Raw genomic sequence first — 230686 nt, 5'->3', positions numbered from 1 at the left:
GGGGCGATCAGATGGTCGCCGCTCTTGAGCAGGGCCAGGGCGCTGCCGATAGCGGCCATGCCGGTGGCGTAAGCGAAACCGCGCACCCCGCCTTCGAGCAGGGCGATGGCATCCTCCACCTGCCGGCGGCTCGGGTTGCCGCTGCGGGCGTAGTCGTACTCCCCCGGCTGGCCGCCGACGTGATGGTAGGTCGAAGCCTGATAGATGGGGATCGCCGAAGCGCCGGTGGCCGGGTCGCGGTCGATCCCCTGATGCACCAGCAGGGTGGCGCTGCGGTAGGTTTTTGTGGTCATGGAATCCTCTTGATGTTTATTGGTGGGGGGGGCGTATGGCCATACGCCCCTACGCCAGCGCCTGTTCCAGATCGGCGATGATGTCCGGTACGCTTTCGATCCCCACCGACAGCCGCAACAGGCTCTCGCAGACGCCGAGGCGCCGCCGTTCGGCCTCGGGGATGTCGGCGTGGGTCTGCACCGCCGGCAACGTCATCAGCGATTCCACCCCGCCGAGGCTTTCGGCGAAGGAGATCAGCTGCAACTTTTCCAGCACCTGTCGGGCCAGCTCCGGGCTTTCGACGCGGAACGAGAGCATGCCGCCGAAGCCGGACGTCTGCCGCCGCGACAACTCGTGGCCGGGATGGTCTTCCAATCCCGGATAATAGACGACGGTGACCTTCGGCTGGCGTCGCAGCCAGCGGGCCACCTCAATGGCGCTCCGGCAGTGGCGTTCCATACGCAACGCCAGGGTTTTGAGGCTGCGGATCAGCAGCCAGCAGTCCTGCGGCGGCAGTACCGCGCCGGTGGCGTTCTGCAGAAAGTAGAGGCGCTCCCCCAATTGCGGATCGCGGGCCACCAGCACCCCGGAGCAGAGATCGTTGTGGCCGCCCAGGTATTTGGTCGCCGAGTGTACCACGACATCCGCGCCCAGCTCCAGCGGCCGTTGCAGGACCGGGGTGAGGAAGGTGTTGTCGACGATGAAGAGCAGGTTGCGGCGGCGACAGAGGTCGGCGATGGCGGCGATATCGGCCACGCCCAGCAGCGGGTTGCCCGGGGTTTCGATGAGAATCGCCCGGGTCGCGGCGGTCACGGCGCTCTCGATGGCGTCGAGGCGGGTGGTGTCGACGTAACTCACCGCCAGGCCGAGCTTGGCGAAGACCTGGTCGAGCACCCGGTAGGTGCCGCCGTACAGATCCTCGGAGACGATCAGATGATCCCCGGCGGCGAAGTGGAGAAAGAGGGTGGTCAGAGCCGCCATGCCTGAGGAGAAAACGCAGGCGCGCGCTCCCCCTTCGAGGGTAGCCAGCCCCTCTTCGAGTACCTCGCGGGTCGGGTTGCCGCTGCGGGTGTAGTCGTAGCCGGTGCTTTGCCCCACCGCCGGGTGGCGGTAGGTGGCGCTGGGGTAGATAGGAAAGCTGATGGCGCCGGTGCGTTCGTCGCGGCCGACGCCGATCTGCGCCAGGCGGGTTTCCAGGGTCCGGGTTTCGTTTCGTGTCATTGGTCATCCCCTTTTGATTGGTGAGTCGCGGGGCACGCAAAAAGCCCCTTCGCATGGGGATGAGAAGGGGCTTCGAGACAGACTCGCCAAAGCGGGAGATCGAAGCGCCGTCCTCATCTCTCCCGCCTCCGCAGCATGCGTCGACGGGAAGGATTTAGCACCTGGCATCCCCCGACGCGGGCGCGTCGGTGACCGGTTGCTGTGGCTTCGCAGGGCCTTTTCCCTCCACCACTCTGGATAAAGACAGTGCCGCCGGCTGGGTTCCGGCGCTATATTGAGTCAAACAATAAAGAAACTAGTTATTCGTGTCAATCCATAAAATCAACAAAACATTTTCACTTGTTTACAAGTTTTCATAAAGAACGCTTGACAGATACCTCTCGCCCGAGTCGGGAAGAATGACCACGATGGTTTTCCCCTGGAATTCGGGGCGCGCCGCCAACCGTACCGCCACCGCCGTCGCCGCGCCACAGGAGATGCCGGCGAGAATTCCTTCCTCCTTGGCCAGCCGCCGGGCGAAATCGATGGCCTCGTCGTTGCTCACTTGCTCGACCCGGTCGACCACCGACAGATCGAGGGTGTCGGGGATGAAGCCGGCGCCGATCCCCTGAATCTTGTGCGGGCCGGGCTTGAGCTCGGCGCCGGCCAGTTTCTGGCTGATGACCGGAGAATCGCTCGGTTCCACCGCCACCGCGAGGATCTGCTTGCCCCGGGTCTTTTTGATATAGCGGGAAATCCCGCTGATGGTGCCGCCGGTGCCGACCCCGGCGACCAGCACGTCGATGCCGCCGTCGGTGTCTTCCCAGATCTCCGGGCCGGTGGTCTGTTCGTGGATGGCCGGATTCGCCGGATTCTTGAACTGGTGCAGCAGCACATAGCGGTTGGGATCGGAAGCGGCCAACTCCTCGGCGGCGGCGATGGCGCCGCCCATCCCCTTGGCGCCGGGGGTCAGCACCAGGTTGGCGCCGAAGGCCTGGAGCACCTTGCGCCGTTCCAGGCTCATGGTTTCCGGCATGGTCAAGGTGATGGGGAGGCCCCGGGCGGCGGCAACGAAGGCCAGGGCGATGCCGGTGTTGCCGCTGGTCGGTTCGACGATTTCCTTGCCGGGGCCGAGCAGCCCTTTTTTTTCGGCGTCCCAGATCATCGCCGCGCCGATCCGGCATTTGACCGAATAGGCCGGATTTCGGCCCTCGACCTTGCCGAGGATGGTCGCGCCGCCGACGGGGGCGAGGCGATTCAGACGCACCAGCGGGGTGCGGCCGATGGAGAGGGAGTTGTCGGCATAAATGCGGCTCATGAAGGACTCCTTTCGTTATGGTGAATGGGTCGAGGTTATCCCTGGTTGCGAACGGCCAGCAGCAAGCCGTCCAGGTCGAGGTTTTCGGCGACCGCCCGGCCGAAACCGGCGTCCGTCCGCCGGAGCAGGCTGAAGCGGGGCTGGCGCGCACCGTCGGCGGCTTTGACCGAGTGGGTCGCGAGAATCCCGGCGTCGGCCAACTGGGCCTGAGCGCAGGAGTTGGAACAACCGGAGATCGCCCAGGAAAGTTTTTGTCCCTCGGGACCGAGGACGGCCAGCAGCTGACGGGCGACGTCGCGGGTCGGGGCCAGCCCCATCCGGCAGAGATGGCTGCCGGGACAGACGCGCAACGTCGCTTCCGCCGCCGAGGCGCCGCTCGTCAGACCCTCGGCGGCCAGGGCCTTTTCGATGGCGGCCCGCGCCGCGCCGTCGGCGGGAGCGAAAGAGATGTTCTGATTCCCGTTCACGGCCAGAAAACCGCCGCCGTGCTCCGCCGCGATGTCGGCCAGTCGGCGCAACCGCTCGGCCGTCAGTTCGCCGGCGAAAATCGGCACTTCCACCGGCTCCGCCGCGACCGGACCGGGCAACGGACTCCGTTCCAGCACCGGCGGCGGGAAGCGCTCCGGCGCGCCCAACTGTTCGTCGCGAATCAGTTCCCGCAGCCGCGCCTCGCCCAGTCGGTCGGCCAGAAATTTGAGCCGGCGGCCCGCCGGGGCGTGCTTGCGGTAGACGCGCACGACGGCCTCGATCAGTGGAATCAACCGGTCTTCGTCGACCTGCTCGGCGAAACGAAACCCGGCCCGGGGTTCGCGGCCGAGGCCGCCGGCGAGCCAGACGTCGTAACGACCGGCGTCGGCTTGAACCAGACCGACATCCTGGATCAGATGCCGCGCCCCGGCGTAATCGTCGTCGATGCCGATCTTGAACTTTTTCGGCAGCCCCTCGAAATGGGGATTGCCGGTAAAGTGCCGGTGCAGCCGGCGGGCCAGCGTCTGGACCCGGTCGGAACCGGCGGTGAAGGAAGCGCTACAGGCGATCCCCCGCACCGCGCCGCCGCAGGCACCGCGCGTGGTCAGCCCGACGGCGGCCAGGCCGACAGCCACCGGGGCGAGGTCTTCGTAGCGCAGCCAGTGCAGCTCGATGCTGCCGCGGGTGGTCAGATGCAGTTCGTTCCTGGCGAAGCGTTCCGCAAGGTCGCCGATTTTGCGCGCCTGTTCCGCGGAAAGCACCCCGGCGGGAATTTTCACCCGCAGCATCAGCTCCCCGGCCTCGTTCTGCCGGTAGATGCCGTCAAGGCGCAGTTGCTGGTAGTCGATTTCAGCGGTGCTGGTCATGTCCGTCTCCCTTGGGTCGTGGATTGCCGTGCAGCAAGGTAACTATGCCGTCACAGCCCAGCGTCGTCAATCATCGCACCCCCGAAGGAGCACCGCGCCAGTTCGCCGGCGATCCGTTCCGCCAGCGCCTCCGGCGCCGCCGCCGCGTCCGAGACACGGAGAACCGAGGGTTCGCCCGCCTCGGCGGCACCGTCGAAAACGATTTCCAGCAGTTCGTCCCGGTCGAAGATTTCCCGTGGCGGCCGGTTTCCGTCGCCCGGCACGACCAGCGCGATCAACCCCGCCTCGCCGAGCAAGCGGGCCGCTTCGGCGATCCGGCGCGTCCGTTCCAAACGATCGGCGGGGCCGTCACCGAGGTCGCGGTTGAGCCCGGCGTGCAGCTGGCCGCCGTCGAGGAGCGCGGTGTGGCGGCCCTGGCTGTGCAGTTTCTTTTCCAGCAAAGCCGCCAGACCCCTCGGGACCGATCCGCTCAGCCAGAGAATCCGCGCCTGCTGCCCTTTGTGCGCGGCGCGGGTCTGCCGGTTCAGTTCAAGGTCTTGCCAGCGACCGCCGGACTGGATAAGCGGCTGATGGATCATGCCGGCGGCGACGGTGGCGTTGGTCAGCCGATCGATGAGGATGAAGCCCCCCGTGGCGCGATTGGCCCGGTACGAATCGAAGGCGATGGGCCGGCCAGTGGCGAGGTGGCAGACGCCGATTTCGTTCAGATCCAGGGTCGCGCCGTCTTCCCGTTGCAGGGTGTTGACGTTGACCTTGAACCGCAAATTGCTTACCTGGACCGGAGCGGTGGCCGAGCCGCTCTTGAGCAGATAACCGCGCCCCGTCTGCAAGGGTTCTTCGTGCAGCCAGACCAGCTTGGCTTCGAAGCGGTTGGCGTAGTGCGGGCGATCCTCGGGATCGGCCAGGACATCGCCACGGCTGATGTCGATTTCGTCGGTCAGGGTCAGGGTGACGGCCTGCCCGGCCACGGCTTCGGCCAAGTCGCCATTCGCGGTGACGATCCGCGCGACCCGGCTTTTACGGCCCGACGAGGCGACCGCCAGTTCGTCTCCGGGGCGCACCGTTCCGGCGGCGATGGTTCCGCAGAAACCCCGGAAATCGAGATGCGGCCGGTTGACCCACTGCACCGGCAGGCGAAAGGGCTGGCGGACATCGGTTTCGGCGACGGGCACCGTTTCGAGATACTCCATCAGGGTCGGCCCCTGATACCAGGGGGTGTTGCCGCCCGGCGCGAGGATGTTGTCCCCTTCGAGGGCCGAGATCGGGATCGGCTGAATCCGGTCGAAGCCGAGACCGGCGGCGAAGCTCTCGTAGTCGCGCAGAATTTCGGCGAAACGGTCTTCGCTGTAGTCGACCAGGTCCATCTTGTTGACCGCCAGCACGATGTGACGGATGCCGACCAGGGACACCAGATAGCTGTGGCGGCGGGTCTGGGTCAGCCCCCCTTTGCGGGCGTCGACGAGGATGATCGCCACCTGGGCGGTGGAGGCGCCGGTGACCATGTTGCGGGTGTACTGCTCGTGCCCCGGGGTGTCGGCGACGATGAACTTGCGCTTGTCGGTGGAGAAGAACCGGTAGGCGACGTCGATGGTGATCCCCTGCTCGCGCTCGGCCTGCAGGCCATCGAGGAGCAACGCGTAGTCGATGCGCTCCCCCTGGGTGCCGACCTTCTTGCTGTCCGCTTCCAGGGCCGCCAGCTGGTCCTCGAAAATCATCTTCGAATCCCACAAGAGCCGTCCGATCAGAGTGCTCTTGCCGTCGTCGACGCTACCGCAGGTGATGAAGCGCAGCAGCGACTTTTCTTCCTGGGCCTTGAGGTAGGCGTGGATGTCTTCGGCGATCAATGCGGATTGGTGAGCCATCAGAAATATCCCTCCTGTTTCTTCTTTTCCATCGAGCCGCTGGAGTCGTGATCGATCAGCCGCCCCTGGCGTTCCGAGGTGCGGGTCAGCAGCATCTCCTGGATGATCTCCGGCAACGTCGCCGCCGTCGATTCCACCGCGCCGGTTAAGGGATAGCAGCCGAGGGTGCGGAAGCGCACCGACCTGACCTCGACCTTTTCCCCCGGGCGCAGCTTGAGCCGGTCGTCGTCGACCAGGATCAGCATCCCGTCCCGCTTCACCACCGGGCGCGGTTTGGCAAAGTAGAGGGGGACGATGGGGATCCGTTCGAGGTAGATGTACTGCCAGACGTCGAGTTCGGTCCAGTTGGACAGGGGGAAGGCGCGAATGCTTTCGCCGGGGCGGACCCGGGCGTTGTACAGGTTCCACAGCTCCGGGCGCTGGTTTTTCGGATCCCAGCGATGATTCTCGTCGCGAAAGGAAAAGATCCGTTCCTTGGCCCGGGATTTCTCCTCGTCCCGACGCGCCCCGCCGAAGGCCGCGTCGAACTTGCCCTGATCCAGGGCCTGCTTGAGGCCCTCGGTCTTCATGACGTCGGTGTGCACCGCGCTGCCGTGGGAAAACGGTCCGATCCCCTGTCGCACCCCTTCCTGATTGACGTGGATGAGCAGCTCGAAGTCCCCCGTCGCCGCCATCTCGTCGCGGAAGGCGATCATCTCCTCGAATTTCCAGGTGGTGTCCACATGCAGCAAGGGAAAGGGGATCTTCCCCGGATAAAAAGCCTTGCGCGCCAGATGCAGCATGACCGCGGAATCCTTGCCGATGGAGTAGAGCATCACCGGGTTGGCGAATTCGGCCGCGACCTCGCGGAGGATGTGGATGCTTTCGGCTTCAAGCTGCTTGAGGTGGGTTAGGGGCTGGGGCATGATCGGTTCCTTTTGGTGGTTAAGCAAAAATTGTCTCAGATCTTACCGGCAAATTGCCTATCGTCGATGCAGCCCGCACTCCTTATGCTCGGGATTTTCCCACCACCAGCGTCCGGCGCGGGTCCCTTCGCCCGGCTGCACGGCGCGGGTGCAGGGGGCGCAGCCGATGGAGGAATAACCCTGCTGGTGCAGGCGGTTGACCGGCAGGCGTCGGGTCTTGGCGTAATCCCAGAGCTGCGCCTCGCTCCAGTCGAGGAGCGGGTTGATCTTGAGCAGGCCGCCGTTCACCGGGTCGACCTCGATGGCCTGCAAGGCGTCGCGGGTGACGCTCTGTTCCCGGCGCAACCCGGTGATCCAGCCGGAGAGCCCGGCCAGCGCCCGACGCAGCGGCTCGACCTTGCGGATGCCGCAGCACTCCCGGCGGTTCTCCAGACTGTCGCGGAAGGAGAAGAGCCCCTTGTCCCGCTCCAGCTGTTCCACGGCGGACCGCTCGGGAAAGTACCAGGCGATATTCAGACCGTAGCGCTTGCGCACTGCTTCGGCGACCTCGTAGGTCTCTTCGTCGAGGCGGCCGGTGTCGATGGCGAAGACCGGGGTTTCCGTAGCCACCTGCTGCAGCAGGTCGATGGCCGCCACGTCCTCGACGCTGAAAGAACAGGCCAAGGCCACTTTGCCGCCGGCGCGGTCGAGGCCGGCGGCGAGGATGTCCAGGGCTCCTTGGATCGGCGTGGTTTGCTTCATGACGGCCTCCCGCGGCTCAGATGAAATATTCCGGCTGTTTCGTTTCCCGCCCATAGGGGATGCGGTTCCACATCCGTTCGTGACCGACATAAACGAAGATTTTGAAGAATGTGTCGAGGACGCCGACCGTCGCCGCGAGATCGAGGCGCCCGATAGCGACGAAGACCACGCCGGCGGTGGTCAGGGTGCCGATGATGCGATAGGAGACAGCTTTGGCGATACTGCGGCGGGTCGATTCCATGATTTTTCCTTCGGGAAATTGTCGGCCATTTCTACGGCACTTAACTCGAATAAATTGACCATACTATAGTACGACAATTTTGGTCAATAAAATAATTTATCTGCATTTTATTGTTTACTTTATTGATAAAGATTATGGCCGCGCCCCCCCATCGCGGCATTCTCCGCGGCCGGATTGACTCCCACCCCCCGCAAGCGTATACTAAATTTAAAAGATGATTCGAGGCCGCTGGACGCAGCTGCCTCATTTGCCCTGGATGACTTACCCTCCTGGTCTCCAGGGTTTTTTTTGCAAAAAAAACGGCCGCGCCTCCATGCTCGGAGGGGCGGCCGTCGGACTTTTCGGGGCGGCTTATCGGGCTATTTTTTCAGATCTTCCAGATTGCACATTTCCTGCCGGGCCAATTGGGCGAAGTTGTAGCGCTTGAGAATCGCCGTCATCTCATCCCGCACCTCTTTCCAGGCGCCGTGCACCGGGCAGAAGAGGGTACGCCGGCAGAGGTCGCCGTCGGAGAGGCATTCGTTGAGATAGAGCGGACCCTCCTGGGCGACCACCACATCGAAGAGCGTCACTTCGGCGGGATCCTTGCGCAAATAAAAACCGCCGCCCACCCCCCGCTGCGACCCGACGATCCCCTCCTTGATGAGGGGCTGCAGAATCTTGGTGAGAAAGGCGGGGGTGATGTTCTGGTGGCTGCAAATATCCTTTTTGTAGACGATTTCCCCGCGTGGCTGGCGAGCCAGATAGAGCAGGGCACGAATGGCGTATTCCGTAGCGCGGGTAATGATCACGGGACCTCCAATAGCTGACCTAGTTTGTTAGAGTAACCTTGCTTCCCCGCTCTTGTCAACATTAAAGACCGGCGATGTCCGATTCGTGAATGCCGGTTCAGGCAATCTTGACAGTCCGGGATTGGTCGGGCATGATCCCCCCATCTTCGAAAGAATGACGGATCCGCGCCATGCCCCCTACCCCACCTTCCACGACTTCCGTTGGCCGCTTCGCGCCGAGCCCCACCGGCCCCCTTCACTTCGGCTCGCTTCTGACCGCCGTCGGCAGCTACTGCCTGGCCCGCCAGGCGGGGGGACTCTGGCTGTTGCGCATTGAAGACCTGGATATCCCGCGGGTGGTGCCCGGCGCTGCCGACACCATCCTGCATACCCTAGACGCCCTGGCTCTACACTGGGACGGCGAAATCCTCTACCAAAGTCGGCGGTCGGCCCGCTACGCCGAGGCTCTCGCGTTGTTGGAGAACAAAGGCCTGATTTATGGCTGCGCCTGCTCCCGCAAGGAAATCCTGGCCAGCGCACCCCATCCCGGCGAGGAAGGCCCGATCTATCCCGGCCTCTGCCGTGCGGGGCTGCCCCCCGGTCGCCGGCCCCGCGCCTGGCGACTGCGAGTGCCAGCCCGGTCCGTGACGCTGTTCGATGGCGTGCGCGGCCGACAGTCCCAACATCTGGCTGAGGAGGTGGGTGATTTCGTCGTTCGTCGCGCCGACGGACTCTTCGCCTACCAGTTGGCAGTGGTGGTGGATGATGCCGACAGTGGTGTGACCCAGGTGGTACGCGGCCAGGACCTGCTGACCTCGACGCCGCGACAGATCTACCTGCAGGAATGTCTCGGCTTCCCTCACCCTGAGTACATCCACCTGCCCCTGGCCCTGGCCACCGATGGCAAAAAGATCTGTAAACGCCACGGCGCCGTCGCCGTTCAACCAGAAAGAGGGGGGCCACTGATCGCTTCGGCCCTACGCTTTCTCGGCCAACCCGTCCCGGCGGAACTGGAACAGGCGCCCGCTGCGGAAGTGTTGCGCTGGGGGGTGGCGTACTTCGATCTGCGCCTGGTTCCAAAAGAATCTCGGCCCCTTTCGGATAAAGTGCCGACATGGCCCTCTTGACCCCGGACAGCCCCTCACCTTCGCGCAAATGGCAGATTTTCGCTATCCTGGCGGGATTTTACGTCGTTGCTTACTTCTACCGGGTCTCGGCGGCGGTCATCGCCCAGGATCTGCAACAGGATCTCGGCCTCACCACCGAACAGCTCGGCAATGTCTCCTCGGCCCTTTTCTACGCCTTCGCCTTCACCCAGCTGCCCCTCGGCCCCATCCTCGACCGCTACGGTCCCCGGCGCGTGATCTTCACCCTCGGGCTGATCACCGCTATCGGCGCCGTCCTGCTGGCGGGAGCCCAGGGCTATGCCGGAGCGCTGGCCGGTCGGGCCCTGATCGGCCTGGGGACCGCCTGCGTGCTGATGGGTTCGCTGAAAACCTACACCGCCTGGTTCGAACCGCGCCAGTTCGCTACCCTTGCCGGAGCGCAGATCGCCCTCGGCAATTTTGGCAACCTGCTGGCGACCTCCCCTCTTTCCTGGGCCGCTTCCAACTTCGGCTGGCGTTCGACCTTCATGGCGGTCGCCTTCTTGACGACCTGTTTCGCTCTGGCGGTACTGGTCATCGTTCGTGACACCCCCGACCCAAGCGGCGCTACCGTCCGCGCACCGCTCCTCGCCGGCTGGGGAACCCTGGTACGCACCCCCTCTTTCTGGCTGCTGGGCCTGCTCGCTTTCTTCTGGTACGGCGGCTACATGGCGGTGCAGGGGCTGTGGGGCGCGCCCTATCTGATCCGGGAACTCGGGCAGACCCCAAGTGAGGCCGCCCGTCTGCTCCTTTTCACCGCCGTCGGCTTCATTATCGGCTGCCCTCTCGCCGGGCGACTCTCCGACCGCCTGCTCGCCTCGCGCAAGAAGGTGCTGCTGGCCGGGCAACTGGGCCTGCTGGCGCTGTTGAGCCTCTTCCTCGGCCCCCTGGCCCGGTTTCCGGAGGCCCTCCTCCCTTACGTCTTTTTCCTCTTTGGCCTGTGCGTTTCGACCGGCCCGATTCTCTACGCCCAGACCAAGGAACTCTTCCCCGGCCCCCTGGCGGCGACGGCCATGACCTCAATAAATTTTTTCGTGGTGATCGGCGCGGCGTTGACCCAACAGGTGATGGGATATATCATGCGGGACCAGGGGGGGGATTTCCACCGCGCCTTCGCCTTCCCCACCCTGGGGCTGTCCCTGGCCTGGCTGGGCTACCTCTTCTGCCGGGACACCCGCCCACGCTAGCATCCCGGGGCGAACGTAAATCGAATAACCTAATTAGGAGGAAGAACGATGCCAAGATGGTTGCTGATCGGAATGGTTGCGGCGCTGCTGATCGGCTGCGGCGGAAAATCCTTTACCGTGCCGAAGGCCGAATACCGGGAGAAGGTCCAAACCCTGGGAGTTCTGCCGCTGATGGTCGACGAGTCCTCGACCATCAGCCACCCGGAGCGCGAGGCGCTGATCGGCCTGCTGCACCAGTACAACAGCTCGACCCGCGACCTGCTGATCGACATTCTCAAAGAAGGCAAACAGTATTTCGATGTTCGGGCGATTCCCGGCAACCCCCAGGATATTTTCAACCGCCTGGTCATCGGCCAGAATCCTCGGGGCCGGGGGGACGAGCAGCACATCGGCTATGTTTTCAATGCCGCGGAAATCACCCCGCTGGTGGAAAAGAATGTGGTCGATGCCATTCTGGTGGTGATCTTCAACGGCGTCGACCGCGACGAGAAACGTTGGGATCGCACCAAGCTGACCTTTCTGCGCGCCAATTACAATGTCATTCTCGCCAGCGCCATGGTCCTGACGGCGGACGGACAGGTGCTCTGGGAATACCACGGCAAGCCGGGGGAGAGTTTCCTGCCGCTGCAGTATCCGGACTTCGATGAAGCCCATTACAACAAAACCGAAGAGGTCAAGATCCGCCATATCTCCCTGGCCGGACTGGAACGCACCCTGGCGGAACGCTCCAACAGTCTGTTCAGCCGCGCCTCCGGTCCGCTCCCCTACCAGAATCTCTTTGACCAACTGGCTTCCGAACTCAATCCGGGGATGATCAACCCCCTGCGCAACCAGCCCCAGTAGTAGTCCGATTCCACCATGTTTCCCGGGAAAGGTCCGTTTCTTCCATGGAAACGGACCTTTCCTGGAACAAACGTATTGACAGCCTCCACCCAATGGTTGTAAATAGTTCCAGCAGCTTTTTCATCCCTCCCGCTGCGCGGCCTAGCAAATCTATTCGCAAAGCTTCCTATATAAAGTCAGACCTTGCCATCGGTTGCCCTTTGACGCGGAACCTTATCGTTTTTTAGTGCCGCGCCGACAACCCCCTAGTTTTCGACATATCCGGCATGCGCCGGACGACAAAGGCACATCCTACCGTCCACTCCTGAAAACATGCTTCCATTAATACCTGCCCCTGAAGATCGACCTGCCGTATTCCGCCAGGGTCGTCACCCTTCCATTCCGAGCCCTTCCGACAAGCGGCTCGCACGGTGGACGGCCATCTGACGGAGCCCTCCGAGGAGACCCCCATGAACCTGAAGGAACTGAAAGAGAAAAAAGCCACGGAAGTGGCCGGCATCGCCAAGGATCTGAAGATCGAAGGCGCGGCGGGGATGCGGAAGCAGGACCTGATCTTCGCCATTCTCAATGCCACGGCGGAAAAGAACGGCGCCATCTTCGGCGAGGGGGTGCTGGAAATTCTCCCCGACGGTTTCGGCTTTTTACGGGCGCCGGATGCCAACTACCTGCCGGGCCCCGACGACATCTACGTCTCCCCCTCGCAGATCCGCCGCTTCAACCTGCGCACCGGCGACACGGTTTCGGGGCAGATCCGCCCGCCCAAGGAGGGGGAGCGCTACTTCGCCCTGCTCAAGGTTTCCGAGGTCAATTTTGAAAATCCGGCGGTCGCCCGGGAAAAGACCCTCTTCGACAACCTGACTCCGCTCTACCCGGAAGAGCGCTTGCGGCTGGAAACGACGACGGAAAACCTGCCGATGCGCGTCGTCGACCTTGCCACCCCCATCGGCAAGGGGCAGCGCGGCCTGATCGTGGCGCCGCCGCGCACCGGCAAGACGATGCTCTTGCAGAACATCGCCAACTCCATCACCACCAATCATCCGGAAGTCTACCTGATCGTTCTCCTCATCGACGAGCGTCCGGAGGAAGTCACCGACATGCAGCGCAGCGTCCAGGGGGAAGTCATCTCCTCGACCTTCGACGAACCGGCGACCCGCCACGTCCAGGTGGCGGAGATGGTCATCGAGAAGGCCAAACGCCTGGTCGAACATAAACGCGACGTCGTTATCCTCCTTGATTCCATCACCCGCCTGGCCCGCGCCTACAATACGGTCGTTCCCCCGTCCGGCAAGATCCTTTCCGGTGGTGTCGACTCCAACGCCCTGCACAAACCGAAGCGCTTCTTCGGTGCCGCCCGCAATATCGAGGAGGGGGGTAGCTTGACCATCATCGCCACCGCCCTGGTCGATACCGGCAGCAAGATGGATGAGGTCATTTTCGAGGAATTCAAAGGGACCGGCAACATGGAACTGGTTCTCGACCGGCGCCTGGTCGACAAACGCACCTTCCCGGCCATCGACATCAACAAGTCGGGCACCCGCCGCGAGGAACTGCTGGTTGACCGCACCAGCCTCCAGCGCACCTGGCTGCTGCGCAAGGTGCTGACCTCTATGAATGTGGTGGATAGCATGGAATTTATTTTGGAAAAGCTCGGCGAAACCAAGAGCAACCAGGAATTCCTCGACTCCATGAACCAGTAGCCTTTTCATCCCCATCCCGGGGACATGAAGGCCACAAAAAGCTTGCAATCCGGCACCGACGGTGCTAAATAAACAATCTTCGCTTTACGACCCCAAGCTTTTCCCGCCTGTACTAAGCCAGGCGCCAAGGAGACGATTCATGAAAGAAGGCATCCACCCCAAATACGAAACCGTCACGGTCAAGTGTCATTGCGGCACTACCTTTGAAACCCGCTCGACCAAGAAGGGTGGGGAGATCGTCACCGAGATCTGCTCTCAGTGCCACCCCTTCTTCACCGGCAAACAGAAGCTTATCGACACCGCCGGCCGCATCGAGCGCTTCCGCAAGAAATACAGCCAGGATAAATAAAGTCCCCAGACGGCCCTCGGGGCCGTCTCTTTTTTTGATGTTCCGCGTCCGTGGCCATCCGCTGTGCCCGCCGCATCTATGTGGGTGCGTGCGGGTTTCTGTGTTTTGCCGTCGCAAATCAAAGGTTGTCGCGCCCCATGGCATTGCTGGTTCAGTTGCTGACTCACACCCCCGAACCCGAAAAGGTGGTGGCCGCCGCCGCCCGGCTCTGCTATTCCGCATCCACCATTGACCGTTTGCTGGAGCAGGGCCCGAAAGAGCGCGAGACCTTCCTCGCCAAGATCCTCTCCCTGGGGCACCTCTCCGTCCTGGAGCATGTCGCCTTCACCTTCGGCATCGAGGGGATCAGCCGCGCCTGCTCCCACCAGCTGGTTCGCCACCGCATCGCCTCCTACTCCCAGCAGAGCCAGCGCTACGTCTCCCTCAAGGACCGCCTGGAGGCCGTCATTCCCGCGACGATCGCCGAGCAGCCCGAGCTGGCAAAGCGTTTTCAGGGACTGCTCGATGAAGCGCAGCGCGTCTATGGCGAGCTGCTCGACGCCGGCATTCCCGCCGAGGATGCCCGCTTCGTGCTCCCCAACGCCGCCGAAACGAAACTGGTCATGACCATGAACGCCCGGGAACTGCTGCATTTTTTCAGTCTGCGCTGCTGTCGCCGGGCGCAGTGGGAGATCCGCGCCCTGGCCGTGGAGATGTTGCTCGCGGCGCGGCGGGCGGCGCCGGCGCTCTTCGTCGATGCCGGCCCCGGCTGTCTGCGCGGCGCCTGTCCGGAAGGCGCCATGACCTGCGGCGCGGCCACGGCGGTCCGCCGGGAATTCCAGAATTTATCGTAGGGGCGCAGCTTGCCGCGCCCAGGGCGAGTTGTGAATCTACCCCTACCGGAATAGTAATCGTCTATGTTTACCAAACTCGAAGAAGTCGTTGACCGGTTTCGTGAGATCGAAGGGTTGATGTCCGACCCCACGCTGATGGCCAACCAGGAGAAGTTCCGGGCTCTGACCAAGGAGCACGCCGATCTTGCCGAGGTGGTCGAAGCCTATGGTCAGTACTGCAAAGTCTGTGAGGAGATCGAAGGCAACCGCGAACTGCTCAAGGAGAATGACGACGAACTGCGTGCCATGGCCAAGGCCGAACTCCCTGACCTCGAAGCGCGCAAGGAGGAACTGGCCCAACAGCTCAAGATACTGCTGTTGCCCAAGGACCCCAACGACGGCAGGAATATCATCCTCGAAGTCCGCGCCGGCACCGGCGGCGACGAGGCGGCCCTCTTTGCCGGCGACCTCTTCCGCATGTACAGCCGCTACGCCGAAGTGCGCCGCTGGCGGGTGGAGATCATGAGCTCCACCGAATCGGAAGCCGGGGGCGTCAAGGAAATCATCGCCCTGATCAGCGGCGACCGGGTCTACTCGCGGCTCAAGTTCGAGAGCGGCACCCATCGAGTGCAGCGGGTCCCCGAAACCGAGGCGCAGGGGCGGATCCACACCTCGGCCTGCACCGTGGCCGTACTGCCCGAGGCCGACGACGTTGACGTCGACATCAACCCCACCGACCTGCGCATCGATGTCTACCGCGCCTCCGGCGCCGGGGGGCAGCACGTCAACAAAACCGAATCGGCGGTACGCATCACCCACCTGCCGACGGGCGTGGTCGTCTCCTGCCAGGACGAAAAGTCCCAGCACAAGAACAAGGCCAAGGCGATGAAGGTCTTGCAGTCGAAGATTCTCGATGCCCGGGTCGCCGAACAGCAGGCCGCTCAAGCCGCCGACCGCAAGAGCCAGGTCGGCAGCGGCGACCGCAGCGAGCGCATCCGTACCTATAATTTCCCCCAGGGGCGCTGCACCGACCACCGCATCGGCCTGACCCTCTACAAGCTCGACGCCATCATGCAGGGGGATCTGGACGAGGTCATCGACGCCCTGACCACCCACAGCCAGGCGGAAACCATGAGCGGGCGGGAGAACTAGATTTGGCCGAAACCTGGACGGTCCTCAAGGTTCTGCGCTGGACCGCCGACTACTTCCGGGAGAAGGGGATCGAGAGCGGCCGCCGCGACGCCGAGGTGCTCCTTGCGGACACCCTTGGGCTTGATCGGGTCGGGCTCTATCTCCATTTTGACCGCCCCCTTTCCGCCGACGAACTGGCGGCCTACCGCCGGCTGGTGGCGCGGCGCGCCCAACGGGAGCCGCTTCAGTATATTCTCGGCGAGACCGAGTTCTGGTCCCTGCCCCTGCGGGTCACGCCCGAGGTATTGATTCCCCGGGCCGACACCGAAGTGCTGGTGGAAGAGGCATTGAAGAAAGTGACAGGGGCCGTCGGCATCCTCGACGTCGGCACCGGCAGCGGCGCTATTGCCATCGCCCTGGCCCATGAACTGCCCGAGGCCCGGGTCGAAGCGGTGGATATTTCCCCGGCGGCCCTGGTCCTGGCCGAGGAAAACTCCGGGCGGAACGGGGTGACCGAACGCATACACTTCCGCCGGGCTGACCTTTACCAGCTACAAGGTGGGCCTTACGATCTGGTGGTCGCCAATCCGCCTTACATCCCGGCGACGGATATGGACGAACTGATGCCCGAAGTGCGGGATCACGAACCTCACCTCGCCCTGCGCGGCGGCGATGCCGACGGCCTGGCCGCCTACCGGACACTGGCAACGGCCGCAGCCAGCCTGCTCGTCCCCGGCGGCTGGCTGCTGGTCGAGGTCGGTATCGGTCAGGCCGAAGCGGTGCAACGACTTTTTGCCGAAGCGGGACTGGACGACTGTTATCTGCGCGACGATTACGCCGGGATCCCCCGGGTGGTCGGTGGTCGGAAATCGTAGGGAAGACGCCCACGTCGCCCAGGGCACAGCATGCCTTGCCCCTACGTCAAATCAATAAAAGGGATTTATCTTGGACAAACTGATCATCAAGGGGGGACGCAGACTGACCGGAGAGGTAGCGGTAAGCGGCTCGAAAAATGCCGCGCTGCCGATCCTCTTCACCACCATCCTTGCCTCCGGGCGGCATGAAATCCGCAACGTTCCGGGACTGCGCGACATCAACACCAGCATCCACCTGCTCGAAACCCTCGGAGCCCGAGTGGAGGGACGCAGCGGTACGATTTGGGTCGATACGTCCGGCCTCGATCAGGTCGAAGCGACTTATGATCTGGTCAAGACGATGCGCGCCTCGGTCCTGGTTCTCGGGCCCTTGCTCGCCCGTTTCGGCCGCTCGCGGGTTTCCCTTCCCGGTGGCTGTGCCATCGGCGCCCGGCCGATCGACCAGCACCTCAAGGGGCTGGCGGCGATGGGGGCGGATATCCGCCTCTCCCACGGCTATGTCGAAGCCGAGGCCAAGACCCTGCGCGGGGCGCGCATCCATTTCGACCTTTCCACGGTCGGCGGCACCGAGCATCTGCTGATGACTGCGGCGCTGGCCAAGGGCGAAACGGTTCTGGAGAACGCCGCCCGCGAACCGGAGATCGCCGAACTGGCGGAAGTGCTCAACGGCATGGGCGCCAAGATCGAGGGGGCCGGAACCGATACCATCCGCGTTCTCGGTGTGGAGCAACTCGCGCCGATGAGTCACCGGGTCATGCCGGACCGCATCGAGGCCGGCACCTTTATGATCGCCGCGGCGATCACCGGGGGAGACGTGCGCATCCGCGACATGCGCCTGGAACATCTCGACGCCCTGGCCTTCAAGCTGCAGGACGCCGGCGTCGAGGTCTTCAGCCGCGACAACGCGGTGCAGGTGCGCGGCCCGGAGCGGATCCGGCCGGTCAACATCAAGACCCGCCCCTACCCCGGCTTTCCCACCGACATGCAGGCCCAGTTCATGGCCCTGATGTGCCTGGCCGACGGGGCCAGCGTCATCAGCGAAAACATTTTCGAGAACCGCTTCATGCACGTGGCCGAACTGCTCCGCTTCGGCGCCGATATCCTCATCGAGGGAAATACGGCGACGGTCAAGGGGGTCCGCCGGCTCTCCGGCGCGCCGGTCATGGCCACCGATCTGCGGGCCAGCGCCTCGCTGGTGCTGGCCGGGCTGGCCGCCGACAACACCACGGAAATCTCCCGCATCTATCACCTCGACCGGGGCTACGAGCGCATCGAAGAGAAGCTCAAGGGTCTGGGTGCGGATATCGAGCGGGTCAAGGAATAATCGTAGGGGCGCAGCATGCTACGCCCTGAACCAGGCATTCTGGGCGCAGCATGCTGCGCCCCTACAAGGAATTGCACAAATGAGCGATTACATTACCTTCGCCCTGCCCAAAGGGCGGATCATGCAGGACTCGATGGAGCTTTTCGCCAGGATCGGCATCACCTGCCCGGAAATGGAGAAGGAGAGCCGCAAGCTCGTTTTCGAGAATCCGGAGAGCAAATTCCGCTTCATGGCGGTGCGGGCCACCGACGTACCGACCTACGTGGAATACGGCTGCGCCGACATCGGCGTGGTCGGCAAGGATACCCTGATGGAACAGGGCAAGGATCTCTACGAACCCCTCGACCTCAAATTCGGCTATTGCCGGATGGTGGTGGCCGAGCCCAAGGCGCTGCGCAAGGAGGATGACCCGGCCAACTGGTCGAACATCCGGGTGGCGACCAAATACCCCAACGTCACCGAGCGCTATTTCGCCGCCAAGGGGATTCAGGTCGAACTGATCAAACTCTACGGTTCCATCGAACTGGCGCCTCTGGTCGGCCTTTCCGAGCGCATCGTCGACCTGGTTTCCACCGGCGTCACCCTGCGGGAAAACGGCATGGTCGAGGTCGAGACCATCGCCGAAATCACCACCCGCCTGATCGTCAACCGGGCCAGCCTCAAGACCAAGCACCAGCGCATCACCAAAATCATCGAAGATCTGGAACAGATCATCGGCGACGAAGTGCGCTTGTCGAAATAAAACGGTTCGCCTTCAGCCTTTAGCCTATTTCTTTCATCTGGACTTTACCCATGATTCAGACATTGCGTTTTTCCGATCCCGGCTTTGCCGACGCCTTTCGCAAGATCGAGGAACGGGGGGAGACGGCGCCGGCCGGCGTGGTCGAGACGGTACAGGCGATCATCGCCGATGTCCGCGCCCGGGGGAATCAGGCGGTCTTCGACTATACCCTCCGCTTCGACCGGCTCGAGCTCAGCGCCGCGACGGTGGAAGTCCAGGCCGAGGAGCTCGACCGGGCCCTGGCGTCCATCCCCACCGACTCCCGCGCCGCCCTGGAACTGGCGGCGAAACGCATCGCCGACTACCACCGCAAGCAGAAGCAGGAGACCTGGATCTCCACCGACGAAGCCGATGTCCTTCTCGGCCAGATGGTACGGCCCCTGGATCGGGTCGGCATCTATGTCCCCGGCGGCAAAGCCGCCTACCCGTCGTCGGTGCTGATGAACGCCGTCCCCGCGAAAGTGGCGGGAGTCGCCGAGGTCGTCATGGTCGTGCCGATGCCCGGCGGCGAGGTCAATCCCTTCGTCCTGGCGGCGGCCCGCATCGCCGGGGTCGACCGCGTCTTCAAGATCGGCGGCGCCCAGGCGGTGGCGGCTTTGGCTTACGGCACCGCGAGCATCCCCAAGGTCGACAAGATCACCGGCCCGGGGAATATCTACGTCGCCACGGCGAAACAGCTGGTCTTCGGCAAGGTCGATATCGACATGATCGCCGGACCGAGCGAAATCCTGATCATCAACGACGGCAGCGGCGTTCCCGCCCATCTCGCCGCCGACCTGCTCGGCCAGGCCGAGCACGACGAACTGGCTTCGTCGATCCTTATTACCACCGACGAAGACTTCGCCAAGCAGGTCGCCGACGAGGTCGAAAAGCAACTGCGGCAGCTGTCGAGGGAAAGCATCGCCCGCCAGTCCATCGACCGCTACGGGGCGATCATCCTGGCGCAGAATCTCGACGAGGCGATCGACTTTTCCAACCGCATCGCCCCCGAGCATCTGGAGCTGGCGGTGGACAATCCCTTCGAGATCCTCCCCCGCATCCGCCACGCCGGGGCGATCTTCATGGGGCACCATACCCCGGAAGCGGCCGGCGACTACCTCGCCGGGCCGAACCATACCCTGCCAACGGGGGGTACGGCGCGTTTCTTCTCGCCCTTGTCGCTGGACGATTTTGTCAAGAAATCGAGCATCGTCTCCTTCTCCCGGGCGGGACTTGCGCGGCTCGGCAAAGAAATCGTCCACATCGCCGAACTCGAAGGCCTGCAGGCCCACGCCCGCTCGGTCTCCTTGCGCCTGGGAAAATAACCGTTTTCCCGTAGGGGCGCACCGATGTGCGCCCAGGGCGAACGCCGCCCCAACGATTGCAACAATGTGGAGGTTCGCATGTCCCGCAGCGCCACCATCGACCGCCGGACCAAGGAAACTCAGATCCAGCTGACCCTCGAACTGGACGGCCGGGGGGAGTCGAGCATCGCCACCCCCGTTCCTTTCCTCGACCACATGCTGACCCTGCTCGCCCGCCATGGCTTTTTCGATCTGACCGTCACGGCCCAAGGGGACATCGAAATCGACGCCCATCACACCGTCGAGGATCTCGGCATCTGTCTCGGCGAGGCCTTCAAGCAGGCCCTGGGCAACAAGGCCGGCATCCGCCGTTTCGGTCGGGGGACCATGCCCATGCACGAGGCGCTGGCCTCGGTAATCATCGACTTTTCCGGACGGCCGTTTCTGGTCTTCAACGTCGATATGCCCAAGGCCAAGGTCGGCAATTTCGATACCGAACTGGTCGAGGAGTTTTTCGTCGCCTTCTGCAACCACGCCGGCGCCAACGTCCACGTCAATCTGGCCTACGGCGACAATCTGCACCATATCATCGAGGGCATTTTCAAGGCTTTCGGCCGCGCCCTCGACGAGGCGACGAGTTTCGATCCCCGCATCGATGGCGTGCTCTCCACCAAGGGGAAGCTCGAATAGCATGATTACCATCATCGATTACGGCATGGGCAATCTGCGCAGCGTGCAGAAAGGCTTCGAGAGGGTCGGCTTCGCGGCGAAAGTGACCGCCGATCCCGCCGACCTGCGGGACGCCGAAAAACTGGTCCTGCCCGGCGTCGGCGCCTTCAAGGACTGCATGGACAACCTGCGCGAAGGCGGCTTCATCGAACCGATCCGGCGTCATGTGGAAAGCGGTCGCCCCTTCCTCGGCATCTGCCTCGGCCTGCAACTGCTCTTTTCCGAGAGCGAGGAATTCGGCCGCCATCAAGGGTTGGGGATCATTCCCGGCAAGGTGGTGCGTTTCCCCGGCGACCTGCGGGTGGCCGGCGAGGAACTCAAGGTACCGCACATGGGCTGGAACCAGATTCGTCTGCGTCAGGACGCGCCCCTCTTCCGGGGCGTGGCCGACGGCAGCGCGGTCTATTTCGTGCACAGTTATTACGTGATCCCCGACGACCCGACCGTGGTCGCCGCCGTCACCGACTACGGCATCGAGTTTTGCTCGGCGATCCGCCGGGAGAACGTCATGGCCACCCAGTTCCACCCCGAGAAGAGCCAGCAGGTCGGCCTGCGGATTTTAAAGAATTTCGGGGAGATGTAATCGTTGGGGTGATCCTTATCATCGCCTGGGCGAATACAAAGATTCGCCCCTACAGAAGGATATTTCATGATTGTCATACCCGCCATCGATTTGAAGGAAGGCCGCTGCGTTCGTCTTGAGCAGGGGCTGATGGAGAAGGACACCGTCTATGCGCACGACCCCGCCGCCCAAGCCCGCATCTGGCAGGAGCAGGGGGGCGAACTGCTGCACATCGTCGATCTCGACGGTGCCTTCGCCGGGGTGCCGCGCAATAAGGCGGCGATCGAGGACATCGTCCAGGCTATCGACATCCCCACCGAACTCGGCGGCGGCGTGCGCGACCTGGCCACCATCGAGGCCTACCTCCAGCTCGGTATCGGCCGCGTGATCCTCGGCACCGTCGCCAAGGAGAAGCCGGAGCTGGTCCAAGAGGCCTGCCGCCTCTTCCCCGGTCGCATCGTCGTCGGTATCGACGCCAGCAACGGCTTTGTCGCCGTACGCGGCTGGGCCGACGTCACCGAAAAGAAGGCGACGGAAATGGCCAAGGAGATGGAAGGCTTCGGCGTCGAGGCGATCATCTACACCGATATCGCCCGCGACGGCATGATGCAGGGGCCGAACCTGGAAGCGACCCGCGCCCTGGCCGAGTCGATCCGCATCCCGGTCATCGCCTCCGGCGGCGTCTCCAGCCTCAAGGACATCGAAAACCTCATGGCCATTGAGGATGCCGGCGTGGTCGGCGTCATCACCGGCAAGGCCATTTACAGCGGCGCTCTCGACCTGCAGGCGGCGGTGGCGCTGACCAAGCGCAGCTGACACGTTAACGGCAGGTTCACCAAAGGAGTCAACCATGACCGTACAATTGCCTTTGGACCGGATGAATACGGCGGAGAAATTGGCCGCGATGGAAGCGCTGTGGGAGGATCTCAGCCGCAACGCCCCAACGGTCGCGGTCCCGGAATGGCATCGCGAAGTGCTGATGGTGCGCGAAGCTGAAATCCAAGCCGGAGTTGATGGGTTTGGCGATTGGGAGGAAGCCAAGGACGCGATCCGCGCGGCGGTAAAAAAATGAAGTTGCGGATCGCCGCCGCTGCCCGGCGCGACCTGGAACGCGGATATCGTTTCTACGAAGCTCAAGGAGAAGGTCTGGGCAATTACTTTCTCGACGCGCTTTTTTCCGATATCGACTCGTTGCGTCTGTATGCCGGCGTTCATCCCCAGGTCTGGAATGGTTATCATCGCCTGCTGGCCCGACGGTTTCCTTACGCGATCTACTACCGCCTCGACGATGAAGTCGTTTTTATTTACGCAGTCCTTGATTGTCGTCGCAATCCCGAAACACACGAGAAGCGATTACGGCGCTGACCAAAGGCAACAAATAATCGTCCGCCCTTGTAAACCGGGGACGGCGTTCTTACCTTGGGTACATTGACATCATGCTGAGCAAACGCATCATCCCCTGCCTCGACGTTAAGGACGGCCGCGTGGTCAAAGGCGTGCAGTTCGTTGAACTGCGCGACGCCGGCGACCCGGTGGAGGCCGCCGAGGCCTACGACGCCCAAGGCGCCGACGAACTGACCTTCCTCGATATCACCGCCTCCAGCGACAAACGCGGCATCATTCTCGACGTGGTGGCGCGCACCGCCGAGCGGGTCTTCATGCCCCTCACCGTCGGCGGCGGGGTGCGGGAAATTGCCGATATCCGCAACCTGCTCAATGCCGGGGCGGACAAGGTGTCGATCAATACCGCCGCCGTGCATCGCCCCGACTTCGTCCGCGAAGCCGCCGAGCGCTTCGGCTCCCAGTGCATCGTCGTCGCCATCGATGCCCGGCAAGTGGCGGGATCCGACCCGCGCCGATGGGAGGTCTACACCCACGGCGGCCGCAACGGCACCGGCATCGACGTGCTCGAATGGGCGGCGCGCATGGAAAGCTACGGCGCCGGGGAGATCCTGCTCACCTCCATGGACAAGGACGGCACCAAGGACGGCTACGACATCCCCCTGACCCGCGCCGTCAGCGATCGGGTGAAAATCCCGGTGATCGCCTCGGGCGGAGTCGGCAACCTCGAACATATCCGCGAAGGTCTGGTCGAAGGCGGGGCGAGCGCGGCCCTGGCCGCCAGCATCTTTCATTTCCGCGAACACAGCATCGGCGAGTGCAAGGAATATCTCCGCCAGCACGGCGTGCCGGTGCGGTTATAATCAAAATCTTCTCTCGCCCGCTCCTTGCAGTCGCTAGAGTTCGCAGAGCACACAGAGAGAACCAGGATTTTTTTGTTTTTTCTCCGCGTCCTCTGCGTGCTCAAGTGAGCAAAGCGACGGGCGCGAGATTGGTTTAAGGAATTGCCATGTCCCTTTCTGCCCAACTCAAATTCGACGCCCAGGGGATGCTCCCCGCCATTGCCCGCGACGCCGCGACCGGCGAGGTGTTGATGCTGGCCTACATGAATGCCGAGGCGGTCGATCTGACGGTCACCACCGGCAAGGTCCACTACTATTCCCGCTCGCGGCGCAAGCTGTGGATGAAGGGGGAAAGTTCCGGACATATACAGACGGTGCGGGAGATCCGCTACGACTGCGACGCCGACTGCCTGCTGCTCACCGTCGAACAGGAAGGGTCGGCCTGTCATACCGGCCATCACTCCTGTTTTTACCGGATCTGGGATGAGGGGGACACCCGCGTCGACGGCGAGAAGCAGGTCGACGCGGCGGCGATCTACGGCCGTCAGGACATTCTCGACGCGGTCTATCACGTCATCCAGGAACGCCGCCAGAACCCGACGGAAAAATCCTATGTCGCCTCCCTCTTTGCCAAGGGCCTGGACAAGATTCTCGGCAAAATTGGCGAGGAAGCCACCGAGACCGCCGTCGCCGGCAAGGGGGGCAACCCCGAGGAGGTCGTCTACGAAGCCGCCGACCTTTTCTTCCACACCCTGATCCTCCTCGGCTACTACGACCTTCCGCCGGAGCGGGTCTACGCCGAATTGCGCCGCCGCTTCGGCCTGAGCGGCATCGAGGAGAAGGAAAACCGGAACAAATAAAATCAGAGGCGCCTCTCGCCCGTTCGCTGCGTTCACTTGAGCTCACAGAGAGCGCAGAGGAATAAAAAAACAAAAACCTTGGCCTTTCTCTGTGTCCTCTGCGTGTTCTAGCGACTGCAAGGAGCAGGCGCGAGGCCGATTCGAACTTAAAAAAGGAACCGACCATGAGTCTGCAAGAACGACTGAACACCGCCATGAAAGAGGCCATGAGGGCCAAGAATTCTCTGCGTCTCAATGCCATCCGCCTGGTCAAGACCGCGATCAAGAATAAGGAGATCGAGGCCCGGCAGGAGTTCGACGATCAGGCGGTGATCGGGGTGCTCTCGACCCTGGTCAAACAGCGCCGGGAGTCGGGCCAGGTCTACCGGGAAAGCAACCGGGCCGATCTCGCCGAGAAGGAAGAACAGGAACTGGCGGTGATCCAGGAGTTTCTGCCGCAGCAACTCAGCGAAGAAGAGATTAAAACCATCATCGAGGCGGCGGTGGCGGAAACCGGCGCGGCTTCGGCTCGCGATATGGGCAAGGTGATGAAGATCGTCAGCGCCAAGACCGTCGGTCGCGCCGATGGCCGCATGGTGAGCGAACTGGTCAAGGCCCGGTTGGCCTGACGGACGGCGGCATGAACGGCATCGACATCGCGATTCTCGGCACCCTCGGAGCCTTTCTGCTCAAGGGTCTGTTGCGCGGCCTGCTCAAGGAACTCTGTTCCCTCATCGGCCTGCTGCTCGGGGCCTTTCTGGCTTTCCGCTTTTACGCGCCGATGGCCGAAAGCCTCGCTCAATCCTTCAACTTGCCCCTGCCGGCCTGCAACATCGCTGCCTTTCTCCTGGTCTTTCTGGCGACGACACTGGCCTTCGCAGTCATCGGCTACCTGCTGTCGAAGGTCGTTAAGCTGCTCTTTCTCGGCGGCTTCAACCGCGTCGCCGGGGGCGTGTTCGGGCTGGCTCAGGGGGGCTTGCTGCTGGCGGTCGTCCTTTTCGGCGTTTCCCTGATCCAGCTCCCCGGTCCCCTGGGCCGCCTGCTGGACCATTCCGAACTGGCCCCGCCCTTCGTCCAACTCGGTCGAACGGTCTTCCAGGGGAGCGTCAAGGCCCTGGACACGCATCAGGGATCGCCCCCCAAGCCAAAGGAAAAGACCAAAATCTGAGATGGATGCCGGCAAGCGCATGATTGAAGCGAGCCTGCGGGTTCTTGAATACGATAAAATCGCCCAACTGCTGGCCGGGTTCACCCTGAGCGCGCCGGGCAAGGATCGCGTCCTCGCCCTGGCCCCTCTGGCGGAGCGGGACGAGGTGGCGACGGCCCTGGCCGAGGTCACGGAGATGACGGCGCTCCTCGCAGGGCAAGGACGCCCGCCCCTGAGCGGTTGCCGCGACCTGCTCCCGTCCCTGCGCCAACTGCACGCCGAAGGGACCTTCCTGCTCCCGGAAGTGCTGCTCGATGTCCTTTCCAGCATCGAAGCGGCCCGCGACACCCGCAACTATTTTGGTGAACGGGAGAGGGCGCCCCTGCTCGCCGAACGAGCTGCCCTGCTCGAACCCCAGCGGGAACTTCAGCGGGAAATCCGCCGGAGCATCGGCCCGCGCGGGGAGATCCTCGACGGCGCCTCCTTCGAACTCGGCGACCTGCGCCAACAGCTCCGCCAGCTGCGCGGGCGCATCAAGCGGGTGCTGGAAGACCTGCTCGCTTCGGAGAAGCTGGCCGGAGCCTTTCAGGAACGCCTCATTACCGAGCGCAACGGCCGCTACGTGCTGCCGGTGCGGGCCGATCATCGCGGCCAGGTCAAGGGCTTCATCCACGACGAGTCGGCCAGCGGCCAGACCCTCTTCGTCGAGCCGGTGTCGGTGCTGGAGTGGAACAACGAACTGCACAGCCTGGCGCGGGAAGAGAAACGCGAGGAAGAGCGCATTCTCCGTCGCCTCTCCGATCAGGTTCGACGGCAGGCGGAAAGTCTGGCACGGAATCAGGAACTTCTGGCCCACTTCGATCTGCGCTCGGCCGCCGGGCTCTTCGCCCGCGCCAGCGACGCCGTGGCGCCGCGCCTGGCGGCGACGCCCCTGTTGGAACTGCGCCAGGCGAAGCATCCGCTGCTGCTCTTTCATCCCGACGGGCGCAAACGCGAACAGCCGGTGACCGCGGTCGACCTGCTCCTCGGCGAAGCGGCCGACACCCTGGTCATCAGCGGCCCCAACACCGGCGGCAAGACGGTGGCGCTGAAAACCATCGGTCTGCTCGCCCTGATGGTCCGCTCGGGACTGCCGATCCCCTGTCATCCCGACAGCCGCATCGGGCTCTTCGACCAGGTCTTTGCCGACATCGGCGACGAGCAGAGCATTGAAGAAAATCTCTCGACCTTCTCCGGCCACCTGCGTCGCATCGGTCGCATTCTCGAAGAGGCCGACGGCAACTCCCTGGTGCTGATGGATGAAGTCGGCACCGGCACCGACCCCGCCGAAGGTGGAGCGCTGGCCATGGCGATCCTCGACAGCCTGCGTCGACGCGGGGCGCGGACGGTGGTGACCACCCACCTGAATCTGGTCAAGGGCTATGCTCATCTGCAAGCCGGAGTCGAAAATGCCGCCGTCGAGTTCGACCGCCAGACCCTGGCGCCGACCTACCGGCTGCACTACGGCATCCCCGGCGCCAGCAACGCCTTCACCATCGCCCGCCGCCTCGGCATCCCCGAAGAGGTGCTGGAGCGCGCCGGAACCTATCTCGGCCAGGGGGAACGGGAGGGGTTGGAGCTCCTCGAAGAGCTGAACCGGCTGCGTAAGGATCTCGACCGGGAACTGGCCGAGGCGACGACGCTGAAAAGGCGGGCCGAACAGGAGCGGGAAAAGCGCCGCAAGCTGCTGCACGAACTGGAGGAGCAGAAGCGCAAGCTCCTCGATCAGGCAACCCGACGCGGCGAGCAACTGGTGCGGGAGGCGCAGCAGAAACTCAAGGAAGTGCTGCGCGAGGCCGGGACCGCCACCGTCGATGCCCGGAGTCAGGCGCGGCTGACCGCTGAACTGCGTGAAATTGGTGAAGGGCTGACCGAGTTGCGCCCGGAACCGGCGCGCCGGGGCCAAGCCCCTCGTGAGGTGCAAATCGGCGAACTGCTGCGCATCCCCGCCCTGAACACCGAAGGGGAAGTGCTGCGCCGCGACGGCGAGACCGTCGAACTGTCGATCCAGGGGAAGAAGCTGCGCCTGCCCCTGGCCCAGCTCGAAAGTTTCAGCCCCCGGCGTTTTGCCCTGCGGGGAGAAGGCAAAATCCGCGGTCGCATCGAGCGGGAAGGCTTTTCCCCCCGATTGCTGCTGGTTGGCAAGCGGGTCGAGGATGCCCTGCTTTTGCTCGACCGCTTTCTTGACGACGCCCTGCTTCATCACCAGCGCCAGGTCGAGGTCGTGCACGGTAGCGGCGAAGGCATCCTGCGTCGGGCGGTACGGGACTTTCTCGGCGGGCATCGGGAAGTCAGGGCCTTCCATGCCGCCGATCTCCCCCAGGGCGGGGATAATGTGACCATCGTCGAACTGAGGACCGGATGACGGGACACATCGCCGAAGAAACCATCCGGGAAATCCGCGAGCACATCGATATTGTCGAGGTCGTTTCCTCCTATGTCACGCTCAAGCGCTCCGGGCACAATCACCTCGGACTCTGCCCTTTTCATGGGGAAAAAACCCCGTCCTTCAACGTCAACAGTGCCAAGCAGATCTTTCACTGCTTTGGTTGCGGCGTGGGGGGCGACGTTTTTTCCTTTCTCATGCGCATGGAAGGGCTGGCCTTCCCCGAGGTGGTGCGGAAACTCGGCGAACGGGTCGGCATCCGCATCGAGGAAGAGGCCGTCAGCCCGGCCGAACTCCGGCGCCGCGAGGAACGGGAACGGCTGGCACGGATCAACGAGGTCGCCTGCGACTATTATCACCAGATCCTGCTCGACGGACCGGAAGGGGCGGCGGGACGCCAGTATCTGCGCAAACGGGGGTACGACGGCGAGATGGCGCGGACCTTCCGCCTTGGTTTCGCTCCGGAACGCTGGGACGGCTTGGTCGAACATCTGACACGCAAGGGTTTCGACGCCAAGGAAGCGCGGGAGCTGGGGCTGATCCGGCCGGGGAAAGAAGGGCGGGGGGATTACGACCTCTTTCGCAACCGCCTGCTTTTTCCGATCATCGACCTTGGCGGCAAGGTCGCAGCCTTCGGCGGCCGGGTCCTCGACGACCGCCTGCCCAAGTATCTGAATTCGCCCGAATCCCCCCTCTACCATAAGGGGCGGATGCTCTACGGCCTGGCCCAGGGGCGCGAGGCGATGCGCAAAAACGACACGGCGATTGTGGTCGAGGGCTACTTCGACCATCTCGCTCTGTATCGGGCCGGTTTCGCCAACGCGGCAGCGACCTGCGGCACGGCCCTCACCGAAGAGCACGGCCGCCTGCTGCAACGCTACGCCAAGAAGGTGCTGCTCCTCTTCGACCAGGACCAGGCCGGTCGCAAAGCGACTTTCCGCGCCATGGAGGTGCTCCTCCCCCTCGGCCTTTCAGTCGCGGTGGTGCCTCTCGACGCCGGGGAGGATCCCGACTCCTTCCTGGTCAAAGCCGGCCCCAACGCCTTCACCGAGCGACTCAACCAGGCGCGACCGGTGTTGGAAGTCTATCTCGACGCGTTGCTCGACGAGCAGGGGGACGGCATCGAGGGGCGAGCGCGAGCGACCGAGGAGTTCCTGGCGCGGCTCAAGCTGGTGCCGAGCGAGATCGAACGCGGTCTTTATCTGCGGAATCTGGCGCAGCGCACCGGCCTGGCCCAGGATTTGCTTGAAAAAAAACTTTCCCTGCCGGTCGCGCCAAGCGCTCCTGTTGCGCCCCCCACGCCCCGGCAACCCGCCACGCCGCCGCGCCGGGTCCCGACCGGTCCATCCCGGGAAATCAAGGCCCAGGAATGGCTGCTGCGGTTGATGATGGATGACGCCGGCGCCCGCGCGGAAGTCTCCGCCGAAGGGGTCGGAGAACTTTTTCTCGACCCTGACCGTCAAAAAATCGCCGAAGAGATCATCGCCCGCGGTAAGGAAGAAGAAATATTGACCGAATCGCTCATTTTTGAGCGCCTCGACGAAGAGCAGAAAGCGATTCTTTCGGGTATTCTTGTCAAGGACGAAAAATCTTTCGCCGATGAACGGGGGCGCATCCTGCGTGACTGCCACCAGACGGTGCTTAAAGAGACCCTGAAACGACGTATCCGGGAACTCGACGAAGAGATTCGCCAGGCCGAAAAGCAGGGCGAGGCGGAACGCGCGGCCACCTGCCAGGCCGAACGCCTGCGCCTCAGCCGCGAATTAAAAAAATAACCATTGAAATTTTACCCAAAGATTCCACCGGTTCAGCCATGAACCCAGAGGGGAAGACAGCGCATGTCGAAAAAAACCAGGGTTGAAGAAGTACAGCAATTGATTGATCTGGGCAAGGAAAAGGGCTTTCTCACCTACGACGAGGTCAATGACGCCCTGCCGGCGGACATGGTCTCTTCCGACCAACTCGACGATGTCATGAGCATGTTCGGCGACATGGATATCGAAGTCGTCGACACCGAGCAGAAAATCTCCCTGCGCAAAGGCGCATCCTTCGACGGCGACATCGACGAAGAAGAGGAAGGGGAGGAAGAGGAATTCGAGGCCGGCACCCTCGGTCGAACCAGCGATCCGGTGCGCATGTATCTGCGTGAAATGGGGCAGGTTTCTCTCCTCACCCGGGAGGGAGAGGTAGAGATCGCCAAGCGGATCGAGGAAGGGGACGCGCTGGTGGCCCGGGTCATCATGAAGACCCCGATCGCCTTCAAGGAAGTCATCACCCTCGGTGAGCGCCTTGAGCGGGGGCAGATCAGCGTCGCTGAAATCACCAAGGATTACGAGGAAGAAGAAGGCAGCGAGGCGGAGGAAAACCAGCGTCAGCGGCTGATCGGGCTGATCGGTCAGGTCCGTGAGCTGGACGTGCGCTTCATGGCGGTCAAGGAGCAGATGGCCGGAGAAATCTCGAAGGAAGAGAAGAAGGCCCTCGACAAGGAATGCAAAGAGATCAAGGTCGAAACGACCGAGCTCCTGCGGCAGATCCGCCTGAAGGATTTCCAGGTCGCCAAAATTGTCGACCGCCTCAAGGAACTGGCCGATCAGGTCAAAAAGGGGATGGCCGAGGTCGGCGCCTGCGAAAAGGAGCTGAATCGCCCGCACAAGGAGATCAAACGCCAGTTGCGGCGCATGCGCAAGAGCGAGGAGGAAGCGACCAAGGTGTCGGAGGAACTGGCCGTTCCCATGGAGACCCTGCTGGTAGTCGAGAAGCGCCTGAAAAGCGCCCAGCGCAAGTTCAAGCGGGTCGAAGAAGAATCGGGCTTCGCCCCCGAGGAACTGCTCGAATCCCTCAAGGAAGTCCACAAGGGGGAGTGGCGCGCCAAATCGGCGAAGACCGAACTGGTCGAAGCCAACCTGCGCCTGGTCGTATCCATCGCCAAGAAGTACACCAACCGCGGCCTGCAGTTCCTCGACCTGATCCAGGAGGGGAATATCGGCCTGATGAAAGCGGTGGACAAGTTCGAATATCAGCGCGGCTACAAGTTCTCCACCTACGCCACCTGGTGGATCCGCCAGGCCATCACCCGGGCCATCGCCGACCAGGCGCGCACCATCCGTATTCCGGTGCACATGATTGAGACGATCAACAAGCTGATCCGCACCAGTCGTCAGCTCGTCCAAGAAATCGGCCGCGAACCGATTCCTGAGGAGATCGCTGAGCGCATGGAACTGCCCCTGGAGAAGGTGCGGCGGGTGCTGAAGATCGCTAAGGAACCGATCTCTCTGGAAACGCCGATCGGCGAGGAAGAGGACTCTTCGCTGGGGGATTTCATCGAGGACAAGGGGGTGGTTTCCCCCCTCGAAGCAGTGATCAAGGGGAACCTTTCCGACCAGACTGCCCGCGTCTTGTCGACCCTCACCCCCCGTGAAGAGAAGGTGCTGCGTATGCGTTTCGGAATCGGTGAGAAGTCGGACCATACCCTCGAAGAGGTCGGCCAGGATTTCGCCGTCACCCGCGAGCGGATCCGTCAGATCGAGGCCAAGGCGCTGCGAAAACTGCGCCATCCGAGCCGGGCCAAACGCCTTAAGAGCTTTGTGGAAAGCTGATTTTTTTCTTGACGGAAGAACACCCCGCGCCTAAACTGAATTTTCGTTTTTTGGGCCTATAGCTCAGTTGGTAGAGCCACCGGCTCATAACCGGTTGGTCCCAGGTTCGAATCCTGGTGGGCCCACCACTGCAAGGGAAACGATGAGTCGACTACTCATATTTACATATTCTCAATACTAAACACGAAGAGTGCAACGAGACCAAGGTTGCACTCTTTTTTTTCCGACACATTATGACTCAGCAAACCACCTTTCGACTTCAGGACCTGACCGGTCTCCTGCATAAACTCTACCCTCCCTCTCTGGCCGAGGACTGGGACAACGTCGGGTTGCAGGTCGGGGATCCGGGGATGCCGGTGGAGCGTATTCTCGTCGCTCTCGACCCTACCGAAGCCAGTCTCGACGAAGCCCGGCGTCGCGGCGCCCAAGCCCTGCTCTGTCACCATCCGCTGATCTTCCGCCCGCTCAAGCGTCTGACCCCACAGGACGAAACCGGGCGGATTCTCTTTCGGGCGGTACGCGAAGGAATCGCGGTCCTCTGTGCCCACACCAACCTTGACCGCGCCCGGGACGGATTGAACGACTGGCTGGCGGCACGCCTCGGCGTTCTCGCGACCCAACCCCTGGAAACCGGCGCCCCAGGGAATCTGCTCAAGTTGGTCGTTTTCGTTCCCGCCGGCTACGAGGATCGGGTTGCCCATGCCCTGCACCTCTCCGGCGCCGGGCATATCGGCGGTTACGACCGCTGTGCTTTCCGCGCGACCGGCACCGGCACCTTCCGACCGGGGGCCGAGAGCACCCCCTTCATCGGCCGACCGGGGGAAAGCGAAGAGGTCCGGGAGGTCCGCCTGGAGACTGTTCTACCTCGGGAACTGACCACCAAAGTGCTGGAGAAGATGCGCAAAGCCCATCCTTACGAGGAAGTCGCCTTTGACCTCATCCCGTTGGCCAACAGCCGACCGGGGATCGGCCTGGGGCGCATCGGTCGACTGGCCGCGCCCGTCACCCTCGCCAACTTTGCCGCCCGAGTCAAACAGGACCTCCGTTGCCAGGCTCCACGCCTGGTCGGCGACCCGGCCGCCGCCATTTCCAAAGTGGCGGTCTGCGGCGGCAGCGGCGCTTCACTCATTCACGAAGCGGCACGACAGGGGGCGGATGTCCTGGTGACCGGCGACGTCAAATACCACGAGGCCCGTAACGCCGAAAGTCTCGGCCTGGCCCTTATCGACGCCGGACACTTCGCCACCGAGCGATTGATGGTCGAGGAGTTGGCCGCTCGCCTGCAGCAGGTGGCGCAGGAACGGCGCTTGAATTTCGTTATCGATACAGCCGAAGGGGAAGCAGATCCGTTTCAGACGATCTGATTCCCTTTTTTCATAGACAGCGCAAAAGCCCCCAGCGGGCATAGGGGAGGATGCACGGTGCAAGACAAGATCAAACTGCTCAAAGAGTTGCAAGCCATCGACCAGGACCTGAAAAACGTTCGCCAGGGTCGTGAAGCCCTGGAGAAGGAGCAGGCCTCCTTGGGCTCGGAAACGGACCGTATCCGGGCGATGGTCGAAAGCCTGATGTCCGAGCTCGATAAACTTCGAGATGAACGCAGAACCTTGCAGTTGGCCTTGGAGCAGGAGGAACAGAACATTCACCGCTCCGAAGGCCATCTGCCGGCCATCAAGACCCAGAAGGAGTATGTGGCGGTTCTCAAGGAAATCGACACCGCCAAGAAGCTCAACAAGGATCTCCAAGATCGTATTCAAGCCAAGGATGGCGAGATTGCTGCCGTCACCCGCGACCGTGAGGAGAAGGAACAGGAACTGGCCGAACTGACAGCCAAGGTTTCCGACCGCCTTGAAGAAATCGCCCGGCAACTCGGCGAATGCGAATCACAGGTCGGCACCCAAGTGCATGATCGGGACAGCCTTTTCGATCAACTGCCGGTCCCCTTACGCAAACGCTACCAGCTTCTTTTTGAACGTCGCGGCGGGCTGGCCGTGGTCGAGGCGCGCAACGGCACCTGTTCGGGCTGCAACATGCATCTGCCGCCGCAGCTTTTCAACACCCTGTTCACCATTCAGGAAATCCAGAGTTGTCCCCATTGTAACCGCCTCCTCTATGTGACGGCGCTGATGTAAGGGCCACTCTGCAAAATCACCCTGACACGGATGACATAGATGGTCGGAGAGGACCAGGCGATCGCCGCCCGCCGCGGCCTATGGCTGCGGCGGGGGGAGGAAAGTCCGGGCTCCGCAGGGCGGGATGGTCCCTAACGGGGACCGGGGGCGACCCCAGGGATAGTGCCACAGAGAGCAGACCGCCCGTCATGGCCCAGGCCGTGACGGGTAAGGGTGAAAGGGTGAGGTAAGAGCTCACCAGATCCGGCGGTGACGGCGGATGCTAGGTAAACCCCATCCGGAGCAAGGCCTAATAGGGGAGCGCTTGAGGACGGCCCGTCCGAAGCTCCCGGGTTGGCTGCTTGAGGGCGTCGGCAACGGCGCTCCTAGAGGAATGATCGTCGCCCCGCCCAGGGTAACCGGGGCGGGGAACAGAACCCGGCTTACGGGCCTCTCCGACCATCTTTTGTTTACACCGTCGGCGGCATATCCCCTGGGATGTGCCGCCGGTTTTCGTCCCGCCCTGGCGCGATCACCCTTGATCCGGAAGATTAATCCATGACCGACCCGAGCCTCTGGCAAAACTGCCTGAGCCGCATCCGCCGCGAATTCACCGCCCTGGCCGTCTCCGAACGGGAGTGGATAGAGCGCAACCTGCAAGACATCCAGGCGCGCCAACGGCAATTGCACACCTTTTTTCAAAGGGCGAACGGAGCCCGGCACTGCGCCGCCTGCGGCGGCGCCTGCTGCGAAAAAGGGCGCTATCATCTGACCCTGGTCAACCTCCTCGGCTATCTGGCGACGGACGAGGAACCGCCGCCGCCGGATTTCACCGCCACCTGCCCCTTTCTCGCCCCGAGCGGTTGCCGTCTCGATGTCCCCCGCCGCCCCTTCAACTGCATCACCTTCAACTGCGAAGCGGTGGAAGAGGCCCTGGATGAGGCCGACCGCGCCGACTTCTACCGACTGGAAGCCCAACTGCGACTGGCCTACGAGGTCTTCGACCGGCGCTATGCGGGATCAAGCCTGCGCGGTTTGCTGATCCGCGCGGAACGTCTCGGCGATCGTCCTTTTCTTGCGCGGCCCTGACAGGCCTGTGCTACAATGAAAATCATTTTCCCCGATTCAACCATGTAATTTCAAGGAGATGGCTCCCATGGACTTGAGTTTCACCCGGACCAATAACGAAATCGATCAAATGATCGACAACCTCATGAACAAGGTCGGCGTTCACCACCCGGAAATGATCCGGGAAATGATCGTCAGCGCCCTCAAGGCCGGAGAGGAAACGGATTACCTGGCCGACCTCAAGCTGATGCGCACCACCATGAAGGAGATGCGCTATACCAACAAGATTTTCGGCCCCTACCGGGACCGCAAGAAGGTCACCATTTTCGGCTCGGCCCGCACCGAGCCGAGCGAGCCGATCTACCAGAAGTGCGTGACCTTTGCCCGCATGCTCACGGAGCGGGGCTACATGGTTATCACCGGCGGCGGCGGCGGCATCATGCAGGCGGGGAACGAGGGGGCCGGGGCGGAGAATTCCTTTGCCGTCAACATCCGCTTGCCCTTCGAGCAAGAAACCAACCCGGTCATGGCCAACGCCAAGAACGTAGTCACCTATAAATATTTTTTCAACCGCAAAGTCGCTTTTCTTAAAGAGGCCGACGCCGTTGCCCTCTTCCCCGGCGGTTTCGGCACCCTCGATGAAGCGATGGAAACCCTGACCCTGATGCAGACCGGCAAAAACCCGCCCGTTTCCCTGGTGCTCATCGACGACGACAAGGGCGATTACTGGGAAAACCTCTTCGACTTCATGAAAAAGACCATGCTCAAGAAGGGCCTGATTTCCGGGGAGGATTTCAGCCTTTTTTCCATCACCCGCGATCCGGTCGAGGCGGTCCAGCACATCGACGATTTCTATCGGGTCTATCATTCCAGCCGCTTTGTTCGCGATCTGCTCATCATCCGCCTGAACCATCCCTTGAGCCATGACCAGGTCACGACCCTGGAGAGCGAATTCAACGAAATTCTCAAGCCGGGCACAAGCCTGCGCATGTGCGGCCCCCTTCCGGAAGAGATCGATCAGCCCAACCTGCTCGGCCTCCCCCGCCTGGCCATGCACTTCAACCACCGCAGCTACGGCCTGCTCAAGGCCTTTATCCGTCGCATCAATACCTTCGTCTGAAAGTGCGGCAAGGATTGACGCCCGAGAGGCCAACGCTAGACTAAAAAGGAAGATGCAATCCCTGTTGCCCAGCGTAAGCGGAAAAATGCCACCACGCCGGGAAAGGAAACTGAACAAGGAGCTTGCCATGCGCGGATTATTACTGCTGGTTCTTCTCTGCCTGGGACCGTTGTTTACCGGTTGCAGCCATCATGTCTTGTCCACCGATGCGCTGGAGTCGGTCGATCCGTTGATCGATTATGCCCGGGTCAAAGCTGACCCCACCGCCTACCAGGGGAAAACCATGCTGCTCGGGGGCCTGTTGGTGGAAACCCGGGTGGTGCGCGAAGGAACCGAACTGGAAGTCCTCCTTTTCCGTCTCGACCGCTGGGGCCGCCCCCTCGAAATGGATGACCAGGGTGGCCGCTTTATCGCCCGCACCGGCAGCTTTCTCGACCCGGAAATTTTCAAGGGGGGTCTGCATGTGACCTTGACCGGAACCCTGGAAGGCGTCGACGTCCGCCCCCTGAAGGAAATCGACTACCGCTATCCGGTCTTCACCATTGGCGAGATCTATCTCTGGCGTGCACCGCAACCTTACGCCTATCCGACCTACTACTCTCCGGCCTACCCCTGGGGTGGTCCCTATTATGACCCCTTCTGGCGCCCCTACGACCCCTTCTGGCCATCCTACAACCCCTACTGGATTCACCGTCCCGCCTGGCGCTATCGCTAGCCGGTCCTGACTCTACCTGATCCTTAAAACGGAAACGCCCCTCCAAGTTATCAAGCCTGGAGGGGCGTTCTCTTTTTCAGCTAGCGGAATTCTCGGTGGTTCACGGATTGGACAGGGAGAGCGCGTGCGGATCTCCGTGGCATTCGGTGCAGCCCTGGAACTCTTTCAGCAGTTCCGGGTTGTGCGGTCCGTTTTCGTGACACTGCTGACAGGTGGGGATATTGCCGTGCTCTTGCGCGTGGCAAAAGACGCAGGTCAGTTCGCCATGGGCTTTTCCGCTCGCCGCCATGAGTTGACCCGGTTCGCTGTGACAGCCGTCGCAAAGCAGGTTGGGAACCTGATCATCGTAAGCGATGACCAGCGGCTTGTGCGGTTCGTGACAGGTCACACAGCCGGCATTGTCCTGATAGGGGGTATGCGGTTCGGGGTGACAGGCATTGCAACCGGGTTTGTAACCGTGCTGTTGACTATGACAGTCATTGCAGGTCATTTCCCCATGGCCACTGGGATGGGCCTCCATCAGCCCCGCCACCGGCGCATGGCAGCGGGCGCATTCCGCCGCCAATTTATCGCCTGCGACCAGGCTGGCGATGGGGGCGTGCGCCTGCTGGTGGCAGGAAAGGCACTCGGGATAGGCATCCTCATGGACCCCGGCGTGACAATCGTTACAGCCCGGCACCCGGTCCTCCCAGGCCACGCCCGGGGTGAAGGTATGAAACTTGTGGTGGCATTCCCGGCATTCAAGCTGATGCAGCCCACCTTTGTCGCGAATCGTCTTGAAGATTTCCACATGACACTTACCGCATTCGGCAGTGTTCATCTCTTCCAGGTCCTGCAGATACGCCTCCGCTCCGTCCCCCGGAGTCAGCGGGCGAGCCGGTTGCGCCTCGGCGGGCCGCCCGGGCAGGGCCAGCGCCAGGAGCAGAAGGGCGAAGGACAGATAACGGGCCGGTATTTTCATAAAGGCAGTCTCCTTCTTTATCATAGGGGTTGCCGGCAAGGGGCTCATTGCGCCTTCCAGTTGGCCAAGTTATGCGGATTGGTGTGACACTTCAGACAATCCGGGAACTTACTGTGGAGCCCGGCTTCATGGGGTTGGCCGTGACAATCTTCGCAACTCATGGCCGACCCATGCGCCCCCTGATGACAGGTGACACAATCGAGCTCCCGGTGCTTGGCCGGGGAAGCGGCCAGCATCGTGTTCACTTCGCCGTGGCAGGCGGCGCAATGGATCGAGGGCAGCCCGTCGGTGAAATTCATCTGCGTCGGCGTATGGGCCGGATGACAGACCAGACAGTCGGCGTTGGTCATTTCCGGGCTGTGCGGGGCGTGACATTCGACGCAGGCTTGCTTGCCACCATGGGTGGGATGACAGAGGGCGCAATCGACCTCCAGGTGCTTGCTCGGCCGCGCCAGCATTGCCTGATTGACATCGCCGTGACAGCCGATACAGGCAGCACGGGTCTCCTGCGCCTGACTGAAATCAAGCTCCAGGGGCGCGTGGGGATCATGGCAGGTAACGCAACCACCGACCTGGTAATGACTGTTGTCCTTCGGATTATGGCAGGCCGTACACTCGGGCATCACCCCTTCGGTTTGCGGCGGATGGGCTTTATGACAATCGACGCAGGTCACCGCCGTTTTGTGCGCCATCCCCTTCTCGTCGATGGTCTTCGCGACTTCACCGTGGCAGGAGGAACAGTGGGCCGGATTGACTTCCCGGGCAAAGGCGATGTCCGTCGGTTTGTGCGGAGAATGGCAGCGCAGACAGTCGGCGTAGGTCATCTCCGGGGTATGACCGGCATGACAGCTCAGGCACTCCTTGAAGTCCCCATGATTTTCATGGCACTCCCGGCAATCCATCCCCGAGTGGGCCGACGGGTTGAACTCCATGAAGCGTCCCACCTCAGAATGGCAGGAGACGCAGACCGGCTTGACCTCCTTGCGGCTGTCGAGGTTGAGATCCATCGGCGCATGGGGATCGTGGCAAGGCGTACAGGGCTCGCTGGTGTAATGGAGGTTCTGCAACCGGGGATGACAGGTGCGACAGCTCAGGATCGTCTCCTGGCCGTGGGGTTTATGGCTGGGATGGCAGGAAGCGCAGGTCGCTCTGGTCTTGTGCGCTCCACCCTTCTCGGCGATCTTGGCCGCTTCGTCGCCGTGGCAGGAACCACAGAGCGCTCCCGGTACCTCCTTGGGATAGTTCAGTGCCGTCGGCTGATGGGGCGCATGACAGCGCAGGCAGTCCTCGTAGCTCATCCCCGGCGCGTGCGGCTCATGACAGCCGAGGCAGGAGATGTACTCGCCGTGCACCTGATGGCACTCGTTGCAGTCCATCTTGGTATGGGCACTGGGCAGGGCCTGCAATTCCGCGCCAATGGCGGGATGGCAGGAGATGCAGGCGGGCTTGACCGGCTCCACCGCCTTCAGATCGATGGCCAGCGGGCTGTGCGGCGGATGGCACTGGGCACAGCCACCGAGATTGAAGTGGGCATTGTCCGCCGGGTCATGACAGGTGGCGCAGGAGATGAGCGCGGCGACGCCCGCTTCGGGGTGGCTGGCATGACAATTGGTGCAACCGACGCCGGGATGGCGGCCGTGACAGTCGGCACAGCTCACCGCCGTCTTGTGCGCTCCTCCTTGCCGATCGAGATCAGCCACCTGGGAGGCATGACAGGCGGAGCACAGTGCCGTGGAGGGATTGCCGGAGAAGTCGGTGAGGGTCGGCTTGTGCGGCGCGTGACAACGCAGGCAATCCTCATAGGTCATTTCTGGGCTATGAGGCCCATGACACTCGAAACAGGACTTGGCCTCAGCATGCTTGGGATGACATTCGTTGCAGCCCATTTCCGAATGGACGCTGGGGAACTCGCTGGTCTCCTTGCCGGGGCCTTCATGGCAGGAGACGCAAGCCGGGCGCACGTCGCGGATGCGGCTCAAATCCTTGATTTCCGGTGCATGGGCATGATGGCACTTGGTACAGTCGGCGACGGCAAAGTGCGCCGATTCGGACGGAGCATGACAATCGGCGCAGGACGGAATCGCCCCATGCTCCTGATGGCAGCCGCCGCAACCGACGGCCTGGTGTTTGCCGCCAGCCTTGCCGAGCAGTGCCGTCGGTCCCTCGTGGCAGGCGCCGCAGAGGCTGGCACCGATCTGGGTATCGAAGGCCAGGGCCGAAGGGGCATGAGCGGGATGGCACTTCTGGCAATCGTCCCGGGTCATCGATTCAGCATGAGGCTCATGACACTCGCGACAGTCGGGGAGGAAGCCGTGCTCGGCATGACAGTCGATGCAGGGCTGCTGGCTGTGGGCATCCCCCGTCTTATCCATGTCGGCCTTCGGCTGGGCATGGCAGGTCACACAGGCAGCGCCGACGTTGGCCATCTCCGCCAGCGGTTTGGCCAGGGGAGAGTGGGGTCCGTGACAGGACTGGCAGTCCTTCAGAGCAAAGTGGGGATTCGCCTCGGGGGCGTGACATTCGGCACAGGCCAGCGGCTCGCTATCCTTGACCGGCTTATGCCGGGGATGGCAGGCGGAGCAACCGGCTTGATCAAGGTGCGCACCCCCCTTGGCCTTCAACTCCTCCACCACCGGTGCATGGCAGGAGCCGCACAGGTCGGGGGCAACCTCCGCCGGGTAACGGATGGCCATGGGGTTGTGGGGGTCATGACAGGCCTGGCAGTCCTTTTCCCCCATCTTGTCGTCATGGGGGGGATGGCAACCGAGGCATTGCGGGGTATCCTCGCCGTGGGTCAGGTGGCATTTGGTGCAATCGAGGTTATCGTGGCGATTGGAGATCCCCTCGGTAACGGTCACGATCCCTTCGTGACAGCTCAGGCAGGCCTCCTTGACGGCACCGGCTTTGACGAAATCGAGCTTCAGCGGGCGATGGCCGTGATGGCAGGAAGCGCAATCCTTGAGGGCGTAATGGGGTTTATCGTCCGGAGCGTGGCAGGAGGCGCAGTCGACCTGGGCCTTTTCTCCCTGGGCCGGATGACGCAGGTGACATTCCTGACAGGCGACCTCTGACTGATGCTTACCGCCGTGGCGCTTGAACTCTTCGATCACCCCGCCATGACAGGTGGCGCAGGCCGTCTCGGCATCCTTCATCTCCGCCAGAGGTTTGGCCAGCGGCGCATGGGGGGCGTGGCAGGAAGCGCAATCCTTCAGAGCGAAATGGGCCCGCTCCGTCGGTGCGTGACAATCGGCGCAGGCGGGGATATCGCCGTGCTGAGCATGGCAGCCGGCGCAACCGACTTCTTTGTGCGCCGCCCCTTGTTTGACCAGTTCCGTCGTCGGCCCTTCATGACAGGCACCGCAGAGTTCCGGCGCCACCGATTCGCCGTAAGCCAGTCCGGCAGGCGCATGGGGCGCATGGCAGGCGAGACAGTCCTTGGTCGTCATCGCTTGGCTGTGCGGCTCGTGACATTCCATGCACGATTTGGCTTCGCCGTGCCGGGGATGACAATCGTTACAGCCGCCGAGGCTTTCCTTGTGCATGGCGCCGGAGGTTTCGAAGGTGGTGACCACCTCTTCATGACAGACGGCGCAGGAACTGGCCGGGACGTTGGTGCTGATCGCCGCCGCCTGCGGCGCATGGGGGGCGTGACAACCGGCACACTCCTGGTTGCCCATCGTTGCCTTGTGCGGCTTGTGGCAATCGAGACAGGCCATCGCCTCGCCGTGGCGGGGATGACAGGCGACACATTCCTGCTGGGAGTGGGCGCTGGGGGTTTTCTTCATCTGCTCGCCCGGGCCGGGGTGGCAGCTGACGCAGGCTTCGCGGGTATTCTTCATCTCGGCCAGGGGCTTGGCCAGCGGCGCGTGGGGATCGTGGCAACCGGCGCAATTTTTCACCGCGAAATGGGCGTTTTCCTTGGGCGCGTGGCAATCGGCGCAGACCGGCGGTTTACCGGTTTCGGGCGGATGATATTTATGACATGCGGAACAGTTGCCCATGTCGCGATGGGCGCCGCCGTTTTTCTTGATGGCGCCGACAATGGCGCCGTGGCAACTGGCGCAGGCTTCCGCCGGCTGGGACAGATCCATCTTGGTCGACTTGGGATCGTGGGCCGGGTGGCAGCCGAGGCAGTCCTTCTGTCCCATTTCCTTGCTGTGCGGCTCATGGCAGCCGAGACACTGAGGCATCTGGGAATGGATAACGTGGCACTCGTTACAACCCATTTCGGCATGGGGATTGGGGCCGGTCTTGGGCGGAATCGGGTCGGCGTGGCAGCCGGCGCAGACCTCCTTGGCCGACTTCAGGTGGGAGAAATCGACGTCCAACGGCTTGTGGGGATCGTGGCAGGAAGCGCAGTCGGGCAGGGTGTAGTGCTCCGAAGCCGCGGGATCATGACACTCGACGCAATCCGTATAAGGTTTGCGCCCCTCCAGGGGATGGCCGACATGGCAGCCGCGGCAGCCAACCTCCTGGTGCGCGGCTCCCCGCGCGGCCAGAGCCTTGCCTTCGTCATCGTGGCAATCGACGCAATCCCGGGGGATTTCCCGAGGGTTCGCGGCTTGCGCCCAGATCCCGGAACCGGTCAGCAGCAACACGGCAAACAGGCAGGTTAAAACGGATTTGAACATCGGCATAGACTCCTCCCCAGTTTCGTAGCTCACAACATCCAGCGGCGACCACCCCCGTCGCCCGCCGGTGTCTTTGTCCTTCTTGTCGGCGCGCCTACGTGCAGCGTCGCGCGCATCAGAATGCCACACAATAGAAAAAATTAACACTATTAAATACAGTATACAGTATACACGCCGCAAGGACAGATTCTTGGCGCGAACCCGCCTAGCCGCCGATGCGGCGCAACTCCACCAAACGTAAATTCTCGTCGAAGCGGATGAGAAACCGTCCGTGCACCCCCTCGCGAGTGACGAAAGGCCGCAGGCTGGCCGCCGGGAAGCGCAAGCGGCTGCCGTCATCGGCGGTGACCGCCACCGTCGAGGCCCGGCCGCGATAATACCGCAGCAGCTCCTCGGGTCCCACATGCAGGGAGAAGCGGGCCTGGGGCATGATCAGCCCTCGGCGAGACTCGCCGGCAATCCCTCGGCCAGGGTCGGATAGCGCAGCTTAACCTCAAGGCGCTCGAGCATCCGGGTATTGTCCATGCGCCGCGATTCGCCAAGGTAAGAGATCATCAGCGGCGTCATCACCCGGCGCGCTTCCTCCATGGAAACCAGAGGCGGACGGGGCAATCCCGCCAGTTCGGCGACCGCCAGGAAATATTCTGTCATGGTACTGGGATGCCCGTCGCTGACGTTGAAGATCTCCCCCGCTTCCCCCTTCTCGGCGGCGGCGACACAGACCTGAGCCAGATCGTCGGCGTGAATGCGATTGGTCGGCGCCGACTCTTCCAGGCGCAGCAGGGGATGGCCGTCGATCAGCCGGGAAATGGGAATCCGGCCGGGGCCGTAGATCCCGGTGACGCGTAAAATGACAACGGTGACGCCCTGTTCCGCCCCCCAACGCAGCAGGGTCTGTTCGGCGTCGTAGCGGCGCTTGGCTCGGGCGGTTTGGGGGTTGGCTGGGGTCTCCTCGGTAACCATCGCGCCGCCGCAGTCGCCGTAGACGCCGCTGGTGCTGATGTAAACCAGCCGTTGCGGCGCGCGCTCGCCGCTGGCAACGGCGCAGAAGTTGCGCACCTTGGGATCGGTGATGCCGCCGCCGGGCGGCGGCGCGAAATAGAAGATCAGTGTGTTGGCGGTGGGCAGCTCGAGCAGCTCGTCCGGATCGTTGAGATTGGCGACCAGCGGCCGGATCCCCACCTTCTTCAACTTCGCGGCGCTCTCCTCACTGGCGACCACGCCAACAACCTTGCGCCCGGCAGCCGTAAGCAAGCGCCCGACCCGGCGGCCAATGTCGCCGCAGCCGACAATCAATATCTCCCTCTCTTCCGCCATCGTCTTTTCCCCCTGACTCACGCGAGACTCTTCGCGGCGATTTCGTAACAGTCCGGCGACAGGCCCTCGGCCGCCAGAATCCGTTCCAGTTCCTTACGCATCAGCCCCTGTCGCGCCCCGTCATAACGCCGCCAGCGGCTGAGGGCACCGAGCAGGCGGGCCGCCACCTGGGGATTAAAGGGGTCGATGGCCAGCACCTGATCGGCGCAGAAGCGGTAGCCCTCCCCGTCGGCGGCGTGAAAACGGGCCGGATTCCCCTGACAGAAAGCGCCGATGAGGGCGCGCACCTTGTTGGGATTGCGGATATTGAAGGCCGAATCCGCCATCAGGCGGCGCACCTCGTCCAGGGCCTCCGGGCGGCGGGAGGTCGCCTGGAGCAGGAACCATTTGTCCAGCACCAGCGGGTCGTCCGCCCACTGCTCGCGAAAGCGGGGCAAGGCCTTCTCTCGGCGCGGGTCGGTGCTGTTGGCCAAACAGCCAAGAGCGGCGAGGACGTCGGTCATGTTGTCGGCGGCCTCGAACTGCTCCAGGCACAGGGAAAGGGAGTCTGCGTCCTCCCGGCTCATCAGGTAGGCGAGACAGAGATTTTTCAGACTTCGGCGACCGATGGCCGCCGGTTCCGGCCGGTAGGGGCCGGCATCCCGGCAGCGGCGATAGCCCTGGAAGAAATCGTCGCGCAGTTCTTCGCCCAGGTGTCGGCGTAAGCTCTCCCGCGCCTGATGGATGGCGGCGGGGTCAATCACTTCCAGCTGTTCGCCGAGATAGGTCTCGGTGGGCAGGGTCAGGGCGAGGGCGAGCAGCGCCGGATCGCTTTCGGCATCATTGAGGGCCGCACGAAAAGCCGCGACAAAGGAGGAATCGAAAGCCTCCTCCCGACCGTCGCCAATCGCCGTCACCTGCCGCAGCAGCAGATCGCAGGCGAGCTGCTGCCCGGCCTCCCAGCGGTTGAAAGGGTCGCTGTCATGGGCCATGCGCAGGGCCAGATCGGCCTGGAGCCAGTCGCCACGCAGCCGCACCGGGGCGGAAAAGCCCCGCAACAGCGAAGGAACCGGCCGCTCCTTCAGATCGACAAAGCGGAAGGTTTCGGTTGCGTGCCGCAGCTCCAGCACCCGCGTCCCCGCCACGGCCGGGGCCGTTTCTCCCTCCAGGCGCAGGGGCAGATCGCGGCCGTCGGGACCGAGCAGACCAGCGGCCAGGGGAATGTGAAAGGGCTCCTTCAGCGGCTGCCCTGGCGTCGCCGGACAGCTCTGCCGGACCGTCAGATCAAAGGTCCGGGTCGCGGCATCGTAAGCGCTTTCGACCTGCAGTTCGGGGGTGCCGGCCTGCTCATACCAGCGCTGGAACTGCGTGAGATCGATGCCGCCCGCCTCGGCCATCGCCCGCAGAAAATCGTCAGTGGTCGCCGCCTGCCCGTCATGGCGCTCCAGATAGAGGCGCAAACCCTGGCGAAAGCGTTCGGGGCCGAGCAGGGTGTGGTACATACGAATGACCTCGGCCCCCTTGTTGTAGACCGTGGCGGTATAGAAGTTGTTGATCTCCACGTAGGAGGCGGGGCGCACCGGATGGGCCATCGGCCCGGCATCCTCGGGGAACTGGCTGTTGCGCAGAATGCGCACATCCTCGATGCGCTTGACCGCCGCCGAGCCCATATCCGCCGAAAACTGCTGGTCGCGGAAGACGGTCAACCCCTCCTTGAGGCTGAGTTGGAACCAGTCCCGACAGGTGACCCGGTTGCCGGTCCAGTTGTGGAAATATTCGTGGCCGATGACCCCTTCGATCCCCTGATAATCGGCGTCGGTAGCGGTCTCCGGACGGGCCAGCACGTATTTGGAGTTGAAGACGTTGAGCCCCTTGTTCTCCATCGCCCCCATGTTGAAATCGTCGACCGCCACGATCATATAGATATCCAGATCGTATTCCAGGCCGTAAACCTGCTCGTCCCAGGCCATGGCCTTTTTCAAGGAGGCCATGGCGTGCTCGCATTTGGCGCGGTTGCGGGCCTCGACATAGAGGCGCAGAGCGACCTCGCGCCCGGAGGCGGTGGTGAAGCGGTCGGCGATTTCGACCAGATCCCCCGCCACTAGGGCGAAGAGATAACTCGGCTTGGGGAAGGGATCGTCCCAGCGGGCGAAATGGCGGCCATCCGGCAACTTCCCCGCCTCAACCAGATTGCCGTTGGCCAGAAGGACCGGATAACGGGCGTACTCGGCGACGAGGGTGACGGTATAGCGGGCGAGGACGTCGGGGCGGTCGGGAAACCAGGTGATCTTGCGGAAGCCTTCGGGCTCGCACTGGGTGCAGAAGTTGCCGCTGGAGGTGTAGAGGCCTTCGAGGGAGGTGTTCTCCCGGGGATGGATGACCGTTTCGATCTGCAGGGAGAAGGTGTCGGGGACTCCGGCGATACTCAGGTTCTCGCCAAGGATACGGTAGTCCCCCTCCCCCAGCTCCCGCCCGTCAAGGCGCAAGGAGAGCAATTCCAGGTCGCGGCCAAAGAGGGTCAGAACCGGGTCGGTGGTGGCGGCGTCGGGATTGCGCCGCAGCTTCAGCGCGGCGGTAACGAGGGTGCGGGCGTCATCGAGATCGAAGTGCAGATCGACGGTATCAACCAGGTAAGTCGGCGGCACATAGTCCTTGAGCCGAACTTCCCGGGGTTGCGAATCGGACATGGGAAATCTTCTCTCCTGGGCAACCGGGGGCGTCGCCGGCGGCGAGAAAAGCCCCCATTCAGCCATTTCATATTAAAGGCTCATGAGCGGAGAGTGAATATAACAATTTTTTGCCGGGCTGACCACGGAAACTTTCGCCACTACGGCGCAGTTTCAGGGCGGAATGGGAGCGAGCCCGTCAGAGCAAGCCGAAGCGCTTGAGCACTTCGGGGGGGGCGTCGTCATGATGGGAGAACTCCATGGTGAAGGTCCCGCGCCCCTTGGTGGCGCCGCGTAACTCGGTCATGTAGCCGAACATCTCCACCAGCGGCACTTTCGCCCGAATAACCTCCAGATCGCCCCGGCTCTGGACACCTTCAATGCGGCCGCGCTTCTGCTGCAGAGAGCCGAGGACCTTGCCGGCGTAATCGCCCGGGGCCAGCAGCTCAATGACCATGACCGGCTCCAGCAGCAGCGGCCGTCCTTCCCGGGCGGCCATGGCCAGGCCTCGCTGAACGGCGGCGCGCAGACCCGGCTCGGTGGTCAACCCCGGCACAAAAGGGGCCTCGACCAGCTCGACCCGCAGATCGGTGAGAGGATAGCCGACCACCAGACCCGCCGCGCAGGCGGACTCCAGCCCTTGCCGGGCCGCCTCGCGCAACTCCGCCGGCAGCGCACATCCCCCTTCGGCGGGGAGCAGAATCTTCAGCCCTTCCCCCCGGGACAGGGGGGTCAGCCGCAGCAAAACCTCGCCATCCTGCACCTTCCCTTCCACTTCGCGATGAAAGTGCTCGCGCCATTCCACCTGCCGGCCCAGGGTTTCGCGGTAAACCACCTGCGGCCGGCCGGTCTTGACCTCGACCCCGAAATCCCGCGCCAGACGGGTGGTCAGCACTTCCAGGTGCAGCTCGCCCATGCCGACGAGGATGGTCTGCCCGGTCTCCTGATCCTCCCGCACCCGGAAGGTCGGATCCTCCCATTGCAGCTTCTCCAGGGCCGGCGGCAATTTGTCCCGGTCATCCACCCCCTTGGGCTCCACCGCCAGGGAAACGACCGGCTCGGGGAAGGACAGTCCGGCCAGCAGCAGGGGATGATCGACGGCGCAGAGGGTGTCGCCGGTGAGCACGCTCTTCAGCCCGGCGGCGGCAACGATGTCCCCAGCACCGGCCTCGTCGAGACGTTCACGGCGATGGGCGTGCATGCGAAAGAGACGGGCGACCTTTTCGTGACAGACCTGGGTACTGTTCCAGACCGCGTCCCCGGCCTTGATCCGCCCGGAATAGATGCGCAGGTAAGTCAGCTTGCGCCCTTCGTCGGCCACGACCTTGAAGGCCAGGGCGCAGAGCGGGCCGGTAGCGGTACTGGGCAAGAGCTCTTCCCGTTCGGGGTGGCGCGGATGCCGGGCCGAAACCGGTGGCAGATCGAGGGGCGAAGGCAGGTAGGTGCCAACGGCGTCGAGCAGCGGCTGAATCCCCTTATTGCGCAAGGCCGAGCCGAGCAGTACGGGATAAATCCGGCACTCCAGGGTGCCCCTCCGCAAAGCGGCACGCAGCCGGAACGGGTCGATCTCGCGACCTTCAAGAAAGTCGTCGAGAATCCCGTCGTCGAAGTCGGCGGCCGCCTCGACCAGGGCCTCCCGGGCCGTCCGCGCTTCTTCACGCAGTTCGTCGGGGATCGCTTCAGCGCGAACCGTACTCCCCTGATCGTCTTCGTCGAAACGCAACAGCTGCTCGTCAAGCAGATCGATCACCCCGGCGAAAGCCCCTTCGCAGCCCAGGGGAATCTGCAGCAGGACAGGACGGGCGCCGAGCTGTTCCCGCAGCTGCTCACAGACCGCCCGGTAGTCGGCGCCGATGCGGTCGAGCTTGTTGATCAGACAGATGCGCGGCACCCGATAGCGGTCGGCCTGACGCCAGACCGATTCGCTCTGCGGTTGCACCCCCTCGACGGCGCTGAAGATCGCCACCGCGCCGTCGAGCACCCGCAGGGAGCGCTCCACCTCGATAGTGAAATCGATATGCCCGGGAGTGTCGATGAGGTTGATCCACAGCTCCCGCCAGCGACAGCTGGTGCTGGTGGCGGTGATGGTGATACCGCGCTCCTGCTCCTGATCCATCCAGTCCATGGTCGCCGAGCCGTCATGGACCTCACCCATGCGGTGAATTTCGCCGCAGTAGAAGAGAATCCGCTCGGAAACCGTCGTCTTGCCGGCGTCGATATGGGAGATGATGCCGATATTGCGTACCGTGCGCTGCTCCAGATCCATGACCACACCCCAAGTAACTATAATGAATTTGGGCAATTATACCCATTGTCCGGGGCACGGCAAGGAAAAAGGGGGCAGACGTCAGGGGTTGGGCAGGGTGAAGACCAGGCGCTGACCGTCGTAGGCCAGCTCGGTACCGGTGGGGAGGAGCGGGGCATGACGGCTGTAGTCGACGTCATGACTGAGATGGGTGAGGATGGTGCGCCCGGCGCCGAGGCACTCGGCCACGGCCAGAGCCTGGGCGATACTCAGGTGGCTGAGGTGGGGGCGAAAGCGCAGACCGTCGATGATCAGGATATCGATTCCGGCGAGCAACTCCAAGGTCGCCTCGGGAACGGAACTGCAATCGGTGAGGTAGGCGAAGGGGCCGATGCGGTAGCCGAGGGAACGCCCCGGGCCATGGACCAGCGGCAGGGGGAGAATCGGCAGCCCGAAAAGGGAAAAGCCTGCGCTGATCTCCTGTGCGCATAGGCGGGGGCGATAGCCGGGCTCGTCATCATTCTCGAAGATATAGGCAAAGACCCGGCGCAGTACGGCGAGATCCTCGGCGCAGGCGTGGATGGGAATGGCCGACCCCGAGGCCAGATTGAAGGGGCGGAGATCGTCGATGCCGTTGACATGGTCGGCGTGGGTGTGGGTGAAGAGGACCGCGTCGACATGGGTGATGCCTTCGCGCAGGGCCTGCTGACGCAGGTCGGTGGAGGTGTCGATGAGGATGTTGTGGCCGTCGAAACTGAGTAGGATGCTGCAGCGGGTGCGCTGGTTGCGCGGTTCCCGGGAACAGCAGACCGGGCAGGTGCAGGCCGGCACCGGCACCCCGGTGCTGGTGCCGGAGCCGAGAATGGTCACAGTGACGGCGCGCCTGCTCATGCCTTGAACGCGCCGACCTCTTCGTCGAGGGCGGCGGTCTGCCGGGTCAAGCTTTCCACGACCTGGTTGAGCTCGGCCGCGCGCAGGGCATTGTTCTCCCCGACATCGCGCAGGCTGGCGACCGCTTCCAAAACCTGACGGACCCGGCTGGTCTGTTCGCGGGTCGCCTCATCGATGCGCTCGATCATGAGGCTGATATTTTCCATACTGGTATTGATCTGGCGACTCCCTTTGGCCTGCTCGGAAGTGCTGAGCTTGCCGTGGGAGGCAATGGCGCGCATCGACTCGGCAGCGTGGGCCAACTGCTGAGCCCCCGCCGTCTGCTGCTTGATCGCCGAGGCGATCTGCCCGAGCATCGAGGAGATCTGGTTGATTGAGCCGGTGATCTGCTGGCTGCCCCGCGCCTGCTCCTGGGTGGCACGAACGATGCCGCGCACCTGGTCTGTCGCCTTGAGGGTGCTGTTGCGGATCTTTTCCAGAGCCTCGCCTGCCACCTGGGAACGGGCCACTTCTTGGTGAACCCGCTCGCTGCTGGCATCCATCGCCTTCACCGCTTCCTTCACCCCGCCCTGCAGATTGCCGATGATGCCGCCGATTTCCCGGGTCGAAACCGCGGTCCGCTCGGCCAGTTCCCGGATTTCATCGGCAACCACGGCGAAGCCCTTGCCGTGCTCGCCGGCCTGGGCGGCGATGATCGCGGCGTTCAAAGCCAGCAGGCTGGTCTGGTCAGCGACGTCGTCGATGACACTGAGAATGTTACCGATGGAGTTGGACTGGTGCCCGAGGTCGCGGATCACCCGACTCGCCCCGTCGACCATTTCGCGGATGGCGCCAATTCCCTGAATGGTGGAGTCGACCGCTTCCTTGCCCAGCTGCGAATCGTTGGCCGCCGCCTCGGAGAGACGATTGGTCATTTCGGCATTTTCCTCGATCTCTTTGATGGCGGCATCCATCTCGGTAATGGAGGAGGCCGTCACTTCCGTGGAGGAGGAAAGAATCTCCACATTCTCCATGATCTGCTGACTCGACACGGACATTTCGTTGATGGAGCTGGAGACCTCATCGACCGTGGCGAAGAGATTTTCCATCTGCTCGGCGATCTCCTCGATGGTCGAGCCGAGCTCCAGCGTCGCCGAGGAACTCTCCTCCACCGCCGTGACCAGGGTGCCGGTGCTCTCGGCGATGCCACCCAGGGTCTGCTCGATCCCCTGGATCGCCGTATGACATTCCTCGATGGAGCGGGAGGAGTGGTTCACTCCCTCGTTGACCTGCCCCGCCGAACCCCGGATGCGCTGGGCGGCCCCGCCCAGGTCGACGCGCACCACTTGCAGGCGCCGCACCATCTCCTGCAGACGGCCGAGAAACTGGTTGAAGTTGCCCGCCAGGGCGCCGACCTCGTCCTTCGACTGCACTTCCAGACGACTGGTCAGATCCCCCGCCCCTTCAGCCATTTCCTTGAGGTTGCCGACCACCGCCGAAAGGGGACGGACGATGCTGCGGGAAATACCGATACCGACAACCAGCGCCAAGGCGCCGACTCCGAGGAGAATAGCGAGAAAAAGGTTTCGCGTCTGCTGCCGGGCCGCCACCATCTCCGAGCGATCGAGGGCCAGGATCATGCCCTCCCCCTCGTCGCTGAGGGTGAAATGATGGATGCTGTACGGCGTTTCCCCAAGCGTCGCCGACCAGCTCTCGCGCCCCTGATAATCCTCGGCGCGCAGGCCACGCAATTCGTCGAGGGAAGAGGTAATCTTCCCCGAACGGCTGTAAAAGGCCAGATCCGAGCCGGCAATCCCTTTGATCTTCTTGGCGTAATCGTCATCGAGAAAGACCGCGCCGAGGAGATAGCCGATAGGGTTGTTATGAAAGGTGATGGGGGAAATGGTGACGATGGCGGGATGCCCGGCGATCTGGTCGATCCCTTTGGCACCACGGTTGGCCAACGCCGACTGAACCACGACATGATCCTTGAGCGGCTCGACCTCCAGCCCCTGGTGATCGGAATGCACACTGCTGCGCAACAGCTCGCCTTCGGCATTGAGCACCTGCAGCAGGTCGAAATGGAAAACCTGCTGGGCATTTTCGATAACCGTGCCGATATCGAGCATCTCCTCGGGAGAGCTGGCGAAATAGATGGAGTTGACCAGATCCGGAGTCTGACTGGTCAGACGCACGTAATTGCCGGCCTCATTCTCCGAGTAGGCGATGGTATTGCGCACGAACCCCGCCAGTTCATCGGCCCGCTGCTCCAGGGTCCGGTCGAATTGGCCGGAGACCGAATTCAGCAAAATGAGCAGGGCGATCACCATCGGCACCACGGAAAGGCCGATCAGAGCGAAGAGGATTTTCCAGCGCAGACTCGTCGAAGTAAACATTGCGACACTCTCTCAGGTATTAGTGGCGAAAGAACGGAACGGGCGCCGACAGCGCCCCTTGACGTACCCCCAGGAATAGTCACAACCGCCATTTCCCGTAAAAATAGCACTTTTACAAGGGCATGGGCAACGGCTAATCCCGGCGGTGGCGGCGGGAATCCTCAGGAGACGATCGATTGTACTCGTTCCGTCCCCCGCCGGGATCGATCCGGGAAAAAAGACATCCTTGGATTAAAAGCAAGAATCATTCCCGCTTTTCTCACCGCCAAAACGCCCAGCGGCTCCACCGGAAAGCCTCCGATGGAGCCGCTGGGCGTGTCTACCGATTTCTACGGCAAAAGGCGCCGGCAATCAAAGCGGGCGGCGACTCTTGCCAGCCTGGTATTCCCCGACAAAAGGATGCATTTCAATGACGACATCCTCGACGAAGGCCCCTTTTTCTACCGCGATCGGCGTCGGTGTCTCCCCCCCCAGGCGACCGTGGGGCTCGCCGGGCCGGGGCATATCCCAGGCATGAATCCGCGCCCCGAGATAGTAGGTTCCCGCCTCGGGCAGATAGAGAGTGAAGTTGCCCTTTTCATCGGAGAGGGTCGAGGCATGATCGGGCAGGCGGCGCATCTCGGCGTCGTCATAGGCCGTGGCAAAACCGCCGGGAACCGGGCGCCCTTCGGCGTCCACCAGCCGCCCGCGAATCCCGGTATCGCCCTGGACATCGACCAGCCCCTTCTTGAAGAACATCGGCGCCTTGATGGCGACCAAGGGCAGGTCGGCGACGGCCAGCTTGCCGGCCTTGACCTCTACCAGAACCCGCTGGTGCTCGGAATAATAATCCCCGGGGGAGAGCGGCCCCATGGAGCGCCCGCTGAGTCGCTTACGCGCCACCACATAGTAGGTACCGGGAGGAACGTCGAGATGATAGCGCCCCTCTCCGTCCGTCGGCAGGGAGATGTACATCGACGGCCCAAGCAGGTTGGAGATGGCATCGGGATAGATATTGACGTAGGCGCCGGCGATCGGCGAACCGTCATCCTTGCGATAGACCCGACCATCGATTCCGGTCTTGCCGTCCCGCTGGACATATTCATCGATCCAGCGTTCGGAGCTCTGTCGGGCGGGTCCGGCGCACCCGGCAACGAGCAGCAACGCCAGCAAACCCCAGATCAAGGTAACTTTTCGAGCCATGAGTCGCCTCCTGCACATCGCGCTGAAAAGCAAATGGGCCTATTAGTTCCACAACGGACGAGGGTGAAGAAACGAGGATCAAGAAAAACTCGCTCTGATTTCCTCGGTTATCGTCGTATTGTACCGGCTTGGCAGCGCTTGTCAAAAACACGACACGGGCCGGGTCAAAAAAACCGACCACGCTCGGTCGAAGATTGAAAAGGGTCCGGGGGGCCGCTAGAATGGCCGGGAATTTGGCCACATCATGAAAGGAAGCGTCCCATGGACATTCACGTCAGCAGCGCCGCCCCACTGGAACTGAAAACCCCCTGCCTGATCCTCGGCATCCATGAAAGCCGCCGTCCCTCCCCGGCAATCTTGGCGCTCAACGCCCATCTCGCCGGCGCGATCAGCCGCGCCTTTCGCGACAGGGAGTTTCGCGGCAAGGCCGGGGAAAAACTGCTGCTCCACCCGCCCGACCTCCCCGCCGAGCGCATCCTTCTCCTTGGCCTCGGCCCGGCGCGCGAGCGGAAGTTCGACCTGCGTCGGGAGCTGGCGGGGGCGGCGGCCTTTCTTCATGAACGGGGGCTGCGCGCCTGCGCCCTTGACCTCGCCAGCCTCCCCGCCCGGCAATTGCCCGTGAGCGATCTCGCCCAACTCGCCGGCGAAGCGGTCATCCTCGCCGGCTACCACTTCCGTCGCTATCGCAGCCAGGATCGCGAGAAGCCCCTGCCGGCCCCGCTCAAGCTGACCCTGCGCGTCCCCCGGCGCGACCAGGTCAAGGAGGCCAAAGCGGGCGCGGTCGTCGCGGAAGCGATCTGCCAGGGCGTCATTCTCGCCCGTGACCTGGTCAACGAACCGGGCAATGTCAAATCCCCCGAGGAACTGGCGCGCCGGGCCCGGAAACTGGCCGAGGAAACCAGCCTCGACTGCACCGTGCTCGACCGTCCGGAACTAGAGCGGGAAGGTTTCGGCGCCCTACTCGGGGTCGCCCAGGGAAGCGTCCGCGAACCGCGCCTGATCGTCCTTGAATATCGCGGCGCAGGGGAAACGCAACAGCCTATCGCCCTCATCGGCAAGGGGGTGGTCTTCGACGCCGGCGGCATTTCCTTGAAACCGGCGGAGAAGATGGACGAGATGAAGATGGATATGGCCGGTGGCGCGGCCGTGTTCGGCACCCTGTCGGCAGCGGCGCGGCTGCAATTGCCGGTGAACCTGGTCGGCCTGGTTCCGGCGGTGGAAAACCTTCCTTCGGGGAGCGCCATCCGTCCTGGCGACATCCTCACCTCCCTCTCCGGCAAGACCATCGAGGTACTCAATACGGACGCCGAAGGGCGCCTGATTCTGGCCGATACCCTGACCTACGCCAAGCGTTTCGCCCCGCGGGCGGTCATCGACATCGCCACCCTCACCGGCGCCTGTATCATCGCCCTCGGGCATGAGGCCAGCGCCGTTCTCGGCAATCACGACGGCCTGATTCGCGCCTTAGGCAACGCCGGAGAACGCTGCGGCGAACGTCTCTGGCAACTCCCCCTCTGGGAAGAATACGCCAAGCTGCTCAAGAGCGAAGTGGCCGACCTGAAGAATACCGCCGGACGTCCGGCGGGAACGATCACCGCCGCCGCTTTTCTGCAGGCTTTCGCCGAGGACTTTTCCTGGGCGCATCTCGATATCGCCGGTACCGCCTGGGAGGAAAAGGGGGTACCCGGGCGCACCCAAGGCGGGACCGGGGTCGGTGTACGTCTACTGATCCAGTATTTGCGCGACGGACTGCACCCGGCGAAAACCTCCTGAATCCAGAGCAAATACCCTGGATTCTCACATAAAAAGCATAAAAAACACGGTTGCCAGCCCGGTATTTATATGCTAGCGTTTCTGCCAAGTTCCGGAAGAGCAGGGCCGTGCCTCGCCAGCAACCGCCCGACCCCACGCGGTGGGAGGTTTATCGCGGGCTTCGGGCCGCCGGGACTTGCTATTTCAACACCGGTCGCCCGGAAAGACAAAAAGGAGCACAGGAAGATGGCAGAAGGAACGGTCAAGTGGTTTAACGACGCAAAAGGGTTTGGTTTCATTCAGCAAGATAACGGCCCCGACGTATTCGCCCATTTCTCGGCGATCAGCGGCGATGGCTTCAAATCCCTGGCCGAGGGTCAGCGGGTCCAGTTTGACGTGATCGAAGGCCAGAAAGGTCCGCAGGCCGCCAACATCGTCAAAATCTGATACCAGGCTTCTCCGAATCTCAAAAGCTCCGCGAAGCCCTTCGCGGAGCTTTTTTATGTCTGGGCGTCCGGCCCCCTTTCACCGCCGCTTCGTTCACCCTTCGTCACCCCTCCCCTGACCGGCTATCTTCCTGTTTTAGCTTTTATTTCCCAATCCCGAGCGACCCCGGTTTGACCTTGACAGAAAGGGCCGGTCTTGCTACCGTACCTCGTTCGAAATGCCTAGGAGCCGCTTGCCATGCCCGCCAATCATCCGGAGTGGAAACCATGAAGGTCCTCGTCACCGACAAGTTTTCCATGGAAGGCCTGAAAATTTTTGAGAACGCCAAAGGCCTCAGCCTCAAGTATCGTCCCGGCATGACCGAGGAAGAGCTTCTGGAGGCCGTGGCCGATGTCGATGCGCTAGTGGTTCGGGGGGGCACCCAGGTGACCGAAGCGGTCTTCGCCGCCGCCCCTTGCCTCAAGGTCGTCGCCCGCGCCGGAATCGGTGTAGAGAACATGGACCTGGTGGCCGCTAACGCCAAAGGGGTGGTCATCATGAACACCCCCTTCGGCAGCACCACGACCATGGCCGAATATACCATCGCCATGCTCCTGGCCCTGGCCCGCCAGATTCCCCAGGCCTATGCCGCCACCCGCTCCGGAGAATGGGACAGCTACAAATATCTGGGACTCGACATCGGCGGCCGTACCCTCGGCGTCATTGGCGCCGGCAAGATCGGGCGCATGGTGGTCGAACGGGCCCTCGCCCTGCGCATGCGGGTCATTGTCCATGATCCCTACATCTCCGAAGAGTTGGCCCGCCAACTCGGCGCCGAGCTGGTCGAATTCGACGACCTGCTCGCCCGCTCCGACTTCATCAGCCTGCATCTGCCCCTGAACCTCGAAACCGAAGGAATCATCGGGGACGAGGCGCTAAACAAGGTCAAGCGCGGCTGTTATATCATCAACTGTGCGGTCGGCCGCCTGATCGACGAGGAAGCTCTGGCCGAAGCCCTGCGCGACGGCCGGGTCGCGGGCGCGGCCCTGGACGTCTTCGCTAACCAGCCGCCGGGCAAGGACCACCCCCTGCTCCAGCTCGACCAGGTGATTGCCACGCCGCAGATGCGCGCCGCCACTCGCGACGCCCAGGTGAACGTGACCGTCCAGACCGCCCATCAGGTTGTCGACTTCCTGCAGAAAGGGATCGTTGTCAACGCCCTCAATGTTCCCTCGGTCAATGCCGAGATGATGGCGCTGATCCGTCCCTACGTGCAGCTCGCTGAACGCCTCGGCATCTTCCAGGCACAGCGTTGCGGCCGGGGCATCACCCAGATTTCCATCGAATATTCTGGGGCGGTCACCGCTTTTCTCATCGAGCCGCTGACCATGGCCGTGCTCAAGGGGGTCCTGACTCCCATGGTCGGCTCCCTGGTGAACTTCGTCAACGCCGCTCAGCGTGCCCGGGAACGGGGAATTCGCGTCACCGAGGCCAAGAGCAACATGGCCGAAGGTTTTTCCAACATGATCCAGGTCAAGGTCACCGGCGATGATGGCGAGCATTCAGTGTGCGGCACGGTCTTCGCCGACGACGACCAACGTATTGTGCGGGTCGACGGCTATCAGGTCGAGGCTCTCCCCGAGGGGCACATTCTGATCCTGCACAACGACGACCGCCCGGGCGTCATCGGTTTCGTCGGCCAGACTTTGGCCCAGCACAGCATCAACATCGCCATGATGAATCTTTCCCGCCGCAAGATCCAGGGCAAGGCCATCTCCCTGCTCAATGTGGACAGCCGGATTTCCGATGCCGTGATTGACGAACTGCGCGGCAACGAGCATATCCTCTCAGCCGTCCAGGTACAGATCTGACTTCGTCGAGCCCGCCAAAGGGTTCGGGCACGGAAAGAAAATCGCAAAAGGATCCCGTTACTTATGACCGTCGACAATCCCTCGCTTGAGGCCATTCTGCCCAAGGGGGTCAAGGACTTTCTCCCGATCAAGGCTGCCAAGATCGAGTTTCTGCAAAACACCCTTCTGGCAGTTTTTTCCCGCTGGGGCTTCCGTCCCATCGTTCCCCCATCCCTGGAATATTTGGAGGTTCTCGAACGGGGTCTCGGCACCGGACTGCGAGACAAGACCTTCCGCTTCGACGACCGCCAGAGCGGCAAACTGGTCGCCTTCACCCCCGACATCACCCCGCAGGTGGCGCGCATCGTCGCCACGCGCATGAAGGATGTCCCCCTGCCCCTGCGCCTTTGCTACACCGGAAGGGTATTGCGCCATACCGAGCAGCAGGTCGGCAAGGACCGGGAAATTTTCCAGGCCGGGGTCGAGATGATCGGTCTGGACAGCCCGGAAGCCGACGCCGAGATGATCGCCATGGCGGTGGAATGCCTGCAGGCCTTAGGCGCCAAGGAGTTCACCATTGATGTCGGCCAGGTCGAATTCTTTCGTGGCGTCATGGCCGACCAGCGCCTGCCCGACTCCCTAGCCGCGGAACTGCGTGGCGCTATCGCCCGCAAGGATAGTTCCAGCCTCAAGGCTCTGCTCGAAACGGCTCCGCTGGATGACCGCGCCCGCGAGGAAATTCTCGCCCTGCCCCGCCTCTTCGGCGGCCGGGAAGTGCTGGAGAAGGCCTCGCACGTGGTGACGAACGACCGATCGCGCCGGGCTCTCGACAACCTCGCCACAGTCCTCGACATTCTCACCGTCTACGGCGTCGAAGACCATGTTACCTTCGACCTGGGCGAACTGCGCGGGCTCGACTATCACACCGGCCTGACCTTCCAGGGTTTTCTCACCGGCATCGGCCGGGCGGTCTGTCTCGGCGGCCGCTACGACAATCTTACCGCCCGCTACGGTTATCCGGCGCCGGCAACCGGCTTCGCTTTCAACCTGCTCAATCTTCTTTTCGCCCTCGACCGGGAACTGGACGCCGTCGCCGCGCATCAGACCGACGTACTGATTTTCCAGTCCGGCAGCAACAAGGAGTGTGCCCAGCAGATCGCCAGGGCTTTACGGGCCAAGGGCTATTCGGCGGCCCGCGACATCATCGCCCGGGGGCTGGAAGAATCGATCAATTACGCGCAAAAGATGAATTTCCGTTTCATCCTCTGCGCCGGAGAAAATCGCGAGGAACTTGAGCTCATCAACCTGGCCGACCAGTCGCGCCGCAAACTGGCTTACCAGGAGATCCTCGCCGAGGATTTTGCTCTTTAATCCATCAGGAGACAACTCAGACATGGCCAACGTAATCGTCGTAGGCGCCCAGTGGGGCGATGAAGGAAAAGGCAAGGTCGTCGACATCTATACCGAATACGCCAATGATGTCGTGCGCTACCAGGGGGGGAACAACGCCGGGCACACCCTGGTGGTGGGCAACGAGAAAACCGTGCTGCATCTCATCCCATCCGGTATTCTGCACGAGGGTAAGCGCTGTATCATCGGTAACGGCGTCGTCCTCGACCCCAAGGTCTTCCTTGAGGAAATCGATCGGCTCAAGAAAAAGGGCTACCTGAAAAACGACAGCCAGCTGGTGGTGGATGCCAACGTCCATATCATCATGCCCTACCACAAGGCCATCGATATCGCCCGTGAAAGCAACTCGGGTGCCCGCAAGATCGGCACCACCGGACGGGGCATCGGCCCCACCTACGAAGACAAGATCGGCCGGCGCGGCATCCGCTTCATCGACCTGCTGCATCCGGAAATCTTCGCCCGCAAGGTCAAGGAACTACTACCGGAGAAGAATCTCATTCTTGAAAAACTCCTCGGTGGTCAGCCCCTCGACGAAGAGGCGATCATCAACGAATACACCGCCTACGGGCAAATGCTCGGGAAATATCTGGGGAATGCCTCCAAGCTCCTCAACCAGAGCATCACCGAAGGAAAAAATATCCTCTTCGAGGGAGCCCAGGGGAGCCTGCTCGACGTTGATCACGGCACCTATCCCTACGTCACCTCCTCGTCAACCATCGCCGGCGGCGCCTGTACCGGCACCGGCGTCGGACCGCGCTTCATCGACGCCGTCATCGGCATCTCCAAGGCCTATGTCACCCGCGTCGGCGAAGGCCCTTTCCCCACCGAGCTCGATGACGAGATGGGGGAAAAATTGCGCCAGGTCGGTCAAGAGTTCGGCGCCACCACTGGCCGCCCTCGCCGCACCGGCTGGTTCGACGCCGTCGCCCTGCGTGAGGCGGTCCGTACCAACGGCATGACCGGCCTCGCCATCACCAAGCTGGACGTGCTCAACGAGTTGGAAACCATCAAGATCTGCACCGCCTACTCCTATCGCGGCCAACTTCTCGAAGATTTCCCCCAGGATCTCGAAGTGCTCAAGGAGTGCAAACCCGTTTACGAAGAAATCGAGGGCTGGAACGCCTCCCTGGCCGAGGCCACCAGCTCTGAAACCTTGCCAAAGAAGGCCCAAGAGTACCTGAAGAAACTCGAACAGGTCTCCGGCTGCCCGGTCGTTCTGGTTTCCGTCGGCCCGCGCCGCGACCAGACCCTTCAGGTTAAAAACCCCTTCGCCTGAAAAGAGCTTTTTTTCCAAAAAACGCAAAAAAGGGTTGACTGAAAAAAGCAATTCCTTTATAAATTGGCTTCTCTTGTGAGCCGGTAGCTCAGTCGGTAGAGCATCTGACTTTTAATCAGATGGTCGTGGGTTCGATCCCCCCCCGGCTCACCATTTTAAAAGCAGCATCCTGCGGGGTCATTTCCCGCAGGGACTTGAAGGTTAAGTCCCTATCGTCTAGCCTGGCCCAGGACACCGGCCTTTCACGCCGGCGACGGGGGTTCGAATCCCCCTGGGGACGCCACATTGAAAAAGCCTCTCTGTGCAAACAGAGGGGCTTTTTCTTTCTCTCCGACTGAAGCGGACAACCCCTCTGGCGCACCCCAAGTTGAAGCCCCGCCGAATTCAGTTCGACGGGGCTTTTGGTTTGTCCCACAGGGGAATAGTGACGGGGACGGAGCCACGGACCTTGGCCACTTCACCTCAGGCGGTGAAATTCAGCTTGCGGTCCAGGTCCATAGAGCGGGAGACGCGCTTGGCCTCGTGGATGGTGATGATGTCCTTCTTGCAGAGCTCGATCAGGTGCTGATCCATGCTCTGCATATGATACTGGGCCCGCCCCTTTTCGATGTTCTGCTCAATTTCGTCGAGCCGCCCTTCGCGGATACAGGCCTGGATGGTGGTGGTGGAGCGCATCACTTCCACCACCGGCAGGATGTTCTCGCCACTCTTGTCCTTGATCAGACGCAGAGAAACGGTGGCGACCAACATGTCGGCGAGGCGCTGACGAACGATCTCCTGAGCATCGGGAGGAAAATGCCCAATGACCCGGTTGATGGTCGAGGCGGCGTTCTGGGTGTGCAAGGTCGAGAAGACCAGATGCCCGGTCTCGGCGGCTTTGATACAGGCGTCGATCGTCTCCAGGTCGCGCATCTCGCCGACCATGATGACATCCGGGTCCATGCGCAGGGCAGCCTTCAGGGCATCGCCGAAACTCTCCGTATCGATCCCGACCTCGCGCTGAATAATGCAGCTCTTGTTGGAAGCGAAGAGAAATTCGATGGGATCTTCGATAGTAATGATGTTGTAGCTGTATTTCTCGTTGATGAAGCGCAACATCGACGCCAGGGTCGTTGATTTGCCATTGCCGGTGGGGCCGGTGACGAGGATCAGGCCGTTGGGGGCCTTGACGATCTCTTCGAGAACCGGCGGCAGTTTGAGATCCTGGAAAGAACCGACGGTGGGGGGAATGACGCGCATGACCACCCCGAACACCCCCCGTTGCCGGAAGATGCTGACCCGAAAGCGCCCGCCATTGGCGAGAGCATAAGAGGCGTCGCATTCTTTGAAACCATCCCCCAAAGGCCGGCCGTTGTGTTCAAGGATCCGCTTGGCGATAAACTCGGTATCGTCGGCGGTCAAAGGGGGTAACTTGGAGCGGAGAAGCTGGCCGCGCGCCCGGAAAAAAGGCGGATTATCCACTTCGAAGTGCACGTCGGAAACCCGTTTCTCAAACGAAATTTCCAGTATCTGATTCAGGGTTTTGATATCCATGGACACATCCCTTCAGGGGCCTGAGATCGCGGCTTAAGCGGAAAACGCCCGGAGCTAGTGACCGGCGTTCTTCTCCAACTGCCGACGGTAGATGGCGTTTTCGAGCACCAGTCCGGCCTGGGCGGCCAGTACCTGCAGATAATCGAGAGGGACGGCCCTGGCCTCGCCGTCGCCAAAGTCCCCGTAAATAACGGCGATCACTCGTCCGCGGCTGACGATGGGCAGCAGCAGAGCCGCCGGATCGCGGGGTGCGCTGAGTCGTTCCCGCAACACCTCTTCCAGCGCCGCATCGGCGAGCGGCCCACAAAAGGGCTGGCCGCTGGCCAACACCTGGCGCAACGCCCCGTCGGAAGACGGAACCACCGTGAAACGCGGCACCGGCGCCGGACTCCGCTCCGTCCCAGGGAGGAACCCGACCCCTTTTTCGGAGAGCAGTTCACCACCGCGCACAATCAGGGTCAACCCCCGTGGAAAGAATTCGCTCAGCCGCTGCAGCAACACCTGGGAAAGTTCCGGCGCATCACGGAGCCCGCGCAAGATGAGCAGATCGTTGCCGAGGTCACTCGCGGCGAGATTCCGGCGCTGAGCAAAGTAGTCGCGCAGATAGGCGAGCAGCACCTCGAAAAACCAGATCATCGGTCCAACCTCGCCACCGGCGGCAAGCTCGCGGGGGCGGGGAATGACCGCCAGGACACCGTCCTGATAGGACTGGAGGACAAAATCCCCGTCCTGTTCCAACGCCAGTTGCAGCACCGGCAGTTGCGGGAAACGGGCCCGTTTCTGCCGGCGCAGGCGGATCAGGTCGAGCGCGGTCCACCCCGGCAGCTCTTCGTCCGGCGCGCCGAGCATCAGCAGCGGCACCATCCCCTTGCGCAGGGACTGCTCCAGGATCAGGTCGAGATCCCCCTCATCGTCGGTGGTAAAACTGAGAATATCGAGGGATTTGCAAATGGTCATGACGCCGTGCCGGACGAGGCGGTCGCGACCGCAAAAAACCACGCCGCGGCTGCCACCGTCGAAATCGCTTCCCGCCGAGGGCACGAGGCGGGTCAAGAAATCGACCATTCGCCCCCGGTCGGCGGCACCGGCGGCCGGCCAGAGATCGTCCAGCAGCTTGCGATGGGCCGCGCCGGGATCGACCACTTCGATGCTGGCGAAAACCTCGGGAATTTTCCGTTCCAGTTGATCGAGCTCCCCCAATCCAAGATCGTCGGCGGACAGTTCGATAGCGCTGCTCGCGGCCGAAGGCTCCGCAGCGAAGGCAGCGTCAACCGACTCATCCTCTTCCCAAGCCGGCTCCTCCCCTTCTCCGTCGCGGTTCTCCTCGTCGAAAATGCGCAGGGCATCCATCAGCACCCGCTGGGTATCGAGGTTGATTTCCTGATGGAGCATTTCCGGGAAATAACGGTATTCGTCAGAAATCACCGCGCTGTGCACATCCAGGGTAAAAGTTCCCTTGGTCCAGCGCAGCATCTCCACCACTGTCATCTCGATCAGGGTGCGCAGCCCCCGGTAGGCGTCCTCCTTCTTCAACGCCCCTTCCTCGATGAGCGTGGCGACCAGCGGCTTACGCGCCACGCCGGCATCCTGCTGGCCGTTCAGCGCGGCATCGCAGTCCTCGCGGGAAATCGCGCCCATATCGACCAGAATTTTGCCGATGCGCACGCTGGTATTGGCGTGATTAGCGCTGGTGATATAGCCTTCGTTAAAAACCAGCTGACATTCTCCGCGCCCGCCACGGACACACAAGGTGCCGGTCTTGCGGGAGGAATGGAGGAGTTGGATGACATCGACGATGGGCAAGTGTTCCAGTTCGCCGGAAAAGGACATGGGCAGCCTCGGTAAAGGTGCATGAAGAAAGTGTCGTGTTCAGCCTTTTAAATGGATTCTGACAATTTAATGCAAAGCCTGCGGCATTGCAACAACGGCGGCGGGAATCGGGCGGGGAAAGCCCCCTTGCGCTGGTTTTGCCTAAAAGGCTGTGCTATGCTGAGAGCCGTATTTCATCCACTCCCGACCTCAGGACACCATGACCTCCCGCGAACACTTCGTTGAAATTTTTTCCGACGGCGCCTGTAGCGGCAACCCCGGCCCGGGCGGCTGGGGCGCCCTGCTTCGCTACGGCGGCACGCTTAAGGAACTTTCCGGTTATGCCCCGGAAACGACCAACAACCGCATGGAACTGACCGGCGCCATCGAAGCCCTGGCCGCCCTCAAACGCCCCTGCCGAGTGCGACTGACGACCGATTCGGAATATGTCAAAAAAGGCATTACCGAATGGATTCACGGCTGGATCAAGCGTGGCTGGAAAAATTCGCAGAAAAAGGATGTCGCCAATCGCGACCTGTGGGAACGGCTGCTGGAACTCACCCGTCGCCACGAGGTGGAATGGTGTTGGGTGCGCGGCCATGCCGGGCATCCGGAAAACGAGCGCTGTGACGAACTGGCTCGCGACGCCATCGCCCGCGGCCGAACTGCCGCCTGATCCGCCCGCCAGGGCATTCTAATCCAACAAGGAGCTTTGCCATGTCCCAGACAATCGATCAGCAAATCGCCACCTTCCTCGAATCCCCGGCCTTTGGCGTGGTCGGCGCCTCCCCGCGCCGGGATAAGTACGGCAACATGGTCCTGCGCTGCTACCTGCAAGCGGGGCGGGAAGCGATTCCGGTCCATCCGGCACAGAAGGAGATCGAAGGCCTGCCCTGCGCGGCGTCGGTCAACGAACTGCCGGAGACGGTCCAGAGTATCTCCGTCATCACTCCGCCATCGGTAACCGAAAAGGTCGTGGATGCGGCCATCGCTCGGGGAGTGATCCGCAATATCTGGATGCAGCCCGGCGCGGAAAGCCCGGCAGCGATCGCGGCCTGTCATCAGGCCGGCATCAACGTCATCGCCGATGGCAGTTGCGTGCTGGTTGTTCTTGGCTTCCACGATCATTGATGGCAGGGGGAGTTCATGCGGTTTCTTTGCCCCCTGATCTTCCTTCTACTGACAACCTTCTCGCCGGCCGCGGCCGAGCGGATCGCCGTGCTCGACCTCAGGCCGATCGGCGCCGATCCCACTCTGGCGTTGGCGGTTTCGGAAAATCTGCGCACCATGATCAGCCAATTGAATCGGTTCACGGTCGTGGAACGCACACAACTCGACACCATCCTCGATGAACAGCGCCTGGAGCAGACCGGCATTACCGACGATTCCCAGGCACGTAAAATCGGTGCGCTGGCCAACGTCGACCTGATTCTGCTCGGCAGCCTCAGCCAGATGTTCGACAGTCACACCATCAACGCCCGAGTGATTGAGGTTCAGAGCGGCGAAGTGCGCATGGCAATTAAAGTCGACATGCCTTCCCATGCCGATTTCCCCCGTAAAATCGACGAACTGGCCCTAGGCATCGGTGGGGCCTCCGCTCCCCAGGCCGATTCGACCCCACCGAACCTGGAAGGAACCTACGAAGTCCAGGGGGATGACTATGTCGGCGAGATCCATATCGAAAAAGCCCGGGAAATCTATTTGATGACCTGGGAAGTCGACAACTCGCAAACCGGAGACGTCCCCCAGACCTTTAACGGCTGGGGGCTGTACCATGACGGTGTTCTCAGCGCTTTTTATCGCGGCATTGAAGAGCCGGATAATTTCGGCATTTCCGCTTATGAGGTGCTGCTGGGAGGAAAACAGTTGCGGGGCCTCTATACCAATCTCGGAATCCCCAAGGTCTACGGCAAAGTCCGCTTCGAAAACGGTGTCAAAAAACCCTGATTTTGAAAGAACTCCACAACACGAGAGATCCTGAACCAAAAGCCATTTGCCCGCGAAACTTTCCGCGGCGGGAGACTGCAACATCCATGTCCTCTACCGAAACTGTTCCCTCTCTCCCCTTTGCCATCCATCCCTTACGCGATGCGCTCTATGACGAGCTGCACGCGCGCCCCTTCCATCTGGTGGCAACCCCGCAGAAGCTGACGCATCTGGCTTTTCGTGCAACCGTCGCTGAACTGGACTGTTCCTTCAACCAACTCCGCGATCTCTGCCGGCGCTACAGCGTCAACCAGCCAAGGACGGAAACCCCATTTTTTCTCCAGAATTTTGGTCAGTTCACGGTGCGCTGGGAACGGCATACGGAATTCTACGCCCTGACCTTCATGGCCCCCGAATCGCCAGGCACGGAACCCTTCTCTGAGCCGGTGCTGAACCTTTTACCCAATGACTGGCTGCATGCCCTGCCCGGGCAGGCGGTCGCGGCCTTCCATCTCGTGGTGGAAGCGGCCAATACCCCTTGCGAGACCACTGCCCTCTATCGTTACTTCGAAGGGCAGAAGCTGGTCTTAAGCCTGCCCAAAGGCGGCAAAGCCCAGCTCTGCACCGCTTTCAAACTGCACGGCGACGGCTTCGGTCGCTTTCACATCCGCAACCTCGGCATTGACGATTACCAGATGGGACGTCTGGTGCAGCGCGTCATCGAACTGGAAACCTACCGCCTCCTAGCCCAGCTCTCGTTGCCCATCGCTAAACGCATCGCCCCCGAGTTGAACGATCTCGATCATCGCCTGACCTCTATTTTATCTAGCCTCTCGACCCTGGAGAGCGCCCGCGAAGAACGGGAACTGCTCGACAGCCTTTCGCAACTGGCCGCCCGCATAGAAGCCTTTCGCAGCGAAACCAATTACCGTTTCGGCGCGACCCGTGCCTACCATGATCTGGTCCTCAGCCGGGTGCAGAATATCCGTGAAACCGAGGTTGAAGAACATATGTCGGTGCATGAGTTTCTCAGCCGCCGCCTGATCCCGGCCTTGCGCACCTGCGAATCGGTGCAGACCCGGCTGGAGGATCTCTCCCGGCGCATCGAACGCGCCGGCGACCTGCTGCGCACCCGGGTCAACCTGACCATGCAGGAGACCAACAAAAGCCTGCTTGCTTCCATGGACCGCCGCGGCCGCTTGCAGTTTCGCATGCAGGAAACGGTGGAGGGGTTGTCGGTGGCCGCGATCAGTTATTACATGGTCGGCCTGGCCGGTTACCTTTTCGGGGGCTTGCCCCTCGCCGAGTGGGGGCTGGAGAAGGGGGTGCTCATGGCCCTCTCCGTTCCCGCCGTGGTCACCCTGGTCTGGTGGATGACCCAACGTATCAAGCACCGTCTCATCAAAGATCCCCTGGAACGAAAACCTCCCGCCCCCGGTTCCTGAACCTCAACGAAAAACGCCTCCTTGAATCTGGAGGCGTTTTTTCTTATCAATCCTGACTGCGGTTCACCCGGCGGAGATGCTGACAAAGACCAGACCATCCCCGCCGGTATTGTCGATGCCGTGGGCAACCCCTTCCGGCGCCACCACCACGGTCCCCGGCTCAACGTCGTGGGGGGAATCCCCCAGGAAACGCCCGGTGCCCTCAAGAATCACCCAGATGTGATCGCCGGCATGGACATGGGGATGGATATGCTGCCCGGGCAACAAACACCAGAGTGTCGTCCGAGAGTGGGGGGTTTCGGCCAGAATGATTTTATTCGCCTGTTCCTTGTTATAAGCCACCTTGTCGGTGTAGTCGTGAAAAAAGGTCGGCATGGTCGACTCCCTCTAAAAGAAATGGCGCATCGCGAATCGCGAAGCGCCATGAGATTACCTCATCCAATTGGAAAATATCAAGCCTTGGCGACGGACACGGCAACGAGATTCGTACCGGCGGGCATCAACTGCTGAATATTGACATCAGCGAAATGATAGGGGGCGAAAAGCAGTCCCGCCTGGACCTTGCCGTCAACCTTGACCTTGCCGACGGCGCTGCCGAGTGCCGAGGTTACCTTGACCGTATCACCGTCCTTCACTCCAAGGCTCTGGGCATCGGCGTCATTCATCTCGATGTAACCGGCGGCAGCGACTTCCAGATTGCCTTCGGCGAAGGTTGAGGTCGTTCCGAAGTGGAAAAGAATCTTGCCGCTGAGCAACTGCATCCCGCTGGGGACGTCGGCAGCTTTGACAGCGGTGAAGTTCAGGCCCTTTTCTTTCGGCGCGAAGGGAGTGCGCAGAGCGTGACGACAGCGTTCCCCACTGCAAGAACTACCATTGCCGTACACCGGGACAAGCTGCTTGATTTCAGCGATGACCGAATCCAAGGTAATCGGCTCGGCCTTGGGGTCGAGCAGGCCATAGAGGGCGGCGAAAATGTCCAGATCCGCCCGCGCTTCGCCGAGGGGATTGCGCGCCTTGCCGAGCTTGCTGAGTTGATGGTCGAGGGAGGTAACGCTACCATTTTTCTCGACATCGGCGGCGCCGGGGAGAATGACGTCCGCGAAGGCTTCCAGTTCGCTGGAGAGGATATCCTGCACCACCAGACACTCGACCTTATCCAAGGCCTTGCGCCAGCGACCGCTTTCGGGAAAGCTTACCAGGGGGTTGGTCGCCGCCAGATAAAGAACCTTGATCTCCCCTTTTTCCACCCCTTCCAGAATCGCCTGGGCATCGCGACCTTGCGTGGGTAAAGAAGCGTTCCAGGCCTTCTCGAACTCGCCGCGCGCCTGGGCATATTCCTTGGGTCCGGGAAGAAGATCGGCAGCCAGGCCCATATCGATCAACCCCTGGGTATTCCCCTTTTCGTCAAGGGGGTAGAGGCCGCCGAACTCGCTGCCCAAGCTGCCACAGACCAGCGCCAGATTGGCTAGGGCCAGAACCTTTTCCTCGGCACCGGCGCCGCGAGTCAGGTCGCCACCGAAAAGAATCGCGACGTTTTTCCCTTTTCCGAGATAATCGGCGGCTTCATTGAGCAGCTTCTCACTCACACCGGTCGCTGCGGCTGCCTTCTTCACATCAACGGCTGCCAAGGATTTTTTCAGATCGTCAAGGTTGCCGACAGACTTGCCGAGAGCGGCGTCGTCGGCCAGTCCCTTCTCCAGTATCAGTTTGGCCAAGGCGCCGGCCAGATCGACTTCACTGCCGGGGCGATAGGCCAAGTGGGTGTTGGCATAGCGGGTCAGCTTCACCTTGCGCATGTTGGCAACCACCAGTTTCCCGTCCGCCTTGCGGCAGGCCTGCTGAATTTTCCAATCGAGAGCGGGAGCCTCGGCGGTCACATCGGCACCGAAAACCAGAACCGCATCAGCCTTGGCGAGATGATCCACGGTATTGGTCGCCCCGACGGTCCCCAGAGCACCGTTAAGGGCCTTGAAGGCACGCAACGCGCCAAAGCGGGCTTCGCTGTCGAGGTTGTTCGTACCGACGGCGACGCGGAAGAACTTCTGCATGAGATAGTTGTCTTCGTTGGTCAACCGGGCGGAACCCAGAGCGGCCACGCCCGGCCCCTTCGCTTCGCGCAATTTGTCGGCCACCAGCTTCAGGGCATCGTCCCAGTTCGCCGGGGCAAGGGCATCTCCCTGGCGAATCATCGGCTGGGTCAGGCGCTTGGGGGAATCGAGATAACCGTGACCGAAGAAGCCCCCGATACACAGGTTGCCGTCATTGACGGTGCTGCCGTCTTCGGAAGTGACGCGCAGGACCTTCCCTTGCTTGACGTTGATATCCACCTGGCAATGGCTGCCGCAGTAAGTACAGACGCTGGGAACCTTGGTCAACTCCCAGGGACGGGCCTTGAATTTGAAGGTCTTGGAAATCATTGTCCCGGTCGGGCAGACCGAAACACAGTTGCCACAGAACTCACAGAGTTCGAGGTTCTTGTCGATGAAGCTCTTATCGCCTTTGTCGTTGACGAAAAGGGCGCTGGAACCGACCGTCTCATGGCAGACCTTGACGCATTTCTCGCAGAGCACACAGCGGTTGGGAACCTGCTGGATCAACGGCCAGCCGTTGATGGCGGGCGGATTGACGTCTTCGGCGACAAAGGGCTGCTGGGTCACATTCAGTTCGTAGCAGATATTTTGCAGGTCACATTCACCGGCGGCATCGCAGACGGGACAATCCAGAGGATGATTGACCAGCAACAGTTCCACGATCTGCTTGCGGATGGCATGCAGCTTTTCCGTCTGAGTAGTGACGACAATCCCCGCCTTGACCGGCGTGTTGCAAGCCGTCATCGGTCGGGCCACGCCCTCGATCTCTACCACACAAATCCGGCAGGCGCCGGTCGGAGAAACTTTCTGCAACCAGCACAGGGTCGGAATGCGAATTCCAACCTGCTGGGCAGCTTCCAGAATCGTCGATCCCGCGGGGACGGTAGCGGTCTTGCCGTCAATTGTCAGAGTGACCATATGATTTTCACCTCAAAGCCTGGCTAAAGACGAAAGGGGCAAGGCCCGGCGGTACCGACTCCCTGACCCCTCGAACCTTGATAACGTTTTAAAGCAACTACATGGCGAGCATCGCCACGCGGTAGCAGCGAAGGCAACGTTCGGCTTCCCGAACCGCCTGACTGTCCGCGAAGCCGAGTTCCACTTCGCAATAGTTCTTGTGACTGGCCCGCTCGCGGCCGTGAATTTCTTTTTGATGGGCGCGACCCACCGAATCGAGCCAAGGCACCTCTTCGTTCTTATCGTAAACGCTCAGGTGCGTCAGAATGTCTTCGAGGATCTCTTCGTCGGCCAGATAGGCCTTGCCCTCTTCCAGCCAACGCTGGATAACGCGGGCGGCGCGGTGGGCGTTACCGACGCAGGCGACCACGGTAAGCGGTCCGATTTCGGCATCGCCACCGGCGAAAACCCCTTCCAGATCGGTAATCAGGGTACGGGAGAGAGGGTTGCCCATGCTGTCGTTGAGATCGCGGCCCTTGGGGCTCTTCAGCGGCAGAGCCTTGGTCACCACGGTATTCCACTTGGTGATGTCGATCCCCATCTTCTCGGGGATGAAACCGAGGTCGGGATCCTGGCCGATGGCCGGAATGACCGTGTCACACTCGACGACGAACTCGCTCCCCGGCACCGGCTGCGGGCGCCGGCGACCGGAGGCATCGGGCTCGCCCAGCTCCATGCGCACACACTCGACCCCAGTGACCTGCTCCTTGTCATCGATAATGATCTTGGTTGGCAGCACCAGAAATTCGAAACGCACCCCTTCCTCATCGGCACCGTCAACCTCCCAGACGTCGGCAGGCATTTCCTTGCGGGAACGGCGGTAGAGCAGAATCGATTCTTCAGCCCCCTCGCGCAGAGCGACGCGGACGCAGTCGATGGCGGTGTTGCCGCCGCCGACGACGACGACCTTCTTACCCATGCCCGTCGGGCGCCCCATGTAGGCTTCCCGCAGGAAGTCGATACCACCGGGGAGGAAGCCCTTGTAACCCTTATCCTCACCTTCCACCCCCATTGGCTTACTGCGATGGGCGCCAGGAGCGAGGAAGACGGCATTGTACTTTTCCTTCAGTTCGGGCAGGGAGATATCCTTGCCGACCCGGGTGTTGTAAATGATCTCCACCCCCAGGCTTTGGATGATATCGATATCCCGTTGGAGAATATGACGGGGCATCCGGTAGGCGGGAATGCCCACGGCGATCATACCGCCGCCAAACCCTTCGGGGAGGGCTTCATAGATGGTGACCGGATAGCCTTCCAGGGCCAGATAATAGGCCGCCGTCAGTCCGGCCGGGCCGGCCCCGACCACCGCCACCGTCTTGTCCTTGCGGGGTTTCGGCCGCATGGGCGGAATCTGATTGTGCTGCCACTCATAATCGGATGCGGTGCGCTTGAGCACCATGATGCTTACCGATTCGTCGACATTCTTGCGCCGGCAAGCCGTTTCGCAGGGATGGGGGCAGACCCGACCACAGACCGAGGGCAACGGCATGTTTTCACGAATGGTCGAGAGCGCCTCGCCGAGACGGTAGTCCTTGATTTCCTCGATATAGGCGGGAATATCGATATGCGCCGGGCAGCGGTCCTGACAGGGGGCGGTCAACTTGACCACATACTTCCCCGAACCAGCGGGCTTGCGTGCACCGCGGATATAAGCCAGGTAATCCTCGCGGAAATGCTTGATGGTATCGATTACCGGAACGACCGAGGTCATACACAGGGTACATTTGCAGTTTTTCAGCAAATCCCCGAGACCTTCGATGGTGGAGAGATCCTCTTCCGCACCCTGGCCGGCGAGGATTCGCGCCAAAGCGTCCTGCATCACCCGCGTACCGCGCTTGCCGGGCGTACACTTGGCGCAACAGTAATCCTCCTGCACCCGACGGGCATACTCGGCGGCCATGGCGACGATGTCGACCTTGGGATCGGTGACGATCACGCCATCCCAGCCCATGAAGGCCCCCCAGGGACGGGTGCCGTCAAAGGTGACCGGCATCTTCTGGTAAGCGCCTTCAACCTCGGCACTCCCGCCTTGACGGTTATCTACTACGTTTCGTCCCCAACTGGAAAAAATGACTTGAGCCAAGATCGACCTCCCGTGAGACCCATTCCCTACCACGTTAAACGAACGGAAATCCCTTGAAAAAAGGGAAAGACCACGCACCTTTACGGCAATCGCCTCTCCCTATCTTGTATACAGTATGCAGTTAGATAGCACAAATGGAAGACCTAAAGCAAGGGAAAATTTGCGTATTTTGCCCTGGAGAGGGGGCTGACGCGCCCCCCGATTGCATTAATTCAACGCCTCGGCACCGCTCCAGGCCGTCCCACTCCGCCCACGAGGCGCTGAAAATACCCGATGACGCTGCGTCGGAAATAGGAGCCGACAGCATTTCAGGGTCAGGGAAGCGGCGGAAAAGGGGAAACGATCCGCCAAATGCCGGGCGACATCCGGCTCTCCTCCTGATACTCCCACTCCAGACGAAAACGCTCCCGGCGCACCGTCGACGAGGGGAGCAAGTTGTATTCCAGTAGATACCAGGCGTCCGCCCGCCGATCCTCATCGGAAAACTCGACCCGCTCCAGGGAAAATTCCACAACCCGCAGATCCTCCCCGGAAAAACGCTCCTGAAAACTCTCCCTGACCTGTGCGTCCAGATGCTGGGCCGCACCACCGACATCAAGCCAGCGCAGCTTGCGGGTAAAGTCGTCGCTGGCCGGGCCATGCCGGTCGGCGGGGGAGACTAAAGCGGCACACGCCAGAAGCGGCAAACAGCACGCCAGAACGAACCATCGGCAGAGATCGATCTTTTTCATACATCCCCTTTTTTCCGGCAAGCCTTGCCAGGGCCAGATACTGAGTTAGAATGACCTCTATTCTTCAGTTCCGGAGTACAACTCCCATGAAAACCGTAGAAATTTACACCAAGAACCACTGCCCCTACTGCTGGCGTGCCAAGGAACTCTTGCGCATCAAGGGGGTTGATTTCCGGGAAATCGACATCAGCGACAACCTGGAAAAGGCCCGTGAAATGCGCGAACGCAGCGGCCGGCAAACGGTCCCGGAGATTTTCATCGATGGCCGCCTAATCGGCGGCTGCGACGAACTCTTTGAGCTGGACGAACGGGGGGAATTGGCCCGAATCCTGGCGCTCAACCCGCCGTCCGACGAATGAACGCCATCAGCTCCAGCGCCAGTTCAACCTTGCCGAAGGGCGGCATGAGATAGTAGCCCCCACAGCGCCCCCGTCCCGCCTCGATCAATTCCCGGGCAATCGCCATCCCTTCCCGCACTCCTGCCTCCCCCTGCTTGCCACGCATGCGTTCGCGCACAGCCTCGGGGAGAGTAATGCCGGGCACTTCGTTGTGCAGAAACTCGGCGTTGCGCTCGCTCACCAACGGTAAAATCCCCACCAAGACCGGAACCCCGAACGGTGCGGTCTTTTCCAGCAACTCGTCCAGCACCCGCGTCGAATAGACCGGCTGGGTCTGGACGAAGCGGGCGCCGGCCGCGACCTTCTTGCCGAGCTTGCGCAGCTGCCCCTCCATGGTCGTCAGGTTGGGATTGAAGGCGGCGCCAAGCAGAAACCGGGTACGGCCGTCGAGTTCGGCGCCGAGGAGGTTGTGTCCGTCATTGAGGGCGGTGAGGAGCTCCAGCAGGCTGACGGAGTTGAGGTCGAAAACATTGGTCGCCCCCGACTCCCCCCCCACCGCCACCGGGTCGCCGGTCACCGCCAGAATGTTGCGGATGCCGAGGAGATGGGCACCCATCAGTTCGGAATGAAGGCCGATGAGGTTGCGGTCGCGGCAGGTCACATGGACGATGACCTCAGTGCCGGTCTCTTCCTGGATGGCCCGAGCCAGGGCGATGTTGCCGAGGCGGATCCGGCCCAGAGGGTTTTCCGCCAGGCTGATGGCGTCGACACCGACGCGGGCCAGAGCGCGGGCACCGTCCAGCACCTTGGAGCAGTTCAGGCCGCGCGGCGGGTCGAGTTCCACGGTAACGATCGGTCGCCTGCCCCAATCGGCGAGGAAATCGGAGCGGGATTCCGGCGGCGGCGTCACGGTCGGCGTTGAGAGATCCGGCGTAAGCACCACCCTCGTGGTCGGCGCGGGAACGAGGGTGGCAAGGGCCTCGGTCAGGGCGCGGATATGTTCCGGCGTCGTTCCGCAACAGCCGCCGATGAGGACCGCTCCCGCCTGTGCCAGCTCCCGGCCCATGCCGGCGAAATATTCCGGAGTGGCGAGGTAGATATAGCGCCCCTCCACATATTCGGGGAAGCCCGAGTTGGGAAAAGCGGAGAGAGGCAGGACCGAGACGGCGGCCATGCGCGTCACCACCTGCAGCAGCTCGCGCGGTCCGGCACCGCAATTGGCGCCGATCATCGTGGCGCCGGCTGCCGTCAGACGGCGCGCCGCATCTTCGGCGGAAATTCCGTCGCGGGTTCGTCCCTCCTGAAGAAAGGCCATCTGCGCCACTACCGGCAGCCCCAGTTCGTGGGCGATGGCCACCCCGAGTTCGAGATCGGCGAGGTCGGCGAAGGTTTCGAGGATGAAAAGATCGACCCCGCCCTCGGCCAGCGCTTCCATCTGCTCGCGCAGGGCGGCTTCCGCCTCTTCCCGGGAGAGTACGCCCCCCTCCCCCCGGGGGCGCTGCAGGGGCCCCACCGAACCGGCGACATAGGCGTCGTCGCCGGCGGCTTCCCGGGCCAGGCGGGCACCGGCCAGATTGATGGCGCGGGCCTGCCCATCCAGCCCGAAACCGGCCAAGCGCGGGGCGTTGGCCCCGAACGTATTGGTCTCCAGAAGGCGGGAGCCAGCGGCCAGATACTCTTCATGCACCTGCCGGATCAGCTCGGGAGCGTGCAGATTGAGACATTCAAAATTGGTGTCGAGCCGGACGCCCCGACTGTAGAGCAGGGTCCCCATGGCACCGTCGCCGATGATCAGGCGCCGGCCGAGTTCTTCGAGAAACCGCCGGGAGCGGTCATTGGCACTAGACATGGAACATTCCGTACGGGGAGAGGGTGAGACCGGCAGGACGAACAGGGGATCGAGTCATCCCCTGTTCGCGCATTGCGGCAGAGCTGTTCAGTCCGTTTCGCGGACAATGGCCGTATAGAAGAGATGCCCGTCCGACTCGGCCACGGCCAGGGAAAGCTCCAGTGAGACCTGGGAACCGTCCCGCCGCCGCCCGGGAATTTTGTGCAACTTGCGAATCAGCTGCGCGGCATTCTTCTTCAGATAATCCTCAACCCCGGCCTGATGAAATTCCGCGCACTCCTCATGCACCAGCCGCGCCACGGAAACCCCCATCACCTCACGCTTACTGAAGCCGAAGATACGCTCGGCCTGGCGGTTGAAGAGGATGACCTGGCCGGTACCGAGGAAAGAAATCATGCCGTCTCGCACCGTTTCGGTCATCACCCGAAAACGTTTTTCCGATTCCTCCAGATGCTCGGTCTTCTCACCGAGGTGGACCATCATCTCGTTGAAACCGTCGATCAGTGTGCCGATTTCATCCTGCCCCCGGCGGGGAATCGGTTTTTCGAAACGCCCGGTGCGGACGATATCGCGAATCGCCAGCCCCAGCCGGGCCAGGGGCGCGGTAACCGCCATGCGCACCAACAGCCCCAGACAGAAGACGAGGGCGATCAGCACTCCGCCCGAATAAAGCAGGTCGGTGCGAACCTTGCGCTGCACCTGGGCCTGCAGTTTGCCCAGGGGAATCGAAATGGAGACAGCGCCGATAACCTCGCCGATCCGGTAATGGAAGGACTGCTCGTTGGGATCGGGAAACATCTCATTGAGAAAGGCCGGCGCTGTGGCAGGGTCGCCGTGGCATTGCAGACAGCTCTCGTCGACGCGAAAAGGCTGCAAATAACGGAAGATCGGCTCCTTGCCAAGGTCGATGACGCGATAGCTTTCCCGCTTCTCCGGATCCCCGTAAAACTCCTTGAGCATGGTCGTTTCCGAGGGGTCGGGAGCATTCTTCGGATTGCGGTAGCGTTCGGAAACCTGGCGGATGGTATAGCCGACGTCGGCGGCGACCAGGCTGCCGATCTGGGTCGAGACCACCTGCGGGATGAGGCCGTAGCGCTCGCGGGTCAACTCGACCCCCCCCTTCTGCAGCTGGTCGGAAAGGTACTGCCGTCCCCGGGTCGCCGACGCGGCAATAATCCGCGCCTTCTCCACCGCCTCCTCGACACTGTAGCCGTGCTGCTGATGGAAGCTGATCCACGAAAAGATTCCAAAGAAGACCAGCAGAATCAGCAGGATGACCAGGTTGATCTTGGTCTGCAGACTACGGTGGCGGAAGAAGTCCATGGACGGTGCCCCCTTTCCTCAGATGCTGAAAACCCGCTGCAAAAACTGACGCAGAATCTCGGCGGTCAAGCCCCAGACCTGATGCCGGCCGACGGTGAAAAAGCAGACCGGAAAGACCCGCCCCTGGTGCCGCCAGTCCTCTTCGTGATAGATAGCGGGATCACGCAACTGCGCCAGGGGGATCTCGATGACCTCGGCGACCTCGTTGCGGTCGACCCGATAGGGATAGGGGGCGGGAAAGGTTCCGACAAAGGGGACAACATGATAGCCGTGGATCGAAATGCAGTCGTCCAATCGCCCCAGCACCTGGACATCCTTTGCGGCGATGCCCATTTCCTCTTCCGTTTCGCGCAAGGCGGTAGCCTGCGGTCCGTCGTCTTCCACCTGCCAGGCGCCGCCGGGAAAGGAAATCTCCCCCGAGTGGTGATTGAGCTTCTCGGTGCGGCGGGTAAAGAGCACCCAGTCCTCACCGTCCCGGGCGAAGAGCGGCAGCAGTACCGCCGCCGGGCGCAGCCCGTGCTGGGAAAGATGCTTCGACGTATGAGCGGCGAGGCGCCGCCGCACGGTCTCGGGATCGAGCATCAGGCGCCGGCGTTGCGCTTGAGGGCGGCAATGGTTTCCCGGTAGTCGTCCGTGCCGAAGACGGCACTGCCGGCGACCAGCACATCGGCCCCAGCGGCAACGATGCGACCGATGTTGTCGGTTTTGACCCCGCCGTCGACTTCCAACTCCACCTTCAGCCCCCGTTCCGCGATCATCCGCCGCAGGGCCGTGATCTTGCCCAGGCAGGAGGGGATGAAGCTCTGGCCGCCGAAGCCGGGGTTGACCGACATCACCAGCACCAGATCGAGATCGTCGAGGATCAGGTCGAGGGTCGCCACCGGAGTTGCCGGATTGATGGAAACTCCGGCCTTTTTGCCGAGGGAACGGATAAGCTGCACGGTGCGATGCAGATGGGGGACCGTTTCCTGATGCACGGTGAGGATATCGGCACCGGCCTTGGCGAAGTCGGGGATGTAGCGGTCGGGATTTTCAATCATCAGGTGCACATCGAGGGGCAGATTCGTCACCTTGCGCGCCGCTTCGACGACCAGCGGACCGATGGTGATGTTCGGCACGAAATGACCGTCCATGACATCCACATGCACGTAATCGGCGCCACCCGCCTCGATGGCGCGGATTTCCTCACCGAGACGGGAAAAATCCGCCGACAGAATGGAGGGAGCGATTTTGACCATGAACTATTCTCCAGCGCTGAAACCGCCTCATCCCCATCGGGGCCGGCGTCTGTTCAAGAAGGATAACTGGCTATCTTTTTAGCAGATTTACCGCGCACCGCCAAAACAAATAATCCCGCCTCACAGCGGGCGGCGACGTAGGGCGACGGCGAAAAAGGCATCCATGCCGGTATCGGATCGCCGCCAGGTGCGTAGCCGACCATCCTCCCCAAAGAGCTCTCGCCAGGCCGGCGGCACGCTTTCGCACAGATCTTCCGCGACAAAGTCGGGATGGGCGGCGAGAAAGGCCTGCACGACGCCATCGGTCTCTTCCTCGGTCAGCGTACAGACCGAATAGAGCAGGCGCCCGCCGGGCTTGACCAGCGCCGCCGTGTTGGCGAGAATCGCCTGCTGCTGCTCAGCCATGTGCGCGATATCGGCGGCGGTGCGCCGCCAGCGGATCTCCGGGTTGCGCCGCAGCACGCCGAGGCCGCTGCATGGGGCATCGACCAGAATGGCGTCGAAACTCGCCGGGGCGAGAAAGGGCGGCAGCTGCGTCAGATCCCAGGCGCGGGCGGTGATCCCCCGGCAACCGAGACGGGCGGCGCCGCTCGTCACCAGCCGTGCCCGCTGGGGATGGAGATCGAGGGCGAGAACTTCCAACTCGTTGCCCCCCAGGGCACAGAGGTGGGTGGTCTTTCCTCCCGGCGCGGCGCAGGCGTCGAGGAGCTTCTCGCCGGGCTTCGGCGCCAGGAGATGAGCGATGAGCATACTCGCCTCGTCCTGCACCTGATACCAGCCCTCGCTGTCGCCGGGCAGGGCCGCGCCCCCTCGGTGGCTGATCACTACCCCCTCGGGGGCAAAGAGGGTCGGCGTCCCGTCCATCCCGCGACTTTTCAGTTGGTCGAGGAAATTCTCGCGACTGATTTTCAGGGTATTGACCCGCACCGTGAAGGGGGCCGGCTGCAGCAGGGCATCGGCCAAGGCCACCGCCGCCTCGCCGCCGAAACGCTGCGCCCAGGAGCGCGCCAGCCAGTGGGGAAAGGCGGCCAGCTTTTCCAGGTAGACCACGGGCTCGGTCGCATCGGGCCAGGGGATTTCTTCCCGCTGGCGGATCAGGTTGCGCAGGATGCCGTTGATGAAGCCGGTGGCCCGCTCCAGTTGCTCGCGCCGGGCGAGTTCCACCGTTTCATGCACGGCGGCCGGGGCTGGCACCTTGTCGAGAAAGAGAATCTGGTAAGCGCCGAGGCGCAACAGATTGAGCACGCGGGGTTCGACCTTGGCCAGCGGCTTGCTGCACAGTCGGGCCAGGGCGAAGTCGAGCCGCCCGCGCCGACGCAGGGTGCCGTAGACCAGCTCGGTGGCCAGCCCCCGGTCGCGGGGATCGAGGGGGGTCTCTTGCTGAAAGGCCGCGTCGAGAGCGAGGTCGGCATAAGCCCCCTCATCGACCCGACAGAGGACGGAAAAAGCCAGTTGGCGGGGATTGGCGGAAGGCAAAAAGGCATCCTTTCAGACGGAAAAAGCCAGGGGCATGCACGGCACACCCCTGGCCGACAGGACTGGGTGGAGTGGGGGATCAGACCGTCGCCATACTCTCCAGACGCCGTACCCGCTCTTCCACCGGCGGATGGGTGGAGAAGAGGGATTTGAGCCCGGCGCCGCGCAGCGGGCTGACGATGAACATGTGCGCCGTGGCTTCGTTGACCCGGGGCATCGGCTGACGGCTGTTGGCCGCTTCGAGCTTGCGCAGGGCGCTCGCCAGATAGAGGGGATTGCCGGAGAGCTTGGCGCCTCCCTTGTCGGCCTCGTATTCCCGGGAGCGGGAGACCGCCATCTGCACCAGCATGGCGGCGAGGGGGGCCAGAACCATCATCAGGATCATGGCGATCGGATTGCCGTCCTCGTCATCCCGGCCGCCGAAGAGCATGGACCATTGGGCCATGTGCGACAGGTAGGAGATCGCCCCGGCGATGGTCGCGGCGATGGAACCGATGAGGATATCGCGATGCATGACGTGGCTCATCTCATGGGCCATCACCCCCATCAGTTCCTCGCGACTGAGAATCTGCAGAATCCCTTCCGTCGCCGCGACCACCGCATGTGTCGGATTGCGGCCGGTGGCGAAGGCGTTGGGGGTCGGTTGCGGCAGGATGTAGACCTTCGGCATGGGCAGATCGTTGCGTCGGCAGATCTCCTCGACCACCTCGAAAAGGGGGCCGTCGGCAACTTCGACCCCCCGATACATCTTGATGACGATCTTGTCGGAGAACCAATAAGAGCCGAGATTCATCACGGCGGCCATGACCAGGGCGAAGAGCGCTCCGCTTTGCCCGCCGAGGGCGCCGCCGGCGGCGACCAGCACCAGGGTGAGCAGGGTCATGAGAAAGACGGTACGCAGGGTATTCATCATTTCACCTCGTTCGCGGGTTTTCATCATTCGCGGGCAGACCAGGCAATGCGCCTGCTCACACTATAATAACGGCGCCGATACCAGGCAAGGGGCGGCGCCGTGAAAATCCCGCGAAGGTCGAAACTCGGCCTAGGCCGAACCGAGGCGGGTTCCGGGAGGGAGTGCGCAGCCGCGCAGGAAATCGGCGGCGGCCAGGCGTTTTTTCCCCGGCAACTGCAATTCGCCGACCCGCAACACCCCCTCGCCGCAGGCGATGCGCACCCCGGCGGCATCGGCGGCCAGTACCGTCCCCGGCGCGCCGCTCCCCGCTTCCGGCGCGGTGCGGGCGATCTTCAGCACCTCGCCGCGCAGGTGGGTAAAGGCGCCGGGCCAGGGATCGAGGCCGCGCACCTGGTTGTGGATCTGCGCGGCGGACCGATCCCAGTTGATGATTCCGTCTTCCTTCTTGAGCATCGGCGCGTAGTTGCTGAGGGCGTCATCCTGCTTTTCCCCTTTCAGCGTCCCGGCGCAGAGCTGCCGCAGGGTCTCCGCCATCGCCTCGCGCCCGAGGAGGGCCAGGCGGTCATGGACTTCGCCGGCCGTTTCGAGGGGACCGATGGGGGTGCTCCGCTTGATCAGCATGTCGCCCGTATCGAGGCCGACATCCATATACATGGTGGTCACCCCGGTCTCCGTTTCGCCGTCGATGATCGCCTTGTTGATCGGCGCCGCCCCCCGGTAACGGGGGAGGAGCGAAGCGTGCACGTTGATACAGCCGTATTGGGGGATTTCCAACACGCTCTTGGGCAGGATCTGACCATAGGCGACGACCACGATCAGATCGGGGGCGATGGCGCGCAGCTCCTCCACCACCTCGGGCTGACGGAGCTTGAGGGGCTGATGGACGGCGATGCCGTGCTTGAGCGCCAACTCCTTGACCGGCGGCGGCGCCAGCTGGTTGCCCCGTCCCTTGGGCCGATCCGGCTGGGTGTAGACGGCGCGCAGGTCGAGGCCGAAGTCGAGCAGGCCCTGCAGGGTGGCCAGGGCGAACTCCGGTGTCCCCATGAAAATGGTACGGATATCCTGAGGCTTGATCACAGCTGCTCCCGTTGCTGTTCGAGGATTTTTTTGTATTTCTTGCGGAAAAGCCCCCGCTTCAAGGGGGAGAGGCGGTCGACGAAGAGAATCCCGTCGAGGTGGTCGAGCTCATGCTGGATGCAGATCGCCAAGAGCCCGTCGGCCTCCAGTTCCCGTGCCTCCCCCGCCACATCCCGAAAGCGGACCCGCACATGGGCGGAACGGTCAACCTTGGCGTAGTAGGAAGGCACCGACAGACAGCCCTCTTCCTCGCAGGATTCTCCCGCGCGGGCGACGATCTCGGGATTGATCAGGGTATGCAGTTGCGGCGGCTCCCCCTCGCGGGCGCAATCGATGACCGCCAGTCGCCGCGAGACCCCGACCTGGGGAGCGGCCAGACCGACTCCGGGGGCAGCGTACATGGTCTCGGCCATGTCGGCGGCCAGCTGCTTGAGGGCGCCGTCGAAAACCTCCACCGGCTGCGCCACCTGCTTCAGGACCGGATCGGGATAGTGTCGAATCGCTAGAATGGCCATGGCTGAATCTCGTCAGATTAAATCCTGCGTCGAAGAAAAATCGCAAAGTCGGATCATAGTGCTGGACGGCGGGGTTGTCAACCGTAGCTAGGGACGGCCGGCGACCAGCCAGCGCCCGAGATTGGCCGCCAACCGGCGGTTTTCCTCATCGAGAAAACGGTTCTGGAAGAGGCCGTCGTCGCCGAAGACCAAGAGCCGTCCCCGCCCCAGTTCGCCGGCCACGACCACGCCGAAAGACTGCACGGCATCGCCGGGATTGGGCCGGCGGTCGCCGTTGAGATCGATCCAGGACTGGGGACCGGTGCGGGCGATGATCCGCGACCCTTCGTCGAAGTTGACCAGCGCCCAGCCGCCGTAGAGGGCAAAGGCGTCGAGGTCGGCGAAAAGGGGGTGGGATTCCAGTCGGGACACCCGGAAATTGAGGGGTTCATCCCCGAGCAGATCCGCCGTCTCACGGATGACGCCGTTGGAAAAATCGACGCCGAAGGCATGCAACAGCCCGGCCAGGGGCGGCCCGACGTGAAGCATCACCACCAGGGTCCCGCCCCCTTCGACGAAACGGCGCAGGGCAGCGATCTCCCCCTCGGCAAAAGGGATGAAGGGGCCGGAGACGATCAGCGCCGAAACCCCGGCGAGGGCGGCATCGTCGAAAGGGCCGATGTGACTGCGGGGGACGAGCCCCTGGCCGCGGAGAATCGTCGAGAATTCCGACAGATCCAACGGCCCGGTGCCGCCGGCGACGAACTGCTGCCCGTGCCCCTCGTCGTAGAGGAGGATCGGCCCCTCGGCGGCAGCGGCACGGTACCAGATGGCCAGCGTCAGCAGGAGCGCCAGCAGGATCAGGAGATATCTCAGCATGGATTCAGGCTCCGTAGCGCTCGGCATAAAGTTGCTCCAGACCGCGGCAATGACAATGGGTCGAGTTGGCGTTGGCGAGGTAGATGGAACGGGCCCGGGGCTCGCCGATCTCTTCGGCCGCCGCCCGCAGTTCCGCTTCCAGCCGACGCTCTTCCTCGATCGCCAGGCGCAGGGCCGCTTCGGCCGTGAAGTTTTCCGCCTCAAGTTTCCGCAGCGCCCGCCACCAGGAACCGGAAGTATCGGGAGAGGCGTCGAGCAGTTCCTCGAAGGGAGGAAGATCCTCATCCCGATCGAGGGTGTAAAAGGAATAGGCGTGCTGCCGTTCTTCCCGGGCCAGACCGGCGAAGAGGGCGGCGGCCTCGGGGTCGGTCAGCCGCTCCGATGCCGCCCGGTAGAAATCCATGGCATCCTTCTCGGCCCGCAACGCGGACCGGAGCGCTTCCCGCAACGGCTTCGACTGGTTCATGGCGACCTCCTCCCTTCAACATCTGCTTCGCCTCAGGGATTCTAGTAACTTACCGGCAACCATTTGTCAATCGCCGGATTCCCGAAGCCGTCGGATGCGGGGCGACCGCAGCGGGGAAATGCCCTTTGTCCCCACGCCCGCGTCCGTGTTATGGTAGGCCCTCACCTCTCGGGAGCGCCATGTACGACGTCACCCTCATCTACCTGCTGTTCATCGGCCTCGTCTACCTGCTGCTCTGGCGGCGGTCGCCGGAAAAAACCCGGCAAAGCCTGCATGTGGCCGGGACCTCGACCCGTAGGATGCTGCCGATGCTCAGCGCCATCTTCGGGCTGATTGGCCTCTTCCAGATCTTCGTCCCGCCCAGCCTCATCGAAAACTGGCTCGGTGGCGCTTCCGGCTGGCGTTCCCTGCTCGCCGGCGGCGCTCTCGGCGCCTTGGTCATCGGCCCACCCCCGGCGGCCTTTCCCCTGGCCGGATCGCTCCTCGACGCCGGCGCCTGGCCGCCGGCGGTGGCGGCCTTCGTCGTCGCCTGGATCTCCGTCGGGATCGTCACCCTCCCCTTCGAGGCGGAAATCTTCGGCGCACGCTTCGCCATCGTCCGCAACACCCTGGCCTTCGTCACCGCGCTGCTCATCGGGCTGCTCATCGGGAGCTGGACATGAGCGCCCGACATCCGGGCAAGTTCCGCCGCCTGCTACGCGAACATTGGCTGCCCCTGGGCACGGTGCTGTTGTACGGCTGGGCCACCCTGGCCGCCCCGGAACGCGCCCTGCAGGCGCTACTCATCGGCCTCCGCACCTTCGGCTCGGTGGCCCTGCTGATCGTCGCGGTGATGGGGTTGGTCGGTCTGACCCAGGTCTGGATCAGCCGCGAGGCGGTCGGTCGTCTGCTCGGCCACGAGGCGGGCTTCAAGGCGCTCTTGATCGCCGCCTTCGCCGGCACCCTGCTGATCGGCCCGGCCTATCTCATCTTCCCCCTGCTCATGAGCATCCACCGCCAAGGCGCCCGCTGGGCGGTCATCGCCACGGTCCTCTCCGCCTATGCACTGAAGTTGCCGATGATCCCCCTGGAAATCGAGTTTCTCGGCTGGGGCTTCTCCATGGGCCGCGCGCTGCTGACGATCCTCTTCGCCATCCCCTGCGGGCTGGCGGTGGAAGCCGTCATGACCCTCGGCCGGCCCCGGTCCGAGTGAGTTGACGCGGCATCACTTTTCCGGTCGGCGGATCAGGTCGACCTGGGTCCGGTAAATCCACTCGATCACCTCTTCGTACTCGCTGCTGATGGCGACCAACTTTTTGTTGGCCTCTTCCAGCAGTTCGGCGATGGAACGCTCCGGGGGTTGGTGAATTCCCATCCAGGTCGAAATCTCCCGGGCTTCCTCATCAACTTCCTGGACAAAGGAATCGAAAGCGATCTCCTTCAGCGCCGGAACGTCCCCCGCCGCCCGTTCGAATCCTCCCTTGCCGTGCTCAGGATGATCGCCATGAAGGAATTCGGCAGCAAGACCGGCAAGATGGACGGCCCCGACCAGCAGGGAGAGGTCCCCCGACCCATTAAAACCGCGCGGGTCCCGATGGTGTTCAATGACCGCCAGCAGGCCTTCGGGAAAGCGCCAGCGCCGGGCCGCCGCCAACCCCAGGGCGGTGTGATCGAAGCCAAAAACCGCGTGCTCGGCCTCGTCGAGGCTCGCCGCCGCTTCACGCCGCGTCAGGACCTCGGCATAACGTTCCGCTTGGGCGCCGGCGAGCAGTATGGCGCCGATGTCGGCGAGCAACCCGGCGGTAAAGCCTTCCTCCACCTGGCGGGGACTCATCAGCTTGAGCAGTCGCCGGGTGCCGACGGCCGTCGCCAGGGAGTGTTGCCAGAAGCGGGTGAAATCGAGCCGGGCGTTTTGCAGGGGGACGAGGGAGAAGGCCAGGGAGAGGGTACGCACCTGACGGTTGCCGAGGAGGATGATCGCCCGTTTGATATTGCCGACGGGCGACGCCGGCGCATAGAGGGGGGAATTGGCCGCCTTCAGAATCCGCGCCGACAGGGGGGCGTCCTGGGCGATGACCCGGGCCAGTTCGGCGGCGGCGAGGTCGGGATCGAGGGCAAGGACCTTGACTGCCACCGCCGGCAGACTCGGCAGGATTTCGGCTTGCAGAACGGTATCCAGGCAGAAGGTCGTCATCGCGCTATCCCCCAAGGCAAAAAAAGCATTGAAATTCCGTATATTTTATTCTTTATACCTGCTCAATCGCTTGGGCGCAATCGCGGCGCACAAGGCCCCATGAAAGCTCGGGCGAATTTCCCTCCCGCCGGAAGGACGGAGGCCTCCCCCTATCCGAGGGCGGCCATGATTTCAGCAAACTCGGCCGCAAGATCGGGCTGGGCAGCGATGGCGACCTGCTCTTCGAGGACGCTAGCGAGGATCTCGTCCGTGGTCAGGGGGTTGGCCAACACCGAGCGAAAGACGATGATCGGCTCGTTCCGGTAGCGGGGCAGGGCCAGCCGGGTACGGGAGACGAAGGAGTTGCCGGCGGCGCGCTGGCGTTTCTGGATAGTTTCGATGATGCGGTCGAGGCGGGCGTTGATCCGGCGTGCCGTCTCGGCGTCGGCCCGGGCCAGGTCTTGCTGAAGCCAGGCCGGGACGTAGCGGTAGGTGAGGATATTCAGTTCGGGCACGGTGACCAGCTCGAAGTCGGGATGGTTTTCGATCATGCCGGCGAAGTGCCGGGCCCGCTCGATGCCGCCATCCATGAGGAGTTCGTAGCCCTTGCGGCCGATGATCGACAGCCCGGCATGGACCAGCATCGCCATCCCCGGGCGCGAGCCTTCAAGGGTGTGGCTGCCGAGGTCCTTGGAGCCGCGACGGATGATGTAAGCAGCGTGATGCTCGATGGAGGCGAGGGTTTCGGGATCTTTGAAGACGACCATACCCGCCCCCATCGGCACATAGAGCTGTTTGTGGGCATCGATGGTGACCGAGTCGGCGCGCTCGATGCCGCGCAGCAGCGGTCGATAGGTGCGGGAAAAGAGGGTCGGACCGCCCCAGGCCGAGTCGACATGGAAATGGCAGTTCAACTCCTGGGCAAAATCGGCCATCGCCTCCAGCGGATCGACATTGCCCGTTTCAGTGGTGCCGCCGATACCGACCAGGGCCAATACCCGCATCCCCTCCCCTTGCAGCCGGCGGCTCTCTTCCCGCAGCCGTTGCAGATCGATACGGCTGTTCTCGTCCGTTTCAACGGCGACCAGATTGTCCCGGCCGATCCCGAGCAGATCGACCGCCTTGCCGAGGGAATAATGGGCGCGACGGGAGACCAGCACCGCCAGTCCGGCGCAGTCGAGATGGCGCAGGGCCTTGGCCAGCCCTTCCCGGGCGATGCCGCGGAATTCTCCGGAAGGACCGCAGAGGCGGTTGCGGGCGGCCCAGAGGGCGGTGATGTTGGCCACCGTCCCCCCCGAGCAGAAAGCGCCGAGGGCATGGCGAGGGTCGTGCATCCAGCGGCCGTAGAAATCGTCGTCACGGTCGTAGACCAGACGATGAATCATCGCCAGCACCTGCCGTTCCATGGGGGTGAAGGCCTTGGAGGTCTCGACCTTGACCAGGTTCTGGTTGAGGGCGATCATGATCCGCGAAAGAGGCAGCATGAAGTAGGGGAAGGCCGAGGTCATGTGGCCAATAAAGGCCGGCGAGGCGGTATTCACCGACTGGGCGACGAGCTTGTCGGTGAGGAACTCGGTGTAATCGGAAACGAAGGTCGGCTCCTCGGGCACCCGAGCGTTACTGAAATCCTGTTCGATTTCAATGAGCTTGCGCTCCAGGGCAACCACATGGGTCTGCAAAAAACCGGCGACGTTACCAGCGATGTCGCGATCGATGCTGCCCAGGGTGGAGTCGGGGGCTTCGGGAACGGTGAAAATCCGGTGGAGGTTTTCCAGGTTGGCCTGAGCGGCTTCTTTCGATCTGGGCATGAGCGGCGCATCCGGGCAGGGGTCGAGTCCGCGTCGTCACCGCGGAACAACCGTATAAGTTATGAAGAAATCAGATAAACCGACAATTCTGTATACAGAACCTCGGCCCCCCTGTCAATGGAAACGCCGTCACCAAAGGTCTTTGCCTCCCCCGTGCCGGGGCCAAAGTCGCGAAATTTAACCCGGGCCGCCCCATCATTCCCCACTGAAAATCGGCAACGCGGAACCGTTCAGAGTAAAAACGCCGTTTTTCAGGCCGGCGGCGGTTTTGAGCTTATCCCCTTCGCGCACCACGAAATTCTGCTCCAGCAGGTTGTCGATTTCGCTCTCCAGAGATTCCGCCAGCAACTGCTCGATCTCCTCGGGGCCATACTCCGCCTGCGCGGCGGCCTGAGCCTGCAACTCCGCCCGCATGGTCTTGGCGAGGACCGACCGGACCAGGCTTTCATGCGCCTCAAGTTCGACAGTGGCCTCGACCTGTTGCAGCAAGGCGCCAAAATCCCCCAGAAAAAAACCGGGTTCGCCGGCAAAGCCGAGACGGCCACCGCCGCGGACCTCGCCGTTCGGGGCAACCAGGCGCAGGCGCTCGATCTTCAGCTCGGGGGCGCCGGCCAAAAGCTTCATCGCCAGCTCGCCATAGAGGGGCAGAAGCCGGATCAGCCGCGACTCAGGATCAACCTCCGCCAGCTCCCGGCCGGCCTCCTGAAACTGCCCCATGAAATCGCTCAGCGCGCGGCCGTCCAGGTTCCGCAACTCGATCTCCACGGAGAGCGGCCCGAAGAATTCATCATCCATCCCCAAGCGGGCAAACTCCAGGGATTCACGGTAATGCAGACGCTCCCCCTCGTAGCGGCTGTCCAGCGTCACCTTGCCGGCCTTGATCCCAAAGCTCCGCCGGCTGCCGTCCTCGCCGTCGGGAAATGCCAGCTCCAGTCCGTCGAGACTCATCTTCGAGCGCCCGACGTAGATCCACGGCAGGGCCTCGGTCAGGTCGAACTCGCCATGAATGCCGCCCAGCTCAATCCGGCTTCCCTCGGCGATAAATTCCAGTCCCGGCATTTCGATCGATCCCTGTAGCGCCTGCCCTTCCGGCTCTGCCATCGCATCGATCTTCAGCCCCTGCCACTTCAGCTCGCCCTCGCTGTCATGTCGCTCCAAAGGGGGAATATGCAGGCGGCTCTTCGCGCTACCATCGAAAGCCACCCGCGTTACCGCGACGGCTGCTTCCAACTCCGGGAAGTGTTCAAAAAAACCCTCGACATCGACCCCATCCAGGCGCACCTCGGCCAGGCGGGTTTCGACCTCGGCCAGGGCCGGCAGCGAGAACCCACCGGGGAACGGGCCATGGCGAAAGGTATGGTTGAAAACCAGTTGCATGCTCTCGGGGGAACCCGCCCCCTCCCCACGGGAAAGATTCAGATCGAGCTGGGTCCGGGCTTGCGAAGAGAGAAAACCACGCCGATAGTCGTCGGCGGCGAGGGAGAAGATCCCCCAGGTATCGGCCCCTTTCAGGGAAGACTGGTAGAGGTTTCGCACCTGGCCGCCAAGCACATAGGTGCCGCCGGCCCAGGCGAGTACGCAGAGCAGGATGATCAGCCCTGAAAGGGTGGATTTTTTCATTTCGACTCCGGGGGTTCAGGAACAGGGAAAAAGGGATCTTCGCGGCGGAGGAGGGCAGGATCACAGATCCGGTTGCCAGCGGATCACCTGTCGGTCGTAGTCGATGCGATAGTCGAGATTGCGCAGAAAATCCATACCGAGCAGACCATCGAAGCGGGCTTCGGTCATTTTGTGGTCGATGACCATGGCCCGCGCGTTGTCAACCTTGAAGGGACCGACCTTGATGTACTGGAAGCGCACCACCTCGGTGGGGATGACCCCGCCGCCAGCGACCTGGGAGTAGCCGGACTTTTCGCTCTCGACCTGCAAGCGCTCGACGGCGGCGCGGTGAAAGACCGTGCTCGATGCGCCGGTGTCGAGCAGCAACAGGACATCGGCCTTGTTGCGGGCGAAAGCGACCTGCACCGGCACCAGCACCTGGTTGCCGCGAATCGTCACCGGCGTCTCCAGGGAATGCAGCAAGGCCTGGCGCTGCTCCTCGGCCCGTTGGCCGGCGCGCGCCGCCTGCTCCGCCGTCTGTTGTTGCTGCTCTTGATCCCGCAGGGCACGGCGTTTGTCGGGGCTGAGATGGTCGAGACGGCTCCGGTAGCTGGTGGTCTGCTCCCGATACGCCTCGGGAATCCGCGTTTCGTCATCGACAAAGACGGTGACGCCGTTGCCGTCGACATAACGGTAGATCTTGGCCTGGGCGGCACCGGCAACAATCAGCAGGGCGGGCAGCAGGAGCATGACAGCAAAACGAAGCATAGGGAACCTCGGCACGAATCGGGCGCAGCGACTAGGGCGCCTGGACGAAATTTTCGATCAGACTGAAATATTCCCGGGCGTTGACGGCCAGGATGTTGTTGTGATTGCCCCGGGGAAAGATATGCAACTGCTTTTTCCCTCCCGCCCAGCGGTGGAGACGCTCGCCGTGGCTGACCTCGACCAGATCGTCATTGCGGGTGTGCATGACCAGCAGCGGCCGCTGATAGGCGGCCATCTTGCCGCGATGGTCGAGGCGCTCGGCGACGGCCTGGGCCAAGTCCTCCGCCGTGCACCCCAGCTCCCAGGGGGCGACCCGCAAGAGGAGCCGCTCCAGGGGGTCGGCCACAGCGCTTTCGAGAATCAGCCCGGCCACCTCGGGAAAGAGAGACACCCCGTGGATGGCGAAGAGCGAGCCGACCGAGCGGCCGAAAAGGACCATTTCTTCCACCGGACAGCCGACCGCGCGGATCAGCGGCGCAACGTCGTCGAGCATGCGCCCGAGGCTCGGGCTTCCCGTCGACATGCCGTAGCCACGGAATTCGGCGAGAAAAAGGTTCAGGCCTATAGCGTCGACGGCTTCGACAAAGCCGTCGAGATAGTCGACAACCGTTTCGCCGTTGCCGTGAAAATGGACCAGGGTCTTCGCTCCCGCATGCCGGCGGCGGGAATAACAGGCGAGTTGCGCCTCGGCCACCTCGACCCAGCAGGGGTCGGCGAAGCGTTCGGGACGAGGAAAGAAGTAGCGTTCGGCGATCACAGGGTGATCAAGCAAGTCGGCGGTCATGGGTTCCTCCAGGGCGCGAATCGGGGCGGCGATGGAATCGAAAGGGATTGTACCATTTGCGCAGCCAAGGGGAAATCCTCAATCGCCTCTCGACCGGAATCGACCCGGGCCGCTATGTCCTTGACCGGCCCCGACGAGCGTGCTACACAGGCAAAAATCCCGTCCGTCCACCGGAGGAATCATGAGTGACCTGGCCCGCTTCGGCATTTCCATCGACGACCGACTGCTCAAGCGCTTCGACGAACTGATCGCGGAGAAAGGCTACGGCAACCGCTCGGAGGCAATCCGCGACCTGATCCGCAACGCCCTGGTCGAAGAACAGTGGGCGCGGGGGGAAGAGGAGACGGTGGGGACCGTCACCTTGGTCTACAATCACCACACCCGCGACCTCGCCGACAAGCTCACCGAGCATCAGCACAGCCACCACGACGCCATCGTTTCGGCCCTGCACGTCCACCTCGACGCCCACAACTGCCTGGAGGTGGTGGTGGTTCGGGGCCCTGCACGGGAGGTCAAGCGCCTGGCCGACGAACTGATCGGCACCAAAGGAGTCATCCACGGCAAGCTGGTGACGACCACCACCGGCGCGGGCCTGCCCTGACCTCCCCTTCCCGCCGTGCGCGGCTGACATAAATCCGCCGACGCGCACGCCCGAATCCGCAAGTGAAAGACAGCCCTTCGTCATCCAGCCGCGAACCGGGCGCCCCAGCTTGCCGTGACGATGGCATCCTTCTTGAAAATGCGGGAGGATCTCCTTCCAATTCCAGGACGCGAACGGCAACGACCATGGCGAAAATCGAATCCTCCCTCTTCGATCTGGGCGTCCTCGACCGCCTGGCCGCCGGCCGCTCCGCCGTTCATCGCCTCGATCCCCGGGCCAAGCTGGTGACCACCCTGGCCTTCGTCTGCACCGTCGTCTCTTTCGGCAAATACGAGATCTCGGCCCTGCTCCCCTTTATCGCCTTCCCCCTCGCCCTGGTCCTCGCCGCCGAGTTGCCCGCCGCGCCGCTACTGAAAAAACTGCTACTGGCAGCCCCTTTCGCTTTTTTCATCGGCGTCTTCAATCCCCTCTTCGACCGGCAGATCCTCCTGCAGATCGGAGATTTCGCCGTGAGCGGCGGCTGGATTTCTTTCGCCTCGATTCTGCTCCGCTTCGCCCTGACTGTCTTCGCCGCCCTGGTGCTCATCGCCACCACCAGCTTCACCGGCGTCTGCATGGCCATGGAACGCCTCGGCGCGCCGCGCATCTTCGTCCTGCAGCTGCTTTTTCTGTACCGCTATCTCTTCGTCCTGGTCGACGAGGCCCAGCGCATGGTGCGGGCGCGGGCGTTGCGCTCCTTCCACGGCCGGGGCATGGGACTGAAGGTGGCGGGGCACATGGCCGGACAACTGCTGCTGCGCACCCTCGACCGCGCCCAGCGCATCCATCAGGCCATGCTCTGCCGGGGCTTCGACGGCGAGATCCGCATGCTGCGCCCGTTGCGCATCGGCCGCCGGGAAATCATCTTCACCCTGGGCTGGTCGGCGCTCTTCGTGCTGCTGCGCCTGGTCAACCTGCCCCTGCTCGCCGGGGATTTTCTCACGGAGCTGCTGCGATGAGCCATCACATCGTCGAAGTCAGGGGGCTGGAATACGCCTACCCCGACGGTACCCCCGCCGTGCGCGGCATGAGTTTTTGCATCCATCACGGCGAAGCGGTAGCCGTCGTTGGCGCCAACGGCGCCGGCAAGTCGACCCTGCTGCGCCATCTCAACGGCTATCTGAGTCCGGCCAAGGGGCTGGTGCGCATCGGCGACTTCCCCTTGAGCAAAGCGACCCTGCCGGACGTGCGCCGCACCGTCGGCATGGTTTTTCAGGATCCTGACGATCAGCTCTTCATGCCGACGGTCTTCGACGACGTCGCCTTCGGCCCCCTCAACCTGAGACTTCCCCCCGCCGAGGTGGAAACGCGGGTAATGGCGGCCCTCGCCCAGGTCGAGGCCGAACACCTGCGCGACCGCCCCCCCTACAAGCTCTCCGGCGGCGAAAAGCGCGCCGTCGCCATCGCCTCGGTCCTCTCCATGTCCCCCGACATCCTGGTCATGGACGAACCGACCACCGGCCTCGACCCCCGCGCCCGGCGCCGGCTCATCGAACTGTTGCGCGGCTTCCATCACACCAAGATCATCGCCACCCACGATCTCGACCTCGTCCTCGACCTCTGCGAACGGACCATCGTCCTGCACGAAGGCCAAGTCGTCGCCGACGGCCCCACAGCCGAAATCTTCTCCGACGACCACCTCCTCGCCCACAGCCACCTGGAAAAACCCCTGCGCATGCAAGGCTGCCCCAACTGTGGTCCCAACCGTATTGAACCGCCGATCTGAACCGTTCCCTTGCCCCAAACAGAAAAAACCGACCGCCTCCCTGACGGAAGCGGCCGGTTTTTTCATTCCACTTTTCAAAACAACCTTTTCGAGGGGTTATCCCGTCACCCTCCCGCCAGCCCCGGCGGAATGCGCTCCTCGCAGGGGATACCCACCTGGCAGAGGCCGCAGGGGGTGACTTGGGCGCCGAGTAGGACGCGGGCGTGGACGGCGGTGACTTCGCGGATGTAGGCGTGGCATTTGACCTTGTCGTGCCCCCTTTCATCGATAGCCCCGACCGGACAGCGGCGGGCGCAGACGCCGCAGGTGCCCTTGGCGTAATAGAGGCACCAATCCTGGTGCCCGACATAGGGCCGTGCCGTCACTGGGAGCTGCGCCCGCACCACCACCGAGCCGCAGCGCATAGCCTTACCGAGGGGGGTGATGAGCCCGTCGCTGAGACCGAAGGTGCCGAGCCCGGCGATGTGGGCGACATGGCGTTCCGACCAGTTGGAGGCCAGGCCGAAACGGGGGGATTGCCGGTAGGCGAAATCGGCGAGCAGGGCCGGTGCCGTCGCCTGAATGCCGCGAGCGGCGAGGCTTTCGACCAGATGCGCGCGCAGGCGTTCGTTGAAGATTTCGCCGTACAGCCGCGAACGGCTCCAGCGCTCGGCGGGCAGTTCGACCGCGGCCCGTTGATCGGCCCGGGTCGCCGCCGTCTGCGGCAGAATCCAGCCGACCACGCTCAGCTCCCCGGCGGCGATGGGCTCTTCGGGAAAAGCGAGAGCGAAGGCTTCCGCCGGGGTCCAGAGAAACGCCCCGATATCCGCCTTGATGCGCGCATAGAGCAAGTCATCCCCCCGGGAAAAGCCGACCAGCGGCATCCCCCAGACCGCCTCCCCGCCGTCGCCGGAGAGGGAGTTGGCCGGCGATTCGGCACAAAAGCGCTCGAGCGTCTCGACAATCAACTTCGGTAAACCCATCGCACCCTCCTCACTCCTCACTCCTCACTCCTCACTCCTCACTCCTCACTCCTCACTCCTCACTCCCTACTCCCCGCAAGGGGTCGAAGAGATACTCCAGCCCGTTGACCTTGATTTCGTGCACCTCCTGCAACTGGCGGCCGAGCTTGCCGGGAGGAAAGCCCTGACCGGACAGCCAGACGACGTAGCGCTCGGGCAGATCGATCAGTCGCCAGCCTTGGTATTTGCCATAAGGCATGCGCGCCCGTGCCAGGTCGAGCAGGTGCGCCGGATTGGTCTGGGGGATTTCCATGTCAGCCCAGCCCTTCCACCAGGGCAAGAAAACGGGGCAAGGTCGCGGCCCGTTTCAGGTCGCGCACCGCCGTGGCGAACTCGGGATCGTCCATGGTGCAGAGCACCGCCTTGAGCTTGGCCAGCACCTGGGCGTCGCCGCAGAAAAGTTCCCGGTAGCGCCCGTGCAGTCCGGTGAGATAGCGGCGCAGCATCGCTCCTCGCTCGGCCCGGCGCGGCGTTGCCGACGCCCGCCCCCGCAGTCGCTCGAAAAGGAGCGGGTCGGCGATCGCCCCACGCCCGAGCATCAGTCCGGCGGCGCCGGTCGTCTCCAGCACCCGCCGGCCCCCTTCGGCGGTGCGAATGTCACCGTTGGCGATGACCGGCAGGGCGGTGGCGCGCACGACTTCGGCGGTGAGGGCGTGATCGGCCTCTCCGGTGTATTCCTGCTTGACGGTGCGGGGATGAAGAACAAGAAAATCGACCCCGGATGTCTCGAACAGGGGGAGCAACGAGAAGATCTGCCGGGGATCGTCGTAACCGGCGCGCAGCTTGATGGAAAAGCCGCCGGTGATGGCCGCGCGCAGGGCCGGCAGCAGATCGGAGAGCAGTTCGGGACGGCGCAGCATGTTGCCGCCGGTCAGGCCCGAGGTGGTGCGGCCGTAGGGACAACCCATGTTGAGATTGATGTGGACCGCCCCCGCCGCCTGGGCTTCCTTGGCCGCCGCCGTCAGCGCCTCGACGCCGTGGCCGATGAGCTGGGTCACCAGGGGAATGCCCCCTTCCGCGGCGGCGATCTCCCGGCGGTCAGCGGCGGAAACGCGACGCTTGACGGAAGCGCCATGGACCCGCACGAACTCGGTGAAGAGGACATCGGGGCGCACCCAAGCGGCGAACTCGGCGCGCAGGGCGCGGTTGGTCAAACCCTGCATCGGCGCCAGCATCAGCGGTCGACTGCCGGCCTCCCAGGGCAAAAGGACGGGCCTAGACATCGGGCTCCTCTTGTTTGCGCGCCTCTTTCGAAGCATAGAGCCGCTGATCAGCGGCCTTGAGCAAACTGGCGGCATCGCCGATGACGCCATCCTCGGTGGAGGCGATGCCGTAACTGGCGGTTACTCTGATCGGCTCTCCGTCGACCAGCAAGGGGCGCCGCGACAACTCTCCGAGGATACGCACCATCAGCCGTTCGGCCCGCTCCTTGCCGGTTTCGGGGAGGATCAGCACGAACTCGTCGCCGGCAAAGCGGGTAACCACGTCCGAGGCCCGACAGAGGCGACTCATATTACCGGCGAGATGCTGGAGGAGCAGATCGCCGCAATCGTGCCCGTGGGTGTCGTTGACCCGCTTGAAGTCGTCGAGATCGATGAAGACCAGCGAAAGGGGACGCTCATAACGCTGCGCCCGATCGAACTCCCGCTGCAGGATACTCTCCATGGCGCGCCGGTTGAGGAGATCGGTGAGGGGATCGTGATGGGCGACCTTCTGCAGCTTTTCGTGGGCGGTGACGTTGGAGAGGCAAAGGGAAACCTTGAGCGCCAGTCGTTCCACCAAGACCGTATTCAACCCGGGTGCATAGCGGGAAACGGAGCGGTCGGCGAGATTGAGGCTGCCGACTACCTCGCCGTCGAGGGTAACCGGCACCAGGGCCAGGGAGCCGAGGGCGGGATAAGAGTGCGGGGGCATCAGCCGCAGGTAGCGATGCAAGCCTTCATTCATCAGCAGCGGGCACTGAGTATCGGGTAGAAGCTCGCCAAAGGTTTCACGGTCGACCACCTGGATACGCTCACGCAGTACCTTGCTGGTTGCCGAATGGCGGATCAGGCGGCAGAGATCCACATCGTCGATCAGAGTGAACCAGACCAGGGGAATGGCGAAGATCTCGCCAATGTCGAGAAGCAGATGTTCGAAAAAATCCCGGAAGTTGAGAACCGAAAGGATGTTGCTTTCCACCTCGTGGAACTTGCGGGCCAGCTCTTCGTTCTCGCGAAAACGCTCTATCAGAGTCAATTGATCCATGGCCCCTCTCCCGGGGAAATCCTGTTCATAGAAAAAGTCGGAACCGACAGTTTACGTCCGCCACCGTCACAAAGGCGCCGAGCGAACAAGAGGAAAAACCGTTTTTATCCCGCGAGATAAACCAGCCAGACCGCCAGCCCAAGGGCCAGAAAGGCGGTGAGATAGGTCAGCCGCAGGGCGCCGTAGTAGTCTTTGACAGTCACCGGCCGGGCATCGTCCCCCAGGGTCGGCTTCTCGACCCGCCGACCGAAATAGACAGCCGGGCCGCCGAGGCGCACACCGAGAGCGCCGGCCATGGCTGCCTCGGGAAAACCGGCATTGGGGCTGGCGTGCTTGCGGGCGTCACGGAGCATGACGCGCCAGGCCCGGCAGCCTCCGAGTCCGCAGAAAGGTGCCGCCAGGGCCATGAGCATGCCGGTCAGACGGGCCGGAAGCAGGTTGAAAAGATCGTCGAGACGGGCCGAGGCCCAGCCGAGTTCGCGATAGCGGTCGTCGCGGTAGCCGACCATGGCATCGAGGGTCCCCGCCGCCTTATGGAGCAGGGCCAGGACCGGACCGCCGACGGCCAGATAGAAGAGCGGAGCGACCACGGCGCTCGAGGTGTTTTCCGCGACCGTTTCGATGCAGGCGCGCAGAATCCCTTCCTCGTCGAGGGTCGCGGTTTCCCGTCCAACGATGAGCGACAGGGCGCGCCGCGCCTCGGCCAGCCGCTTCTGCTCGACAAAACGAACCACCTCACGGCTCAGCCGATGCAGGGCGCGCAGGGCCAGGGTCGTGTAGGCCAGCCAGACGCCGACGGCCAGACCGAGCAGGGGATGGATCTCCGCCGCCAAACGCAACAGGCCCCAGGCGAGCCCTGCCGTCACCAGCAGGGTCAAAGCAGCCAGCAGCGTTCCGGCCAGACGACGATTACTGAAAAGGCCGGCGAGGAGGATTTCCAGGCGATTGATGATGGCGCCAATGAGCACCACCGGATGGGGCATACCATGAGGATCGCCGAGCAGCAGGTCAAGGGCGAAAGCCGCCGGAATCAGCCAGTCCATCGTTCCTCCAGGCCGGTCGGGATTAATCGTGGCAAAGACCGGAATCGGCGCCGCGAAAGATCATCCCCCGCCGGAATCGTTTTTTGACGCGATCGCCAAAATCACCTGACCATGCTTCTTCTTGGCCACCAGCAAACGACCGCCCCGGGACGAAAAAAGGGCTGCCGCTTCACAATCCCCCATCCCCCCCGACCGCGCATCTAAGGAAAAGCACCCGCCACCGGAAGTGGCGGTCTCGCAACTTTCGATCGGCAGTTCGAAGCGCCGGGCAAACTCGCAGAGCCCGGGTTCCTCGGCCCCCTCGGCGTTGGTCGCCAGACAGGCCACGCTCGGCAGCGCCAGAAAGGCCCGCTCCAACTCCCACCTCACCGCCCGCTCGATCTCCTCGGCCGAGACATTCCGGCTGCAGCCGATACCCAGCACCAGATCCCGAGGGCGCAGCAAGAGCAGGTTCGGTATCCGGTCGAGATTGGGCACCAGCCGATGGGTGACGAAGACCATCCCCGCCGCGCCACTGTTGAGGGCGGCGCTGAAGGTTTCCGCAAGCTCCACACCAGGGACTTCGATGAAATCGTGGGCGATGCGCCCCCGCCGGTCAACCAGGGCGATCCGTTCCCCATGCAGCAACAGATCATTGAGATTTTTCAGGTTGGCCGCCGGTTCCAGTACCAGACCCGCCTGACGGGCCGCCTCATCCCAGGTCGACGGGCCGTCGCCATCGCCGGAAGTGGTGACGACCGCCCGCCCGCCGGTGATCCCCGCCATTTTCCGCGCCAGCGCGTTCCCCTCGCCGCGATGGCCGGCCAGAAGGCTGACGGCGAAATTCCCCGCTTCGTCCATCACCACCACCGCCGGGTCGAGGGCCTTGCCGCGCAGGTGGGGGGCGAGCAGGCGGACCACAACCCCCATCGGCAAAAGACAGACCAGTTCCCGATGGCGCGCAAAAAGCTCCGGCAAAACCTCGCCCAACGGCGTCTCGAAATAGTGCCCGCCGTCCGTTTCCCGCAACCTCTCCGGCAGATAAAAGGCGCAATCGCCGACCCGGGCGGCGATTCGCCGGACCAACCGCGCCCCCGCATCGGTGATGGCGACAATGGCGAGATTCAAAGCAGACTCCCAAATAGGTGAGAAAATTTTCGGGTGCCGGGCTTCGGCGTTTTCACGGACCCTGCAAACAAACCGGATCCGGTCCTATTGTGCCTCCTCCCGTGCCCAGTCCATCAACTTCTGGCGCAGCAACTCTTTAGAAGGAAGATAAAGCTGATACTCGCGAGCATGGATATTGGCGTCGGCCGGAAGGGTCAATTCGACGATCGCGTCTTTCTTTCGCTTGCAGAGAAGGACGCCGATGGTGGGATTTTCCTCGGGAGTCTTCACCTGCCGGTCGAAATAATTCACATACATCTGCATCTGCCCCAGGTCCTGGTGGTTGAGCTTGTCAAGCTTGAGATCGATCAGCACGTAGCAGCGCAGCAACCGGTTGTAGAAGACGAGATCGACGAAAAAATGATCTTCATCGAAAGTAAAACGCTTCTGCCGGGCCTCGAAAAGAAACCCCTTGCCGAGTTCAAGCAAAAACTGTTCGAGTCGGTCGATGATGGCACTCTCCAGGTCGGACTCGGAATACTCCGACTTCTCGTCGAGGCCGAGGAATTCGAGGACATAAGGTTCCTTGAGCAGATCCTCGGGCTTGACGATGACCTGCCCTTCGTTGGCAAGGCGGCGAAGGCCTTCCTTGTCTCGACTGAGGGCGAGTCGCTCATAAAGGCCGGACGAGATCTGGCGTTTCAACTCACGTAAAGACCAGTCCGACTGAAAAGCTTCGATTTCGTAAAAACTGCGCTCATCAGGATTCTTGACCGTGAGGAGCAATACATAATGCGTCCAACTTAAAGTAAACGGCGATTTCCATAAAAGCTTTTCGGAAATCACCGCCTGCTCAGGGATATGCCCAACTCCCATCAACTGGTCAGTCGCTGTCTGACCAGTTTTTTGAAATGTAAATGGGTCAGGCAGTGCCTGACCAATTCGGTTCTGGTATTCGATGAAAAACTGCCGCATCAATTTCAGGTTGGTCAAAGAAAACCCGGTCCCGAACTCTTCAGTCAATCTTGCCGACAATTCTTTCAGCAGCGATTTCCCATATTCGGCCCGCTCCGCCCCCTGCTGCTCATGCTCAACGATCCGCCGCCCGATCTCGAAATTGGTCAAGACCTGCAGGGTGTTGACCCTGGTCGCGACGGCGTGCCGGGCGGAGTGGATAAGTCCGCGCAGTTCGGCGACAAGGGGCGTGATTTCCGGATTCTCCCCGGAAGGCGAAAGCCCCGTTGGGTCATTGGCGGCCTTTTCTTTCACGTCTTTATCCTTGGCCAGCGCCCTTAACCCTTTTCGCCGACGATGATGTAGACCGGGTTATAGGCCTCGAACATCTTGTACTCGGTCAGCGGCCGGGTGCGGGCGATGTTGATGGTTGTGACCTCGACCTGATAGCCGGCGTTCTCGAAGAACTCGGTGGCGGCGGTGAGGGTTTCCAGGGTGATGGCGTTGATGACGATGCGCCCTTCGGCGGGGAGCCGGGTGTCGACGGCTTCGAGGATGCGGAAGAGATTCCCCCCCGAGCCGCCGATGAAGACCCGGTCGGGATCGGGCAGATCCTCGAAACAGTCGGGGGCCTCGCCGGGAACGAGGGTGACGTGGCGGGTGTGGAACTTGTTGAGGTTCTGCTTGAGAAAGGCGAGGCACTGCTCGTTGCGCTCCATGGCAAAGATGCGGCCGTTGGGGAGCAGATGATCGGCCTCGATACTCACCGAACCACTGCCGGCGCCCACGTCCCACAGGCACATATCGTGCCGCAACTTGAGCTTGGCCAGGGTCACGACCCGGATCTCTTCCCGGGTGATGTGTTTCTTGAGACTGGCGAATTCCTCGTCGGGGATACCGAGGGTCGGTACGTATTCCTCCCCTTCCCCTTCGTATTCCTTGATGAGGATCAGGACGTTGAGGGGAGAGGAGGAAAGCCGCAGCAGTTCGGGAAGGGAGAGATTGCGGATGCGTTCGTCGGCGCCACCGAGATTTTCACAGAGCCAGGCAGTGTAGCCGTCGCGGCCGCGTTCGATCAGTTCGGCGGCGATCGCCGCCGGGGTATTGACCTCATCGGTGAGAACCGCGGCCTTGTCGTTGGCGACGATGCGATCCACCGCCCCCTTGAGCCCCCGGCCTTGAGCCGAAACGAAGACCGCATCGTCCCAGGGCTCCTTGATCTTGGCGAAGGCGTACTGGACCGAGCTGACGTTGGGAACAAATTCCAGTTCGTCGCGGTTGAGATTGCGCAGCAGGATGCGACCGATGCCGAAGAAAAGAGGGTCACCGGAAGAGAGGACTACCGCCGGTCCCTTGCGGGCAAGGAGACGCTCCACCAGGCGCGAGAGATTGCTGTCGATTTCCAGCTTTTCCCCGACGAAATCGGGGAAGAGGCGCAGATGCCGCTCACCGCCACAGAGGAGGGAGACCTGGGAGATCAGTTCCAGGGCCCGGCGGCTGAAACCCTCGTGCCCTTCGACACCAGCGCCGATGACGTAAATCTTGTTCATGATATCCCGCTCCTCTCAAAAATCAGGGGGCTCTGCCGACACGTGCGAATCCCTTTCGCCACATCTTTTCGGCGAAGGAGAAGACCATTCTTTTTCAAAGACGTTCCCAGAAAGCTGGGCACACTCTAGCGTTTTCGCCGAGGCTTCGTCAAGACCGGTGGCAGGCCCATTCAGAGGCTCCAGCCGACCATCTGCAACGCCGCGTCGATGCGCTCGCGCACGATCTCGGCCAGCTTGGGATGGACGCCCAGCGGCTTCCCAAGAATCATCTCCAGCCCGGGATGGCGCATGCGCGCCTGCTCGATCTGCTCGGGGAGGTCCTGGAGCACATGGGCACCGGCGTAGAGAAAATAAGGCGAGAGCAGGATGCGCGCCGCCCCTTGCGCGACGCAGCGGTCGATCCCCGCCTCGATACCGGGGGTATGGGGTGGAAGAAAAGCGACTTCGACAAGCGCGGCGCCCGTTTCAGCTTTGACCAGGGAGGCAATGGCAGAAAGGGTGTCGTTGGCTCCGGCGGCCCGGGAACCGTGGCCCAAAAGGAGGATGGCGGTCTTCATGACGAGCTCTTTTTCAGGACGATTTAAAGAGAGTTGCGAAGGCCTTGCCGCGGGAAAGCAGGCCCCGGGAATTTCGCCAAGATCCGCAAGCGGCTCAAAACTAGCCGTTGAGCAGCTTCACCACGGCGGTGCCGTCGGGAGAGTAGTCGATGATATTGTGACAGCCGTAATTCTGTTCGATGCGGAAAAGCCGGTCGAGGGGGGCGCCGATGGCGTCGAGAAGGAGAACCCGGTTGACGCCGCCGTGCCCCACCACCAGCACCTCTTCCCCGGGATGCCGGTCGAGGATGCGGCGCAGGGCCGGGCGCAGTCGCGCCGCGAGATCGAGGAGGGTTTCCCCGCCCGGAACCCGGTAGTGGACGATGTCGGCAAGGCGCGCCTGCCATTCCTGTGGATAGCGAGCCTGCAACTCCTTCCAGGTCAGCCCTTCCCATTCGCCGATATGCAGCTCACGCAGCTCGGCGGTCGCCATCGGAGTCAGGCCGTGGGACGCGGCAAGGAGTTGCGCCCCTTGCAGGCAGCGGCTCAGATCGCTGCTGTAGACGGCGCGCAGCGGGCAACTCTCCAGACGGGGGAGCAGCGCCCGGTACTGGGCCAGCCCTTCGGCGGTGAGCGGCACATCCCCCTGGCCGTTGTAGCGTTTATCTTCAAACCCCACGACCTGGCCGTGGCGGATGAGGTGGATGCGGGTGGGTGCGCTGGTCATGTCGCCCGTCATGCGTGCCGGAGCAGATGAATCAGCAGCAGGGCAAAGATCTCCATGACTTCGTTCCCCGCCCCGAGAACATCGCCGGTAACACCCCCCAGCCGATGCTGGAAATAACGCAGCAGCAGCACTCCAACCAGGCCGAAGATGAGCAGTACCACCAACCCCTGCAGTGCGAAGAGAACCAGGGTCGCCACAGCGAAGGTCGCCGAAGCGATAAAAAACTCGCGCTTGCCGACGTAGTCGACAAACTCCCCGCCGGCTCTGGTACCGGAGCGGATGCAGTTGTTGAACGCGGCGAGCAGCACCTGTGTCCAGCGCCCGGCCATCGGCATAAAGATCAGAACCTGGGTCTTGAGCTGCACCGGCACGTTATGCAGGATCACATACTTGAGCAGCAGCACCATGACCAGGCTGATCACCCCGATCGCGCCGACCCGGCTTTCCTTCATGATGCGCAAGACCCCCTCGCGATCCTTGCCCCGGGCCAGACCGTCGCTGAGGTCGGCGATACCGTCGAGATGGATCGCCCCGGTGATGGCGATCATCGTCAGCACCAGCAGACTGTCGACCACCGCCCGGGGGATGAGGGACGTCAGGGCCTGATCCATGGCCACCAGTCCCAACCCCATGAGCAGGCCGATGGCGGGCCAAAAGGCCATGCTGCGCCCGAGGCGTTCCGGATCCCCGGAGAGATCGTCGGCCACCGGAAAAACAGTCAGAAAGCCGCCGGCGATGCGAAATTCTTCCCAGAGTCGTTTCATCCGTCACTCCCTTCGGCCGCTCCGCGGCGTCAAAGGCATGGTTTCTCCGTGGGGCCACCTGCCGCCGGGCTCAGTTCTCCGCAGAACCGTCTTCGACCGTTTTCCGGCCAGGGAGTTCCAGGGCGTCTTCGATCCGCTCCCAGATATCCTCCCGGCCCTCTTTGCTCAGGGCGGAAAAGAAGCTGAAAGCCTCCAGCGGCAGCCCGGTGGCTTCGAGGATCGGCTTGACCTGGGCGGCGCGCCGGTTGCGGCTGATCTTGTCGACCTTGGTGATGACCGGGATGGTCGGCACCTCGAATTCTTCGAGCCAGTCGAGCAGATCGAGATCCTCTTCCCGGGGAACGCGGCGAATGTCGAAGAGTACGACCACGCCCTTGAGCTGCTCGCGCCGCTCCAGATAGGTGCGAACCATCGGTCCCCAGTCTTTCTTCACCGCCAGGGGGACCTTGGCAAAACCGTAGCCTGGAAGATCGACCAGGGAGAACTCGCCGTTGATGTCGAAAAAATTGAGCAACTGGGTCCGCCCCGGGGTCGATGAGGTCCGCACCAGGCCGCGCCGATTGACAAGGGTATTGATCAGGGTACTCTTGCCGACGTTGCTGCGTCCGGCGAAAGCCACCTCGGGTAATGACGCCTCGGGGTAATTGCCGGGGTGGGTGGCGCTCTTGATAAAGGCGGTGGAACGGATAATCACGAAAAACCTCTTTGGCAAAGGCTGAAAGGCGAGTAAAAACGATGGCGCGCGGGAACTTTAGCACAGGCGACGGGAAAAAAGATACCCCGACCGCCCAAAGCCCACCGCCGGAATGATTAAATCGTCGACAAAGGGCTTGAATCGCACCCCTTACCCGTAAAAACCATTGATTTTTTCTTTCAAAGCTGTTACCAAGTAGGCTGGTTTTGCGCCCCACACCCACAGGGGCGAGCCAGCGAGCGGATGTCGATTTCATCTTCTTCTCTATATAAATCCACTTCCAAGGAGACCTCTGCAATGAACGTCCGCATGCGGATCAGCCTTATCGCCATCCCGATCCTGTTTTTCGTACTTCAGGCAGGCCTTGTTTTCGGTGGGGAATCCCGGCCCGGCAAGTTTGTCACCATCGACGGCCAGGAAATCATCTTCTTCCAGCTTGAAGGACGCCCGGTCATCAAAGGCTGGCTGAGCGGCACCGCCATCGATATCCCCCTGGAGACGGTTTCGCAAATCGTTTTCTTCGACAGTCCCGACATCAACTACAGTATGTTCGGCAATGACATCAGCTCGGGCAATATCGAGGTCACCCGCAAGGCGGACGGCAAGAAGTTCATGATCCAGGACGCTTTCCTCCCCTCGGACTGCGATTGCACCTACGTCACCTACACCTACCGCAATCCCTTTACCGAAGAGATCAACCAAGGCAACACCGCTTTGGACGGCCTGCGCAAGATCATCTTCGAAGACGGCATGAAGTAGGCACAGGCTCATTCTCGCAACGATCCCGACGGGGCCCGGTAACGGGTCCCGTTTTTTATTCCCCGCCGCGCCTCATCCTCCCCCTGGACATTCCCGGGAATTCTGCTATAAAATCAAAAAAAGACCAAACAGGTCATTTATCTCAAACCCAAGGAGACCGCCATGCTCAGCCCAAAACTTCAGGACACCCTCAACGAGCAGATGAAGAACGAGTTTTTCTCCGCCTACCTGTACATGGCCATCGCCGGCTACTTCCAGTCCGAGGATCTCCCCGGCATCGCTTCCTGGATGCGGGTACAGGCGCTGGAAGAGATGACCCACGGCGAAAAGTTCTACAATTTTATCGCCGATGCTGCCGGGCGCACCGATTTCCGGGGTTTCGAAGCGCCGAAGAATACCTACGAATCCCCCCTCGACGCCTTCCGCTACAGCCTCAAGCATGAGAACTTCGTCACCGACCGCATCAACAAACTCATGGATCTGGCCAAGGAGGAGAGCAACCACGCGGCGCAGATCTTCCTGCAATGGTTCGTCACCGAGCAGGTCGAGGAAGAAGCGAGCTTCTCCCTCATCGTGCGTAAGCTCGAGCGGATCGGCAACGACGGCAACGGCCTCTTGCGTCTCGACGAGGAACTCGCGCAGCGGGTCTTCGTGCCGCCAGCCACGGCGGCCTGATAGGCTATCCCCACGGAAAGAAAAAGGGCGAACCCGCAGGTTCGCCCTTTTTCTTTGACATCTTTGTCACCCGTTCACTCCTGGCGGGAGGGCTCGATCGCCGTGCATATTCCCCGCCGCAACAGGATAGCGGCTTCCTCGGGCGGCAGCGGCTTGCTGAAGAGAAATCCTTGAATTTCGTCGCAATGGCGCTCCTGCAGAAAGGCGAGCTGGCCGGCCGTTTCCACCCCTTCGGCAATGACCTTGAGGTTGAGGCTGTTGCCCATGGAGATGATCGCCGAGGCGATGGCGGCGTCGGTGGAATTGCTCTCTACGTCGCGCACGAAGGACTTGTCGATCTTCAGGGTGTTCACCGAAAAACGCTTGAGGTGTGCCAGGGAAGAATAGCCGGTGCCGAAATCGTCGATGGAGATGTGGATGCCCAGATCGCGCAACTGATTGAGGATCGACACGGCAAAATCGGGATTCTGCATGATGACCGTCTCGGTCACCTCGAACTCCAGCAGCTCCCCGGGCAAACCAACCTGGTCGAGAATCCGTTGGACCGAAGCGACGAAATCGCGGTATTGCAGCTGATAGCCGGAGAGATTCACCGCCACCCGCACCGCCGTAATCCCCTCCTGTTGCCAAAGCCGCAACTGTTCGCAGGCCCGGCGCATGACCCATTCGCCCAGGGGGATGATGATCCCGGTCTCCTCGGCGATGGGGATAAAGTCCCCCGGCGCGACCAGACCCAGCTCGGGATGCTCCCAGCGCACCAGCGCTTCCATGGCGACGACCCTACCGCTGAGGGCTTCGACCTTGGGCTGGTAATGCAGGCGGAACTCCTCCCGATCGAGGGCGCGGCGCAGGCCGTTGGTCAGGATCAGGCGCCGGTCGGCATTGACATCCATGGCCCCGTCGTAAATCTTGTAATTGTTGCGCCCCTGGGCTTTGGCGCAGTACATGGCGATATCCGCCTTCTTGATCAGTCCGGCGGGATCGTCGCTGTGTTGGGGGAAGAGGCTGATGCCGATACTGGTGGTGATGAAGAGCTCGTGCCCTTCCACCTGCAGCGGTTGCGCCAGCCGTTTGAGAATCTTGTCGGCCACCTGCTCGGCCTCTTCCAGGGTGTTGAGATTGCCGAGGATAACGGTGAACTCGTCCCCACCCAGGCGCGCGACCGTATCGACTTCGCGGACGCAGAGCCGCAAACGGTCGGCGATCTCCTGCAGCAGGATGTCCCCCACCGAATGCCCGAGGGTATCGTTGATGATCTTGAAGCGGTCGAGATCGAGAAAGAGCACCCCAACCAGCTTCTTCGCCCGCCGGGCCAGGGCGTTGGCCTGCTGCAGCCGGTCGATGAAAAAGAGCCGGTTGGGCAAGCTGGTGAGCATGTCATGGTGAGCCATGTGATAAAGCTGTTCCTGGGCCTTCTTGCGCGACGTCACATCCCGGCAGATGGCCCAGATCGCCCCTTGGGAATCCTCTTGCCGACTGAAGGTGACATTCCCTTCCACCTCGATGACCCGCCCCCCCTTGGCCGAGAAACGTCCTTCGAGATAGCGACTTTCCTGAGAATCGAAGACCCGTTGCAGTTCGGTCAGACACTTGGGACGGTCATCCTCAAGCAGAATCTCCTGCACGCGCAGCTCCGGTTCGGCTTCCGGGCGGTAGCCCAGGGTCTCCCGCCAGGCCCGGTTGGCATAGAGAAACCGGCCTGATGCATCGGCGCTGAAAATAAGATCGTTGGCCGAATCGAGGAAATCGCGCAGGCGTTCCCCGCTTTCGCGTACCGCCTGGTTCTCGCGGCGCAGCACTGCCATGAGATAGGCGCCGATCACCGCCGCCGCCGCATTGAGCAGACTGACCCAGCACCACATGAGGACGAGATAGAGTCCGTCGTTATGCAGGGAATGGTCGACGAAGGGCATGTCGATGTGGGGGATGAGCTGCAGATAGGTAGCGAGGAGCAGACAACCATAAAGAGTGCCGCCAAGCGCCCCGAGACGCCAGACGGTCTGACGTTTTTCGACCAACACCGCCGCTTCAAGCGTGACCAGCAGATAGACCGGCCAGAACCAGCTGGCGCCGCCACCGCTGAAATAGACCAGCACCGTGACGAAACAGAGATCGAGGACGATCTGTAGCGGTGCCACCGAGACGACAAAACGGGTGTGGCGGAAGATCCGGGGAAAGACCGCGTTGTAAAAAACGATGGCGGCCGACGAAAGAACCAGGATCGCGATCTGCGTGCCGTTGAGAAAAAAACCGTACTCGCTGAAGGAATAGAGGACGCCAGCGCACAGGCCGTAAACCCCCACCAGCGCCAGAAAGAGCCAGCGGGCCTTGGCCGCCAGCCGCAAACGCCCCAAGGGATCGGCGAAAAGCTGGGAGTAACGGCCCAACCCCCGGGGCAATCCCCAGTCGCTGACCTTGGTTTCGGTGTCTGTATTTGTCTTCTCTTCGGCCTGCTGCATCCCGACATCCCCAAAAAATGAATTTCCTCCAACTATGCTCGCCATCACGCGGCCCGTCAAGGACGGAACCCGCCCCAAGCCGATGGCCCTGTCAGTGGAAGCATTTATCAGGCCAAATTTTTAGCTCATTAAAAGCTCGGAGCGTGCGCGGCCGAAAACCCAAAAAAGGCCCGAGCTCAAGCCCGGGCCTTAGGTGGAACGATCCGGCGTCCCCAGCGACTACGGACGACCGGGCAAATGACTTAAATCAGCGGGTCAAATGCCGGTATTTGATACGATGCGGCTGGTCAGCGGCGGCGCCGAGGCGCTTTTTGCGGTCCGCCTCGTATTCGGAATAGTTGCCTTCGAACCAGATCGCCTTGCTCTCCCCCTCGAAGGCGAGGATGTGGGTCGCCAGGCGGTCGAGAAACCAGCGGTCATGGCTGATGACGACGGCGCAGCCGCCGAAATTTTCCAGCGCCTCTTCCAGCGCCCGCATGGTGTTGACGTCGAGGTCGTTGGTCGGCTCGTCGAGGAGCAGCACGTTGGCCCCTTCTTTCAGCATCTTGGCCAGATGCACGCGGTTGCGTTGACCGCCGGAGAGGGTGCCGACCTTCTTCTGCTGCTCGGTACCGGAAAAGTTGAAACGGGACACATAGGCACGGGAATTGACCAGCTGCTTGCCAAGCTGGAGCTGTTCCTGCCCGCCAGTGATTTCTTCCCAGATCGATTTTTCCGAGTCGAGGGTGCGGTTCTGATCGACATAGGCCAGCTGCACCGTGTCGCCGATGCGGATGGTCCCGGCGTCGGGCTGCTCCTGACCGCAGATCATCCGAAAGAGGGTCGACTTGCCGGCGCCGTTGGGACCGATGACACCGACGATGCCGCCCGGCGGCAGCCGGAAGTTCAGCCCTTCGACCAGCAGGCGGTCGCCGTAGGCCTTGCTCACATCCGTTGCCTCGATGACCACATCGCCCAGACGCGGTCCCGGCGGGATGTAAAGTTCGAGATCCTTTTCGCGCTTCTCCGCCTCCTGGCCGAGGAGCTTTTCATAAGCGGTGATACGCGCCTGGCTCTTGGCGTGGCGCCCCTTGGGCGACATGCGGATCCACTCCAGCTCCCGCTCCAGGGTCTTCTGCCGGTTCGACTCGGACCTTTCCTCGCGACGCAGACGCTCTTCCTTCTGCTCCAGCCAGGACGAATAGTTCCCCTTCCAGGGAATCCCCTCACCGCGATCGAGTTCGAGAATCCAGCCCGCCACGTTGTCGAGAAAGTAACGGTCATGGGTGACGGCGATGATGGTGCCGGGATAGCGCTGGAGGTGATGTTCCAGCCAGGCGACGCTTTCGGCGTCGAGATGGTTGGTCGGCTCGTCAAGGAGCAGGATGTCCGGCTTCTGCAAGAGCAGGCGACAGAGGGCGACGCGGCGCTTCTCGCCGCCGGAGAGAATTTTGACCGGGGTGTCGGCCGGGGGACAGCGCAGGGCGTCCATAGCCATCTCCAGTCGGCTGTCGAGATCCCAGGCATCGAGATTGTCGAGGCGCTCCTGCACCACCCCCTGACGCTCGATGAGCTTGTTCATGGCGTCATCGTCCATCGGCTCGGCGAATTTGAGATTGATCTCCTCAAACTCTTTGAGCAGATCGACGGTCTCCTGCACCCCTTCCTCGACCACCTCCCGCACCGTCCGTTCCTCGTTCACCAGCGGTTCCTGCTCCAGATAACCGACGGTGTAGCCGGGGGAAAGGATCGTCTCGCCATTGAATTCCTTATCGACCCCGGCGAGGATGCGCAGCAGCGAACTCTTGCCCGAACCGTTCAGACCGAGGACGCCGATTTTGGCCCCGTAAAAATAAGAGAGAGAAATATCCTTGAGAACCGGTTTCTTGTCATAGAACTTGCTGACCCGGATCATCGAATAGATGACTTTGTTGACTTCGTTGCTCATGAAACGAAAACCTCCCTTTGTATGGATTAAGATAGCGCGGTCGTTCTTTCAAAGGGTTGAATCTTAGTCTTTTTCCCCATCGAGTTCCACCCCTAAATCGGCACTTGGCGAGCTTTGCATGGGGGCAGATGCAGGCCGGTAACGAGTTTTTGGCCGCCATCAATCCTGGGGGAAAATGCCCGATATGGTCAATTCACCGACCGGATTCCGTCAATTCACCGAGTCGGCACATGACTTTCGAACATCGAGACTCTATCCACCCCCAGCCTTCGGCTGCCCGAACGCAGACAACATATGAAAAACTGGATGTTTTAAAAAAATTTTTCTTTTTCCGACAAAAAAGCTTGGCATCTGGCACAAACCATGAAATAGGAATATTCGAAATTTACGTTTAAACGTCAGAGGACGTCAAAACGGGAATGTGCCAGAGACTGATCGACGCCACCGCACCGGCGGAGCAGGCGCCCTAACCCAAGCAACGGAGGAAAATCAACATGAAACGTCTTGCCAAAGTCATCGCCATTTTGTCCATCGCGGCTTTCTGCGCTTCCGCGGCCGTCGCCGCCGAAGGCGGCAACGCCAAGAAAGGCAAGTACCTCTTCAAGAAAAACTGCAAATCCTGCCATGTGGAAGGGGCGGAAGGCGGCGTCGTCACCCCCATGAAGAAGACCCAGGCCCAATGGGAGCGTTTCTTCGGCGACAAGAGCTCGGCCTGCGCGACCAAGGCCGGCATCAGCGAGAAGGACATGAATGACGTTCAACAGTACCTGATCGATCATGCTGCCGACTCGGATCAGCCGGAAACCTGCGGCTAAGCCTTATGCCATCACAGCCAAAGAGCGAGTCATGAAAAAAACCAACGGCTCCGGGGTTGAAAAACTCCGGAGCCGTTGTGCGTCGGAAGAGGGATTGGCACATTGGGTGCCGTAGTTTGCGGGTGGAAACCATGAGAAAAGCTCTAAATTCCCACCTGAACAGTCATCATTTTTATCAGGAGGCACAAACACCATGCGTAAAATGTTGATCGCCTTGCTGGTGGCGACCTTGGCCGTACCTGCCACAGCCCTGGCCGCCCCCACCGTCGAAGAGCTGCAACAGCAGATTCAGGCTCTTCAGGAACAGCTCAACGCTATCGCCTCGCAGGTGAAGGAAAGCGAAGCCGCCCCGGCCCCGGCCGCCGAGATCGAGGAAGACGTAGAAGACCTCATGGCCCGCGTCGACAAAGTCGAGCGCAAAACCGCCCTCGACCGCATCAACTGGTACGGAGATCTGCGCAACAAGTTCGACTCCCTGCACTACCAGGACGTCACCTGGAATCCCGGTATTCAGGTTGACTTTAACGATTTTGGCACCAAGGCAATCAATTTCGATCCAGCAACCGGAATGCCAACGGGGCTAAACGTGACTTCCGGGTTTAATACCCAATTGGTTGACGCTGGTGGCACCGGTTTAAGTTTTGCCACCCCGTCCGGGACGGATGCTGAAAAACTATCCTATTTACTTGGCGCTATGAGCGGGGCCCCAGGGACTCAGGTTACTACTCTCACTCCTCTCACCAAAATGCTGCTTGACCCTCAATACACCAACCTCCTTAGCGCTTTTGTGTCGGGGAATATGCCTGCTGGCGTCGGTCCCTTTCGCATGCTCCCTGCTGGGGTTATCGTAAAACCCAAAGACATCAACAACGACATCGCCTACACCACTCGCCTGCGTCTCGGCATGAAGGCCGACGTCTGGGATAACGTCAGCTTCTCCGGCCGTCTGCTCATGTACAAGAACTGGGGCGATTCCACCGGCACCAAGGTCTTCGATTCGTGGAACTCCTTCACCATGGACGGCACCAGCAGCGGCAATACCAGCGGCGACCTGGTGCGTGTCGAGCGCGCCTACTTCGACTGGCGGGACATTGGCGACACCCCCTTCTATCTCTCCATCGGCCGGCGTCCCTCGACCTACGGCCCCCCCAGCCAGTATCGTGAAAACGAGCAGCGCGGCGGCACCCCCTCGGGGCACCTGGTCCATTTCAACTTCGACGGCATCACCGCCGGGTACCACCTGAGCAAACACACCGGCATCGAGGGCCAGACCATCCGTTTCTGCTACGGCCAGGGTTTCGAATCTGAAATCGGCAACGGCGAGCTCTTCAATGAGATTGAAACCAAAGACGTCCACCTCGGCGGCTTCAATATCGACCTCCTCAACGACGGCACCAACTTCCTGCAGATGACCCTCTTCCGCGCCATGGACGTGACCGACGGCTTCAAAGGGACGATCGCTTTCCCCTCCCAGTTCGGCCCGATCTTCGCTCCGACCATGAACGCGGACATGCAGAAGTTCCCGAACTTCAACTTCGTGACCCGCGTCCAGCCCTCGACCACCATCGGCGACATCAACCTCGCCGGCCTCGGCTTTGCCCGCGAGGAGATGAACGGCATCAACTGGTTCGGCTCCTTCGGCTGGACCCAGGCCCGCCCCAACGGCAAAACCGGCATGTTCGGCGGGATGCTCTCCGACGCCGTCTGGGTAGCGGAACTCAACAACACTCGTGACGAAATCATCATGAGAGCCGATCGCGCCGACTCGGATGAAAACCGTGACGGCTACTCGGCCTACGTCGGCGTTCAGATTCCCGCCCCCATGGGCAAATTCGGCCTGGAGTACAACTACGGCTCCAAATACTGGACCCCCTTCACCCAGGCCCAGGACGACCTGATCGGCAGCAAACTCGCCACTCGCGGTCATGTCGGCGAGGCCTACTACATCATCGACGTCAACCCGAAGATGTTCATCAAACTGGCCGGCCTCTACTATGACTACGAGTACACCGGCAGCGGCTCGCCCGTCGGCAAACCGCAAAAGATCGATGACGTTCTCGATGGCAAAGCCTTCTCCATGCTCCCGGCCGTCGACACGGCCTGGAACGTCAATGCGGCTCTGACCGTCAAGTTCTAAAAAGCCAGACCGGACATTCCGGCGTCACACCCCAAGGGGGGAACCGATTGGGTTCCCCCCTTTTTTTATGAATCATCCTTCTCGTTTGCGGGAATCCCGACGATTCAGCGGAATGACGGAATCCCGGTTATGCATATATCGCGATTTCACGGATATCTCCCGGCGATTCGGCGGAATCCCGTACTGGCGGGTGCCGGGGGGAGAAAGATTAAAAATCCGCAAAAATCAAGCGTGGCAACGGCTTATCCAAGTAATTCGATATACGTTCCATTCCTCAAGTCGATTGGCCCGCTTCATGCAAAAATCGCTATTTGTATATTTTATCGCTCAACAATCATCATCCCCGCCTCTTCACAACGAGACATACGGTTTCATGCAGCCCGGGATTGCTCCGTGCGATCCGGCAAAATCGACCCCACGCAAAGGAGAACAACGTGGCACGCCTACTTGAAAAGAAAGTCAGCCGGCGACACTTCATGGGTCTCTCTTCCTGCGCCCTGGCCACCATCGCCATCGGCTCGCAGGTGAAAGTCCTCAAGGCGCTGGCCAAGGATGGCCGCATCGACGCCCCGACCGGCCTCGGCAGCAAGGACGTCTACAGCAGCTGTGGCATGTGCGTCAACAAGTGCGGCTTCATCGCTCGGGTGAAGGACGGCGTCATCCAGAAGCTCGACCCCAACCCCGAGTTTTTCATCCGCAGCCGCGCCATGCTCTGTGCCCGGGGGAATGCCGGGGTCAAGGTCGTCTACGATCCCGACCGCCTGAAATATCCCCTGATCCGCGTCGAAGGGAGCAAGCGCGGCGAAGGCAAGTTCCGTCGCGCCACCTGGGAGGAAGCCCTCGACCTGGTGGCGAAGAACATGAACGAGATCAAGGATAAATATTCCCGCGCCAGCGTCATGTTCGCCTCGACGGAAGGGACCTTCTCGGAGCATTTCTTCACCCAGCTCGCCGAGTGCTACGGCTCCCCCAACACCCTGCGCCATCCGACCCTCTGCCTTTCTTCCAACATCCAGGGCTTCGGCGCCACCTTCGGCACCAACCCGACCCCGGACGTACTCAACGCCGACTTCATCATCATGAGCGGCGCCAACCGCAGCGAAGCGCTGATGACCCCCGACTCCATCGACCTGCTGCGGGGGGACGGCGGCAAGCGCAAACTGGTCTATCTCGATCCCCGCTTCACCAAGACCTCGGCCAAGGCCGACGAGTGGTTTCCGATCAAGCCGGGAACGGACATGGCCTTCATCCTCGCCATGATCCATGTGATCGTCACGGAAAACCTTCAAGACCAGGCCTTTATCGACGAATTCACCGTCGGCTTCGAGCAGCTCGTCCCGCACATCGCCCCCTACACCCCGGAGTGGGCGGCCGCCGAGTGCGAAATCCCCGCCGCCGACATCCGCCGCATCGCCCGGGAATTCGCTGCCGCTGCACCTAAGGCGGTTTATTACCAGGGCCGGCGCTCTTCCTTTATGGCGAACGACACGCAGATGCGTCGGGCCATGGCGATTCTCAACACGATCATCGGCAACTGGGACACCAAGGGCGGCCTCATTCCCAACGCCAGTATCGCCCTGACCAAGCACGACTACCTCGCCCCCTGGTATGACGAAGACATCCCCGGCCGCCTCGACGATGGGGCGGTCACCTATCTCTCGGAAAAAGACGGCGCCTGGCCCGCCTTCCGCGACCGCGCCCTGGCCGCCGATCCCTATCCGATCAAAGGGATGATGGTCTACAAGCAGAATCCCCTGGCCTCGGTCCCTAACCGCGCCAAGACTCTGAAGCTGATGGAACAGATGGATTTCATCTGCACCATCGACATCACCATGAGCGACACCGCCTGGCATTCGGATGTAGTGCTGCCCGAGGCGACCTACCTGGAGCGCCAGGATCCGCTGGAAGGCCTGGGCGGGATCGTGCCGGTGGTGGCCTTCCGCCAGCCCTGCATTCCGCCGATGTTCGAGAGCAAGGAGAGCCTCTGGATCATCCAGGAGATCGCCAAACGCCTGAGCGAGGAGATCGCCGCCGAGTTCGATTTCACCATGGAAGAACACCTCCACCACCAGGTGAAGCACAATCCGCAAATCCTCGAAGACCTGAAAACCAAGGGAATTTACTACGAAAGCACCGAGCCGAACTACGGCCGCACCCGAGGCACGGCGCTCAAAACCAAGAGTGGCAAGATCGAAATCTTCTCGCAGAAGTACGCCGACAACGGTCACGATCCGCTGCCCGTTTACACCCGGCCGACCGCCGTGCCCTCCAACCGCTACCGGCTGCTGGTCGGGCGCCACGCCTACTTCACCCACGGCACCACCGCCAACAACCCCTATCTGCACGACATCATGCCCGAGAACACCCTCTGGCTGAACCCGGTCGAGGCGCAGAAGTTGGGGCTGAAAAACGGGCAGATGGTCAAGGTGCGCAGCGCCGTCGGGGAAGAGCGGCTGAAGTTGGAAGTGACGCAGAAGATCCGTCCCGACAGCGTCTACATGGCCCACGGCTTCGGCGTCCTTTCCAAGGCCCAGACCAACATCTACGGCAAGGGGGGGAGTGACGCGGCTCTGATCGAGGAGAAATACTGTCCGATTTCGGGGAACGTGGCGATGCATGAAACCTTTGTGGAAATCCTTCCGGCCTGATGCGGCCGACGGACAAGGAGCCTGAATTATGAGCAATAAACGCTACGCCATGGTCCTCGATACCCGCAAGTGTATCGACTGCAAGGCCTGCACCGTCGCCTGCAAGGCGGAAAACCATGTCCCCCTCGGCCGGGAAAACTACCGCAACTGGGTGATGGAAGAAGCCTTGCGCGGCCGCTATCCGAACCTCGGCCAGGAGTTCACTCCTGGGCAGTGCATGCACTGCGCGAACACCCCCTGCAAGCGGGTCTGCCCGACCAAGGCGACGGGAGTCAACGCCGACGGTATCGTCACTGTCGAAAACAAGAAGTGCATCGGCTGTAAATACTGCATGACCGCCTGCCCTTACAACGCCCGCTACTACAACGAGGAAATCGGCGCGGTCGATAAATGCACCTTCTGCGAACACCGCATTCTTACCGGCCGGGAGCCGGCCTGCGTCGAAACCTGCCCGACCCGGGTGCGGGTCTTCGGCGACCTCAACGACCCGAACAGCGAAGTCTCTCTCCTGCTGGCGAAACATCCCCATCGGGTGATGAAACCGGAGATGGGCACCAAGCCGTACCTTTTCTATCTGATCTAAGGAGAGCATCATGTCTTTTGCAACGGTAATACCCAAGCGCCCCGGCGAGATGATGTGGTTCGGCCTGCTCTGCCTGGGGATGATGGCAGGTGCGGTCGGAGTGGTCCAGGTGCTGGTCCACGGCCACGATCACGTCTACAACGTAAGCCGGGAAATTCCCTGGGGCATCCTCATCTCCACCTACGTCTTCTTCGTCGTCTCCAGCACCGGACTTTGCCTGGTGTCGAGCCTCGGCGACGTCTGGGGCTTCGAGAAGTTCGCCATCATCGGCCGCCGCGGCCACCTGCTCGCCCTGTTGACCCTGTGTACCGGTTTCGGCACCATGGCGATGGAACTGAACCACCCGATCCGCATGGGCCTCTACGCCGTTATCAGCCCCAACTTCACCTCGGCCATCTGGTGGATGGGTGCCCTCTACGGCTTCTACATGGTCTGCCTGATCTTCGAGTTCACCTCGCTGATGCGCGGCTGGACCCGCCTCGCCTTCTGGTCGGGCCTGGCCGGCTTCTTCGCCGCCATCACCGCCCACTCCAACCTGGGCGCGGTCTTCGGTCTGCTCGAAGCCCGTCATTTCTGGTACGGCTCGTACATGCCGATCTACTTCATCGTCTCGGCCCTGGCCTCGGGTGCGGCGTTGACCGTGCTCATCGTCTACTTCAACCACAAGGCGCGGGGGATCGAAATGCCCCCCGTCTATCAGGAATTCATGTACACCATGGGCAAGCTTCAAGCCCTCTTCCTCGGCATACTCCTCTTTTTCGTCGTCTGGAAGATCATTCCCGGCCTCTACGGTCAGCCGCCGGAGAAGTACGAAACAACCATGGCCTGGATCACCGGGCCGCTGGCCTTCAACTTCTGGTTCTTCGAATTGGGACTGGGCATTCTCATCCCGCTGATCATCGTCGCCAATCGTCGCACCCGCACCGTCTTCGGGGTGATGATCGCGGGGCTGCTCTCGACCATCGGTATCTTCTTCATGCGCTACGACCTGGTCATCGCCGGGCAGATGGTCTCCATGCGCCCCGAGGCGGTGGAAGGAGCAAGTCACGGACTGCTCCACTACTTCCCCTCCCTCACCGAAATCGGCATCGTCATCGGCTCCATCTGCCTCTGCCTCTTCCTCTATTCCCTGGCGGAGCGCGTCTTCGACCTGGAAGGCGGCCATCGTCACTGATTTCACACAGGTTTTACCGGGGACCCTGCTCCCCTCCTCCGTGGGCCGGCGCAAGCCGGCCCTTTTTTTCGCCGAATCCTGAGGCTTCAGCAAAAAGTTGCGGCCCCTCGCGCTCTCCCCTATACTTGGCGCCATCATGACGACCGCCGGGCTGCAACAATCGATGAAAACTGTTCCCTTCCCCGATGTCACCGGCGTAATCCTCGCCGGCGGCCGCAGTCGGCGCATGGGCAGGGACAAGGCGACCTTGGAGATCGGCGGAAAAGCGTTGATCGCGGGGATCTCCGAGCTCTTCGGGCGGCTCTTTCCCCAAACGCTGATCGCCGGGGATCGCCCGGACCTGGCTCGTCCGAACCTCCCGGCCTACGCCGACGCCTATCCCGGCAGCGCCCTGGGCGGGCTACATACCGGGCTGAGGCACGCCGAGACGCCCTACATCTTCGTCGCCGCCTGCGATATGCCCTTTGTCGACGAGGAGCTGATTCGCGCCCTGCTCGAACACCGCTTCGGTTACGACGTCATCCTCCCCGGCACACCGGAAGGGCTGGAACCGCTGATCGCCTGCTACGGGCAAAACTGCCTGCCGGTCATCCGCCGTCAATTGCAGGCCGGAAACTTCCGTATTCTCGATATCTACCCCGAACTGCGGATGCGGATCGTCGGTCCGGAAGAACTGCCCGACAACTGGCGCACGGCCCTGACCAACATCAACACCCCGGCGGATCTGGCCAACGCCGTCCGCGACAACTGACTCAGCACTCAGCACTCAGCACTCAGCACTCAGCACTCAGCACGAAAGATTTTAAAACGATGCTCGACTACGCCCACGCCCTGCGCATCCTCTTGGACACTATCCGCCCCCTGGCGCCCGTGGAAGCCCCCTTGGCCGACGCCCTCGGCCTGGTTCTGGCCGCGCCGGTACAGGCCCGCTGGGATCTGCCGCCGGCGGACAACTCGGCGATGGACGGCTATGCCTTTGCCCATGCCGGGCAAAGGGCGGGGGATTCCTTGCGCGTCAGCGGTTTTCTGCCGGCCGGTGCCGTGCAGAAGACGGCCCTGACGCCTGGAGAGGCGGTGCGGATCATGACCGGCGCCCCCCTGCCGCCGGGAGCCGATACGGTGGTACCCAGCGAAGAGGTGGAAAGCGCGGGGGATGAAATTCAACTGCGAAAAGCGCCAAAACTGGGAGACCATGTACGTCTGCGGGGGGAGGAGTTTGTCGCGGGGGAGACGCTGCTTGCGCCCGGGACGGCGATTCATTCGGGGGAAATCGGTCTGCTTGCCGCCGCCGGCGTTACGCGGATTTCGGTGTATCCCACCCCCAGGGTGGCGCTCCTTTCCACCGGCGACGAACTGGTGGAACTGGGCGAGACGCCGGGGCCGGGGCAAATCATCAACTCCAACTTCCATCTGCTCGCCGCCCGTCTGCGCGAGGAAGGGTGCGCCGTCATCCCCCTGGGCATCGCCCGGGACCGGGCCGGGGAGCTGGATGAAAAGATCGCCCGGGGTCTGGCCGAGGCCGATCTGCTCATCACCACCGGCGGGGTCTCGGTGGGGGATCGCGACCTGGTGCAGGAGACGTTGCGCCGCCACGATTTCCGGCTCGGCTTCTGGAAGGTCGCCATCAAACCGGGCAAACCGGTCCTCTTCGGCACCGCCCGGAGCGTGCCGGTGCTGGGACTGCCGGGCAATCCGGCGGCCTCAGCGGCAACCTTCGAACTTTTTGCCCGGGTCGCCCTGCGCCGTCTCGGCGGCCACGGCGATCCCCTGCCGCCGCGCCTGCGCGCCATCCTGACCGCCCCGGTCAAGGGTGGCGGCAAGCGTCAGGCCTTCCTCTGGGGAAGCCTGACGGAAGCGGCGGGGCGTTACGCCTTCAGCCCCTCGTCGCGCCAGGAATCGGGACAGACGCGCAGCCTGCAGGGGAGCCGCGCCCTGCTGCCGGTTCCTATCGGCGCGCCCGACCTCGCCCCCGGGGAAGAGGTGGAAGTGCTCCTGCTGCGCCTGCCGCCGGGGCGCGCTACCCCTTGATTTTCCTTCGACAATGACGGCATCCCGATGTATCCTTTCCCCATCCACGAAACAAAGGAGACCAGGCCATGTTTGGATTAGGCACGCAAGAACTGATCATCATCCTCATCCTCGTACTGATTATTTTCGGCGCCGGAAAACTCCCCCAGGTCGGCGGAGCGCTGGGCAAAGGCCTGCGCAATTTCAAGCAGGGGATCAAGGATGACGAAGATGAAAAGAAAAAGGAACTCGAAGAAAAGAAGGACGAATAGATTTATTTCGTCCCGAAGTGCCCAGCAAAAAGCCCGCCTCCGATTGTCGGAAGCGGGCTTTTTGCTGTTGTGAGGGATCCCCCGGGAATTTAGCCCTGGGCACCGGCCCCCTGCATCGGGGTGATGGTGATTTCGACCCGGCGGTTCAGCTGCTGGCCAGCCTGGGTGTTGTTGTCGGCAATCGGCTTGCTCTCACCGAAACCGATGGTGTTCATGCGCATGCCGTCCACCCCCTGGCCAACCAGGGTGTTCTTCACCGAGAGGGCGCGCTGTTCGGAAAGACGCTGGTTCATATCCTCGGCGCCAGTGCTGTCGGTGTGACCGGCGATGAGGATGGTGGTTTGCGGATACTGGTTGAGCACCTGGGCGACGCGATTGAGTTCGGTCATGCCACCCGGCTTGATCGCCGAGGAACCTACGTCGAAGAGCACGTCCGACTTGAAGGTGACGGCCAGGGTTTCGGCCTGGCGCTGAATGCTGGCGCTTTCAGTGTAGGCCAGCTGTTGCCGCATGGCCGCTTCCTGGTTGTCCATGTAGCGACCAAAGGAGCCGCCGGCCAAACCGCCGACCAGGGCGCCGATGCCGGCACCGATGAGCGTTCCCTCGGTATCCCCGCCGATCGCCTGACCGAGACCGGCCCCCGCCGCAGCGCCGACGCCGGTGCCGATAAGGGCGCCCTTGCTGGTCTTGGTCTGGGGTGCGGCGCAGCCCGCCGCTACCAGAGTTGAAGCTAAAAGCAAAACTATCAATTTTTTCATCGTAATCTCCTGTCCTTGGGTTCGGATTAATCCGCCGCCGGAATGGCGGCAGAAAGAATAATACCCGCCGATGGTACGAATTGCAACCTTACCCCTCTCCAAACCCGGAAGGCCGATTTGGCCTGATTGGGACGCCGGGCCTTATAAGTTGAAAAATCGGCGGTTTCCGTGGTATCGTCCGGCCCTGTTTCCGCCATCTTAAAAAATCGAGGTCATCCCATGAAAATCACCCGCCTTGAGGTCGAACAGGTCGCCCGCCTCTCCCGCCTGGCTCTGGAAGAGGCCGAACTGGCAGCCCTCACCGGCCAACTGGACGCCATTCTCGGCTATGTCGACCAGCTCAACGAACTGAACACCGACGGCATCCTCCCCACGGCCCACGCCGTCCCCATGGAAAACGCTTTCCGTCCCGACCAGATCGCGCCGGCCCTCGGCGCCGAGCGGGCGTTGAGCAACGCGCCGGATGCCGGCAACGGCTGTTTCCGGGTGCCCAAGGTCATCGAATAAGTTGTTCGTAAGGAGTGAGGCGTTAGGAGTGAGGGGAAAAACCTCCCGCCGGCGCCCGCCATCATTTTTGGAGTAAACCCGCATGGAACTGACGGATCTCACCATCCACGGCCTGCACCAACGACTGCTCAGGCGCGAGATCACCTCACTGGAGTTGACCGAGGCCTTTCTCGCCCGCATCGAAGCCAGCAACCCGCAACTCAACGCCTTCATCACCGTCACCGGCGACAGCGCCCGGCAGGCGGCCGCAGCGGCCGACAAACTGCTGTCCAGCGAGTGCGGCGAGCGCAAATTCGGCCCTCTGAACGGCATTCCCCTGGCGCTCAAAGACATCTTCGTCACCGAAGGGGTGCGCACCACCTGCGCCTCGAAAATCCTCGACAACTTCATCCCCCCTTATGACGGCACCGCCGTGCGCAAGCTCAAGGAGCAGGGGGCGGTGATTCTCGGCAAGCTGAACATGGATGAGTTCGCCATGGGCAGCTCCAATGAAACCAGCGCCTTCGGGCCGGTGCGCAACCCCTGGAATCTCGATTGCGTCGCCGGCGGCTCCTCCGGCGGCAGCGCGGCTTCGGTAGCGGCCCTGCAGACGGTGGCGGCCCTCGGCACCGATACCGGCGGCTCGATCCGTCAGCCCGCCTCCCACTGCGGCGTGGTCGGCCTCAAACCGACCTACGGCCGGGTCTCCCGCTACGGCGTCATCGCCTACGCCTCTTCCCTCGATCAGGTCGGCCCGGTCACCCGCGACGTGGAGGACTGCGCCATCCTGCTCGGCGCCGTCGCCGGTCACGACCGCGCCGACTCGACCTCGGTCAACCGGGCGGTGCCCGACTACCGGAAAAATCTCCGGCAAGGCATCAAAGGGATGAAGATCGGCCTGCCCAAGGAATATTTCATCGACGGCCTCGACCCCGAGGTGCGCCAGGCGACGGACGAAGCGATCCGTGTCTGCCGCGAGATGGGCGCCGAATTCGTCGAGGTCTCCCTCCCCCACACCGCCTACGCTGTGGCCTGCTACTATCTCGTCGCCACCGCCGAGGCGTCGAGCAACCTCTCCCGCTACGACGGCGTACGCTTCGGCCTGCGCGTCGACGAAGGGCAGGGGCTCATCGACATGTACATGAAGAGCCGCGCCGCCGGTTTCGGCGACGAAGTCAAGCGGCGCATCATGCTCGGCACCTACGCCCTCTCCTCGGGCTACTACGACGCCTACTACCTCAAGGCGCAAAAGGTGCGCACCCTGATCCGCCAGGATTTCCTCGACGCTTTCAATCAGGTCGACGTGCTCCTCACCCCGGTGGCGCCGACCCCGGCCTTCAAGATCGGCGAGAAGACCGCCGATCCCTTGCAGATGTACCTGTCGGACATCTTCACCATTCCGGTCAACCTCGCCGGCACCTGCGCCCTCAGCCTCCCCTGCGGCCTTTCCTCGGCCGGGCTGCCCATCGGCCTGCAGCTGATCGGACGGCCCTTCGGCGAGGAAACGATCCTGCAGGCGGCCTATGCTTTTGAGCAGGCGACGGACTGGCACAAGCAGGCGCCGAATATCTGATAGGGCGTAGGGGCGCACCGATGTGCGCCCATGTTCCATCCCGGTTGCCCGTGCCAAGGGCGCACGCGGTGCGCCCCTACCAAAATATCGAATAAGGATTCACCATGAAATCCAAATATGAAGTCGTCATCGGACTGGAAGTCCACGTCCAGTTGACCACCAAGACCAAGATCTTCTGTGGCTGTCCGACCGAATTTGGACAGGCGCCCAACTCCCAGACCTGCCCGGTCTGCCTGGGTCTGCCCGGCGCCCTGCCGGTGCTCAACAAGCAGGTGGTGGAATACGCCATCCGTACCGGCCTGGCGACCCATTGCACCATCGCCCCCCGCTCGGTCATGGCGCGCAAAAACTACTTCTATCCCGACCTGCCCAAGGGCTATCAGATCAGCCAGTTCGAGCTGCCGATCTGCGAGCACGGGCATCTGGAGATCGAAACCGAGGAAGGCGGCCCGAAAACCATCGGCATCACCCGCATCCACATGGAAGAGGACGCCGGCAAGCTCATCCACGGCGACACCCCGGAGACCGTCGGCGCCTCCTTCGTCGACCTCAACCGCGCCTGCACGCCGCTGCTGGAGATCGTCTCCGAGCCGGACATGCGCTCTTCCGACGAAGCCATCGCCTATCTGAAGAAGCTGCATCAAATCGTAGTTTACCTTGGCGTCTGCGACGGCAATCTCGAACAGGGCTCCTTCCGCTGCGACGCCAACGTCTCCATCCGTCCCTGGGGGCAAAAGGAACTCGGCACCCGCGCCGAGCTGAAAAACATCAACTCCTTCCGCTTCATCAAGCAGGCCATCGAGTACGAAATCGAGCGGCAGATCGAGGTGATCGAGGACGGCGGCAAGGTGGTGCAGGAAACCCGCCTGTTCGACGCCAACGCCGGTACGACCCGCTCCATGCGCGGCAAGGAAGAGGCCCACGACTACCGCTACTTCCCCGATCCCGACCTGGTCCCCATCGTCGTCTCCCCCGAGTGGATCGAGAGCGCCCGTCAGGAACTGCCGGAACTGCCGGAAGCCAAGCAGGAGCGTTTTGTCCGCGAATACGGCCTGTCGCTCTACGACGCCGAAGTGCTCACCGCCGAGCGCGCCATGGGCGATTACTTCGACGCCTGCGTGCGGCTCCACGATGACGGCAAGGCCTGCGCCAACTGGGTGATGGGCGAGGTCCAGCGTCGCCTCAACGACGAAGGGATTTCCATCGCCAAGGCCCCGGTCTCACCGGAACTTCTGGTCGGGATGCTCAAACGCATCGACGACAACACCATCTCCGGCAAGATCGCCAAGACCGTCTTCGACGCCATGTGGACAAGCGGCAAGAGCGCCGACACCATCATCGACGAGCAGGGACTCAAGCAGGTCACCGACACCGGGGCGATCGAAGCGATCATCGACCAGATCATCACCGCCAACCCCGGTCAGGTCGAGGAATACCGAGGCGGCAAAGAAAAGGTCTTCGGCTTCTTCGTCGGCCAGGTCATGAAAGCCAGCCAGGGCAAAGCCAACCCGGCTGCGGTGAACGAGCTGCTGAAGAAGAAACTGCAAGGTTAAACCAGTGATTGGTGATTAGTGATTGGCAAGGACGAAAACCGATCACCGCTTTTATCGGAGATCATCCATGGATAAAGCTCGGCTACAGGAACGCATCGGCGACTATCTCAAGGCGCTGACGCAACTGGAAAAAGCGGCGGCGCTGCCCAAGGATGAATTCGTCCGCGACTCGGTCATTCAACGCTTCGAGTTCACCCACGAACTGAGCTGGAAGATGTTGAAGCTGAAGCTCGAAGCGGAAGGACTGCCGGTGCGGACCCCGCGCGAAACGGTACAGGAGGCGTTGCAGGCCGGACTGATCGAGGACGGCAATCTCTGGACCGATATGCAGAAGAAACGCAACCTCACCAGCCATACCTACCACGAAAAGCTGGCCGACGACGTGTACGACTTCGTTGTCGGGCGAGGGTTGCCCCTTTTTCGACAACTCGCCGAGAAATGCCGGACATGGCTGACGAACGGCTGATTTTCGGCCTGGCCGAACGGCACTATGCCGACATGGCGGAGATCTTCCGACGCTATCCCCAGATCGAACAGGTGCTCATCTTCGGCTCCCGCGCCAAGGGCACCGACAAACCCTGGTCCGACTTCGACCTGGCAGTCGTCGCCCCGAACCTGAGCGACCGTGACTTCTCCCGACTCTGGAACGAGATCGACGACCTGCCCCTGGTCTTCAAGCTCGACCTGCTACACTGGGACAAACTGGGGGAGATCCCGCTGAAGGAAAAGATCGTTCAGGAAGGACGGCGGTTTTATCCGTTGCCGGAAAAACAATAAACCAGTGAGTGGTCATTGGTTTTCGCCTTTGCCAATCACTGACAACCAATCACCGATTTCGGAGAAATCATCCATGGCCATAAAACCTATCGAATACCGTGACGGCGTCTGCCGGATGATTGACCAGCGTCTGCTGCCGACCGAAGAGGTTTGGCGGGATTATTTCGATTACCAGGGGGTCGCCGAGGCGATCCGCACCATGGTCGTGCGCGGTGCGCCGGCCATCGGCGTGGCGGCGGCCTTCGGTGCCTGGTTCGGCGCGCGCGACATCGACGAGGAAGATTTCGACCGTTTTTTCGCCCGCTTCGAAAAGGTCTGCGCGACGCTGGCGGCAACCCGGCCGACAGCGGTCAATCTCAGTTGGGCGCTGGAGCGGATGAAAAACTTCGCCAAGGCGAACAGCTCCTATCCGGTGGCGGACATAAAAATCGTCCTCGAATATGAGGCGATGGCCATCGCCGATGAGGATATCCGCGTGAACATGGCCATGGGCCGCCACGGCCAGGAACTGATCCCCGATGGGGCGCGGGTGCTCACCCACTGCAATGCCGGGGCGCTGGCCACCGGTGGCTTCGGCACCGCCCTTGGCGTGCTCCGCGCTGCCCAGTTGGCGGGCAAGAACATTTCGGTGCTGGCCGACGAGACGCGCCCCTTCTTGCAGGGCGCCCGGCTGACCGCCTGGGAGTTGCAGAAGGACAACATCCCCGTCACCCTGATCTGCGACAATATGGCCGGCTACCTGATGAGCAAGGGGGAGATCGACTGCGTCATCGTCGGCGCCGACCGCATTGCCGCCAACGGCGACACCGCCAACAAGATCGGCACCTACACCGTGGCGGTGCTGGCGAAGGAGCACGGCCTCCCCTTCTATGTCGCCGCGCCGACCTCAACCATCGACATGAGCCTGGCCGACGGCAGCCTGATCCCCATCGAAGAGCGGGATGCCCGCGAGGTGACCCACTGCGGCGATAAGCAGATCGCCCCGAGCGGCGTGGCGGTACGCAATCCTTCCTTCGATGTGACACCGGCCCGGCTCATTTCCGCCATCATCACCGAATGGGGGATCGCGCGCGGCGACTATGGCGAGGGGCTCAAGACCCTCATGTCCCGGGTGCGCTGATGACCCCGGCGGCCCTCGCCGAACGTCTGCGCCGGACCTTGGCCGAGGGACCGGACGCCCGCCGGGAACTGGCGCGGGAGCTCGGTTTCGCCGAGCCGGAGAAGACCGCCACCAACCTGGAACTGCTGTACGAGTTGCTCGGGGATGCAGAGCTGCTCGCGACCCTGACGGCAGCGGCCCATGCCGCTGCCGATCCCGACCTCGTCCTGAACAGCCTCGAACGTCTCGGCAACGGCCTCCCGCGCGAGAGTCTGACGGCGGTGCTGACCGCGCCGGAAGACCGGCGCCTGCTCCTCACCGTGCTCGGCGCCTCCCCCTTCTTGACCGGCATTCTTTGCCGGCGAAAGGACTTTTTCGAGGATCTTTTCGCCGGCGGGGAAATCCGTCGGCGCAAGGACGAGACGGCGATGCTCGCCGAACTGCGTGAGCGGATTCCCGAAACGGCCCCCTTCGCCGAACTGCAGAACGGGCTGCGCCGCTACAAATCCCGGGAGATGCTGCGCATCGGCGCCCGCGACCTGGGAGGGCTGGCCGACCTGGTGGAAGTCACCGCCGAACTCTCGGCCCTGGCCGCCACCACCCTGCAACGAGCCTATGAAGTCTGCACGGTCCTGCTGCGGGCCGAATACGGCGCGCCGATTCTGGACGGAGAAAACGGTGCACCCGGGGGGGAAGCAGAGTTCACCATCCTCGGCATGGGCAAGCTTGGCGGCCGCGAACTCAACTTCTCCTCGGACATCGACCTGATCTACTTCTATTCCTCGGAACGGGGCCTGAGCAGCGGCGTCCCTGATCCCACCGGCGCCGTCAAAAACCGCATCCACCTCCATCCCTACTTCTGCAAACTGGCGGAACTCATCACCAAGGCGATCAGCCAGCCGACGGAAGACGGCTTTGTCTTCCGCGTCGACCTGCGCCTGCGTCCGGAAGGAAACAGCGGCGAAATGGCCAACTCCCTGCGCAGCGCTGAGGTCTACTACGAAAGCTGGGGGCAGAGCTGGGAGCGGGCGGCGCTGATCAAGGCGCGGCCGGTGGCCGGCACCATCCCCCTCGGCAAACGGCTGTTGAAAAGCCTGGAACCCTTCGTCTTTCGCCGCTACCTCGACTACGGCATGGTCGAGGACATCAAGGGGATGAAACAGAAGATCGACCAGAGCCTGGCCCGCAAGCAGGAGGCGGAAACCAATCTCAAACTCGGCCGGGGGGGCATCCGCGAGATCGAGTTCTTCATCCAGGCCCTGCAACTGATCCATTCGGGGCGCAAGCCCTCCCTGCGGGAAAAAAATTCCCTGCGCGCCCTCGACCGACTGCAGAAAGAAGGACTGATCAGCGCCGAGGTGCGTGACACCCTGCGCGAGGCCTACATCTTTCTGCGCACCGCCGAACACCGCATCCAGGTGGTGCAGGAGCGTCAGACCCACAACCTCCCCGCCACCGAGGCCGAACGCCAGGCCCTGGCCCGCCGCTGCGGCTTCCCCAACCATGCCGCTTTCGCCCTCGCTCTGGAAAAACACCGAAGCGGCGTCGAAGCGATCTACCGCGACCTCTTCTACACCAGCGAGGCGGAAAGCCGCGAAGAGGTCCGCCCGGAAGTCAGCTTCCTCTTCGATCCCGGTGCCGATGTCGATCTGATCAAGGACCTGTTAGAGGAGAAGGGTTTCAAAAACCCTGATGCCGCCTTTGAGACCTTGCTCACCCTCCGCGACGGGCCACCCCACGCCCATATCACCCGCCGCACCCGGCGCCAGCTGGAACGTATCGCCCCGCTGCTGATGCAGGCGGTGCTCGACTCCCCCGAGCCGGAAATGGCCCTGCTCAACCTCGAACGCTTCATGACCACGGCGGTGCGCCGGGCGCGAGGGACCTTTTACGCCCTGCTGTCGGAGAATCGCGAGATCATCACTGTGCTCATCTCCCTGTTCAGCACCAGCCAGTTCCTCTCGCGGATCTTCATCCAGCACCCGGAAATCCTCGATTCCCTCGTTTCCGGCGCCCATGCCCTGACCTACAAGGACAGCGAAACCATCGAAGGGGATCTCGCTGCGCTCCTCGCCGAGGCGGACAATTACGAAGATAAGCTGGAAATTCTGCGACGTTTCCGCAACGAGGAATTCCTGCGCCTGGCCATGAGCGACACCCACGGCAAAACGCCGCAGGGGGAGCTGACTTCCCAGCTCTCCTCTCTCGCCGATGCCTGCCTGAAGCAGGCGGTGGCCATCGCCCGAGAGGAGCTGATCCCCCGTTTCGGCCTCCCCTTTTGCAAAGAGAGCGGCGAGGAGGCCGGTTTCGCCATTGTCGGCATGGGCAAGCTGGGGGGGATGGAACTGAACTACCACTCGGATCTGGACATCATCTTCATCTACGAGGGGGAGGGGGAAACCCGGCCGGTAGAGGGGACCGAGCCCGACCGCTTCAGGGGGCAGAGCAATCCCGAATACTTCGCCCGGCTGGCGCAACGGATCATCTCGGTGCTGACCCTGATGACCCGCGAAGGCTCCGTCTACCAGATCGACACCCGGCTGCGCCCCTCGGGGAACCAGGGGCCGCTGGTGACGAGCCTGGCCGCCTACCGGCGCTACCACGAATCCTCGGCGGCCCCCTGGGAACGCCAGGCACTGACCAAGGCGCGGGTCGTCCTCGGTCCGGAAATCCTGGCCCGGCAAATCGAGGCGATCAACCGCGAGATCGTCTACCTGCGCCCGGTGCCGGCGGAACTGCAAACCGAGATCCGCCGACTGCGGGCGCGCATGGAGAGTGAAATCGCCAAGGAGAGGGCCGGTCATTTCAACATCAAGACTGGTCGCGGGGGGATGGTGGACGTGGAATTCATCGTCCAATATCTGCAGATCCTCCACGGCGCCGCCCACCCAACCGTGCAGGTCAGCAACACCTTGGGAGCCCTGGCCGCCCTGGAAGGAGAAGGCCTTCTCGCCCCGGAAGACCGCGCCGACCTGGAAAACGGCTACAAATTTCTGCGCCGCCTGGAAAACCGCCTGCGCCTGGTCCATGACCAGTCAATCAACGACCTTTCCGGCGACCGCGCTTACCTGCTCAAACTCGCCCGCCGCCTCGGCTACCCCGAGCGTCCCCGGCGCCCGGACGAGGTCTTTCTGGAAGAATACCGCCAGGTGACAGAAAAGATTCGGGCCATCTTCGACCGCCTACTCGGTAACGACGAGGCGGCGGAAAGCTCGACAATGTAGGATGCGGTGACGCAGGAACCGCATCAGCCCCCGCACCGACACCGCGATGCGGTTCCTGCGTCACCGCATCCTACGGATGGGGATGACGGCAGAGCCTGCAGGAATCAGCCGAGGCTGATTTCGATCTGGCGGGGTTGGACGTCCGGCTTTTTCGGCAGGACGATCTTCAGCACCCCCCGGTCGCAGCGGGCGACGGTCCGGTCGGGGTCGACACTCGCCGGCAGGGCGAAGACCCGCTTGAAGGGGCCGTGCTCCCGTTCGATCCGCTGGTAACGTGACTGACGTTCCTCCTGCTCCAGGCGCCGCACCCCCTGCACAATCAAGGTTCCCTCCTCGATGCGCACATCGATATCTTCCTGATCGACCTCAGGAAGATCCACTTTGATGACGACCTCCCGCTCATCCTCATAGACATCTGCCGCCGGCTGCCACCGTCCCTGTTCGAAGGGCTCACCGGCGCTCCGTTCCCGGCTCATCTCCAACAGGCGTTCCATGCGTTCCTGCATGGAACGCAGTTCGGGCCAGGGGCTCCATCGGGTCATGACCATCTTTACCTCCCGTCGCTTGTTTACTGCCTTAGCGGGTGAGGACCGTTCGTCCCCCCCCTGAAATCAGTCATGAAAAAGGACTTCATGATACGGCTGGAGTTCGAGAAAAAACAATGCTATAAACGAGCGGTCCGAGAGAATTGAAGGGGGAAATCGGCATGGAAGGACTGATCCGCAAAATGCTGCAGGAGTCGGGGGACGACGACCTGCGCCTGGCCGCCGCCATCGAGAGTCTGGCCCTTCGTTATGGCGACGAGGTCTACCAGGAAGCGCTGCGGCAACTGACCTCCAAAATCTTCCCTCCCGCAGCCGCCCGCAAACACTGGCATCTCGCACTTTTGCACCGCGACCGGATCTTCCCCGAGAACAACCGTTCCGGGCGCCTGCGCGCCGCCCTGCTCGACTACCTCCACGCCGTCACCCACGAAATCCGCGACCCGCGCATTGTCGAGGCCCAGCACCTGGAAACCATGCGTCAGGCCTCCATCACCGACGGCCTCACCGGACTCTACCACCAGACCTATTTCAAAGCCCATCTCGAACGCCTGCTCGAACACCGGGCCGGAACCGGGGATCGCCGTTTCGCCGTGGCCCTCCTCGATCTCGACCACTTCAAGCAGTACAACGACCGCTGCGGCCATCTCGCCGGCGATCAGGCCCTGCGCCGCACCGCGGAAATCCTTCAGTTCAATCTGCGCCAGGGGGATATCGCCTGCCGCTACGGCGGCGAGGAATTCGCCCTGCTCCTTCATCGCGCCGGACAGGACGAAGCCTTTGCCGTCGCCGAACGGATTCGCGCCGCCGTCGAAGAGACCGCCTACCCGGGGCAGGAACTCATGGACCGGGGCAACCTGACGATCAGCGCCGGCATCGCCGTCTGCCCCGAAAACGGCGCCTCGGCCGTCGATCTGCTGGCGTTAGCCGACGAGGAGCTCTACCGGGCCAAGGAACAGCGCAACAGCATCAGCCCGCCCCTCAACGGCCAACGCCGGGAAATCCGTCACAAACGCCTGTCGCTGGTGGAGTTTACCCTGGCGCCGGGTGAACCCTTCCAGCCGGGCCTGAGTTTCGACATCAGCCGCACCGGGCTCTCCTTCGGTTGCAGCCTCGACCAGCTGACCGCCGGCGAACTTCTCGGTATCCGTTTCAAGCAGCCTTTCTGGCCCGTCACCTGCGACCTCGACGGCTGGGTCCGGCATGTGGAAAAGCTGGAGGAGAACGGTCTGGTGCGCATCGGTCTGGAGTTTGTGGAGCTCCCCGAAAGTCTGCGCCTGCTGCTGCCGGAACGCCCCAGGATGGCTACCCTCTCCTCCCCGAACAGGGATTACCCCCCCCCGGCGATTTGAATTCAGCCGACATCCGTGGTAGCCTTTCCCCCTGCAAGTCCCATCCCGACTCATCCCCCAAGGAGGCGTACCATGTCCGCTACCGTCTATCTGGCCGATCTCCGCGCCGGGCATAAGGAAAATCTCTTCGGCAAGCTGCTGCGACTGCTCGATGCCGCCGGTGTCGACCGCATCATCGGCCGCGACGAGCTCACCGCCATCAAGATCCACTTTGGCGAAAAGGGAGGGCATGCCTACATCCGCCCGGTCTTTATCCGCCGCATCGTCGACCGGGTCAAGCAGCTCGGCGGCAAGCCCTTTCTCACCGATTCCTGCACCCTCTACCCCGGCGAACGCAAAGAAGCCGTCTCGGCCCTGACCTGCGGCATCGAAAACGGCTTCGCCTATGCCGTCGCCGGCGCCCCGCTGATCATGTGCGACGGCCTGCGCGGCCACTCGGCGCGGCGCGTCCCGGTAAACGGGGAGATGTTCGAAACCGTCGATATCGGTCTGGAAATTCTCGAAGCCGACGCCCTGATCACCGTTTCCCACTTCAAATGCCACGAGTTGACCGGCTTCGGCGGCGCCCTGAAGAACCTCGGCATGGGCTGTTCGAGCCGCGCCGGCAAGATGGAACAGCACTCCACCGTCGCCCCGGAAGTCGACACGAAACGCTGCACCGGCTGCGGCGTCTGCCTGCGCGCCTGTGCCCACGGAGCGATCCGCGTCGTCGCCGGCAAGGCCATTATCGACAGCGAAAAATGCACGGGCTGCGGGCGCTGCATCGCCGTCTGCGAGGTCAGGGCGATCCAGATCCAGTGGAACGAGGAAGCGCCGCTGGTGATGAAGAAGATGGCCGAATACGCCAAGGGCGCCCTGCACGGCAAGAACGGCAAGACCCTCTTCGTCAACTTCGTCACCCAGGTCTCCCCGGCCTGCGACTGCTACGGCCACTCGGACGCCCCCATCGTCCCCGACCTCGGCATCCTCGTTTCCACCGACCCGGTGGCCCTCGACCGGGCCTGCGCCGACCTGGTCAACAACGCCCAAGGGCTGCCCGACTGCGCCCTGGCAAGCGGCCACGCACCAGGCGGCGACAAGTTTCGCGGCGTCCACCCCGACATCGACTGGCGCGTCACCCTCGACCACGGCGAAAAGATCGGCCTCGGCACCCAGGATTATCAGCTGGTGCGACTGGAACCGAAGAACCAGAGCTGGTAGAGGAAAAAAAACGGCCAGGGTGCACATCGGTGCGCCCTGGCCCCCTGCTGTAAATTATTCTTGTGTAGCCCTTTAGTCCGAGCCGTCCTCTACCCGCGCCAACTCCACCACCCGCGCCCATCCTTCCCCGGCCCGCCAGCGCACATCCAGATCGAACAACCGCAGACCGTAAATCCGATCGACTTCCTGACCTTTGCGATAGGCCGGACGGGGGTCGTATTGCAGGATCTGTTCGATCAGCGCGTGCAGTCCCGGTCGTTCTCCCGCCAGTTCCCGGCAGCGGACGAGGGCCTCGGGGGTGAAGTCGACGCGCAGGCTCGGTGCCGGGGGTACGTCGGCGAAGCCGCCGTGGGCATCGGGCAGGGCATCGGCATAGGGGAGATAGGGCTTGATGTCGAGGACCGGGGTGCCGTCGAGGAGATCGGCCCCTTGCAGTTCCAGCCGCCACTGGCCCTGATCCTCCACGATCCCCAGCAGCTTCACCACCGACAGGCCGAGGGGGTTGGGGCGATGGGTGCCGCGAGTGGCGAAGACTCCCAGGCGGCGGTTGCCGCCGAGGCGTGGCGGGCGCACCGTCGTTTGGTTCGGCGTATCGGGGCTGGCGTGAAAGACGAAGAGCAGCCAGAGATGGGAGAACTCATCCAGGCCGCGCAGGGCTTCGGCGCGGTTGAAGGGGGGGAGCAGTTCGAGATGGGCGCGGGCTTCGGGGACCAGCCCCGGCTGGCGGGGAATGCCGAACTTTTCCTTGAAGCAGGAACGGATAATGCCGACGGGCCGGAAGGTGAATTCCAAAATCCCCCCTTTCTCCCCCCTTTGCCAAAGGGGGGAAAAGATCAGGGCCAGGCAACAGCGCCTGGCCCCTTTTTTGAGGTCGGGGCGAGGCACCGCCTCGCCCGATTTTCATGATACCGGATTATTTCTCGCTGAGGATGCGGACCATGCGCCGCAGCGGCTCGGCGGCGCCCCACAGCAGCTGGTCGCCGCAGGTGAAGGCCGACAGGTACTGGGGACCCATCTTCATCTTGCGTACCCGGCCAACGGGGGTCTTGAGGGTGCCGGAGACCGCCGCCGGGGTCAGTTTGGCGAGACTCTCGGCCTTGGTGTTGGGAACCAGCTCGGCCCACTCGTTGTCGTTGGCGATCATCGCCTCGAGGTCGGCGATGGGCACGTCCTTGGTCAGCTTGATGGTCAGCGCCTGGCTGTGGCAGCGCATGGCGCTGACACGGACGCAAATGCCGTCGATGGGAATCGGCTTCTCGGTGCCGAGAATCTTGTTGGTCTCGACCAGGCCCTTCCACTCCTCGCGGCTCTGGCCGTCCTCGACCTCGCGGTCGATCCAGGGGAGGAGGTTACCGGCCAGCGGGAAGCCGAATTCCTTGGTCGGCAGCGAGCCGTCACGGAGGGCGGCGGTGACCTTCTGGTCGATCTCCAGAATCGCCGAAGCGGGATCGGCCAGCTCCTTGTCGACGGTACCGTAGAGCGCGCCCATCTGCGACAGCAGCTCGCGCATGTTGGGGGCGCCGGCGCCGGAAGCGGCCTGGTAGGTCATGGAGGTCATCCATTCGACCAGATTGTTGCGGAACAACCCGCCCAGGGCCATGAGCATCAGGCTGACGGTGCAGTTGCCGCCGATGAAATCCTTCTGGCCGTTTTTCAGCGCCTTGTCGATGACGTTGCGGTTGACCGGGTCGAGAATGATGACCGCGTCCTTTTCCATGCGCAGGGTGGAAGCGGCGTCGATCCAGTAGCCTTTCCAGCCGGCCTTGCGCAGCTCGGGATGGACGGCCTTGGTGTAGTCCCCCCCTTGGCAGGTGAGGATGACGTCGAGTTTCTTCAACTCGTTGATGTCATCGGCGCTCTTCAGGGTACCGGCACCCATGGGCGCGGCCCCGCCCGCCTGGGAAGTGGAAAAGAAAACCGGCTCGATTCCGGCGAAATCGTTTTCCTCCTGCATGCGCTGCATGAGGACCGAACCGACCATGCCCCGCCAACCAACAATACCGACGTTCATTATGTGGACTCCTTTTACACTAGGGGTTGTGGATGAAAGTTACCGGAGTATAACCGAAACGGGGAAAAAATTTAAGGGGCGCGATAGCGTATACGGCAGAAAAATAAAAATATTTTCTATTTTTCGAGCGTTGCGGATGAAAAAACCGTAAAACCTTGGATGTCCACGGGAAACACGGAATCCTTTAAACCCCTTGCGCCGGGCTTGCCCCTGTGCTAACAGAGCGGGACTTTTTTCCGACGGAGTTTCCCTATGATCCATTTGACCAACATCACCCGCCAGCACGCCGCCCGCGTCCTCTTTAAAGAAGCCAGCTTTCAGATCCTCCTCGGCAGCCGCAGCGGCCTGGTCGGCCCCAACGGTGCCGGCAAATCGACCATTTTCCGCCTGATTACCGGCGAGGAAGACGCCGACGGCGGCGACATCAGTTGTTCGAAGAAGACCGTGATCGGCTACTTCTCCCAGGAAGTCGGCGACATGGCCGGACGCAGCGCGCTGGAGGAGGTCATGGCCGCCTCCGCCCGCACCATGCACCTCGGCGAGCAGATCCAGCAGATGGAAGCGGCCATGGCCGAGCCGATGGAAGACGACGCCCTCGCCGCGTTGCTGGAACGCTACGGCGAGGCCCAGGAAGAGTTCGAGCATCGCGGCGGCTACGATCTCGAAGCCCGCGCCCAGGCGGTGCTCACCGGTCTCGGCATCGGTCCCGACGACTATGACCGGCCGGTGGAAAGCTTCAGCGGCGGCTGGAAGATGCGCATCGCCCTGGCCAAAATTTTGACGATCAACCCCGACGTGCTCCTCCTCGACGAGCCGACCAACCACCTGGATGTCGAATCGATCGTCTGGCTGGAAAACTGGCTGGCCGAGGAGTTCAAGGGGGCGGTGCTGATGACCAGCCATGACCGCGACTTCATGAACCGGCTGGTGACGCGAATCATCGAAGTCGGCGGCGGCACCATCACCACCTACGGCGGCAACTACGACTTCTATCTGCGCGAGCGGGAAATCCGCCGCGAGCAGCTTTTGGCCAGCCACCGTCGCCAGCAGGAGATGCTGGCCAAGGAAGAAGAATTCATCGCCCGCTTCGCCGCCCGCGCCAGCCACGCCGCCCAGGTGCAATCGCGGGTCAAGAAATTGGAGAAGATCGAGCGCATCGAAATCCCCCCGGAGCAGAGAACCATCAAGTTCGAATTCGCCGAGCCTCCCCGCAGTGGCGACGACGTCGTGCGCATCGACGGCTTAAGCAAAACCTGGCCCCTGCCGAATGGCGGAGAGAAATCGGTATTTGGCGGAGTCTCGGGGCTGATCCGTCGCGGCGAGAAGATTGCCGTGGTCGGGGTCAACGGCGCCGGCAAATCGACCTTTCTTAAAGTTCTCGCCGGGCAGACCGAGCCGACCACCGGCTCTGTCGCCATCGGCGCCAACGTCTTTCCCGGCTACTTCAGCCAGCATTCCATGGACCTGCTCGACCCCAAACGCACCGTCTTCGAAACGGTGCAGGACGCCCTGCCCCAGGTGAACATCGGCGTGCTGCGCAACCTCTGCGCCGCCTTCCTCTTTCAGGGGGACGACGTCGACAAGCGGGTCGACAAGCTCTCCGGCGGCGAGAAGAGCCGGCTGGTGCTGGCGACCTTGCTCGGCCGACCCCTCAACTTCCTGATCCTCGACGAACCGACCAACCACCTCGACATCCAGTCCCGGGAAGTTCTTCTCGAAGCCCTGCAAGGCTTCAACGGCACCGTCGTCCTGGTCAGCCACGACCGCCACTTCCTGCGCAGCCTGGTCAACCGGGTCTTCGAAATCGACCACGGCGAAATGCGGGTTTACGAGGGGGATTACGAATACTACCTGGACAAGACCGGACGCGAGCATCGGGCGGGGTAAAGGCGGCGTAAAAATTGCATCTTAAGTAAACTCTTAGGCAACAATTTCGTCCGTGGCACTCCACCTTTTGCGAAAGAGCTTTGCCGGTGAAGCGAAGATTTTCACCCTTAAATAACGGTCAAGGGTATTCCCTCATCGAACTGCTGGTTGGCTTGGTGATTTTCACCATCGCGACCATGGCGATTCTGACCATGGTCATAACCGCGATTCGCGGCAACTCCAAATCGCAGACCATGACGGAAGCCCGCCTTCTCGCCCAGGAAAAACTGGAAATCCTGCTGAATACCCCGGTCGACACCCTGATCAATCTCGACGCCTGCCCCGGGGATGCCGACCCGAGAAGCGACCTTGCCTGCACCTATGAATGTGAACCCGTTGATTGCGACTATTATCGCGCCCTTGGACCTGGTGACCCGGAAAAACCGGACCATGTCTGGATTACGATTACCTCGGACGCACACAATTTTTCACTCAAGACGCTGGTTCGGGAATAAGCACATGGGCCAAAAAGGAATCACCCTGATCGAATTGATTGTCGTCATGGCCATTGCCGGGATCATCGGCTGGCTTGTCGTCTCCACCTTCATCAACCTGAACGACACACTTTCCGATCAGGACAAGACCGTTGACCTGCAATCCGCCGGTCGCGAAACCATTGACAAGATGGTGCGAGTGCTCCGCGAGGCGGGACTGAATCCGCGGGAGGATGAGGACATCAACGGGATCGAAGAAGCGACGGCCACCAAATTGCGGGTGGTGCTGGACAGTAATCTGAGCGGGGGAATCGAAGAGGGTGAAGAAGAACGGGTTACCTTCGAATTCGTTAACGGCTCGTTGCGGCGGTGTTATGACGAAGACGAGGAGGAAACCCCTTCGTGCGCCAACTGGGTCATTATGAGCGATAGCATTTCGGACCTTGATACCGGCGGATTTTACCTCCCTGATGGAACAAACAAACCGTTCCGGTATTTTGACGCCGACAATGCCGACTTGGGCGAACCGGATGCCGACCCGGATCTACTTGAAGAAATCAAGGCGATTGAAGTTCGTCTGGAAATGAGCGATGACAAAGTCAAACAGCGCGGCGACATCAACCGCGTATTTACCACGACCGTACGGGGACGAAATCTATGAGTGAGCTGAAAAAACACTTCATGATTGCCGGCGAACGGGGTGCCGCCCTCCCCTATATCATCGCCATCGTTTTTTTTCTCAGCCTGGTGTGGGGCTTCGCCCTGACGCGCACCACCGGTGAATTCAAATGGCTGGCTCGAAAAAAAACAGGCTTCGAGCAGTTCTATTCCACCGATGCCGCCTTCTCCGTAGCCTATGCGGATCAAAGCTACTGGCTCAATGATGTCATTGACTTCTATCGGGAAGGCAATCTTTACAACATCGACCCAACGAAAGCCCTGCAACGTGAGATTGAAGACAAGGACAGCGAATCGCTTGCCACCCTTACCATTCGTCAGATTCAGAACTTTGACCCGGATGCATCGGCGCAATATAATCTGCCCCACCAGCAACACTCGGACTTCATTGAAGGCAACAGCATTGTTGCCGGAAATGCGGTTTACAAACGACGATTTGGCGTCAACGCGGTTTCCCCGGACGGCAGCAGGGAAATTCAGGCGGGCGTCTGGGTCAGGAGCAAATAATTGTCACTTTCAAAGACAAGGAATGTCTCCATGAAAAAAAGGCTTTGTTTTCTGATCCTGCTTTTCTCTCTAAGCGGTGCGACGGCTGTGCACGCCGAGGACCTCGACGTTTACGGCGCCGGTTCCATCGAGGTCAAACCGAATGTCCTGATCATTTTCGACAATTCCGGGTCGATGGCGGAGCGGGACGTGGCCCCGTCCCCTTACGACCGGACCAAGACCTACACCGGCAGCTATACGCCAAGCAAAATCTACGAGGAGGATGATGGCGACTACGACGAGTTCGTCACCGACTTGAGCCATGTCACCTGCGCCGACGTCAATGCCGACCTGTCTCAGAATGGCCTGGCCTTGGATGCCCGGGTCCGCCTGAACCGAAATAACGCCGTCTGCAGCAATCGCGGCCAGGATCGGCGCGATCTTTACCAGGGCAACTACCTCAACTGGCTTACCGCCAACCCTTTGCGCACCCGTCTGGACGTGGCCAAGGAAGCGGTGGTCAACCTGCTCGGCGCCACCCAGGATGTCGACTTCGGCCTGATGACCTTCAACTTCGAGGAGGGGGGCAAGCTCGACCGGGAACTGGGCACGAACCCGACCGATCTCATCACCGCCGTCAACGGCATCCGCGCCACCACCTGGACCCCCCTGGCGGAAACCCTGGCCGAGGCCGGTCTCTACTTCGCCGGGAAAACCAGCTGGTTCAACAAAGTCAATGATCGGTTCATCACCTACACCACCCCCATTCAATACCGCTGCCAGAAGAATTACGTCATCCTCATGACCGACGGCGAGCCGACCCACGACGACAGCCTGAAGAACAAAAAGTATATCGACAGCAGCCAGCCGCTGCTCAAGGACGAGGGGGTCGCGGACTCGCTCCTCGACGACGTCGCCGATTACCTGCGCAACACCGACCTGCTCCCGGCCATGGGACAGGGGGACGAGCTTTTCGAAAACCAGTCGGTCACCACCTATACCATCGGCTTCAAAACCGCCCAGCCCCTTCTGGAAAGTACCGCCCGGCGCGGCGGGGGAGAATATTTCACGGCCCAGAACTCCGCCGAACTGGAAAACGCCTTCGACAGCATCATCGACAGTATTCAGGAGCGCAACGCCTCCTTTGTCGCGCCGGTGGTGCCGGCGAGCAGCAGCAACCGCGCCTATGCCGGCGACCGGATCTATCTCGGCCTCTTCAAACCCAAGCAGAGCGGTCGCTGGCAAGGCAACCTCAAGGCCTACAAGCTCTCGACTACCGGCGTCATCCTCGACGCCAACGATCAGCCCGCGACCGACGCCAACGGCATGATCAAGGCGACGGCCCAATCCTTGTGGTCGGCGGCTCCCGACGGATACAATGTTGACCAAGGCGGGGCTGGGGCTAAATTGGTTACGAACGACAGCCGTAATATTTATACCTTCATCACCGGCAATTCCACCAGCCTGACCCACGCCGCCAACCGCTTCAGCGTGGACAATGCCCTTATTACCGAGAGTCTGCTCGATGTGAGCGCGGCCCTGCGTGAGGGCATCATCACCTCGGTCCGCGCCGAAGACCGGGATTGGCCGCTGGGCGACATCGTTCATTCGGGTCCGGCGGTGCAAAAAATCCCCTTCGATTCCAACGCGGACGGAGTTGACGACGGCAGCAAATCGTACATTTATGTCGGCGCCAATGACGGCATGCTGCACGCCTTCGACGGCGACACCGGCAACGAACTCTGGGCGTTTATTCCTCCCGATCAACTTCCCCGCTTGCAGAAGTTGCTCGACGACGGTCACGACTATTTCGTCGACGGCTCGGTTTCGTTCATCGAGCGGGAAAACAGTACCCTGCTCATGTTCGGCGAACGCCGGGGCGGCCCATACTATTATGTCCTCGACATCACCGACCCCCTGCAACCCGTCTACAAATACGCCGTCAATGAAGCACACCTGGAACAGTTGGACTGGGATGAAGACGGCGAAATGGAATTCGTAGAGACCGGAGCCACCCTGGGGCAGTCGTGGACGCTTCCCCGGGAGATCAAACTGAAGGTCGGTGATGAGGCCCAGGATCTGCTGCTGCTGACCGGCGGCTACGACGCCGTGAATCAGGACAATACGGAATCGCCCGCCGCGACGGATACGGCCGGTCGCGCCATTTACGCCATCGCCCCCGACACCGGGGTGGTGACCGGCCTGAACGTCAATGGGGCCCTCTGGCCGGTCATGACCCACAGCATCCTCGATGCCGGCCCCATCGACCGGGACATCGACGGTATTGTCGACATGATCTATGCCGGCGACCTGGGGGGCAATATTCTGGCACTGCGCGACAAAGACCAAACAGGAGTCTGGGAAAAACATCGGCTCTTCGATCTGCCCGCGACCCTGACGGTCGACGGCCAAACGATCAAACTCGGCCAAAAGTTCATGTACGCTCCGGAAGTGGGAGCCGCGGCCTTCGGCGAAATGCTCTACATCGGCACCGGCGACCGGGAAGACCCCACCGGCACCGGCTTTACCGATGCGATTTACGCCATACCCAGCACCTGGATCAATATCGGCCTCGGCGCCGATGTCGAATACAAGACGCTGGCCCCGGCCGATCTGGTCGACGTTACGACCAACAAGGTTCAACTCGGCAGCGAAGAAGAAAAGGCCGTCGTCCAGGCCGCCCTGACGGAAAAAAAAGGCTGGTACATGCGCCTGAACAGCCCGGGGGAGAAAATCGTCTCGTCGCCGCTTCTTTATAACAAGGTGCTTTATTTCACGACCTACACCCCCGGCACCGACACCGAAAGCTTCACCGACCCCTGCAGCAGCAACCTGGATCGCGGTGTGGCCCGGCTCTACGCCATCGACTACATGAACGGCGGGGGAAAGTTCCTGATTGAAGGTGAACCGGCCCGCTCAATGGATATCGGAACCTCCATCCCCTCGGCACCGGCAGTCGTCACCACCGATGATGCCGTTAAAATCGTGGTTGGCGTCGAGGGCGGCGTCGTCACAAAAGATCCGCCCGGTGGCGACGACGATGATGTTCTATTCAAACAATTCTTCTGGCGACAGATTCGCTGACGTCAACACGCCCAACGAAAAAGGCGGCCTTTCCGGCCGCCTTTTTTCATTGGCCAAATTCCCTTTCGGGATGCTAAGTTAGCCCTCCCTTTGCAGCCCGAAAACGGAATCGGCCGATCATGAAACGCCCCCTTCCCTTCCACTACGCCTGGATCATCGCCCTCTGTGGCGCGCTGACGCTCTTTTGCTGTTTCGGGCTGGCGCGCTTTTCCTTCGGCATGCTGCTGCCGGCCATGCGCGCCGATCTCGGCTTCGGCTATGACCGCATGGGCTTCGTCAGCACCGGCAACTTCGTCGGCTACCTGATTTCGGTGGGGCTGGCGCCGCTGGTGCTGCGCCGGGTCAAGCCGCGCCTGCTCGTTTCCCTGGCCCTGGCCTTGATCGCCCTGGCCCTGCTCGGCATCAGCCAGAGCAGCAGTTTCGCCGTCATCGTCGGGCTTTACGCTCTGGTCGGTGTCGGCGGCGGCTTCGCCAATATCCCGATCATGGTCCTCGTTTCCCACTGGTTCCGGCGCGAACGGCGCGGGCGGGCGGCGGGGCTGATGGTCGCCGGCAACGGCGTCGGCATCATCCTCTCCGGCTTCCTCATCCCCTGGCTCAATGATGTGCTGGGCGCCAACGGCTGGCGCGCCGGCTGGCTGATCCTCGGCGGCATCATCCTGCTGCTGGCCCTGGTGGTCGGGCTGCTCCTGCGCAACGACCCGGCCGATCTCGGCCTGGAGCCGGTCGGCCGCATTCAGGCGCCGCGCGAGGCTGAGCTGATACCCCACGAAGCGCCGGGGGCGGGGCGGGTGCTGGCGCAGCTCGGGCTGCTTTACGCGATCTTCGGCGCCACCTATCTGATCTACGGCACCTTCATCGTCACGACGTTGGTGGAGGAATATGCTTTCGGCGAGGGGACGGCGGGGCTCTTCTGGTCGTGGGTGGGATTTTTCGCGATCTTTTCCGGGGTGAGCTTCGGCGCCCTCTCCGACCACATCGGCCGAAAATGGGGGCTAATGGCGGTCTTCATCCTGCAAACGGCGGCCTACGGCCTGGCCGGATCGGGCTTCGGCCCCTGGGCGATGTTCGTCTCGGTGGTGCTGTACGGGCTGGGGATGTTCGCCATTCCGACCATCATGGCGGCGGCGGTGGGGGACTATCTCGGTCTGTCGCGAGCGGCGGCGGCCTTTTCCCTGCTCACCTTCTGCTTCGCCATCGGCCAGACCCTGGGGCCCTCCGGCGCCGGGATGCTCGGCCAGGCCCTCGGCGGCTTCGCCCCGGCCTACCTCCTCTCCGCCGCCTCCACCGCCCTGGCGGCCCTGCTGACCGGCCTGCTGCCGAAACCGGCGGAACCGCATTGAACGACCCCCATCGCGATTCCGCCCAAAAAAAGATGCGGTTCCTTTCGTCACCGCATCCTACAACTGGAAATCAACACAGTAGGATGCCGGTGAGCAAAGCGAACCGCATCGATGGTTCCGTCGGGCAAAAAACGATGCGGTTCCTTCCGTCACCGCATCCTACGGCTGGAAATCAACACAGTAGGATGCCGGTGAGCAAAGCGAACCGCATCGATGCTTTTATCGATGAAAATCCCCCGCCGCCTCGGGTTGATAGAGGATCTTGCCGACCTTGAAGCGGCGGGCGCCGCCGGGGACTTGCCAGGTGATGGTGTCGCCGGTGCGGTAGCCGATCAGCGCGGTGCCGACCGGAGCGAGGATGGAGACCCGGCGTTCGGCGGGATTGGCCTCGGCGGGAAAGCAGAGGGTGTACTCCGTATCCTCGCCGCTGTCGAGATCCTTGAGCAGCACCCGCGAGTTCATGGTGATGACGTTGGCGGGAATATCCTTGGGCTCGACCACTTCGGCCCGGCTCAGTTCGTCCTCCAGCGCCTCTAAGTGCTTGGCGGTGCGGGCGCCGCGCCCGGTCTGTTCCAGCAGTCGCTCCAGACGTTCGAGATCGAATTCGGTAATGTAGATCGGTTTTTCCTTTTTGGCTCGGGCCATGATATCTATCTCCTTTCGCGGCCTGGGGGCTCTCCCCTTCACCGGATAAAACCCGGCATCATACAGACTTTGCCCCATTAGGCAAGGGCGATCCCCATTCCTCTTCAAAATTCCCTTTGACGATGCTAGACTTCCGGCGTCTGACCTTCACCCGTTTTTCCATGCCGAGCGCCGCGCCATGTCCCACTTTCTCGACCCGATTCTCGATCACTTTGCCGACGACCTCGCCGTCGATCTCGGCAGCGCCTTCACCCGCATCTGGCGCAAGGGCCGGGGGCTGGTCTTGGCCGAACCCTCGCTGATCGCCCTGACGGCGTCGGGAGAAATCCTGGCCGTGGGGGAAAAAGCCAAGGCCCTCTGGGGCTGGGAACCCCGGGGCGTGCGCGTGACCGCCCCGCTGCGCGGCGGCGCGGTGACCGACCCGCCGGCAGCGGCCGCGATGCTCGAAGCCTTCTTCGCCAAGCTGCCGCGTTTTCTGCCGGGTCGCCACCGGCGGGCGGTGCTGGGCCTGCCCACCCAAGCCACGGCGGCGGAGCGGCGACAGGCCAAGGATCTCTTCCATAGGGTGGGGATTCAAGAGGTCTACTTCATCGACACGCCCCTGGCCGCCGCCATCGGCGCCGATTTGCCCATCGACGAACCGGCGGGACAGTTGCTGGTGAATATCGGCGCCGACCTGACGGAAGTCGTACTGGTCGCCGCCGGCGCCATCCAGCATCAGCACAGCCTGCACATCGGCGGCGCGGCCCTGGATCAAGCCATCAGCGACCACCTGGAGCGCACGCGCGAGCTGCGCATTGCCCCGCCGACGGCCGAAGCGATGAAGATAGCCCTGGGCCGTTGCGGGGGCACAGCCCCTTGCCGCAGCCTGCGCATTCGCGGCCGAAACCCTCGAAAGGGCACGGCGCAAGAGGCTGTCGTCGACGCCGAGGAAATCGCCGCCGCCCTGCAAGCCCCCCTCGACGAATTGCTCGCCGCCATCGCCGCCGCCATCGGGAAAATCCCTGCGGACGCCACCATCGACCATCTCGACCGCGCTGTCCTTCTGGCCGGAGGCGGCTCCCTCCTGCCGGGATTCGCCGAACGCCTCGCCCAACACATCGACCTGCCCGTCGCCCGCGTCCCCCAACCCCTCGCCGGCAGCGTCCTCGGCGCGGCCCGGGTCCTCGACTATCTCAGCGTCCTCCGCCGCCTGGAAAAACACGACTGAGCAACTCCCTTCAGCCTTCAGTCTTCAGCCTTCAGCCTTCTTCCTCCCCTCTTGCCCGATGCTTCTCCACCCGTTCGCTGAGCTGGGCGATGACCTCGGTGGCAGCGTTGATGATGTGGTTGTTGCTGAAGCCCGCCTTGCGCAGTTCCCGGTAGAAGGCCCGCCCAAAACTTTTCGCCAGAAAAGCCGGATTCTTCAGCGCCGCCTCGACGGCATCCTCGACTACGGCGTTGGCCTCATTGAGCACGGCGAGTTGAGCGAAGCGGCTGCGCAGCAGATTCTGCAACTGGCGCACCTGGATCGACTTGCCCGCGACCAGGGCGACGGTGGTGAGCTGATAGAGGTCTTTTTCGCCATAGGTGCGGTCATCGACCGGGGAGTTGACGTTGATCACCCCCACCACCTTGCCGCCGATGAAGATCGGCGCCGAGACGAAGCCCTTGTGCCGGCGCTCCGGCCAGCGCGCCTTGGGGGCGAAGGGGGATTGCTCGATGTCGGGGATAAGCAGGGCCTGGCCGGTGGCCGCCACCTGCCCCGCGATCCCCTCCTTGTGCCGGGCTTTTTCCGTGTAGGCCGCCGCCGGCAGATAGCCGTGGCTGGCATAAATGCGCATCACCGGCTCATCCCCGGCTTCTTCGTGAAAGAGCATCAGCGAGCAGTTCTCCGAATCGACGAGGTTCGCCGCCAACGCCGCCATCTCGTTGAGACTGTCGTCGAAATTGCCCTGTTCTTCGAGAAAACCGGCCAAGCCGACCAGTTTCATGATGGATGCGTTGAAAGATTCCATGGGTGACTCCAAAAAAGGTGGGCCGACGTTCAAGAGACAGACTTAATGTATATCAGGGATTCCCCCCTTCCGGGAAGGCTCCGGCCCACAAGCCCACAAAAAAGTTCCGGGCATTGACCCCCAGTTGGCGCGTGTAGTAGCCCCCCTCCTGTACCACCAGGGTCGGCAGGCCGAGCGCGCCGATGCGCCGCCCCAGGGTTTCGAAATCCTTCCCCTTGAACGGCCAGGTGCCGGTGGGGTCCCCCTTGGCCGTGTCCAGCCCCAGGCAGAGCACCAGATAGCTCGGCTGAAACGCGCGGATCTTGCGCAGCGCCTTGTCCAGGGTTTTCAGGTAGAGGTCGAAATCGATCGTCTCCGGCAGCGGATAATTGCGGTTAAAGCCGATACCCTCCCCTTCCCCTTTTTCGTCCTCGAAGCCGCTGAAATACGGGTAGGCAAAACTTGGATGCCCGTGCAGAGAAACCGTCAGCACATCCTTGCGCCCGTAGAAGATCACCTGCTGGCCGTTGCCGTGGTGATAGTCGATGTCGAGCATGGCGATCGGCCCGAAGCGGCTCAGATAATGAGCCGCCACCGCTGCGTTGTTGTAGTAGCAGAAGCCGCCGAAAGCACGCACTTCGGCATGATGGCCGGGCGGGCGCACCAGGGCATAGGCCAGGCGGTGTCCGGCGAGGATCCGGTCGGCGGCGGTCAGGGCGCAGTCGACGGCCCGGGTCGCGGCCAGTTGGGCGTTGCGGTTGATGGGGGTGAAGGTATCGATGCAGTAATAACCGGCGCGCACCGCCAATTCCTTCGGCGGCCGCGCCTGGTTGCGGATGGGAAAGACATAGGGGTAGATGGAGCGGTTGACGGCGAGATTGGCGCAGACCTTCTTGAAATAATCGAGATAGGCCCCGTCGTGGACGGCGCGGATGTGCCGCTCGGGATAGTCCGCCGGCGTCGTCCGCTCGAACATCCCCAGGGGCGTCAGTTCCTTGAGAATGGCGTCGATGCGTACCGGCGCCTCGACGTAACCCCGTTCCCGTACATGATGGATGGAGTGCTGGTCGTTGACCACCAGCGGGATGCGCCGCAGCCTGCCGCTCACCGTGGCCTTGGCCGCCGCCGGCGCCTTGCGCCGGTAACGGAGCGGGCGCAGGACGACTGGATCGTCCCGGAAGGAGTCGACCACCATATCGATGTAGGCCGGGGTACAGAGGTGGCCGTAGCGCCGTTCGAGTATGGCGCGGACGATGCGCCGGGCCTCGACCGCCGGCAGCGGCCGCTCCTGCCCGAGGTTATCGAAGACCAGGTAGGGGGGATTGTCGTCGTCGGGCTTTACCGGCGTCTCGTAGGCGGTCCCGGCGATGGGTCGGGCGCCGTACTTCTCGTAAAATTTGAGCCGGGCCCGGTTCTGGGCGAGGATTTCCGGATCACGGCAGAGGGCCGGATCGTCGGGCAGGCATTCGAAAAAGATCCCCCGGCAGCCGAGCACCAGCGCCTCCTCGCGCAGCCGTTCGTAGAGGGCGCCGCCGATACCGCCGCCGGTGGCCGCCTTGGCCGCCGAAATGTAGTCGAGGTAGGCGAAGTGCAGTTCCGGATCGTGGGAGAGGAGAGCGAAGCCGGTCACCGTGCCGCGACTGCCTTCGGCGACGTAGAGGATGGAGCGGAAGCGATGCTTGAGGGGATTGCGCAGCAGCTCAGGGATTTTGTCGATATCCTCCGGCTTGAGGGCGGGAAACTGCTCGCGGAGAATGGTCTGGACCTGGCGCAGCGCCTCGCGGTTGCGCGGCGCGACCTCGTCGAAAAAACGGCGGATGATGAACATGGGGCCTCGGCAGGAAAGGGGGATGTCCCTTCATTCTAACCGAGGCCGGGGAAATATGTTGAATCGGTGAGGGGTAAGGGGTGAGGAGATTCAGAAAATAGCGGCACCCCGTATTGAACGGGGTGCCGCTTTTTCAAGGCATGGCGGAAGAGAATTCGGGCCATAAAAGCCAACTGACCAGAATGATCAGAAAGCTGCCGCCCAGAGCGGCGCAGCCGACGAGCAACAGAACCAGGCTGGTCCGCGAGTTCTTGCCGATGCTCAGCCAGGAGAGGTAAAGGCAAAGCAACCCGACGGGAATCGCAATAATGAGACTCATGAGGCGCCTCCCGAACAGCGAGGCGCCGTTCCATCCGAATTTTTCCGATTAGAAATAGTAACCGACATTGATATTGAACTTGGTATTCCAGCCTTCATCACGATGGCGTCCGGCACCGAAGCCGTCTTCGCCAATGCTGCCGATCCAGGTGGCGTTCTTGCCCATGATGAAGTCGATGTAGGTGTAAACGGGACCGGCGGTAACCAGGCAGCCGAGGGTATTGATCTCCGAATCCTCGAAGTCCTCTTCGGCCTTCACCAGGCGGCTGTAGTCGTTATAGAAGGTCAGCTTGCTGACCGGCCCCCAGCTCACCGGCACGTCGTAGCTCAACCCGGCGACGTAGACCGTCCCCTTGGCGGCGACGTCATGCCCCCAGCCAAAGGCGCCCATGCGCACCGTCTTGTCGCTGACCCCGGCGGGATTTTTCGGATTGTGCTCGTACTCGATCGCCTCCAGCATCAGGTTGAAGGGCCCATAGGTGCCGTTGACATGGGCGGCGGCGGCCCAATGGTCGCCGTTGCGCCCGGTGTCGCCGTTGTAGAGTTGCCCCCACTGGCCGGAGACGCCGAATTCCGTATTGCCCAGATCGCCGTGATCGAGGCGATAAGCGAGGCGGGCGTTGATCTGGTTGCTCTCTTCGTTCTGCTGGTCGCCTTCCTTGACGATGTCATAGGAATAACGCTCCAGGTCGGAGGCATTGCCGAAATCGGCATTTTTGAAGAAGGCCAGTTGCAGATCCCAGGGGCCGTTCTGATGGAGCAGCTTCAGACCCAGATCGTAATCGTCCTCCAGGCCGAGATAGTAGGGAAGACCGAACCAGAAGTTGTGGGAAGCGTAGGGAAGCAGGCCGAAGGGAACCTGGGTCAGGCCAAGCTGCACGCCGGTTTCGTCGCTGAGGTTGTAGCCGAGCCAGCCGTGATGGATAAAATGCTGATCCTCCATGAAACGATACTGGGCGGAGAGCTGCACGTCATTGTACGAACCGTTGACGTCGAGCCGGAAGAGATCGAATTTGAAATCGCCTCCCTTCTCTTTGCCGTCCTCGTGCCAGCGATCATCGTCATTGTAGGTGTAGTTCATCCGCAAGGCGCCGCCGACTTTGAGATGATCCGTCGTTTCGGCTTCTTCCTCAGTCGCGGCGACGGCGACGGTTTCGCCTTCCGAGGGGGCTTCAACTTTCTGCTCCACCGCAACCGGCGCGGCGGCAGCCTGAGGCGCCGGCGTCGCCGCCCCCCCCTGGCCGCGCAACAGCAGAGCTTCCAGTTCGGCGACCCGATCCTTCAGGGCGTTGAACTCTTCGATGGGCACCGTCTCCCCGGCCAGGGCCGGGGAAGGCAGAGCGATCAAGGCCCAGCCGGCGAGAGCGCACAAGAACAATGGCAGGCGTAAATAGGTCAACACGGGAGTCCTCCTCTTCATTTATGCGGCCTTACTTGCCGAGCCAGCTGTTGACCAGATCACGATGCCTTTCCACCCAGGCCTTGGCGTTGACGTAAGGGTCGGCGCCATCTTCCTGGTTGGCGGCAATCAGCTCTTCGCATTGGGCCGCGGTCCAGTTGAAGTTGTCGAGCAGGGCGTAAACCTCGGGCTGCTCTTCCTTGAGCCCCTTGCGCACGATGGTGTTGATCGTCTCTGCGCCACCGTAAATCCCCTTGGGATCTTCCAGGTACTTGAGTTCCCAGCGGGCAAATTTCCAGTGGGGGGTCCAGCCGGTAACCACCGCCCAGTTGTTGTTCTTGATCTCGTCGGACAGGGCCGCGGTCATGGTCGCGCCGCTGCCTTCCACCAGGCGCAGATTTTTGATCCCGTACTCCTCGATGGCTTTTTCCGTCAGGCTCATGATCCCGGCGCCGGGATCGATGCCGATGATGCGGCCGGAAAACTTGTCGGCGTGGGCGTCGAGCTCGGCGATGGAGTCGATCTCCACATACTTGGGAACGACCAAACCGATACGGGTGCCGACGAGATTCGGGCCGAGGTCTTCCACATTTTCCCGCACTTCTTCAAGATAATGGCCGTGGGTGGTCGGCAGCCAGGCCGAGGTCATGGCGTCGGCATCGCGGCTGCCGAGCGACTGCCACATGGCGGCGGCGCCCACCGGCAGGGTTTTCACCTTGTAGCCGAGTTCTTCCAGAACAACGCGCATGACGTTGGTACTGGCGACTTCGGCGACCCATTCGACATAGACGAGGGTCACCTCTTTCTTGGCCTCCGGCGCGGCCGCTTTCGTGCCATCCGCGTTTTGCTCCTGAGTACAGGACCAAAGCAATGAAGTGAAACAGAGCAGGCTAATCAGCAGAATACGTTTCATCGGGAACTTCCTCCGGAAAAGGGGTAGATGGCAGTTGTGCAGCGGCTTGGTATAAATGCCGCGCTCTTCAACAGCCTACTAACGACCGTGGGGCGGCGCGGTGAACTCATACCCGCAGGCCGGACATTTGACCCGGGGGGCATTTTCCGCTGCGCCCTGGGTACTGGCGCAGGCGCTCAACAGAAACAGACTGAGGAGGATAACAGCGCGCAGGGATAGACGTTTCATGGGCAAAGATCCTTTCTTCTCGGGGCTCAAAAGGGCTCAGCTGCGGCTGTCACGGCCGATGCGCTGAGTGATGCGGTCGAGGATGATGGCGACGATCACCACGCCGAGGCCGGCCTCGAAACCCATCCCCGGCTTAAGCCGCTGAATCGCCTTCCAGACTTCGCCGCCGAGGCCGCCGGCACCGATCATAGCGGCGATAACGACCATCGACAGCGAGAGCATGATGGTCTGGTTGACACCGGCCATGATCGTCCCCTTGGCCAGGGGCAACTGGACTTTGAAGAGCTTTTGCGAACGATTGGAACCGAAAGCGTCGGCCGCCTCGATGAGATCGGCCGGCACCTGCTCGATACCGAGGCAGGTCATGCGAATCGCCGGCGGCATGGCGAAAATCACCGTGGCGAAGATGGCCGAAACCGGCCCGAGGCCGAAAAAGGGGATGGCCGGAATCAGATAGACGAAGGCCGGCATCGTCTGCATGAAGTCGAGGACCGGCATGGTCACCCGATGCACCGGGTTGAACAGGGCCGCCATAATTCCGATGGGGATGCCGATGACGACCGCCACCAGGGTGGCGATGAGAACCAGGGCGATGGTCGAAACGGTCGGCTCCCAGAGCCCGAGGTTCCAGATAAAAAGCAGTCCCAGCAGGGTAAAGAGGGCGATACGGCGGGTGCTCAACCAGAACGCCAGGGCCGCGAAGAGCAAAATCAGCAACGGGGGGGGAAGAAAAAGCATGCCGTCGACCAGGGCGTCGATACCGACCTCGGTGATCTTCGACAACCCTTTGGTGATAAAGGCGAAATGATCGGTAAAAAAATCGATGGTGCTTTCCACCATCGCCCCGAGGGGAAATTTGGGCAGCGGCATCTCCATCAGTTGCTCCTCCCTTCGGCCATGGCGGCCAGCAGCGCGCCGCGCACGATAATCCCCTTGAGCTTTTGCTCTTCATTGACGACGATCACGGGGAAGGACTCGATCGAAAAGAGCTCTTGCAGGGCCGTCCCCGGCTCGACCCGGGGAATGTCGCGGACGATGATCGCTTCGAGGCTCGTTTCGCCGGCCTTGGCCAGGCGCGAGGCATCCTCGGCGTGAACGATGCCGAGCAGGCGTCGCTCCTTATCGACCACCAGGATACTGGAGGTGCCGATTTCCTTCATCTTGTGCAGGGCGGTCTTGGGGCCGTCCTTGGGAAAGGTGACGGCGGTCGCCTTGTGCATGACCGTTTCGGCGGTGAGGACCTTGGAGACATCCACATCCTCGATGAACTTTTCCACGTAGTCATCCGCCGGGTTGGTGAGGATCTCTTCCGGCGTTCCCTGTTGGACGATGACGCCGTCCTTCATGATGATGATCGTGTCGCCGAGCTTGAGAGCTTCATCGAGATCGTGGGTGATAAAGACGATGGTCTTGTTCACCCGGCTCTGCAGAGCCAGCAATTCGTCCTGCATCTCCCGGCGGATGAGCGGATCGAGGGCACTGAAGGCTTCGTCCATGAGCAGGATGTCGGGATCGAGGGCCAGCGCCCGGGCCAGGCCGACGCGCTGCTGCATGCCGCCGCTGAGCTGATCGGGGTAGGCGTCGGCCCAATCCTTGAGCCCGACCAGATCGAGGGATTCAAGCGCCTTGCGCGCCCTTTCCTCGGGTGCAACGCCCTGGATCTCCAGACCGTACTCGGCATTTTGCTGCACCGTGCGGTGGGGAAAGAGGGCGAACTTCTGGAAAACCATACCGAATTTGTGCTGTCGCACCTGGCGCAGGCCGGCTTCGTCGAGGGTGGTGACGTCGACGCCGTCGATGAGAATTTTCCCGGCGGTCGGCTCGATGAGCCGGTTCAAGCAGCGAATGAGGGTCGACTTGCCGCTGCCGGAGAGGCCCATGACAACCAGGAACTGGCCGGGCTCGATAGAAAATGAGGCATTGTTGATACCGACGGCCAGGCCGTGTTCACGCAGCAGATGTTCCTTGCCGAGGCCCTGGCGGAGCAGGGCGATGCCGGACTTCGCCCCCGGGCCGAAGATTTTGTAGAGGTTTTCAACGGTAATTTTCGGATGCATGGAATCCTTTTCGAACAGATTTAGAAGAGCTGAATTTCTTTGCATTGCAGGGGAAAAAACGAGGCAACAGGGAAACGTTCAAGAGATAACGGCCGGCTCAAGGCTCGCCGGAAGGCGGGTTCAGCGGGCCGGTCTCCAGAACCGGCGCGGCGGAAATGCTGCGGGCTTCCATCAGATCAACGACTTTTTCGAGGGAGAGGGAAATGGAGACCCGCTCCAGTTCCGGCAGGGCCGCCAGGGAATCCCTGAGCGTATCTTGCAGCAGCGAGGGTGCGTCGGCGGCCAGCGCCTCCCCGGCCGGGGTCGCCTCGATCAGCACCTGCCGGCGGTCACGGGCGCTGCGCGAACGGTTGACCAGCCCCTTTTCTTCCAGACGATCGAGGATACCGACCAGGGTACTGGGGCTGAGATAGACGATCTTGGCCAGCTGGGAGGCGGTGAGCTTACCCTGATCGCGGATGGCGAGCAGACAGGAGAGCTGCGGCCCGGTAATGCCGTGGCTGTGCGCCAGCTTGTGCGAGTGGATTTCAATCGCCCGGATGATGCGCCGCAACGACTGGAGGATACGCAGATCGTACTGGCCGGCGGGAATTGGCGGCGATGCGTGCAGAGAGACCAGCTCACCGCGATGATCCGCCGCCGTCGTTGCCGTCTTGTTCAGATCACGCTCGGTCTTCATGGGCTATCCCGGGAAAAATTTGAATGAATAGTTTCAATCCGAACGATTTAAACACAAACGATCACCCATGTCAAAAAACCGACCTGTCTTTTCTTCTCGCCCAAGCTGTGGCATGATGCCCGACACCTGAAGTTAATCAACCCTCGCAACCAGGAGCCTTGAGATGAAATATCAGATGATTCACAGCTGTATCCGCGTTATGGACATGAAAAAATCCGAAGAATTCTATCAGAACGCCTTCGGCTTTGAGATCGCCCGGCGACTCGATTTTCCCGAGCACAAGTTCACCCTCAGCTACCTGAAAGCGCCCGGAGGAGACTTCGAACTGGAACTGACCCACAACCACGACCAGGAGCAGCCCTACCAGCTCGGCAACGGCTATTCCCACCTGGCCCTCGGCGTCGACGACCTCGAAGCCTCGCACCACCGCCATCAGGAGCAAGGCTACAATCCCAAACCTTTAAAAGGTCTGGCCGGCGGGCCGCCCAGGTTCTACTTTCTCGCCGACCCCGACGGCTACCTGATCGAAGTGGTGCGTAACGACTGAGAACGAAGGGCGCGGAAATACGCAGTAGCGGACTGTTCCATTGACTATTGCGTCTGAAGGATAAATCCGGGTACATTTCTCAAAATGTATCGATGGAGGATCTTCACTGCGCCGCTGCCGGCGCAGCGACACCCGGACAGGGAGATCCTCATTGTTTAGCCGATAGCCCCGGCATGGCGTCAACCCCGGGATCGGGCCGCGCCCCGATCTGCTCGCTCCATCTTTTCGTCAGGAGTCTTCCCCGTGACCAAAGAAAAACGCTCGTTTATCGATATCCTCTGGGATTTTTTCGCCTCCCTGAAGCTGACTATCGTACTGCTCATTCTGCTCGCCGCCACCTCGATCATCGGCACGCTGATCCAGCAGAATCGCTCCCCGCAGGAATATCAGCAGTTTTACGGTGAAACCCTGCACCGCCTCTTTGAGATGCTGAACTTCTACGACATGTACCACTCCTGGTGGTTCCTGGCGTTGCTCGGCATCTTCGCCCTGAACCTGACCACCTGCTCGCTCAAACGCCTGCCCCGGGTCTGGAAGCAGGCCTTCGAGCCGGTGACGGTGGCCGACGACGGCCACTACAACAGCCTGAGCAACCGCCACGAACTGCGCGTGTCGCAGACGCCGGAAGCTGCTCGCGATCGCCTGGTTTCCTTCCTCGGCGAAGCGCTGGCCGCCCCCGTCGTGACCGAGGCCGACGGGCGCATCCATCTCTATGCCGAAAAACATCCCTGGTCGCGCTTCAGCGTCTACGTGACCCACCTGTCGATCCTGATCATCTTCATCGGCGCGATCATCGGTAATCTTTGGGGATTCAAAGCCTTCGTCAATATCGAGGAAGGGACCATGACCAGCAAGGTCTGGACTTCGGGCGGGCGGGAGCCGATCGACCTCGGCTTTTCGGTGCGCTGCGACGACTTCGAAGTGACCTACTACGACGGGACCAATCGTCCCAAAGAGTTCATGAGCATCCTCGACATCGTCGACAACGGCGAGGAGGTCATCAGCGACCGTAAAATCATCGTCAACGATCCTCTCTCCTACAAAGGGATTACCCTCTACCAATCGAGCTACGGCCCGGCCGGCAACCCCCAGCTGAAAATCCGGGTAACCGACAAGGCGAGCGGCGCAGCGCAGGAAATCACCGTCGCCGAGGGGCGGCACTACCCCCTCGCGGGCGGACATTCCTTTGCCGTGACCGGCTATACGGACAATTACGGGCAGTTCGGCCCGGCGGTGGAAATGCACATCAACACCCCAGACGGACAGCACGGCGCGCCCTTCGTGGTGGTAAAAAACTTCCCCAACTTCGGTGGGCCGAAAGACAGTCCCTTCAGCTTCGCCTTGCTCGACTACCAGCAGAAGCAATACACCGGCCTGCAGGTGAAGAAAGACCCCGGCGTCTGGGTGGTTTGGCTTGGCTGCGCCCTGCTGGTGCTCGGCTCCATCGCCGCTTTCACCCTCTCGCACCGTCGCCTCTGGGCCCGCATCGAGCCGGAGGGCAAAGGCGCAAAAATTCTGCTCGGTGGCAACGCCCACCGCAACCAGCCGGCCTTCGCGCTCTTTTTCGACGAACTGAAACAGCAGGCGGATGACGCCTTCAAGACCGACACCTCGCGCTAATCCACGGAGAATGCCATTATGACCAGTTCCCTCTTTTTCAATATCACGACCATCGCCTACTTTGCCGCGATGGTGCTCTTCATCGTCTACATCGTCAGTCGCGTCCAGGCCATCGGCCTGACCGCAACCGGAGTGGTCTGGGCCGGTTTCGTCGCCAACACCATCGCCATCGGCCTGCGCTGGCGCGAGGCCTACGCTCTTGGTTTCCAGCAGGCGCCCCTCTCCAACCTCTACGAGTCGGTCGTCTTCTTCGCCTGGAGTATCGCCCTCTGCTATCTGCTGATGGATCTCAAGTACAAGCAGCGCGCCGTCGGGGCTTTCGTCATCCCCTTCGCCTTCATCTTCATGATCTGGGCGCAGCTCGGCCTCAACGCCGAGATCCAGCCGCTGGTGCCGGCCTTGCAGAGCAACTGGCTGACCTACCACGTCATCACCTGCTTCCTCGGCTATGCCGCCTTCGCCGTTGCCTGCGGCGCCTCGATCATGTACCTGCTGATGATCGGCCGCGAGGAGCGCAAGGGGAACAACCAGGGCCTGATGGGGATTTTTCCCAGCGCCAAAGTGCTCGACGACATCAACTACAAGGCGATCATGTTCGGCTTTCCCATGCTCTCTTTGGGGATCATCACCGGCGCCGCCTGGGCCAACTACGCCTGGGGCACCTACTGGAGCTGGGACCCGAAAGAGACCTGGAGCCTGATCATCTGGTTCATCTACGCGGCTTTCCTCCATGCCCGCTTCACCCGGGGCTGGGTCGGGCGCAAGGCGGCCTGGCTGTCGATCATCGGCTTCGCCGCGACGATCTTCTGCTATCTCGGCGTCAACCTGTTGCTCTCGGGCCTGCATTCCTACGGGAGTTGAGAATGTGAGATCAGGGGCGCAGCATGCTGCGCCCCTACCCATTCACGCCTCACGCTCCCTTGGAGTTCCCATGAAACTTCTCGGCACGCTGCTCCTTCTGTGGTTGGCGGTCGCTCCGGCCTTCTCGCTGGAAATCACCGCCATCAGCCCCTCCACCACCGTTCCCGGGGGGCTTGTCCGGGTCAGCGGCGGGCCCTTCGCTGACGACACCCTGGTTGTCCTCGGGGATCAGGCTCTGCGCCCGGAAACCTGGACGGAGCGGGAACTGATTTTCACCGTGCCGGAGCTGCCCGAGGGGGACTATCGCCTGACCCTGGCCGACAGCCACGGGGGCATCCAACCGGCGTTCATCCTGCGCGTCGGCACCCCGCGCCCCGAGATCCGCACCCTGGACCCGGATCGTCTCGATCTCTGCGACGGCGAACGGCGCATCAGCGTCAGCGGTCAGGCCCTGGCCGAGGGCGCCCGCCTGCTGGTCGACGGCGCCCAGCTCCCCGCCGAACGCCTCTCCGCGAGCCGCATCGACTTCACCCTGCCCGAACTGGCGGCGGGAATGCATCAGGTCGAGGTCGTCAACCCCGACGGCCAACGCTCCCTCCCCTACGCCCTGATGATCGACGGCCAGCCGGAGATCTTCTCCGTCAGCCTCGGCGCCGACCAGGTCGTTGCCTACGAGCTGATCATCCGGGGACGCAACTTCCCCGCCCAGGCAAACCTGCTGGTCAACGGCACGCCGGTCAACCGCGCCCTCGCCCTCGCCGGCAAGCAGGGGGGAGGGCGGGATGAGGTGCGCTACGTCGACTGCGGCACCCTGATCTACACCCGCTATCCCTTAAGCCGCGAACCGCTGCCGTTGACCCTGACCGTGGTCGGTCCCGGCGGCGAAGGGAGCGCCCCCTACCAGATTACCAGCCCCTGAAGCGACACCAGGACCGGCGGCCACTCCGACGATGCGGTTCGCTGCGCTCACCGGCATCCTACCTTCATCGACATCCGACCTTCTCTGTATCGTCGGGGCGGTTTTATGGGATAAAAGGATGGGGAGAACGGCTCAGAAGACCGAGGCGATGCGTTCGTAGGACTTGGTCAGGCGGCGGGCGGTGGTGACAAAGATATGCCGCAGCAGGGCGATGCCGAGCTGGGAGTGGTTGCCGAGCATCTCTTCAAAATTTTGACTGTGCAGCAGAAGCAGGTCGGCGGTTTCGATGACTTCGGCGGTAACCGAACGGGGATTGCTGGTCAACAGGCACAGCTCACCGACCACCGAGCCGGGAGCATAGAGCCCGACGATCACCTGACTGCCGCCGAACTCCGTCCGTTTTTTGATGCCGAGCTTGCCGTCGAGGATGAAGGCGGCGAAATTGTCTGCATCCCCTTCCTGCCACAGGTTCGTTCCGGCCTCGGCGCGCAGCCGCCGGCAGTAGGAGAGAAACTGCTCGACCTCGTCGGTTTGCAGGCTCTGAAAAAAGGGGAACCGATTGCGAAGTCCGGCGACGGGCATAGGGCAAGTCCTCCGTAAGGAGCTGATGAACAACGACGACTCGGCCTATCATCCACTGCAAAATCTAAGCCTGCGCTCATCTGCAGGGGCGTTCTTTTCATCCGTCCCTGACCACACCGGAGACTTTCGTGCCGATCATCGAAGACCAACTCTTTCGCCGGATCAAAAAGCAGACCGGCCAGGCCATCGGCGACTTCAACCTGATCGAGGAGGGGGATCGCATCGCCGTGGGGATTTCCGGCGGCAAGGATTCCTACACCCTGCTGCACATCCTCGACAGCCTGCGCCGTCGGGCGCCGATCCGTTACGAACTGGTGGCGGTCAACGTCGATCCGGGTTTTCCCGGCTACCGCAAGGACCACATCGAAGCGCACCTGCGCGAGCACGGCTTCACCTATCACCTGGAAAGTACCGACTGCTCGGCGATCATCGACGCCAAACTGCGCCCCGGCTCTTCCTACTGCGCCTTCTGCGCCCGGCTGCGGCGCGGCGTCCTCTATACGGTGGCCGACCGCCTCGGCTGCAACAAGCTGGCCCTCGGCCATCACCTCGACGACTTCATCGAAACGCTCCTCCTCAACCAGTTCTACATCGGCACCCTGGCGGCGATGAGCCCGCGCCTGCTTGCCGACAACGGCCGGCATACGGTGATCCGCCCCCTGGTTTACGTGGAGGAAGCCCGGATTGTCGAATTCTCCGAACGCAACGCCTTCCCCATTGTCTGCTGTTCCTGCCCGGTGGTCGGCGCCGCCGACCAGAAACGCCAACGCATGAAGCAGCTGATCAGCGAACTGGCGGAAGAAAATCCCCAGTTGCGCCGGAGCCTGATCGGCGCCCTCGGCAACGTCCAACCCCGACATCTGATGGATCCTCGCCTGACGCCCTTCGCCCCCCTCGGCAAGAGGCCCGATATGGTGTAGAATTGTTGGGTTGATGAACAATGACCGAACCGGGGGAGAGATGAAAAACGCCGACCACATCGTATTCGACATCGACCTGGCCCAGGAGATCCAGCAGCTGCTCCTGCCGAAAAACTCCCCAACTTGCGACTGGTGCTGCCTGGGGGTAAAAAACCGCATGGCCATCGGCCTGGGCGGGGATTACTTCGACTTCCTCACCGCTCCCAGCGGCTGCCAGGTGATCTTTCTCGGCGACGTCACCGGCCATGGCCTCACCGCCTCGGTCGTCATGTCGCTGATCTACGGCTACCTGCACCACGCTACGGTGCGCCAGTGCACCCCCCTGGAAACGGTGGCCATGGTCAACAGCTTCCTGCGCTCCTTCGCCACCCGCTCCGACCGCTTCGACTATCTCTTCTCCTCCTCCCTCTTCTTCAGCGTCATCGATCCCGACACCCTGACCATGCGCTACGTCAACGCCGGGCATGTCCCCCCCATGGTGCGGCGCGGCGGCGAGATCTTCCACCTCGTTCCGACCGGCGTCCCCTTAGGCTTTTTCGACGATCCGGAAATGGCCATGTGCACCTTCCAGTTCAACAAGGGGGATCGCCTGCTGCTCACCACCGACGGCATCACCGACGCGAGCAACGACCTCGGCGAATTTTTCGGCAACAGTCGCCTGGAAGAAACCCTGCGCTCCTTCCAGGGAGATCACCTGGAGTTCCTCGACGAGATCTACCGGGCCATCGCCGACTTCGGCGCCGCCGAGATCCTCAAGGACGACTGCACCGCCATCGTCGCCGACTTTCACGGGCCGGTCTTTCGCTGATTCATTGCGCAATTCGACAACCCGACCGCCGCCCGGAAAAGGAGAGAGCCATGCCCCGACCTTCCCTGGACAGCCTCAAGACCCGGCGCACCCTCGCTGTCGCCGGTACCCCTTACGATTATTACAGCCTGGCGGCCGCCGCCGAACAGCTCGGGGATCTCTCCCGGCTCCCCCATACCTTGAAGATCCTGCTCGAAAACCTGCTGCGCCACGAGGACGGCGAGACGGTGACAACGGCGGATATGCGCGCCCTGGCCGGCTGGCTGGAAAGGCGGCATGGGGAGCGGGAGATCGCCTTTCGCCCGGCGCGGGTCCTGATGCAGGACTTTACCGGCGTGCCGGCGGTCGTCGATCTGGCCGCCATGCGTGACGCCCTGGTCCGCGCCGGAGGGGAGGCGCAGACGGTTAATCCCCGCATTCCCGTCGATCTGGTGATCGACCACTCGGTGACGGTCGACTACTACGGCACGGCCGATGCTTTCGCCCGCAACGTCGCGGCGGAGATGGAACGCAACCGCGAACGCTACACCCTCTTGCGCTGGGCGCAGCTCGCCTTCGACCAGTTTCGCGTCGTCCCCCCCGGCACCGGCATCTGCCATCAGGTCAACCTCGAATATCTCGGGCGCACGGTCTGGAGCGAGGAGCAGGATGGCCGCAAGCTCGCCTATCCCGACACCCTGGTCGGTACCGACAGCCACACCACCATGATCAACGGTCTCGCCATCCTCGGCTGGGGCGTGGGGGGGATCGAAGCCGAAGCGGCCATGCTCGGCCAGCCCGTCTCCCTGCTCATCCCCGAGGTCGTCGGGGTGCGCCTCACCGGCGCCCTGCGCGCGGGGGTGACGGCCACCGACCTGGTGCTGACCCTGACCGAGATGCTGCGCGCCTACGGCGTCGTCGACAAATTCGTCGAATTCTTCGGCCCGGGGCTGAACCGCCTGCCCTTGGCCGATCGCGCCACCATCGCCAACATGGCCCCGGAGTACGGCGCTACCTGCGGTTTTTTCCCCATCGACGGGATTACCCTCGACTATCTGCGTCTGACCGGACGGGACGAGGCCACCCTCGCCCTGGTCGAAGCCTACGCCAAGGCCCAGGGCTTGTGGCGCACCGATGACGCACCCGAGCCGCTCTTCAGCGCCGTGCTCGAACTCGACCTGGCCGAAGTCGTCCCGAGTCTGGCCGGGCCCAAACGGCCCCAGGACCGGGTCCCCCTGACCGCCCTCAAAGCCGCCACCGAACAGGCCATCGGCGCGCAAAACCTGGAGCGGTCGGTTCAAATGGCGGGGACGGAGCAGGAGCTGCGCCCGGGGGATCTGGTCATCGCCGCCATCACCTCCTGCACCAACACCTCCAATCCGGCGGTCATGCTCGGCGCCGGGCTGCTGGCGAAAAAGGCGGTGGCCCGGGGGTTGGGGGTCCGCCCCTGGGTGAAGACCTCCCTGGCTCCCGGCTCGCCGGTGGTCAGCGACTACCTGCAACGCACCGGCCTGCAGGACTTTCTCGACCGTCTCGGCTTTCGCCTGGCCGGTTACGGCTGCACCACCTGCATCGGCAACTCGGGCCCCCTCGACGAGCCGGTGGCCCGGGCCATCGCCGAGGGCGATCTGGCCGTCGGCGCCATCCTCTCCGGCAACCGCAACTTCGAGGGACGCATCCATCCCCTGACCCGCCTCAACTGGCTGGCCTCGCCGCCGCTGGTGGTGGCCTACGCCCTGGCCGGGACCACGCGCATCGACCTGGACCGGGAACCCCTGGGCACGGGGAGCGACGGCAAGCCGGTCTTTCTGCGGGAGATCTGGCCGAGCCCGGCGGAAATCGCCGAACTCGCCGGCCGGATCGACGCCGAACTCTTCCGCGCCCGCTACGCCAACGTCTTTCATGGCCAGGAGAGCTGGCGGCAACTGCCCGTTCCCACCGGCCTGACCTACGCCTGGGACAGCGCCTCGACCTACGTGCAGGAACCGCCCTTTTTTCTCTCGCCGACCGAGGTCGAACGCGGCTTTGCCGGATTCCGCGACGCCCGCGTCCTCGCCCTGCTCGGCGATTCCATCACCACCGACCACATCTCCCCCGCCGGCGCCATCCCCGCGGAGAGTCCGGCCGGCCGCTACCTGCTCGATCGGGGCGTCCCCCAGGAGGAATTCAACTCCTACGGCGCGCGGCGCGGCAATCATCAGGTGATGTTGCGCGGCACCCTGGCCAATATCCGCATCAGGAATGAAATGGTTCCGGGGGTGGAGGGGGGCGTTACCCGGCACCTGCCGAGCGGCGCGGAGCTGAGCATCTACGACGGCGCCATGCGCTACCAGGCGGAGGGGACGCCGCTGCTCATCGTCGCCGGCAAGGAGTACGGCACCGGTTCCAGTCGCGATTGGGCGGCCAAGGGGACGCTGCTGCTCGGGGTGCGGGCGGTACTGGCGGAAAGCTTCGAGCGCATCCACCGTTCCAACCTCATCGGCATGGGCGTTCTGCCCCTGCAGTTCCGCCCCGGGGAAAACCGCAAAACCCTGGGTCTCGACGGCAACGAACGTTTCAGCCTCGATGGCGGAGACCAGCCCCTGACGCCGGGACAAACCCTGACTCTGCGGATAAATCGTGGTGACGGCCGGGCGGAAGTGATTTCCGTCCTTTGCCGCCTCGACACCCAGATTGAAGTTGCCTACTACCAGAGCGGGGGGATTCTTAACGATGTGCTGCGCCGACTGGGTGCCCCTTGATGGGCGCGGGGGACGTTGACGTGCGCGGACGGCGTTCATGTCTCTGACGGTTCTGCTGATTCCGGCCAAGATTCTGGTTTCGATCCTGGCGGTAGTCGGGCTTTCGCTGGTGGCCGAGCGGGTCAGCCCGAAAGTCGCGGGGATCCTCTCCGGCTATCCTCTCGGCACCGCCATCGCCCTCTTCTTCATCGGCCTGGAAAATGGTCCCAATTTCGCCGGGCAGGGGGCGGTCTACACCCTCGCGGGACTGAGCGCCTCGCTGGTGCTGGTCCATGCCTACCAGAGCGCTTCGGCCCGCCTGCAGAGGTATGCGGTCGCCGGTTCGGCCCTCGCCGCCGTCCTCGCCTTCCTGCTGGCGGCGGCGCTGCTGCATCGACTGCCCCTGAATCTGCCGACGGGATTGCTGCTGACGGTGGCCGTTGCCGCCTTTTACGCCCGGCGTTTCCGTCGCATTGAAAACACCCGGGTGACGAATCCGGTGCCCTTCACCCGCTGGGTGCTCTTGCTGCGGGCGCTGGCGGCGGCCGCCATCGTGTTGCTGATCACCGGACTGGCGAAGCTCATCGGCGCGAACGCCTCGGGGATTCTTTCCGCCTTTCCCATCACCCTCTTCCCCTTCCTGCTCATCATCCATCAGGCCTACGGCAAGGAAGCGGTGCACACCATCATCAAAAACTATCCCTTCGGCATCGGCGCGCTCATCGCCTATGCCCTGAGCGTCTCCTTGACCTATCCCCGCTACGGGGTTCCCTTCGGCACCTTCCTGGCCTTTCTCGCCGCCACCGGCTATCTGCTGCTGCTTGCGGCGGTGACCCGGCGCGGACGGGGGCAATGAAAACGAGAAGGACGGGGTGAATGAGATAGTGCTTTGTGGGGGGGGGCTGGGGAGATCGGCTGGGGGGGGGCGCTGAACGCGCCCCTCAGTCCGTTTCAGGCGGCGGGGAAGGGTTCGCGGGCTGGGTGGCCTCGTCGGCCTCGACATCCCGATGCAACTGGCGGTAGAGGGCCTCGGCGATGCCGAGCCGTCCCTGTTCGGCCGAGGCCTTGGCGACTTCGAGATCCATCATGTCCTGGAACGAATCCTGGGCCATACCGCGCGGAAAGAGGCCGCCGGCGGGGACGGTGGAACGCATCGTCTTGAACATCGACTGGACGAAAATCGCCTCGAACTCCTGACAGGTCTTGCGCAGCGCCGCGTCATCCTGCTTGGCCGTATCCTTCGCATCGGCCTTGAGATTCTGCGCGACGAGCAAACTCGGATCGATCTGAGTCAATTTCATGACACCCCCCTCTCACCTGTTCTCATCTGAAATCTCGTCCCATCATTCATCATTCATCACTCCGCATTACAAGATCACCAGTTCCGCATGCAAGGCCCCGGCGGCCTTGATCGCCTGGAAGATGGCGATCAGGTCGCGGGGGGTGGCGCCGATAGCGTTCAGGCTGCGGGCCACGTCGCCGATGCTGACCCCTTTTTCGAGCACCACCAATTCGCTGTCCTTTTCCGAGACCTCGATGTTGGTCCGGGGCACCACCGTCGTCTCCCCCTGGGAGAAGGGCGCGGGCTGGGAAACCTGGGCCTCTTCGCTGATCACCAGGCTGAGGTTGCCGTGGGAAACGGCCACTGTCGAGATGCGGACATCCTCGCCCATAACGATCGTCCCGGTCTTTTCATTGACGACCACCCGCGCTGCCAGGTCGGGGGTGACATCAAGCCCTTCTAGCGCCGCGACGAACTCCACGGCGCGGCCGCGATAGTCGTCGGGGATAAGCACGCGCAGGCTGCCGCTGTCCACCGGCCGGACGATGCTGCCGCCGAAGCGCCCGCTGATGGCTTCGCTCATGCGCGTCAGGGTAGTGAAATCGGGGGTTTTGAGGCGGTAGACCAGAACCTCGCCGGTGCCGAACTCGTAGCCGACCTCTTTTTCGACAATGGCGCCGCCGGGAATCCTGCCGACCGTCGGGTGGTTGGTCTGTACCTTGGCCGCCTTGCCGCCGAAGGCCAGGGAGCCGACCACCAGCGCCCCTTGGGCGACGGCGTAGACCTGCCCGTCCGGCCCGTTCAGGGGGGTCATCAAGAGGGTGCCGCCGGCGAGGCTGTCGGCATCTCCGACCGAGGAGACCTGCACGTCGATGGTGCCGCCGGCACGGGCGAAGGGGGGGAGGGAGGCGGTGACGATGACCGCCGCCACGTTGTCGACCTCGACCTCGTTGCGGTCGACGGTAACGCCAAGACGCTCCATCATGTTGACCAGCGACTGCACGGTAAACTGGGTCTTATCGCTGTCCCCCGAGCCGTTGAGGCCGACCACCAGGCCGTAACCGACCAGCTGGTTTTCCCGCACCCCTTCGAGGGTGGCGATATCTTTGATGCGCGCGGCCCAACCGATGTCGGCCAGCATCAGCAGCAGAAACGAACAGAGACAAGCGGTTCGCAGATTTTTTTTCATGAGGTTCCCCATTGTCATCAGAACGGCCAGACCGTATCGAGAATGCGCATCAGCCAGCCCTGTTTCTGCTTGTCGCTGATGACCCCCTTGCCGGTATAGGCGATGCGGGCATCAAGGATATTCTCCGAGTTGACCACGTTCTGGGCCGAAATATCTTTGGGCCGCACGATGCCGGTGAGCTTGACGATCTGTTTTTCGTTGTTGACCGTCACCGTCTTCGCCCCGGAGATACGCAGGTTGCCGTTGGGATAGACCTCTACCACCTGACTGGTCAGGGTGGCGACCAGGTCTTCTTTGCGCGAAGTTCGTCCCGAGCCCTCGAAGTCGTTGTCGAAACCGGCCGAAACCAACGCGGTGGGATCGATCGCCTTGTTGATCGTGGCCATGTTGCGCTCCAGGCCGAAGGCCTTGGAGATATCGGCCGACATGCTGCTCGACCGGCCGGTGCTGGTCTTGGCCTCTTTGCTGGCGCTGGCCCGCTCGAAGATGGCCACGGTCACGATATCCCCCACCGAGCGCGCCTTGGTGTCATAGAACATGCTCCCCTGCTGCTGGGTCCAGAGAGAGCCGGGGCTGGCCGGTTTCGGGGTTTCGATGACCACTGACGAGGCATCGGGCAGCTCCTCGGTTTCGCTGAGGGTTTTGGCCTGATAGGCGCAACCGCCGAGACAGAATGCCGCCAGAAGGATCGGAAGGAATCGTTTCATTATCACTGCTCCACCATGACCACGCCGGGCTCCACGACCCGGCCGGAGATGTCCCGCTGACTGTCGTTGTTGCGCACGCGGATCGTTTCGTCCTGAAGGCCGTTCTCCAGGGCCTGCCCCCGGGCGGTGAGGCTGAGCGTTCCCCGGCTGAGGAGGATGGTCACCGTCTCCCCCCGGGAAATGACCGGCGGCATCTCCACTGTCGCCGGATCGAGGGGTGTCCCCTGACGCACCGGCCGTTTGAGCTTCTGACCGAGCACGGCACCGGGATCGAGACAGGGATTGCGCAGGGAAGTGATATCCATCTCCACCAGATCGAGGTCTGCCTCCCCCAGAATCGTCCCCCGGTCGAGATCGGCGGCGGCCACCACCACCGGCGCCAGGGCTTCGAGTTCGCCGCGCAGGCTGAGATTGCGCACCACCTGCCCATCCACCCGGAAGATCACGGTAAAACGGCGACTGCCGAGAATACGGGAATCGGCGGGAATGACCTCGGTGGCGAGCTTGCCTTTGGGCAGCACGAAACTCGTCGGAAACTGCATATTCTTGAAGGCGATGCGGGCCTTGGGCAGGCGCTCGCGGTTGACCTTGAGGTAGCTCGCAAGGAGCTGCTCCAGCGCGGGCTGATCGATCACCAGGCCGTCGCGGCGCACCGTCACCGTCTGCGCACCGGCCCAGGCCACCTCATTCAGCTCGGGCGCCCGTTGCAGAAGGGCCTGGCGGATCAACGCGGCGGAGAGCACCCGCTCCTGCCCCGGATCGGGGCTCCGCATCAGCTGAAGCGCGGCAAAGGGGGCGGTCTCCTCGTCGAGCTCGGCCAGATCCCCCAAGGTCACCATGGCATCCGCCACCAAGGCGTTGGCACGCAGGGAGATTTCCTCGGCCGAGGCGCCGGTAGCACCCAGGAGGGAAAAAAGGAGCAGGGCAATCGATACAAGCTGGGGCATGGCGATCCTTGGGGCTGAGGTTGATCTTGCCCCTTGAGTACTGCGATTGGCGTGCCAAAACGCAAATCAGGAACCGGATTTCGGTTTCGGGATGACCGGTTCGGCCCCCCTTTCCCTTCCGGCTCCTGAATTTGGCGGTTCGTTATCGCGGGACTTTTCCCTAGCGGATGAGTCCGTTGGCCATCTGCAACATCTCATCGGCGGTCTGAATCGCCTTGGAGTTGATTTCGTAGGCGCGCTGCCCGGCGATCATGTTGACCATCTCTTCCATGATGCTGACGTTGGAACCTTCCAGGTAGCCCTGGGAGATGGCGCCCATGCCGTTCTCGCCGGGGATCCCCGTTTCCGGCGCGCCGGAGGAGACGGTTTCGCCGTAGAGGTTGTGGCCGAGGCTCTTGAGGCCGGCGGGATTGCTGAAGCGAGCCAATTCGATCGTTCCCACTTCGGTCGGGGTATTGCTGCCGTCTTCGAGCACTTCGACGATACCGTCGGAGCCGATGGAGATCTGCGTCGCACCCGCCGGAATGACGACTTCCGGCTCGATGGCCAGACCTTCGGAGGTAACCAGGCGCCCGGTGCTGTCCATCTTCATGGCGCCGCCGCGGCTGTAGGCCACTTCACCGTCCGGCTGGGTCACCTGGAAGAAGCCTTCGCCTTCGATGGCCAGGTCGAGTTCGTTGTTGGTCGTGCGGATGTCGCCCGTGGTGAAGACCTTCTGCACCGCCGCCACCTTCGAGCCGAGACCGACCTGGATGCCGGTGGGGACTTCGCCGCCGCCGGCCGCCGTGGCGCCCGCCAGTTTGCTGGTCTGATAGAGGATATCCTGAAAGTCGGCGCGGCTCTTCTTGAAGCCGGAACTGTTGACGTTGGCCAGGTTGTTGGCGATGACGTCCATGTTCAGCTGTTGCGCTTCCATCCCCGTCGCGGCGGTCCACAGTGACCTGATCATAATCTATCCTCCTTCGCTCGATTAAGCGAGTATGCCGATTTCGTTGGTTTTTTCGGAAATAGTGCTGTAATTGAGCATCGCCTTCTGGCTGTTTTCAAAAACCCGCTGGATTTCTACCATGCGTGCCATTTCCTGAAGGATGCTCACGTTCGATTCCTCGATGTTCCCCTGCAGCACCCGGGAGTTGGGCGACGGCTGCTCCAAGCCCCCTTCCTGCAGGGTGAAGTAGGAGCCGCCGGAACGCTCCAGCAGGGCGCTGTCTTCCACATCGTAAAGGGGGATTTTCTGGGTCGCGCCCGATTCCATCTGGATGGTGCCGTCTTCGCCGATGATCTTTACCGGGCCGTCGATGACGATCGGCGCATTCCCTTCGTTAAGGAGCTTGAAGCCACCGGCGGCGACCATGTTGCCTTCGGTGTTCAGCGAGAAATTGCCCTGACGGGTGTAAAAGATGTTGCCGAGATCGTCGCCGACCTTGAAGTAGCCGGAACCGGCGATGGCCAGATCGAGAGGCTGACCGGTGGTGGTGATGACCCCCTGGGAAAAATCGCTGAAGCCTTCCTGGCCCTTGGCGAAATTGAGCCCCTTGCCCTGGTTGCAGGACTGGGCTTCGCTGAGCGCGGCGGCGAAAGCCACGCGCCCCCGCTTGTAACCGGAAGTGCGCAGGTTGGCCATGTTGTGGGTAATGGTATCGAGGCTCTGCATGGCGGTCCGGGCCGCCGAAAGCGCTGCGTATTTTCCTGTACTCATGGCTACCTCGCTGAAGTTCTCGTCTTGCTCATGTTATCGGCGTTCACGCCCCATTCCTTTAGAAATTTCTTCGCCGATCCCAAAAAAAGGCGACGCATGCGTCGCCTCTGACTGTCATAAATAATCCATTATGCCTTAGGGCTGATCAAAAATGCCCAGGTGCAAGGCGCCCGAAATTCGAGGAGTGAGGCGTACCTGTAAGGTACGTCGCAGCGACGAGGATGAGGGCAACGCCGCAGATGGGCGTTTTTCATCAGCCCTTACCGTTCGCCCGAAACTCGGGCCAGCTTAATCAACTCTTCCGCCTCCCCCGGTGCGATTTCCAGGATCTCGGCGATGTCGGCGGCCACCAGACCCCGGCGGGCCAGAGCCGCGACCAGCCGGTAGCGTTCGGGAATCGGCTTGGGGGCATCCCCCCCCTTGAGGCGCTGCTTGAGATCGGCCTGGGCGAGATCGACGGCAAAGGCCTCCGGCCGCGCGGCCGTCTGCGCCGGAGAACGATCCGGAACCAACCGCAGCCGCTCGACCACCTCGCGCAGCAGTTGGTCCTGCTCCTCCAGCTGCTTGCGCGCCTGCTCCAACCGTCGCTCCAGCAGCCAACAGCGCAGCGCCAGCCCGAGGCCGACGAGGAGCAGAAAGGCGAAGAAGAGATCCCGTCCGGCCATGGCCTACCGCCCCTCGCGCCCCAGGCCGCGCCGGGACAACTTGCCTTTGAGCTTGGCCAGGGCCTGGCTGTGCAGCTGAGAGACCCGTCCCTCGGTGACGCCGAGCACCTCGGCGATTTCTTTCTGGGTCAGCTCCTCGTAGTAGTAAAGGGCGATGACCTGGGTTTCCTTTTCCGACAGGGTTTTCAGGCAGCCGGCGATCTCCCGGGTCAATTCCTTGGCTTCAAGACGGTCGAGAGCACTCGGAGCGTCCTTGTCCACCAGAGTATCCTGCAGGCTGCGCCCCTGGCCGGCATCATCCAGAGTTTCCTGCAGGCTGACCAGACCGAGATGGTTGACCTCGCCGAGCAGTTGATGGTAGTCGGCCAGGCTCAGCCCCAGTTCGCGGGCCACCTCCTCTTCCTCCGGCGAACGCCCGAGGCGATGTTCCAGGGAGGTCAAGGCATCGGCCACGCGCCCCTGCTTATCCCGCAGGCTCCGCGAAAACCAGCCCATCTTCCGCGCTTCGTCGAGAATCGCCCCGCGCATGCGCTGTTCGGCGAAGGTCTTGAAGAGCACCCCCTTGCCGGGATCGAAGCGGCCGGCGGCATCCATCAGCCCAACCATGGCGGCGCTCGCCATATCGTCCCGGGTCATGTAGGACGGCACCTGACAAACCATACGCTCGACGATGAATTCGACCATCGGCAGATGCTCGCGGATCAGCGCTTCCCGATCCACCGGCACCAGCGGGGGTTGGGGATAGATGAAAGTCTCCAGATCCATGATTATTCGCCCTGCCCGAAGGAAAGGAGCCGCTGCCAGAAGAACTGCTGGGTGCCCTTGGCCTGCACGTTCTGGATCATCGCCGTCAGACTTTCGGCCAGATCCTCGAAGGCGCTGCTGATCTTGCTTTTGGGATAGAGTTCGACCATCACCTTCTGCCGGGAGACGGACTCGCGCATGCGCTTGTCGTAGGGAATACAGCCCAGGTAATCGATAGAAATGTCGAGGTAGCGGTTGGCCACCAAGGTCAGCTTTTTGTAGACGTCGAGCGCCTCGTCGGGATCGACCACCGAATTGACGATGAGGTTGAAGCGCTTTTCGTGATACTTGGTCGAGAGCAGCTTCATGATCGCGTAGGCGTCGGTAATCGCCGTCGGGTCGGGGGTGGTTACGACCAGGATCTGCTGGGCGGCGACGTTGAAATAGGTGACGTTCTCGGAAATGCCCGCTTCGGTGTCGATGATGATGATGTCGAAATCGCCGTGAAAGGCCTCCATGGCATCGAGAAAGCGCATCCGCTGCTCGGGGCTGAGATGGGTAGTGGACTGAAGACCGGAACCGGCCGGCAGGATGCAGACCCCCTCGGGGCCTTCGACGACGATCTCGTTGAGGGTCTTTTCGCCGGCAAAGAAATGGTTGAGATTGAACTGGGGGGTCAGGCCGAAAATCACGTCGACGTTGGCCAGGCCGAGGTCGGCGTCGATAATCAGCACCTTCTTGCCGGAGCGGGCCAGGACGATGGCGATATTGGCCGCCACGGCGGTCTTGCCGACCCCGCCCTTGCCGCTGGTGACGGAGATGACCTGCGGGAACTTGCGCCCCTCTCCCGCCGCCAGTGCCGAACGGGCAAAGTTGCCGCTGAGCGAGCGCAGGGTCCCGGCCTGGTCGATAGGTTCCTTGACCATATCCATATCTCTCATTCCTTGAGTTTCCCCATGACCATCCCCGCCAACTGACGGGGATCGGCCGGCAGCAGATCTTCGGGAACGCGCTGGCCGTTAGTCAGATACGAAAGCGGGCAATCGTGCTTGAAATGAACATTCAGAATCGAGCCAAGCCCCTCACACTCATCGAGCTTGGTGAAAATCAGACTGTCGATGGGCAATCGCCCGAATCGCCGAATGGCGCCGAAGAGCTCCTGCTCACGGGTCGTCGCCGAAAGCACCAGATGGTTTTCCACGCCGCTGCCTTCGCCGATGAATTTTTCCAGTTCGTCGATCCCGGCCTTGTCCCGGGGGCTGCGCCCGGCGGTGTCGATAAGGATCAGATCCTTGTCGCGATGACGCTCCAGCACCTGACGCAGCTGCTCGGGGGAGAGGACCACGTCTACCGGCAGCTGCATGATTTCGCCGTAAACCTTGAGCTGCTCGGCAGCGGCGATGCGGTAGATGTCGATCGTCACCAGGGCGATCTTGCGCCCCTGATTGAGCAGGAAATCGGCGGCCAGCTTGGCCACGGTGGTCGTCTTGCCGACCCCGGTCGGGCCGATCAGGGCCAGGGTGCGCGGACCGCGCCCCGGCGCCAGAGGATGGGTGACGCGAATCAGGTCAACCATGGCGGCGGCGAGAAAGGCCTCCAGGGTGATCGTGCGATCCTTGGGCGGATAGTTGCGCAGGGCGCGCTTGACGATCACCTCTGCCACCCCTTCACTCAGACCGCGGGCGAGCAGGGCCTCCATCATGCGCACGATGGCCGGCTGCCCGGGGCGGCGGGCGGCGGCGGGCGCGGGCTCGGCCACGCCCCGACTCTCGACGGCACCCTTGACCAGTTCCTTGAGTTCGTTGATCTCGCTGCGCAGGGAATCGACATTGAGGGAAGAAACCTGCCCCTTCAAGGCGTCGAGCTCCTGCTCCAGGGGATCGATCACCTTGCGCCGCCGCCAGAGATCGGCGTAGTTCACTTCCGGCTCGGCCGCCACCGGCTCGCTTACGGGAGCGGCGCCGAGGGCGCGGCCGTAGAGATTGGCCGCCGCCGAGGCCGGCATCACCGGCCGGGGGGCCGGCTCGGGCGATTCGATAGCGGCGGTCACTTCCAGCACCGGCTTGCCGAGCAGCCCGCCCTTGCCCTTGCGCACTGAGCGCGTCGACAGGATCAGGGCCTCGGGACCGAGGCTTTCCTTGACCAGCTTGAGAGCGGTCGCCATATCCGGAGCTTCAAAGACTTTAACTTGCATGGAGGCGTACCGTTCCGACCGACTTCACCTTGAGGTGGGACGCGATCTCGTTGTGGGAAAGAACCACCAGATTGGGCAGATAGCGTTCGGTCAACCTTTTGACATGGGGCCGCAGGGTCGGGGCGCAGAGGAGCACCGGCTGAGCCACACCGACCAGCGCCTTGATGCGCTCGGAGAGCCCTTCCAGCACCGAGCGGGCGGTCCCCGGGTCGAGCGCCAGATAGCTGCCCTGGGCCGACTGCTGCAAGGCGTTCTGCAGGCGTGATTCCACATCGTGATCGAAAACCAGCACCGGCAGAGTTTCGCCGTCGGGGGCGTGGCGCGTACTGATCGAGCGCCCCATCGCCTGCCGCACATACTCGGTGAGCAGGTCGGGGTCGTGCGTCGAGGCCACCCAGTCGGCCAGAGTTTCAAGAATGGTTCGCATATCGCGGATCGACACCTGTTCGCGCAAGAGGTTTTGCTGCACCCGCATGATCAGTCCGAGGCTCAAGGGGTTGGGCACCAGCTCTTCCACCAGCTTCGGATAGCTCTTACCGAGGTTATCGAGCAAGTTCTGTGCCTCTTGGCGGCCCAACAGCTCATGGGCGTGTTTCTTGATGATTTCTCCGAGGTGCGTGGCCATGACCGTGGTGCAGTCAACCACCGTGTAGCCCAGCATCTGCGCCCGTTCGCGCTTATCTTCGCTGATCCAGGTGGCAGGCAGGCCGAAGGCCGGCTCGGTCGTCGCCACCCCGCGCAGACTGTCGCTCGCGGTGCCGGGATTCATCGCCAGATAATGACCGGGGAGCATCTCGCCGCCGGCGATGCGCACCCCCTTGAGCAGGACGGCGTACTCGTTGGGCTTGAGCTGCAGATTGTCCTTGATGTGTATCGGCGGCACAATAAAGCCCATATCCAGGGCGAACTGACGACGGATCGCTTGAATGCGCGTCAAAAGTTCGCCCTTCTGGGCGGCATCGACAAAGGGGATGAGTCCGTAGCCGACCTCCAGTTCAAGCAGATCGACGGTGAGCATCTCCTCGTAATTCTCCTCGCTGGGCGCTTCCGGCTCCGGCTCCAGCGGTGGCGGCGCCGCCGCCTTGGCCAGTTCCCCCTTCTGCACCAGCCAGGCAATGCCGGCCAGGGCCGCCGAGAGGACCAGAAAAGAGAAGGTCGGCAACCCGGGGATCAGGGCGAAAAAGAGGAGAATGCCGGAGACGACCCACAGGGCGCGGGGATGGAGAGTGAACTGGCTCTTCAGGTCGGAGCCGAAATCGCCGGAGCCGGCGCTGCGGGTGACCAGGATACCGGCGCCGGTGGAGATGATCAGGGCCGGAATCTGGCCGACCAGGCCGTCGCCGACGGTGAGGATGGTGTAGGTCTGGGCGGCATCGGCCATGGCCATCCCCTGCTGGGCGACGCCGATGATGAAACCGGCGCCGATATTGACCAGGGTGATAATGATGCCGGCAATGGCGTCGCCGCGCACGAACTTGCTGGCACCGTCCATGGCGCCGTAAAAGTCGGCCTCCATGGAAATTTCCTTGCGCCGGGTACGGGCTTCTTCATCACTGATCATACCGGAGTTGAGGTCGGCGTCGATGGCCATCTGCTTGCCCGGCATGGCGTCGAGGGTGAAGCGGGCGGCGACTTCGGCGACGCGCCCGGCGCCCTTGGTGATGACCATGAAGTTGATGACGACAAGGATGACGAAGATGACGATCCCGACCACGTAGTTGCCGCCGACCACGAACTGGCCGAAGGACATGATGACCGCCCCGGCCGCCCCCACCCCTTCATGGCCGTTGATCAGGATCAAACGGGTCGAGGCGACGTTGAGCGAGAGCCGAAAGAGAGTCGTCGCCAACAGGAGCGAGGGGAAAACGGTGAAATCGAGGGCCCGCGCCGTATAGAGAGAGATGATCAGAATCATCAGCGATATGGTGATGTTGGTCGCCAGGAAGATGTCGAGCATCACCGGCGGGATGGGGATGATCATCACCATCAGGATGGCGACCAGGGCCAGCGCCACGATCACGTCGCTGCGCACGAGCCTCGCCGCCCATTTGTTCTCGCTGAGCCAACTCATTGTTTCGTTTTCCCTTTAAGGCTGTAGACGTAAGCGAGGATTTCCGCCACCGCCGTATAGAGCTCTTCGGGGACGGCATCCCCCACTTCAAACTTGTACAAGGCCCGCGCCACCGGCACGTTCTCCACCAGCGGCACCTTATGCTCCTTGGCGATCTCGCGAATCTTCATGGCCAGGGTGTCGGCCCCCTTGGCGACGATCTGCGGGGCATCCATCTCGTCGCGGCGATAGGCGATGGCGATCGAGAGATGGGTCGGGTTGGTGATGACCACGTCGGCCTTGGGGATCTCCGCCATCATCCGCTTGCGCGCCATCTGCATCTGGATCTGGCGAATCTTGCCCTTGATCAGCGGATCCCCCTCGGTCTCTTTGTACTCTTCCTTTTGCTCTTGCTTGGTCATCTTCATCTTCTCTTCCATCTCCCAACGGACGAAAAGATAGTCGAGCAGCGCCAGCACGATGAGGATGCCGCAGGTCTTGAGCAGCACGGAAAAGGCCAGTTGCCCGGTAAAAACCAGGGTGCTGATCGGCGGCATGTCGATCAGATAGAGGGCCTGTTCGAACTCGTTGCGTACTGTCTGATAGGCAAAAAAGCCGATGATCAGCACCTTGGCCAGCGACTTGAGAACCTCGATAAAGGAACGCTTGGAGATGAATTTTTTCGCGCCCTTGATCGGGTCGAGCTTGGCCAGATCCGGTTCCATCGGCTTGGTGGTGAAGAGCCAGCCGATCTGCATGAAACTGGAGAAGAAGCCGACCACCAGCACCAGCGCCAGTAGGGGGGCGATCAGCAGTCCGAGGCGGGAAAGGAGAAAGAGAAAGAGGCCCTGGACCGAGACGGGGGTCACTTCGAAGCTTCCGACCATGCCGAAAACGCCGCGGGTCAAAAGTTCGAGCTGACCCCAGAAGTAGGGGGCATAAAAGTACCAGAGGAGGAGAAAAAAGGTCATCAGCGCGGCGGTATGAACTTCGCGGCTCTGGGCGACCTGCCCTTTCTCGCGAAAATCACGACGCCGCTTCGCTGTCGCCTGTTCTGTTTTGGAGTCCTTGTCCTCGTCGGCCATGCCTTACCTTTTCATCCGGCTGCGGCACCGCGCCGCACCCTCCGGACTCCTTATCAGCAAAACCCGGTCCAATTTTTCCAAGAGATGAAAAGGGCGAAGATTTTTTCCCGGGGGAGCGCTCGATTTCAGCGTTGGGCCGGGAAAAAAGGGAGAATCCGCCTTACCTGAAGGTCTGAATGAGATGGAGAATCCGCTCGGGGACGATGCCGAATTCCCGCTCGAGCATGAGCACCAGGAGGCTGAGTGTCAAACCCATGACAAGGAAGCCGACACCGATATTGAGGGGAAAGGAGAGCATGAAGACGTTGAGCTGGGGGAAGACCCGGGCAAGGATGCCCATCACCAGGCTGGCCAGAATCAGCACCGCCAGAATCGGTGCGCTGAGCTGGATGCCGAGGACGAACATGCGGCTGACCAGGGTCATGAGAAAGGGGACCGCGTCGCCACCGATGTCGATCCCGCCCGGAGGCAGCAGCTCGTAGGAGCGCACCACGGCACGGAGGAAAAGATGGTGGGCGTCGAGGGCGAGAAAGATGAGGACAGCGATGACATTCTGGTACTGGGAAATCAGTTCGATCTGGCGCTGGCTCTGGGGATCGAAGACGTTGGCGGCGGCGAAACCCATCTTGTAGCCGATAATGGTACCCCCCACCTCGACGGAGGTCAGCACCAACTGGGCGATGAACCCGACCATCAGGCCAAGCAGGGCTTCGCCAAGAATCAGCAGTCCCAGGGTGACGGGAGAAAAATCCGGGGGCGGGAGATAGGGGCGAACCACCGGAAAGATCAGCAGCGCCAGCATCACCGCCAGGCCGATGCGCACCCGCGCCGGCGCCGTGCCGCTGCCGAAGACCGGCAGGGTGCCGATCATGGCGGCCATGCGCGCGAGACAGACGAGAAAGAGCTGAAAACCGGCGACGGTGAAGGGCAGTCCGTCCATGGGGCGGATCAGATACCGGTGGTGGCGATGCCCACCAGAATGCCGGAGGTAAAGGAGAGCAGTTTCTGAATCATCCAGGGGGCGAAGATGATCAGCGAGACGAGGACCGCCACGATCTTCGGGATGAAGGTCATGGTCTGCTCGTTGATCTGGGTGGCGGCCTGAAAGATGCTGATGAGCAAGCCGACCACCAAAGCGCAGATGAGCATGGGGGCGGCCAGCATCAAGACCAGCTCCACCGACTGGCGGCCAAGAGCGACGACGAATTCGGGAGTCATAAGATTCCTCCGGGGGTTCCTGCGTGGAGCGAATGGAATTCTCGGTTTTCCAGGCGGATCAAAAATGCCCAGGCGCAAGGCGCCCGAAATGCGAGGAGCGAGGCGTACCGGCCATGTACGTCGCAGTGACAAGGATGAGGGCAACGCCGCGAATGGGCGTTTTTCATCCGCCTGCTAATAAAAGCTCTGGACGAGGGAGCCGACCACCAGTGCCCAACCGTCCACCAGCACGAAGAGCAGAATCTTGAAGGGGAGCGAAATGATCGGCGGCGGCAGCATCATCATGCCCATGGCCATCAGCACCGAGGCGACGACCATGTCCACGACCAGAAAGGGGATGTAGATCATGAAGCCCATCTGGAAGGCCCGTTTCAACTCGGAGAGCATGAAAGCCGGAATCAGCGTCAGGGTCGGCACATCATCCCGGGTCGCCGGCGCCTCGACCCGAGCAATTTCCATGAGCAGACCCAGATCTTTCTCGGCGGTCTGCGCCAGCATGAAATCACGCATGGGAACCAGGGCTTTCTCCAGGGCGACCTGCTGACTGAGCTCATTGTTGAGATAGGGTTGCAGGGCGGTTTCATTCACCTTGGTCCAGACCGGCGCCATGATGAAGAGGGTCAGAAAGAGCGCCAGGCCGATAACGATCTGGTTCGGCGGGAGCTGCTGGGTGCCCATGGCCTGACGGACAAAGGAGAGGACGATCACCACCCGGGTGAAGGCGGTGGTCATGAGCAGGATCGCCGGCGCCACGGACAAGATGGTGAGAACCATCAGCACCTGCAGGGCGGTAGAGACCTGTCCCGGCTCCGTCGCCTCGCCGATGCCGAAGGTCAAGGTCGGCAACCCCTGAGCCTGAGCCAACACGGGGACGAGCAGCAGAAGCGGAAGGATGCGCCAGGCCTTCATGCCGATTCCCCCGGTTGTTTGTCCAGAGTTTCGGCAAAAGTCGTTTTCGGCCCCTCGAGGCGCGCCAGCAGTTCGACCCGGTCGCCGCCAAGGCCGAGGAGAAACTCTTCGTCCCGCACCCGGATCAGGCAGACCCCTTTTTTCGGCCCCAGGGAACGCATTTCCAGCACCTTGATCTGCCCGGTGCGGGCGGCCGGCAGCAGGCCGAACCCCTTACGGCTCGCCCCGTAGTAGAGCAGCAGGATCAGGCCGAGGACAAAGAGCAGGGCGACGATCATCTTGATCCAGGGGATGAAGAGATCCCCGCCGCCGCCGACAACGGGCTCGGCCCAGGCCGGAGCAGCCGTCACCAGCAGAAGAAGCATGGCTTGCGTCCTGATCATGATCCTCATCCTGTCGTCGCTTTTCAGCCCAGATTCTCGATGCGTTCGGCGGGACTGACCACATCGGTCAGGCGGATGCCGAACTTTTCGTTGACCAGCACTGCTTCGCCCCGGGCGATGAGGCGCGAGTTGACGTAGACGTCGAGGGGTTCCCCGGCCAGCTTGTCGAGCTCGACCACCGTCCCTTCCTGCATCTCCAGCAGTTCCTTGATGAGAATGCGGCTGCGGCCGACCTCCACGGAAATCTGCAAGGGAATATCGAGCAGAAATTCGAGATTCTTGACTTCACCCTGGCCCTGCGGCTGTTTGCTGTTATCCATTATTTGCTCCGTTGCGGCATCCGGTTGATGATGCGAATCGCCTTATTGCCGTTCTGGGTTCCCCCCGTCGCCCAGAACTTGGGACGTCCTTCGACCAGCACCTTGAGGGGGACGTTGGGCGCGCAGCCCAGGTCGATGATATCCCCCTCCTGAAAGTTGAGGATGTCCCGCACCATGACCACCACCTCGGCAACCTGGGCCGAGATCTCCACCGGCATCGTCGCCACCCCGTCGGCAAGCAGACTCGGCCATTCGTCGCTGTTGCGCAGCTCCACGGAGAGGGTCGACTCGCGCAGCCTCTCTCGCAACGGCTCCAGGGAGGCGTGGGGAATGACCAGGGTCATCACCCCGGACAGCCCCTCCAGGTTCACCCCGAAAGTCACGACCAGAATCCCTGCCTCGGGCGGGACAATATTGACCAGCCGCGGGTTGGTCTCGACCTTGAGCAGCTGTGGATGTAGCTGCTCCACCGGATCGAAGGCCTTTTTCAGATCGGGACAGAGGGAAGTCATCAACCCCTTGAGCAGGGTCGTTTCGATGCTGGTCAGGGAACGCTGCAAGGGGACTATCTTCTTGATCGCGCCGCCGAGCAGAATTTCCAGCAGGACAAAAGAGAGTTCGCCGCTGTAGATGAGCAACGCCCCCGACTTGAAGGGTTCGAGGTCGAGCAGACCGATGGCGGAATTGTTCTGGATGGTTTCCAGATACTCGGCGAAGCCGAGGGAGTCGCTGCCGGTATATTTGACCGTGACCTGGCGTTGCAGGCGGTTGGTCAGGGTGATGCCGTAGCCACGCCCGATCGCCTCGAAGATGAGATCGAGGTTGGGAATCCGCCAGCGCCCCAGCCCCCCCCGACCACCGACCAGGTTGAGCCCGCGCACCGGCTGATCGCTCGGCGGCGGCGGAACCTCGGCGGCCGTCTCGATGGTGCCGTGCTGAACCGCCGAGAGGAGTTCCGCGATTTCTTCTCTACTGAGGATGCGATCCAAGGCCGCCTCTACTGAACGACGAAATCGGTGAAATAGATGGTTTTGATCTTGCCCTTGGTCAGCAGGGCGTTGAGCTTGCCGATGAGATCGGCGCGCAGTTGCAGTTTGCCCTGCAGATCGCGGATTTCATCGAAGGTCTTGCTCCCCAGGTAAAGGAGAATGGTGTCGCGCACCTGGGCTTTGCGCTCTTCGATTTCCAGCATCCCTTCTGGGGTGAGTAGCTCCAGGGTCATGGAGACCTTGAGATAGCGGGTTCCTTCGGCGTCGAGGATGTTGACGATGAAGTCGTCCATCGGCAGCATCGGCCCGACCGGCGCGACCCCCGTCTCGGCGGATTGGGTCGCGGCCGGGCTCTTTTCGACGGTTTCCGGTTTGGCGGCGCTGCCGGCACCGAGAAAGTAGGCGCCGACGCCGACCCCGGCCAGCAGCAGCACCGCCCCCAGGATCATCAGAATGAGCTTCAGTTTGCCGCCACCTTTTTCTTCGCTTTTATCGTCGGTCTTGTTTTCGGCCATGATTATTTCTCGTTTTCCGGCGGAAGGATTCACGCCTAAGAGGAGGCTTTCTTCGTCCTAAAAGGGGACCTGTTTTCCGGCGTCGATCAGATAGGGCAGCGCCTCGCGGTTGCCGCCGATACTTTCGAGAACGAACTCGACCCGGCGGTTGAGAGCCTGGGCCGCCTCGTTTTTTTCCGTCGCCAGGGGCCGCCGGGAACCGTAGCCGACCGCCGACATGCGATCGAGGGGGACGAGGCTTTCCCGCTCGAAAAACTTCAGGGTCGACACCGCCCGGGCGATGGAGATGTCCCAGTTGGAGAGCGCCAGCCCCGAGGTGGGGGTGTCGTCGGTGTGCCCCTCGATGCGCAAATTCAGCGGCAGATTTTCGATCAGGGCGGCGACATCCTGCAATATCGGATAGGCCTCGGGACTCACCTCGGTCTGACCGGAGGCGAAGAGGACCGCCGCATCGACCCGCAGGATAACCGCACCGCGGTCCTTGACCAGCTGGATGCGGCGATCGATCTTCAGTTGATTGATCTGGCTGAGCATCCGCTGATAGAGACGACTGGTGAAATCGTCCTGGATCGGCGCGAACTCGACTACTTTCGGCTTGGATATCGAGGTCTGGCTCCCGCCCCCCATCACCCCGAAGGCGCTGCGCAGCGATCCGGCCGCTTCCTCGAATTTGATCTTATCCATATTGGCCATGGATAAAAGGAGCACGAAGAAGGTCAGCAGCAGGGTCACCATGTCGCTGAAGGTGACCATCCAGGCCGGAGCGCCGGGATCCTGTTTTTTCGGTCTTTTCGTCATCCGCATGCCGCCTTTTGGGGTGCCGTTATTTCTTGAAATTGCTCTCGCGCAGTTTGGGCGCCACGAAGGTATGCAGCTTCTGCTCCATCAGCCGGGGATTCTCCCCCGCCAGCACGCAGCGCATCCCCTCGGCGATGAGGGTTTTGCTCAAAATTTCCTCGCCGCTGCGGTTTTTCAATTTCCCGGCGATGGGCAGGCAGAGGATGTTGGCGATGACCGAGCCGTAAAAGGTGGTCAACAACGCCACCGCCATGGCCGGGCCGATGGAAGAAGGGTCGCTCATGCTCTGGAGCATCTGCACCAGGCCGATCAGGGTGCCGATCATCCCCATGGCCGGAGCGTAACTGCCCATGGCGATAAAGATATCCGCCCCCGACTCGTGCCGCTCCTGAATGTATTCGATCTCCTTGTCGAGCATCTCCTTCATCGCCTCGGCCTCCTGCCCGTCCACCGCCATCTGCAGCGCCTTCTGGAAGAAAGGATCCTTGACTTCGTCGAGGAAGGATTCGAGGGCCAGGATCCCTTCCTTGCGCGCCTTGCCGGCGAACTGGATCAACTGGCCGATGATCGCCTGCGGCGCCGTTTCCTGATGAAAGACGGTCTTCTTGAAAACCGCCATCGCCCCAAAGACGGACCGGAAGGGGTAGTGAACCAGGGTGGCGCCGATGGTTCCGCCAAGCACGATCATCATCGAGGCCGGATCGATGAAGAGCATCAACGATCCCCCCGACATGATGGCGACGATCATGAGGGCAAAAGCGGCAACAATTCCGACGACGGTCGAGAGATCCACGAGTCACTACCCCAGGGAGAAAGGCCGGGCGGTCAATCCGTCCGGCGTGCCTATCAGGTCATGAGCAAATGCCGTGCCATGACGTACCTTTGCCGAAAAACCGGGAGCAAATCGGGCGGGAGTCGGATTCCACACCCCAACGCCCGGAGAAAAAAATGGCCGGGAGAAAGTCCCGGCCATTTTCAGTCAAAATATTGACTTAAAGATTAACGCTTCAGGTTGATCAATTCGTTGAGCATCTCGTCGGTGGTGGTGATGATCTTCGAGTTGGCCTGGAAGCCGCGCTGGGTGGTGATCATGCTGACGAATTCAGCGGCCAGGTCGACGTTCGACTGCTCCAGCGAGTTGGTGAAGATCTGCCCGATACCGGAACCGACGGTACCGACGATAGGCGAACCGGAAGTCCCCGAGGTCTGGTACATATTGTTGCCGGTCTTGGTCAAACCCGCCGCGTTGCTGAACTTGGCCAGGGAAATCCGGTACAGGCTGCGCGGCACACCGTTGGAGTAGTTGCCGAGAATATTCCCTTCGTTATCGAGGGAGAGCTGTGCGACGGTTCCGGTGCCAAAGCCGTCCTGATCCTGGCTGATGACCACCGAGGCGTTGGACCACTGGGTGGTGTTGAAATCGATATTGAGTTGCACGGTCGGGTCCGAGTTGTTGTTCCAGGCCAGATCGTTGGGCGAAGTGGTCAGCCCGCTGGGGAAATCCGGATCGAGGGTGCCGTCATCGAGGAAACGTAGAACTCCACTGGAGATCAGATAGGGGCCGGTCTGGGCCGGAGTCAGGTTCAGCTCAGCGGCGTTCACGGTGATGTTGTACTCCCATTGCAGGGGGTTGGTCGCCGGGTTGAGCTTGGAAAAGTAGACCGTAGTCTGGTGCGGATTACCCAGGGAATCGTAGATCGTCACCGAGTTGGCGTAGTTGGAGGTCGCCTCCGGCGCCGTGATGTCGAACCCGGCGTCGCGGCCGCTGGTCCCTGTGTTGAAGACCAGGCCATAGGTGCTGTTGGTGCCGGCATCGATGGTCAGTTCGCCGATATCGGTCCCCTTGGCCTGGATCTCCAGACCGCTGAAGACGGTTTTGCGCAAGGCACCGTTGAGGCTCAGGATACTGCTCGACATGTCGGCACTGTTGATCACCTGGATATTGCTGCCATCCATACTGGTCAATGTCAGCGAATGAGTGTTGGCATCGACGGAGGCCCGCACTCCGACCGGGTTCAGCAGGGAGTTGAAATGGTTGACCAGGGCCACGTCGTAGGAAGCCCGATCCACCGTCGCCGGGATGGCCCCCGCGAGGCTCACGCCGTTGATGGTCAGGCCGGCGGGGATGGTCCAGCCGGTGCTCGATTTGTCCGCCACCTCGCTCAGGTTGATGGAGCCGGGAATGACGATCCCTTCGGCATTGATTCCCGCGACACTGTCGATAGCGGTGCTGATCTCCAGGGCCGAACCCTGATTGTAGGTGCCGCCACCGGCGATGTCCAGAGTCATGCCGTTGATCGTCAGGACGCCATCGGGATCACTGAAATCAGTCGCCCCGGCGGCCGTGGTGTCGAGGGTGCGGCCAACACCGACGAATTTGCCGATGATCGGCGCCGGATACTGGGAAGCGGCGTCGAGGTTGGTGGTGAAGGTCACGTTTTCGGTCGCCTTGGGCGGGCTCAGGGTGGTGGTGTCGACCTTGATCTCGGTCAGGTCGCCGGAGACGTTGCCCGCTTCGTTCAGGGCATAGCCGATAGCCCGATAGCCTTCGGGAGAGACCAGATAGCCTTCGGCATCCCAGCGGAAAGCGCCGGCCCGGGTGTAGGAATCGGTATTGGTATTGGGATCACGGACGATGAAAAAACCTTCTCCCTCGATCGCCAGGTCGGTGTTCTTGGCGGTATTTTCGAAGGTCCCCTGGGTGAAGATGTTGTCGACGGTGGACATGCCGGCGCCGCGGCCAACCTGGGAAATGCCACCGGAAGCGGAAATACTGCTGGAGAGGAGGTCGGAAAAGACCGAGCGCCCCGACTTGAAACCGATGGTGTTGCTGTTGGAGATGTTGTTACCGATGACGCTGAGGGCGTTACCGTTGGTGGAAAGACCACTGACGCCGCTGTACAGAGAAGAAAGGATACCCATGACGTGCCTCCTGTTGAGGGATCGCCGCTGTCGGTTGGCGATCCGCGAACCTCCTTCGCGAGGACCGGTTCGGCTATGCGATGATTGCGCTGTCGATGTTGGTGAAGACGTTGTCTTTCAAACTGTTTTGATCAACCACAGTAACGACCGTATGATTTTTGACGCTGACGACCATGGCGGTCTGATCGATCAGGACCAGGGAATCCCGGCCCCCTTTGGCGTCAAGTTGGGCGACTGCCTGTTCGACCCGGGCCAACTGCTCCGGGGCCAGGGCAATGCCGCGGCTCTCCATGCGCTGCCGGGCGTGCTGGGAAAAGCGCAGGGGTTCTTTTCCCAGCTGGCCTTCGAGGATCTCCCCGAAAGAAGGACCGGGACGGGGAGAGCCTTTGTTGATCCTGGCCGGGCCAGGGTTACCGGCGGGCTGGATCGGGGTAGGAAAAATCCGCAGTTGCTCGTCCATGTCATCCTCGCCAGGGCTACATGAGCAGCTGGTTGACGTTGCTGATGGCGGCCTGGGAAACCGCGCCGGCCGTGGTCATCAATTCGTTGCCGGTGGCGCCGATTTCGACGCCGGTGACCGTTCCGCGGATGAGGCCCGAAGCGTTGATCTTGCTCGCCTCCTCATCGGCGGCCGCTGCGTTTTTGGCTGTGACTTCGATGGTATAGTTCCCGGCGGGGAGCAGATTGCCGCTGAATCCCCTGCCGTCCCAAGCGACGAAATGGTCGCCGCCGGCCGCCGGCGGGGCCTTGACGGTGGCAACCAACGTTTTCTGCTCATTGAAGATGTTCAGTTCCACCTCGGTCGCGGCACCCTCCAGGCGGTAGCCGAGCTGGCCGTCGAGAACACCGGGAGTGTAACCAAGACGCTGGCTCAGTTCCGCATCCGGGGAGGGAGCGAGAGTCAAATCCGCCGACTCGGCCACAACCTCTTTGCCGATGAGGCTGAGGGCGGTGAGACGTTGCACATCGGCGCTCGACTCACTCATTTTGGCCAGATGCGCGTTCGTGGCGAACTGCTGCTCCAGGGAGCTGTACTGAGCGAGCTGCGCGGTGAACTCGGTAGGGTCCTGGGGATTGAGGGGATCCTGGTTCTGCAGCTGCGCCACGAGCAGGGTCAGGAATTCGGTTTTGCCGATTTGCTGACTCAGGTCGGCGGACTTGCTGGCGGAACTCGTAAGATCTGCACTCGCGGCCCCTAATCCTAATGCGCTGATGTCTGTCATAACTTTGACACTCCCTTTCAATGCGCGAAACCGGATCGCGGATTCCGGCGGCTCGGCTTCTCTTTGAGAGCCTTATCGGAACCCTTCGGTTAAGTCTTTAGGGGTCTTTTCATCTTCTGTGAATAAATTCGCCCATAAAAAACCCCCGTCCAATTTCTCGAACGGGGGTGCCAATCGCCAGGGGCTGTTTCTCACACCCGCACGCTGATGCCGCCGGGGCGCGGGTTGGCCGAAGACGGTGGCGGCGCAACCACCGGTTCCTCCTCACCGGCCGCGCGACCGGCGGAACGGCCGGCAGATCGGGCCGTGAAGAAGGACTGGCGGGATTCCTGAAAGGAACCGCGCCCCCCCTGTCCCGGGGAGTCATAGGTGACCTGGGCCTCTTCCAGCTTCAAGCCCTGCTGTTCGAAGGATTCGCGCAGGCGCGGCAGGTATTTTTCCAGCACTTCCTGAACCTGCTGATTCTGGGCGTGCATCTGCACCCGGACCCGGTCCCCTTCCACCGTCAGCTCGAGCTTGACCTGACCCAATTCTTCGGGATAGAGGCGCATGGTCATGCGGCTGTGTCGTTCGCCATCGACCAAAGTCAGGCGGCTCGCCACCTGTTGATAGACCTGCTCCTCGGGCACCGGCAAGGCAAAAGGCGTGGCGGCACCCGGCGTGCCTGTTCCGGCAGAGGCGGCCTGCGGGGTTGCTCCCCCCTGCCCAACGGCGGAAAATACCGTAGGATTCGACCCGTTATCGGCGGCGACCCGGAAGATTCCCGGTTCCGCTTGCGCCCCGGGCTCACGGAAGAGCAGCTCGGCCCCCTCCCCTTTGCCGGCATCCATCACCGGCATCGACTCCCCTTGCGCAACCGAAACACGAACCGCCCCTCGCGTTTCGCCTAAAAGTTGGGCGAAGCGCCGATCCGAGGAAGTATCCAGGCGCGATCCACGTAGATCCTCCCGCAATCTTGGCGGTACGACCGTTTCGCGGAGAGCGGCGCCCCCTTCGGCCAGGGTTGCGATACCTGTCGCGGCTTCGGCTAAAACCGAAGTGGGTTGGCTTTGCGCCGGGGAGACCCGTAACGAATCGATCACCGCCGAATCTACCGGTAGCCGAAAGGAGGCAGAAGCCGGAATATCCTGGCGGACAGCTGCGGGGGAAACCCGCGCCGGAGCCGGTTCAGTGGCCGCGGTGAGATCGCTGGCGGCGGGGGCAACGGCCGGAGCATCGGCCCGGGCGACGGGAGTTTCCGGTTTGGAATCCAAGGCTGGGTTAGCGGCAAGGGACGGCCCCCTGCGAACCGCCGCAACCGCCGCAACCGCCTCTTCCGCCCGCATTGCCGGTCCGCTCCCGCTAACGGGCCTGTCGCCGGAAGCTTCAGAGAACAAAGGCTCCGCTATCAAATTCGGGGAATCCGTCATCGCCCCACGAACGCCGGAAACTTCTGCTCGCCCGGTAGCAGCGGGATCGACAGCTTCTTGCGTAGAAGCGGCAGAAAGGGGGGTCGCTGCTTCATACCCTGCCTTGGTCGGGGCAGGCTCATCCGCAACTCTTTGGTCGGATGTAGGCGCAAGCGCTTCCGGCATTTCCACAGCGACGGTCGAAGGCTGATTCAGTCGTGATGTCGGAAGCGAATCCGACGTGAGAACCGAAGCAGCGACGACCTCGCCCTGCGAAACGGTCGAGACACCGGGATTCCCCGGTGACGCAGACGCATCGATTTCCGGAACGATCCCCGAGCCGTCGGCCCTTTCGCCAGGGGAAGTGGGCCGAGATGCCGACCTTTCCGTGCCGGCAGGAGAAACGTCCGGCACAGGCGACACCGGCGCCCCTTGCGTAGCCGCCTCGCGGAACGTCTCGACATCAGTCAAGGAGGTGTGCGAAAGCGCCGGAAAAGGGTCTTCACCCGCCAGTGGGAGAACCTCCGACACGGCCGCGCCAACGCCTTCCAAGACAGGGGCATCCGGTGAAAGCGCCATTTCCGCCTCGATTTTGGCAGGGTCCGTCGCGGAAACGAGGGGGACATCGCTCGACCCGGCTTTGGCACCGCGTCGAGGGGAAGACTGGGCCGACTCTTTGGCGAGAGGCGCACCTCTTTCCTCCAATTCGGCACCGTTGTCCTGCGCACCCTGGCGGGATTCACCGTCACGGCGCTGGGCCGTCGTTTTTACAGGCTCGGGGGATTGCGCGGCCGAATCGGCCGCTGGCGTAGCGAGGGCGTCCTGTCGTTCCCGCAAGGAACGCGCGAAACCGCCGCCTTCCGTCGTAGGAGGGGCGGCCGGGTTTGCCGCGGGCAACAGGCTGTCGAGGGAAACAGGGGGAATTTGCATACTGGCTCACCCTTCGAGGAGAATGGAAGAGCCCGGCTTAATCCTCGACGAGGGTGGAATAGGAAGTACTCAGGCGACGCGCCTCTTCCGGAGGCATGTTTTCCAACAGGGCACCGGCAGCCTTGGCCTTCATTCCGGCCAGAATCCGCACCGCCAGTTCCCGATCAAGCTCGGCGAGAAGAACCGCGCCCTGGGCGGGGTCCATTTTTTCATACATCTTGCCGAGCCCCTGGATCCGTTGGGCCTCCACCTCGTCCTTGGCTTCCAGCAGACGACTCAGGTCGTCCCGCGCCTGCTGGAGCTGGGCTAACTTCTTATCGACCTCGGTCTCCAGGGTCTTTAGCTCTAATTCCCTGATGGCGAGTTTTTCTTCCTTGGCGGCGAATTCCTGCTGTAACGACTCCCGCTCTTCTTGCAGGGAGAGAAGCAGACGGCGCTGTTCCAGGGAATCCAAGCCAGGCAGCATGGCCTCCTCACCGCCGGTTGGCGGCGCCCCACTGACGAGGAGAATGCCCGCCAAGGTAATCGATAAGAGTAGAAATCCGGGACGCATGGTTTTACCCCTGTCTATTTCCTGAATTGGCGCACGGCGACTTCATCAAGCTGCACCGCCTCTTTGTGCAGTTCTTCTGCATAGGCTTCATTCCGATGCTTTTCCTTGAGTTTTTCCAGCAGTTGCCGCTCCTGGCTGGCGACACACAGGGCCTGACGCCGGCGCTCGACCTCGTCGCGGGCGGCCTCCCAGCGCTCCACCAAATCCGCCACCTGGCCCATGGCATGACCGATGTGGTTGCTGTAGAGCGAGAACTCGAAAGCATCCAGTCCCTTGCGCTGCAAGTCCTCGAACTCTTCCCGCAGGCTGTCGAGCTCGCGGCGCTTGGCGGTCAATTCCCCGAGCAGCCGGTTCTCCCGGTCGAGGGCGTCAGCGTGAGCCTGCTGCGCCAGACTCTCCAGGCGTTCCCGGTAGTCGAGCACGGTTTGCAGCTTGAATTTCGCCATGACCCTTATCCTTTACGCCGCGGAGAAAATTCCCTGAAATCGTGCTGTAAGGCTGATCAATAAATCCGGATGAGGGCAACGCCGCGGATGGGCGTTTTTCATCAGCCACTCAGTCGAGGCCCAGTTCCTTGAGCTGCGCGAGCGTCGTCGGCATATCGAACCATTCCCCCATTTCCTGGCGCAGAAAGCGGGTGACCGCGTCGATCTTGGCCACCGCCCGGTCGATGCGGGGATTACTACCGGCGACGTAGGCGCCGATGTTGATGAGATCCTCGGCCTCGCGGTAGGTGGCGAGAATCTCCCGCAAAAGGCCGCTGCGCTTGAAATGCTCGGGATCGACGATGTCGCGCATGACGCGGCTGGCCGAAGCGAGGATGTCGATGGCCGGATAGTGGTTGCGGGCCGCCAGCTGCCGGGAGAGGACAATGTGGCCGTCGAGAATGGAGCGCACCGCGTCGGCGATCGGCTCGTTCATGTCGTCGCCGTCAACGAGGACGGTGTAAAGGCCGGTGATACTGCCGCCGGCCTTGAAACTTCCGGCCCGCTCCAGCAGCTTGGGCAGGGTGGCGAAGACCGAGGGCGTATAGCCCTTGGTGGTGGGCGGTTCGCCGACGGCCAGGCCGACCTCGCGCATGGCCATGGCAAAACGGGTCGCCGAATCCATCATCAGCAGCACGTTCTTGCCCTGGGCGCAGAAATGCTCGGCGATGGTGGTCGCGACGAAGGCGCCGCGCATGCGCAGCAGCGGCGATTGATCGGAGGTGGCGACGACCACCACCGAACGGGCCAGGCCTTCCGGGCCCAGGTCGCGCTCGATGAATTCGCCGACCTCGCGCCCGCGCTCGCCGATCAGGGCGATGACGTTGATGTCGGCCTGGGCGAAGCGGGCCATGGTGCCGAGCAGGACGCTCTTGCCGACCCCGGAACCGGCCATGATCCCCATGCGCTGACCGGTGCCGCAGGTCAGCATGGCGTTGATGGAACGGACCCCGAGATCGAGTGGAGTGGTGATCTTGCGCCGCTCCAGAGGGCCAGCGGGCAGGGCGTAGATGGGCATTTCATGGTCGAGGGGGGGCAGGGGCGGCCCATCGATCGGTTCGCCCATGGCATCGACCACTCGCCCGAGCAGCCCGTCGCCGACCTTCTGGACGGCGCTGCTGCGGCAGACCTGGATGAGACTTCCTGGCCCAAGACCGCGCAACTCGCCCAGGGGCATGAGCAACGCCCGGGAATCGCGGAAGCCGACGACCTCGGCGGGCACCGGCGCGCCGCCGTCCTTGGGTGTGAGCATGCACAGGGTGCCGACGGAAGCGTCGGGGCAGTAGCCCTCCACCACCAGTCCGACGATATTGGTGACCTTGCCCCGCACCCGCATGGGGTTGAAGCCTTGCAGCTCACCGACCAGATTGGTCATCTAGGCCCCTCCGGCAGCGCGTAGAATCTTCTCGCGGATCTCTTCCAGCTGGCTTTCGATGGTGGCGTCCACTTGCCCCAGCTCCGACTCGACCAGGCATCCCCCCCGGGCGATGTGCGCGTCCTCTTCCACGGTCAGGTTCTTCAGGCCGCTGATGCTCGCCATGAGCAGGGGCTTCTTCTCCATGACCACCGCCATGTCGTCGGGATGGACCTTAATGTGGTAGCTGTCGGCATCGGCGGCCGCCTGCAGGGCCTTGACGATGGTGTGATGGATGATTTCGGGATTGAGGGAGACAGCGCAGGGGATGATCTGCTCGGCGATCGCCAAGACCAGGCGCAGCATATCATCGGAGCTGTTTTTCAGGATCGATTCCCGCAGCCGGCTGATTTCCTCAACCGCCGAGGCAAAGGCCTGGATCGTCGGACCGAAGCGTTTTTCCACCTCTTCGGCCCCTTCCCGTTTGCCCCGGGCAAAGGCTTCGGCGGCCTGGGCCTCGCTCTCGCGGGACGGCCCCCCCGGAAGATGCACCCGAGCGGAGTCGACGGCGGACGCCGTCGGCAGGGATGAAACGGACTCCTGAAAGACCGCGCCCCCCGCCACCATGCCACCGTCGCCGCTGGCAAAGTCGGAAAAGACCAGGCGCTGCAAATCGTTGCACTCGTTCCCCTTGTAGATTCTAGACCAGGACATCGGACACTCCCCTTCCCGGGATCACGACCTTGCCTTCTTCCTCCAGCTTCAGCGCCACCTGAATGATCTCCTGTTGGGCCGCCTCGACGTCGGCGAGGCGCACCGGCGCCATCGCCGCCATATCTTCCTTGATCATGTCCACGGCGCGGCTGGAAATGTTGGCAAAAAGCTTGTTGGTCAGGTCCTCGGAGGCGGTCTTGAGGGCCACCACCAGGGTGTCGTTGTTGACCTCGCGCAGAATCTGCTGCAAGCCGCGGCCGTCGATATAGACCAGGTCGTCAAAGACAAAGAGCCGGCGGCGGATGGTTTCCGCCAGTTCCGGGTCGCTCTCCTCGATCATGCCGAGGATCACCCGATCCTTCCCTTTCTTCATGCGCCCGAGGATATCGACCACCTTGTCGATCCCGCCGACCTGCTGCTGCTCGCTGTCGACGACGGCGCCGATCTCCCGACGCAGGGATTCCTCGATATCGTTGATGACCTCGGGGGAAACCTTGTCGATGCGCGCCATGCGGTAGACGATCTCGGCGCGCAGCGCTTCGTTGAAGCCTTCCAGAATCTTGCTGGTATGCTCCGGCGTCTGGGTCGAGAGGATCAGGGCAATGGTCTGGGGATGCTCGTTCTGGAGGATGCCGGCGACCATGCGCGGCTCCATCATGGCGATCGTTTCCAGGGGACGAAAACTCGCCCCGGCGGCGAGCTGATCCATGAGCGACGCCTTGCGATCCTTGTTGGAACTGCTGGAGATGGCTTTTCGGACGAACTCGTCGCCACGCACGAAGAGCCCCGCCAGCTCCTCCTCGGCCTTGAGAAAATGATCGACCACCTGCTTGGCGACATCGGCGGGAACGTGCTCGATGCTCATCATGCAGCGGCTGATCTTGCGAACTTCGCTGTCGTCAAGACGCTCGAAGATACGCGCGGTCGCCTCCTCGCCGAGGCAGAAGAGCAACATGGCGGCCCGTTCCACTCCGGACAGGCGCGAAAGAAGACCCGTTGCCATCTCAGCTCTCTCTCAGCCAGGTCTTGATGATCTGGGCGAACGACCCCTGCTCTTGCATGGCCAGCTCCCGCAGCCGCTCGGCCGGGTCGCCCTGCGGCCGGGGTAGGGCCTCGGTACGGTTCAGTTCGGCCTCCAGTTCCTCGACGGTCTTCATCGGCGTCACCACCCGAGCGGAACCCTGCAGGGTACGCAGCATCGGCCGGGCCAGCAGCAGATAGAGCAAGACCGCGCCGACGATCAACAGGCCATACTTGATAAAGGGCAGGTACTGGTAAAGCCCGGCGCCTTCCATGCTTTCGGTGGAAGCCATTTCAAAAAAAGCGCTCTCGAAGGGCATGGAACTGACTTCCAGCTTGTCGCCACGGGCATCGTCGATGCCCAGGGCGCTGCTCACCATGGCCCGGATCGACTGGATTTCCTTGGCGTCACGGGGAACCGGCGCACCGGCTTCCTCCCCGGCGGCGGCCGGTGCCGGACGATCGGCCACGAGCACCGCCACGGAGAGCTGCTTGATGGTGCCGACCGGGAAGACCTTGCGGTTGATGACCTTGCTGACTTCGTAGTTGATCGTCTCTTCGCTACGGCTCGATGAGGTCATCCCGGAAGTCGGCGCAGCATCCCCCAGATTCGAGGCGACGCCCGGCACCCCGGCGGCGGACGGAGTGCCGTTCTTTTCCTGGCTGGTCTGCTCGCTACGCACGGCGGTACGGTTGGGATCGTAACTCTCTTCGGTCTGCTCCTGCTGCAGGAAATCGACGGCGGCGGTCACCCGCACCACCGAGTTGCCGGCTCCAAGGGCCTGATCGAGAAGGGACTGGGCGCGACTTTCCAGACGCCGCTCCAGGGTCTGCTGGTAATCGAGCATCCCCGGAGTCATCGGCCCGGCGATTTCGTCGGAGGGGTTGGCGGTGAGGATCTTGCCGGTGGAATCGACGACCGTGACGTTCTCGGCTTCGATGCCGTCGACGCTGCCGGCAACCAGATGGACGATCCCCTGGATCTGGCTTTCCTTGAGTTGACGGCCGGCTCCCAGCTTGAGGATGACCGAGGCGCTACCGACCTTCTGCTGCTCGGTGAAGAGGCGTTTTTCCGGCAGGGCCAGATGCACCCGCGCCCCTTCCACCGGCGCCAGGGAGGCGATGGTCCGCGACAGTTCCCCCTGCTGGGCGCGCAGGTAGTTGATCTTCTGAGCGAAGTCGGTCATGCCGAAGCTCTGCTGGTCGAAGATCTCGAAACCGACGCCGCCCCCTCGAGGCAGACCGGAACCGGCCAGTTCCAGACGGGTCTCGTAGACCTGATCGGCAGGAATGTGGATGGAGGTCCCGTTGCCCTCCAGGCGATAGGGGATCTTCCGTTCCTTGAGCCACTCCACCACCTCGGCGGCGTCGGCGTTTTCCATCTGGGCGAAGAGCAGATGATAATCGGCCACCCGCGCCTGCAGAATGATAGCGGCGAAGACCGCCGCGCAGATCAGCACCACTGCCAGCAGACTCAGCTTGCGGGAAGCCGGCCAGGCGCCCACCGTCCGCATCAGATTTCTATTCGTTGCCACCGCCATTGCCGGAACCTCTCTTCAACACCATAAAATTATTACCCATTCCCCCTCGGTCGAGGAGATTAGACCTGCATCCGCATGATTTCCTGATAAGCCTCAAGCGCCTTGTTGCGCATCTGCACCGCCAGCTTCAGGGAGATATCGGCTTTTTCCATGGCGATCATCACCTCGTGCAGATTGCGCGATTCGCCGGTCTGCAACTGCTCCACCGCCAGATCGGCCTCGGACTGGCTACGGCTGACCGAGTCAAGAGCCTCGCCGAGGGCTTTGGCGAAACCGCCATTACCCCCCTGCGCCGGAGCGGAGGATGCGACGGGCGGCGTTCCGAGATTGCTCAGATGGGAAAGTAACGTGATATCGCTCATGATTTATCGTCCTATTTCAAGGGCCTTGAGGGCCATTCGTTTGGTCGCCTTGATCGCCGTGACGTTCGCTTCGTAGGCGCGGGTGGCGCTGGTCATATCGACCATCTCGTCGAGCAGGTTGACGTTGGGAAGCAGCACCTGCCCCGCCTCGTCGGCGTCGGGATGGGAGGGATCGTAAATGACCCGAGGAGGAGCGTTGTTGATCTGAATGGCGGCGACCTCTACCCCCTGTACCGCTCCTTTCAAGCTTTGTTCCAACTTTTTCGCGAAAGGGCTCTCGGTGGAGCGAAAGACGACTTCCCGCTTGCGATAGGGGCCACCGTCGGGGGTGCGGGTCGTTTCGATATTGGCCAGGTTGGAGCTGATGGTATTGAGGCGGACCTGTTGCGCCGCCAGCGCCGAGGAACTTATTTTGAGCGCGTCGAAGATATCCATTTAGTCCTCCTTAACGGCCGTCTTGGGCCACATATTTGAGCAGGCCGAGTTTCTTGCTGATGACCTGGGTGGCGGTTTCGTAAAGCAGCTGGTTTTCCGCCATGGCGATCATCTCCCGTTCCAGATTGACGCCGTTGCCGTCGCCGAAACCGAGGGTATCCGGTTCGCGGATGACCCTCCCCCGCACCCCGGAGAGATCGCCGGTGCCGATGGGGAAATGGGCCGGATGGGTCGCCGCCGCCGCGCCGGGAAGAGGCTTGAGGGCCTGACGCAGCTGCTCTTCGAACTCCAGGCGCGAAGGTGTATAGCCGGGGGTCTCGGCGTTGGCGATGTTCGAGGAGATGATCTCCTGGTTGCGCTGGCGCATATCCAGGGTCTTTTCCAGCAAACGGATCGACTGATCGAAAAGTTCCAACTTCGGCATGATCTGGATTCCTTTACCGCGCAGAGCGGCGGACGAATAATCCCGCTACCGGGGTGTCTCTGCAAACAACGCGCCCGAAGCGGCCTGACGCCACTGGGGAGCTTCCCCCTTTTCGGCCAGATCGGTAAATAACTTAAGGGCTTCCCCCCGACGACCGGTGGCGAGAAGAATCTGCCCTTGCCGGTAACGGGCCTGATCGGCCAGGCCGGCGACCCCTTCCAGCTCGCGGTAAAGGGGCAGGGCCGCATCAAAGCGCTTGCGCTTGAACTCGGCCTCGGCCCAGCGCAGCAGCTGCTGGGGATGTTCTGCCCGGACTGCGGGATCGGTCAAGACCCGGGCCAGGGATTCGGCCGCCCGATCCATGTCCGCCACCTCCCAGAAGACCGTTCCGGCAAGCAGATCGAGCTCGGGCGTGCGTTTCAGCTCAGTGGATGTCAAAATTTTGGCAGCCGCGGGATAATCCTTTTGCGCCGTCAGCGCCCGCAATTTGTGGCTCAGCGCCGATTGCACCTGTTCCCCCTTGGGGAAATGTTCCAGATAGCGGTCGGCGTACTCGATGACCAACCGGTGATCTTCTTTGGCCGACAAAACCTCCAGCAACGGGGCGTAGAAAGGCTCCTCCCCCGCCTCCCCCCGGTAGGCGTCGAGCATGAAGAAATAGACGTCGGCAGCCTTATCGAGCAAGCCCAGGCTGCGCAGGGCGCTGCCGAGATCAAGCAGCAGTTCGCTGCCGGTGCCGAGCGCCACCAAATGATCCCGGTACTTTTCCACCAGCACCAGGGCGCCGAAGTAGTCCTGCCGTCCCACCGTCTGGCGGATGACCTGCGGCAGCAGTTCGTTGAGCAGCGCCTGGGAGAAATCCTGAAAGCGCCCCTGGCGATGCTGACGGATGAACTCTTCGAGAAAACCGAGGGTGGTGCGATCGACATTCTGCAGGGCGGCCAGCAACACATGCTTGAAAGCCGCCTCCTCGCGCAGTTCGCGACGGACGGCGGTGACGCCCAGCTGCTGATAGCTGAGAACTTTCATGAAGCCTTTTTCGGCCGGAGCGGCGAGGACTTCCTGGTCGAGGATGAGCAAACGCGCCCGTTGCGCCGCCTCATCCTCCTCCGATCCGGCGGCCAGGGTCCGCAGCTGCGACATCCCGGCATCGACCCGGCCGCTGCGAATGAGGGCACGGGCGTGTCCGAAGGCGGCGAGATTCCTGGCGGCGGGCGTGCCGGCAACCTGGGCCAGTTCGGCGTAGCGGGCGACGGCGGCGGCGAAATCCCCCTGGCGGTAACAGGCCTCGGCCAGACGCGCCAGCGATTGCGGGAATGCGCCCCAGGCCTTGATCTGGGGATTCAGCGCCCGATACTGTTCGAGGGCCGCCGCCGTGTCGCCCAGGTCGAAGAGGGCGTCGGCGCGGCTGCGTCCGCCGTAGGGGACAAGCTGCGCGGCCAGTTGCTCCTGATCGAGGGTCGCCAACGCCGCTTTGGGCCGCTCGGTGGCGAGTTCAACCTCGGCTCGCAGCAACAGCCCCAGCTGCCGATAGTAAACGGCATCCTTGGCCGTTTCCTGCAGGTTGCCGAGGAGAAAACCGGAATCGTAGGGTTCCCCCCGCAGTGCCCGCAGGTAGCCGAACAGATAGAGTGCGCGACTGCGCAGGGCCGAGTCGGGAAAGGCGTTCAGGAAGTTGTCGAGAACGGTCTGGGCGCGCCCGGTCTCGCCGAGACGCAGCAGAGTTTCTCCGTGCAGCAGGGCGTGGGCTTCGCGATCCACCCCCGTAAGCTCCCTGGGCGGCACCCCGTCGAAGAGCCTCAGCGCCCGGATCCAACTGCCGCTGCTCAGCGCCTCGACCCCTTCGGCCAGGCGCGCACCGACGGCGCCGGTGGTGGCCGGGCTGAAAACGAGCAGCGGCAGGGGGGGCAGAGAATAGCGTACCGGCGCAGCAACCCCCAGGGGCGTTTCGTACTCTTCGCAGAAACGGCGCCAGGAGGCGGAAAAATCCTCCCCTTCAAGAATATTCTTCACCACCTGCCCGCCCTTCAGCGAGGCTAGCCGGGGTGGGTTGCGGGAGATGGCCAGGCGTGCCGGCGCACGACCACTCCCCCAGTCGAGATGGAGCAGCAACCGACGATTTCCGGGATCAGTCAAGACTTTGACACTGGCCGGGGCCGTGCGCAGCAGAAAGGAGACCATCAAGAGCCGTCCCTGTCGGGCCAGCAGCACTTTTAAAACCTTGCCATCCTCCGGCGGGGCAGGCAAAGAGGCGGCTTCCGTATCGCTCAAAAAGAGGTCGACCCGCTGTCCGGAAACTTCGAGCCGATGCTCGGGCAGGGCGGAAAAGTCCAGGCTCAGGCGGGTGGAGGTGGTTTCCTCCGCCTTGTCGATGCGAAGCAACTGGGTCGGCGTCGCCGCCGCCACCGGGCAGGCGAGAACCGACAGCAAAATCAAGGTCGTGATCAGGATACGCAAAGGACCTCCGAAAGACGATTTTCATCCGCCGTTGAAACTTGCCAATTATGTGCCAAAGGAAACCGGTCAAATGACGAAGAGCCTCTGCGGGTTCCGGGTAAAAACCAGAAACGTCGAATGCACGACACCGCAAAACCGGCTTTTTGACAGAAACCTCGACGAAAAACTCCGTGCCGGCGTCGCCTAAAACACCTATCTATCTATTTTCACTGGATTGAATCGCGCAACCGGACAAATCGGCGCGTCTTGAAAAAAAAGTGGTGCGAAATTTGTATAGGCAAGGAAGCGGCATTTTCGTCCCCAAACTCGTCCCTCCGTCGGGTCACCCCCTCAGGGCGCACAGAGGTGTTCATGAGCAACGATATTTCCAGCGACCAAATCGAGATCATCCTGGAATTCGTCCAGGAAAGTCGTGACATGATCGACCAGTTGGAGCCCATCATCATCGAACTGGGGCAAAGCTGCCAGCCGGGCAACTGTTGGGAAATCCTCGGTTGTCAGCAGACCGACTGTCTTCGCCATGGGCATTCGCCGGACTTTCCCTGCTGGCTCGACATGGGCTACATCGGCGACGGCAAGCAGACCTGCCCCCATGCCAACTCGGAACAGGAATGCAAGAACTGCCCGGTCTTCCAGCGCATCAACGGCAACGTCGACACCATTAACGCCATCTTTCGGCTTTTCCATTCGATGAAGGGGAGCGCCGGCTTTCTTGACCTGACCAATCTGTCGGGGATGGCCCACGCTGCCGAGAGCCTGCTTGATCTGGTCCGCGCCGGCAAGATCATGATGGATTCCTCCCACGTCGAGCTCCTCTGCCAGTCCTGCGACTTCGCCAAGGAAGCCCTCGACCTGGTCGAGCGGGAATACACCGACCAGGGACTGGAGGCTGTCGCCGAAGACATGAAGAGCCGCCTGATCCAGGCGACGGACCTGGCCCAGGAACGCATCCGCCTCGGCGCCGTCGCGGCCGCGGCAGAACCGGCGCCCGCCCCGGAGGCGGGACCTGCCACCGCGCCGAACAAGAAGATTGCCGCCGATAGCAGCTTCGAACTGGAAATCACCTCGGAGATGGTGGAACGGTTCGCCCAGGAAGCGGACGAGCTGTTGCAGAGCGCTGAGCAGGGGTTGCTGCAATGGACCGAAGAGAAACCGAGCGCCGAGGTAGTGGCGTCCCTCTTCCGCAACATCCACAGTTTCAAGGGGAATTGCGGTTTTTTCGGCTACGCCGACCTGGAGCGCCTCAGCCATCAGATGGAATCGGTCCTCGACCTGGTCAAGTCGGGCAAGGCACTCGCTGACGGCAATCCGGCGGAAATCCTCCTCGACTGTCTCGACTCCCTGCGCGCGGCGGTCGCCGACGTCACCAACGGTGGCACCGGCACCATCGCCACCTTGGCGGCGCAGCAGCGGCAGCTCGACACCCTGATGACTCCCCCGGCCGCCCCGGACGTGCCGACCGCAGAAGCGTCCCCCGCGCCGACACCGGAAACGGCACCGGCACCGCCGGAACCACCCCCCGCTGCCGCGCCAGCGCCGACGCCTCCCTCGCCGGCCAAAGCGGAACCGAAACCGGCGCCCGCCCCGGCGGCGCCCAAAACGCCGCCGCCTCCGCCCAAGGCGCCTGCCGCCAGCTCCACGCCGACGGCCCCGGCCAAGCCGGCCGCCGCAAACAAATCGGCGGCGGCACAACGCCAGGACATCCGGGTCGATCTGGAAAAGCTCGATCAGCTCATCAATCTGATCGGCGAGATGGTCATCGCCGAGAACATGCTTATCCACAATCCCGACATTGCCGGGCTGGAACTGGAAAACTTCCACAAGGCCGGTCAGCAGATGAGCAAGCTGGTGCGCGAGCTTCAGGAAATCGCCATGACCATCCGCATGATCCCCGTTTCCGGCCTCTTCCGGCGCATGATCCGGTTGGTCCACGACCTCTCGCTGAAAGCCGGCAAAAAGGTCGAGCTGATCCTCTCCGGCGAGGAGACCGAGGTCGACAAGACGGTGGTCGAAACGATCACCGACCCACTGGTGCATCTCATCCGCAACTCCCTCGACCACGGCCTGGAACCTCCCGATGAGCGGATTCGCGCCGGCAAGCCGGAAAAGGGGATTGTGCGCCTCTCCGCCCGCCACGAGGAGGGAGAGGTCTGGATCACCATCGAGGACGACGGTCGCGGCCTCAACCGCGACAAGATCCTGTCCAAGGCGATCAGCAAAGGACTGATCGACGGCGACGGCTCGGACATGAGCGACAAGGCGATCTACAACCTGATTTTCCAGGCCGGCTTCTCCACCGCCGACAAGATCACCGACGTCTCCGGCCGCGGGGTCGGCATGGACGTGGTCAAGCAGAACATCGAAAAGATCAAGGGCAAGATCGAAGTCACCAGCAAGCCCGGCCAGGGCTCGCGCATGATCCTGCGCATCCCCCTGACCCTGGGGATTATCGACGGCATGATGGTGCGGGTCGGCGATACCAAATGCATCGTCCCGACCCTGGCCATCCGCGAAGCCTTCCGCCCCCAGGAGAGCGCCATCACCATCACCCCCGACGGCCAGGAACTGGCCCGGGTGCGGGAGAATTTCTTCCCTGTCATCCGCCTGCACGAGGTGCTGAAGAAGGAACCGGAGTCGCACACCCTGCCCGACGGCATCCTGATCCTGCTCGAATACCAAGACAAAGGGGTCTGCCTCTTTGTCGACGAAATCGTCGGTCAGCAGCAGACGGTCATCAAAGGCCTCTCCGATTACATCGGCAACGTGCGCTGGGTCTCCGGCTGCACCATCCTCGGCGACGGCGAGGTCTGCCTGATCCTCGACGTCGGGCACCTGGTCGATATGTTTGAAGGAAAAGAAACCCTCGGCATCTAGCCTCCCTTTTATTCGTGGAAAAAGCAGGAGTATACCGACATGGCCGAAACCAAGATGAGCAACCTGAATCTCAATTTCTCCGGAGATACCGACAGCGAGGATTCACAGAAAGGGATGTACCTGACCTTCCATCTGGCCAAGGAGGATTACGGCATCGAGATCCGCTACGTCACGGAAATCATCGGCATCCAGAAGATCACCGACGTTCCCGACATGCCCGCCTTCGTCAAGGGGGTGATCAATCTGCGCGGCAAGGTGGTGCCGGTAATGGACGTGCGCACCCGCTTCGGCCTGCCGGCCCGGGATTACGACGACCGCACCTGCATCATCGTCGTCAACATCGACGACAAGGAAGTCGGACTGGTGGTGGACAAGGTCAATGAAGTGGCGGATATTCCCGACCAGCAAATCGAGCCGCCCCCCCGCACCAACCGGGAGTCGACCCGTTACATTCAAGGCATGGGCAAGATCGGCAACGAGGTGAAGATCCTGCTCGACGTGCAGAAACTTCTCTACAGCGACGAACTGGCCATGCTCGGCGGTGGCGGCGAGCTCTTCTGAGCCGCACCCGGCATCCGGCGGCAAGAGGATAAGGGAGAAGTTTCATGTCCGGCTATCTGATGGAAATCAGCGATCAGGAATTCAAACTGATGCGCGACCTGATCTATCAGCGTTTCGGCATCAACCTGACGGACCAGAAAAAGTCCCTGATGGTGGGACGGCTGCAGAAGATCATCCGCGCCTCGGGCTTTGCGACCTTCAAGGAATATTACGAACACCTGCTCAACGACAAGAGCGAGAAGGCCCTCAGTGACCTGATCGACCGGATTTCCACCAATCACACCTTCTTCAACCGCGAGAAGGAGCATTTCCGCTTCTTCGTCGAGACCGCCCTGCCGACCGTCGTCGCCCGGCTGGAGAAGGAGAACCGCCGGGATCTGCGGGTCTGGTGCGCCGGCTGTTCCACCGGCGAAGAACCGTACATGCTGCTCATGCTCATGGCGGAATTTTTCGGCGCCAATTACGGCCAGTGGTCGGCAGGCATCCTCGCCACCGACATCTCCGACCGGGCGCTCTCCATCGCCCGCGCCGGGGTCTACGCCGAGGAGCGCATCGCCGATGTCCCCGAAGCCCTGCGCCGCAAGTATTTCAAACGTCTGCCCGACGGCAACTGGGGGGTGATCGACCGGCTGAAAAACGAGGCGACCTTTCGCCGTTTCAACCTGATGAACGCCCAGTTCCCGTTCAAGAAGCCGTTTCACATCATCTTTTGCCGGAACGTGATGATTTATTTTGACCAGCCGACCCGGGAAGCCCTGATCGGCAAGTTTCACCAGTTCACCGAACCAGGCGGCTACCTGTGCATCGGCCATTCGGAGACCATCGGCCGTTCCCAGTCCCTCTACAACTATCTGATGCCCGCCACCTATCAGAAAGAGGCTGGAAGATGACCCGTAAAATCCGCGTACTCATCGTCGACGACTCGGCCCTGGTGCGGCAGATCCTCACCCAGGGGCTGTCGATGGACCCCGGGCTGGAGATCGTCGGGGCGGCGGTCGACCCCTACTCGGCCCGGGACCTGATCGTCAAGCACAAACCGGACGTAATGACCCTGGATGTGGAAATGCCGCGCATGGACGGCCTGGAGTTCCTGCGCAAGCTCATGCCCCAGTATCCGATTCCGGTAGTGATGGTCAGTTCTCTGACCCAGACCGGCAAGCAGATTACCCTCGACTGCCTGGAGGCCGGGGCCGTCGATTTCGTCGCCAAACCGACCTCGAACATGGCCCAGGGGCTCAGCGCCATGCTCGCCGAGCTGCGTACCAAGGTCAAGATCGCCTCGACGGTCAATGTCAGCCACTGGAAAAACCGCCGCGACCAGCTTCCCGGTCGCGGCCTCGCTCGCCCAGTGAAGGCCTTGGCTGAATCGACGGACAAGGTCATCGCCATCGGCGCCTCCACCGGCGGCACCGAGGCGATCAAGAGCGTCATCACCGGCTTCCCCGGCAACATGCCAGGGGTGGTCATCGTCCAACACATGCCGGCGGGTTTCACCAAGATGTTCTCCGACCGCCTCAACCAGCTCTGCGCCATGGAAGTCAAGGAAGCGGAGACCGGCGACCGGATCATGACCGGCCGGGTGCTGGTGGCACCCGGCGGAAAACACATGCGCGTGCGCCGCTCGGGGGGGATCTACCAGGTCACCTGCGACGACGGCGAACTGGTGAGCGGCCACCGTCCTTCCGTCGACGTCCTCATGCATTCGGTGGCCGAGCAGGTGGCGAGAAACGCCATCGGCATCATGCTCACCGGCATGGGCGGGGACGGTTCCGGCGGCATGCTCGCCATGCGCCAGGCCGGAGCGCGCACCCTGGCTCAGGACGAGGCGACCTCGGTCGTCTTCGGCATGCCCAAAGTGGCCTATGAGAAGGGCGGCGCCGAACGCCTGGTGCCCCTGCCGGAGATCGCTCCGGCGACGATCCGGCTCCTTTCGGAGCGAACCCCATGAGCCAAATGATTCTCGGCATCGGCGACCTCGGCGCCAGCAAGCAACCGGACGCGGAGATCAAGACCTACGCTTTGGGCTCTTGCATCGCGGTGGTCCTGCTCGACCCCCAGACCCGCACCGTGGGAATGGTTCATGTCGCCCTGCCGGAATCAAAGATCAACCTGGTCAAGGCCAAGGAAAAACCGGGCTACTTTGCGGACACCGGCGTCCCGTTGCTGCTACAGGAGATGGTCCGCCACGGCTGTCAACCGAAAGGCAAGGGACTGATCATCAAACTGGCCGGCGGTGCCGCCATCATGGACCATAACGACACCTTCAACATCGGCAAACGCAATCTGCTGGCGATCAAGAAAATCCTCTGGTCCTACGGGCTGGGCCCCCGTTCCGAAGATGTCGGCGGCACCTTCAGCCGCACCGTCTCGGTCTCGGTCAAAACCGGCGAGGTGATCCTCTCCTCCCCCGGTCGGCCCAACTGGAAGATATAGGAGTGACCATGACGACCTCGAACCGGCACGCGGAAATTGCCCGGGCAATTCAGGCGGCGCCCCTGCTCAGTCCCATCGCCAACCAGCTCTTGCAGGTGACGGCCAAAGCGGATCACGAGATGAAGGAGGTCATCGACCTGGTCAAATGCGACTCCCTGCTCACCGCCCGGCTCTTGCGGGTAGTGAACTCTGCGGCCATGGGGCTGGTCCACCCGATCAGCTCGGTAGACCATGCGGTGAGTTATCTGGGAGAGCGCATGGTCGTGGGCATCGCCGTCGCCGAATGTACCAACGAGTTTCTCGGCAAAGCCCTGGACGGTTACGAGGGAGAGGCGGGGCAACTCTGGCGCCACGAACTCTTCACCGCTATCGCCTCGCGCGCCATCTCTCGGCACGCCCGCACCCCGCTCCCCGCCGACCTGGCCTTCACCGCCGGGCTGCTGCACGATATCGGCAAGGCGATCCTTTCCGAGTTTCTATGCGGCACCTCCCGGGAGCTGGTGGCGGAGATCGTGCGCGGCGACACTGCCGACTACCTGACCGGGGAGCAGGAGCGGGTCGGCCTCGATCATTCGGAAGTCGGCTTCGAACTGGCACGGCACTGGAAGCTGCCCGAAGCCCTGGCCCAAGTCATTCGCCATCACCACCAGCCGGAAACGGTCGCGGCCGAGCTTCGGCCCCTGGTCTACGCCGTGCATCTGGGGGACATTCTGGCAATGATGGGCGGACAGGGAACGGGGAGTGATTCCATGAAATATCATCTGCGCCAGGAATACGCCGAGCACTTCACCATATCCAAGGACGACCTGGCCCTTTTACTGCTGGAATGCAGCGAGGAGTTCCGCAAGGTGGAAGCGTCCCTGGCAAGCCTCAAGGAGACCTGATGTGAAGCGCATCGTTATCGCCGACGATTCGGCCACAGCCCGGATGTTCATCAAACGCTGCCTGGAAATTATCGGGTGCGGCGGCGCCGAACTGGTGGAGGCCGCCAACGGCAAGGAAGCCTTGGCCCGGGTCAAGGAAGCCCCGACCGATCTGGTCATTACCGACCTGAACATGCCGGTGATGGATGGCGAGACCCTGCTCAAGTGGATCAACGCCAACCCGAAACTCAACCAGATTCCGGTTCTGGTGGTGAGCAGCGCCGGCACCCCGGCCAAGGAAGCGGAGTTGATGGGGCTGGGGGCGCTGGCCATCCTGAGCAAGCCGATCTCGCCGCCGGCCCTTCTGGAGAAACTGGAACCCTTGCTGGACGAACCGGAATGAAACATCCCTGGTTTTGCCCCGAGAAAGACGAGCCATGAGCGAAGTCACCGACCGTTGCGATCGCGCCATGCAGCAGGCCGTCGTCGACACCCTGGAAAACATGGTCTTCATGGAAGTCTCGCCGATTCCCCCGGAGAACGCCGCCATTTCCCCGGAAGACGACATGAGCGTTGGCCTGCTCATCCACGATCCCCTGCAGGGGGAGTTGCGCCTGCGTATGCCGAGAAAACTGGTGGCCCTGATCACCGCCGGCGTCTACAGCCTGGAGCCGGAAGAACTCAGCGACCAGATGCTGGCGGACAATTTCGCCGAGCTGATCAACATCATCGCCGGCCGCTTCATGTGCGAGCTGCTCACCGACGGCCGCCCCTTCCGCCTGGGGCTGCCGGAACCGGAACCGGAGGAGCTCGACCCGAACTCGTCCCACCGTTTTTGGAGCTACGCCATCGACGACCTGGCTTTTTCCATCACTGCCATGGGCCAAGCCCTGTGGACGGAGTGAACATTCAACCTACTTATCTGCTTAAGCACTTCACTGGAAAGGATTTTCATCATGGGTAAAAAAGTTCTGATCATCGACGACTCCAGCACCATGCGTAAAATCGTCACCCGCTCCCTGCGCCAGGCGGGGCTCGATTTCGACACTATCCTCGAAGCGGGGGACGGCCAGGAGGCCCTGCAAGTCCTCGGCAAAGAGAGTGTCGACATCATCCTCAGCGACATCAACATGCCGAATATGGACGGCATCGAATTCCTCCGCCAGAAGTCGGCCAATGCCGCCATCAAGTCGATCCCGGTCGTCATGATCACCACCGAGGCCGGGGCCGACATCCTCGCCGAAGCCAAATCCCTGGGCGCCAAGGGGAGCATCAAAAAGCCCTTCACCCCGGAACAGGTGAGCGAAGTTTTGGGCGGCCTCATGTAGCGTCTCCCCTGGCCGTCGCCTCCGGGCCACACCGGCCCGGACGGGACATCATTCCGGAACAGCACGACCACCACCCCATCAGGCGGGAGGATCTCTTGAGCTGGGAAACGCATATCGCCGACGCCACCGTCGAAATTTTTTCCACCATGTTGATGATGGACGTCAGCTCGCAGCCGCCGCTGACAGAACGAATCAAAACCCATCAGGACAGCGTCACCGGCATGGTCGGCATGGCCGGAGTCTACAAAGGGATGTTGGCCATCCATGCTCCATCCCAGGTCGCCATGTCCATCACCGGCAACTTCCTCGGCCTGGAAGTCGATTCGGTGAACGACGACGTCAAGGACGCCATGGGCGAACTGGCCAACATGCTGGCCGGATCGATCAAGGCCAAACTCAGTGACAACAGCAAGGACATTCAGCTCTCCATCCCCTCGGCGGTCTGCGGAGATTCCTACTCCCTCGATTATCAACCGCAACAGGGATCTTCAATGGTGCCCTTTGAAAGCGCGGACGGACGGTTTCTCGTCGAACTGCAACTGGAACAGCAAACCTGATCCCCGTTTCGCCCCAACGCGGAAAGGATATTCATCATGGATTTTGCCCAAGCCATTATCGAAGCGACCAGCGACGTGTTCGACACCATGGTCATGCTGGAGGCCGCCCCCGGATCGCAGGCCGCGGAAAAAACGACCGCCTTCAACGACGCCATCAGTGGCATTCTCGGTTTTTCCGGTGACATCAAGGGGATGTTGCGGATAAACTGTCCCAACCAGGTGGCCATGGCCATCACCGGCAGCCTGCTGGGGATGGAGGTCGAAGAGATCGATGACGACGTGCGCGACGCCATTGGCGAAATCGCCAACATGATCGCCGGCGGACTCAAGATCTATTTCGCCCGCCACAACCACAGCATCGAGCTTTCCATCCCCACGGCGATCGGCGGCCAATCCTATACCGTGCACAGCTTGGCCAACGCGGAATGGGTGGCGGTCCCCTTTACCCTGGCGACCGGGGTCATGCTGGTGGAACTCCAGTTCGTCGGGCTTAAATAAACCGGGCAACACGAAAAGGTCGTCATGGACAGACTGGCCTACCTGAATAAACTCTCACAGGAAATCATCGAAAAACTCAGCGAGGAGGTCAGTGGCCTGCTGGGTCAGGACTTCACCGTCGACGACGTCCAGCATGGATTGCGCTCGCGGGACGAGGTTTACGCCCCCTTGAGCGGCAAACAGGTCCTGTCCGCCCTGACCGTGAGCGGCGACGCCGAGGGCGTCGCCTATGTCGTGGTCGGGCTGAAGGATGCCATCACCCTGGGCGGCACCCTGATTCTCCTCCCCCCCGACGAGATGGCCGCGCGCCGTAAAAAACAACTCTTTGACGGCGAAGTCTCCGATGCCTACGGCGAGATCGCCAACATCATGGCCGGGGTCTACACGGCTGTTTTCATTGAGCACGCCGACCCCAAGCTGCACTTCAAAAAGACCGATCTGCTGGACTTCAATCCCGGGCCCAACGACTCCACTATTCCGCCGGGGACCTATTATGCCAGCAGCGGCCAGACCAAAATGGATGGAGCCCCCCTGGGGTCGCTGAGCATCCTCATCCCTCCCCAACTGCTAAAGCTGCCGATTCCCGGCGCGACAACCGAAGAGGAAGAGGCCCCGGAGGCAAGTAAAGAGGCGAAAGAGGCTGCGGCCGCCTCCCGGGGATCCCAGGAAGCAAGCGGGCCGATCACGCTGGACAGCGAGGGTCTGTTGATGATCGTGTCGGAAACCCAGCAGTCGGCGGAAGCTTTCGCCAGGACTTTCTCCGATCAGTGCCAATGCAACCTGGCTTGCCTGCATTTTCAGGAGGATTTTCAGGGGGCGATTCGGGGAAGGAAGGTTCTGGGGGTTTTTCTCGCCATGCGCGAGGTGGGGGAGAGAGGCTTGGCCTCGATCATCAAGATTCAGTCGGCGGTCGGAGAAAAGACCCCGCTGATCGCCGCCGGCCCGGAATGGACCCGAAAAACGGTCTTGCAGGCGATCAAATACGGTGCCCTGGACATCCTCGTCACTCCGGCGAGCACAGGGGAGATTCTCGGCAAGATCCGCCGGCACATGCAAACGGAAGGCGGCTGAGGTCGACTCGGAATCAGACGAACTCTTCGGGGGGAACCTCGGCTTCGAGCTGTTTTTTCTTGATCTTCTCGATTAACGTGGTGCGTTTCAGGTTGAGCAGGCGGGCCGCTTCTTTTTTGTTCCCACCGGTCTTGGTCAGCGCCTTGAGAATCAGCCGGTCCTCGAAATCGCTCACCAGGGTATTGAAGTCGAAGTTTTCCTCACCGATTCCCTCGACACATTCGTCCACCACCGCAGCGCCTGCTGCTTCTCCGGTGACTTGCCCGGGCACCTGGTATTTCTCCGGCAGATCGGCGGCGGAAACCCAGTCGTCGGCATGCAGCACCGACATGCGCTGAACCAGGTTTTCCAGCTCCCGGACATTCCCCGGCCAGGGGTATTCGAGCAGCGCCGCCATGGCATCGGCGGCAAAGCCCTTCAGTGCGTTCTTCCGCCCCCGATTGAAGACCTGGACAAACTTCTCGATGAGCACCGGGATATCTTCCTTGCGCTCACGCAGGGGGGGGATTTGAACGGGCACGACGCTTAACCGATAGTAGAGATCCTCGCGGAAGCGGCCCTCGGCGACCGCGGCCTCGAGATCGCGATGGGTGGCGGCGACGATGCGCACATTCACCGACACCGGCTTGACCCCACCCACCGGCTCGAATTCCCGCTCCTGAATGACACGCAGCAACTTGGCCTGCAAGGACGGCTTCATGTCGCCGATCTCGTCGAGAAAGAGGGTGCCGCCGTCGGCGTACTGGATGCGGCCGATCTTCGACTGGTTGGCGCCAGTGAAAGCACCCTTGACGTAGCCGAAAAGTTCACTTTCGAGCAGTTCATCGGGGATCGCCGCGCAGTTCACGGGGACGAAATTTTTCCCCTTGCGCGGACTGTAGGCATGAGTGGCGCGAGCGACCAATTCCTTGCCGGTGCCGCTTTCGCCGCGGATCAGGACGTTGCTTTCGCCGTCCTCGGCGACCTTTTCCAGGATTGAATAAAGCCGCATCATTTTCGGCGACTGACCGATAATGCCGTGAAAACCGTCGCTCTTGCTGATCTTGGGACTGCGTTTCTGCTGGTGAACGAGAAGATCCCGATGTTCGAGGGCACGGGCGGTGGCGATCACCGCCTCCTCAAAATCGTAGGGGGAATGGATGTAGAAGATGGCGCCGCGCCGCAAAGCTTCCACCACCGAGTCGCGGTCGCCGTAAGGCACGCTGACGATCACGGCCACCTGGGGATGGTCGGCCCGCACCTGTTTGAGCAGCTCGATTCCACCCTGCCGGGGGGCGAAGAGCTCGGTGATCACCAGGGAGATGTCCTGATCCTGCAAGGCTTCCAGCGCCTCCGCCGGGGATTGGCTTTCGAGCACAACGCAGCCGATGTGCTTGCGGAGCATGACGGCCAAACCCTCTCTGGCCTCGCGGTTGCCGTCCACCAACAGAATGCTGCGCATCGATTCGGACATCATGAAATCCCTTGGTACATTTTGGTTAGCGACCCCGGCCCGAACACCCCAGACAAAGCCGGCTCCCTCCACTAGGACTGCGGACCTCCGCGAACCCTATGAAATTCTTCATTTTATATCGAGACAGTAGAATCAATGCCTAGTCAAATGTATGACACTGGCACACAATGGCCCCGATAATACCCAACAACCCAAGAAAAATCAACGTGTTATTAAGAGGGTTCCGACCCTTCTCCGGCACGCTTCCAGCAGTGACGGGCGGAGGCAATGGATTTCAAGTCTTTATCCAAAACATTGGAGATGGAATCTGTAATCATTACCTGCACCTCCTTCCCTAGCTTGCATTTCCCTGAAAAATCACATAAAATCCTGATTAATTTTTTCTTTCATTAGATTTTAATCAAGGACATTCCGTGCGCCTCAAACTGATCAACAAATACAATATCGTCATGGGGGCCGTGCTTCTGGCGACGATGATCATGTACGCCTTCCTCAATGTCGAAACCTTGACCAACATGTTCATGGACGAGGCCCTGAAGGATGTCGACAACCTGAGCGAGACCATCATCCGCACCACCCATTACCAGATGCTCGAAGACGACCGTGAGCGGGTCTATCAGATGATCGACGAAGTCGGCTCACAAAAGGGGGTCAACCGCATCCGTCTGTTGGACAAAGAAGGGATCATCAACTTCTCGACCCAGAAAGAGGAGATCGGCACCTGCGTTGATCGCGGCTCGGAAGGATGCAGCGGCTGCCACATCGGGGAGACGACCTTGGTCCAGGCCTCCTCCATGGATCGCAGCCGCATCTTCGTCAACCGCGACGGCGTCGAACTGCTCGGTGTTACCAAAGAAATCCTCAACAAGGAAAGCTGTTACACCGCCCAGTGCCACTTTCATGCGCCCGAAGCGCAGATGCTGGGGATTCTTGACGTCCATGTCGATCTCGCCGGCGTCCGGGAAACAGCTGCGGCCTATCGCAACAACATCATCGTCTTCACCCTGGTGCTGCTTTTGATCCTCGGCACCTGCCTGTCAATGCTGACCCATCAGCTGATCAACGTCCCCGTCGGCAATCTGCTGGAACAGACTCAGCGCGTGGCTCAGGGGGATCTCTCCACCCGGGTCGCGACCTATCCCAAGGATGAGTTGGGGGAGTTGACCGAAGCCTTCAATAACATGACGGGGAAACTGAAAATCGCCCAGGAGGAGAGTCAGGATTGGGCCAACACCCTGGAAGCCAGGGTCGCGGAACGGACCGAAAAGATCCAGCGCATGCAATCGAAGCTGCTGCGCTCGGAAAAGTTGGCCTCCGTGGGAGAACTGGTGGCGGGGATCGCCCACGAAATCAACAATCCCCTCACCGGTGTACTGATGTTCGCGACCATGCTCGAAGAGGACTCCCGCCTTGACCCGGCCCTCAAGTCGGACCTCGGCACCATCGTTCACGAGACCCAGCGCTGCGCCAAGATCGTCCGTGAACTGCTCGACTTCTCGCGGGAATCGGTGCCGCAGAAAAAGATCGAGTCGATCAATCTGCTGCTCGACAAGACCATGTCTCTGGTCGAACACCACACCTCGTTCCACGACATCGTGGTGGTCAAGGAGTATGACCCGAAGCTGCCCAAGATCCTCATCGACCCCAGTCAAATCGAACAGGTTTTCATGAACATCCTGATCAACGCCAGCCAGGCCATGCCCACCAGCGGGCGGCTGACGATTCAGACCGGGGTTATGGAACAGGAAAATGTCTTGTACGCGCGGGTCACGGATACGGGCATGGGGATCTCCGAGGAAAATCTGCAGAAGATTTTCGACCCCTTCTTCTCCACCAAAGGGAACGCCGGTACCGGCCTCGGCCTCAGTGTCTCCTACGGCATCATCGAGAACCACGGCGGCACCATCGAGGTGGCCAGTACCCCCGGTCGCGGCACCAGCTTCACCATCAAGCTGCCGATCGTCGTAAATGGAGACGCCGCCCAAGAACCAGCCACCACCGCCTGAAACCGGCAGTAGGCCGCGCTCCATTCCGACGGCACTTCCCTTCTATCAACAAAAAACCCCCGGAAGCCTTGGGCCCCGGGGGTTTTTCCGTTCCAAATTTCTGCGTTGGGCGGCGCTATTCCACCGCCCGGTCTCGCGCCGAAATTCCCTGTTTTTTCAACAACGCCTGGAAGTTGGGTCGCAGCATGCCGACTTCCTCCGCGGCCTTGGTGATGTTCCAGTCGTTGCGCTTCAAGGCATCCAGCACAAAAGCCCGCTCGATGGGGGCCACCGCCCGTTCGCGGATTTCCCGCTTGGCCTCTTTGAGCTCCTCGGTGGTCCGGGGCACGTAATCCTCACCACCTTCCAGATCCTCCATCTCATCCACTGGCAATTCCAGATCCTCCGCCTCGATCAGATCGCCAAGACTGAGCACCACCGCCCGCTCGATGAGATTTTCCAGTTCCCGGACATTCCCGGGAAAGGGGTATTTTTTGAGCATGGCCATGGCCCCGGGGGAAAGCCCACGGACCTCCTTGCCGATTTCATCGCCGAACTTTTTGAGAAAGAATTTGACCAGCGGGACCAGATCCCCTTTGCGCTCGCGCAGCGGCGGCAGGTCGATGGGGATGATGTTAAGGCGGAAGAAAAGGTCCTCACGGAACTTGCCTTCGGCCGCCATATCTTTGAGATTGCGATTGGTGGCGGCGATCAGCCGGATGTCGATAGGCACCGGCTTGGTTCCACCGATCGGCGTCACTTCCCGCTCCTGCAGAACGCGCAGCAGCTTGGCCTGAGTCGTCAGGCTGATATTGGAAACCTCGTCAAGAAAGAGGGTGCCGCCGTCGGCGACCTTGAACAGGCCCATCTTGGTCTGCACCGCGCCGGTGAAAGAACCCTTGACGTGACCGAAGAGCTCGCTTTCGAGCAGGCTCTCCGCCAGGGAGGTGCAATCGACCGCGACGAAGGGCTGATCCTTGCGCGGGCTGTTCTGCTGAATGGCCCGGGCCACCAGTTCCTTACCCGTACCGCTTTCGCCGGTAATGAGAACGGTACTTTCGGTGCGGGCCACCTGCATGATGCGCTTGAAAACCTTTTGTATCTGTGGACTCTCGCCGACCAGTCCGCCCAATCCGAGTTCTTGCAGGCCCGTCTCCTCCGTGTCCGCCGAACTCAACAGCAGCGCTCGCTGCTCCAGCGCCTTCTGGGCCTTTTCGGTGATCTGCGCCGGGGTGAAGGGTTTGGCCAGGTAATCGAAAGCGCCGTTCTTTATCGCTTCCACAGCGGTCTCCACCGTGGAATAGCCGGTGATCAGGATCACCGGGACGTTCGGTTGCAGAATCCGGATAGCCTTGAGCAGTTCCAGCCCGCCCATACCCGGCATTTTCAGGTCAGTGATCACCAGGTCGAAGTCCTCTTCCTGCAAGCGCTCCAAGGCCACGCGACCGCTCGACTTGGGCTCGACCTGGTAGCCCTCTTTTTCGAGAATGCGGCGTATTCCCTCGCGAATTACCGCCTCATCGTCTACCACAAGAATCTTGGCATTGGTCATCTGCTGCAAACTCCTCATCCGCCGGCCACGGAACCACCTGAAACGCCGGCTGGAAATAACGTCCCCCTCGAAAATCCGGATTAATCGTACTGGTTTTTTTTCATAAAATCAATCCAATGTTGATCTGGGGCCGCGAATCATGATAATAAAACCCTGAAAAATATTCCATTGGAAGAATCTGATGTATACACATTGCCCTGTATGCTTTTATTATACACACGAATCGTTCGTGCAACCAAGTGATTTTACCGGCATTTTTCTGCACGTCTACGAGAATTTAGAACCCGAAATGTTCCTAAAAGTATGATTTTAATGTACTAATTTTTCGACGATTTGCGCATACTGTCGACAATCATTTTGAAAAGACAATTATTTCAACACTTTATAAATCACATAAACAAAAACTAAAGTTGGCACGGGCACTGCTTATGTATTTGCAAATACACATAAGCGACCCACGAAAAAGCGTCGATCATAGAAAGGAGACAGGAATGAAAGCCTTGCAATGCCTTTCCGGCGCAGTGGCACTTTGGGCCACGCTGAGCGAGCCGGCTCTCGCCTCGGCGGAGAGTGGCGCCGGAACGATGGGGTTCGGCGCCTGGCTGTTTATCGGCTTTTGCGCCCTGATTTTCGTGGCGCAACTCGTTCCGGCCCTGATGCTGCTCTTCGGCATGGTCAGGGGCCTGTTCGGCGGCAAGGAAAAGACCTCATCGGCTCCTTTCAGATGAACCGAAACCGCGGACCGTCTATCGTCAACCTCACATCAACCCAAGCAAGCAACCTCAACTTTTCCAGAGAAAAGGGGGAAACACCGTGCGACAACTGAACAAACCCATGTATCTGTTCCTAAGCCTGGTCCTGGCCCTGCTTCTGGGCGCGTCCGCGGCAACCGCCATGGAATCGGCGGATTGCCTGGCGTGCCACAGCGACGCCAGCATGGTCGGCGATGCCTTCGCTATCAATGAAGGCCAGTTCGACACCACCGCCCACGCCGAAATGGGCTGCTCCGGCTGCCACGAATCGGTGACTGACGCCCATCCCGACGACGGCCTGGCCCCGTCGAAAGCCAGCTGCAAAGACTGTCACGACGACATCCACAAAGAATACACCACCAGCGTGCACGGCTCCGCCGCTTCTTGCGCCGACTGCCACAATCCGCACGAGGTGAAATCGGCCACCGAAGTCGCCGGTTTCGACATGAATCGCCAGTGCGCCACCTGTCACGAGCCGGAAGAAATGACCGAGTTGCATGACCAGTGGCTGCCGCAGGCGGGGCTGCACATCGAAGCGCTCCCCTGCATCACCTGCCACACCGGCTCGGAAAATTACGTCATCACCATGTACCTGCTGCAACGGGAGGCCAAAAACCGTTACAGCAGTTTCGTCCCCGCCTCGCAGGAAGATCTCGCCAAACTGGCGGGGGATAAGCCGGTGCAAACGCTGCTCGACGCCGACAGCAACGGCGAAATCTCTCTCGCCGAACTCCGCGCCTTCAACGGCGATCCGAAATACCAGGGGCTGCGCCTGTGGGGGATGATGACCCCGGAAAAGGTGACCCATACCTTCCAAATTCTCGACAACCGCTGGGATTGCTCTTTCTGCCACGCTTCGGGTCCCCAGGCCATGCAGACGAGCTATGTAGCCTTCCCCGAGCAGGATGGCAGCTACGCCCGACTGGCCGTAGAAAAGGGCGCGGTCCTCGACGTTCTCAACGGCACTCCGGATTTCTACATGATGGGTGCGACCCGCAGCAAATGGCTGAATATCGCCGGTCTCCTGATTATCCTCGGCGGTCTGGTCATGCCCGTGGGCCACGGCACCCTGCGCTTTTTGACTCGTAAAAACAGAGAAGGGAAGGGACACTGATTATGTCTGAGCAGTCGAAAAAAATGATCTATCTGCAACCGACTCCGGTTCGCATCTGGCACTGGCTGAACGCCCTGGGAATTGTCACCCTCTGCGTTACCGGCGCGCAGATTCGCTTTCCTGAATATGTCAATATCTTTGGGACCTACAAGTCGGCCATCGCCTTGCACAACACCGCCGGAATCGTCGTGGCGATCTCCTTCGTACTGTGGATCACCTACTATCTGGTCTTTGCCGGCACCCTGAAACAACTTTACGTGCCGACCAAGGGGGACATCCAGAGCGGCTTGCTGCGCCAGGCCATCTTCTATTTCTTCAACTACTTCCGGGGCAAGCCCAACCCTCACCACACCGCCCCGGACAACAAATTCAATCCCATGCAGAAGGCCGCCTACCTGGTCATCATGTTTGTCCTGGTACCGCTGGTCATTGTCACCGGCTTCATGCTGCTGAATATCGATCCGCTGCGCAACACTCTGCTCATGGTCGGCGGCCTGAAACTGATCGTCGGTCTGCACTTCATTTTGGCCTGCTGCCTGTGCGCCTTCATCTTCACCCACTTCTATCTGGCGACCCTGGGTCACACCCCCTTCGCCCACTTCGTCCCCATGTGGACCGGCTGGGAAGAAGCCGAGGAAGAGCACGAGGAAAAGCCCCAGCATCATTAATATCCCATTTACTTCTGCTCTTTATCCTATCGCGGCGCCTACGGGCGCCGCTTTTTTTCGCCCCGTTTTTCATTTAGCAGACCTCTTATGACGCGCTAACACAATCCTAACATTTCCCGCCGATACTCCGTCCCACGTGAATCGAACCAGAAACAATCCCCCCGCAAGGGGCATCATCGAGAAAACAAGGAGATCGGCATGAAAAAAGGATTGGGCAAGAAATGGCTGCTGGCTGCGACCGCTCTGGTCGCCATGAGCGCGTCCCCGGCACTGGCTGAAAACATCAGCGTCGACTCGGGCCTGAAAGGGTACGCAAAGACCGAAGGGGTTTCCGGCAACCTGAACAGCATCGGTTCCGACACCCTCAACAATCTGATGACCTTCTGGGCCGAAGGCTTCCGCAAGCAGTACCCCAACGTCAACATCCAGATCGAGGGCAAGGGCTCCAGCACCGCGCCGCCGGCCCTGATCGAGGGCACCGCCCAGATCGGCCCTATGTCCCGCGAGATGAAGAAGAGCGAAATCGAGGCCTTCGAAGCCAAGTACGGCTACAAGCCTCTCGCCATCGGCGTCGCCCTCGACTCCCTGGCCGTCTACGTGAACAAAGACAACCCCCTGGAGCAGCTCTCCCTGACCCAGGTCGACGCCATCTTCTCCAAAAACCGCAAGAGCGGCGCCGCCGAAGAAATCTCCACCTGGGGGCAGGTCGCCCTGACCGGCGAGTGGGCCGGAAAACCGATGAGCCTTTACGGCCGCAACTCGGCCTCGGGCACCTACGGCTACTTCAAGGAAAACGCCCTGGCCAAGGGAGATTTCAAGGACACCGTGAAGGAACAGCCGGGCAGCGCCTCGGTCGTCCTCTCGATCACCGAAGACAAAGCCGGCATCGGCTACTCGGGCATCGGCTACAAGACCTCGGGGGTCAAGGCCCTGGCTCTGGCCAAGAAGGACGGCGAAACAGCCTATGCGCCGACCTATGAAAACGTCCTGGAAGGCAAGTACCCCCTGGGCCGCATGCTTTACCTCTACGTCGGCAAGCAGCCGAACCAGCCGCTGCCGAAGATGGTCGAGGAATTCCTCAAGTACGCTCTCTCCAAGGAAGGTCAGGAAGTCGTGGTCAAAGACGGCTACCTCCCCCTGCCCGCCGCAATCGCCGAGAAACAGCTGAACCTGCTCAAGTAAGCTTACGCATCACCGCGTTTTCATGAAAAGGACCGGATCGAAAGATCCGGTCCTTTATGTGCAACGGGCTCCCAGACAAGGCTCAATTCATGGATAAAAACGTTCTCCGGCGGATCAAACTCAGGGACCGCCTCGCCCGCTACGTCATCACCGTCGGCGGCCTGGCGATCATCGCCAGCGTCATCCTGATCCTGCTGCTGATCGGCAACGTCACCATCCCCCTCTTCAAGTCCCCGGCGGCGGTCCCCCTGGCGGATCTTTCCCTGGCCGACCCCGCGCCTTCCGGAAACATTCTCGCCGTGGATCTCGACGAGTATCTGGAAACCGCCGTAGCGCTCGACGCCGACGGCTTTTTCCGCTTCTCCTCCCTGCCCGGTGGCGAGGCCGGAGAAAGACTGCCCCTGACGCCGCCGAGCGACGAGGCGGCCCACCCGTTGAGGGCTCGGGTCGAAGCGCCCCTGACCTTCTCCACCCTCTGGAGCGACGGCACCCTGACCATCGATCAGGTCCGCTTCACCGCCCACTTTGACGCCGAAGGGCGGCGCTCCTTCGTCCGTCAGGTTCAGCGCCAGGCGGAATTCCCTCCCCCTGAAGAAGGATTTCCCAGCCAGTCCCTGGCCCGGATGACGGATGCCGGCCGAGTCCGTGTCGACCTCTTCGCCGACAACCGGCTCAAAGTCACCCAGGAAACAGTCAGCACCGATTTCTTGGGCAATGAAACGCGCAGCGCGGCGAGCTATTTTTTGACCGATACGGACGAGCCGATCACCGCCCTGGTTCTCGACCACCCGGGCACGGCCCTCTACGCCGGCACCGGCCGGGGCAGCCTGCTGCACTGGGAACTGGGCGAGGACGCCCCGCCGAGGTTGCGGAATCACGTCAGCGCCCGCAACGACGGCGCCGCCGTGACCGCCCTGGCTCTGGTTTTCGGCGACATTTCCCTGGCCGTGGGGGACGAGAAGGGCCATCTCTCGACCTGGTTTCCGGTACGCCCGGCCGACGGCGGGGAGCCGCTCCTGACCCGCATTCACCGGCTGACCCGCCACGACCAGGCGATTCGGGACATCCTGCCCTCCTGGCGGGACAAATCCCTGGCCAGCTTCGACGCCGACGGCAGCATCCATCTCGACCACATGACCAGCGAACGCCATCTGCTGCGCATCGAGACCGAGGCGCCGCTGACCCAGGTGGCCCTCGCCGCCCGCGGCAACGGCCTGCTGGCCCTGGATGAAAATCGCCGCCTGCAACTCTGGGGCGTGGACAATCCCCATCCGGAAATCAGCTGGCGCACCCTCTTCGGCAAGGTCTGGTACGAAAGCTACGACGAGCCCGCCCACGTCTGGCAATCCTCGGCCGCCAACGACGATTTCGAGCCGAAACTGAGCCTGACTCCGCTGATCTTCGGCACAATGAAGGGCACCTTCTACGCCATGCTCTTCGCTGTTCCCATCGCCCTGTACGGCGCCATCTACATCAGCCAGTTCGGCAGTCCCCGGCTGCGCCAGTGGATCAAACCGGCGGTGGAGGTCATGGCGGCGGTCCCCTCGGTGGTCATCGGTTTTCTCGCTGCCCTGTGGTTCGCGCCGAAACTGGAAAAAGCCGTCCCGGCCCTCTTTCTCAGCGTCATCTTCATCCCCCTGGCCCTGGCCCTGGGCATTCTGCTCTGGCAATGGCTGCGCCGCTTCCAACCCCTGAAACGGGTGGAGCGGGGCTACGAGTTCCTGGCGGTGGCGCCGGTGCTGCTGTTGGCCATCGCCGCCGCCGTGATCCTGGGACCGCTGGTCGAAGGCTGGTTTTTCGACGGCAACTTCAAGCTCTGGCTCTTCAACGAAACCGGCCAGCGCTACGACCCGCGCAACAGCATCGTCATCGCCTTCGCCCTCGGCTTCGCCGTCATCCCCATCATTTTCACCATCGCCGAGGACTCCCTCTCCAACATCCCGCCGAGCCTGCGCGCCGCCTCCCTGGCCTTGGGCGCGAGCCGTTGGCAGACGGTCTGGCGGGTGATCCTCCCCTCGGCCTCGCCGGGGATCTTCGCCGCCATCATGATCGGCCTGGGGCGGGCCATCGGCGAAACGATGATCGTGCTCATGGCCACCGGCAACACCCCGATCATCGATCTGAGCATGTTCAACGGCATGCGCCCGCTGTCGTCCAACATCGCCGTGGAAATCCCCGAGGCGCCCCATGGCGGGTCCCTCTATCGGGTGCTCTTCCTCTCGGCGGTCATCCTCTTCGTGCTCACCTTCTGCCTCAACACCGTGGCCGAAGTGGTGCGCCAGCGCCTGCGCAAGAAGTACGGACGGTTTTAGCTGACGGATGGCCCCTGCATTTGAAACCCGTCACCCTTTACGAGTGACGAGCGACAAGCAACACTTACGGGATTTAAATTTATGAAAAAATACTGGCGTGAAGGCGAACCGATGGTCTGGGCCACTGGCGCCGCCATGGCCCTGACCCTGATCATCGCCGCGACCCTGATCATCGTCATCCTGATCAACGGCCTCGGGGTCTTCTGGCCGAAAAACCTGACTCTGGCGACCTTGGATGACGGCAGCCGGGTATTGGGCGAGATCACCCAGCGCAAACTCGCCGCTTCCGGCGAGGGGATGCGCCTGCAGTTCAAGATCGGCAACCGCGATCTCTACGGCCTCGATTTCCGCTGGATCGACGAGGCGAACATCGTCAACCGGGAGGAACCGGCCGCCGCCCTGGTTCTGGAACGAAAGGAATACGGCAATTTTTACGGGATGTTGACGAGCGTCTCCGGGCCAAACCTGAGCGGCACCGACCTGCCGGCCCTGCAACGACTGCTGGAGCGGGTCGCGGAACAGAACGAAGGAGTGCGAAAACTGGACAAAGAAATGGCCGCACTGAACCGCGAGGTCGCTAAGCTTGAACAGCGCCGGCAGAAACTGGCTCACCAGGGGGCCGAAGAAAACGCGCAGGCGATCGCCGACATCGACCAGCGCCTGGGGCAACTCCGCGCCGGGTTCGAGCGGATCATGGCCGAGCAGGCCGCAGCCGCCGCCGAACTGCGCGACTACACGGCCACCTTTGTCGCCGCCGACGGCCAGGAGAAAACCCTTCAGGCCTCTGAAATCGTGCGCCATTATCCGCCCAACGCGCTGGGCGTCTGGGGCAAGAGCTTGGTCTATCTCGACAAGGTCAAAGAGCTCTTCGTCGGCGAGCCCCGCGAAGCGAACACCGAAGGAGGGCTTTTTCCAGCGATCTTCGGCACGGTCATGCTGATCTTCCTGATGAGCCTCTTCTCCTTTCCCCTGGGCGTGCTGGCCGCCGTCTATCTCAAGGAGTACGCCAAGGACGGCCCGCTGGTGCGCATGGTGCGCATCGCCGTCAACAACCTCGCCGGCATCCCCTCCATCGTCTACGGCATCTTCGGCCTCGGCTTCTTCGTCTACGGCCTCGGCTCGGGCCTCGACCAACTGCTCTTCCCCGAGCGCCTGCCGACGCCGACCTTCGGCACCGGCGGCATCCTCTGGGCGAGCCTGACCCTGGCTCTGCTCACCGTGCCGGTGGTCATCGTCGCCACCGAGGAAGCCCTCGGCGCCATCTCCGCCGGCATCCGTGAAGGCTCCCTCGCCCTCGGCTCGACCAAATTCCAGACGCTGGTGCGGATTCTGCTGCCGATGGCCTCCCCCGGCATCATGACCGGCCTGATTTTGGCCATGGCCCGCGCCGCCGGCGAAGTCGCGCCGCTGATGATCACCGGCGTGGTCAAGCTGGCGCCGACCCTGCCGTTGGACGGCACCTTTCCCTTTCTGCATCTGGACCGCAAGTTCATGCACCTGGGCTTCCACATCTACGACATCGCCTTCCAGTCGCCGAACGTCGAAGCGGCGCTGCCGATGGTCTACGTCACCACCTTGCTGCTGGTGCTGATCGTGCTGATGATGAGCAGCCTGGCCATCTACCTGCGCAACAAGATGAAGAAGCGCTACACCTACGGAACCTTCTAGAAAGCTTTCGCTTTCCGGACATTTTTCAAACGAGGTCGACTGTGGATCAAAACACCCGCGTTACCCCTGCCGCCGAGCCGGACGTTCCGGTCATCGACGTCAAGAAACTGAATTTTTACTACGGCAACTCCCAGGCCCTGTACAATCTCAACCTGACCTTCCCTCGCCGCCAGGTGACGGCGCTGATCGGTCCTTCCGGCTGCGGCAAGTCGACCTTTCTGCGCTGCCTCAACCGCATGAACGATCTGGTCGACGGCACCCGCGTCGAGGGAGAAATCCTCCTCGGCGGCACCGACATCAACGGCCCGGCCATGGACGTCATTGAACTGCGCCGCCGGGTCGGCATGGTCTTCCAGAAGTCCAACCCCTTCCCCAAATCGATCTACGAGAACGTCATCTACGGCCTGCGCATCGCCGGGGTCAAGGACAAGGCGGCCCTCGACGAGGCGGTGGAACGCAGCCTGAAAGGGGCGGCCCTATGGGACGAGGTCAAGGACCGCCTGCAGGAGTCGGCCCTCGGCATGTCCGGCGGCCAGCAGCAGCGCCTCTGCATCGCCCGCGCCATCGCCGTCAATCCCGAGGTCATCCTCATGGACGAGCCGTGCAGCGCCCTCGACCCCAAGTCGACGGCCCGGGTCGAGGAACTGATCGGCGAACTGCGCCAGGACTACACCATCATCATCGTCACCCACAACATGCAGCAGGCGGCGCGGGTCTCCGACCACACCGCCTTCCTCTACGAGGGGCTGCTGGTGGAACACGGCGCGACCAAAAAGATCTTCATGAAACCCAAGAACAAGCAGACCGAAGACTACATCACCGGCCGATTCGGCTAAGGGAGTTGAATTCATGACATTATTGATGCAGAAGGAACTCGACCGGCTCAAGACCCAGCTGCTGACCCTGTGCGCCGTCGTCGAGGAAGGGGTGGATCAGGCGATCCAGGCGCTCGACACCTTCGACGCGTCCCTGGCCAAACAGGTCATCGGCCGCGACGAAGAGATCAACCACATGGAGGTGGAGCTGGAGGAGGAATGCCTCAAGGTCCTGGCCCTGCACCAGCCGGTCGCCATCGACCTGCGCTACATCATCGCCGTGCTCAAGATCAACAACGATCTGGAGCGCATCGGCGACCTCGCCGCCAACATCGCCGACCAGTCCCTGGCCCTGGCCGCCGGCCCGCGCATCGCCCCCCCCTACGACTGCGCGGAGATGGCCCGCAAAGCCCGTAACATGCTGAAGATGAGCCTCGACAGCCTGGTCCGCCTCGATGTGCAGCTGGCGCGCAAGGTTCTGCGCCTGGACGACGACGTCGACCGGCAGCACAAGGAAAACTTCACCCTGATCAAGGAGCAGATCCGCCAACACCCGGAGCGGATCGATCCATTGAGCCACTACCTGACCATCTCCCGCCATCTGGAGCGGATCGCCGATCTGGCGACCAACATCGCCGAGGATGTCTACTACATGATCGAAGGGGAGATCGTCCGCCACACCAACACCTGGTGCACCTGGGCGCCGGACGGCGAATGACGACGGCACAACAAGGAAAGGCCAGGCCTCCGGAACATTCCGGAGGCCTGGCCGTTTTTCGGAAGAAGAGAAAAGAAAACCGGGGATGATTTCAGGCTGAGCAAAAATGCCCAGATGCAAGGCGCCCGAAATTCGAGGAGTGAGGCGTACCGATAGGTACGTCGCAGCGACGAGAATGAGGGCAACGCCGCAGATGGGCGTTTTTTCTCAACCTGACTTAGTAGCGCACCCGCGCCCGATAGGTCAGCGTCGTGCTCCCCTCGGCGGGCACCGGCACCGACCAGAGCGCCAGCCCCCAGGCCGCCTTTTCGTGGGGATGGCTCTCCTGGGCGATTTTCCAGTCCCCCGGCAAGGGTTCCGCCACCTTGACCGTCACCGCCTCGCTCTTGGCATTCTTCAGCACGATTTCGTAGGCACTCTCGAAGATGTAATTGTAACGGCCATCCCCTCCCAGTTTCTTGAAATCGGTCTGTTTTCTTTTGGCGGTGACGTCGAAGGCGTCGCCGAGTTTGAGGCGGATCGTTTCGTTTTTCGGCGTGTGATCGATGCGGTCCTCGCCGACAAACTGGGCATTGCCGCGACTGTCCTTCTGATAGACCCGGACGATCCCCTTGGGCAAGGGCATCCCCAGCCCGGCCTTTTCGCTGTTGACCAGTTCGAGAAAAACCCCGACCTTGAGCTGATCGCCGAGGCTGTCGAAACGGTCGCGGTAATAATAATCCCCCCCCTGCAGCAGGTACTCCCGCGCTACCGGCACCCCGGCGGCGCCGAGCAGGCTGACCTGCTTGGTCTGGTTGTCGGCCAAGGTGGTGGGGCGGTCGAGGCTGTAAAGATGGTATTCGAAAAGGCTCTCCTCCCGCATCGGCGCGCTGGCGGCGACCATCCCCTTCTCCATGGCAAAATCCCGGGCCATGGGCGTCACCTGACGCACCTGATTGACATCCCCCGCCACCAGTTGCAGGCGCGCCTGGCGGTAGGTCGCACCGCTGCGGTTGGTCAAGGTCACCCAGCCGGAAAGGTCGAGCCGCTCCCCCTTGGCGTCGAGCTGCGCCACGTAGTCGGCGGCCCAGGAGAGGCCCGAGGTCAGGTAGGACAGCTCGATCTGCTGCTCGCCCCCCTGGTCGCTGTGCAGCTGGGTGACCAGGGTCGGCCGGTCGCGCAGATTGGCGGGAACGTCGGGGTAGACCAGCCGCCCCGGCACCCCGGTCTCGATGCGGTCGCCGATTTTCAGCACCGGCCCCTCGACGGCGGCCAGCACCTCGGCCGTCTCGAAACTTTCCGCCCCGGTCTGAGGATGGGTTCGTACCACCTGGACCTTTTTCCCGACATATTTTTCCAGCAGCTTGCCCGGGGTGAGCAGATCGAAATCGAAATTCTGCTCGATCACCCGCAGCCCCTGGGGATCGGTCAGACTATGCAACAGGGCGGTTTCCGGACGCATGCCGGCGCTCACCTCGCGCAACGCCAGGTGGTTCTCCCCGGCGTTCAAGGTCACCTGACGCTGATCACGGATCAGGGCAAGATTATCGTTGTAGATAGTGACCGCCACTTCCTGCTGGTCGGCCAACGTGCTGCGCTGCTCTTCCACCTCCGCCCGAAGCGGCAGGGGGGACAAAAGAGCGAGGCAGAGTAACGATAAGAGGATACGAGACATGGGACCTCCTTTGAAGAAAGAGAGAAGGCACAACACAGTGAAGTGATGAACTGGGAACAGGCCTTTTGGGGTTGGATGCGAGCACCGTTTCTAAAATGCGAGCGGATACGAGCGCCGCACGTATTTATTGACACTGGCGCTCATAGCGAGTCCCCTTCCCCTGACCAATCGGCTTGATCATGCCGGCTTCCACCAGCCTTTTAAAAAGGCGAGTCGCCTGGAACGGGCTGATACGGCACAGGTCGGCGGCGTCAGAACGCTTTATATTCCCATGTTTATCAATATAGTTCAGAACCATCTGTTCTTGTTGAATCGGGGCAAACCCTGCTTGACGTATATATTCCGCCTTTTTGCCCGCATGCTGATAGTGAGCCGCGCTCAGGGTGTAAGTGCGACCTCGGCCGGTTCCGTGCGGCTCAAGAAAACCGGTCTCGACGAGTTTTTCCAGCGCCGCCCTGACATTGGCCTCGGACTTCTGCACGGAAGGCACCAAATCGGCGGTCGTCAACCGACGTTCCTCCCTCAGCCGAGAGAGGATAATGAGAGAGTCGATCGGCATGGTACCCAACTTGTCCTCCTGCTCAACGACCATCCTCAGAAAATCGAGATCGGCGGCGGCATTGGCAAGCAGAACACTGACGGTAAAGGCGTCGGAGAGGGAATAATCGGGCGCCGGGCGCCCATAACGCAACATGCCTTCGTAAATACGGTCAATGCCACGACCGGTCCGCTCGGCCAAGCCGATGCGCTTGATGACATCGGCCAGCAGTGGATTGCGGGAGCGGGGGGCGGCGACAAGCAGGTTTTCGAGGGTCACCCCTTCGACAAATCCCCCCGGATTCGAGACGGATAACCCGTCATCGCTGATTTTTACATGCACCGCGCCCAGTCGGCTGAAATCGCGATGCACCAAGGCATTGACAAAGGCCTCACGAAAGGCGCGGCGGTCGTAATTCGGAACCGGCACCCGAAAGAGCCCCACTTGGATCTCTTCTTCCTCTACCCTGGCCTTGAAAAGCAGTTCCACCTCCTCAAAGGTTTCGAGCAGCGGTTTGCGGAAAAACCTTTAGGTCACTTTTGAACTCCAGCGTCAGGCTTTCGCCCTTTCCGATCAGTTCAGCAATTTCTTTGTTGCTCATCGGTTGACTAACCTTCCGGAACAATGCAGAGCGATTGCCGCGATATCAAATTCGCTAACGGGCAAGGAGACAAGGTGCCCCCCGAACAAAAACGACCGCTGCGAAAGATCGATAACCGAAGATAATCCGCTGCGATGGGAAGCACAACCATAAACTGGAAACCTTTCCCACCCCGGGCGAAACGACAAAAAGCTGTTATAAATTTAGCTCAGGCCGCCGCGCGGCGCCATCCCATCCATCCCCTAAAATGACCAAGACCCGGCAAGGAGGCTGACCATGAGCGTTTATCGACGGGGTAGCAAAGGCCCGGAAGTTCGGCGTATTCAGGAAAAACTCAAGGAGCTCGGCTTATATCTCGGTGATCTCGACGGCATCTTCGGCGGCGGCAGCGAGGCGGCAGTGAAGCGCTTCCAGAAGAGCCGGGGAATCGCCGCGGACGGCATCGTCGGCGCTAAAAGCTGGAGTGCCCTTTTCAGCGAAGCGGACCTGCCGAAGCCGGCGATTACCTGTGAGAGCCTCAATTACCGCTGCCTGGCCCTGACCGGCTCTTTCGAGACGGGGCGGCCGGTGCCCGACTGTTTCGCCGGCATCACCGGCGACTTCGACGGTCAGGGCCTGAGCTTCGGCGCCCTGCAATGGAACCTCGGCCAGGGATCCCTGCAACCCCTGTTCAAGGAGATGGCCCAGGAACATCCGGCCCTGCTCGAGGAGCTGTGCCAGGATTACTATCCCGAACTCCAGGCGGTTTTCACCTCGGGCAAGGATGAGCAGCTGGCCTGGGTGCGCTCGATCCAGGACCAGCGCCGCTATGTCCTCGCCGAACCCTGGCGCGGACTGCTCAAAAGCCTGGGCCGGATCAAGGAATTCCAGGACATCCAGGTGCGCCACGCCGACCGCCTCTTCGCCCAGGCCCAGGAGCTTTGCCAACAGTACGGCCTCTGGTCGCAGCGGGCGACGGCGTTGATGTTCGACATCAAAGTCCAGAACGGCAGCATCTCGTCCCTGGTCAAATCGCAGATTTTCAGCGACTTCGCCCGCCTCGGCACAGTGCTGGAGGGGGAAGCGCTGGAGGCGGCGCGGCTGGAGATCATCGCCAACCGCCGGGCCGAGGCGAGCAATCCCCGCTGGATCGAGGATGTGCGCAAACGCAAGTTGGCCATCGCCCGGGGCGAGGGAACGGTGCACGGCCATTACGTCCATCTCGCGGATCAGTTCGGCATCCAGCTGGCTCCCTGCTGACGGAATCCCGTAAAACCCCAAATGATGAAGGAGATAGTCCATGCAGAATCTGCGCATCCCCGGACAACGGGAATCCCGGGTCGCCCCCCATGAACTGGAAGGCAAACGGGCCGGCGGCCTGCTGACGGTAAAAGCGGTCGACGCCTTTCGTCTCGACCTGACCCGAGCCGCCGTCGGCGAAGGCGTGACTCTCAAGGGTCTGGCCGACGACGCCCTGATGGAGTTGGAACTCGAAGGGGGGCTGCGCCTCTGGACAACGGCGGCGCAGCTGCGCGAGGACCTGCCGCCCCAAGCGGAGCGGGGAGAGGAGGAGCTGCTGTTGCCGACGGAGCTCCCCTTCGGCACGCCGAGCCGGGGCTTCGGCCGCTGGGCGCTGAAAGCGCTGCGCATCTTCCACGTCGAACTGGCGGAGGAAGCCGCCGTCGCCATCGCCGCCCGGCTCGAAGACCAGCTGCAGCCGGGGCCGGGGCTCTATCGCTGCCCCTTTGCCGACCGCTGCGAACTGCGTCCCCTGGCTTCCGGCGAAGCCCCCTTCGCCAATGACGCGCCGGCCCTGCTCTTTCTGCACGGCACCGCGTCGAGCACCGACGGCAGTTTCGGCGGCCTCTGGGAACGGCCGCAGCTGCCGGTGCTCAAAGCCCTGAACGACTACTATCGCGGCAATCTCTTCGCCTATCAGCACCGCACCCTCAGCCAAAGTCCCGTCGAAAACGCCCTGGAACTCGTGCGCCTGCTGCCGAAGGGGGCGCGGCTGCATCTGGTCAGCCATTCCCGGGGCGGACTGATCGGCGAGCTCCTCTGCCGGGGCGCCCTGGCCGGGGGGCGACTGCCCTTCGACGACGAGGATCTCGCCCGCTTCGCCCAGCCGGAACGGGCGCGGGATCACGCCGCCCTGCGGGAACTGGGGCAACTGCTCAAAAGCAAGGGGCTGCGGGTCGAGCGCTTCGTGCGCGTCGCCTGTCCGGCGCGGGGGACGACCCTGGCGTCGAAACGTCTCGACCGCTACCTGTCGATCATCTTGAACGCCCTCGGCCTGGTTCCGGCCTTGAAAGCCAGCGCCATCTACGACCTGACCAGCGATTTTCTGCTGGCCATGGTCAAGACCCGCACCCAGCCGGAGGAACTGCCGGGACTGGAAGGGATGATGCCCGAGTCGCCGCTGGTGGCGGTGCTCAACCGCCCCGGGGTCAAGTCCGAGGCCGACCTTTCGGTGATCGCCGGAGATCTGGAAGGCTCGGGATTGTGGGGGCGGCTGAAGGAACTGGCCACCAATCTCTTTTACCGCGAGGATCACGATCTGGTGGTCAACACCAGCGCCATGTACGGTGGCGCGGCACGGACGCAGGGCGCCCGCTATCTGTTCGATCAGGGGCCGGCCGTCAACCATTTCAACTATTTCCGCAACGAGCGCAGCACCCTGGGGCTGAAGGCGGTACTGACCGGCGAGCCGGGCGGCGACTTCCTGCCCCTGGAACCGCCCCGCGAGATCACCCGCGCCGTCTATCGCGGCGCGGCGACGGAGCCGCGCCCGGTGGTGGTGGTCATCCCCGGCATCATGGGCAGTCATCTGGCGGTGGACGGCGACCGGATCTGGCTCGACCCGCTTGATATCGCCGCCGGCGGCTTCCGCAAGCTGGCCATCGGCGCTTCCGGAGTGGTGGCCGAGGCGCCGGTGGGCATGGCCTATCTCGACCTCATCGAGTATCTGCAGGCCTCCCACGAGGTCATCCCCTTCCCCTTCGACTGGCGCCGCTCGATCCTTCAGGAAGCCCGTCGCCTGGCCGACGCGGTCGCCGCCGCCCTCGACCGAGCCGAAACCCAGAACCAGCCGGTGCGACTCCTCGCCCATTCCATGGGCGGGCTGGTGGCGCGGGTGCTGATCGCCGAGCGGCCGGAGCTCTGGGAGCGCCTGACCCGCCACCCCGGCGGCCGCTTGATCATGCTCGGCACCCCCAACGGCGGCTCCTACGTCATCCCCCGACTGCTCCTCGGCCGGGAGAAGATCGTTCGCCAACTGGCGCTTCTCGATTTCCGCCATTCGCAGAAGGAGTTGCTGAAGATTATCGCCGCCTTCCCCGGGGTGCTGGAAATGCTGCCGGCGACGGCGGAGCGGGATTTCTTCGCCCGGGAAACCTGGCAGGAGCTGCGCGCCGTCGACAACGAGGGCTGGGTGCCGCCCGACGCCGCCGCCCTGGCCGCCGCCCGCGCCTGTCGCGAACTCCTCGACAAGAGTCCGACCGATCCCCGGCGCATGCTCTACGTCGCCGGTCAGGCCCCGGCCACGCCGGTGGGGCTGCGCCTCGACGGCCAGGAGGGGAAGGGGAAAATCACCATCCTCGCCAGCGCCCGGGGGGACGGCCGGGTGCCCTGGGCGACGGGAATTCCGGCGGGCCTGCCGGTCTGGTATCTGCCCGCCGAGCACGGCAATCTGGCCGATCACGCCCCCTCCTTCCCAGCCCTGCTCGAACTGCTGCAAAGCGGCCACACCGGGCGCCTGCCGCAGACGCCGCCGGTCACCCTGCGCGGCGCCGAGGAACGCTTCGTCCTCCCCGACGAGGAACTGACGATCCATCCCGACAGCCAGGAACTCATCGCCGCCGCCCTCGGCGCCCTGCGCCATAAACCGCAAAAAACCGAGAGCCACCGCATCCGCGTCACCGCTCGGCACGGCAACCTGCGTTACGCCCGCCATCCGGTGGCGGTCGGCCATTATCAGGGGGATACCATCATCAGCGCCGAGGATTATCTCGACCGGGTGCTCGACGGCCGCCTGCGCGCCCGCCATCGCCTCGGCCTCTATCCGGGCCCGGCGGAGACCGCCGAGGTCTTCCTCAACCCCGGCGGCAAACCCGGCGGAGCGATCGTCGTCGGCCTCGGCAAGGCCGGCGAGCTCAGTTCCGGCAAGCTCACCGCCTGTTTCGCCAAGGCGGCGTTGATGTACGCCGCCGCCCTCGCCGACTGCGCCGGCATGGAAGGGAATGCGGACCCCAAAGGACGCCGCTCGGCGACCCTGACCACCCTGCTCATCGGCACCGGTGCCGGCGGCCTGAGCGTCCAGGATTCGGTAGCGGCGATCCTGCGCGGCCTGGCCCAGGCCAATCGGGTGCTGGTCGAATCCCGCTACGCCAACCGGGTGCTCATCGACGAGCTGGAATTCATCGAGCTCTACGAGGATCTCGCCATCCAAACCGCCCGCGCCATCGCCCAAGCCGTCACCGAACCGGACCTGGACGACCAGTTCACCGTCGAGGAGCGCATCGGCACGGTCCCTGGCGGGCGACGGCGGCCGACTTTCTCCGAAACCCCAGGCTGGTGGCGACGTTTGCAGATCCTCGCCGAAGCCGACGGCGCCCTGCGCTTCAACACCCTCACCGACCGCGCCCGCGCCGAAGTCTCCCTGCAAGCGACCCAGCGCGCCTTGGTCGACCGCTTCGTCGAGCAGGCCATCACCCGCACCGGCAGCGACCGGCAGCTGTCGACCACCCTCTTCGAACTGCTCATCCCCAACCGCCTCAAGGAGCAGACGCCGGACCGGCAGAATCTGGTGCTGGTGCTGAACGAGGCCGCCGCCCGCTATCCCTGGGAACTCATGCAGGATCGCGATCGTCCCCTGGCGGTCGAAGCCGGCATCATCCGCCAGCTGGAAACGGAGAGCTACCGGGAAAATCCCAACATGAGCACGGGCAAGATCGCCCTGGTGGTCGGCGACCCGCCCAGCGACCAGGTCGAACTCCCCGGCGCCCAGCAGGAAGCGAAGGCGGTGGTGGAAACCCTGGCCGCCCAGGAATTCAAGGTCATCGCCCGCATCGGCAAGGAGGCGGACCCCGACAGCGTCATCAAGGCGCTCTTCGCCGAGGGCTACCGGGTGGTGCATCTGGCCGGGCACGGCGTCTACGACTATCCCGTGCCCTCTACCATCCCCGGCGCCGGCGGCGGCCGGGTCTCGGGCATGGTCCTCGGCCCCGGTCTCTTCCTGACCCCCACCGAGGTCGGGCAGATGCGTCAGGTGCCGGAGCTGGTCTTCATCAACTGCTGCCATCTGGGACGGATTGAAGAGGGGAAGGCCCCGGACTTCACCTTCGCCCACCCACATAAGCTGGCGGCCAACCTCGCTACCCAGCTCATCCGCATGGGCGTGCGGGCGGTGGTGGCGGCGGGCTGGGCGGTGGATGACGCCGCCGCCGCCCTCTTCGCCCGGGAGTTCTATCAGCGCATGCTCGCCGGCTGTATGTTCGGCCGCGCCGTCCTCGCCGCCCGGCGGCGGATCTACGAGGAATATCCGGCGGTCAACAGCTGGGGCGCCTATCAGTGCTACGGCGACCCCGACTACACCCTGGTCCCCCGGGAAGGGCTGATCGAGACGGAAACCCGCGTCGGCACCTATCACGCCGTGGCCGAAGTCATCAGCGATCTGGAAAACCTCGCCGGCGATGCCTACGCGGCGGCGCCGGAGGCCGTCGCCGGGCTGAAGGCGCGGGTGCGCGCCATCGAGGAACGGCTCTCCGCCCCCTGGTTGTCGATGGCGGCGGTGCGCTCCGCCCTGGGCCGGGCCTACGGTCAGCTCGACGACTTCGCGGCGGCGATCGGCCATTACCAGGCGGCGCTGAGCGCCGACCCGGCGGAGCTCTCGGTGAAAGCCGTCGAGCAGCTGGCCAATCTGCAGATTCGCTGGGGGGCGAGCCTCGCCGGCGATTCCGGCAAAGGGGGAACTGCCGCGGCGGCGGAAGCGATCCGCGACGGACGGCGTCGGCTGGAACTGCTGCTGCAACTCGGCATCACCGGCGAGCGCCTGAGTCTCATGGGCAGCGCCTGCAAGCGCCTGGCCATGCTCGCCGAGGGGGCGGAACGGGACGAGGCGCTGGCGGCGATGATCGACTACTACCGCCAGGCCCACGAACTTGCGCGGCAGAAGACCGGCGCCGTCGACCCCTATCCCCTGCTCAACTGGCTGGTCGGCCTGCATCTCGCCGACCTGCGCAAGAAGTCCCGCAAGGCCCGCGCCCCCCTGGGCACCTGGTTGAAGGAGGTGGAACAGATCGCCGACGAACGGGACGACCGCGAACCCGATTTCTGGAACGGCATCGTCCGCACCGAATGCCTGCTCACCCGCCATCTCGCCGCCGGCGATCTCGCCGCCCATCGCGAGGCCGTCGCCGAGGGCTATCTCCGCGTCTTCCGGCGCGGCGCCACCCCCAAGGAACTGCGTTCGGTGATCGAGCATGTCGATTTCATCATCGCCCTCCTCGACGGCGAGGCCCAGGCCGAGACCCGCCGGGCGCTGCTGGAGCTGCGGGACAAGCTCAAGCTCTCTCTGGGCTGAAAAGGAGGCGACGATGGCGCACATCCAGGTCTTATGGCTGTCGGCCGGGGAACAAGCGGTGGGGGAGGAAATCCTCCGCCGCCTGCGACAACGCCTGGGGGAGGATCAGGTCGACGACGGCGGGGAACCGCCGCCGGGAGCGGAGGGCTGGCTGCTGCTGGTCATCGGCCCGGAGGGGGCGCGAGCTCTGGGCGAGCCGATGACGCCGAAGATCCGGCGGCTGGCCGAGGTCCTGCATCGAGGGACGCGCGTGCTGCCGTTACTGGTCGACGGCGCGGTTCTGCCGGAGGCCGGACAACTGCCCGAGGAACTGCGGGAGCTGACCCGGCACGGCGTGCTGGAGTTGACGGAAGAACACTGGGAGACGGATCTTAAACGGCTCTTCGCCCGGCTGCTCGGGCCGGTCTGCGGCGGCGGCCCGCCGCCCAAGAAGCGCTCCAAATTCCTGGCGCGCTTTCGAGCTCCGGCCCGGCCGTCCGCCCGGGAACGGCCGAAAATGGCCGACGCCGATGAAGAGGCCATGGCCGCCCCTCCCTCCGTAGACGAGCCGGCGTGCGCGCCGCCAAGCGCGGACGAGGAAGGGCCGGAGCTGTGGACGGGTTCGGCGCCACTGGCGACGGCCGCTCCTGAAAAGAGCGAGCCGGAGGAAGTCCGGCTCGGCGCGGCGGCGCCGACGGCGGTCAGGCCGGGGAGCGAATTCACCGCCTCTTTCACCGCCTATGTTCCGGAACAGGAAGAAGAGGTGCGCCGTCTGTTGGCGAAAAGCAGCCCGCGCGGCGAAACCCACCTGGGGCTGGCGAGTTGCCGCTGGCTTCAGGGCACCCGGGTCGTGGTGCGCCTGCGCGGTCGCGGCCTGAGCATCGATCCGCCGGAGCAGGAGTTCGTCTGGCGGGGCGGCCGCAACCTCGTCCCCTTTGATGTGGAAGTCCCCAAGGAGGCTTTGGAGGAGACCGTCGTCCTCAAATTCGACGTCCTCATCGAAGAGACGGTGGTGGCCCGGCTGCGTCTCGACCTGGAAATCGGCGCCACGGCCAAAGCCGAGATTCGTCGTACTCCGGCGGTGACGCCGGCGCGTACCGCCTTCGCCTCCTATTCCTCCCGCGACCGCTCCCGGGTCCTCGACCGGGTCGACGCCCTGACCAGACATGCCGGGCTCGAATTTTTCCTCGACTGCATTGACCTGCACCAGGGGGAAGCATGGAAACCCGCCCTGGCCGAGGCGATCCACCGGCAGGAACTCTTCATGCTCTTCTGGTCCCGGCACAGCGCCGCCTCCCCCTGGGTCGGCTGGGAACTGGAAACGGCCAAACAGGCGAAAACTAAGGATTTCATCCAGATCCAGGCCCTGCAACCGGACCTGCCGCCACCCACGGGCTTCGCAGCCATCCACGGCAGCAGCGTCTATCTCTGGGTACGGGAAGGAAACGAAGCCGTGCGCAACCGGCCGCCCACGGCCTGAACGGAAGCTTTAACGACGGGTTGGGAGAGGGAGAAGAAGAGTTAGGGGGATGAGGTGACCGTCATTTACATTTCATGTTGGATACTTTGACCATCTTGTCAACTTGGAAGCCTGACCCGGAACGCCTGTGCAGGCCGGATCAACCACCAGCTGTAACTCTTTATCTTTACTTGATCTCTCGCAGTATCGATGGTTAACTGAAAGCATCTGTTTCAAACCGAATACAAAGAATCCTATCGGCAACCCGTTCATTCCGCAGGAGCAAAAAGAACCATGCCTTTAACCCAAAGCGACCTGCAAACCGCCCGGGAACTGAAAGAGCGCCTGGCCCGCCTGGCTCCGCTGCTCGACTTTCGGGTCTTCGGCTCGCGCGCCCGGGGAGACGCGGGCAGCGACTCGGACATGGACGTTTTTGTTGAATTCGAGGTGGTCGACAAGGCTCTTGAAGCGCGGATTTCCGAGGTGGCCTGGGAGATCGGCTTCCAGCGCGAGGTGGTGATTGCCCCGCTGGTGTTCAGCCGTTACGAGGTGGAAAAATCACCCTTACGCGCTTCTCCCGTCCTCAAGGCTATTGCCGAGGAAGGACTCCGGATATGACCGACCGGGAAACCTTATTTCGTTACCGCCTCGGTCAGGCGGAAGAGACGCTGCTCGAAGCCGAGAAAATGCTGGCCGATGGTTACTCCAGCCGCACCCTCGTCAACCGGGCCTATTACGCCATGTTTTACACCGCCCTCGCCCTCTTTCTTGGTCTTGAAATCGACTGCAAAACCTCCAAACATGCCGGAGTGATTTCCGTTTTCGATCGCGAGGTGATCAAGTCCGGGCGAATGGACACCCGTTTTTCCCGCCTATTGCACCAACTCTTCACGTTGCGGCAGACGGCCGACTATCGGGAACTGGTCGAAATCGATGCTGCCGACGCCGCCAATGCGGTCAAATCCGCCCGGGAATTTTTCGAAGCGGCCACGGATATTGTCGGCAGAGAAAAGTAGATCGGGTTAGCCCCACAGGGCTAACCCGACGTTTTTAAACGCCGCCAACCGCCCTTTGTCTGGTTGAGATTTTCCAATCAAACCTACACATCTGCCACCGTTGTTCGCCCTCCCCCATGCCCCTCTCCTGCGGGGAGAGAGGTTGAAAAGACAAGTTAGCGGAAAATTTGGCAGACGGATGAAAACGCCCGCATGCGGTCAAGGCCTCAAACGGCCGTTTTTCTTCAGTCGGCATCCGTTTCGGCGGTGGGCAGGCGCAGCAGGTAGAGGGTGACGCCGAATTTGAGGGGGTGCACCCCCTCCTCGAAGGGGAAGTCCTCGTCATCGAAGGGGGCGGGGACGATCTGTTCGAAGAGCGAGGCGATCCACCGGCTGGAACTCTTCATGCGTAAGCGTCAACCGTAGCCATCTTGTTGAGCCTGCAGGCGTCGGCTAAGCTGGCCTCCATGGTATTTCTCCCAAGGAGGTTGTCCGATGCCGGACCTGAAGCAGGAATGGACAGATAAAATTACCGCTTGGCGGGAGAGCGGCCAGAGCATCGCCGCCTGGTGCCGGCAGCATGAAGAAAGCTACTATCGCTTCATCTACTGGCGCAAGCGCCTGGAGCCGAAACAGGAAAAGGCAGGTCGCTTTGTCGAGCTGACCCTCGGGACTTCGTCACTGCTTCTTTCCTGCAACGGCATGACCCTGCATATCGAGCGCGGCTTCGATCGTGAGCTGCTGCGGGATGTGCTGTCGGTTTTGCGAGCGGTGTGACGGGTGCATCCCACGGGCTGTCAGCCGATTCTGTTGTACGACCAGGCGGTCGACATGCGCAAGAGCTTCGAAGGGCTGAGCGCCCTGGTCGAGGCCGCTTTCCCCGGAAAGCTTCTGACCGGCTCGCTGTTTCTGTTTCTCAACCGCCGCCGGAATCTGATCAAGATCCTGGCCTGGGAGGGCGACGGGTTCGCCATCTGGTACAAGCGGCTGGAGCAGGGCACTTTTCCGGATTGTTTTCCCGGCCGCCGGGAGCTGACCCGACAGCAGTTTGTCCTGCTTTTGGAAGGGATTGTGCCGAAGCGCTTAAGCCGGCGTTTTTCCTTATAAGGTGGGCGCTTTTGGCTTCGAAAACAGGGGCAAACATGCTATATTTCCGGCATGTTAACCTCGTCAAAGCCCACAGCTGATCTGCAGGATCTGGTTCGCCGGCAGGCGCAATTGATCGAGCAGCAAAGCGCGCAGATTGCCCTGCTGCAAGAGCAGTTATCCTGGTTGAAGAAGCAGCTGTTTGGCGCCAAAAGTGAGCGGATCGTCGCCGATCTCGGGCAGCAGAGTCTGCCCTTCGCCGAAGCCGAGGTGGCGGCAGATCCCGTTGCCGCAGCGACGGAGGAGATCCGCTACCAGCGGCACAAATCCGCTAAGAACCGGGGCAACGACACGATCTCCTATCCCGACGATCTGCCCGTCGAGCGCCGGCTTCTCGATTTGCCCGAAGACGAGAAGATCTGTGCGGAGACGGGCGAACCGCTGGTTCGCATCGGCGAGGAGATTACCCGCAAGCTGGCCCGCAAGGCAGAGCAGTTCTTTGTCATCGAATATGTCCGCCCCAAGTACGCCTCCCGCAAAGACCCCGATCAGGGGATCCTGACGGCGGCGCTGCCCGACAGCGTCATCGCTCGTTGTCCGGCGGATGAAAGTCTGCTGGCCTCGATTTTAACGGCCAAGTACGCCGATCACTTGCCGCTCTACCGGCAGGCGCAGATGCTGCGACGCAGCGATGT

213 protein-coding genes, 3 tRNA genes, 1 other RNA gene, 1 pseudogene and 1 riboswitch (1 of these 219 cut by a window edge) are annotated in these 230686 nt (G+C 62.2%); of the genes and pseudogenes, 110 read left to right on the top strand and 108 right to left on the bottom strand.

The features are described 5' to 3' along the window. From BQ4888_RS07650 to BQ4888_RS07610, 9 genes are all read right to left on the bottom strand, one after another. A protein-coding gene (locus BQ4888_RS07650) for a trans-sulfuration enzyme family protein (RefSeq protein ID WP_092055964.1) crosses the window boundary here: on the bottom strand, nt 1–293 show its 5' end (the start). 850 nt of this gene lie to the left of the window's left edge; the window shows 293 of its 1143 coding nt (coding positions 1–293); its start codon is at nt 291–293; its stop codon lies off the left edge, out of view. A gap of 49 nt (nt 294–342) precedes the next feature. Next, entirely contained in the window at nt 343–1494 is a 1152-nt protein-coding gene (locus BQ4888_RS07645; RefSeq protein ID WP_092055961.1) for a trans-sulfuration enzyme family protein, read from the bottom strand. A 110-nt stretch (nt 1495–1604) separates the two neighbouring features. After that, nucleotides 1605–1738, bottom strand: a riboswitch (SAM riboswitch). A gap of 99 nt (nt 1739–1837) precedes the next feature. After that, complete coding sequence (gene cysK, locus BQ4888_RS07640; protein ID WP_092055958.1) at nt 1838–2791, bottom strand: cysteine synthase A; 954 nt, start codon at nt 2789–2791, stop codon at nt 1838–1840. Between the two features lie 35 nt (nt 2792–2826). After that, nucleotides 2827–4125, bottom strand: a complete 1299-nt coding sequence (locus BQ4888_RS07635) for a nitrite/sulfite reductase (RefSeq protein WP_092055954.1) — start codon at nt 4123–4125, stop codon at nt 2827–2829. Between the two features lie 50 nt (nt 4126–4175). Next, a complete protein-coding gene (gene cysN, locus BQ4888_RS07630; protein WP_092055951.1) occupies nt 4176–5987 on the bottom strand; it encodes a sulfate adenylyltransferase subunit CysN in 1812 nt (603 codons plus the stop codon). Beyond that, nucleotides 5987–6892, bottom strand: a complete 906-nt coding sequence (cysD, locus tag BQ4888_RS07625; RefSeq protein ID WP_092055948.1) for a sulfate adenylyltransferase subunit CysD — start codon at nt 6890–6892, stop codon at nt 5987–5989. Before cysD ends, cysN begins: the two co-directional genes overlap by 1 nt. Nucleotides 6893–6949: 57 nt before the next feature. Next, nucleotides 6950–7633 (bottom strand): phosphoadenylyl-sulfate reductase, encoded by a 684-nt coding sequence (locus tag BQ4888_RS07620; protein WP_092055944.1) that lies wholly within the window; start codon nt 7631–7633, stop codon nt 6950–6952. Nucleotides 7634–7649: 16 nt separating this feature from the next. Beyond that, nucleotides 7650–7874, bottom strand: coding sequence for a DUF2061 domain-containing protein (locus BQ4888_RS07615; RefSeq protein WP_092055941.1), 225 nt, complete (start codon nt 7872–7874; stop codon nt 7650–7652). A gap of 359 nt (nt 7875–8233) precedes the next feature. Beyond that, nucleotides 8234–8665 (bottom strand): RrF2 family transcriptional regulator, encoded by a 432-nt coding sequence (locus BQ4888_RS07610; protein WP_092055938.1) that lies wholly within the window; start codon nt 8663–8665, stop codon nt 8234–8236. Nucleotides 8666–8835: 170 nt separating this feature from the next. On the opposite strand from BQ4888_RS07610, the gene gluQRS reads away from it, so the two are divergent. The 30 genes from gluQRS (at nt 8836) to BQ4888_RS07460 (ending at nt 36566) form a co-directional block, all read left to right on the top strand. Further along, nucleotides 8836–9771 (top strand): tRNA glutamyl-Q(34) synthetase GluQRS, encoded by a 936-nt coding sequence (gene gluQRS / locus BQ4888_RS07605; RefSeq protein WP_092055934.1) that lies wholly within the window; start codon nt 8836–8838, stop codon nt 9769–9771. After that, complete coding sequence (locus BQ4888_RS07600) at nt 9759–10976, top strand: MFS transporter (protein WP_092055930.1); 1218 nt, start codon at nt 9759–9761, stop codon at nt 10974–10976. Before gluQRS ends, BQ4888_RS07600 begins: the two co-directional genes overlap by 13 nt. 48 nt (nt 10977–11024) lie before the next feature. Next, the gene (locus BQ4888_RS07595) at nt 11025–11819 is read left to right on the top strand and encodes a hypothetical protein (RefSeq protein ID WP_140396615.1); all 795 of its coding nucleotides are present in this window, start codon (nt 11025–11027) and stop codon (nt 11817–11819) included. Nucleotides 11820–12268: 449 nt separating this feature from the next. Further along, entirely contained in the window at nt 12269–13516 is a 1248-nt protein-coding gene (rho, locus tag BQ4888_RS07590; RefSeq protein ID WP_092055925.1) for a transcription termination factor Rho, read from the top strand. Nucleotides 13517–13655: 139 nt separating this feature from the next. Beyond that, on the top strand, nt 13656–13865 hold the full coding sequence (gene rpmE, locus BQ4888_RS07585) for a 50S ribosomal protein L31 (RefSeq protein ID WP_092055922.1): 210 nt from the start codon (nt 13656–13658) through the stop codon (nt 13863–13865). 143 nt (nt 13866–14008) lie between these two features. Beyond that, nucleotides 14009–14698, top strand: a complete 690-nt coding sequence (gene thyX / locus BQ4888_RS07580) for an FAD-dependent thymidylate synthase (protein WP_092056392.1) — start codon at nt 14009–14011, stop codon at nt 14696–14698. Nucleotides 14699–14761: 63 nt separating this feature from the next. Next, the gene (gene prfA, locus BQ4888_RS07575) at nt 14762–15829 is read left to right on the top strand and encodes a peptide chain release factor 1 (protein ID WP_092055918.1); all 1068 of its coding nucleotides are present in this window, start codon (nt 14762–14764) and stop codon (nt 15827–15829) included. 2 nt (nt 15830–15831) lie between these two features. Next, nucleotides 15832–16683 (top strand): peptide chain release factor N(5)-glutamine methyltransferase, encoded by an 852-nt coding sequence (gene prmC, locus BQ4888_RS07570; protein ID WP_092055915.1) that lies wholly within the window; start codon nt 15832–15834, stop codon nt 16681–16683. Between the two features lie 70 nt (nt 16684–16753). Beyond that, nucleotides 16754–18007 (top strand): UDP-N-acetylglucosamine 1-carboxyvinyltransferase, encoded by a 1254-nt coding sequence (gene murA, locus BQ4888_RS07565; RefSeq protein ID WP_092055913.1) that lies wholly within the window; start codon nt 16754–16756, stop codon nt 18005–18007. A 79-nt stretch (nt 18008–18086) separates the two neighbouring features. After that, on the top strand, nt 18087–18749 hold the full coding sequence (gene hisG, locus BQ4888_RS07560; RefSeq protein WP_092055910.1) for an ATP phosphoribosyltransferase: 663 nt from the start codon (nt 18087–18089) through the stop codon (nt 18747–18749). Nucleotides 18750–18799: 50 nt separating this feature from the next. After that, complete coding sequence (hisD, locus tag BQ4888_RS07555) at nt 18800–20092, top strand: histidinol dehydrogenase (protein ID WP_092055907.1); 1293 nt, start codon at nt 18800–18802, stop codon at nt 20090–20092. A gap of 78 nt (nt 20093–20170) precedes the next feature. After that, on the top strand, nt 20171–20761 hold the full coding sequence (gene hisB / locus BQ4888_RS07550; RefSeq protein WP_092056391.1) for an imidazoleglycerol-phosphate dehydratase HisB: 591 nt from the start codon (nt 20171–20173) through the stop codon (nt 20759–20761). Nucleotide 20762: 1 nt separating this feature from the next. Next, nucleotides 20763–21383: an imidazole glycerol phosphate synthase subunit HisH gene (gene hisH, locus BQ4888_RS07545; protein WP_092055903.1), complete on the top strand. Its 621-nt coding sequence runs from the start codon at nt 20763–20765 to the stop codon at nt 21381–21383. Between the two features lie 66 nt (nt 21384–21449). Continuing rightward, complete coding sequence (hisA, locus tag BQ4888_RS07540) at nt 21450–22178, top strand: 1-(5-phosphoribosyl)-5-[(5-phosphoribosylamino)methylideneamino]imidazole-4-carboxamide isomerase (RefSeq protein ID WP_092055898.1); 729 nt, start codon at nt 21450–21452, stop codon at nt 22176–22178. A gap of 34 nt (nt 22179–22212) precedes the next feature. Next, nucleotides 22213–22434: an addiction module protein gene (locus BQ4888_RS07535; RefSeq protein ID WP_092055894.1), complete on the top strand. Its 222-nt coding sequence runs from the start codon at nt 22213–22215 to the stop codon at nt 22432–22434. Beyond that, complete coding sequence (locus BQ4888_RS07530) at nt 22431–22727, top strand: type II toxin-antitoxin system RelE/ParE family toxin (RefSeq protein ID WP_092055891.1); 297 nt, start codon at nt 22431–22433, stop codon at nt 22725–22727. Before BQ4888_RS07535 ends, BQ4888_RS07530 begins: the two co-directional genes overlap by 4 nt. Nucleotides 22728–22798: 71 nt before the next feature. Next, nucleotides 22799–23566 (top strand): imidazole glycerol phosphate synthase subunit HisF, encoded by a 768-nt coding sequence (hisF, locus tag BQ4888_RS07525; protein WP_092055888.1) that lies wholly within the window; start codon nt 22799–22801, stop codon nt 23564–23566. A 146-nt stretch (nt 23567–23712) separates the two neighbouring features. After that, nucleotides 23713–24405 (top strand): bifunctional phosphoribosyl-AMP cyclohydrolase/phosphoribosyl-ATP diphosphatase HisIE, encoded by a 693-nt coding sequence (gene hisIE, locus BQ4888_RS07520; protein WP_092055886.1) that lies wholly within the window; start codon nt 23713–23715, stop codon nt 24403–24405. Between the two features lie 164 nt (nt 24406–24569). After that, on the top strand, nt 24570–25013 hold the full coding sequence (locus BQ4888_RS07515) for a GatB/YqeY domain-containing protein (RefSeq protein ID WP_092055883.1): 444 nt from the start codon (nt 24570–24572) through the stop codon (nt 25011–25013). A gap of 11 nt (nt 25014–25024) precedes the next feature. After that, a complete protein-coding gene (locus tag BQ4888_RS07510) occupies nt 25025–25552 on the top strand; it encodes a CvpA family protein (protein ID WP_092055879.1) in 528 nt (175 codons plus the stop codon). Between the two features lie 19 nt (nt 25553–25571). After that, nucleotides 25572–27935, top strand: coding sequence for an endonuclease MutS2 (locus BQ4888_RS07505; protein WP_092056389.1), 2364 nt, complete (start codon nt 25572–25574; stop codon nt 27933–27935). After that, nucleotides 27932–29731 carry a DNA primase gene (gene dnaG / locus BQ4888_RS07500; protein WP_092055876.1) on the top strand — a complete coding sequence of 600 codons (1800 nt, stop codon included), beginning with the start codon at nt 27932–27934 and terminating at the stop codon, nt 29729–29731. Before BQ4888_RS07505 ends, dnaG begins: the two co-directional genes overlap by 4 nt. 63 nt (nt 29732–29794) lie before the next feature. Beyond that, nucleotides 29795–31552 (top strand): RNA polymerase sigma factor RpoD, encoded by a 1758-nt coding sequence (gene rpoD, locus BQ4888_RS07495; protein WP_092055872.1) that lies wholly within the window; start codon nt 29795–29797, stop codon nt 31550–31552. Between the two features lie 52 nt (nt 31553–31604). Then, a tRNA-Ile gene (locus tag BQ4888_RS07490) sits at nt 31605–31680 on the top strand. Nucleotides 31681–31785: 105 nt separating this feature from the next. Next, complete coding sequence (locus tag BQ4888_RS07485; RefSeq protein ID WP_092055868.1) at nt 31786–32916, top strand: Nif3-like dinuclear metal center hexameric protein; 1131 nt, start codon at nt 31786–31788, stop codon at nt 32914–32916. 57 nt (nt 32917–32973) lie between these two features. Continuing rightward, entirely contained in the window at nt 32974–33684 is a 711-nt protein-coding gene (locus tag BQ4888_RS07480) for a zinc ribbon domain-containing protein (RefSeq protein ID WP_092055866.1), read from the top strand. Between the two features lie 45 nt (nt 33685–33729). Next, an RNA gene (gene rnpB, locus BQ4888_RS07475) (RNase P RNA component class A) lies at nt 33730–34124 on the top strand. Nucleotides 34125–34221: 97 nt separating this feature from the next. After that, on the top strand, nt 34222–34752 hold the full coding sequence (locus BQ4888_RS07470) for a hypothetical protein (RefSeq protein WP_092055864.1): 531 nt from the start codon (nt 34222–34224) through the stop codon (nt 34750–34752). Nucleotides 34753–34819: 67 nt separating this feature from the next. Further along, nucleotides 34820–35851 (top strand): LOG family protein, encoded by a 1032-nt coding sequence (locus BQ4888_RS07465; RefSeq protein WP_092055860.1) that lies wholly within the window; start codon nt 34820–34822, stop codon nt 35849–35851. 127 nt (nt 35852–35978) lie between these two features. Continuing rightward, entirely contained in the window at nt 35979–36566 is a 588-nt protein-coding gene (locus BQ4888_RS07460) for a Slp family lipoprotein (protein WP_170232786.1), read from the top strand. Nucleotides 36567–36666: 100 nt separating this feature from the next. On the opposite strand, the gene BQ4888_RS07455 is transcribed toward BQ4888_RS07460, so the two are convergent. The 9 genes from BQ4888_RS07455 to BQ4888_RS07415 form a co-directional block, all read right to left on the bottom strand. After that, nucleotides 36667–37527, bottom strand: a complete 861-nt coding sequence (locus BQ4888_RS07455; RefSeq protein ID WP_092055857.1) for a hypothetical protein — start codon at nt 37525–37527, stop codon at nt 36667–36669. Between the two features lie 44 nt (nt 37528–37571). Beyond that, nucleotides 37572–42164, bottom strand: coding sequence for a cytochrome c3 family protein (locus BQ4888_RS07450; RefSeq protein WP_143332085.1), 4593 nt, complete (start codon nt 42162–42164; stop codon nt 37572–37574). 199 nt (nt 42165–42363) lie between these two features. Beyond that, nucleotides 42364–42588: a DUF2835 domain-containing protein gene (locus tag BQ4888_RS07445; RefSeq protein ID WP_092055852.1), complete on the bottom strand. Its 225-nt coding sequence runs from the start codon at nt 42586–42588 to the stop codon at nt 42364–42366. Between the two features lie 2 nt (nt 42589–42590). After that, entirely contained in the window at nt 42591–43475 is an 885-nt protein-coding gene (locus BQ4888_RS07440; protein WP_092056388.1) for an SDR family oxidoreductase, read from the bottom strand. Nucleotides 43476–43492: 17 nt separating this feature from the next. Beyond that, nucleotides 43493–46141 (bottom strand): aminopeptidase N, encoded by a 2649-nt coding sequence (gene pepN, locus BQ4888_RS07435; RefSeq protein ID WP_092055850.1) that lies wholly within the window; start codon nt 46139–46141, stop codon nt 43493–43495. Nucleotides 46142–46319: 178 nt separating this feature from the next. Beyond that, entirely contained in the window at nt 46320–48386 is a 2067-nt protein-coding gene (gene fusA, locus BQ4888_RS07430) for an elongation factor G (RefSeq protein WP_092055848.1), read from the bottom strand. 81 nt (nt 48387–48467) lie between these two features. Beyond that, nucleotides 48468–49256, bottom strand: a complete 789-nt coding sequence (locus tag BQ4888_RS07425; RefSeq protein ID WP_092055844.1) for a GPMC system MBL fold metallohydrolase — start codon at nt 49254–49256, stop codon at nt 48468–48470. After that, nucleotides 49253–51631 (bottom strand): methyl-accepting chemotaxis protein, encoded by a 2379-nt coding sequence (locus BQ4888_RS07420; RefSeq protein WP_092055841.1) that lies wholly within the window; start codon nt 51629–51631, stop codon nt 49253–49255. Before BQ4888_RS07420 ends, BQ4888_RS07425 begins: the two co-directional genes overlap by 4 nt. 351 nt (nt 51632–51982) lie before the next feature. After that, the gene (locus tag BQ4888_RS07415) at nt 51983–52813 is read right to left on the bottom strand and encodes an MSCRAMM family protein (RefSeq protein ID WP_092055839.1); all 831 of its coding nucleotides are present in this window, start codon (nt 52811–52813) and stop codon (nt 51983–51985) included. Nucleotides 52814–53074: 261 nt separating this feature from the next. Between BQ4888_RS07415 and BQ4888_RS07410 the strand changes: the two genes are divergently transcribed. From BQ4888_RS07410 to BQ4888_RS07380, 7 genes are all read left to right on the top strand, one after another. Then, nucleotides 53075–54586, top strand: a complete 1512-nt coding sequence (locus tag BQ4888_RS07410) for a leucyl aminopeptidase (protein WP_092055837.1) — start codon at nt 53075–53077, stop codon at nt 54584–54586. 225 nt (nt 54587–54811) lie between these two features. Next, nucleotides 54812–55012, top strand: coding sequence for a cold-shock protein (locus BQ4888_RS07405; RefSeq protein WP_092055833.1), 201 nt, complete (start codon nt 54812–54814; stop codon nt 55010–55012). A 266-nt stretch (nt 55013–55278) separates the two neighbouring features. Beyond that, nucleotides 55279–56862 carry a phosphoglycerate dehydrogenase gene (gene serA, locus BQ4888_RS07400; protein ID WP_092055829.1) on the top strand — a complete coding sequence of 528 codons (1584 nt, stop codon included), beginning with the start codon at nt 55279–55281 and terminating at the stop codon, nt 56860–56862. A 63-nt stretch (nt 56863–56925) separates the two neighbouring features. Next, nucleotides 56926–58212 carry an ATP phosphoribosyltransferase regulatory subunit gene (locus BQ4888_RS07395; protein ID WP_092055827.1) on the top strand — a complete coding sequence of 429 codons (1287 nt, stop codon included), beginning with the start codon at nt 56926–56928 and terminating at the stop codon, nt 58210–58212. Between the two features lie 22 nt (nt 58213–58234). Next, nucleotides 58235–59527 (top strand): adenylosuccinate synthase, encoded by a 1293-nt coding sequence (locus BQ4888_RS07390; RefSeq protein ID WP_092055825.1) that lies wholly within the window; start codon nt 58235–58237, stop codon nt 59525–59527. Nucleotides 59528–59604: 77 nt separating this feature from the next. Further along, nucleotides 59605–59680 (top strand) — tRNA-Lys (locus BQ4888_RS07385). A 52-nt stretch (nt 59681–59732) separates the two neighbouring features. Next, nucleotides 59733–59810 (top strand) — tRNA-Glu (locus BQ4888_RS07380). A 179-nt stretch (nt 59811–59989) separates the two neighbouring features. On the opposite strand, the gene BQ4888_RS07375 is transcribed toward BQ4888_RS07380, so the two are convergent. After that, entirely contained in the window at nt 59990–61060 is a 1071-nt protein-coding gene (locus BQ4888_RS07375) for a type IV pilus twitching motility protein PilT (RefSeq protein WP_092055823.1), read from the bottom strand. Nucleotides 61061–61114: 54 nt separating this feature from the next. Beyond that, the gene (locus BQ4888_RS07370) at nt 61115–62890 is read right to left on the bottom strand and encodes a DUF4388 domain-containing protein (protein ID WP_092055821.1); all 1776 of its coding nucleotides are present in this window, start codon (nt 62888–62890) and stop codon (nt 61115–61117) included. Nucleotides 62891–63089: 199 nt separating this feature from the next. Here BQ4888_RS07370 and rnhA point away from each other — a divergent pair, with 199 nt between their 5' ends. The 4 genes from rnhA to BQ4888_RS07350 all read left to right on the top strand — a co-directional run bounded on the left by rnhA (nt 63090) and on the right by BQ4888_RS07350 (nt 66240). Next, on the top strand, nt 63090–63545 hold the full coding sequence (rnhA, locus tag BQ4888_RS07365; RefSeq protein ID WP_092055818.1) for a ribonuclease HI: 456 nt from the start codon (nt 63090–63092) through the stop codon (nt 63543–63545). 41 nt (nt 63546–63586) lie between these two features. Continuing rightward, nucleotides 63587–64000, top strand: a complete 414-nt coding sequence (locus BQ4888_RS07360; RefSeq protein ID WP_092055813.1) for a CoA-binding protein — start codon at nt 63587–63589, stop codon at nt 63998–64000. A 15-nt stretch (nt 64001–64015) separates the two neighbouring features. Next, a complete protein-coding gene (locus BQ4888_RS07355) occupies nt 64016–64816 on the top strand; it encodes a CsgG/HfaB family protein (RefSeq protein ID WP_092055809.1) in 801 nt (266 codons plus the stop codon). Nucleotides 64817–64902: 86 nt separating this feature from the next. Next, nucleotides 64903–66240 (top strand): DUF3422 family protein, encoded by a 1338-nt coding sequence (locus BQ4888_RS07350; protein ID WP_092055806.1) that lies wholly within the window; start codon nt 64903–64905, stop codon nt 66238–66240. Between the two features lie 63 nt (nt 66241–66303). On the opposite strand, the gene BQ4888_RS07345 is transcribed toward BQ4888_RS07350, so the two are convergent. The 4 genes from BQ4888_RS07345 to BQ4888_RS07330 form a co-directional block, all read right to left on the bottom strand. Beyond that, the gene (locus BQ4888_RS07345; protein WP_092055803.1) at nt 66304–66615 is read right to left on the bottom strand and encodes a cupin domain-containing protein; all 312 of its coding nucleotides are present in this window, start codon (nt 66613–66615) and stop codon (nt 66304–66306) included. Nucleotides 66616–66692: 77 nt separating this feature from the next. Next, nucleotides 66693–69248: a molybdopterin-dependent oxidoreductase gene (locus tag BQ4888_RS07340; RefSeq protein WP_092055799.1), complete on the bottom strand. Its 2556-nt coding sequence runs from the start codon at nt 69246–69248 to the stop codon at nt 66693–66695. Nucleotides 69249–69345: 97 nt separating this feature from the next. Beyond that, a complete protein-coding gene (locus tag BQ4888_RS07335; RefSeq protein ID WP_092055793.1) occupies nt 69346–71370 on the bottom strand; it encodes an FAD-dependent oxidoreductase in 2025 nt (674 codons plus the stop codon). A gap of 314 nt (nt 71371–71684) precedes the next feature. After that, nucleotides 71685–72101: a hypothetical protein gene (locus tag BQ4888_RS07330; RefSeq protein ID WP_092055788.1), complete on the bottom strand. Its 417-nt coding sequence runs from the start codon at nt 72099–72101 to the stop codon at nt 71685–71687. A gap of 86 nt (nt 72102–72187) precedes the next feature. Here BQ4888_RS07330 and grxC point away from each other — a divergent pair, with 86 nt between their 5' ends. Next, nucleotides 72188–72460 (top strand): glutaredoxin 3, encoded by a 273-nt coding sequence (grxC, locus tag BQ4888_RS07325; protein ID WP_092055785.1) that lies wholly within the window; start codon nt 72188–72190, stop codon nt 72458–72460. On the opposite strand, the gene BQ4888_RS07320 is transcribed toward grxC, so the two are convergent. The 10 genes from BQ4888_RS07320 to BQ4888_RS07275 form a co-directional block, all read right to left on the bottom strand. After that, nucleotides 72438–74288, bottom strand: a complete 1851-nt coding sequence (locus tag BQ4888_RS07320; RefSeq protein WP_092055783.1) for a bifunctional homocysteine S-methyltransferase/methylenetetrahydrofolate reductase — start codon at nt 74286–74288, stop codon at nt 72438–72440. The genes grxC and BQ4888_RS07320 overlap by 23 nt on opposite strands. Nucleotides 74289–74375: 87 nt before the next feature. Continuing rightward, nucleotides 74376–75611 carry a c-type heme family protein gene (locus tag BQ4888_RS07315; protein WP_092055780.1) on the bottom strand — a complete coding sequence of 412 codons (1236 nt, stop codon included), beginning with the start codon at nt 75609–75611 and terminating at the stop codon, nt 74376–74378. 18 nt (nt 75612–75629) lie between these two features. Continuing rightward, the gene (locus BQ4888_RS07310; protein WP_092055778.1) at nt 75630–76193 is read right to left on the bottom strand and encodes a CoA pyrophosphatase; all 564 of its coding nucleotides are present in this window, start codon (nt 76191–76193) and stop codon (nt 75630–75632) included. Further along, a complete protein-coding gene (gene rpe / locus BQ4888_RS07305; RefSeq protein ID WP_092055774.1) occupies nt 76193–76849 on the bottom strand; it encodes a ribulose-phosphate 3-epimerase in 657 nt (218 codons plus the stop codon). The genes BQ4888_RS07310 and rpe overlap by 1 nt, the downstream gene beginning before the upstream one ends. A gap of 120 nt (nt 76850–76969) precedes the next feature. Next, complete coding sequence (rsmB, locus tag BQ4888_RS07300; RefSeq protein WP_092055772.1) at nt 76970–78325, bottom strand: 16S rRNA (cytosine(967)-C(5))-methyltransferase RsmB; 1356 nt, start codon at nt 78323–78325, stop codon at nt 76970–76972. 79 nt (nt 78326–78404) lie between these two features. Continuing rightward, a complete protein-coding gene (gene htpX / locus BQ4888_RS07295) occupies nt 78405–79235 on the bottom strand; it encodes a zinc metalloprotease HtpX (protein WP_092056387.1) in 831 nt (276 codons plus the stop codon). Between the two features lie 132 nt (nt 79236–79367). Continuing rightward, nucleotides 79368–80282: a methionyl-tRNA formyltransferase gene (gene fmt / locus BQ4888_RS07290; protein WP_092056385.1), complete on the bottom strand. Its 915-nt coding sequence runs from the start codon at nt 80280–80282 to the stop codon at nt 79368–79370. Between the two features lie 29 nt (nt 80283–80311). Beyond that, nucleotides 80312–80830: a peptide deformylase gene (gene def, locus BQ4888_RS07285; RefSeq protein ID WP_092055769.1), complete on the bottom strand. Its 519-nt coding sequence runs from the start codon at nt 80828–80830 to the stop codon at nt 80312–80314. A gap of 87 nt (nt 80831–80917) precedes the next feature. Continuing rightward, nucleotides 80918–81688 (bottom strand): DUF4350 domain-containing protein, encoded by a 771-nt coding sequence (locus BQ4888_RS07280; protein WP_092055766.1) that lies wholly within the window; start codon nt 81686–81688, stop codon nt 80918–80920. Nucleotides 81689–81692: 4 nt separating this feature from the next. Continuing rightward, nucleotides 81693–82154: a ferritin-like domain-containing protein gene (locus tag BQ4888_RS07275; protein WP_092055764.1), complete on the bottom strand. Its 462-nt coding sequence runs from the start codon at nt 82152–82154 to the stop codon at nt 81693–81695. A gap of 179 nt (nt 82155–82333) precedes the next feature. On the opposite strand from BQ4888_RS07275, the gene BQ4888_RS07270 reads away from it, so the two are divergent. Together BQ4888_RS07270 and BQ4888_RS07265 are read left to right on the top strand one after the other, a co-directional pair. After that, nucleotides 82334–82816, top strand: coding sequence for a hypothetical protein (locus tag BQ4888_RS07270; protein ID WP_092055762.1), 483 nt, complete (start codon nt 82334–82336; stop codon nt 82814–82816). Continuing rightward, a complete protein-coding gene (locus BQ4888_RS07265) occupies nt 82813–83346 on the top strand; it encodes a hypothetical protein (protein ID WP_092055759.1) in 534 nt (177 codons plus the stop codon). Before BQ4888_RS07270 ends, BQ4888_RS07265 begins: the two co-directional genes overlap by 4 nt. Before the next feature lie 12 nt (nt 83347–83358). Here the strand turns inward: BQ4888_RS07265 and BQ4888_RS07260 are convergent, their stop codons facing one another. From BQ4888_RS07260 to BQ4888_RS07240, 5 genes are all read right to left on the bottom strand, one after another. Beyond that, nucleotides 83359–84327 carry an HDOD domain-containing protein gene (locus BQ4888_RS07260; protein ID WP_092055757.1) on the bottom strand — a complete coding sequence of 323 codons (969 nt, stop codon included), beginning with the start codon at nt 84325–84327 and terminating at the stop codon, nt 83359–83361. Between the two features lie 149 nt (nt 84328–84476). Continuing rightward, nucleotides 84477–86114 carry a pyridoxal-dependent aspartate 1-decarboxylase PanP gene (panP, locus tag BQ4888_RS07255; protein WP_092055754.1) on the bottom strand — a complete coding sequence of 546 codons (1638 nt, stop codon included), beginning with the start codon at nt 86112–86114 and terminating at the stop codon, nt 84477–84479. Nucleotides 86115–86309: 195 nt separating this feature from the next. After that, entirely contained in the window at nt 86310–87734 is a 1425-nt protein-coding gene (locus BQ4888_RS07250; protein ID WP_092055752.1) for a YdgA family protein, read from the bottom strand. A gap of 60 nt (nt 87735–87794) precedes the next feature. Continuing rightward, the gene (locus BQ4888_RS07245) at nt 87795–88481 is read right to left on the bottom strand and encodes an aspartyl protease family protein (RefSeq protein ID WP_092055749.1); all 687 of its coding nucleotides are present in this window, start codon (nt 88479–88481) and stop codon (nt 87795–87797) included. Between the two features lie 31 nt (nt 88482–88512). After that, a complete protein-coding gene (locus BQ4888_RS07240; RefSeq protein ID WP_092055746.1) occupies nt 88513–89265 on the bottom strand; it encodes an alpha/beta hydrolase in 753 nt (250 codons plus the stop codon). A gap of 181 nt (nt 89266–89446) precedes the next feature. Here BQ4888_RS07240 and nikR point away from each other — a divergent pair, with 181 nt between their 5' ends. The 3 genes from nikR to BQ4888_RS07225 all read left to right on the top strand — a co-directional run bounded on the left by nikR (nt 89447) and on the right by BQ4888_RS07225 (nt 91631). Next, nucleotides 89447–89866 (top strand): nickel-responsive transcriptional regulator NikR, encoded by a 420-nt coding sequence (gene nikR, locus BQ4888_RS07235; RefSeq protein WP_092055743.1) that lies wholly within the window; start codon nt 89447–89449, stop codon nt 89864–89866. Nucleotides 89867–90051: 185 nt separating this feature from the next. After that, nucleotides 90052–90864, top strand: a complete 813-nt coding sequence (gene cbiQ, locus BQ4888_RS07230; RefSeq protein ID WP_092055739.1) for a cobalt ECF transporter T component CbiQ — start codon at nt 90052–90054, stop codon at nt 90862–90864. Next, a complete protein-coding gene (locus BQ4888_RS07225; RefSeq protein ID WP_092055737.1) occupies nt 90861–91631 on the top strand; it encodes an energy-coupling factor ABC transporter ATP-binding protein in 771 nt (256 codons plus the stop codon). The genes cbiQ and BQ4888_RS07225 overlap by 4 nt, the downstream gene beginning before the upstream one ends. Nucleotides 91632–91735: 104 nt before the next feature. Here the strand turns inward: BQ4888_RS07225 and BQ4888_RS07220 are convergent, their stop codons facing one another. The 12 genes from BQ4888_RS07220 to yihA form a co-directional block, all read right to left on the bottom strand. After that, nucleotides 91736–92593 carry a 4Fe-4S ferredoxin gene (locus BQ4888_RS07220; RefSeq protein ID WP_092055733.1) on the bottom strand — a complete coding sequence of 286 codons (858 nt, stop codon included), beginning with the start codon at nt 92591–92593 and terminating at the stop codon, nt 91736–91738. Between the two features lie 52 nt (nt 92594–92645). Beyond that, nucleotides 92646–92885: a DUF3820 family protein gene (locus BQ4888_RS07215; RefSeq protein WP_092055730.1), complete on the bottom strand. Its 240-nt coding sequence runs from the start codon at nt 92883–92885 to the stop codon at nt 92646–92648. Nucleotide 92886: 1 nt separating this feature from the next. Further along, the gene (locus BQ4888_RS07210) at nt 92887–93855 is read right to left on the bottom strand and encodes a tRNA dihydrouridine synthase (protein WP_240746308.1); all 969 of its coding nucleotides are present in this window, start codon (nt 93853–93855) and stop codon (nt 92887–92889) included. After that, nucleotides 93848–94879: a GGDEF domain-containing protein gene (locus tag BQ4888_RS07205; RefSeq protein WP_092055728.1), complete on the bottom strand. Its 1032-nt coding sequence runs from the start codon at nt 94877–94879 to the stop codon at nt 93848–93850. Before BQ4888_RS07205 ends, BQ4888_RS07210 begins: the two co-directional genes overlap by 8 nt. 104 nt (nt 94880–94983) lie before the next feature. Continuing rightward, a complete protein-coding gene (gene cbiB, locus BQ4888_RS07200; RefSeq protein ID WP_092055726.1) occupies nt 94984–95922 on the bottom strand; it encodes an adenosylcobinamide-phosphate synthase CbiB in 939 nt (312 codons plus the stop codon). A 60-nt stretch (nt 95923–95982) separates the two neighbouring features. Continuing rightward, nucleotides 95983–97029 carry a cobalt-precorrin 5A hydrolase gene (locus BQ4888_RS07195; protein WP_092055723.1) on the bottom strand — a complete coding sequence of 349 codons (1047 nt, stop codon included), beginning with the start codon at nt 97027–97029 and terminating at the stop codon, nt 95983–95985. 84 nt (nt 97030–97113) lie between these two features. Then, nucleotides 97114–98277 (bottom strand): PDDEXK nuclease domain-containing protein, encoded by a 1164-nt coding sequence (locus BQ4888_RS07190; protein WP_240746307.1) that lies wholly within the window; start codon nt 98275–98277, stop codon nt 97114–97116. A gap of 23 nt (nt 98278–98300) precedes the next feature. Beyond that, complete coding sequence (cbiE, locus tag BQ4888_RS07185) at nt 98301–99512, bottom strand: precorrin-6y C5,15-methyltransferase (decarboxylating) subunit CbiE (RefSeq protein ID WP_092055720.1); 1212 nt, start codon at nt 99510–99512, stop codon at nt 98301–98303. A 170-nt stretch (nt 99513–99682) separates the two neighbouring features. Beyond that, nucleotides 99683–100069 (bottom strand): sirohydrochlorin chelatase, encoded by a 387-nt coding sequence (locus tag BQ4888_RS07180; protein WP_092055717.1) that lies wholly within the window; start codon nt 100067–100069, stop codon nt 99683–99685. A 100-nt stretch (nt 100070–100169) separates the two neighbouring features. Further along, on the bottom strand, nt 100170–100775 hold the full coding sequence (gene cobC, locus BQ4888_RS07175; protein ID WP_092056380.1) for an alpha-ribazole phosphatase: 606 nt from the start codon (nt 100773–100775) through the stop codon (nt 100170–100172). Nucleotides 100776–100783: 8 nt separating this feature from the next. Then, nucleotides 100784–101539, bottom strand: a complete 756-nt coding sequence (cobS, locus tag BQ4888_RS07170) for an adenosylcobinamide-GDP ribazoletransferase (protein ID WP_092055714.1) — start codon at nt 101537–101539, stop codon at nt 100784–100786. 70 nt (nt 101540–101609) lie between these two features. Further along, a complete protein-coding gene (gene yihA, locus BQ4888_RS07165; protein ID WP_092055711.1) occupies nt 101610–102233 on the bottom strand; it encodes a ribosome biogenesis GTP-binding protein YihA/YsxC in 624 nt (207 codons plus the stop codon). 297 nt (nt 102234–102530) lie between these two features. Here yihA and BQ4888_RS07160 point away from each other — a divergent pair, with 297 nt between their 5' ends. Together BQ4888_RS07160 and BQ4888_RS07155 are read left to right on the top strand one after the other, a co-directional pair. Next, nucleotides 102531–102992, top strand: a complete 462-nt coding sequence (locus BQ4888_RS07160; protein ID WP_092055706.1) for a hypothetical protein — start codon at nt 102531–102533, stop codon at nt 102990–102992. 162 nt (nt 102993–103154) lie between these two features. Continuing rightward, a complete protein-coding gene (locus BQ4888_RS07155) occupies nt 103155–103667 on the top strand; it encodes a ferritin (RefSeq protein ID WP_092055703.1) in 513 nt (170 codons plus the stop codon). Between the two features lie 74 nt (nt 103668–103741). Here BQ4888_RS07155 and BQ4888_RS07150 read toward each other — a convergent pair whose 3' ends face one another. Further along, a complete protein-coding gene (locus tag BQ4888_RS07150) occupies nt 103742–106126 on the bottom strand; it encodes a putative bifunctional diguanylate cyclase/phosphodiesterase (RefSeq protein WP_092055700.1) in 2385 nt (794 codons plus the stop codon). A 247-nt stretch (nt 106127–106373) separates the two neighbouring features. After that, nucleotides 106374–108053, bottom strand: a complete 1680-nt coding sequence (ettA, locus tag BQ4888_RS07145) for an energy-dependent translational throttle protein EttA (protein WP_092055698.1) — start codon at nt 108051–108053, stop codon at nt 106374–106376. Nucleotides 108054–108547: 494 nt separating this feature from the next. Between ettA and BQ4888_RS07140 the strand changes: the two genes are divergently transcribed. The 8 genes from BQ4888_RS07140 to tatA all read left to right on the top strand — a co-directional run bounded on the left by BQ4888_RS07140 (nt 108548) and on the right by tatA (nt 117689). Further along, nucleotides 108548–108868 carry a c-type cytochrome gene (locus BQ4888_RS07140; protein ID WP_092055695.1) on the top strand — a complete coding sequence of 107 codons (321 nt, stop codon included), beginning with the start codon at nt 108548–108550 and terminating at the stop codon, nt 108866–108868. Between the two features lie 193 nt (nt 108869–109061). Beyond that, the gene (locus BQ4888_RS07135) at nt 109062–111005 is read left to right on the top strand and encodes a DUF3373 domain-containing protein (protein WP_140396614.1); all 1944 of its coding nucleotides are present in this window, start codon (nt 109062–109064) and stop codon (nt 111003–111005) included. A 434-nt stretch (nt 111006–111439) separates the two neighbouring features. Beyond that, entirely contained in the window at nt 111440–113653 is a 2214-nt protein-coding gene (locus BQ4888_RS07130; protein WP_092055692.1) for a molybdopterin-containing oxidoreductase family protein, read from the top strand. A 28-nt stretch (nt 113654–113681) separates the two neighbouring features. Continuing rightward, complete coding sequence (locus BQ4888_RS07125; RefSeq protein WP_092055689.1) at nt 113682–114236, top strand: 4Fe-4S dicluster domain-containing protein; 555 nt, start codon at nt 113682–113684, stop codon at nt 114234–114236. A 10-nt stretch (nt 114237–114246) separates the two neighbouring features. Further along, entirely contained in the window at nt 114247–115410 is a 1164-nt protein-coding gene (nrfD, locus tag BQ4888_RS07120; protein ID WP_092055685.1) for an NrfD/PsrC family molybdoenzyme membrane anchor subunit, read from the top strand. Between the two features lie 136 nt (nt 115411–115546). Continuing rightward, nucleotides 115547–116161 (top strand): molybdenum cofactor guanylyltransferase, encoded by a 615-nt coding sequence (gene mobA, locus BQ4888_RS07115; RefSeq protein ID WP_240746306.1) that lies wholly within the window; start codon nt 115547–115549, stop codon nt 116159–116161. A gap of 59 nt (nt 116162–116220) precedes the next feature. After that, nucleotides 116221–117438: a molybdopterin molybdotransferase MoeA gene (locus tag BQ4888_RS07110; RefSeq protein WP_092055681.1), complete on the top strand. Its 1218-nt coding sequence runs from the start codon at nt 116221–116223 to the stop codon at nt 117436–117438. Between the two features lie 68 nt (nt 117439–117506). After that, on the top strand, nt 117507–117689 hold the full coding sequence (gene tatA / locus BQ4888_RS07105; protein ID WP_092055679.1) for a twin-arginine translocase TatA/TatE family subunit: 183 nt from the start codon (nt 117507–117509) through the stop codon (nt 117687–117689). Nucleotides 117690–117778: 89 nt separating this feature from the next. On the opposite strand, the gene BQ4888_RS07100 is transcribed toward tatA, so the two are convergent. Further along, entirely contained in the window at nt 117779–118447 is a 669-nt protein-coding gene (locus BQ4888_RS07100) for a YiaD family glycine zipper/OmpA-like lipoprotein (RefSeq protein WP_092055677.1), read from the bottom strand. Between the two features lie 219 nt (nt 118448–118666). Here BQ4888_RS07100 and gatC point away from each other — a divergent pair, with 219 nt between their 5' ends. From gatC to glnE, 7 genes are all read left to right on the top strand, one after another. Then, nucleotides 118667–118954 carry an Asp-tRNA(Asn)/Glu-tRNA(Gln) amidotransferase subunit GatC gene (gene gatC / locus BQ4888_RS07095; protein ID WP_092055673.1) on the top strand — a complete coding sequence of 96 codons (288 nt, stop codon included), beginning with the start codon at nt 118667–118669 and terminating at the stop codon, nt 118952–118954. 82 nt (nt 118955–119036) lie between these two features. Further along, complete coding sequence (gene gatA / locus BQ4888_RS07090) at nt 119037–120506, top strand: Asp-tRNA(Asn)/Glu-tRNA(Gln) amidotransferase subunit GatA (protein WP_092055670.1); 1470 nt, start codon at nt 119037–119039, stop codon at nt 120504–120506. Nucleotides 120507–120610: 104 nt separating this feature from the next. Continuing rightward, entirely contained in the window at nt 120611–122059 is a 1449-nt protein-coding gene (gatB, locus tag BQ4888_RS07085; RefSeq protein ID WP_092055667.1) for an Asp-tRNA(Asn)/Glu-tRNA(Gln) amidotransferase subunit GatB, read from the top strand. 67 nt (nt 122060–122126) lie between these two features. After that, entirely contained in the window at nt 122127–122525 is a 399-nt protein-coding gene (locus tag BQ4888_RS07080) for a nucleotidyltransferase substrate binding protein (RefSeq protein ID WP_092055664.1), read from the top strand. Continuing rightward, on the top strand, nt 122507–122836 hold the full coding sequence (locus tag BQ4888_RS07075; RefSeq protein WP_170232785.1) for a nucleotidyltransferase domain-containing protein: 330 nt from the start codon (nt 122507–122509) through the stop codon (nt 122834–122836). Before BQ4888_RS07080 ends, BQ4888_RS07075 begins: the two co-directional genes overlap by 19 nt. A 73-nt stretch (nt 122837–122909) precedes the next feature. After that, complete coding sequence (gene mtnA, locus BQ4888_RS07070; RefSeq protein WP_092055658.1) at nt 122910–123956, top strand: S-methyl-5-thioribose-1-phosphate isomerase; 1047 nt, start codon at nt 122910–122912, stop codon at nt 123954–123956. Beyond that, nucleotides 123956–127159: a bifunctional [glutamate--ammonia ligase]-adenylyl-L-tyrosine phosphorylase/[glutamate--ammonia-ligase] adenylyltransferase gene (gene glnE, locus BQ4888_RS07065; protein ID WP_092055655.1), complete on the top strand. Its 3204-nt coding sequence runs from the start codon at nt 123956–123958 to the stop codon at nt 127157–127159. The genes mtnA and glnE overlap by 1 nt, the downstream gene beginning before the upstream one ends. A 104-nt stretch (nt 127160–127263) precedes the next feature. Here glnE and BQ4888_RS07060 read toward each other — a convergent pair whose 3' ends face one another. Continuing rightward, nucleotides 127264–127707 (bottom strand): Hsp20/alpha crystallin family protein, encoded by a 444-nt coding sequence (locus BQ4888_RS07060; protein WP_092055652.1) that lies wholly within the window; start codon nt 127705–127707, stop codon nt 127264–127266. Nucleotides 127708–127865: 158 nt separating this feature from the next. Between BQ4888_RS07060 and BQ4888_RS07055 the strand changes: the two genes are divergently transcribed. Further along, a complete protein-coding gene (locus BQ4888_RS07055; protein WP_140396613.1) occupies nt 127866–129053 on the top strand; it encodes a diguanylate cyclase in 1188 nt (395 codons plus the stop codon). Between the two features lie 72 nt (nt 129054–129125). Then, the gene (locus tag BQ4888_RS07050) at nt 129126–130253 is read left to right on the top strand and encodes a DUF362 domain-containing protein (protein WP_092055646.1); all 1128 of its coding nucleotides are present in this window, start codon (nt 129126–129128) and stop codon (nt 130251–130253) included. Nucleotides 130254–130325: 72 nt separating this feature from the next. On the opposite strand, the gene tsaA is transcribed toward BQ4888_RS07050, so the two are convergent. Both tsaA and asd read right to left on the bottom strand, forming a co-directional pair. Then, nucleotides 130326–131045, bottom strand: a complete 720-nt coding sequence (gene tsaA / locus BQ4888_RS07045; RefSeq protein ID WP_092055643.1) for a tRNA (N6-threonylcarbamoyladenosine(37)-N6)-methyltransferase TrmO — start codon at nt 131043–131045, stop codon at nt 130326–130328. 121 nt (nt 131046–131166) lie between these two features. After that, nucleotides 131167–132264 (bottom strand): aspartate-semialdehyde dehydrogenase, encoded by a 1098-nt coding sequence (gene asd / locus BQ4888_RS07040; RefSeq protein WP_092055639.1) that lies wholly within the window; start codon nt 132262–132264, stop codon nt 131167–131169. A gap of 252 nt (nt 132265–132516) precedes the next feature. Here asd and BQ4888_RS07035 point away from each other — a divergent pair, with 252 nt between their 5' ends. The 6 genes from BQ4888_RS07035 to BQ4888_RS07015 all read left to right on the top strand — a co-directional run bounded on the left by BQ4888_RS07035 (nt 132517) and on the right by BQ4888_RS07015 (nt 140215). Next, nucleotides 132517–134151: an ABC-F family ATP-binding cassette domain-containing protein gene (locus tag BQ4888_RS07035; RefSeq protein WP_092055635.1), complete on the top strand. Its 1635-nt coding sequence runs from the start codon at nt 132517–132519 to the stop codon at nt 134149–134151. Nucleotides 134152–134237: 86 nt separating this feature from the next. Further along, nucleotides 134238–134645 carry a type IV pilus modification PilV family protein gene (locus tag BQ4888_RS17325; protein ID WP_170232783.1) on the top strand — a complete coding sequence of 136 codons (408 nt, stop codon included), beginning with the start codon at nt 134238–134240 and terminating at the stop codon, nt 134643–134645. 4 nt (nt 134646–134649) lie between these two features. Next, nucleotides 134650–135285, top strand: a complete 636-nt coding sequence (locus tag BQ4888_RS07030; protein ID WP_170232782.1) for a PilW family protein — start codon at nt 134650–134652, stop codon at nt 135283–135285. Continuing rightward, on the top strand, nt 135282–135809 hold the full coding sequence (locus tag BQ4888_RS07025) for a hypothetical protein (protein WP_092055628.1): 528 nt from the start codon (nt 135282–135284) through the stop codon (nt 135807–135809). Before BQ4888_RS07030 ends, BQ4888_RS07025 begins: the two co-directional genes overlap by 4 nt. 30 nt (nt 135810–135839) lie before the next feature. Further along, nucleotides 135840–138872, top strand: a complete 3033-nt coding sequence (locus tag BQ4888_RS07020; protein ID WP_092055626.1) for a pilus assembly protein — start codon at nt 135840–135842, stop codon at nt 138870–138872. Between the two features lie 119 nt (nt 138873–138991). Beyond that, a complete protein-coding gene (locus tag BQ4888_RS07015) occupies nt 138992–140215 on the top strand; it encodes a YbfB/YjiJ family MFS transporter (protein ID WP_092055624.1) in 1224 nt (407 codons plus the stop codon). 219 nt (nt 140216–140434) lie between these two features. Here BQ4888_RS07015 and rnk read toward each other — a convergent pair whose 3' ends face one another. After that, complete coding sequence (gene rnk, locus BQ4888_RS07010) at nt 140435–140860, bottom strand: nucleoside diphosphate kinase regulator (protein ID WP_092055622.1); 426 nt, start codon at nt 140858–140860, stop codon at nt 140435–140437. Between the two features lie 178 nt (nt 140861–141038). Between rnk and BQ4888_RS07005 the strand changes: the two genes are divergently transcribed. Then, entirely contained in the window at nt 141039–142070 is a 1032-nt protein-coding gene (locus tag BQ4888_RS07005) for a rod shape-determining protein (protein WP_092055619.1), read from the top strand. A gap of 31 nt (nt 142071–142101) precedes the next feature. Here the strand turns inward: BQ4888_RS07005 and BQ4888_RS07000 are convergent, their stop codons facing one another. The 9 genes from BQ4888_RS07000 to BQ4888_RS06960 all read right to left on the bottom strand — a co-directional run bounded on the left by BQ4888_RS07000 (nt 142102) and on the right by BQ4888_RS06960 (nt 150258). Then, nucleotides 142102–142857 (bottom strand): GAF domain-containing protein, encoded by a 756-nt coding sequence (locus tag BQ4888_RS07000; protein ID WP_092055615.1) that lies wholly within the window; start codon nt 142855–142857, stop codon nt 142102–142104. Between the two features lie 52 nt (nt 142858–142909). Beyond that, complete coding sequence (locus BQ4888_RS06995) at nt 142910–144664, bottom strand: histone deacetylase family protein (RefSeq protein WP_092055611.1); 1755 nt, start codon at nt 144662–144664, stop codon at nt 142910–142912. A 133-nt stretch (nt 144665–144797) separates the two neighbouring features. After that, nucleotides 144798–144983, bottom strand: coding sequence for a hypothetical protein (locus BQ4888_RS06990; RefSeq protein WP_092055608.1), 186 nt, complete (start codon nt 144981–144983; stop codon nt 144798–144800). 48 nt (nt 144984–145031) lie between these two features. Beyond that, nucleotides 145032–146384 (bottom strand): hypothetical protein, encoded by a 1353-nt coding sequence (locus BQ4888_RS06985; protein ID WP_092055605.1) that lies wholly within the window; start codon nt 146382–146384, stop codon nt 145032–145034. Nucleotides 146385–146412: 28 nt separating this feature from the next. Continuing rightward, nucleotides 146413–147294, bottom strand: coding sequence for a glycine betaine ABC transporter substrate-binding protein (locus BQ4888_RS06980; protein ID WP_092055603.1), 882 nt, complete (start codon nt 147292–147294; stop codon nt 146413–146415). Between the two features lie 78 nt (nt 147295–147372). Then, nucleotides 147373–147522, bottom strand: a complete 150-nt coding sequence (locus BQ4888_RS17525) for a hypothetical protein (RefSeq protein ID WP_170232781.1) — start codon at nt 147520–147522, stop codon at nt 147373–147375. 36 nt (nt 147523–147558) lie between these two features. Continuing rightward, nucleotides 147559–148398 carry an ABC transporter permease gene (locus BQ4888_RS06970; protein WP_092055598.1) on the bottom strand — a complete coding sequence of 280 codons (840 nt, stop codon included), beginning with the start codon at nt 148396–148398 and terminating at the stop codon, nt 147559–147561. After that, entirely contained in the window at nt 148398–149579 is a 1182-nt protein-coding gene (locus BQ4888_RS06965) for a quaternary amine ABC transporter ATP-binding protein (RefSeq protein ID WP_092055595.1), read from the bottom strand. Before BQ4888_RS06965 ends, BQ4888_RS06970 begins: the two co-directional genes overlap by 1 nt. 97 nt (nt 149580–149676) lie before the next feature. Then, complete coding sequence (locus BQ4888_RS06960; protein ID WP_092055592.1) at nt 149677–150258, bottom strand: MarR family winged helix-turn-helix transcriptional regulator; 582 nt, start codon at nt 150256–150258, stop codon at nt 149677–149679. 163 nt (nt 150259–150421) lie between these two features. On the opposite strand from BQ4888_RS06960, the gene gloA reads away from it, so the two are divergent. From gloA to BQ4888_RS06940, 4 genes are all read left to right on the top strand, one after another. Then, entirely contained in the window at nt 150422–150805 is a 384-nt protein-coding gene (gloA, locus tag BQ4888_RS06955) for a lactoylglutathione lyase (RefSeq protein WP_092055590.1), read from the top strand. A 243-nt stretch (nt 150806–151048) separates the two neighbouring features. Further along, the gene (resB, locus tag BQ4888_RS06950; protein ID WP_092055586.1) at nt 151049–152425 is read left to right on the top strand and encodes a cytochrome c biogenesis protein ResB; all 1377 of its coding nucleotides are present in this window, start codon (nt 151049–151051) and stop codon (nt 152423–152425) included. 18 nt (nt 152426–152443) lie between these two features. After that, on the top strand, nt 152444–153286 hold the full coding sequence (ccsB, locus tag BQ4888_RS06945) for a c-type cytochrome biogenesis protein CcsB (protein ID WP_092055584.1): 843 nt from the start codon (nt 152444–152446) through the stop codon (nt 153284–153286). A gap of 70 nt (nt 153287–153356) precedes the next feature. Beyond that, the gene (locus BQ4888_RS06940) at nt 153357–154205 is read left to right on the top strand and encodes an IPT/TIG domain-containing protein (RefSeq protein WP_092055581.1); all 849 of its coding nucleotides are present in this window, start codon (nt 153357–153359) and stop codon (nt 154203–154205) included. A 132-nt stretch (nt 154206–154337) separates the two neighbouring features. Here the strand turns inward: BQ4888_RS06940 and BQ4888_RS06935 are convergent, their stop codons facing one another. After that, nucleotides 154338–154787: a Crp/Fnr family transcriptional regulator gene (locus tag BQ4888_RS06935; RefSeq protein ID WP_092055576.1), complete on the bottom strand. Its 450-nt coding sequence runs from the start codon at nt 154785–154787 to the stop codon at nt 154338–154340. A gap of 128 nt (nt 154788–154915) precedes the next feature. Between BQ4888_RS06935 and ttcA the strand changes: the two genes are divergently transcribed. Genes ttcA through BQ4888_RS06915 form a run of 4 tightly spaced genes read left to right on the top strand, consistent with a single transcriptional unit; the run spans nt 154916 to nt 160070 of the window. Then, on the top strand, nt 154916–155707 hold the full coding sequence (ttcA, locus tag BQ4888_RS06930) for a tRNA 2-thiocytidine(32) synthetase TtcA (protein WP_092055573.1): 792 nt from the start codon (nt 154916–154918) through the stop codon (nt 155705–155707). A gap of 40 nt (nt 155708–155747) precedes the next feature. Next, nucleotides 155748–156515: a PP2C family protein-serine/threonine phosphatase gene (locus BQ4888_RS06925; RefSeq protein ID WP_092055569.1), complete on the top strand. Its 768-nt coding sequence runs from the start codon at nt 155748–155750 to the stop codon at nt 156513–156515. Between the two features lie 50 nt (nt 156516–156565). Then, entirely contained in the window at nt 156566–159235 is a 2670-nt protein-coding gene (gene acnA / locus BQ4888_RS06920) for an aconitate hydratase AcnA (protein WP_092055565.1), read from the top strand. A gap of 37 nt (nt 159236–159272) precedes the next feature. Further along, nucleotides 159273–160070: a hypothetical protein gene (locus BQ4888_RS06915; protein WP_092055562.1), complete on the top strand. Its 798-nt coding sequence runs from the start codon at nt 159273–159275 to the stop codon at nt 160068–160070. 85 nt (nt 160071–160155) lie between these two features. Here the strand turns inward: BQ4888_RS06915 and BQ4888_RS06910 are convergent, their stop codons facing one another. The 35 genes from BQ4888_RS06910 to BQ4888_RS06740 all read right to left on the bottom strand — a co-directional run bounded on the left by BQ4888_RS06910 (nt 160156) and on the right by BQ4888_RS06740 (nt 192716). Next, nucleotides 160156–160515, bottom strand: coding sequence for a rod-binding protein (locus BQ4888_RS06910; protein WP_092055559.1), 360 nt, complete (start codon nt 160513–160515; stop codon nt 160156–160158). Nucleotides 160516–160581: 66 nt separating this feature from the next. Continuing rightward, nucleotides 160582–161685 (bottom strand): flagellar basal body P-ring protein FlgI, encoded by a 1104-nt coding sequence (locus BQ4888_RS06905; RefSeq protein WP_092055557.1) that lies wholly within the window; start codon nt 161683–161685, stop codon nt 160582–160584. A 17-nt stretch (nt 161686–161702) separates the two neighbouring features. Further along, complete coding sequence (locus tag BQ4888_RS06900) at nt 161703–162392, bottom strand: flagellar basal body L-ring protein FlgH (RefSeq protein ID WP_092055554.1); 690 nt, start codon at nt 162390–162392, stop codon at nt 161703–161705. A gap of 2 nt (nt 162393–162394) precedes the next feature. Then, nucleotides 162395–163339, bottom strand: a complete 945-nt coding sequence (gene flgA, locus BQ4888_RS06895) for a flagellar basal body P-ring formation chaperone FlgA (protein ID WP_092055549.1) — start codon at nt 163337–163339, stop codon at nt 162395–162397. A 160-nt stretch (nt 163340–163499) separates the two neighbouring features. Continuing rightward, a complete protein-coding gene (gene flgG / locus BQ4888_RS06890; protein ID WP_092055545.1) occupies nt 163500–164288 on the bottom strand; it encodes a flagellar basal-body rod protein FlgG in 789 nt (262 codons plus the stop codon). Nucleotides 164289–164309: 21 nt separating this feature from the next. Further along, a complete protein-coding gene (locus tag BQ4888_RS06885) occupies nt 164310–165038 on the bottom strand; it encodes a flagellar hook basal-body protein (RefSeq protein WP_092055542.1) in 729 nt (242 codons plus the stop codon). A 260-nt stretch (nt 165039–165298) separates the two neighbouring features. Beyond that, a complete protein-coding gene (locus tag BQ4888_RS06880; protein ID WP_092055537.1) occupies nt 165299–165703 on the bottom strand; it encodes a hypothetical protein in 405 nt (134 codons plus the stop codon). Between the two features lie 3 nt (nt 165704–165706). Further along, nucleotides 165707–166468 (bottom strand): FliA/WhiG family RNA polymerase sigma factor, encoded by a 762-nt coding sequence (locus BQ4888_RS06875; protein WP_092055534.1) that lies wholly within the window; start codon nt 166466–166468, stop codon nt 165707–165709. A gap of 2 nt (nt 166469–166470) precedes the next feature. Next, nucleotides 166471–167379 carry a MinD/ParA family protein gene (locus BQ4888_RS06870; protein ID WP_092055531.1) on the bottom strand — a complete coding sequence of 303 codons (909 nt, stop codon included), beginning with the start codon at nt 167377–167379 and terminating at the stop codon, nt 166471–166473. 5 nt (nt 167380–167384) lie between these two features. Then, on the bottom strand, nt 167385–168641 hold the full coding sequence (gene flhF, locus BQ4888_RS06865) for a flagellar biosynthesis GTPase FlhF (RefSeq protein ID WP_092055528.1): 1257 nt from the start codon (nt 168639–168641) through the stop codon (nt 167385–167387). Then, complete coding sequence (gene flhA, locus BQ4888_RS06860; protein WP_092055525.1) at nt 168631–170712, bottom strand: flagellar biosynthesis protein FlhA; 2082 nt, start codon at nt 170710–170712, stop codon at nt 168631–168633. The genes flhF and flhA overlap by 11 nt, the downstream gene beginning before the upstream one ends. Next, a complete protein-coding gene (gene flhB, locus BQ4888_RS06855; RefSeq protein WP_092055522.1) occupies nt 170709–171776 on the bottom strand; it encodes a flagellar biosynthesis protein FlhB in 1068 nt (355 codons plus the stop codon). Before flhB ends, flhA begins: the two co-directional genes overlap by 4 nt. Before the next feature lie 160 nt (nt 171777–171936). Continuing rightward, entirely contained in the window at nt 171937–172716 is a 780-nt protein-coding gene (gene fliR, locus BQ4888_RS06850; protein WP_092055518.1) for a flagellar biosynthetic protein FliR, read from the bottom strand. Nucleotides 172717–172724: 8 nt separating this feature from the next. Further along, complete coding sequence (gene fliQ / locus BQ4888_RS06845) at nt 172725–172994, bottom strand: flagellar biosynthesis protein FliQ (protein ID WP_092055515.1); 270 nt, start codon at nt 172992–172994, stop codon at nt 172725–172727. A gap of 174 nt (nt 172995–173168) precedes the next feature. Beyond that, a complete protein-coding gene (gene fliP / locus BQ4888_RS06840) occupies nt 173169–173903 on the bottom strand; it encodes a flagellar type III secretion system pore protein FliP (RefSeq protein ID WP_092055512.1) in 735 nt (244 codons plus the stop codon). Beyond that, nucleotides 173900–174286 (bottom strand): flagellar biosynthetic protein FliO, encoded by a 387-nt coding sequence (gene fliO, locus BQ4888_RS06835; RefSeq protein ID WP_170232780.1) that lies wholly within the window; start codon nt 174284–174286, stop codon nt 173900–173902. The genes fliP and fliO overlap by 4 nt, the downstream gene beginning before the upstream one ends. A 23-nt stretch (nt 174287–174309) precedes the next feature. Continuing rightward, a complete protein-coding gene (gene fliN / locus BQ4888_RS06830; protein WP_092055508.1) occupies nt 174310–174606 on the bottom strand; it encodes a flagellar motor switch protein FliN in 297 nt (98 codons plus the stop codon). Continuing rightward, on the bottom strand, nt 174606–175595 hold the full coding sequence (locus tag BQ4888_RS06825) for a flagellar motor switch protein FliM (protein WP_092055503.1): 990 nt from the start codon (nt 175593–175595) through the stop codon (nt 174606–174608). Before BQ4888_RS06825 ends, fliN begins: the two co-directional genes overlap by 1 nt. An 8-nt stretch (nt 175596–175603) precedes the next feature. Continuing rightward, complete coding sequence (locus BQ4888_RS06820) at nt 175604–176110, bottom strand: flagellar basal body-associated FliL family protein (protein WP_240746305.1); 507 nt, start codon at nt 176108–176110, stop codon at nt 175604–175606. Nucleotides 176111–176167: 57 nt separating this feature from the next. After that, nucleotides 176168–176908 (bottom strand): OmpA/MotB family protein, encoded by a 741-nt coding sequence (locus BQ4888_RS06815; protein WP_092055500.1) that lies wholly within the window; start codon nt 176906–176908, stop codon nt 176168–176170. A 25-nt stretch (nt 176909–176933) separates the two neighbouring features. Then, nucleotides 176934–177701 (bottom strand): motility protein A, encoded by a 768-nt coding sequence (locus BQ4888_RS06810; protein WP_092055495.1) that lies wholly within the window; start codon nt 177699–177701, stop codon nt 176934–176936. A 206-nt stretch (nt 177702–177907) separates the two neighbouring features. Continuing rightward, nucleotides 177908–179830 carry a flagellar hook-basal body complex protein gene (locus tag BQ4888_RS06805; RefSeq protein WP_092055491.1) on the bottom strand — a complete coding sequence of 641 codons (1923 nt, stop codon included), beginning with the start codon at nt 179828–179830 and terminating at the stop codon, nt 177908–177910. Nucleotides 179831–179903: 73 nt separating this feature from the next. Further along, a complete protein-coding gene (locus BQ4888_RS06800; protein ID WP_092055487.1) occupies nt 179904–180290 on the bottom strand; it encodes a TIGR02530 family flagellar biosynthesis protein in 387 nt (128 codons plus the stop codon). Nucleotides 180291–180306: 16 nt separating this feature from the next. Continuing rightward, nucleotides 180307–181053 (bottom strand): flagellar hook assembly protein FlgD, encoded by a 747-nt coding sequence (locus tag BQ4888_RS06795; RefSeq protein WP_092055484.1) that lies wholly within the window; start codon nt 181051–181053, stop codon nt 180307–180309. Nucleotides 181054–181244: 191 nt separating this feature from the next. Further along, nucleotides 181245–182378, bottom strand: coding sequence for a flagellar hook-length control protein FliK (locus BQ4888_RS17520; RefSeq protein ID WP_170232779.1), 1134 nt, complete (start codon nt 182376–182378; stop codon nt 181245–181247). 1030 nt (nt 182379–183408) lie between these two features. Continuing rightward, on the bottom strand, nt 183409–183924 hold the full coding sequence (locus BQ4888_RS06785; protein ID WP_140396611.1) for a MotE family protein: 516 nt from the start codon (nt 183922–183924) through the stop codon (nt 183409–183411). Between the two features lie 14 nt (nt 183925–183938). Beyond that, complete coding sequence (gene fliJ / locus BQ4888_RS06780; protein WP_092055472.1) at nt 183939–184370, bottom strand: flagellar export protein FliJ; 432 nt, start codon at nt 184368–184370, stop codon at nt 183939–183941. 109 nt (nt 184371–184479) lie between these two features. Further along, nucleotides 184480–185784, bottom strand: a complete 1305-nt coding sequence (locus BQ4888_RS06775; protein WP_092055468.1) for a FliI/YscN family ATPase — start codon at nt 185782–185784, stop codon at nt 184480–184482. Beyond that, nucleotides 185785–186477 (bottom strand): FliH/SctL family protein, encoded by a 693-nt coding sequence (locus BQ4888_RS06770; protein WP_092055466.1) that lies wholly within the window; start codon nt 186475–186477, stop codon nt 185785–185787. It lies immediately after the preceding gene. Next, nucleotides 186464–187480, bottom strand: a complete 1017-nt coding sequence (fliG, locus tag BQ4888_RS06765; RefSeq protein ID WP_092055464.1) for a flagellar motor switch protein FliG — start codon at nt 187478–187480, stop codon at nt 186464–186466. Before fliG ends, BQ4888_RS06770 begins: the two co-directional genes overlap by 14 nt. A 1-nt stretch (nt 187481) precedes the next feature. Further along, nucleotides 187482–189038, bottom strand: coding sequence for a flagellar basal-body MS-ring/collar protein FliF (gene fliF / locus BQ4888_RS06760; RefSeq protein WP_092055462.1), 1557 nt, complete (start codon nt 189036–189038; stop codon nt 187482–187484). A gap of 59 nt (nt 189039–189097) precedes the next feature. Then, nucleotides 189098–189400 carry a flagellar hook-basal body complex protein FliE gene (gene fliE / locus BQ4888_RS06755; protein ID WP_092055459.1) on the bottom strand — a complete coding sequence of 101 codons (303 nt, stop codon included), beginning with the start codon at nt 189398–189400 and terminating at the stop codon, nt 189098–189100. A gap of 3 nt (nt 189401–189403) precedes the next feature. Continuing rightward, complete coding sequence (gene flgC / locus BQ4888_RS06750) at nt 189404–189835, bottom strand: flagellar basal body rod protein FlgC (protein WP_092055455.1); 432 nt, start codon at nt 189833–189835, stop codon at nt 189404–189406. A 10-nt stretch (nt 189836–189845) separates the two neighbouring features. Beyond that, nucleotides 189846–190259 carry a flagellar basal body rod protein FlgB gene (gene flgB / locus BQ4888_RS06745; RefSeq protein WP_092055451.1) on the bottom strand — a complete coding sequence of 138 codons (414 nt, stop codon included), beginning with the start codon at nt 190257–190259 and terminating at the stop codon, nt 189846–189848. A gap of 45 nt (nt 190260–190304) precedes the next feature. Next, entirely contained in the window at nt 190305–192716 is a 2412-nt protein-coding gene (locus BQ4888_RS06740) for a tetratricopeptide repeat protein (RefSeq protein ID WP_092055447.1), read from the bottom strand. 351 nt (nt 192717–193067) lie between these two features. On the opposite strand from BQ4888_RS06740, the gene BQ4888_RS06735 reads away from it, so the two are divergent. The 12 genes from BQ4888_RS06735 to BQ4888_RS06680 all read left to right on the top strand — a co-directional run bounded on the left by BQ4888_RS06735 (nt 193068) and on the right by BQ4888_RS06680 (nt 202901). Continuing rightward, nucleotides 193068–195590 (top strand): chemotaxis protein CheA, encoded by a 2523-nt coding sequence (locus tag BQ4888_RS06735; protein WP_092055442.1) that lies wholly within the window; start codon nt 193068–193070, stop codon nt 195588–195590. Nucleotides 195591–195629: 39 nt separating this feature from the next. Beyond that, nucleotides 195630–196151 (top strand): chemotaxis protein CheW, encoded by a 522-nt coding sequence (locus BQ4888_RS06730; RefSeq protein WP_240746303.1) that lies wholly within the window; start codon nt 195630–195632, stop codon nt 196149–196151. A gap of 44 nt (nt 196152–196195) precedes the next feature. Next, nucleotides 196196–197041, top strand: a complete 846-nt coding sequence (locus BQ4888_RS06725; RefSeq protein ID WP_092055438.1) for a CheR family methyltransferase — start codon at nt 196196–196198, stop codon at nt 197039–197041. Next, on the top strand, nt 197038–198099 hold the full coding sequence (locus tag BQ4888_RS06720; protein ID WP_092055433.1) for a protein-glutamate methylesterase/protein-glutamine glutaminase: 1062 nt from the start codon (nt 197038–197040) through the stop codon (nt 198097–198099). Before BQ4888_RS06725 ends, BQ4888_RS06720 begins: the two co-directional genes overlap by 4 nt. Next, the gene (locus BQ4888_RS06715) at nt 198096–198584 is read left to right on the top strand and encodes a chemotaxis protein CheD (RefSeq protein ID WP_092055429.1); all 489 of its coding nucleotides are present in this window, start codon (nt 198096–198098) and stop codon (nt 198582–198584) included. The genes BQ4888_RS06720 and BQ4888_RS06715 overlap by 4 nt, the downstream gene beginning before the upstream one ends. A gap of 8 nt (nt 198585–198592) precedes the next feature. Then, entirely contained in the window at nt 198593–199468 is an 876-nt protein-coding gene (locus BQ4888_RS06710; RefSeq protein WP_092055426.1) for an HDOD domain-containing protein, read from the top strand. A 1-nt stretch (nt 199469) separates the two neighbouring features. Then, nucleotides 199470–199850 (top strand): response regulator, encoded by a 381-nt coding sequence (locus BQ4888_RS06705; RefSeq protein WP_092055422.1) that lies wholly within the window; start codon nt 199470–199472, stop codon nt 199848–199850. A gap of 34 nt (nt 199851–199884) precedes the next feature. Further along, on the top strand, nt 199885–200352 hold the full coding sequence (locus tag BQ4888_RS06700) for a chemotaxis protein CheX (protein ID WP_092055419.1): 468 nt from the start codon (nt 199885–199887) through the stop codon (nt 200350–200352). A gap of 51 nt (nt 200353–200403) precedes the next feature. Further along, nucleotides 200404–200775, top strand: a complete 372-nt coding sequence (locus tag BQ4888_RS06695) for a response regulator (protein ID WP_092055416.1) — start codon at nt 200404–200406, stop codon at nt 200773–200775. A gap of 95 nt (nt 200776–200870) precedes the next feature. Beyond that, nucleotides 200871–201332, top strand: coding sequence for a chemotaxis protein CheX (locus tag BQ4888_RS06690; protein ID WP_240746302.1), 462 nt, complete (start codon nt 200871–200873; stop codon nt 201330–201332). A 36-nt stretch (nt 201333–201368) separates the two neighbouring features. Continuing rightward, nucleotides 201369–201830 (top strand): chemotaxis protein CheX, encoded by a 462-nt coding sequence (locus BQ4888_RS06685; RefSeq protein WP_092055412.1) that lies wholly within the window; start codon nt 201369–201371, stop codon nt 201828–201830. A 24-nt stretch (nt 201831–201854) separates the two neighbouring features. Continuing rightward, nucleotides 201855–202901 (top strand): hypothetical protein, encoded by a 1047-nt coding sequence (locus BQ4888_RS06680; protein WP_092055409.1) that lies wholly within the window; start codon nt 201855–201857, stop codon nt 202899–202901. Between the two features lie 13 nt (nt 202902–202914). Here the strand turns inward: BQ4888_RS06680 and BQ4888_RS06675 are convergent, their stop codons facing one another. Beyond that, nucleotides 202915–204342 (bottom strand): sigma-54-dependent transcriptional regulator, encoded by a 1428-nt coding sequence (locus BQ4888_RS06675; protein WP_244898137.1) that lies wholly within the window; start codon nt 204340–204342, stop codon nt 202915–202917. 425 nt (nt 204343–204767) lie between these two features. Between BQ4888_RS06675 and BQ4888_RS06670 the strand changes: the two genes are divergently transcribed. Continuing rightward, nucleotides 204768–206360 (top strand): sensor histidine kinase, encoded by a 1593-nt coding sequence (locus tag BQ4888_RS06670; protein ID WP_092055401.1) that lies wholly within the window; start codon nt 204768–204770, stop codon nt 206358–206360. Nucleotides 206361–206475: 115 nt separating this feature from the next. Here BQ4888_RS06670 and BQ4888_RS06665 read toward each other — a convergent pair whose 3' ends face one another. Next, the gene (locus BQ4888_RS06665; RefSeq protein ID WP_092055398.1) at nt 206476–207891 is read right to left on the bottom strand and encodes a sigma-54-dependent transcriptional regulator; all 1416 of its coding nucleotides are present in this window, start codon (nt 207889–207891) and stop codon (nt 206476–206478) included. A 491-nt stretch (nt 207892–208382) separates the two neighbouring features. Between BQ4888_RS06665 and BQ4888_RS06660 the strand changes: the two genes are divergently transcribed. From BQ4888_RS06660 to phoU, 8 genes are all read left to right on the top strand, one after another. Then, nucleotides 208383–208619 (top strand): hypothetical protein, encoded by a 237-nt coding sequence (locus tag BQ4888_RS06660; RefSeq protein ID WP_092055394.1) that lies wholly within the window; start codon nt 208383–208385, stop codon nt 208617–208619. A gap of 106 nt (nt 208620–208725) precedes the next feature. Then, complete coding sequence (locus BQ4888_RS06655; RefSeq protein WP_092055391.1) at nt 208726–209757, top strand: multiheme c-type cytochrome; 1032 nt, start codon at nt 208726–208728, stop codon at nt 209755–209757. 23 nt (nt 209758–209780) lie between these two features. Further along, entirely contained in the window at nt 209781–210425 is a 645-nt protein-coding gene (locus BQ4888_RS06650; RefSeq protein ID WP_240746301.1) for a cytochrome b/b6 domain-containing protein, read from the top strand. A gap of 198 nt (nt 210426–210623) precedes the next feature. After that, nucleotides 210624–211607: a PstS family phosphate ABC transporter substrate-binding protein gene (locus BQ4888_RS06645; protein WP_092055386.1), complete on the top strand. Its 984-nt coding sequence runs from the start codon at nt 210624–210626 to the stop codon at nt 211605–211607. An 89-nt stretch (nt 211608–211696) separates the two neighbouring features. Further along, nucleotides 211697–213919, top strand: coding sequence for an ABC transporter permease subunit (locus BQ4888_RS06640; RefSeq protein WP_092055383.1), 2223 nt, complete (start codon nt 211697–211699; stop codon nt 213917–213919). 81 nt (nt 213920–214000) lie between these two features. Further along, nucleotides 214001–215587, top strand: a complete 1587-nt coding sequence (gene pstA, locus BQ4888_RS06635; RefSeq protein ID WP_092055380.1) for a phosphate ABC transporter permease PstA — start codon at nt 214001–214003, stop codon at nt 215585–215587. Nucleotides 215588–215628: 41 nt separating this feature from the next. After that, nucleotides 215629–216423, top strand: a complete 795-nt coding sequence (pstB, locus tag BQ4888_RS06630; RefSeq protein ID WP_240746300.1) for a phosphate ABC transporter ATP-binding protein PstB — start codon at nt 215629–215631, stop codon at nt 216421–216423. A 13-nt stretch (nt 216424–216436) separates the two neighbouring features. Next, the gene (gene phoU / locus BQ4888_RS06625) at nt 216437–217120 is read left to right on the top strand and encodes a phosphate signaling complex protein PhoU (protein ID WP_092055374.1); all 684 of its coding nucleotides are present in this window, start codon (nt 216437–216439) and stop codon (nt 217118–217120) included. Nucleotides 217121–217337: 217 nt separating this feature from the next. On the opposite strand, the gene BQ4888_RS06620 is transcribed toward phoU, so the two are convergent. Further along, nucleotides 217338–218774, bottom strand: a complete 1437-nt coding sequence (locus BQ4888_RS06620) for a DUF4139 domain-containing protein (protein ID WP_092055370.1) — start codon at nt 218772–218774, stop codon at nt 217338–217340. Nucleotides 218775–218898: 124 nt separating this feature from the next. After that, a pseudogene (locus BQ4888_RS06615) lies at nt 218899–219837 on the bottom strand (DNA glycosylase AlkZ-like family protein); the annotation flags it as partial. 352 nt (nt 219838–220189) lie between these two features. Between BQ4888_RS06615 and BQ4888_RS06610 the strand changes: the two are divergent. From BQ4888_RS06610 to BQ4888_RS06590, 5 genes are all read left to right on the top strand, one after another. After that, nucleotides 220190–221152 (top strand): peptidoglycan-binding domain-containing protein, encoded by a 963-nt coding sequence (locus tag BQ4888_RS06610; RefSeq protein ID WP_092055363.1) that lies wholly within the window; start codon nt 220190–220192, stop codon nt 221150–221152. A gap of 40 nt (nt 221153–221192) precedes the next feature. Continuing rightward, complete coding sequence (locus BQ4888_RS06605; RefSeq protein WP_092055361.1) at nt 221193–226472, top strand: DUF7379 domain-containing protein; 5280 nt, start codon at nt 221193–221195, stop codon at nt 226470–226472. A 13-nt stretch (nt 226473–226485) separates the two neighbouring features. Next, nucleotides 226486–227931, top strand: a complete 1446-nt coding sequence (locus BQ4888_RS06600; RefSeq protein WP_170232778.1) for a toll/interleukin-1 receptor domain-containing protein — start codon at nt 226486–226488, stop codon at nt 227929–227931. Nucleotides 227932–228204: 273 nt separating this feature from the next. Further along, the gene (locus BQ4888_RS06595; protein WP_092055356.1) at nt 228205–228528 is read left to right on the top strand and encodes a nucleotidyltransferase domain-containing protein; all 324 of its coding nucleotides are present in this window, start codon (nt 228205–228207) and stop codon (nt 228526–228528) included. Continuing rightward, nucleotides 228525–228926, top strand: a complete 402-nt coding sequence (locus BQ4888_RS06590; protein WP_092055353.1) for a HEPN domain-containing protein — start codon at nt 228525–228527, stop codon at nt 228924–228926. Before BQ4888_RS06595 ends, BQ4888_RS06590 begins: the two co-directional genes overlap by 4 nt. 224 nt (nt 228927–229150) lie before the next feature. Here BQ4888_RS06590 and BQ4888_RS17515 read toward each other — a convergent pair whose 3' ends face one another. After that, nucleotides 229151–229312, bottom strand: coding sequence for a hypothetical protein (locus BQ4888_RS17515; RefSeq protein ID WP_170232777.1), 162 nt, complete (start codon nt 229310–229312; stop codon nt 229151–229153). Between the two features lie 88 nt (nt 229313–229400). Between BQ4888_RS17515 and tnpA the strand changes: the two genes are divergently transcribed. The 3 genes from tnpA to BQ4888_RS06575 all read left to right on the top strand — a co-directional run. Further along, nucleotides 229401–229682 (top strand): IS66 family insertion sequence element accessory protein TnpA, encoded by a 282-nt coding sequence (gene tnpA / locus BQ4888_RS06585; RefSeq protein WP_092055349.1) that lies wholly within the window; start codon nt 229401–229403, stop codon nt 229680–229682. A 3-nt stretch (nt 229683–229685) separates the two neighbouring features. Then, nucleotides 229686–230012: an IS66 family insertion sequence element accessory protein TnpB gene (gene tnpB / locus BQ4888_RS06580; RefSeq protein ID WP_140396610.1), complete on the top strand. Its 327-nt coding sequence runs from the start codon at nt 229686–229688 to the stop codon at nt 230010–230012. 111 nt (nt 230013–230123) lie between these two features. Continuing rightward, a partial coding sequence (locus BQ4888_RS06575) for an IS66 family transposase (RefSeq protein WP_170232776.1) occupies nt 230124–230686 on the top strand: 563 nt, incomplete at its 3' end.

Origin of the sequence: Desulfuromonas acetexigens (assembly GCF_900111775.1) — a bacterium.
In the GTDB taxonomy this organism is placed as follows: domain Bacteria; phylum Desulfobacterota; class Desulfuromonadia; order Desulfuromonadales; family Trichloromonadaceae; genus Trichloromonas; species Trichloromonas acetexigens.
Note: the sequence above shows the minus strand (reverse complement) of the source record. Positions and strands in the feature narration are given on the sequence as shown.

Coding starts and splice junctions, on each gene's coding strand:
- BQ4888_RS07645 (WP_092055961.1), bottom strand. CDS start 1,494: ATGACACGAAACGAAACCCGGACCCTGGAAACCCGCCTGGCGCAGATC.
- cysK (WP_092055958.1), bottom strand. CDS start 2,791: ATGAGCCGCATTTATGCCGACAACTCCCTCTCCATCGGCCGCACCCCG.
- BQ4888_RS07635 (WP_092055954.1), bottom strand. CDS start 4,125: ATGACCAGCACCGCTGAAATCGACTACCAGCAACTGCGCCTTGACGGC.
- cysN (WP_092055951.1), bottom strand. CDS start 5,987: ATGGCTCACCAATCCGCATTGATCGCCGAAGACATCCACGCCTACCTC.
- cysD (WP_092055948.1), bottom strand. CDS start 6,892: ATGCCCCAGCCCCTAACCCACCTCAAGCAGCTTGAAGCCGAAAGCATC.
- BQ4888_RS07620 (WP_092055944.1), bottom strand. CDS start 7,633: ATGAAGCAAACCACGCCGATCCAAGGAGCCCTGGACATCCTCGCCGCC.
- BQ4888_RS07615 (WP_092055941.1), bottom strand. CDS start 7,874: ATGGAATCGACCCGCCGCAGTATCGCCAAAGCTGTCTCCTATCGCATC.
- gluQRS (WP_092055934.1), top strand. CDS start 8,836: ATGCCCCCTACCCCACCTTCCACGACTTCCGTTGGCCGCTTCGCGCCG.
- BQ4888_RS07600 (WP_092055930.1), top strand. CDS start 9,759: ATGGCCCTCTTGACCCCGGACAGCCCCTCACCTTCGCGCAAATGGCAG.
- BQ4888_RS07595 (WP_140396615.1), top strand. CDS start 11,025: ATGCCAAGATGGTTGCTGATCGGAATGGTTGCGGCGCTGCTGATCGGC.
- rho (WP_092055925.1), top strand. CDS start 12,269: ATGAACCTGAAGGAACTGAAAGAGAAAAAAGCCACGGAAGTGGCCGGC.
- rpmE (WP_092055922.1), top strand. CDS start 13,656: ATGAAAGAAGGCATCCACCCCAAATACGAAACCGTCACGGTCAAGTGT.
- prfA (WP_092055918.1), top strand. CDS start 14,762: ATGTTTACCAAACTCGAAGAAGTCGTTGACCGGTTTCGTGAGATCGAA.
- hisG (WP_092055910.1), top strand. CDS start 18,087: ATGAGCGATTACATTACCTTCGCCCTGCCCAAAGGGCGGATCATGCAG.
- hisD (WP_092055907.1), top strand. CDS start 18,800: ATGATTCAGACATTGCGTTTTTCCGATCCCGGCTTTGCCGACGCCTTT.
- hisB (WP_092056391.1), top strand. CDS start 20,171: ATGTCCCGCAGCGCCACCATCGACCGCCGGACCAAGGAAACTCAGATC.
- hisH (WP_092055903.1), top strand. CDS start 20,763: ATGATTACCATCATCGATTACGGCATGGGCAATCTGCGCAGCGTGCAG.
- hisA (WP_092055898.1), top strand. CDS start 21,450: ATGATTGTCATACCCGCCATCGATTTGAAGGAAGGCCGCTGCGTTCGT.
- BQ4888_RS07535 (WP_092055894.1), top strand. CDS start 22,213: ATGACCGTACAATTGCCTTTGGACCGGATGAATACGGCGGAGAAATTG.
- BQ4888_RS07530 (WP_092055891.1), top strand. CDS start 22,431: ATGAAGTTGCGGATCGCCGCCGCTGCCCGGCGCGACCTGGAACGCGGA.
- hisF (WP_092055888.1), top strand. CDS start 22,799: ATGCTGAGCAAACGCATCATCCCCTGCCTCGACGTTAAGGACGGCCGC.
- hisIE (WP_092055886.1), top strand. CDS start 23,713: ATGTCCCTTTCTGCCCAACTCAAATTCGACGCCCAGGGGATGCTCCCC.
- BQ4888_RS07515 (WP_092055883.1), top strand. CDS start 24,570: ATGAGTCTGCAAGAACGACTGAACACCGCCATGAAAGAGGCCATGAGG.
- BQ4888_RS07510 (WP_092055879.1), top strand. CDS start 25,025: ATGAACGGCATCGACATCGCGATTCTCGGCACCCTCGGAGCCTTTCTG.
- BQ4888_RS07505 (WP_092056389.1), top strand. CDS start 25,572: ATGATTGAAGCGAGCCTGCGGGTTCTTGAATACGATAAAATCGCCCAA.
- dnaG (WP_092055876.1), top strand. CDS start 27,932: ATGACGGGACACATCGCCGAAGAAACCATCCGGGAAATCCGCGAGCAC.
- rpoD (WP_092055872.1), top strand. CDS start 29,795: ATGTCGAAAAAAACCAGGGTTGAAGAAGTACAGCAATTGATTGATCTG.
- BQ4888_RS07485 (WP_092055868.1), top strand. CDS start 31,786: ATGACTCAGCAAACCACCTTTCGACTTCAGGACCTGACCGGTCTCCTG.
- BQ4888_RS07470 (WP_092055864.1), top strand. CDS start 34,222: ATGACCGACCCGAGCCTCTGGCAAAACTGCCTGAGCCGCATCCGCCGC.
- BQ4888_RS07465 (WP_092055860.1), top strand. CDS start 34,820: ATGGACTTGAGTTTCACCCGGACCAATAACGAAATCGATCAAATGATC.
- BQ4888_RS07460 (WP_170232786.1), top strand. CDS start 35,979: ATGCGCGGATTATTACTGCTGGTTCTTCTCTGCCTGGGACCGTTGTTT.
- BQ4888_RS07455 (WP_092055857.1), bottom strand. CDS start 37,527: ATGAAAATACCGGCCCGTTATCTGTCCTTCGCCCTTCTGCTCCTGGCG.
- BQ4888_RS07450 (WP_143332085.1), bottom strand. CDS start 42,164: ATGCCGATGTTCAAATCCGTTTTAACCTGCCTGTTTGCCGTGTTGCTG.
- BQ4888_RS07445 (WP_092055852.1), bottom strand. CDS start 42,588: ATGCCCCAGGCCCGCTTCTCCCTGCATGTGGGACCCGAGGAGCTGCTG.
- BQ4888_RS07440 (WP_092056388.1), bottom strand. CDS start 43,475: ATGGCGGAAGAGAGGGAGATATTGATTGTCGGCTGCGGCGACATTGGC.
- pepN (WP_092055850.1), bottom strand. CDS start 46,141: ATGTCCGATTCGCAACCCCGGGAAGTTCGGCTCAAGGACTATGTGCCG.
- fusA (WP_092055848.1), bottom strand. CDS start 48,386: ATGGATCTGGAGCAGCGCACGGTACGCAATATCGGCATCATCTCCCAT.
- BQ4888_RS07425 (WP_092055844.1), bottom strand. CDS start 49,256: ATGAGCAGGCGCGCCGTCACTGTGACCATTCTCGGCTCCGGCACCAGC.
- BQ4888_RS07420 (WP_092055841.1), bottom strand. CDS start 51,631: ATGTTTACTTCGACGAGTCTGCGCTGGAAAATCCTCTTCGCTCTGATC.
- BQ4888_RS07415 (WP_092055839.1), bottom strand. CDS start 52,813: ATGGCTCGAAAAGTTACCTTGATCTGGGGTTTGCTGGCGTTGCTGCTC.
- BQ4888_RS07410 (WP_092055837.1), top strand. CDS start 53,075: ATGGACATTCACGTCAGCAGCGCCGCCCCACTGGAACTGAAAACCCCC.
- BQ4888_RS07405 (WP_092055833.1), top strand. CDS start 54,812: ATGGCAGAAGGAACGGTCAAGTGGTTTAACGACGCAAAAGGGTTTGGT.
- serA (WP_092055829.1), top strand. CDS start 55,279: ATGAAGGTCCTCGTCACCGACAAGTTTTCCATGGAAGGCCTGAAAATT.
- BQ4888_RS07395 (WP_092055827.1), top strand. CDS start 56,926: ATGACCGTCGACAATCCCTCGCTTGAGGCCATTCTGCCCAAGGGGGTC.
- BQ4888_RS07390 (WP_092055825.1), top strand. CDS start 58,235: ATGGCCAACGTAATCGTCGTAGGCGCCCAGTGGGGCGATGAAGGAAAA.
- BQ4888_RS07375 (WP_092055823.1), bottom strand. CDS start 61,060: ATGGATATCAAAACCCTGAATCAGATACTGGAAATTTCGTTTGAGAAA.
- BQ4888_RS07370 (WP_092055821.1), bottom strand. CDS start 62,890: ATGTCCTTTTCCGGCGAACTGGAACACTTGCCCATCGTCGATGTCATC.
- rnhA (WP_092055818.1), top strand. CDS start 63,090: ATGACCTCCCGCGAACACTTCGTTGAAATTTTTTCCGACGGCGCCTGT.
- BQ4888_RS07360 (WP_092055813.1), top strand. CDS start 63,587: ATGTCCCAGACAATCGATCAGCAAATCGCCACCTTCCTCGAATCCCCG.
- BQ4888_RS07355 (WP_092055809.1), top strand. CDS start 64,016: ATGCGGTTTCTTTGCCCCCTGATCTTCCTTCTACTGACAACCTTCTCG.
- BQ4888_RS07350 (WP_092055806.1), top strand. CDS start 64,903: ATGTCCTCTACCGAAACTGTTCCCTCTCTCCCCTTTGCCATCCATCCC.
- BQ4888_RS07345 (WP_092055803.1), bottom strand. CDS start 66,615: ATGCCGACCTTTTTTCACGACTACACCGACAAGGTGGCTTATAACAAG.
- BQ4888_RS07340 (WP_092055799.1), bottom strand. CDS start 69,248: ATGGTCACTCTGACAATTGACGGCAAGACCGCTACCGTCCCCGCGGGA.
- BQ4888_RS07330 (WP_092055788.1), bottom strand. CDS start 72,101: ATGAAAAAGATCGATCTCTGCCGATGGTTCGTTCTGGCGTGCTGTTTG.
- grxC (WP_092055785.1), top strand. CDS start 72,188: ATGAAAACCGTAGAAATTTACACCAAGAACCACTGCCCCTACTGCTGG.
- BQ4888_RS07320 (WP_092055783.1), bottom strand. CDS start 74,288: ATGTCTAGTGCCAATGACCGCTCCCGGCGGTTTCTCGAAGAACTCGGC.
- BQ4888_RS07315 (WP_092055780.1), bottom strand. CDS start 75,611: ATGGACTTCTTCCGCCACCGTAGTCTGCAGACCAAGATCAACCTGGTC.
- BQ4888_RS07310 (WP_092055778.1), bottom strand. CDS start 76,193: ATGCTCGATCCCGAGACCGTGCGGCGGCGCCTCGCCGCTCATACGTCG.
- rpe (WP_092055774.1), bottom strand. CDS start 76,849: ATGGTCAAAATCGCTCCCTCCATTCTGTCGGCGGATTTTTCCCGTCTC.
- htpX (WP_092056387.1), bottom strand. CDS start 79,235: ATGAATACCCTGCGTACCGTCTTTCTCATGACCCTGCTCACCCTGGTG.
- fmt (WP_092056385.1), bottom strand. CDS start 80,282: ATGGGGACACCGGAGTTCGCCCTGGCCACCCTGCAGGGCCTGCTCGAC.
- def (WP_092055769.1), bottom strand. CDS start 80,830: ATGGCCATTCTAGCGATTCGACACTATCCCGATCCGGTCCTGAAGCAG.
- BQ4888_RS07280 (WP_092055766.1), bottom strand. CDS start 81,688: ATGCTGAGATATCTCCTGATCCTGCTGGCGCTCCTGCTGACGCTGGCC.
- BQ4888_RS07275 (WP_092055764.1), bottom strand. CDS start 82,154: ATGAACCAGTCGAAGCCGTTGCGGGAAGCGCTCCGGTCCGCGTTGCGG.
- BQ4888_RS07270 (WP_092055762.1), top strand. CDS start 82,334: ATGTACGACGTCACCCTCATCTACCTGCTGTTCATCGGCCTCGTCTAC.
- BQ4888_RS07265 (WP_092055759.1), top strand. CDS start 82,813: ATGAGCGCCCGACATCCGGGCAAGTTCCGCCGCCTGCTACGCGAACAT.
- BQ4888_RS07260 (WP_092055757.1), bottom strand. CDS start 84,327: ATGACGACCTTCTGCCTGGATACCGTTCTGCAAGCCGAAATCCTGCCG.
- panP (WP_092055754.1), bottom strand. CDS start 86,114: ATGCCCAGATCGAAAGAAGCCGCTCAGGCCAACCTGGAAAACCTCCAC.
- BQ4888_RS07250 (WP_092055752.1), bottom strand. CDS start 87,734: ATGAAAAAATCCACCCTTTCAGGGCTGATCATCCTGCTCTGCGTACTC.
- BQ4888_RS07245 (WP_092055749.1), bottom strand. CDS start 88,481: ATGCTTCGTTTTGCTGTCATGCTCCTGCTGCCCGCCCTGCTGATTGTT.
- BQ4888_RS07240 (WP_092055746.1), bottom strand. CDS start 89,265: ATGACCGCCGACTTGCTTGATCACCCTGTGATCGCCGAACGCTACTTC.
- nikR (WP_092055743.1), top strand. CDS start 89,447: ATGAGTGACCTGGCCCGCTTCGGCATTTCCATCGACGACCGACTGCTC.
- cbiQ (WP_092055739.1), top strand. CDS start 90,052: ATGGCGAAAATCGAATCCTCCCTCTTCGATCTGGGCGTCCTCGACCGC.
- BQ4888_RS07225 (WP_092055737.1), top strand. CDS start 90,861: ATGAGCCATCACATCGTCGAAGTCAGGGGGCTGGAATACGCCTACCCC.
- BQ4888_RS07220 (WP_092055733.1), bottom strand. CDS start 92,593: ATGGGTTTACCGAAGTTGATTGTCGAGACGCTCGAGCGCTTTTGTGCC.
- BQ4888_RS07215 (WP_092055730.1), bottom strand. CDS start 92,885: ATGGAAATCCCCCAGACCAATCCGGCGCACCTGCTCGACCTGGCACGG.
- BQ4888_RS07210 (WP_240746308.1), bottom strand. CDS start 93,855: ATGTCTAGGCCCGTCCTTTTGCCCTGGGAGGCCGGCAGTCGACCGCTG.
- BQ4888_RS07205 (WP_092055728.1), bottom strand. CDS start 94,879: ATGGATCAATTGACTCTGATAGAGCGTTTTCGCGAGAACGAAGAGCTG.
- cbiB (WP_092055726.1), bottom strand. CDS start 95,922: ATGGACTGGCTGATTCCGGCGGCTTTCGCCCTTGACCTGCTGCTCGGC.
- cbiE (WP_092055720.1), bottom strand. CDS start 99,512: ATGAACAAGATTTACGTCATCGGCGCTGGTGTCGAAGGGCACGAGGGT.
- BQ4888_RS07180 (WP_092055717.1), bottom strand. CDS start 100,069: ATGAAGACCGCCATCCTCCTTTTGGGCCACGGTTCCCGGGCCGCCGGA.
- cobC (WP_092056380.1), bottom strand. CDS start 100,775: ATGACCAGCGCACCCACCCGCATCCACCTCATCCGCCACGGCCAGGTC.
- cobS (WP_092055714.1), bottom strand. CDS start 101,539: ATGAAACGACTCTGGGAAGAATTTCGCATCGCCGGCGGCTTTCTGACT.
- BQ4888_RS07160 (WP_092055706.1), top strand. CDS start 102,531: ATGAACGTCCGCATGCGGATCAGCCTTATCGCCATCCCGATCCTGTTT.
- BQ4888_RS07155 (WP_092055703.1), top strand. CDS start 103,155: ATGCTCAGCCCAAAACTTCAGGACACCCTCAACGAGCAGATGAAGAAC.
- BQ4888_RS07150 (WP_092055700.1), bottom strand. CDS start 106,126: ATGCAGCAGGCCGAAGAGAAGACAAATACAGACACCGAAACCAAGGTC.
- ettA (WP_092055698.1), bottom strand. CDS start 108,053: ATGAGCAACGAAGTCAACAAAGTCATCTATTCGATGATCCGGGTCAGC.
- BQ4888_RS07140 (WP_092055695.1), top strand. CDS start 108,548: ATGAAACGTCTTGCCAAAGTCATCGCCATTTTGTCCATCGCGGCTTTC.
- BQ4888_RS07135 (WP_140396614.1), top strand. CDS start 109,062: ATGCGTAAAATGTTGATCGCCTTGCTGGTGGCGACCTTGGCCGTACCT.
- BQ4888_RS07125 (WP_092055689.1), top strand. CDS start 113,682: ATGAGCAATAAACGCTACGCCATGGTCCTCGATACCCGCAAGTGTATC.
- nrfD (WP_092055685.1), top strand. CDS start 114,247: ATGTCTTTTGCAACGGTAATACCCAAGCGCCCCGGCGAGATGATGTGG.
- mobA (WP_240746306.1), top strand. CDS start 115,547: ATGACGACCGCCGGGCTGCAACAATCGATGAAAACTGTTCCCTTCCCC.
- BQ4888_RS07110 (WP_092055681.1), top strand. CDS start 116,221: ATGCTCGACTACGCCCACGCCCTGCGCATCCTCTTGGACACTATCCGC.
- tatA (WP_092055679.1), top strand. CDS start 117,507: ATGTTTGGATTAGGCACGCAAGAACTGATCATCATCCTCATCCTCGTA.
- BQ4888_RS07100 (WP_092055677.1), bottom strand. CDS start 118,447: ATGAAAAAATTGATAGTTTTGCTTTTAGCTTCAACTCTGGTAGCGGCG.
- gatC (WP_092055673.1), top strand. CDS start 118,667: ATGAAAATCACCCGCCTTGAGGTCGAACAGGTCGCCCGCCTCTCCCGC.
- gatA (WP_092055670.1), top strand. CDS start 119,037: ATGGAACTGACGGATCTCACCATCCACGGCCTGCACCAACGACTGCTC.
- gatB (WP_092055667.1), top strand. CDS start 120,611: ATGAAATCCAAATATGAAGTCGTCATCGGACTGGAAGTCCACGTCCAG.
- BQ4888_RS07080 (WP_092055664.1), top strand. CDS start 122,127: ATGGATAAAGCTCGGCTACAGGAACGCATCGGCGACTATCTCAAGGCG.
- BQ4888_RS07075 (WP_170232785.1), top strand. CDS start 122,507: ATGGCTGACGAACGGCTGATTTTCGGCCTGGCCGAACGGCACTATGCC.
- mtnA (WP_092055658.1), top strand. CDS start 122,910: ATGGCCATAAAACCTATCGAATACCGTGACGGCGTCTGCCGGATGATT.
- glnE (WP_092055655.1), top strand. CDS start 123,956: ATGACCCCGGCGGCCCTCGCCGAACGTCTGCGCCGGACCTTGGCCGAG.
- BQ4888_RS07060 (WP_092055652.1), bottom strand. CDS start 127,707: ATGGTCATGACCCGATGGAGCCCCTGGCCCGAACTGCGTTCCATGCAG.
- BQ4888_RS07055 (WP_140396613.1), top strand. CDS start 127,866: ATGGAAGGACTGATCCGCAAAATGCTGCAGGAGTCGGGGGACGACGAC.
- BQ4888_RS07050 (WP_092055646.1), top strand. CDS start 129,126: ATGTCCGCTACCGTCTATCTGGCCGATCTCCGCGCCGGGCATAAGGAA.
- asd (WP_092055639.1), bottom strand. CDS start 132,264: ATGAACGTCGGTATTGTTGGTTGGCGGGGCATGGTCGGTTCGGTCCTC.
- BQ4888_RS07035 (WP_092055635.1), top strand. CDS start 132,517: ATGATCCATTTGACCAACATCACCCGCCAGCACGCCGCCCGCGTCCTC.
- BQ4888_RS07030 (WP_170232782.1), top strand. CDS start 134,650: ATGGGCCAAAAAGGAATCACCCTGATCGAATTGATTGTCGTCATGGCC.
- BQ4888_RS07025 (WP_092055628.1), top strand. CDS start 135,282: ATGAGTGAGCTGAAAAAACACTTCATGATTGCCGGCGAACGGGGTGCC.
- BQ4888_RS07020 (WP_092055626.1), top strand. CDS start 135,840: ATGAAAAAAAGGCTTTGTTTTCTGATCCTGCTTTTCTCTCTAAGCGGT.
- BQ4888_RS07015 (WP_092055624.1), top strand. CDS start 138,992: ATGAAACGCCCCCTTCCCTTCCACTACGCCTGGATCATCGCCCTCTGT.
- rnk (WP_092055622.1), bottom strand. CDS start 140,860: ATGGCCCGAGCCAAAAAGGAAAAACCGATCTACATTACCGAATTCGAT.
- BQ4888_RS07005 (WP_092055619.1), top strand. CDS start 141,039: ATGTCCCACTTTCTCGACCCGATTCTCGATCACTTTGCCGACGACCTC.
- BQ4888_RS07000 (WP_092055615.1), bottom strand. CDS start 142,857: ATGGAATCTTTCAACGCATCCATCATGAAACTGGTCGGCTTGGCCGGT.
- BQ4888_RS06995 (WP_092055611.1), bottom strand. CDS start 144,664: ATGTTCATCATCCGCCGTTTTTTCGACGAGGTCGCGCCGCGCAACCGC.
- BQ4888_RS06990 (WP_092055608.1), bottom strand. CDS start 144,983: ATGAGTCTCATTATTGCGATTCCCGTCGGGTTGCTTTGCCTTTACCTC.
- BQ4888_RS06980 (WP_092055603.1), bottom strand. CDS start 147,294: ATGAAACGTATTCTGCTGATTAGCCTGCTCTGTTTCACTTCATTGCTT.
- BQ4888_RS17525 (WP_170232781.1), bottom strand. CDS start 147,522: ATGAAACGTCTATCCCTGCGCGCTGTTATCCTCCTCAGTCTGTTTCTG.
- BQ4888_RS06970 (WP_092055598.1), bottom strand. CDS start 148,398: ATGGAGATGCCGCTGCCCAAATTTCCCCTCGGGGCGATGGTGGAAAGC.
- BQ4888_RS06965 (WP_092055595.1), bottom strand. CDS start 149,579: ATGCATCCGAAAATTACCGTTGAAAACCTCTACAAAATCTTCGGCCCG.
- BQ4888_RS06960 (WP_092055592.1), bottom strand. CDS start 150,258: ATGAAGACCGAGCGTGATCTGAACAAGACGGCAACGACGGCGGCGGAT.
- gloA (WP_092055590.1), top strand. CDS start 150,422: ATGAAATATCAGATGATTCACAGCTGTATCCGCGTTATGGACATGAAA.
- ccsB (WP_092055584.1), top strand. CDS start 152,444: ATGACCAGTTCCCTCTTTTTCAATATCACGACCATCGCCTACTTTGCC.
- BQ4888_RS06940 (WP_092055581.1), top strand. CDS start 153,357: ATGAAACTTCTCGGCACGCTGCTCCTTCTGTGGTTGGCGGTCGCTCCG.
- BQ4888_RS06935 (WP_092055576.1), bottom strand. CDS start 154,787: ATGCCCGTCGCCGGACTTCGCAATCGGTTCCCCTTTTTTCAGAGCCTG.
- BQ4888_RS06925 (WP_092055569.1), top strand. CDS start 155,748: ATGAAAAACGCCGACCACATCGTATTCGACATCGACCTGGCCCAGGAG.
- acnA (WP_092055565.1), top strand. CDS start 156,566: ATGCCCCGACCTTCCCTGGACAGCCTCAAGACCCGGCGCACCCTCGCT.
- BQ4888_RS06915 (WP_092055562.1), top strand. CDS start 159,273: ATGTCTCTGACGGTTCTGCTGATTCCGGCCAAGATTCTGGTTTCGATC.
- BQ4888_RS06910 (WP_092055559.1), bottom strand. CDS start 160,515: ATGAAATTGACTCAGATCGATCCGAGTTTGCTCGTCGCGCAGAATCTC.
- BQ4888_RS06905 (WP_092055557.1), bottom strand. CDS start 161,685: ATGAAAAAAAATCTGCGAACCGCTTGTCTCTGTTCGTTTCTGCTGCTG.
- BQ4888_RS06900 (WP_092055554.1), bottom strand. CDS start 162,392: ATGAAACGATTCCTTCCGATCCTTCTGGCGGCATTCTGTCTCGGCGGT.
- flgA (WP_092055549.1), bottom strand. CDS start 163,339: ATGCCCCAGCTTGTATCGATTGCCCTGCTCCTTTTTTCCCTCCTGGGT.
- flgG (WP_092055545.1), bottom strand. CDS start 164,288: ATGATCAGGTCACTGTGGACCGCCGCGACGGGGATGGAAGCGCAACAG.
- BQ4888_RS06885 (WP_092055542.1), bottom strand. CDS start 165,038: ATGAGTACAGGAAAATACGCAGCGCTTTCGGCGGCCCGGACCGCCATG.
- BQ4888_RS06880 (WP_092055537.1), bottom strand. CDS start 165,703: ATGGCCGGACGGGATCTCTTCTTCGCCTTTCTGCTCCTCGTCGGCCTC.
- BQ4888_RS06875 (WP_092055534.1), bottom strand. CDS start 166,468: ATGGATCTGGAGACTTTCATCTATCCCCAACCCCCGCTGGTGCCGGTG.
- BQ4888_RS06870 (WP_092055531.1), bottom strand. CDS start 167,379: ATGGATATGGTCAAGGAACCTATCGACCAGGCCGGGACCCTGCGCTCG.
- flhF (WP_092055528.1), bottom strand. CDS start 168,641: ATGCAAGTTAAAGTCTTTGAAGCTCCGGATATGGCGACCGCTCTCAAG.
- flhA (WP_092055525.1), bottom strand. CDS start 170,712: ATGAGTTGGCTCAGCGAGAACAAATGGGCGGCGAGGCTCGTGCGCAGC.
- flhB (WP_092055522.1), bottom strand. CDS start 171,776: ATGGCCGACGAGGACAAGGACTCCAAAACAGAACAGGCGACAGCGAAG.
- fliR (WP_092055518.1), bottom strand. CDS start 172,716: ATGGACGGACTGCCCTTCACCGTCGCCGGTTTTCAGCTCTTTCTCGTC.
- fliQ (WP_092055515.1), bottom strand. CDS start 172,994: ATGACTCCCGAATTCGTCGTCGCTCTTGGCCGCCAGTCGGTGGAGCTG.
- fliP (WP_092055512.1), bottom strand. CDS start 173,903: ATGAAGGCCTGGCGCATCCTTCCGCTTCTGCTGCTCGTCCCCGTGTTG.
- fliO (WP_170232780.1), bottom strand. CDS start 174,286: ATGATCAGGACGCAAGCCATGCTTCTTCTGCTGGTGACGGCTGCTCCG.
- fliN (WP_092055508.1), bottom strand. CDS start 174,606: ATGGATAACAGCAAACAGCCGCAGGGCCAGGGTGAAGTCAAGAATCTC.
- BQ4888_RS06820 (WP_240746305.1), bottom strand. CDS start 176,110: ATGGCCGAAAACAAGACCGACGATAAAAGCGAAGAAAAAGGTGGCGGC.
- BQ4888_RS06815 (WP_092055500.1), bottom strand. CDS start 176,908: ATGACGAAAAGACCGAAAAAACAGGATCCCGGCGCTCCGGCCTGGATG.
- BQ4888_RS06805 (WP_092055491.1), bottom strand. CDS start 179,830: ATGGGTATCCTTTCTTCTCTGTACAGCGGCGTCAGTGGTCTTTCCACC.
- BQ4888_RS06800 (WP_092055487.1), bottom strand. CDS start 180,290: ATGGACGAGCAACTGCGGATTTTTCCTACCCCGATCCAGCCCGCCGGT.
- BQ4888_RS06795 (WP_092055484.1), bottom strand. CDS start 181,053: ATGACAGACATCAGCGCATTAGGATTAGGGGCCGCGAGTGCAGATCTT.
- BQ4888_RS17520 (WP_170232779.1), bottom strand. CDS start 182,378: ATGCGGGCGGAAGAGGCGGTTGCGGCGGTTGCGGCGGTTCGCAGGGGG.
- BQ4888_RS06785 (WP_140396611.1), bottom strand. CDS start 183,924: ATGCGTCCCGGATTTCTACTCTTATCGATTACCTTGGCGGGCATTCTC.
- fliJ (WP_092055472.1), bottom strand. CDS start 184,370: ATGGCGAAATTCAAGCTGCAAACCGTGCTCGACTACCGGGAACGCCTG.
- BQ4888_RS06775 (WP_092055468.1), bottom strand. CDS start 185,784: ATGACCAATCTGGTCGGTGAGCTGCAAGGCTTCAACCCCATGCGGGTG.
- BQ4888_RS06770 (WP_092055466.1), bottom strand. CDS start 186,477: ATGTCCTGGTCTAGAATCTACAAGGGGAACGAGTGCAACGATTTGCAG.
- fliG (WP_092055464.1), bottom strand. CDS start 187,480: ATGGCAACGGGTCTTCTTTCGCGCCTGTCCGGAGTGGAACGGGCCGCC.
- fliF (WP_092055462.1), bottom strand. CDS start 189,038: ATGGCGGTGGCAACGAATAGAAATCTGATGCGGACGGTGGGCGCCTGG.
- fliE (WP_092055459.1), bottom strand. CDS start 189,400: ATGAGCGATATCACGTTACTTTCCCATCTGAGCAATCTCGGAACGCCG.
- flgC (WP_092055455.1), bottom strand. CDS start 189,835: ATGGATATCTTCGACGCGCTCAAAATAAGTTCCTCGGCGCTGGCGGCG.
- flgB (WP_092055451.1), bottom strand. CDS start 190,259: ATGCCGAAGTTGGAACTTTTCGATCAGTCGATCCGTTTGCTGGAAAAG.
- BQ4888_RS06735 (WP_092055442.1), top strand. CDS start 193,068: ATGAGCAACGATATTTCCAGCGACCAAATCGAGATCATCCTGGAATTC.
- BQ4888_RS06730 (WP_240746303.1), top strand. CDS start 195,630: ATGGCCGAAACCAAGATGAGCAACCTGAATCTCAATTTCTCCGGAGAT.
- BQ4888_RS06725 (WP_092055438.1), top strand. CDS start 196,196: ATGTCCGGCTATCTGATGGAAATCAGCGATCAGGAATTCAAACTGATG.
- BQ4888_RS06720 (WP_092055433.1), top strand. CDS start 197,038: ATGACCCGTAAAATCCGCGTACTCATCGTCGACGACTCGGCCCTGGTG.
- BQ4888_RS06715 (WP_092055429.1), top strand. CDS start 198,096: ATGAGCCAAATGATTCTCGGCATCGGCGACCTCGGCGCCAGCAAGCAA.
- BQ4888_RS06710 (WP_092055426.1), top strand. CDS start 198,593: ATGACGACCTCGAACCGGCACGCGGAAATTGCCCGGGCAATTCAGGCG.
- BQ4888_RS06700 (WP_092055419.1), top strand. CDS start 199,885: ATGAGCGAAGTCACCGACCGTTGCGATCGCGCCATGCAGCAGGCCGTC.
- BQ4888_RS06695 (WP_092055416.1), top strand. CDS start 200,404: ATGGGTAAAAAAGTTCTGATCATCGACGACTCCAGCACCATGCGTAAA.
- BQ4888_RS06685 (WP_092055412.1), top strand. CDS start 201,369: ATGGATTTTGCCCAAGCCATTATCGAAGCGACCAGCGACGTGTTCGAC.
- BQ4888_RS06680 (WP_092055409.1), top strand. CDS start 201,855: ATGGACAGACTGGCCTACCTGAATAAACTCTCACAGGAAATCATCGAA.
- BQ4888_RS06675 (WP_244898137.1), bottom strand. CDS start 204,342: ATGCGCAGCATTCTGTTGGTGGACGGCAACCGCGAGGCCAGAGAGGGT.
- BQ4888_RS06665 (WP_092055398.1), bottom strand. CDS start 207,891: ATGACCAATGCCAAGATTCTTGTGGTAGACGATGAGGCGGTAATTCGC.
- BQ4888_RS06660 (WP_092055394.1), top strand. CDS start 208,383: ATGAAAGCCTTGCAATGCCTTTCCGGCGCAGTGGCACTTTGGGCCACG.
- BQ4888_RS06655 (WP_092055391.1), top strand. CDS start 208,726: ATGTATCTGTTCCTAAGCCTGGTCCTGGCCCTGCTTCTGGGCGCGTCC.
- BQ4888_RS06650 (WP_240746301.1), top strand. CDS start 209,781: ATGATCTATCTGCAACCGACTCCGGTTCGCATCTGGCACTGGCTGAAC.
- BQ4888_RS06645 (WP_092055386.1), top strand. CDS start 210,624: ATGAAAAAAGGATTGGGCAAGAAATGGCTGCTGGCTGCGACCGCTCTG.
- BQ4888_RS06640 (WP_092055383.1), top strand. CDS start 211,697: ATGGATAAAAACGTTCTCCGGCGGATCAAACTCAGGGACCGCCTCGCC.
- pstA (WP_092055380.1), top strand. CDS start 214,001: ATGAAAAAATACTGGCGTGAAGGCGAACCGATGGTCTGGGCCACTGGC.
- phoU (WP_092055374.1), top strand. CDS start 216,437: ATGACATTATTGATGCAGAAGGAACTCGACCGGCTCAAGACCCAGCTG.
- BQ4888_RS06620 (WP_092055370.1), bottom strand. CDS start 218,774: ATGTCTCGTATCCTCTTATCGTTACTCTGCCTCGCTCTTTTGTCCCCC.
- BQ4888_RS06610 (WP_092055363.1), top strand. CDS start 220,190: ATGAGCGTTTATCGACGGGGTAGCAAAGGCCCGGAAGTTCGGCGTATT.
- BQ4888_RS06605 (WP_092055361.1), top strand. CDS start 221,193: ATGCAGAATCTGCGCATCCCCGGACAACGGGAATCCCGGGTCGCCCCC.
- BQ4888_RS06600 (WP_170232778.1), top strand. CDS start 226,486: ATGGCGCACATCCAGGTCTTATGGCTGTCGGCCGGGGAACAAGCGGTG.
- BQ4888_RS06595 (WP_092055356.1), top strand. CDS start 228,205: ATGCCTTTAACCCAAAGCGACCTGCAAACCGCCCGGGAACTGAAAGAG.
- BQ4888_RS06590 (WP_092055353.1), top strand. CDS start 228,525: ATGACCGACCGGGAAACCTTATTTCGTTACCGCCTCGGTCAGGCGGAA.
- BQ4888_RS17515 (WP_170232777.1), bottom strand. CDS start 229,312: ATGAAGAGTTCCAGCCGGTGGATCGCCTCGCTCTTCGAACAGATCGTC.
- tnpA (WP_092055349.1), top strand. CDS start 229,401: ATGCCGGACCTGAAGCAGGAATGGACAGATAAAATTACCGCTTGGCGG.